The following is a 230,686-nucleotide window of genomic DNA, read 5'->3' on the forward strand; positions in this document are numbered from 1 at the left end:
CCACCATGCCCAATAGAAAATCGTCCAGCCGTTAATCCATTCACGTTTTTCAGGATCGTACGGTGTCAGTCTGAAGCTCATTTGCACGATGTTTTGAATATACTGTCCGATAGAATCTGTAAATGAGTTCATAATCAGTACGGTAGGCCCGACAAACAGCACAAATAGCATTAATAGTCCAGCTAATACCATATTGGTGTTGCTCAAATACTTAATGCCTTTTCCGAGTCCGCTCCACGCAGAAATCAAGAAAAGCACAGTAACAATGGCAATCAAGATAAATTGAACGAGAAAGTTATTTGGGATGCCAAATAAGTAACTCAATCCGCCGTTAATTTGAGTCGCTCCGATACCAAGGCTTGTCGCTACCCCGGCGACTGTGGCAAAAACAGCAATACAGTCAATCAATTTGCCGATCGGTCCGTTAACTTTATCGCCGAGAATCGGTGACAGCGTGCTGCTGATTAATCCTGGAGCGCCTTTTCGGAATTGGAAATAGGCAATGCATAATGCCACGACGGCATAAATGGCCCAAGCGTGCAGACCCCAGTGGAAAAACGTATAGCGGAGTGCATCTCTAAAGGCTTGGGGGGTTTCTGTTTCACCTGATGGAGAGCTAATTGCGTAATGGCTGATCGGTTCAGCCGCACCGTAGAATACCAAGCCGATTCCCATGCCTGCGCTGAACAGCATGGCGAACCATGATAATAACCCGAATTCCGGTTTTTCATCGGGCTTACCGAGTTTAATTTTGCCGATCGGGCTGAAAATCAAAAAGAGACAGAACCCGACAAACAATGAGACAACTAAAAGATAATACCAACCAAACGAATTGGTGATAAATGCTTGTGCAGATTGGGATACGTTTTGCAGGCTGTCAGGAGAAACAACGCCCCACAATACAGCGGCAGCTGTGATCACAATCACAATCCAAAATACACTAGATATATTTTTCAAATATTCTCACCCTCTAAATTTTTTGTGTACGCCTATATCTGCTCGTAGGCTTAGTATGGTCGTACGCTGGCAGATCATTCCTCTCTTAAAATTACCCCGCAATCAGGTGAAACAAAACAAGTCCCACCCTAACATGAATGCGGAGAATTTTCAAATGTTCAGCGTTTTGTAAAAATTTGAAAAGGCTGGTCAAGAGCGGGCAAAGCGACCGGCATTGAGCCCCGCAAGCCTTCCTGTTACAAGTGCGGAGGTAATATTGTATCCTCCTGTGTAGCCGTGGATATCCAGAATTTCACCGCAAAAATAAAGACCCTCCATTTTTTTAGAAGCCATCTTTTTCGGATCAATTTCTTTTACGGATACTCCTCCTCCTGTGACAAATGCCTTATCAAGAGACAGTGTGCCGTTTGCGAGAACGGTAAACTGCTTGCAGTCCTTTACAAATTGTCTGAAAGGGTCCTTCGGCAGCTCAGAAAATGATACGTTCGGAGAGATGCTGTTTTTTTCGAGCAAGAATAGGAGATAGCGCTCCTGCATCCAAGGTTTCAGCACGTTTTTAATGGCTTTTTTCGGTGCTTCCTTCAGTTCTTTATACATCTTTTGGAATAGTGTTTCTTCATTGATATCCGGATACAAATCAATTCTGATTGGCACTTGCGGCTGTTTTTTCAGCTCTTTCACGACAAATTGGCTGCATCTGAGAATGGCAGGTCCCGAGAGGCCGAAATGGGTAAACAGCATGTCCATTTTATGTGTGATGATCGGTTTGCCTTTTTTATTTAACACACTGACAGCAACATCTCTTAGTGATAAGCCCTGAAGTGTTTTTTGCTTAATGAACGGTTCGGCAGATGTGACGGGCACCTCTGTCGGAAACAGCTCTGTTATGGTATGCCCCGCAGCTTCAGCCCATTCATAGCCGTCTCCCGTGCTTCCGGTATGAGGCACACTTTTACCGCCGACAGCGATAATGACTGCCTGACTATGGATCATTTCGCCGTTATTCGTCACAATCCCTGCTGCTTGTCCATCTTCATAGATGACAGATTTAATTTTCTCGTTCGTTCTGATCGTTACGCGGAGCTGTTTCAGCCTGTTTAACAGCGCGTCAACGACACTTTGGGCTTTGTCTGTTACAGGAAACATCCGGCCGTGATCTTCTTCCTTCAATTGAATGCCTAGATTTTCAAAAAACTTGATAATGTCTTCATTGCTAAATTCTGAAAACGCACTGTATAAAAAACGCCCGTTGCCGGGGATGTGCTTAATAATTTCCTCTACAGGAAGGCGGTTCGTCACATTGCAGCGGCCGCCCCCGGAAATCGCGAGTTTCCGGCCTAATTTATTTCCTTTATCTATCAGCAAAACATCTGCGCCCTGTTCACCTGCTGCAATCGCAGCCATCAAGCCTGATGGGCCTCCACCGATTACGATTACGTCATATTGCTTCATCTTTATCATCAACTTTCTTTTTCCGTTTCGTGTGCGAACACCCTGTCCGCAGTACTATTATAGCGAAAGAAAGCCTCTCCTTAAACGTCTTTTGCCGCGAACCTGAATGTTCACAAGATTGCTTTTGTATTTATTACCGTCTAAATGCCTAGTTGTGGTAAAATAGAAAAGTTGAATCTTCGTAGAAAATGGTGATGAAGAAACATGTCAAGCAAACTGTTAAGAGGCACGTTTGTATTAACGCTCGGTACATATATATCGCGGATTCTGGGAATGGTCTATTTAATTCCCTTCAGCATTATGGTCGGGGCGACAGGCGGTGCATTATTTCAATACGGATACAACCAATACACTTTATTTTTGAATATTGCTACGATGGGCTTTCCGGCCGCTGTTTCTAAATTTGTTTCCAAATATAATTCCAAAGGGGATTATGAAACAAGCAGAAAAATGCTCAAGGCGGGCATGTCAGTTATGCTCGTCACTGGAATGATTGCCTTTTTCATTCTGTATTTATCCGCTCCGATTTTTGCGGAAATATCACTGGGAGGAAAGGATAATAACGGCGTGACAATCGATCATGTCGTTTATGTCATTCGCATGGTCAGCTTAGCGCTTTTGGTCGTGCCGATTATGAGCCTTGTCCGCGGATTCTTTCAAGGGCACCAAATGATGGGGCCGACAGCTGTTTCCCAAGTCGTTGAACAGATTGTCCGCATCATCTTTTTACTGAGTGCGACATTCTTGATTTTGAAGGTTTTCAACGGCGGCCTTGTAATAGCTGTCGGTTATGCAACCTTCGCAGCGCTGATCGGCGCCTTCGGAGGATTGATCGTGCTGTATATTTATTGGAACAAACGGAAGGGCAGCCTGTTGGCGATGATGCCGAATACGGGACCGACAGCAAACTTAAGCTACAAGAAAATGTTCCTCGAGCTGTTCAGCTATGCCGCTCCGTACGTTTTTGTCGGACTAGCCATCCCTTTGTATAACTATATTGATACAAATACGTTTAACAAAGCGATGATTGAAGCCGGCCATCAAGCCATCAGTCAGGACATGCTGGCGATTCTTACCCTGTATGTACAAAAGCTCGTGATGATCCCGGTTTCCCTTGCAACGGCTTTCGGACTGACATTAATTCCAACGATTACTGAATCGTTTACAAGCGGAAACTATAAGCTGCTGAATCAGCAGATCAATCAAACGATGCAGACGATCCTGTTTTTAATTATTCCGGCTGTTGTCGGGATATCTCTATTGGCAGGACCGACGTATACGTTCTTTTACGGATCAGAGAGTCTTCATCCTGAGCTGGGGGCAAACATTCTGCTTTGGTACTCGCCAGTTGCGATTCTGTTCTCTTTATTTACGGTCAACGCAGCTATTCTGCAGGGGATCAATAAACAAAAATTTGCGGTTGTCAGCCTTGTGATCGGCGTCGTGATCAAGCTTGTGCTGAATGTTCCGCTGATCAAGCTGATGCAGGCTGACGGCGCGATTTTAGCGACAGCGCTTGGATATATCGCTTCACTTTTATACGGATTTATCATGATTAAGCGCCATGCAGGCTATTCGTATAAGATATTAGTTAAACGGACTGTTTTGATGCTGGTCTTATCAGCCATTATGGGTATTGCCGTGAAAATCGTACAGTGGGTATTAAGCTTCTTTATTTCCTACCAGGATGGCCAGGTGCAAGCTGCGATCGTTGTGGTGATTGCGGCAGCTGTAGGCGGAGTTGTCTATCTGTATTGCGGCTACCGGTTAGGATTTTTGCAGAAAATATTAGGCCGCCGTTTGCCGGGGTTCTTAAAGAGAGGCAGACATGCTGGCTGATGAACAAGATATATTGAAACTGAGAGCTCGCATGCTGCGGGCTTTCTTTTATAAAGGAGAGATCGGGTATGAGACTTGATAAGCTGCTTGCCAACAGCGGGTATGGTTCCAGAAAAGAAGTAAAAGCTGTTGTGAAGGCGGGTGCCGTCATGGTCGACGGTAAACCGGCCAAAGATGTAAAAGCGCACGTTGATCCTGATACGCAGGAGGTTACTGTATACGGGGAACCGGTTGATTACCGAGAGTTCATTTATCTTATGATGAATAAGCCCCAGGGAGTGCTGTCGGCGACTGAGGACAGCCGGCAGCAAACAGTGATCGATCTGCTGACGCCAGAGGAGATGAGATTTGAGCCGTTTCCCGCCGGCAGGCTTGATAAAGATACAGAGGGCTTTTTGCTGCTTACAAATGACGGCCAGCTCGCACATCGGCTCCTTTCGCCTAAAAAGCATGTTCCCAAAACGTATGAAGTCCATTTAAAATCAGAGATTTCGCCGGAAGGCATCTCCGATTTGGAAACGGGTGTCTACATTGAAGGCGGCTATAAAACAAAGCCGGCAAAAGCGGAAATCAAAGCAAACGACAACGGCAATACCGTCATATACCTGACGATTACAGAAGGAAAATACCATCAGGTCAAGCAGATGGCAAAGGCTGTCGGCAATGAAGTCATTTATCTGAAGCGGCTTTCGATGGGGCCAGTTTCCTTGGATCCCGCTCTGGCGCCGGGAGAATATCGTGAGCTTACAGAAGAAGAGCTTCAGTGGCTGAATGAGCCGCAAGCATGAAAAAAATCCCGCATTTCGATGCGGGATTTTTTATTGATAAGCACACAAAAACAAGGCTCAGAAGTTTCTTCGCCCTATATCTATCAGGCCGCTCACAGGCGGCCCTATGTAATTTTTCAATTTATGAGGTAATCTTTACTTTCTTTCTCGTTGTCTCCCACTTGCCACGGCTTGGACTATGAACAAGGTCATTATATGCCAACACATTTAAGTCTCTTTGAATCGTTCTAGGTGTAATGCCGAATTCGTCAACCAGTTCCTGTGTTGTCACAAGACCTTTTTCTTGGATAAACATGTAAACTGATTTGATTCGAGTTAGCATACGGTTTGTTGAAGGTTTCAAAAAACCACTCCCTATCATAAGATCGGATGGACTTGACTAACCACAACTCACGACTATCAACTGAGTACGAAATAGCAACAAAGGCAGACATCTGTAATTTTTAAAATAATTCGCCCTCATTATACACGATATCGTAGTGATGAATCTAGGGATAACTCCTATTAATTTTTTCCAATTTGAGTTGGGCAGCCATCCTTGTTGGATTACTATGTATTTCGACACAATATTATTATGGTTAAAGAAACTTTTTTTATTCTGTTTCGTAGTAAATTTTGGAGGTGGGTGAGATTTGACAAAATTGCTTGAAGCTTCAATAGAACAGGCAGGGTATACAAGCCGAAAAAAAGTGCTCACCGATGTTTTTTTGGAAGTCGGAAAAGGGGAGCTAGTCGGGCTAATCGGAGCTAACGGCGCCGGAAAAAGCACCGCAATCAAGGCGATACTCGGCCTCTCAGAAGACTTTAAAGGGCATATTGCCTGGAACGACTGTTCATTTGCATATATTCCGGAGCATCCGTCCTTTTACGAAGAACTAACGCTGTGGGAGCATTTGGATCTGATCAACACGCTCCGCGGGATTGAGGAGAGTGATTTTGCGCATCGGGCCCAAAGCCTGCTGCAGACGTTTTCGCTTGACCATGTCATGCACGAGCTGCCTGTCACCTTTTCAAAAGGCATGCAGCAAAAACTGATGCTTATCCAGGCTTTTCTCTCTAAGCCGGATATGTATGTGATTGATGAACCATTTATCGGCCTTGATCCGATATCGACAAAACGTTTTGTGGACATGCTTATGGCAGAAAAAGATCGGGGAGCCGGTATTCTCATGTGTACCCACGTACTTGATACCGCAGAAAAAATTTGCGACCGGTTTTACATGATGGAGAAAGGTTCTTTATTTCTCCAAGGCACGTTAAAAGATATTCAGGGCCAGACTAGATTAGAGGGGCAGTCATTGCTTGACTGTTTTTATAAGGCGGTCCAAGGTGATCAGCCATGAACGGGCGTACGCTCTTTTTTCGAAGGCTGTTTGACTATTACAGGTATCAGTTTAAAGTATTCCATGCGGTCATTGACTGGACAGTCGCTCTCTACATTGTTTTGCCGGCGCTTGCTTTTGTCATCTATCAGTATATCGATTTGATGAACGGAAGAGGCCTTTTTTATGAGTGGTCTGAAATGATGGAATGGAGATGGCTGTACGCTGTGTGTGTGCTGATCGTGTGCACAGGCTCAATCCATACGTTTTTAATGGAAGCAGACAAAGTGTTTTTGCTGCAAAAGAAAGAGATAATCTATCAGCTCAAACAGTACGCGCTGATGTATTCTTTTTTTGTCACGCTTGCCAAATGGCTGCTGTTCTTTTTCATTGTTCTTCCCTTTATCAGTCATATCACATTGGCAGAAAGTACGGCTCTATTGTGCTACCTGTTTGGCCTTCATACAACCTTTTTAGCCTTAAAGCAAGACAGGATCAGAAAGCCGCGTTCCATTTCAAGACGGATTGCAGAAATTCTTTTCAGAGCCGTTCTTTTCTCTGGTTCTGCTGTCCTGATCGTATTCACTGAGTGGCGTTTGCTTGCGCTCATTGGCATTTTGTTTTTGATTTTTGCATTCGTCCGCGGTTGGAAAAAGACAGCTTTGTTCTCGGCTTTTGAAGCAGAGGTGACTGAAGAGAAAAAAAGCAGGCTTGCGCTTGCCGGGCTTGTGATGATGATGAGCCAGGAGGCGGGAATCCCGAAAGTAAAAGACAGGCTGAGAAGAAAGCCATTATTATACCGGAATTCAAAAAGGATATTTAAAAGACGAACGATCTTGACTGGCTATAAGGAATTGTTTTTTAAAGTCACGCTGAGGAATGGCGAGTATGCGAGGCAGATGTACATGCTATTGTCAGCTTTCACCGTTCTAATATTTGTCTCCCCTATCTGGCTGAAGCTGATTGCGCTGCTGGTGTATACAGGCGTTTGCCGTTATATCCTTACACTTATCTTTGACAAGGTCATGGATGCCCCTTTTTTAATTGGCGCCGATAAGGAAAGTGATGAGTATTACCGGGCCAAAAAAAGCTGTATCAACACCCTGCACTATGCGTTTGCCGCCTTTTGTTTTGTAGCGGCCGCTGTCTCTTTATTGTTTACATAAAAAAACCCAAACGGCTGACGTCTGGGTTTTTTGTCTATGTTATAAAATAAACAGCTGGATGAAAAACAGAATGGCGAAAACGATGACGAGCGGATGAATCTCTCTCCATTTTCCACGCGCTGCTTTTACGATCGGATACGAAATAAAGCCAAGCGCAATTCCTGTAGAAATGCTTGATGTCAGAGGCATGGCCAGAATGACGAGAAACGCAGGAAATGCCTCGTCCATCTCTTTCCAATTCATATTGGAAACTGAGCTCATCATCAGGCTGCCGACAATAATCAAAGCAGGAGAGGTGATGGCGGCTATGCCGGATAAGGCGCTGACTAGCGGACTGAAAAACATTGAGATCCCAAACATCACCGCAACAGTCAAAGCTGTAAGCCCCGTTCTTCCCCCGGCTGCGACACCGGCGGAAGATTCGATAAATGCAGTTGTCGGACTCGTGCCGAAAACAGCTCCTACTGTCGTCGCCGTTGAATCTGCAAGCAGTGCTTTTCGCACGTTCGGCAGCTTGTTATTCTTCATCAGCCCGGCTTGCTCGGCAACACCGATCATCGTGCCGGTCGTATCAAAAATCGTGACCAATAGAAAAGAAAAGACGACAGCGTACAGGCCGTGATGAACGACATCTCCAAAAGCGGAAAACGGATTAGAGATGATCAATCCGTCCGGCAAATGAGGAAGCGACATAAAGCCCTTTGAAAAATGCAGCTGCCCGGTAAAAAAGGCAATCAAAGCGGTAGCTGCCATTCCGATGAATAAGGCGCCGCTGACATTCAGCACCATTAAGACTACACTGATCAGAAGGCCGACCAGCGTTAAAATAACCCCAGGTGAATGCAGATTGCCGAGAGTAACCAGGTTTGACTCATCAGCAGCCACAATTCCCGCCTGCCGCAAACCGATAAAAGCAATAAACAGCCCGATCCCTGTTGTGATCCCGTATTTTAAATTGTTTGGAATCGCTTCTATAAGTTGTTTTCTTAAAGGCGTTAACGATAGAATAATGAAGAGAACCCCTGCTGTAAATACGGCGCTGAAAGCTGTTGCGTACGTAATGCCCCCATCGCTTGCACTTACGACATGAAAGGCTAAATAAGCGTTCAAACCCATGCCGGGCGCAATAGCAATCGGGTAATTTGCTGCCAGGGCCATCCACAGCGTTCCGACAATGGAGGCAATAATCGTTGCGGTGAAAACCTGGTCGAAAGGAACTCCGGCATTAGCCAGAATGACCGGATTAACCACGACGATATAGACCATTGTGAAAAAGGTGGTCAGTCCTGCTATGATTTCTTGCTTTATGGATGTTTGCTGCTCTTTTAGATGAAACATAGTATCCTCCAATTACGAACGTTTTAACAAAACACCATTAATATTATTCGTTTTATTTTGTTTTTGCAAGTCATTTCTTGCGGAAAGGGGATCGTTATGAACTGGGAAGTCGAAGTGATTAGAAAAAAAGAGGATTTAATTCGTGATACGCAGGAATTTTTGAGAATCAACAGTGTAATGGACGAAACAACCGCCGGACCTGGCAAGCCGTTTGGAGAAGGAGTAAATGCCAGCTTGACTTCATTGTTGAAGCTCGGAGAAAAAGAAGGCTTTACAACAAAAAATCTTGACGGCTTTGCGGGCCATATTGAATGGGGCGAGGGCGATGACATTGTCGGCGTACTTTGCCATGTTGACGTCGTGCCGCCAGGAGATGGGTGGACGAGTGATCCGTTTTCAGCTGATATCCGTAACGGACGGATTTATGCAAGAGGCGCCATTGATGATAAAGGTCCGACGATGGCTGCGTTCTACGCGCTGAAAATCGTGAAAGATATGAATCTGCCGCTGTCCAAGCGTGTCAGAATCATTATCGGAACAGATGAAGAAAGCGATTGGAGATGTGTGGAGCATTATTTCAAGCATGAAGAAATGCCTACGCTGGGATTTGCGCCTGACGCCGATTTTCCAATTATTAACGCGGAAAAAGGGATCATTGATGCTTCACTACTGATCCCGCACCGCTCAAACGATTCAGAAACAGTGCTTGTCTCATTTCAGTCAGGCCTTCGCTTGAACATGGTGCCTGATGCTGCGGAAGCTGTCATTGAAGGGCCGAAAAAAGAAGAGATTCTTGCTTCATTTAAAGACATGCTTCGCACGACAGATCAAAAAGGGGAAGCTGAAATAGAAAACGGACAGCTCATTTTGCGTATGTACGGGCTTTCCTGCCATGCGATGGAACCGAACAATGGGATCAATGCCGGCCTTTTATTGTGCAAATTTCTGCAGCAGGCTAAGCTTGATGAAGCAGGACAGCGGTTTGTGCAAGTCGTGACAGACAAGTTTTCAGACGATACGAGAGGGAAGAAACTGAATATCGACTGTGAGGATGACATTAGCGGGGAGCTGACATTAAATGTCGGGACACTGCGCTATACGGAAGGGCAAGGAGGCGAGCTCGGTATCAATATCCGCTATCCTGTTACCGCAGAAAGCAAAGCGATCCGCGATGCATTCGAAAGCGCATCTGAATTTGAGCTGGGAGAATTCAAAGACAGCAAGCCGCATCACGTGTCAGCAGACCATCCGTTAGTCAAAACCCTTCAAAAGGTTTATGAAGGCCAGTTGGGCAAAAAAGCTGATTTAATCTCAATCGGCGGGGGGACTTATGCTAGATCTTTAAAAGCCGGTGTCGCGTTCGGCCCGCTGTTCCCCGGACGTCCTGACAGCGCACATCAAAAGGATGAATATATCGAAATCGATGATTTGCTTAGATCGACAGCTTTATATGCGCAGGCGATCTATGAACTTGCAAAATAAAAGGACCGGCTTCTTCTGAAGCCTGTCCTTTTTTAAACAAATGACCATAAATCAGTTGATAAATACCGTTCTCCCGTATCGGCTGTCATGCAGACCACAACTTGGTCAGGAGAGAGGCGTTTCGCTGTTTCGATTGCCGCGAAGCATGCAGCGCCTGACGAAGGGCCGACAAGAATTCCTTCTTCAGCAGCGAGGCGTCTTGTCGTCGCATAGGCGTCTTCATCAGAGATTTTGATAATTTCATCATATACCTCTTGATTTAAGATTGGAGGAATAAAGCCTGGACTCGTCCCTACAAGCTTATGTGCGCCGGGTTTTCCTCCGGATAATACAGGCGAACCCGCAGGCTCGACAACATGAACCGTGATATCCGGAAAAAACTCTTTGAGCGCTTCACCTGTTCCGGTAATGGTTCCGCCCGTTCCGGAAGAGGCTACAAAAGCGCCGAGCGGTTTTCCGATTTCCTCTATTGCCCGGGCAATTTCAGGCGCCGTTGTTTTCCGATGCGCATCAGGATTGGCAGTGTTATCGAATTGCATTGGAATATAGCTGTTCGGAATTTGTTCGGCAAGCTCCTTCGCTTTTTTGATGCTGCCCGGCATTCTTTCCGCTCCAGGCGTTAATACAACCTCTGCGCCGTAAGCTTTTAGTAGGTTGATCCGTTCCTTCGTCATCGTATCAGGCATGACGAGAATCGCTTTGTAGCCGCGTGCTGCCGCATTCATGGCGAGCCCGATTCCGGTATTTCCGCTTGTCGGCTCTATAATAACGGAGCCCGGCTTGAGCAAACCGTTTTGTTCTGCTTCTATGATCATCTGATAAGCGGCTCTGTCTTTCACACTGCCGCTCGGATTGAAGAATTCAAGCTTTAAATAGACTTGTGCCGCGTTTTCTGGCTGAAGCCGATTTAATCTCACAAGCGGTGTATCTCCTATCAAATCGGCTGTATTTTCAACGATTTTCAACATTGTCATTCCTTTCTGAATAAAACAAGTGTCATATAATATCCTAACATAATAAACGTTTGTGCGAGAGTGTTTTCATACACTGTTCCTCTATTCGCACAGCCTCTTTATTGATAAAATAATAGCTGTCAAAGAAGGGAGTGTCAGACGGATGCCAGATATACGGCCTCATTATTTCATCGGTGTTCCCATTCCTGAGGGAATCGCGAATCCGATTTACCAAGCTGCGAAAAACGAGCCGGTTTTGACGTTTCAAAAATGGGTGCACCCGCTTGACTACCATATCACGTTGATTTTTCTCGGAGCGGCGGATGAGACACAAATCCAACAGCTTGAAGGCTCACTAGCTGCGATTGCTTCAGAAACCGATCCGTTTCCGATTGAGTTTGGCAAAATAGATGTATTCGGCGACCGCAGAAGGCCGCGTGTTTTACATCTGGAGCCAAAGAAAAACAGAACGCTTGAACTATTGCGGGAACATACGAAACAGGCTGTTCTTCAAGCCGGCTTTCAAGTGGAAAAAAGACCGTATCACCCTCATATGACGCTGGCTAGAAAATGGACAGGCGAAGAAGGATTTCCGGCACATGTTCCGTTTGAAAGCGGCGAGGTTTCGATGATGGCTGAACGGTTTTCGCTCTTTCAAATACACTTGAACCAATCACCAAAATACGAGGAAATATTCAAATTTCATTTATCTTAATTCATTGCGGAGTGGAGAAACGAACATGGCACAAATCATCAAAATTCATGATTATATATCGAGATATGAGCTTGATCCTTACCATTATATAAATCAGTTTGTACGGCTGAAAAAAGAGCGCTGGCTTTCACTAATAGAAGCAGCGGAGCGCCAGCATGAAGAAAGACAAGCCAGTGCCGAAGAGCCGGAACCGGTGCAGAAACGAAAAAAATTTTCATTGAAAAGAAGAAAAGAAGAGATAAAAGCCGATATACAAGAAGAGAGACACCAATGGTTTGAGGAAGAAGACGATTTACATGTAAGGCTGCCGAAGAGCAGGATGGCGCTTGCTTCTTTTTATAAAAGACATTTATATGACTTTCAGCTTAAATGGGCAAGCTCTACTCTTTCAGAAATATCACATCTCTCAAACCAGGTGAAGCAGGACCGCATTTTGCGTTATCTGACCCAGCAGCTGCCTGATTCTTATTTCATTATGTATAAGCCTGTGCTGCAAATTCAGCAGGCGGCGGTTGAATTAAGCATTGTGATTATTTCCCCGCTTGACATTTATTGCGTTTCTTTTTTAGAGGCGGAGGAAGACAGTGTGTACATCGGGTCTAAAAATCGTTTTTGGGAGAAGAAAACAGCCTCTCAGACTGCATCAGTGTTAAATCCGGGGCTGAGCCTGTTTCGCACGGACTCCGTTGTGTCAAAGATCATAAAGGAAAAACAGGCTGAAATTCCAGTTCGAAAATTGCTTCTGAGCAGAACGTCGTACATCGATTACCCGGAACCGCCATACGGCTTAGAAATAGCAGATAAGCGGGGCGCGGAGGAATGGATTGAGCGGCAGAAGAAAAACACTGCTCCGATTAAACATCATCAGGTAAAGGCAGCAAAGGCTCTATTGTCTTACTGCATGTCTGACTCCTATCGCAGACAAGAGTGGCTGGAGTAAAAGAGAACGATTTGAGCGGTTTTCTCATAACATAAGCAGGTGAGAAAGATGAGCCATTGGTTCTTTATTATTAATCCCACAGCAGGGCATCGAAACGGCCTGCGTGTTTGGAAGTCCATTCAAAAGGAATTGATCAAACGAAAGGTCGAGCACCGTTCATTTTTAACTGAACACCCGGGACACGCTGAGGTGCTCGCCAGGCAGATTTCAACGATACAGGAATATAAGCTGAAGCGCCTGATCGTCATTGGCGGAGACGGAACCATGCATGAAGTTGTCAACGGGCTGAAAGATGTTGACGATATTGAACTGAGCTTTGTGCCGGCGGGCGCGTATAATGATTTTTCGAGAGGATTCTCTGTTAAAAAAAACGATCTGATACAGGAAATCAAGAAGGTAAAGCGTCCGTTAACCCGAACCTTTCATTTAGGGAGCGTTAATTTCCTTCAGGATAAATCTCAGATTCTTTATTTTATGAATCATATCGGGATCGGGTTTGACGCATATGTCAATAAAAAGGCGATGGAATTTCCGTTGAGACGGTTTTTTCTTTTTCTTCGCCTTCGATTTCTTGTGTATCCGCTTTCCCATTTGCACGCCTCGGCGACCTTTAAGCCGTTTTCATTAGCTTGTACAATAGAAGGAGAAACACAAGAATTTCATGATGTCTGGTTTGCGGTTGTATCCAACCATCCGTTTTACGGGGGCGGCATGAAGGCGGCGCCGCTTGCAAATCCGCGCGAGAAGGCATTTGATATCGTGATCGTTGAAAATCAGCCGTTTTTGAAAAAATATTGGCTTTTATGTCTGATGGCATTTGGAAAACATACAAAGATGGATGGCGTTACGATGTTTAAAGCAAAGGACATTACGTTTTATACGAAGGACAAAATTCCGTTCCATGCTGACGGAGAAATCATGGGCACCACCCCGTTTCGTCTGGCATCGAGTCCTTCACCCCTAAGGATTAAAACATAAACGTGTTTGGAGGAGAGAGCTTCCAATGGTCAGCATCCGCCGCAGCTTCGAAGCGTATGTCGATGATATGAATATCATTACCGTTCTGATTCCTGCTGAACAAAAAGAAATCATCAAACCGCCGTTTCGGCTTGAGACAGAAACAACCGATTTTCCTCTGGCTGTCAGGGAGGAATGCCGCCTTGAAGCAACATACAAGTACGTCTGCGTATCTGACCGTCCAGTGACATTCGGAAAAATACATGCCGTCAGAGCGTCCAGCGGCGACAAAACGGATCTCCAAATTGGCGCGGTCATCCGGACGGATACGTTTGATGATTCATTTTATTACGACGGAGAGCTGGGGGTTGTTTATACTGCGGATTATACTGAATTTAAAGTATGGGCGCCTGCCGCAACCTCAGCTGCTGTCAAGCTCTCACATCCGAATAAATGCGGGCGCATATTCCAAATGATTCGGATAGACAAAGGCGTCTATACCGTTACTGTCAACGGTGATCTCCACGGGTATGAGTATGTGTTCTGCATCTGCAACAATTCAGTATGGGCGGAAACGGTTGACCCGTATGCAAAGGCAGTGACAGTAAATGGAGAGAAGGGTGTCGTCCTGCGCCCGGATCAAATGAAATGGGCTGACAAGCTTAAACCATTCTCAAACCCTGTGGATGCTGTCATCTATGAGATGCACATCCGCGACTTCTCCATTCATGAAAACAGCGGCATGAAAAACAAGGGAAAATACTTAGCGCTGACGGAAACAGATACGCAAACCACAAATGGCTGTTCTTCCGGACTGGCGTATATAAAAGAGCTAGGCGTTACACATGTAGAGCTTCTGCCGGTGAATGATTTTGCCGGAGTTAATGAAGAGAAGCCGCTTGATGCTTACAATTGGGGATATAACCCGCTTCATTTTTTTGCCCCGGAGGGAAGCTATGCCTCAAACCCTCATGATCCTCAAACAAGAAAAACAGAGTTAAAACAAATGATCAAAACCCTTCATCAGCATGGACTGCGAGTCATTCTGGATGTCGTCTTTAATCACGTGTACGAGAGGGAGAATTCACCTTTTGAAAAGACAGTGCCAGGTTATTTTTTCCGGCATGACGAATTTGGGATGCCGTCAAACGGCACCGGCGTTGGCAATGACATTGCGTCAGAAAGACGGATGGCGAGAAAATTCATTGCGGATTGCGTCATCTACTGGATTGAGGAATACGATGCTGACGGCTTCCGCTTTGATCTGCTCGGCATTTTAGATATCGATACCGTTCTTTATATAAAAGAAAAAGCAACTGCAGTAAAGCCTGGAATCCTGCTTTTTGGAGAAGGATGGGATTTGGCAACACCTCTGCCGCATGAACAAAAAGCGATCTTGGCGAACGCTACAAAAATACCGGGCATCGGTTTTTTTAATGATATGTTTCGTGACGCTGTGAAAGGGAACACCTTTCACCTCACGGCAGCGGGATTTGCGCTCGGAAGCGGCGAAGCAGCGGGAAACGTTATGCACGGGATAGCCGGCTCTTCCGGATGGAAGGCATTAGCACCAATTGTTCCTGAACCCAGCCAGTCCATCAATTATGTTGAGTCACACGACAATCACACCTTTTGGGATAAAATGGGCTTTGTGCTTTCTCAAGAAACTGACAGGAGAAAAAGAAGCAGGCAAAGGCTTGCAGCCGCGATTATCTTGCTGGCCCAAGGGGTGCCATTCATTCATAGCGGACAGGAATTTTTCCGGACGAAGCAGGGAGTGGAAAACAGCTATCAATCCAGTGACAGCATCAATCAGCTGGATTGGGATCGGCGTGAAACGTTCAAAGAAGATGTTGACTATATCCGCAGGCTGATTTCGTTGAGAAGAACGCATCCGGCATTTCGTCTCAATTCCGCTGCAGACATCCAGAGCCATCTTGAATGTGTAACGCTAAAAGAACACCTTATCGCATACAGGCTCTATGACCTTAACGGGATTGATGAATGGGAAGACATCATCGTCATTCATCACGCGAGTCCGGACTTCGTTGAATGGAAGCTGCCAAACGACAAAACGTACCGGCTTTTATGTGACACATCAGGTCTTCATCATGATCCGAAAGAAATCAAGAAAGCGGTTGCGGTAAACGGCATCGGAACGGTTATCTTATATTTAGCATCAGATCTTAAGAGTTTTGCTTGACGAAGTTTGTGCTATAGCGCTAAAATTTAAAGGACGGCTATTGATTAGCATATGAGACTCTCAATAGCTGTCTTTTTTATTTTCATACGATTCGTACGAAAAAGGCACTCGCTGGATAGACTGGAGACGATTAGCCTTTATTCTAAAATATTTTAAGAAATGATGGGTTGAACATTGATATGAACTGGTTGGGACAATTACTAGGTAGCGATTGGGAGATCTTCCCCGCCGGAGGAGCTACAGGAGATGCATATTATGCGAAACATAACGGGCAGCAGCTTTTTTTAAAACGTAATAGCTCACCTTTTTTAGCTGTTTTATCCGCCGAAGGCATTGTTCCGAAGCTGGTTTGGACAAAACGGATGGAAAATGGGGACGTCATTACGGCCCAGCACTGGATGACCGGCAGAGAGCTGAAGCCCAAAGATATGAGCGGACGGCCCGTTGCTGAATTGCTTCGTAAAATACACACATCAAAAGCCTTGCTGGACATGCTGAAGAGACTTGGAAAAGAACCGCTGAACCCGGGGGCTCTTCTGTCTCAGCTGAAGCAGGCTGTATTTGCTGTGCAGCAATCTTCGCCGCTGATTCAAGAAGGAATCAAGTATTTAGAAGAACATCTGCATGAAGTGCATTTCGGTGAGAAAGTCGTTTGCCATTGTGATGTCAATCATAATAACTGGCTATTGTCTGAAGACAACCAGCTGTATTTAATTGACTGGGACGGCGCCATGATCGCTGATCCGGCGATGGATCTCGGGCCTTTGCTGTACCACTATGTCGAAAAGCCAGCTTGGGAGAGCTGGCTGAGCATGTACGGCATTGAGTTAACAGAAAGCCTGCGGTTACGAATGGCTTGGTATGTGTTATCGGAAACAATCACTTTCATTGCCTGGCACAAAGCAAAAGGCAATGATAAGGAATTTCATGATGCAATGGAAGAACTGCATATTCTCATGAAACGTATCGTTGAATAATCAGGAATACGAATCCATTTGCTCTACCCATTGAGAGAGGCTGTTCTGATGCTCTTGTATGTGTGAGTCGATGGATTTGGACGATATTCCTGATTGGCTGTAGCGGTAAACATCTTCCAGCACGTTTTTGAAGTTTGAATCAAGCTCGGTGTTTGCCATCAGCGATTTAATCACACGCTCAAGCTGCTCGTATTCTGCGACGGTTCCGCAGCAATCCAATTGATGGTCAGTCAATATATCCTTCAATAAATGAACTTGATGCTCATAATGTAAACCCATAACGGTACACATCCCTTCAGTATCATACGGGTTAAATTGTTCAAAATAGAGCGTTTTTATGCATGTGAAAGGAGTGTTCCGACAGACGGGAACCTCTTTTTTTATATCATCGGCCCTAAAAGGCACACTGGAAAAACGATCTTGCGGGTCTTTTTAATTCATGGTATGTTGTTAGTCGAAATAATAGATAGAGGTGTCAATCATATGAGAATGCGCCACAAGCCTTGGGCTGATGACTTTTTGGCTGAGAACGCAGATATTGCCATCAGCAATCCTGCTGATTATAAAGGAAAATGGAACACAGTGTTTGGCAACGACAATCCGATCCATATCGAGGTCGGTACAGGAAAAGGGCAATTCATTTCTGGAATGGCCAAACAAAACCCGGACATCAATTATATTGGTATTGAGTTATTTAAAAGCGTCATCGTGACAGCCGTCCAAAAAGTAAAAGACAGCGAAGCGCCGAATGTAAAGCTTCTGAATATAGACGCGGACACGCTGACGGATGTGTTTGAGCCTGGTGAAGTTAAACGGGTCTACTTGAACTTTTCTGATCCTTGGCCGAAGAAACGCCACGAAAAACGCCGTCTGACGTATTCCCACTTCCTCAAAAAATATGAAGAAGTAATGGGAAAAGGCGGAGCGATTCATTTTAAAACGGACAACCGCGGCTTGTTTGAATACTCTTTGAAGAGCTTCTCTGAGTATGGCCTGCTGCTGACATATGTCAGTCTCGATTTGCATAACAGCAATCTGGAAGGCAATATTATGACAGAATATGAAGAAAAATTCTCAGCGCTCGGCCAGCCGATCTATCGGGCTGAAGTTGAATGGAGAACGTAAACAGACTCTGAAGGAGTCTGTTTTTTTTATGGGCCGTTTGCTACCATGATGACAGGGGGGATGAAAATGGAAACAATGAAAATTGGAAACATGACGTTAACCTGGCTTGACGGAGGCGTGACACATATGGACGGAGGTGCCATGTTCGGCGTCGTTCCAAAGCCGCTATGGTCTAAAAAATATCCAGTCAATGAAAAAAACCAGATTGAACTAAGGACAGACCCTATCCTCATTCAAAAGGACGGACTGAATATTATCGTTGACGCCGGAATTGGGTTCGGCAAGCTGACTGATAAACAAAAACGAAACTATGGCGTGACACAAGAATCGAATGTGAAAACATCATTAGCGGCACTCGGATTAACGGTTGCTGATATAGACGTAGTCGCTATGACACACCTTCATTTCGATCATGCATGCGGTTTAACAGAATATGAGGGAGAACAGCTCGTCTCTGTCTTTCCGAATGCAGTGATTTATGCATCAGCTGTTGAATGGAATGAAATGCGCCATCCAAATATCAGATCGAAAAATACGTATTGGAAAGAAAACTGGGAGGCTGTTGCCGGCCAAGTCAAAACCTTTGAAGACACCTTAACGATTACAGAGGGGATTACGATGCATCACACCGGAGGCCATAGCGACGGACATAGTGTACTTATATGCGAGGATGCGGGTGAAACCGCCGTACATATGGCAGATCTGATGCCGACACACGCCCACCGCAATCCGCTATGGGTGCTGGCTTACGATGATTATCCGATGACGTCTATACCGCAAAAGCAGAAATGGCAGGCATTCGCAGCCGAAAAAGACGCTTGGTTTATTTTTTATCATGACGCTGGATATCGCGCGCTTAAATGGAATGAGGATGGAAGTATCAAAGATTCAGTCAAGCGAATGAAGCGATAGCATATTTTTATGTTTACCCTGCATGTTTTCCGGCTAATAATGCAAACCTAGTACTAATTATGCTCAGAAAGGAAGAGGCAGGGTGAAACAATTCAAAGTAACAAACGAAGGAGACATTCAAACAACATTAAGAGGCCTTGAAGTACTCTCTGTTCCTTTTTTGAACAAAGGTGTTGCTTTTACTGAGGAAGAAAGAAAAGAACTTGGTTTAAAAGGCTTTCTGCCGCCAAAGGTATTAACAATTGACGATCAGGCGAAAAGAGCATACGAACAATATTCCGCACAGCCTGACGATTTGAGCAAAAATGTCTATTTGACAGCACTGCACGATCGGAATGAAACGCTGTTTTACCGCCTGTTAAATGACCATTTAGGGGAAATGCTCCCGATTGTCTATACACCGACAGTCGGAACGGCGATCCAGAGATACAGCCATGAATACAGAAAACCAAGAGGGCTCTATCTGTCAATCGATGACCCGGACGGTATGAGAGAAGCATTTAAACAGTATAAAGATCAAAGCGATACGATCGATTTAATTGTTGCAACTGATGCGGAAGGAATTTTAGGAATCGGAGATTGGGGCGTCGGCGGAATCGCGATTTCTATCGGCAAGCTAGCGGTTTATACGGCGGCTGCCGGCATTGATCCGAGCAGAGTGCTGGCTGTCGTTTTAGATGCGGGGACAAATCAGGAGAGCCTCTTAAACGACCCGCTTTATGTCGGCAACCAGCATTCCAGAGTACGCGGGGAACGCTATGACCAATTCATTGACGATTATGTTGCGCTGGCGAGAGAAACATTCCCAAATGCATTGCTGCACTGGGAGGATTTCGGAGCGAAAAACGCGCGCAGCATTTTGAAACGCTATAAAGATAAAGTGTGTACGTTTAATGATGATATCCAAGGTACAGGCGCTGTCTCACTGGCGGCAGTCTTATCCTGTGCAAAAGCGTCTAAAGTGCCGCTGAGGGATCACAGAGTCGTCATATTCGGAGCAGGAACGGCAGGAATCGGGATTGCTGAACAGCTGCGGGAAGCATTGGTGCGCGAAGGGCTGAGTGAGGAAGAATCATACCAGCGCTTCTGGTGCATAGACCGAAACGGGCTGTTAACAGATGATATGGATCAGCTTCTTGATTTCCAAAAGCCTTATGCCCGTTCGGCTGATGAAGTGAAGGATTATCAGCGTAACGGAGAAGGCGGGGGTATTGATCTCCTTGAAGTGGTTCGGCAGGCAAAACCGACGATCCTGATCGGGACATCTACGGTTTCCGGTGCTTTTACTGAAGAAATTGTAAAAGAAATGGCGTCACACGTAAAACGTCCGGCGATTTTGCCGATGTCGAATCCGACAACTCTTTCTGAAGCAAAACCCGAGGATTTAATCGAATGGACAGAAGGCCGTGCGCTGATCACGACAGGAAGCCCGTTCCCGCCAGTGGAATATAACGGTGTAACGTACCATATCGGACAAGCAAACAACGCGCTTGTATTCCCTGGTCTCGGGCTTGGAACGATTGTCACTAAATCAAAATTAATAACCGATGGCATGTTTGAAGCATGTGCCCGCGCGATCGCAAGTATGGTTAATGTCGGGGTGCTTGGCGCGCCGATGCTTCCGAAAGTAGAGGATTTGCGGACTGTATCGGCAACCGTTGCAGTTGAAGTCGCTAAAACTGCAATTAAGGAAGGCGTTGCGACAGAAGAGCCTGAGGACATCATACAGGCTGTGCAGGACGCGATGTGGTATCCGGTATATAAACCGATTCGCGCGATATAATAAAAAAAGAGCCGCTGCATAGGCAGCGGCTTCTATTTTATGCTTGTCCGGTGTTTGTTAAGAGGCAATTGTATCAATGACATCTACAATTATCCCCGTTTTCGCATCCACCATGACTTCATACTGCTCTAATTCTCCGAAAGCTGATCGTGTAATGCCGGTTTTGTATACCTGTACTGTTTCTCCGTTCACATTGTAAGGCTCCGGCTGGGTGTAAATCCATGATCCATCAATCGGCCCCCGCTGCTTAAAAGCGGATTTTACGATTCGAAGCGCTTTTTCTGAAGAAATATAAGGCTTCATCACATATTGTTTCACAACGACAGCCGTACAAATGCCAAGTCCTGCTCCTAAAAGAAGATGACGCAATTTCAAAATAAAGCACCTCCTGGTTGATCGTACTTTTCATTATACAGAAACCGCCAAATCCTGTTAAGCAATACGCGGCTGATCGAGCAGATTCGGTCAGGGTGCTTGGAAAACTTGATTTTTTCTAATAAAATAAAAGGACTACATAGAAATGAGGGGAAAACATGAATCAAGAAACGAAAGCGCTTTTCCAAACACTGACGCAGCTTCCCGGCGCGCCGGGCAATGAGCATCAGGTTCGTGCTTTTATGAAGCAGGAGCTTGCCAAATATGCCGATGACATCGTTCAGGACAGACTGGGAAGTGTTTTCGGGGTGAGAAAAGGCGCAGAGGGCGCACCGAGAATCATGGTAGCCGGGCATATGGACGAAGTCGGCTTCATGGTTACATCCATCACAGACAACGGGCTGCTCAGGTTCCAGACGCTCGGGGGCTGGTGGAGCCAGGTGCTGCTTGCACAGCGAGTTGAAATTCAAACAGATAACGGGCCTGTTCCGGGTGTGATTTCAAGCATACCTCCGCATCTGCTGACAGATGCTCAGCGAAACCGCCCGATGGATATCAAAAACATGATGATCGATATCGGAGCGGATGATAAGGAAGACGCTATCAAAATCGGCATAAAACCGGGACAGCAGATTGTTCCTGTCTGTCCGTTTACGACGATGGCGAATGAAAAGAAAATATTATCAAAAGCGTGGGATAACCGGTATGGATGCGGCTTGAGCATAGAACTTCTGAAGGAATTGCACGGAAAAGAACTTCCGAACACGCTTTATTCGGGTGCAACGGTTCAGGAAGAAGTGGGGCTGAGAGGCGCGCAGACGGCTTCTCATATGATTAAACCGGACTTGTTTTTCGCGCTTGACGCCAGTCCGGCAAACGATATGAGCGGTGACAAAAATGAATTTGGCCAGCTTGGAAAAGGCTTTTTGCTCCGTATTCTTGACAGAACGACAGTCATGCACCGCGGAATGAGAGAATTTGTTCTTGATATGGCGGAAACACATGATATTCCATATCAATATTTTGTATCAGGCGGGGGAACAGATGCAGGCAGAGTTCATATTTCGAACAGCGGCGTTCCTTCAGCGGTTATCGGAATTTGTTCCCGCTACATTCATACGAACGCTTCTATCATTCATATTGATGATTATGCTGCTGCTAAAGAAATGCTCATCAAACTTGTAACAGCCTGCGATAAGCAGACAGTGGATGCGATTAAAGAAAATATGTAGGATTTCATGAAAGCTTGTTGAACGGGGCAGTAAGCCCGGATCGACAAGCTTTTTTCTTATTCTGTTTCAAATACATAGGAAAGGGCCTTAATGGCTTGGTTCACGGTTTCAACCGTTATATTCGCTTTGTTGGAAAGCTCTTTTAACGGATGGTGGAGCGATTCCGGCCGGATAATAATCAGGGGTTTTCCTTTTGCGATTGCATATGATGCATCCATTGCCGTGTTCCACTGTTTGTATTTTTCGCCAAACAGGGCGATCACAAAGTCTGCTTTATTCATCAGGACGGCGGTTCTGAAGTTGTTCATGTCTGAGGCTTTATCATCCTTCAAAACGGCATTTGGCTGAACGCCCATAATTTCTTCTCCGATATTGTCTGATCGGTCATGATTCTCCATCGGGCCGACAAACGTAATCGGCAGCTTCAGTGATTTTGTTTTCTCTTTGATTTCCTCACGCCAATTGCTGTGGATTTCTCCTGCTAAATAGACGATAAACTCCATACTGAATCCCTCCTTATATATGTCCATCTGTAAGTTTTACCCTCATGTACACGATGTTAAACGAAACGAGCTTGATAATGCAAATGAAATATGATAATGATAATGGGAAAGCCAATCTTACATATCCGTTCGTTGCATATAAGTGGTTTTGCCGCAAGCAGTTTGGTATGATCCAAATGGACGAGTATCGATAAACAAACATGTAAGAACATAAACAACTGGAGGGATATGAAATGAAAAAAATTGAATCAACTCAAGAGCTGGAAAAAGCGGTAAAGGATGATTGGGCGGTATTTATGTTTTCAGCTGACTGGTGCCCGGATTGCCGTTTTGTAGAGCCTTTTCTGCCTGAACTGGAAGCGAACTTCCCTGAATTCACTTACTACTACGTAGACCGCGACAAATTCATTGATACGTGTGCAGAGTGGGAAATTTACGGGATCCCAAGCTTTGTTGTGTTTAATGAAGGAAAAGAAGTCAATCGTTTTGTGAGCAAAGACCGCAAAACAAAAGAAGAAATTGAACAGTTTTTAACTGACTCTCTCGCAAAAGCGTAAAGGAGGATACCCGGTTTGAAAATGACCTCAAGGAAGCTGTCAGATATACTGAAACAGCGCCTTCAGCACGAGAATCGCTCCTTTCTGTTTGACAGAGAAAAAGACACCCTCCGTGTTGAGGATCAAACGACCAAAAAAGGAATTACGCTCGACCTGCCGCCGATTATTGCAAAATGGGAACTGAAAAAAGACGAAGCCATTGATGAGATTGTGTACTATGTCTCCGAAGCAATGACGGCAATGGAAGGGAAGGCTCAGGAAATGACCGGAAAAGAAAGCCGCATTTATCCGGTTATCCGCTCGACTTCTTTCCCGGACAAGTCCAGCGAAGATATTCCGCTCATTTATGACGATCATACCGCAGAGACAAGAATTTATTATGCGCTTGATCTTGGGAAAACCTATCGCTTAATTGACCAGCGCATGCTTGAGAAAGAAAACTGGACAAAAGAGCGGATCAGAGAAACGGCTGCATTTAATCTCCGTTCCCTGCCGACGGTTGTCAAAGAGGATACGGTTGCCGGTAATTACTTTTATTTCTTCAGGGCAAACGACGGTTACGACGCCAGCCGGATTCTGAACGAAGCGGTATTAAATGAGTACAAGCAACGTGCAGAAGGTGAGCTGGCAATCTCTGTTCCGCATCAGGACGTTCTGATTCTTGCTGACATCCGGAATGAATCGGGGTATGATATTCTAGGACAAATGTCGATGAGCTTCTTTGCAGGCGGCACCGTTCCGATTACCGCCCTTTCATTTTTGTACAATGAAGGAAAGCTGGAACCGGTGTTTATCCTGGCGAAAAGCCGTCCGAAAAAGGATTAGAAAGGATTTTTACTTATGAACGCTTTTTATAATAAAGAAGGTGTGGGAGACACGCTCCTGATCTCTCTTAAAGATGTGACACGTGAACAAATAGGCTATGAAAAACGCGGTGACGTCGTCAAAATGTTCAATAACGAAACAAAGGAAACAACGGGCTTCAACATTTTCAATGCGTCTACTTACTTGACCATTGATGAAAACGGTCCTGTTGCGCTCTCAGAAACATTCGTGCAAGATGTGAATGAGATTCTAAGCAGAAACGGCGTTGAAGAAACATTAGTCGTTGATTTATCACCGAAGTTTGTTGTGGGGTATGTGGAATCAAAAGAAAAACATCCGAATGCGGATAAACTAAGCGTATGCAAAGTCAATGTAGGAGAAGAAACGCTTCAGATCGTCTGCGGCGCACCTAACGTTGACCAAGGCCAAAAAGTTGTCGTTGCCAAAGTGGGCGCCGTGATGCCGAGCGGACTTGTCATTAAGGATGCAGAGCTTCGCGGCGTTCCGTCAAGCGGAATGATCTGCTCAGCAAAAGAGCTCGCTTTGCCGGATGCTCCTGCTGAAAAAGGAATTCTGGTGCTAGAAGGAGACCATAAGGCGGGAGACGCATTTCAGTTTTAGACTCCCATAAATCCGACCCAAAAAACGAATCATGTGAAAAAAGCCGCTAAGCCCTAGTTTAGCGGCTTTATTTTGCTGAAAGCTTAATCTTTTCTGGGCCGACCAGCAATGGTATACTAAAAACCGTCCCAGAAAACTATAAGGGAGTTAGAGATAAATTATGAGTTGGCTTCATAAATTTTTTGATTTGTTTTTAGGCGAGAGCGAAGAGAATGCTGAACGGGAGAAAAAAACTGCTCAAATTCCGCAGCAACAAGAAGTACATCATCCTGAAGGACAATTAAAAAGATTGGAAGATCCTAAAATATATTATGAATATCCAAAAGGCAAGTTCCGTTTTCCAATCGTGCCTGACGGATACAAAAATCAAGACTTGAGAAGGCGCCGTGCACCATCGGACGAACCGAAATCCGCACCTCGTCCAAGCGCCGCATCATACAGAGAACGTCCCAAAGATGAAACAGAGCAGCATACATATCAAACATCAGAGCCGGCGAAGAAACCGTTTAAACCGACAAATATCCCTTCGCCTGTATATGGTTTCAATCAAAAACCATCCGTCAAAAAGGATGTGCCGAAACAGCCTTCTGAGACATTGAAGGCACCGGACAAATCTGTAAAAGAGAAAGTAACACTGCTGTCCGAAGAGATTGAACGTGAACGCAGCTATCCTGCTCCAGACAGACCGGTACAGCACGTGAAAGAACGACCCTTTCCGGATAGCCAATTCGAAGAACAGCCTTCTGGCGTATTAAACAGAACGACTGCAGGGCGTGAAGAAGCGCTGGCGCAGCGCCCAGCCGAAGGGCGGTCAGACAAGAGAGTGCCTTCTGCTGCAGACATTCAGCAGCCAGAAAAAGACGCTCCTTTCTTCCCTGCGGGACAACATGAAGAGCAAACAGCACCTAAGATACTGACAGATACGGTGGCTGAGCCACAAGAAGGCCTTACAGGCAGCGAAGTAAGCCGTGAAGACATCAAGTCTGCAACAGCTGAGATTCAAGAAGAACAAAGGGAACAACAGCCAGAGAAATTGGAAGAGCCTGTGTTCCGCGGTGAACAACATGAAGAGCAAACAGCACCTAAGACACTGGCAGATACGTTGGCTGAGCCACAAGAAGACCTTACAGGCAGTGAAGTAAGCCGTGAAGACATCAAGTCTGCAACGGCTGAGATTCAAGAAGAACAAAGGGAACAACAGCCAGAGGAATTAGAAGAACCTGTGTTCCGCGCTGAACAAGATGAAGAGCAAACAGTACCTAAGTCTCTGGCAGAGGCAGTATCTGAGGCTGAAGTATCAGAAGAGCCGTCAGACAGCTCAGTAAACAATCATCACGAAATCGCGGCAGAAGCTGCTGAGACCCCATCTGTTCAAGAAGAGCAAATGGAAATTCAACAGGACGAGCCTTCCTTATTTACTGATCATGAGCATTCAGCATCTGAGGCTCTGACTCAAGCAGAAACTGATGCCAAAGAATTAGAAGCGCCATCAGACAGCATAATAAATAATCAGTACGATATCCTGGGAGAAGCTGAGGACACGAAGATAGATGTTCAGCCAGACAGCCAGACAGAATCGGTGCAGAATGACAGCCTGGAGCAGGGTTCCAGACCGTTTGCTGCAGCCTATCAAAACCGGCAGGAAATCCATGCGAACGAAACACATGCAGCTATAGAGGAGCCGCAAAAAAGGCCTGTCATGCAGGAGAAACGGACTGAACGAAGCGCATCTCCTCAAAAAGGGCCGTCCGTTCCTTTTAATGTCATGATGCTGAAAAGAGATACGCATAAACAGCAAAAAGCAGAGGAGCGCCGCGGCAGTTATGTGTTTCCGAATGTTGCACTGCTTGATGTCCCGCCAGCACAAGTTCAGGACGATACTGCGTGGATCGAAGAACAGCGTCAGCTTCTTGATTTGACCCTGAAAAATTTCAATGTCCGCGCCAATGTGGTCCATGTGACCCAGGGGCCGTCTGTCACAAGATTTGAAGTGCATCCTGAACCAGGCGTAAAGGTAAATAAAATCACCAACTTATCTGATGATATTAAACTCAGCCTGTCCGCAAGAGATATTCGGATTGAAGCGCCGATTCCGGGGAAAAACACGATCGGAATTGAAGTGCCAAACCGCTCGAGCAAGGTGGTTGATTTGCGCCAGATGATTCGCAGCGCAGCCTTCAGGACAAGCAAGTCACCGCTCACGGCTGCGCTGGGATTGGATATCTCAGGGAACCCTGTCGTCATCGACTTAAAGAAAATGCCGCATGGTTTGATTGCGGGCGCCACGGGCTCGGGAAAAAGCGTTTGCATCAATACAATATTAGTCAGCCTGCTGTATAAAGCCGATCCGAGTGAGGTAAAGGTGCTGCTGATTGATCCGAAAATGGTAGAGCTGGCCCCTTACAACAAAATTCCTCATCTCGTCAGCCCGGTCATTACTGACGCCAAAGCGGCTACGGCTGCGTTAAAGTGGGTCGTTGAGGAAATGGAGCGGCGCTATGAGCTGTTTGCCCATTCAGGTGTTCGCGACATTGACCGCTTTAATCAATTAACCGCTGATCATCACACGGGCGAAAAGCTGCCGTATTTAGTTGTGGTTATTGATGAGCTTGCTGATTTGATGATGGTGGCTCCAAATGATGTGGAAGAGAGCATTGCGCGGATCGCCCAAAAAGCCAGAGCGTGCGGAATTCATCTGCTTGTCGCAACCCAGCGGCCGTCAGTCGATGTCATTACCGGCCTGATTAAGGCGAATATCCCGACGAGAATCGCATTTTCTGTCTCAAGCCAGGTTGATTCCCGAACGATCATTGACATCGCCGGTGCAGAAAAGCTTCTCGGAAAAGGGGATATGCTCTTTTTGGAAAACGGCTCGGGAAAACCTGTCCGCCTTCAAGGGAACTTTGTATCGGACCGCGAAATCGACCGCGTTGTTTCTCACGTCAGAAAACAAATGCCACCAACCTATTTATTTGAACAAGAAGAGCTTGTAAGACAAGGATCAGCCCTGAAAGAAGAGGATGAACTGTTTAACGAAGCGTGTGAGTTTGTTGTTGAGCAAAACAGCGCGAGCACTTCAAGTCTGCAAAGAAGGTTCAGAATCGGATACAATCGCGCGGCAAGGCTGATCGATATGATGGAAGCAGAAGGCATGATCTCTGAGGCAAAAGGAAGCAAGCCTCGAGAGGTGCTGATCACAGCAAGTGATTTAATAAACGAATAATAAAGGTTCATTTTCACACCAAACATGGTATGATAGTGTTTAGAGCATTTAACAGCTATGCCGCTTTACAGCAGATGCGCATAGACAATTCCTGATATCTAGGTTTAATCGGAAAGAAATAACCGGATACTAAATATAACAAAACATATAAAATACGCCGCAAAAGGGGGCTTTTCAGCCGCCGCGGTCGCAAATTGAAATGAGCGTCATATACTGGGGAACAGATAGACGTTTGTTGGAGGTACAATTATGACTGTTTATCATTTTGTTGGAATAAAAGGGACCGGTATGAGTCCGCTTGCCCAAATACTTCATGATAATGGATATACTGTCCAAGGATCGGATATCGAAAAATTTATTTTTACGCAAACAGCGCTTGAAAAAAGAAATATTACGATTCTTCCTTTTAGCGCGGATAATATCAAACCCGGCATGACAGTCATCGCCGGAAACGCATTCCCAGACACGCATCCTGAAATTGAAAAAGCCATGTCTGACGGAATTCCGGTGATACGTTATCATAAGTTTTTAGGCGACTACATGAAAAAATTCACTAGTGTTGCCGTTACGGGCGCACACGGCAAAACGTCGACTACGGGTCTGCTGGCTCATGTGATCCAAAACGCGAAACCGACCTCTTTCTTAATTGGGGACGGAACAGGCCAGGGAAATGAAAACAGCGAATACTTTGTGTTTGAAGCGTGCGAATATCGCCGCCATTTCTTAAGCTATCAGCCAGACTACGCGATCATGACAAATATTGATTTTGATCATCCTGATTACTTCTCAAGCATTGACGATGTGTTTGACGCTTTCCAAGAGATGGCTCTGCAAGTCAACAAAGGAATTATTGCCTGCGGAGACGATGAGCATCTGCCGAAAATCCATGCGAACGTACCTGTTGTATATTACGGCACGGGGGAAGAAAATGATTTTCAAGCCAGAAACATCGTTAAAAGCACGGAAGGGACAACTTTCGATGTATTTGTACGCAATACATTCTATGATACGTTTTATATTCCTGCGTACGGCAACCACAATGTATTAAACTCATTGGCGGTCATTGCGTTATGCCATTATGAAGAAATTGATTCCAGCATCATTAAGCATGCCCTCAAATCATTCGGCGGCGTCAAACGCAGATTCAATGAGAAGCAGCTCGGGGATCAAGTGCTGATAGATGACTACGCTCATCATCCGACAGAAATAAAAGTGACGATTGAGGCGGCAAGACAGAAATACCCTGATCGTGAAATCGTCGCGGTATTTCAGCCTCATACATTTACGCGGACGCAGCAATTCCTTGACGATTTCGCAGAAAGCCTGAGCGGGGCTGACTGTGTGTATCTATGTGATATTTTCGGCTCAGCCCGGGAGAATGCAGGAAAGCTGACAATCGGCGACCTGCAGGGAAAAATTCATAATGCTAAGCTGATTGAAGAAGATGACACATCTGTTTTAAAAGCTCATGAAAAAGCCGTTCTCATCTTTATGGGAGCAGGAGATATCCAAAAATATATGAGAGCCTACGAAAACGTCATGGCATAATAAAAAGCAGTGATCTCACTGCTTTTTATTTATCTGATGGAAAAGCTTGTTAAAGGATTTTCTTACATAATGGAGAATAATATGTATACAGCCCAGTACACATGTTTATGATTTAAGAAAACGGGTAAACAGCAGTATATCCTGCAGCAAGGAGGTTTGAGATGATTATTATTCTTTATTTAAGCGTTGCACTCATCGCAGTCGCATTTCTGGTGTTAGTGATCTACTTGTCTAAAACATTGAAGTCACTGCAGCTGACACTAAAACACGTCGCATCCACTCTCGAAGGGCTGGAGGGACAAATGAAAGGCATCACAACTGAAACAGCCGAGCTGTTACATAAGACCAACCGCCTGGCTGAAGATATTCAGGAAAAATCAGAAAAGCTGAACACGGTCGTTCATGCTGTTCAAGGGGTTGGAACTTCTGTACAGCAGTTCAATACATCCATGAAACAGGCGGCAGGGTCTGTATCGGCATCAGTAAGAGAAAATCAAGACAAGATCAATCAAGTTGTCACATGGAGCCAAGCAGCAATGGAAATTTGGGAGAAATGGAAACTAAGAAAAAAATCAACTCTCTAAGAGAAAAAAAACTATGAGGAGGAATAATGATGAGCAAAGATGGAATTAATAGTAAAGATTTTTTAATCGGAACTTTAATCGGGGGAATCATCGGTGCCACTACCGCTCTTTTTCTAGCGCCTAAATCAGGCAAAGAACTTCGCGACGATCTCGGCAGCCAAGCTGTTGCTTTACGAGATAAAACTGACAAAATGACGGCAGATGCAAAGGAAAAAGGCACGCAATATGTCAGTATCGCAAAAGACAAAACATCCAACATCACACAGCTTGTGGCAGATCAGTCAGGACAGATCATGAACAAGGTGAAGGATTTAAGAGATCGTTCCAAATCTGCAAAAACTGATTCATCAACTGATATGCAAGAGATGAGAGAAGAAGCGATGCAGGCGGCCGATGAAACAAAAGATCAAGTCCTCCAAACGAAAGAGGATGTAAAAGACGAACTGAAAGATGCACAAAAACAGGCTGAGCATATCAATCGCTAAGCAGGGAAGGAAGAGCTTGAGTCATGGCAAAACAGCTTATTCAATCTGAGGAAGAATTTAAACGGATTGCAGAACAAGAAGGCACTTTCGTCTTCTTTAAACACAGCATCACATGCCCGATCAGCCAGGCAGCATTTCATGAGTTTGATGCCTTTGCAAATCAGCATGAGGATGTGCCGGCTTATTATCTGCAAGTACAAGAAGCCCGGCCGCTGTCAAATTTCATCGCAGAAACATACAGCGTAAAGCACGAAAGCCCTCAGGTTTTCGTCATCCAAAACGGTGAAGTGAAATGGCATACCTCACATTCACAAATTACAGAAGCGGCCATTGAGCAGCATTTATCATAGAAAAAAGCGTCCAGATACATTCTGGCGCTTTTTTTTTTGAAAAAACCCTTGAACATTGCCCTCACATCATGTAGGATAACTTCATAGATTACTTTATCACTTAAAAGCGTTTGGGTAATAAAGTAGAGTTTTTATAAAATTTTTTGTATTTCAGTATTTCCATTTGGAATTACTTATAGTAAGATGCATGATAACTACAAAATAAAAAATGAATGTGCAGGGAAAGGATGAAAAAAATGAGCAACACAGAGTTAGAGCTTTTAAGGCAGAAAGCAGACGAATTAAACCTACAAATTTTAAAATTAATCAACGAACGCGGAAATGTTGTAAAAGAGATCGGTAAAGCGAAGGAAGCACAGGGTGTTAACCGATTTGATCCTGTCAGAGAACGCACAATGTTAAACAATATCATTGAAAACAATGATGGGCCGTTCGAAAATTCTACCATCCAGCACATTTTTAAAGAGATATTCAAAGCGGGTTTAGAGCTTCAGGAAGAAGATCACAGCAAAGCGCTGCTTGTCTCCCGTAAGAAAAAACCTGAAGATACAATTGTAGATATCAAAGGTGAAAAAATCGGGGACGGCCAGCAAAGATTCATTGTCGGCCCATGTGCGGTAGAGAGCTACGAGCAGGTGGCTGAAGTGGCTGCAGCTGCGAAAAAACAAGGAATTAAAATTTTGCGCGGGGGAGCCTTTAAGCCTCGTACGAGCCCATACGATTTCCAAGGGCTTGGTGTTGAAGGCCTTCAAATCTTAAAACGTGTAGCGGACGAATTTGACCTGGCAGTGATCAGTGAAATCGTAACTCCGGCTCATATCGAAGAAGCGCTGGACTACATTGATGTCATTCAAATCGGAGCGCGCAATATGCAAAACTTCGAGTTGCTGAAAGCGGCCGGCGCAGTGAAAAAGCCAGTGCTTCTAAAACGCGGACTTGCTGCAACGATCTCTGAATTCATCAATGCTGCTGAATACATCATGTCACAAGGAAATGACCAAATTATCCTTTGTGAGCGCGGTATCAGAACATACGAAACAGCAACAAGAAACACACTGGATATTTCTGCCGTGCCGATTTTGAAACAAGAAACGCATTTGCCTGTCTTTGTTGATGTTACGCATTCAACTGGCCGCCGCGACCTCTTGCTTCCAACAGCTAAAGCCGCTTTAGCGATCGGTGCAGACGGCGTAATGGCTGAGGTTCACCCTGATCCGTCAGTCGCACTATCTGACTCTGCTCAGCAAATGGCGATTCCTGAATTCGAAAAATGGCTGAATGAACTGAAACCTATGGTAAAAGTCAACGCTTAATTGAACAATCCAAAAGGCCGCGTCTGCGGCCTTTTTTATGCTTTCTCGTTTAATTAGTTATAAAATCCAAGTATACGTTTTCATCATCTATAAAAACGTGTATAATTTCATGAGAAGTATTTAAATTTGATGAATAATGAAAAATAATGTACACTACTGACTTACGCTTACAAATCATAAACGACATAATTTCGGACATTATGACATTTCTCTACATAAAGTGTTTATGCTATAGATAAGGATAAGTGTATCCAGTAAAAGGAGTGGTTTTAGGATGAGCAATATTACGATCTACGACGTAGCGAGAGAAGCTAATGTAAGCATGGCAACCGTTTCCCGTGTCGTGAACGGCAACCCGAATGTAAAACCGACAACGCGGAAAAAAGTCTTGGAAGCCATTGACCGTCTCGGCTACCGTCCAAACGCGGTGGCAAGAGGGCTGGCAAGCAAAAAAACAACAACTGTAGGTGTCATCATTCCCGATATCTCAAGCATTTTCTATTCAGAGCTTGCGCGCGGGATTGAAGATATCGCGACAATGTATAAATACAACATTATTTTGAGCAACTCTGACCAAAACATGGAGAAAGAGCTGCACCTGTTAAACACAATGCTCGGCAAACAAGTGGACGGCATCGTGTTTATGGGCGGAAACATTACGGACGAGCATGTTGCGGAATTTAAGCGTTCCCCAGTGCCGATTGTACTTGCCGCTTCTGTAGAAGAGCAGGAGGAAACACCGTCAGTCGCCATCGATTACGAACAGGCGATTTATGATGCAGTGAAGCTATTGGTTGATAAAGGGCATACAGATATCGCATTCGTATCCGGTCCTATGACAGAACCGATCAACCGTTCAAAAAAACTGCAAGGCTACAAACGTGCGCTTGAAGACGCGAACCTGCCGTTTAATGAACAATTTGTCGCTGAAGGGGATTACACATATGATTCCGGACTTGAAGCGCTGCAGCATCTGATGAGCCTTGACAAAAAACCGACAGCCATTCTTTCTGCAACTGATGAAATGGCACTCGGCATTATCCATGCGGCTCAGGATCAAGGCCTATCCATTCCTGAGGACCTAGAGATTATCGGCTTTGACAATACGAGATTAAGCCTCATGGTTCGTCCGCAGCTTTCAACGGTTGTTCAGCCGACATACGATATTGGTGCCGTTGCGATGAGACTGCTGACGAAGCTCATGAATAAAGAGCCGGTTGAAGAGCATATCGTCGAACTGCCGCACCGTATAGAGCTAAGAAAGTCAACCAAGTCATAAGAAAAACAAGAGAGCAAGCTTCACCTCTAAGGTGAATTCTTGCTTTTTTCATGGGGAGAAATGATGAAACGTTTTGATTATCTTACACCTGTTGGTTTTGTGTTAGGGACGATTATTATTGTTATCGGGATTATCTCGGGATCGGGAGTAAGCGGTTTCCGCTCTTTTCTTGATCTGACCTCTTTCTTCATCGTAACAGGGGGACTATGCGCCGCTGTTTTTATCAGTTTTCCGCCGAGAGAGCTGAAAAAAGCGCCCTCTGTGTTAAAGCAGGCATTTATCCGCCAGGAAGACAATGTGAAAGATCTTGTGAAAACCTTTGTCTCTCTTTCCGATCACGCGCGTAAACACGGGCTTTTATCATTGGATGATCAGGCTCGGGAAATCAAAGATCCGTTCTTGAAAAAAGGGCTGCTTTTAGCGATTGACGGCTGGGATGAAGAAACGATTCGGCTCGTCATGGATTCAGAAATCGCAGCAATGGAGGAACGGCACCGCAAAGGACGGCGTGTTTTTGAAAAAGCGGGGGAATTCGCTCCGGCATGGGGAATGATCGGAACACTCGTCGGGCTCGTGTTGATGCTCAAAAACTTAAATGATCCACATATGCTTGGACCGAATATGGCCGTTGCGCTTCTGACGACCTTATACGGTTCATTACTGGCAAACATGGTCTTCAACCCGATTGCTGCTAAGCTCGAAGAAAAAACAGAAAGTGAAATCTTCATCAAGCAGGTAATGGTGGAAGGTATTATCGGAATCCAATCCGGAAAAAACCCGCGCAATCTCGAAAGCCAGCTTGTCGTTTTCAGCTCCCGGGAAGAATGGCAGAAGCAGCCAAATCTAGTAAAAACAAAAAAGGGATCTGTACATGAAGCTTAGAAGAGAACGTTTTGAAAGAAGGAATGGAAGCGGGAAAAACAGCCATTCTTCATCAAACTGGATGGTCACCTTTTCAGATTTGATCACTTTGATCCTTGTGTTCTTTATTTTACTTTTTTCCATGTCCCAAATCGATCTGCAAAAATTTAAAGCTGCAGTTGATTCGATCCAAAAGGAAGGCGGCGGGCTCCAGCCTGGCCAAACGTCCATAGAAAAAAAGGGTACCTCGCCAGCCGATGCGAAGAAGCAAGAGGATCAGCAGGATCAGCTTCTCAAGAAAGTAAATACATATATAAAAGACAATCATTTGAAGACCCAAATGACAGCCAAACGGGATGAACGCGGTGTCGTGCTCGTTCTGCAGGAGGCTGTGCTGTTTGATTCAGGTGAGGCAAAGGTGCTGAAAAATGCTGAAACACTTCTTCACCAAATTGCTGTTCTTCTTCAAACCATTCCAAATGACATTCAGGTGGAGGGCCATACAGACAGCCGAAACATTTCGACATACCGATACCCGTCTAACTGGGAGCTGTCGGCAGCGCGGGCGAGCGGAGTTATTCAATATTTCACATCAAAAGAAAAACTTCCCTCCAAGCGCTTTATCGCTGTCGGTTATGCAGATACAAAGCCTGTAAAGGATAACAAGACAAACGAACACATGAAGGAAAACCGGCGTGTGGAAATCGTCATCAAAAAATAAAAAACGACCTCTTTGTAAAGGTCGTTTTTTATTTTGTTCTTTGCTGCTGCTCAGATCGTATCGCATATAATGCTTTGCTGACGGTTTGTGCATTTTTTTCTGTAATTTCTGGCTTGCGGGGAATCGGAGGATATAAATCGGCTGGATCTCTCCAGGTGGACGGAAGGGTGACGGGGCATTGTTTTTGCCATTTAGCGATCCATTCTGGCGGGATATCGTCTCCCGGATCAATTCCCTTCATCTCAAGCCATATCCTGGCCCAGGCACGGGGCACAACACGCCAAATATCATAGCCGCCGCCTCCCACTGCAATCCATCTTCCTTCGCAATACTGGTGCGCTAAAGTGTGTGCAAGCCGGGGAATTTCTTCGTATATGTTGATTGTTGCAGATAAATGCGTCAGCGGGTCATAGTAATGGGCATCGGCGCCGTTTTGGCTGATAATGACATCCGGATGGAAATAAGCGGCTACTTCGGAAGCCGCTGTCTGGTAAGCCTCAAGAAAAGAATCATCCTCTGTAAAAGCGTCAAGCGGGATATTAAAGGAATAGCCATATCCTTTTCCGCTGCCTTTTTCCTGAATCTGGCCGGTTCCGGGGAATAAATACCTTCCTGTCTCATGAATGGACAGCGTGCATACGTCAGGGTTATCGTAAAACGTAAATTGCACACCGTCTCCATGGTGGGCGTCCGTATCAATATAAAGCACCCTGGCTCTGTATTTTTTCTGGATATATTGAATCGCCACAGCGCTGTCGTTGTATATGCAAAACCCTGAAGCTCTTCCCCGAAAGCCGTGATGTAGGCCTCCTCCAAGGTTGGCGGCATGCAGGGCTTGTCCTGACATCACCCAGTCTGCGGCCGTTAAGGTGCCGCCGACTAAGAGTGATGCCGCTTCGTGCATGCCGGCAAAGACAGGTGTATCTTCTGTGCCGAGCCCGTAGCTTTCTCCTTCTTCAGCGGGAAGCTTTCCCGCGCCCGCAAGCTTGACCGCCTGAATGTAATCGTCCGTATGGACAAGAGCGAGCTCCTCTTCTTCCGCGAGTCTGGGACTGACAATGTCTCCATCATCAAAGGCATTGATCATTTTGAGCAAATCGTATGTTAACAGAACCCGCTGCTGATTAAATGGATGTTCTTGATGAAACATATAGGTTTGATACGATGGAGAATAGATAAATACACTGTCTCTCATAGCAGATCCCTTTGCTCTGACGGCCATATGACGTGGTGCCCATTTCTTTGTAATGCCTGCAAAAACGGCAGCGGATTCATCGTTTTTACACGGAAGACAAGCACTTTTACACCGGGATCATCATGCGGATAAACAAGCACGCTTAATATTTTCACTTGAAGGTCTTGGCAAAGACTGCTGATCTCCGCGAGGCTTTTGGTGATGTCGTTTACTTTTATTTCGATTTGCGATCCCGGCTGGTCAGCGCCTGTCAATTTGACAAACGTCCGCAGCAAATCGGTTTTTGTCAAAATGCCTACTAATTTTTGATGCTGCACCACTGGGAGACAGCCGATTCCATGCTCGTAGAACACAGCAGATATTTCTTCGACAAAATCTAACGGGTGGGCGCAGACGATATCTTTTTTCATAATTGAATCTACGCTTCGTGTGAGAAATCGGCTCCGTTTGCTTTCTTCAAAAATACTCGGGCTGGCCTGTTTCATGTCTCTGTCTGTAATCATGCCGATCACATGGCGGTCTTCGTCTACAACAGGCAGATGCCTGATATGGAACTCCTTCAGTTTGCATATTGCTGTTTCAAGCGTATCCATCTTCGTTAATGTAATGACATCCCTTTTCATGATTTGCTCAACAATCATTATTTTTTCCCCTTTGTCAGTGTCAGTTAATACATATAACGATGATAAAAACGGAGCCTGTCAAATTGTTCAATTGATTCTTGGCTGACGTTTTTTCCGATGCGGGCCATCAGACAGTTTGCAGGGTGGGAGCTGATCTCCGGCTCATCCGTTGCAAACCAGACCAATCCGCCTGCATTCATCATCTTTTCCATAATCTTTCTGTATTCCCACACATCTTTTTTCATCCCTTTTAAATCCCAATGCCAGTAATATTCCGTCGTCATCACGATGTAGTTTTCCATTTGTTCATCCATCATGCTGACGGTCAGAAGCGTCTTTCCGACAGAACATCCCCGATAGGCCGGCGCAACCTCGATGGCACCGAGCTCAAGCAAATCCTCCATATTTCCTTCAGACCATCTTTCGAGCGGGTCAGGATATAAATACGTCACATAGCCGACAATGGTTCGGCCATCTCTGGCAATAATAATGCGTCCCTCGGGAAGGCCTGCAATATCGACTAGTGCTTCATGCTGCTCACGGGGCGGGCGAAATGCGGTTAAATCGTTATGAAACTCGTAACCTGCTAAATCCACTGGAGAGACAGGCCCTTCTATCAGTAAGGAGCCGGTTGCTGTTTTGATGTTTGCTGAATGGTATGTTTTATGATGTTCCACTGATCCACCGTCCCATCAATTCTTATAAAAATACATGCCTTCTTTAAGAATAACAAATTATAAAGCGTTTTCAATATGGTTTATATTTTAAAAATTGAGAAGAATATGAATATATACTATAATAAATGTGACAACTTCAGCAAAGGGGGATGTTTGGGCATGAATTTGAAAGCGTTACCAGCAGTGGAAGGGGATCATCATTTAAAAAATTATGAAGAAACGTACCGGCATTTTGATTGGGCCGAGGCAGAGAAACATTTCTCCTGGCATGAGACAGGGAAACTAAATGCGGCGTATGAAGCGATTGACCGTCATGCCGAATCGTTTCGAAAAAACAAAGTAGCGCTTTATTATAAAGACGCAAACCGGGATGAAAAATACACATTTAAAGAAATGAAGGAAGAATCAAACAGAGCCGGGAATGTGCTGAAACGGTATGGAGATGTGGAAAAAGGGGACCGCGTTTTTATCTTTATGCCGAGATCACCCGAGCTTTATTTTATTATGCTTGGCGCTATCAAAATTGGTGCCATCGCCGGGCCGCTGTTCGAAGCATTTATGGAGGGAGCGGTGAAGGACCGGCTTGAAAACAGCGAGGCGAAGGTTGTTGTCACAACGCCTGAGCTGCTGGAAAGAATACCGGCTGACAAACTGCCTCACTTACAGCATATATTCGTAGTCGGCGGAGAGGCTGAGAGCGGCACAAACATCATTAGTTATGATGAAGCGGCAAAACAGGAGAGCACAAGATTGGATATCGAATGGATGGACAAAAAAGACGGCTATCTGCTTCACTATACATCTGGGTCCACTGGAACGCCAAAGGGTGTGCTTCATGTCCATGAAGCGATGATTCAGCAATACCAGACAGGAAAGTGGGTCCTTGATTTAAAGGAAGAAGACATTTACTGGTGCACAGCTGATCCGGGCTGGGTGACAGGTACGGTATACGGCATTTTTGCACCGTGGCTGAATGGAGCGACAAATGTCATCGTTGGCGGCCGTTTCAGCCCGGAAAGCTGGTATGGAACGATTGAGCAGCTTGGCGTCAACGTCTGGTACAGCGCGCCGACCGCGTTTCGAATGCTGATGGGAGCAGGAGATGAGATGGCTGCAAAATATGATTTAACATCACTCCGGCATGTGCTCAGTGTCGGTGAACCGTTAAATCCAGAAGTCATCAGATGGGGACACAAAGTCTTTAACAAGCGAATCCATGATACATGGTGGATGACAGAAACGGGCAGTCAGCTCATCTGCAACTATCCTTGCATGGATATCAAACCAGGCTCAATGGGTAAGCCGATTCCCGGTGTGGAGGCAGCAATCGTTGACAATCAGGGCAACGAGCTTCCTCCGTACCGAATGGGCAATCTCGCCATTAAAAAGGGCTGGCCTTCCATGATGCATACCATTTGGAATAACCCTGAAAAGTACGAATCGTATTTCATGCCGGGCGGCTGGTATGTGTCTGGTGATTCTGCTTATATGGATGATGAAGGGTATTTCTGGTTCCAAGGCAGAGTTGATGACGTCATAATGACCTCCGGTGAGCGCGTCGGCCCATTTGAAGTGGAAAGCAAGCTTGTCGAACATCCGGCCATTGCAGAAGCAGGCGTGATCGGAAAGCCTGATCCGGTGCGGGGAGAAATCATTAAAGCTTTTATCGCACTCAGAGAAGGGTTTGAGCCGTCCGATAAACTGAAAGAAGAGATCCGCCTATTTGTGAAACAGGGTCTTGCAGCCCATGCGGCTCCGCGTGAAATTGAATTTAAAGATAAGCTTCCGAAAACCCGGAGCGGAAAGATCATGAGACGCGTGCTGAAGGCGTGGGAGCTCAATCTGCCGGCTGGAGATCTATCAACGATGGAGGATTAAAAGGCGACGTTGACACGGGATTTTATTTATGTTAAAAATGATATAGCTTCATATGAAAAGGTAAAGATTGAGACAAGTAGAATATCCTTACGTTCCAGAGAGCTGATGGCCGGTGAAAATCAGCACAGACGGATATCTCGAATACACTCATGAACCGCTTTTGCAAACAAAGCCGGCCAGGCTTTCAGTAGTGAAAGAACGGACCTGATCCGTTATCAGGCAAAGTGATAAGGCGAATGTTTTGCATTCTCTTATTAGTAGGGTGGTACCGCGATAATTAATCGTCCCTTCGTGTAAACGAAGGGGCGTTTTTATTTTAACAAAAAAGGAGCTTTATCTCATGACAAACTTACTTGAAGACTTATCCTTCCGCGGATTGATTCAGCAAATGACGGATGAAGAGGGATTAAATAAACAGCTGAATGAGGAAAAAATCCGCCTGTACTCAGGCTTTGATCCAACAGCAGACAGCTTGCATATCGGACACCTGCTGCCTATTTTAACACTTCGCCGTTTCCAGCTTGCGGGGCATCATCCGATTGCGCTTGTGGGCGGGGCGACGGGCCTTATTGGCGATCCGAGCGGAAAAAAAGCGGAGCGTACATTAAATACTGCTGACATCGTGTCCGAATGGTCCCAAAAAATCAAAAACCAGCTGTCCAGATTTCTGGATTTTGATGCTGCAGAAAATCCTGCTGTCATCGCGAACAACTTTGACTGGATCGGCAAAATGAATGTGATCGACTTCCTCCGTGATGTCGGTAAAAACTTCGGCATCAATTACATGCTGGCAAAAGACACGGTCAGCTCAAGAATTGAATCAGGCATTTCATACACGGAATTCAGCTACATGATTCTTCAATCTTATGATTTCTTAAATCTGTACAGAGACAAAAACTGTAAGCTGCAAATCGGCGGAAGCGATCAGTGGGGCAACATCACAGCTGGTCTTGAACTGATCAGAAAATCAGAAGAAGAAGGAGCCAAAGCGTTCGGCCTTACCATTCCGCTTGTCACAAAAGCAGACGGCACGAAGTTCGGCAAAACGGAAGGCGGCGCTATCTGGCTTGATAAGGAAAAAACATCGCCGTATGAATTCTATCAATTCTGGATCAACACAGATGACCGTGACGTTGTGAAATACTTAAAATACTTTACGTTCCTATCAAAAGAGGAAATTGAAGCATACGCTGAGAAAACAGAAACGGCGCCTGAAAAGCGTGAAGCGCAAAAACGCCTGGCAGAAGAAGTGACAGCGCTCGTTCATGGACGTGAGGCGCTTGAGCAAGCTATCAACATTTCCCAAGCGCTGTTCAGCGGCAATATTAAAGAGCTTTCTGCCCAAGACGTAAAAGTCGGCTTTAAAGATGTTCCATCTATGGAAGCTGACAGCAGCCAAGAGCTATCACTTGTAGATGTATTGGTGCAATCTAAATTATCTCCATCTAAACGCCAAGCCCGTGAAGACATTCAAAACGGAGCTGTTTACATTAACGGCGAACGCCAGACGGAAATAAATTATATCTTATCGGAAGAAGACCGCATCGAAGGCCAATTTACTGTCCTGCGCCGCGGGAAGAAAAAATACTTCCTTGTAACTTATAAATAAGAAAAAAATCCTTTGCCGCTAAGGGCAAAGGATCTTTTTTTGTTTAGCGCATAGGAAAGACAGGAAAAGAGTATATTAGATAGGGCAAACACGATCAATCACCACCTTTTAACAGAAAGGAGCGCTCACCGTGAATCTCATGTTTACGATTGCAAAAGAAAGGCTGCAGCGGGATTATTGGGAGCAGCAGGCGCGAGATAGTGTTGGCCAGCAAGAGGCAAAAGACGAAACAGACGATAAAAAAACCCCGACCGCATAGCGGCAGGGGTTTTTAAAACGATTAACGAGAGTAGAACTCAACGATAAGCGCTTCGTTAATTTCCGGAGCAAGTTCAGAACGCTCAGGAAGACGAGTGAAAGTACCTTCAAGCTTTTCAGCATCGAAAGTAAGGTATTCAGGAACGAAGTTGTTCACTTCAACAGATTCTTTGATGATAGAAAGGTTTCTTGATTTTTCGCGAACACCGATTGTTTGACCAGGTTTTACTTGGTAAGACGGGATGTCAACGCGGCTTCCGTCTACAAGAATGTGACCGTGGTTAACCAATTGGCGAGCTTGACGGCGAGTACGTGCTAAACCTAGCTTGTACACAACGTTATCAAGACGAGAATCTAAAAGAATCATGAAGTTTTCACCGTGTTTACCAGCTAGTTTGCCAGCTTTGTCAAACAAAGTGCGGAATTGGCGTTCGTTTACACCGTACATGTGACGAAGCTTTTGCTTTTCTTGCAATTGCAAACCGTATTCTGATAATTTTTTACGTTGTCCTGGACCGTGTGGACCTGGAGCGTAAGGGCGTTTTTCTAATTCTTTTCCTGTACCGCTAAGAGAGATTCCTAGACGGCGGGACAGTTTCCAAGATGGACCTGTATAGCGAGCCATAATGTGACTCCTCCTTTGGTTTTATTTTTGTGGAAAATAAAAACCGTCTGCTCTATTCGACCATGTACATTTTGTTTTCATGTATCCTCGCTCCAGCAGCAGAGAGTTACACGATACACCTTATGGATAAGGAACAAAATGAAAACATAGAAGCTGAACAAAAAGGCTGCAATATTTCACACAAAGGTCATTATATAATTTATTTGTTTTGAAGTCAACCATATCTCCATTACTGCTTCGCTGTTTATGATATAATAAACAAAAATTAGTGGTAAACTTTTAGGTGATAAAAACATGGTAGAACAAACAAAAGAACAATTATCCGCCTTTCATTATCATATGCTCGATTTTTTATTAACCAAATCTGAAAAAGTCACATTCACCGACTCATTCATATGGCTGACTTCGGCTATTCAAACCTATTTTTCATCCCTTTGTGTTTCGCTTACACCGTCACCATCTGACTCTGCGGCAAAACTGGCAGATGATGAATTACATTTTTCCGCTTCGAAAATAAACGCTTCATTTTATATGATTGAGGACGGCTCCGGCAGGCGCTTTCATCTTACATGCAGGCAGGATGGAGAGATTCCTGAAGGGCTTGCGGACGTGGTTGTTTCATTTTTAAACCAGTCTATGAAACAGGAAAGGCTCTATATCAAAACGATCTATCAAAAAAAGATATACAAAATGACAGAGCTGTTCCATTCACTGCTTGATCAGACAGAGGTGCTGAAGCAGCTTTTAGAAAGCTTGACCCGCACGTTTTCTCCTTTTGAGTTTTCATTGTTTATTTCGCACGACCAAGATCAATGTTTAGGTATTCCTGCAAAAGAACTGTATATGGAAGGGGAAAAATCCGATTCCTTTGCTCTCAAAGTGTATTTGTCCGGGGATATTTTGCGGAAGAATGAATCAGCCGCCTACATTCCGATCAAAGGACAGCAGGGAACGTACGGTGTGTTGATGGTTGAAGGAACGGGCGGCAGTTTGATTACTGACGTCTACCTTGATGAAATGTCGCTGATCGCAAACGCGGCGGGAAAAGCGTTTGAAAATGCCCAGCTCTATGAACAATCCAAAGCAAGCATCGCAAATTTGGAATTGATCAATGAAACGTCACGCCGCCTGAATCAGAGGCTGACATTGACCGATACGATGAATGATCTGGCTGTGAGAATGGCAGAATCATTTCAGGCGGATGAAGTGGGGTTTTTTCATATAGACCATTTTGAAAAGCTAACATTGCTCCCTGGCAGCACAGTGTTTTTTAAAGAAGCGAAGCCATCTGATTTTTATCATGAGTTGAAAGAAAAGCTGTATGAAGGTGAAAAAGGGGTTTTCATCGGAAATGGCCAGTCTGTTTTTGGAAAGGCCGGCTACGGCTCGCTGATGGCCGCTCCGATGATTGAGAATGACCGGCTTTTAGGCTTTGCGGTTTTATTAAAACAGGAACTGTACGCTTTTACATTTGAAATGTACAAGCTGTTTCAAGCGCTGATTCATCACGCAACGCTGGCTGTAACCAATTCGATGCTCCGCGACCGCCTTGAGCATCTCGTGAAAACAGATCAGCTGACTGAACTGTATTCAAGGGTGTATTTAGATGAAAAAATTCAATACAGCATGAAAATCCACCAAAAGGGTGTCTTTATTCTTGTAGATATTGATAATTTCAAGAATGTAAATGATACGTACGGTCATCAGACTGGGGACGAGATTTTAATTCAAGTCGCTTCGGTGATTAAAAGCAACATCCGAAAGCATGATGTAGGCGCCCGCTGGGGAGGCGAAGAGCTGGCGATTTATTTGCCGAATGTGCCGGTTGCGGTGGGTAAACGGATTACTGAGCGATTGGTTTATGCGGTCAGAAAAAACACGAAACCCGAGGTGACCATTTCATGCGGTATCTCCTGCTGGACGGCAGAAAAAAGAAAATCTCTGAAAGAGCTTGTGCATGAGGCTGATGAAGCGCTCTACAGCGCAAAACGAAGCGGAAAAAACCGCTTGATGATTCACGAATCAATAAAATAAAAAAAGCCCAAAACAATATCAGTTTTGGGCTTTTATATTACTGTGCTAACGCTTTTTCAAGCGTTTCGGCAAATTGTGATAAGTATTTTTCATCAATTTCGTCGAAACGGTTTTTCACTGGGCTGTCGATGTCTAGGACGCCGACAACTTTTCCGCCTACATGAATCGGAAGCACAATTTCTGATTGGGACGCTGCATCGCAAGCGATATGTCCCGGAAACGCGTTTACATCCTTAACACGCTCCACTTTTCCGTTTGCATACGCTGTACCGCAAACGCCTCTGCCGAAAGGAATCCGAACACATGCCGGCAGACCTTGGAACGGCCCTAACACAAGCTGTCCGTCCTCTTCTTTGGCAAAATAGAAACCAGCCCAGTTTACTTCAGGCAAAGAATGATACAGAAGCGCTGAGGCATTTGCATAGTTTGCAATTTGATCTGTCTCGTCTTCGGTCATGGCTTCGAGCTGTTTTAGCAGAAGCTGATAGTCTTTTTCTTTATCTCCAGATTGTTTTTCGACATGGAACATGGAAAACCCTCACTTTTTCTATAATATAAAACAAATTTCCGGCTTTTCTGCCGGCATTTGTCGATAAGTTCTTACAGGAACAGCGGCCTTCTGCTTGAATAGTACAAAGAGGAAGGAGTGAGCCGTATGAAAGTAAGCACCAAAGACAAAATTATTGAATCTGCTGTCATGCTCTTTAACCAAAAAGGATTTTCTGGCACGTCTGTCCGTGAAATTGCAAAGTCAGCTGATGTAAATGTTGCGCACATCTCCTACTATTTTAAAGGTAAAGGAGGTTTGATGGAACACTTAGTTTCAGAGTTTTACGAAGGCTACAGCAAAACGCTTGAAACAGCGGCAGGCAATATCTCTTCTCAAAGCACACAAGAACAGCTTCTCCAACTGGTTTTCGATATTTTATCCTATCAGCATAATCACCGTCAATTAACTCGTTTTGTCTACCGGGAAGTCACGATTGACTCCACGTTAATCAGGGAAATTATGTCGACATATCTAATGAAGGAAAAGTATATCTTCCAGCTGATCATTGAGGAAGGAGAAAAACAGCGTGAACATTTAACGCTGCCGCTGCCCCATTTTATTCTTCAATTAAAATCTCTCTTAATGATGCCATATCTTCAGCCTCAATATATTTCAGAAGTGCTCTACATGCAGCCACACGAGCCGTATTTTTATAAAATGTACTTTGAAGAAATCAAAATTTGGATCAGGAGCGTCTTCCGGACAGGAGACGTGGCGCTTATCAATTAGCACCCTTCAAAAACGTCTCATATGCGTATCCGACATCTCCCGCTTGATGGGCATCAGACCCAAACACAAGCGGGATTTTCTTTTGCTTCGCTTCATTCAGCATCCAATCCTCGATATAAACGCTGCCAGCGTACGTTTTTCTTAAGCCGGAAGTATTGAAGTCGAGCTCCATTCCGTTTTCTTCTATGGCATTCAGGCACTGAGAAACGAGTCCGCGAATATGTTCAGACATGCTGTATGGAAACAGCTTGATGAATTTTTGAACGAGTGTGATATGACCGACTCTTTTTGGCTTATTAGAGCCGAGAGATGCTACAATGGAAGAATAGATGCTGCGGTAATACTGTTCATATACAGCTTCAATGCTCCCGCAGGCTGAAATCAGCTCCTTAAAGGTATGCTCATCATAATCAAGGCACAGATAGGAAGAACCTGCGCGCAAAAAATGAACGGATAGGATGCTGTCATCTAAATATGGCCCGTATGTGTCCAGGAATAATGTAATTTCGTCTTCAAATTCAGCAATATAATCGACCTCAAGCCCCGTCCGTATGGCAAGCTGTCCGCGATATTCTTTCTTTAATCGGGAGATTTCGTTGATATAGCGCTCCAGAGAGGCTTGTGCCATCGCGCTGTCTTTCAGCGGTGTCGGATCAGTAAAAGAGGGCGGCAATGGGGCGTGTTCGGTAAAAGTAATCGAATCAAAGCCTTTTTTTAAGGCTTCTTCTGCATATTGTCTGAGTGTGTCATTTGAGCCGTGAGGGCAAAATGGTGTGTGAATATGTCCGTCTCGCTTTTGCATTGGCGTCACTCCATGAAAAAATAGTCAAATCCTGCCGATTTTGCACAAAAAGTTTTTGATTTCTGGTCAAAAAATGTTGGTTACATGGTATCATAATAACAATGAAAACGACAGTTTTTCTCAATACATATCCTGAAATCTTTCTGAATAAATAAAACACCCTGACAGATTAAGGTTAACAGCAAGGGGGCTCATTATGGAGTTTGTCATTGGATTATTAATTGTACTGCTCGCGCTGTTTGCGGCAGGCTACTTTTTCAGGAAAAAAATCTACGCTGAAATTGACCGGCTGGAATCGTGGAAGATTGAAATTCTAAACCGGTCGATTGTGGAAGAAATGTCCAAAATTAAACACTTAAAAATGACGGGTCAGACAGAAGAGTTCTTTGAGAAGTGGCGTGAAGAATGGGATGAGATTGTCACAGCCCACATGCCGAAAGTTGAAGAGCTCCTTTATGATGCCGAGGAAAATGCAGACAAATACCGTTTTAAAAAGGCCAATCAAGTGCTCGTTCATATCGACGACTTGCTGACAGCGGCGGAATCGAACATTGAAAAGATTCTTCGCGAAATCAGCGACCTCGTCACAAGTGAGGAAAAGAGCCGTGAAGAGATTGAACAGGTGAGAGAACGCTATTCAAAATCGAGAAAAAACCTGCTGGCTTACAGCCACCTTTACGGAGAGCTTTATGACAGCCTTGAAAAGGATCTTGACGAAATTTGGAGCGGAATCAAACAATTTGAAGAAGAAACAGAAGGCGGAAACTATATTACTGCACGTAAAGTGCTGCTTGAGCAGGACCGCAATCTTGATCGGCTTCAGTCATACATAGATGACGTGCCGAAGCTGTTGGCTGACTGCAAGCAGACGGTGCCAGGCCAGATTGCAAAGCTCAAAGACGGCTATCGCGAAATGAAAGAGAAAGGGTATAAGCTTGAGCATATCCAGCTTGATAAGGAATTAGAAAATCTGTCAAATCAGCTGAAACGGGCGGAACATGTCTTGATGACTGAGCTGGATATTGATGAAGCGTCCGCAATCCTGCAGCTCATAGACGAAAATATTCAATCTGTTTATCAGCAGCTGGAGGGCGAAGTCGAAGCCGGCCAATCTGTGCTAAGCAAAATGCCTGAATTGATCATTGCTTATGACAAGCTGATAGAAGAGAAAGAGGATACAAAGGCGGAAACTGAGCTGGTGAAGGAAAGCTACAGGCTGACAGCTGGCGAGCTCGGTAAACAGCAGGCTTTTGAAAAGCGCCTTGATGAAATTGGCAAGCTGCTCTCATCCGTTAAAGATAAGCTCGATGCAGAGCACGTCGCCTACTCACTTTTAGTGGAAGAAGTTGCATCAATAGAGAAGCAGATTGAAGAAGTGAAAAAAGAGCATGCCGAATACCGTGAAAATCTGCAAGCGCTGAGAAAAGAAGAGCTTCAGGCAAGAGAGACGCTCAGCAATTTGAAAAAAACAATTTCTGAGACAGCAAGACTGCTGAAGACAAGCAATATACCAGGCATTCCGAGTCATATTCAAGAGATGCTGGAAAACGCATATCATCATATACAAGAAACAGTCAATCAACTAAACGAACTTCCATTAAATATGGAAGAAGCCGGAGCCCATTTAAAGCAAGCAGAAGATATCGTCAACAGGGCAAGCCGGGAATCAGAGGAACTTGTCGAGCAGGTGATCCTCATTGAAAAAATCATTCAGTTCGGAAACCGGTTCAGAAGCCAGAATCATATTTTATCTGAACAGCTGAAAGAAGCGGAAAGACGTTTTTATGAATATGATTACAGTGAAGCGTATGAAATTGCAGCAGCAGCAGTTGAAAAAGCTGCACCAGGTGCTGTCCGAAAAATAGAATCACAAAAGACAAAAGAGCATCAATATCAGTAAAGTGTATATAAAAGGCCGACGCGTGAGTGCTCGGCCTTTTAATGTATTCAGAATATAAAAAAGCCTTATTGGATCTACATCCATTAAGGCTTTTTGTTTTTACTGGTTGATATTAGCTGTTTTTTTATTCGAACCGGTAGCAAGAGAAATCAGATAACCGGCAATGCCTCCAATGATTGCAGGGATGACCCAGCCAAATCCTAAGCTGTAAAGCGGCAGCGATTGACCGAGAACTTTATTTAAAGAACTGAGCGGAATGCTCGCGGCATTCAGGCCATCAATAATACTGAAAATACCAGTTGCAATCAAACAAAGAATATATACTTCACGTCTGCCTTTAAATGATTTTTCAATAAATGAAAGCAAAATGATAACAATTGCTAACGGATAAATAGCTGATAAAATAGGAACTGAGAACAAAATAATATTTGACAGCCCAAAGTTAGAAATAATAAAGCTGAACACAGTGACAATCGTTACAACGGCTTTATAAGATAAAGAAGGAATCAGCTTTGAGAAATAATTTCCGCATGAAGAGACAAGGCCAATGCTTGTTGTCAAGCACGCGAATAGGATAGCGACGCCTAAAATGATATTTCCTAATGATCCGAACAGGTGCTGTGAAGATTCTGATAAAATTTTGCTTCCTGCACCAAGGAGTCCGACAGAATCTGTGCTTGTTGCTCCTAAATAGGCGAGTGATACGTAAACCAGGCCGAGTCCTGCTGCGGCAACAAGTCCCGCTTTAATACATACGGAAGCAACTGATTTACGGCTGGTGATGCCTCTGTCCTTAACGGCATTAACAACGACAATTCCGAACACGATAGAAGCAAGTGCATCCATTGTTTTATAGCCTTCTAAAAATCCTTTAAACAATGATCCGGAAGCATACGTTTCAAGCGGCGACTGAATGTCCCCCATCGGCGTCACGATGCTTTTGATGACTAAGATTGCGATAACAGCAAGTAAAATAGGTGTTAATACCTTGCCAATCCTGTCAACTAGCTTTGTAGGGTTTAAAGCCAGGTAGTACGTAACAGCAAAGAAAAGAAACGTAAAAATAAGAAGTGTGAGCCATGCCGGCATGCCTCCTACAAAAGGTGCAGCCGCAATTTCATAAGAAACAGTGCCTGTTCGCGGAATCGCAAACAGCGGTCCGATTGTTAAATACAGAACGACTGTAAAAATGGTTCCAAAGACCGGATGTGCTTTATCTGCAAGGCCTTTAGCATCTGTACCTGTTAATGCAACAGCTACAACACCTAAAAGCGGCAGGCCGACACCCGTCACGAGAAAGCCTATCATCGCTTTCCAAACATTTTCACCGGCTGCTTGTCCAAGTTCCGGCGGAAATATCATATTTCCTGCGCCAAAGAACAAAGCAAAGAGCATAAGCCCGATGGCGATCGTTTCCTTGGCTGATAGTGATGATTTCATAACGTATAAATCCTCCTAATTTCACTATGGTAGAATATTCTGTCAATTAATTGTCAGATAATATGACGAAAGTAACAAATCTAATTATAGGTGAATGTATGAAGAAGTCAATAGTAATTTCATTTACTTTTTCTGCAGTAATTTGTTATGGTAACATATAAAATCAATTTTGTATCGCTTTCATATTAAAGGAGTAAAAAGATGTTATATTTAGACAATAGTTCAACGACCAAACCTTACGATGAAGTCTTGAACACATATGAACAAACAAGCAGACGATATTTTGGAAATCCCTCATCTTTGCACCGGTATGGAGTTGAAACGGAACAGCTGCTTCAGGCAGCGAAACATCAGATAAAAAGAGCCATAGGCCTAAAGAATTATGATATTGTATTTACGTCAGGCGCTACAGAAGCTAATAATTTGGCTTTAAAAGGAGCCGCTTTGTCAAAAATAAAAGCAGGCAAACATATCATTGCCACTTCTATTGAACATCCATCCGTTACGGAATCGTTAGAACAGCTGACAGAGTTATTCGGGTTTGATGTCACTTATCTTTCAGTGAACGAAGACGGATTTGTTTCAATTGAAGAACTGAAACAAGCCATCCGTCCGGATACCGTGCTTGTCAGCATGATGCATGTGAACAATGAAGTCGGTTCGGTGCAGCCTATTGAAAAGGCAGGAGAAGTGCTGAAAGAGCACCCGAACATTTTGTTTCACGTCGATTATGTGCAGGGCATCTATAAAGTGCCCTTGGCGATTGAAAAGGCAGGCATTAATCTTTGTTCGATTTCCGGGCATAAGTTTCACGGGCTGAAGGGGACAGGCGCGCTTATCGTAAAAGAAGGAACACGTCTTATTCCCCTGATAACGGGCGGCTCTCAGCAAAAAGGCATTCGGGCCGGAACGGAGCATACTGCGGGTGCGGTTTCGCTTGCCAAAGCCATTAATCTTGCCGCTGTTGATTTTGAAACAAGGCTTGACACGATGGCTGCCGCAAAGGAATTGTTTATGAAAAGGCTGAGTGAAACTGAAGGTGTCGTTGTCAACACGCCTCAAATGAATAGTGCGCCGCACATTATTAATTTCTCTATTCCGGGGATTAAAGCAGAGGTGCTTTTACACATGCTTGAGGAACAGGATATATTCGTCTCAACAACTTCGGCCTGCTCGGCAAAAGAGCATAAGCCCAGCAAAGTTCTCTTACAGATGGGCAAGGGAGAGCAGATTGCCGGAAGCAGCATCAGAATCAGCTTAAACTACAGCCAGACAAGCGATGTGACAGAACCGTTTATGAACGCACTTGTGCCTGGCATCAAAAAATTAAAGAAAATGATGAGGTAGAACATGAATTACGATCATATATTAATTCGTTTTGGAGAAATTTCAACCAAAGGCAAAAACAGAAAAAGCTTTATTGAGCGCTTAAAGCAAAACGTCAGACTCGTTTTGAAAGACTATCCGAACTTAAAATACTTTTCCAATCGGGACCGTATGACGATTACATTAAATGGAGAAGATCCTGAGGCTCTTTTTCCACATTTAAAGCAGGTGTTTGGCATTCAAAGCTTCAGCCTGGCGATTAAGTGTGATAGCCGCCTTGATGATATTAAGGCAACTGCTCTGCAGGCTATCGAAGATCAGTATCAGCCTGGTGATACGTTTAAAGTCGCAACGAAGAGAGCGTATAAACAATTTGAATTAGATACAAATCAAATGAACGCTGAAATCGGCGGCCATATTTTGCGAAATACAGAAGGATTGACGGTCGATGTTCGCAATCCCGACATCCCGCTCAGAATCGAAATCAGGGAAGAAGCGACCTTTTTGACGATTCGCGATGAAAAAGGTGCAGGCGGCCTGCCCGTTGGTTCTGCAGGCAAAGCGATGCTAATGCTTTCCGGCGGTTTTGACAGCCCTGTGGCTGGTTTTTATGCGATGAAACGGGGACTATCGGTAGAAGCTGTTCATTTCTTCAGCCCGCCGTACACAAGCGAGCGCGCAAAACAAAAGGTAATGGATCTGGCAAAATGCCTGTCCCGCTTTGGGGGAAGCATGACGCTTCATATCGTTCCGTTTACGAAAACGCAAGAGCTCATCCAAAAACAAATACCTGAGAACTACACAATGACGGCAACCCGCCGCCTCATGCTTCAAATTGCCGACAGAATCAGAGAAAAGAGAAATGGGCTTGCCATCATTACTGGAGAAAGCCTCGGTCAGGTAGCGAGCCAAACGCTTGAAAGCATGTATGCGATTAATGCGGTGACGTCAACACCGATTTTGCGTCCGTTAATCGCCATGGATAAAACAGAAATCATCGAAAAATCACGAGAAATCGGCACATATGAGACAAGCATTCAGCCGTTTGAAGACTGCTGTACGATCTTTACGCCGCCAAGTCCGAAAACACGCCCTAAAAAAGAAAAAATCGAACACTTTGAAAGCTTTGTTGATTTTGAGCCGTATATTCAAGAAGCGGTTGACAACATTGAAACAATGACGCTTTATAGCGAACAAGAAGCAAACGATAAATTCGCAGAACTCTTTTAAATCGCTCCGGCTCCTGTATACAATTACCAAAGTTTTTTTGAATGAAGCCATGTGTTTTAACACATTCTATACTCACAAGGAGGTGAGACACATGGCTAACAATAACTCAGGTAACAGCAACAACCTTTTAGTACCAGGAGCTGCTCAAGCGATCGACCAAATGAAATTAGAAATCGCTTCTGAATTCGGTGTAAACCTTGGAGCAGAAACAACTTCTCGCGCTAACGGTTCTGTTGGAGGAGAGATCACAAAACGTCTTGTATCTTTTGCTCAACAAAACATGGGCGGAGGACAATTCTAATTTACAATTTCACATAATGGCTTTAGGAGTGGGGGTATCCCCACTCTTTTTCGTGTTATATGTATAAAAAAGGACCAGCGGCCTATAAAAACCTATGTTTACAGAGCTTGTTTTTAGGCATATCCTTACGGAAAGAGCCTGTATTTATGTATAATGGGTGAAGAAAGTGAGGAGTTGTTCGTGTTAAAACGAGAAGATTTAATTGCCCCTATGCAATATAATTTAGTGAATGAAATGGAAAAGTTCAGTGCGGCTGGACAAAAAACCGCTCTTCTATGGGAGGATGAGTCAGGCAAGCAAAAATCTTGGTCATATGAAAAGCTGATGGAAGAAACAAATAAAATTGGAGCGGCTTTGGCTGACCTTGGATTTAAAAAGGGAGACAAGCTGATTGTAATGGTTCCGCGGGTGCTTGAAGCCTATGCTGTTTATTTGGCTATTCTGAAATCAGGAATGGTTGTCATTCCGTGCTCGGAAATGCTTCGTGCGAAAGATCTTGAATACCGGATTGAACATGCAGAAGTGAAAGGCGCCATCGTCTACTCTGAATTTATCGGCGCTTTCCGTGATGTCAGTACGGCTGACAAACTGATTAAACTGTCTATTGGCGAAAACGATGCCGGCTGGAAAAATCTCTTATCGATTAAAGCGGACGGAAGCCGATTCCAAACAGCTGACACAACAAGAGAAGATATGGCTTTCTTATCTTATACATCCGGAACAACAGGTCAGCCTAAAGGTGTTGTACATACACACGGATGGGCATTTGCTCATTTAAAAACATCTGCCGGCGCTTGGCTTGATATTTCTGAAAAGGATATCGTCTGGGCGACTGCTGCCCCTGGCTGGCAAAAGTGGGTGTGGAGCCCGTTTTTAGCGGTACTCGGCAGTGGAGCAACGGGTTTTGTGTACCACGGCAGATTCAAAGCAGAAAAATATTTAGAACTTTTAAACCGCTACAAAATCAATGTCTTTTGCTGTACGCCAACGGAATACCGCTTAATGGCGAAGGTCGAAGGCTTGGACCGGTATGATCTTTCTGCCCTGCACAGCGCTGTGTCCGCAGGCGAGCCGCTTAACCGTGAAGTCATTGATGTGTTCAAAAAGCACTTCGGCATTAAGGTGCGGGACGGGTATGGCCAAACAGAAAGCACGCTTTTAGTCGGTGTCTTGAAAGATATGGATATTAAACCGGGAAGCATGGGAAAACCGACACCGGGAAATCAGGTGGAGATCATTAATGAAGACGGTGAAATCTGCAAATCTGGTGAGGTTGGCGATATCGCAGTTCACCTTAGCACGCCGGCACTCTTTAAAGAATATTACAAAGACCCTGAAAGAATGAAAACACAAATTCGCGGCGATTATTTCCTAACAGGAGACAGAGCAAAAAAAGATGAGGAAGGTTACTTCTGGTTTGAAAGCCGAAATGACGATATCATTATCAGCTCTGGCTACACGATCGGGCCATTCGAAGTGGAAGACGCGCTTGTTAAGCACCCTGAAGTAAAAGAATGTGCTGTGGTCGCAAGCCCTGATGAAATCAGAGGCTCCATCGTTAAGGCGTACGTTGTCCTGCAAGATCACGCAAAACGCAGTGATGAGCTTGTCAAAATGCTGCAAAATCACGTGAAGACCATTACCGCTCCATACAAATATCCGAGAGAAATTGAATTTGTGGAAAGCCTGCCGAAAACAGCTTCTGCAAAAATCAGACGAGTGGAATTAAGAAAACGTGAAGAACAGCTCAAAGCCAATAAAAAGGCGTAAAGAAAGAGAGTGAACGTGAATGAAGGCGATATGGCACGGCGGTTTCATTTATACGATGCTCGAAGAAGGCGATCTGACAGAGGCAGTCTATGTCGAGGATGGTGTCATAAAGGGCACTGGCAGCTATGAACGTCTAAAGAAAAAGTACGGGTCCCCGGAAACAGAAGAAATCAGCCTAAACGGAGCAGTGATGTTTCCCGGTTTTGTCGACAGCCATTTACATTTGATCGGCCACGGTGAGAAACAGCTTCAGCTCGATCTGTCCGCACTAACGTCAAAAGAAGCTATTTTGCGGGCTGCCAAGGAAAGAGAGCAGCAGCTTCCTGAAGGCGATTGGCTCATTGGAGAGGGCTGGAATGAAAATCAGTTTGAGACACCTGACTATTTGGTTAAGCATGATCTTGATCGCTTATTTCCAGACAGGCCCGTCTTGCTTAAACGAATATGCCGGCATGCGATAGCCGTCAATTCTGCGGCTCTTCAAGTGGCGGGGATTTCCAGAAACACTCCTGATCCTGATGGCGGAGTCATTGTAAAAGATGCAAACGGTGAGCCGACCGGGCTTCTGTTTGATAAGGCGCAGGATTTGATTCTGAAGGCTGTCCCGCCAGTCTCCCAGCACTATGTTGATGAGGCGCTTACGGCTGCAATAGAGGACTGCTGGACAAAAGGCCTGACGGGCGGACATTCGGAAGACTTGTCCTATTATGGTGATGTTTCGGTGCCGATGAAAGCTTATGAGAAAGCTGCCGCTAGCGGAAAGTATCCGTTCCGCTGTCATTTGCTCGTTCATCACGAAGCAGTAGATCGATGGGAGCAACTGGAGAAGCCGTCAGGCCCGTATGTGGAGTTCGGTGCGATGAAAATCTTTGCAGACGGGGCGCTTGGCGGGAGAACGGCTTTATTGAAAGAACCATATCAGGACGATCCATCCACTAATGGTGTTCAAGTTCATGATGACGAAACCCTTGGCCAGCTCATTCGAAAAGCGAGAGAAAAAGGCATGGAAGTTGCGGTTCATGCAATCGGCGACCTAGCTTTTGAAAAAGTGCTGAACGCAATAGAAAAGCATCCGCCCAAAAACGGCCGGCATGATCGGCTGATTCATGCTCAAGTGCTGAATGACGAATTAATCGAAAAAGCAGCGCGCATGCCGATCGCACTTGATCTTCAGCCTCATTTTGTCGCCAGTGATTTTCCTTGGGTGATTGACCGTCTCGGAAAAGACCGGATGAATACAGCCTTTGCGTGGAAAACGCTGATGTCTAAAGGCATTTTATGCGCGGGCGGTTCAGACGCCCCGATTGAGCCTGTTGACCCGCTTCTTGGCATCCAGTCCGCGGTGCTCCGGAAAAGCAGTCATGAACAGAACGGGCCAAGCTATTATGAAAGCGAATGTTTAACTGTATATGAAGCAATTAAGCTCTATACAGAAGGAAGCGCAGGAATCATTTATAAAGAGACATCACGCGGAAAAATTGCCGAAGGCTATGACGCGGATTTTACGGTTCTCAGCGAGGATCCTTTTGCAATTGACCCTGTAAAGCTTCATCTTTTAGACATTGAAAAAACCGTAATTAACGGCCAGATTGTATATGAGAAATAATAAAAGGACAGGCGGGAAGCCTGTCCTTTTCATTTTCTATAAAAAAGTACGTTTCACTTTCTCCCAAAATGAATTGTCCTTTAGTTTGACTGTTTTGATTTTCTTGTCGGACAGTTTGATTTCGATCGTTTTCACATTCCTCGTGCTGAGTGCTTCATTGTCTAAGCCAATGATTGGGTGCTCATTGCCGTCTTGTACCACACGAAGGGTCAGCTTTCGGTCAGAGCTGAGGACAAATGGCGAGCCAAGTGTCCGGTAGGTGTTATTGTTAAGAGAAGCAAGCTCAGATACCTGCATGCATGGGAGCAGCGGATCAACAACCGCTCCTGCAACAGACTTGTTATATGCGGTGCTGCCTGTAGGCGTTGAGATAATCATCCCGTCACCTCTAAACGTTTCAAAGTGCAGATCATCAATCAGCACGTCCATCACAAAGGTTTTAATGATGCTTGAACGGATGGAAACCTCGTTTAGGCAATGAAAAGGACTGGCGTTATCCACTGTCACTTCAATCAGCGGATATTTTCTGACTTCAATTTGTTCAAACGTCATCGCATCGACCATTTTTTCACGCTCATCACTATGAAAGTCGCAATATAAATGAGCTTTCCCCTTTTTGGTAATGCCGACGTACAAGCAGTCGTCACGGAAATTCGTCTTTCTGACTGCCTGCAAAAATGTGCCGTCCCCGCCAATGCTAGCAATGATATTGGCGTCTGAGTGCTGATTCACAACTGTAAATCCATGCTCTTCAGCCAATTGCGTTAAAGAGTTGGCTTGTTCGTTTGTTTCCTGGTCCTGTTTGTGAAAAAAATAAACATTACGGCGTTGATCGGTCATATCCCATTTCCCCTTTGCTGTCATATTTAAGTTTTTCTGCCATCCAGTATTTGTGATAAAATACCTTTGGCCATAAGTGTACCACGTTTGCCGGCAGCCCGTTAAGCCAGAGCTTTCTCATCAAATGAAACATTTTTCTTATTAAATCGTATAATGAGAGAGTTTGGGAAAAAGGAGGAGAAAAAAATGAATGCAAAAAGATGGATTGCATTAGTGATTGCCCTGGGGATTTTCGGCGTGTCCATCATCGTCAGCATCTCAATGAGTTTCTTTGAAAGCGTCAAAGGCGCTCAAACGGATCTCACATCACTGACAGATGAATCTCAGGAAAAGACGCTGGAAAACGGCAGTCTTTCAAGTAAAATTGCCGTATTGGAGGTCAGCGGCACCATTCAGGATAATGGGGATTCAAGCAGTCTGCTCGGTTCAGACGGATATAACCACAGAACGTTCTTAAAAAACCTTGAGCGTGCAAAAGATGACAAGGCGGTTAAAGGCATCGTTCTGAAGGTGAATTCTCCGGGCGGCGGAGTATATGAAAGTGCTGAAATACATAAGAAGCTGGAAGAAATCAAGAAAGAAACAAAAAAACCGATTTACGTGTCGATGGGATCGATGGCAGCATCCGGCGGCTATTACATCTCAACGGCGGCTGATAAGATTTTTGCGACACCGGAAACCCTGACTGGGTCACTCGGCGTCATTATGGAAAGCGTCAATTATTCAAAGCTTGCTGATAAGCTCGGCATTTCTTTTGAAACAATTAAGAGCGGGGCCCATAAGGATATTATGTCTCCTTCCCGTGAGATGACAAAAGAAGAAAAGAACATCATGCAATCCATGGTTGATCATTCGTATGAAGGCTTTGTTGATGTCATTTCAGAAGGCCGCGGCATGTCGAAAGCAGAGGTAAAGAAAATTGCGGACGGACGCGTGTATGACGGACGGCAGGCGAAAAAGCTGAATCTCGTTGATGAGCTTGGTTTTTATGACGATACCATTTCAGCGATGAAAAAGGATCATAAGGATTTGAAAAACGCCTCTGTCATTTCTTACGAGGAAAGCTTCGGATTAGGCTCACTGTTTTCCATGGGCGCGAACAAAATGTTTAAGAGTGAAATTGATTTTCTGAATATGAGAGAAATTCTTTCACAATCCGGTTCGCCGAGAATGATGTATCTCTATGCGAAGTAGGAGGGATCAATAATGGATGTGACATATGAAGAGTTAGAGCGTAATGACATCAAAAGCCCGCAAGATGCGGAGCGGCTGACACACGCCTATGCCGGCTTTTGGGTTCGTTTCTGGGCTTTCCTGCTTGATTGGCTCGTTGTATGGGGATTAAACCATTTACTTGTTTCTCCCCTCTTTACCGTATTGGATCTGCCGAAAACATCCGGCATGTTTACTTTCTCGGCCTACAGTGTGACTACGCTTGTTGTTTATCTTGCCTATTTTGCACTGATGACAAAGTTTTTTAGGCAGACGCTTGGAAAAATGGTGTTCGGCCTCAAAGTGGTTTCTATGAAGCCGGATCGCAAACTGTCATGGAGCACAGTGATTTTTCGTGAAGTAGTCGGACGGTATATTGATAAGATTTGGATTTTATATATCGTCGTTGCTTTTTCACCCACAAAGCAGGGGATTCATGATTATATTGCGGATACAACTGTGGTGCATGAAAAACTATACAGCAAATAACCGATAAACCCGGACCTCGTCCGGGTTTATTTTTTTCTGAATTGGCGATAATGCTCCTAGAGGAAGTGAAGAATATGGTATATGTGCTGACAGCCATTCTTATTCTTATAGGTATCGTGCTGCTTCTCAGAATGAAAATCCATGTCGCGATGGAGTTTCTTCATGCCGATGATAACGACAAACTGACCTTGAATATCACGACGCTGTTCGGCCTCATACGGATCAAAAAAACAATTCCGGCGATTAAGGTGAATAAAGAGGACGGAACAGTTGATATCAAACAAAAATCAACATCGAAAGTAAACAAAAGCAGCAGCAAGAGAAAAATTACGTTTGATGATGTACAGCAAAGCATTAATAAAATTGAAATGCTTGTGCATCGAGTTACTAATTTAAGAAAAACCAGCGCCTCTATTCTGGCGCATTTGCATATCACAAAACTCGAATGGGTCACAGTTGTCGGTATTCACGACGCGGCAGTGACAGGTGTGTTAACAGGTGCTGTATGGGGTGTGAAAGGCGGCATCGCTGCGATGCTGTATGACCATCTGGACTTTGTGAATAAACCCGTCTATGAAGTGATTCCATCGTTTCAAGTCCCTGTCTCCAAGACCCATCTTCAGTGTATATTCTTTTTTCGCTTTGGACATGCTATGCTTGCAGCTTTCAAATTCGTCAAATACGGACGGGAGCTATCCGTATTAAAGAAGAATCCGTCGTCCCGAATGACTTCAAAGAATGATTCATCAGTTTAAGGAGGAAGCGTATATGGCAGACCATCCCATCCAAGGTTTAATGAAAACCGCAATGGAAAACTTGAAGGAAATGATTGATGTTAACACCATTATTGGAGATCCGGTTGAAACGCCGGATGGAAGCGTGATTTTAACCGTTTCTAAAGTTGGATTCGGATTCGCCGCAGGCGGAAGCGAGTTTGGCGGAAAGCCGGCAGAAAAGAAATCGGAAGACGATGAGACAAGAGAACAAAAACTTCCTTTCGGAGGCGGAAGCGGGGGCGGTGTGTCCATTACGCCGATCGCGTTTTTAATTGTCGGATCGACAGGAATCAGAATGCTTCATTTAGATGAAAATACCCATTTGATTGAGAAAATTTTAGACGCAGCCCCTCAAACCCTTGAACGCATCCAGCAAATGTTCAAGAAAAATAACAAGAACCAAGGTCAGGGCCAAGGCCAAAATCAAAACCAAATGAACAATATGAATTATTAAAGAAGGTTAACTGCGGCCGCCGCAGTTAACTTTTTTTTGGCATATACTTTGCAGTTTACAGGAAACTTTACTATGATAGAGTCATACATACAAAAGGGAGGAATTATAATGGCTGAAATTACATTTAAAGGCGGTCCGGTTACACTCGTCGGACAAGAAGTGAAAGTAGGAGATCAAGCTCCTGATTTCACAGTGCTGACTAACAGCCTTGAAGAAAAATCGTTAGCTGATATGAAAGGAAAGGTAACGATTATTTCTGTTATCCCTTCAATTGATACAGGTGTTTGTGATGCGCAAACACGCCGTTTTAACGAAGAAGCTGCAAAGCTTGGAGATGTTAACGTCTATACAATCAGTGCAGACCTTCCATTTGCACAAGCGCGCTGGTGCGGTGCTAACGGAATTGACAAAGTGGAAACACTGTCTGACCACAGAGATATGTCATTTGGCGAAGCATTCGGTGTGTATATTAAAGAACTTCGTCTGCTTGCACGTTCCGTATTCGTCCTTGATGAGAACGGAAAAGTCGTTTACGCTGAATATGTAAGCGAAGCAACAAACCACCCGAACTATGAAAAGCCAATTGAGGCTGCCAAGGCATTAGTGAAGTAAGCACGGAAAAAAGCTCCAGGCTGCCGCCGGAGCTTTTTTCATGGCAAGGAGGAACATATATGCAAAAAGACCATGTAGGTGCGGTTTACGAGCTGTTAAACGAAGCCGCGATAATAATAAAGAATGAATTGCAAATTTCATATATAGAAGCGCTGGCTGAAGCGGGAGAAATGTATTTTCTTGAAAAAACGGATCAGTTGAAACTGCCTGATGAGAAAGTCAAACAGCTTCAGGCTCTGCTTGAAAAAGCGGAATTCGGCACATATGAGCACGAGTGGGTGCGCAAAGCTTTTCAGCTTGCCGTCCTGAAAGGCCTGAAAGATGTCTCCCATCCGAACAGACAAATGACGCCGGACACGATCGGGCTTTTCATCAGTTATTTGGTGAATAAGTTTATGGCGGACCAAAAGGAACTGACGGTTCTTGATCCGGCTGTCGGAACGGGAAACCTTCTGTTCACCGTGCTGAACCAGCTGTCTGAAAAAACGGCAAATAGCTATGGCATTGAAATTGATGATGTGCTGTTGAAGATCGCGTATGCCCAAGCGAACCTTCTGAAAAAAGAGCTTGAGCTTTTCCATCAGGACAGCCTTGAGCCGCTGTTTATCGATCCTGTTGACACTGTCATATGCGATCTGCCCGTCGGCTATTATCCGAATGACGAAGGAGCAGAAGCGTTTGAGCTCAAAGCGGACGAAGGCCATTCCTTCGCGCATCATCTGTTTATTGAACAGAGCGTCAAACATACCAAACCGGGTGGCTACTTATTTTTTATGATCCCGAATCATTTATTTGAGAGCTCCCAAAGCGACAAGCTGAAACAGTTTTTCAAAGATAAGGTTCATATCAACGCGCTTTTGCAGCTGCCAAAATCCATTTTTAAAGATGAGGCTCATGCCAAAAGCATTCTTGTGCTTCAGAAAAAAGGAGAGGAGACGAAAGCGCCGAGTAAAATTCTGCTTGCGAATCTTCCGTCTTTCTCCAATCAGAAGGCAATGCTTGATATGATGGCTCAATTCGATGAGTGGTTTAGAAAAGAAAAATAGGTGTCGAATAGCAGCTTAGGCAGCCGTCATACGATGGATGCTTAAGCTGTTTTTATTTGTGCACTTGAAGACAAGGCCGGCGAATTGAATCCAGCTTTGAAACACAAAATACAGAAAGAAAAACCGCAACATGTAAGCGTTCGTCAACACGAAATCTATAGGTGATATGTCTGAAAATAACGACTTCTTATTGTAAGCGTTATCAATACACAAGTTGACTTGAAATGCCGACATGACAATGTTTAAATGGAAAAGTCAGATATTTTTCGGGGAAGATGATGATATTCACCGGGAAAAAAGTACGAAAAATGAAGTTGTTGATACAGAGTATAAAGGAGCGTCAATCATGTCCAAAATTATTGCAATTAACGCAGGAAGCTCGTCTTTGAAATTTCAGCTTTTCGAAATGCCTTCAGAAACCGTTTTAACGAAGGGTTTAGTTGAACGAATTGGTATCGCCGACAGCGTATTCACGATTTCTGTAAACGGCGAAAAAAATACAGAAGTAACTGATATTCCGGATCACGCGGTAGCTGTTAAAATGCTGCTGAACAAGTTAACGGAATTCGGCATTATTAAAGATTTGAATGAAATTGACGGAATCGGCCACCGCGTCGTGCATGGCGGAGAAAAATTCAGCGATTCTGTTTTATTAACGGATGAAACCATTAAGGAAATTGAGGATATTTCTGAATTGGCACCGCTTCACAACCCGGCAAATATCGTTGGAATTAAAGCGTTCAAAGAAGTGCTTCCAAATGTTCCTGCGGTTGCTGTTTTTGATACGGCATTCCACCAAACAATGCCTGAGCAGTCTTACCTATACAGCCTGCCGTATGAATACTATGAAAAGTTCGGCATCCGTAAATACGGCTTCCACGGCACTTCACATAAATATGTGACTGAGCGCGCGGCAGAGCTTCTCGGCCGCCCGTTAAAAGACTTACGCCTGATTTCCTGCCACCTCGGAAACGGCGCAAGTATTGCGGCTGTTGAAGGCGGCAAATCAATTGATACATCTATGGGCTTTACGCCGCTTGCCGGTGTTGCAATGGGTACACGTTCTGGAAACATCGACCCTGCCCTGATCCCATACATCATGGAGAAAACAGGCCAAACGGCTGACGAAGTACTGAATACATTAAACAAAAAAAGCGGACTGCTCGGCATCTCCGGTTTCTCAAGCGATCTTCGTGACATCGTTGAAGCAACGAAAGAAGGAAATGAGCGCGCGGAAACTGCCCTTGAAGTCTTCGCGAGCAGAATCCACAAATACATCGGTTCTTACGCTGCAAGAATGAGTGGTGTAGATGCGATCATCTTTACTGCCGGTATCGGTGAAAACAGTGTGGAAGTAAGAGAGCGCGTCCTTCGCGGCTTAGAATTCATGGGTGTATACTGGGATCCTGCGCTTAATAATGTGCGCGGCGAGGAAGCTTTCATCAGCTATCCGCATTCTCCAGTAAAAGTCATGATCATTCCGACTGATGAAGAAGTCATGATTGCGCGCGACGTTGTTCGTTTAGCAAAATAAATCAGTTGAAAAGCACATTCTCTTGAATGTGCTTTTTTGTTCATGCATGATAATGACAGACAGAAAATTAAAAGAGGTGGGCCAATGAGTGTTCAAGAGCATAAACAAGAAGCTCCGGATATCGTTCGGTGCAAAGTGATCACAGTCAGTGACACGAGAACAGAGGAAACCGATAAAAGCGGCAAACTGATGATCTCGTTTTTAGAAGAAGCCGGTCATCACATTGCTGCATATGAAATTGTAAAAGACGAAAAGGATGCTTTGCAGCGGGCTGTGCTTGCGGGCTGCATGGATGAACAAACAGACGCGGTTCTCTTAAACGGAGGGACAGGCATAGCAAATCGGGACGTCACAATTGAAGCCATTACGCCGCTGTTTTCGAAAGAGTTGCCCGGCTTTGGAGAAATCTTCAGGATGCTGAGTTATACAGAGGATATCGGCTCTGCCGCAATCATGTCGAGAGCTACTGCTGGTGTCATCCAGCATACAGCTGTTTTCTCAACACCAGGCTCAAGCGGCGCGGTAAAGCTGGCAATGAATAAGCTGATTATTCCCGAACTTGCACATGTGGTCAGAGAAATCAGAAAAGACAAGTAAATGAATAAATACTACGAAACTTCACCTGAAAATTAGGTGAAGTTTTTTTTATAAAAGGCTTGAAAAAACGAAACGTACTTGTTAAAGTGTATACATACAAAATGTATTTTTATTAAATATAATTTATTTTTATACAAAAAGAAACACGGTTGAGAGGGGATTTTTATCATGTCAGAACAGAAAAAAGTCGTATTAGCATACTCAGGAGGTCTTGATACTTCCGTCGCAATAAAATGGCTCCAGGAGCAAGGATATAATGTAATCGCCTGCTGCCTGGACGTCGGTGAAGGCAAAGATTTGGCATTTGTTCAGCAGAAAGCGCTGGAAGTCGGCGCGACAAACTCCTACGTGATCGATGCAAAAGAAGAATTTGCACAGGACTACGCGCTTATCTCTCTGCAGGCCCACACGATGTATGAAGGAAAATATCCGCTCGTTTCGGCATTATCTCGGCCGCTGATTGCAAAAAAACTGGTTGAAATCGCGGAAAAAGAAGATGCACAGGCGATTGCGCACGGATGCACAGGGAAAGGAAATGACCAGGTTCGTTTCGAAGTATCCATTAAATCATTAAACCCTGACCTCGAAGTGATCGCGCCGGTTCGGGAATGGCAGTGGTCACGTGAAGAAGAAATTGAATATGCGGCAAGCCGCGGCATTCCGATTCCGATCAATCTTGACAGCCCTTATTCAATCGACCAAAACCTCTGGGGACGCGCAAATGAGTGCGGCATTTTAGAAGATCCATGGGCGGCGCCGCCAGAAGGTGCATACGATTTAACAGCTCCGCTGGAAAAAACGCCGGACACGCCGGAAGTGATTGAAATTGCATTTGAACAAGGTGTGCCTGTATCCATTGATGGCGTATCCTACTCGCTTTCTGAACTGATTTTGAAGCTGAATGAAATGGCAGGCGCGCACGGTGTCGGACGTATCGACCACGTGGAAAACCGTCTTGTCGGCATTAAATCGCGGGAAGTATACGAATGCCCTGGTGCGATAACACTCATCAAAGCGCATAAAGAATTGGAAGATCTAACCCTGGTTAAAGAGGTAGCCCACTTTAAACCGATCGTCGAGCAAAAAATGTCAGAAATCATTTACAACGGCTTGTGGTTCTCGCCGTTAAAAGACGCGCTGCACGCTTTCTTAAAAGAAACGCAAAAGCATGTCACAGGCATTGTCCGCGTGAAGCTGTTTAAAGGCCATGCGATTGTAGAAGGTCGTAAATCAGAATACTCTCTATATGATGAAAAACTTGCAACATATACAAAAGACGATGCGTTTGATCACCATGCGGCAATCGGGTTTATCGAGCTTTGGGGACTTCCGACAAAAGTGAACAGCATCGTGAAAAAGAAGGAGCAGATTCAAGCATGAAGAAGCTTTGGGGAGGCCGATTTCAAAAAACACCGGAAAAATGGGTCGACGAGTTCGGCGCGTCTATATCATTTGACCAAAATTTAGTCACTGAAGACATTACAGGGTCTCTCGCACATGCTGCCATGCTGAAAAAATGCGGTATCCTGACAGCAGAGGAAGAGCTGAAAATCCGTGAGGGACTGAATACCCTTCTGCAAAAAGCAGAGGAGGGAGCATTGGAATTCTCAGTTGATTATGAAGATATTCATTTGAACATTGAGAAAATGCTTATTGACGAAATTGGCCCTCTCGGCGGCAAGCTTCATACCGGCAGAAGCCGGAATGACCAGGTGGCAACTGACATGCATTTATACTTGAAACATCATGTCGGCCACATCATCGAGCTGATTGAGGCATTCCAAAGCGCGCTGATCGAAAAGGCCGAAGCGAATGTCGAAACGATTCTGCCGGGCTACACTCATCTGCAGCGCGCCCAGCCGATTTCGTTCGCTCACCATTTGCTTGCGTATTTCTGGATGCTGGAGCGCGACAAGGAGCGTTTTCAGGATTCAATGAAGCGGATTAACAAATCTCCGCTAGGCTGCGGGGCACTTGCGGGAACAACCTTCCCAATCGACCGTGATTATTCAGCAGAACTGCTCGGTTTTGATTCCATTTATGAAAACAGCCTGGACGGCGTCAGCGACAGAGATTTCATTTTGGAGTTTTTAAGCAACAGCAGTATGCTGATGATGCACCTATCCCGTTTCTCTGAAGAAATCATTCTATGGTGCTCTCAGGAGTTTAAATTCATCGAGCTTGACGATACGTATGCAACGGGAAGCAGCATGATGCCGCAAAAGAAAAACCCTGATATGGCAGAGCTGATCCGGGGTAAAACAGGACGCGTTTATGGCGATATGATGGGACTGTTTACGATCATGAAAGGTCTTCCGCTCGCTTACAATAAAGATCTTCAGGAAGATAAAGAAGGCATGTTTGACACAGTGAAAACAGTTGAGGGCAGCCTGCAAATCTTCACAGGCATGATTCAAACAATGACTGTAAACAAAGAGGTCATGAAGCAAGCGACAAAACAAGACTTTTCAAATGCGACGGAACTGGCCGATTATTTAGCGAAAAAAGGAATGCCGTTCAGAGAAGCGCATGAAGTAGTCGGGAAACTTGTGTACACATGTATCGAAAAAGGGATCTATCTAAGTGATATGCCATTTGCCGAATTTCAGCAGGCGAGCACGCTCTTCGAAGAAGATATATACACTGTCTTAGACCCTTACCACGCAGTTGAAAAAAGAATGAGCGCCGGAGGCACCGGATTCAAACAGGTGGAGCACGCGCTTGAAAAAGCGAAAGCTTGCGTGGCAGCCGGAGTTTGTTAAAATTTCCTTCATAAAATCCCGTCATTATAGCCAACCTACCTCTATAATGATGGGAGGCAGAAGAATGAAAAAAGAACCGGAACGCTATATATATGATGAACAAGAAAGCCAGGAGACAACAAGGCTCATTTCAGAAGCATATCAAAGCGGTTATGTCGATATGCATGATCAGGAGCCTTCATCTTCTGCTGAATAAGCTGTCTGTACAGGCAGCTTTTTTTGTATGTCCAAGTGTAAAAAGTGATATTGAAGGCCTTTTATAGTAAAGTAGAAGAAGAAACACTTTATTGAAAGCGGCGACGTTGCTTTGGGAGGTATTCATGTGCGACATGCTTTAATTACTGCCGGTTCGAAGGGTTTAGGCCGCAAAGTGACTGAGACGTTGCTTGCAAAGGGGTATTCAGTAACAGTCAATTACAGGCAGGATGAGGAGGCTGTCAGCCGTCTGAAGGAAGCCTGTCCTGATTGTCTTGACCGGCTGCAATTTGTAAAAGGTGATGTCACCAAAAAAGAAGATCTGCTGCGTATTGCAGAGGCTGCCTTAAACCGCTTCGGAAGGATCGACTTTTTGATTAACAACGCGGGACCCTACATATTTGAACGTAAAAAGTTAGCCGATTATACTGATGATGAATGGTACGGCATGCTGGAAGGTAATTTAAGCGCCGTCTTTCATTTATTCAAAGCGGTTATTCCTATTATGAGAAAACAGCAATTCGGACGCATTATCACGTACGGATTCCAAGGTGCGGCGCACGCGCCCGGATGGCTTCACCGGTCGGCATTTGGCGCTGCGAAAGTGGGTTTGGCTTCTTTAACGAAGACAATTGCCTTTGAAGAAGCCGAATTCGGCATAACCGCCAACATGGTTTGCCCGGGTGACATTGTCGGCGACATGAAGGAAGCATCAATAGAGGAAGCCAGAAAGCGAATCGGCAAAGAAAAAACGCCGATAGGAAGATCCGGCACAGGCGAGGATATTGCCCGGATTATCGCTTTCTTGTGTGAGGAGAACTCAGACCTTGTGACAGGGACTGTCATTGAAGCCACTGGAGGCCTCAATGTCATTAATAAGAATCAAACAACATAAGTTTTTCAGCTTTATAAAAAGGGAAAATAAAAAAACAAAATAACGTGACGAGGTGAAAGAAATGAAAGTGACATATCACGGACATTCTGTAATCACAGTGGAAACGAAGGATCATCATATTATATTTGACCCGTTTTTGACAGGGAATTCGTTAACAGATATAAAGCCGGAGGATGTAAAAGCAGACGTCATCTTATTAACGCACGGCCACAATGACCATGTCGGTGACACTGAGCAAATTGCCAAGCAAAACAACGCGCTGGTTGTAGCTCCGAACGAGCTCGCCGTGTACCTAGGCTGGAAAGGCTTGAATGTTCATCCAATGCACATCGGCGGCTCCCGCCAGTTCGATTTTGGAAAAGTGAAGCTCACACAGGCCTTTCACGGATCAGCTATCACAGATGAAGAAAACAAAACGATCACTTACACAGGCATGCCAGCCGGTATTTTGCTGACAGTAGAAGATAAAACGATTTTCCACGCGGGCGATACGGCTCTTTTCTCTGATATGAAACTTATTGGCGAATTGAATCATATTGACATTGCCTTCCTGCCGATTGGCGATAACTTTACGATGGGGCCTGAAGACGCCAAGCTTGCCGCTGAATGGCTGCGCGCAAAACAGGTCGTGCCGGTGCATTACAATACATTCCCGGTCATCGAACAAGACCCTGAGGCCTTCGCTGACAGCCTGCCGGGCGGAGTCGGTAAAGTCATGGCGGTCGGTGAGACGATCGAGCTTTAAACGGGTGAAAACATCTCCTGATTTCTCAGGGGATGTTTTTTATTTTCTCCGCTCATTGCGTATAAATCCTTCGAAACCTTATAATAAAAACAGAAGACTGTCCTTAGAGGTGAAACGCTTGGCAACGAAGCATGAACAAATTTTAACGTATATTGATTCACTGCCTGTCGGTGAAAAAATTTCTGTGCGAAGAATTGCAAAGGAAATGAAAGTAAGCGAAGGGACCGCGTACAGAGCGATCAAGGAAGCAGAGAATAAAGGGTTTGTCAGCACGATTGAACGTGTGGGCACAATCAGGATTGAACAAAAGAAAAAAGAGAATATTGAAAAGCTTACATATGCAGAGGTCGTAAATGTTATAGACGGACAGGTGCTCGGAGGCCGGGCTGGACTCCATAAGACATTGAATAAATTTGTCATCGGCGCGATGGAGCTGGACGCGATGATGCGTTACACCGCAGCGGGCAATCTTTTGATTGTCGGAAACAGAATCAACGCACACAGACAGGCGCTCGAAGCGGGCGCGGCTGTATTGGTGACTGGAGGCTTTAACACGGATGACAGCATTGTGCAGCTGGCAGATGAGCTTGAGCTGCCGATTTTATCCACAAGCTATGACACCTTTACAGTCGCCGCAATGATCAACCGGGCGATTTATGACCAGCTGATCAAAAAAGAAATTGTCCTGGTGGAGGACATCTTAACGCCGGCTGACCGTACGGTATATCTTTCGCCTAAGGATAAACTTGAAAAATGGTATGAGAAAAACTTTGAAACGGGGCACGGCCGGTTCCCGGTTGTCGATGATCAGATGAAAATCCACGGCATCCTGACATCAAAAGATATTGCTGGCCATGACCGAAACGCACCTATCGAAAAGGTCATGACTAAAAATCCCGTTACGGTTATTGGGAAAACATCTGTCGCCTCAGCTGCGCAAATGATGGTATGGGAAGGGATCGAAGTGCTTCCCGTCACTGACGGCCACCAAAAACTGATCGGCATGATCAGCCGCCAAGACGTGTTAAAAGCGCTTCAAATGATTCAAAAGCAGCCGCAGGTTGGGGAGAAGCTTGATGATATCGTTTCAAGGGGATTTAAAGATGAGGGTGATGATAAAGAGGATCAAACGGTTTACGAGTATGAAGTCACGCCGCAGATGACAAACCAGCTCGGAACAATTTCTTATGGTGTGTTTACGACCATTTTGACGCAAGCGGCAAACCGGTTTTTGCGCTCGAAAAAACGCGGCGAGCTCGTAATCGAAAGCATCACCATTTTCTTTTTGAAGCCTGTGCAGATGGAGTCGGTCATCGAAGTCAAACCGCGCATTTTGGAGGCTGGCCGAAAGTTCGGAAAAATGGAAGTTGAAGTGCACAGCCAAGGCCATATCGTGTCAAAAGCGATGCTGATGGTTCAGCTGATGGAAAGAAGCTAAGGGACGTTTCAGGCGCCCCTTACGCGTGATCTCTTTCAGCTTCTTTGGCGTGAAGGGGATAGTAATGCCTGTAGGCTTTATAACCTGCCCAAGCGCTTCCTGCTCCTATGACGATAAAGATACCGCCAATTACTAACGTTAATACAGAATGAAATAATATCATTTGGTTGAGCCCGTAGAACAGGACCAGTGACCCTAAGGCCATGCTTGATTTTGCTGAACAGATTTCTTTCTCCAAAGATTGCTTAGCCCGAACGCCTTTTACTTTATAGTACACATAAAAGCAGGCTGAAAGCCCAATCAAAAAAACAAGAACCAGCATAAATGAAATCCTCCATCGTAAAAGTTTACAAACCCATTCTATACAAAAACGGGCTTGGTTTTGACGTTATTTTTCTTTTCCGTCGGCAGAGAATGTGATTTAATAAATAAAAACAATAAAGGAGTATCAAATGAAAACAGAACTGATCAGAACCATATCATTATATGACACGATTATCTTACATAGACATGTGCGTCCTGATCCGGATGCCTACGGATCACAGTGCGGACTTACAGAAATCCTGCGTGAAACATATCCTGAAAAAAATATTTTTGCGGTCGGCACGCCTGAACCGTCCCTCTCTTTCTTATATTCCCTTGATGAGGTGGACAATGAAACATATGAAGGCGCACTTGTCATTGTCTGCGATACGGCAAATCAGGAAAGAATCGACGATCAGCGTTATCCTTCAGGCGCCAAACTGATGAAAATCGACCACCATCCGAACGAAGATCCATACGGTGACCTTCTCTGGGTCGATACAAGCGCCAGCTCAGTAAGTGAAATGATTTACGAGCTGTATTTAGAAGGAAAAGAGCACGGCTGGAAGCTGAATACGAAAGCGGCAGAGCTCATCTACGCCGGCATTGTCGGAGATACCGGGCGCTTCTTATTTCCGAATACAACGGAAAAAACATTAAAATATGCAGGCGAGCTCATTCAGTATCCATTCTCTTCCTCAGAGTTGTTTAATCAATTGTATGAAACAAAACTGAATGTGGTGAAGCTTAACGGCTATATCTTTCAAAATGTGTCATTGTCCGAAAACGGTGCCGCTTCTGTTTTTATCAAAAAAGATACGCTTGAAAAGTTCGGCACAACGGCTTCAGAAGCGTCGCAGCTTGTCGGGACGCTTGGGAATATCTCAGGTATTCGCGCTTGGGTGTTTTTCGTAGAAGAAGACGATCAAATCAGAGTCAGATTCCGTTCGAAGGGGCCTGTCATTAACGGACTTGCCCGGAAATATAACGGCGGAGGGCATCCGCTTGCTTCGGGCGCCTCTATTTACAGTTGGGATGAAGCTGATCGGATTTTAGCTGATCTGGAAACATTATGTAAAGAACACGAGTAGAGGGGAGACCCTCTCTCTTAGTGTTCATCTGTGACGGGGATGAACCAGCAGCCAAAATCAGTAAGGTCCTCATAGACTTGGAGATTGTGAGATTGAAGTTCTTTTTTGATGAGGGAAGCGAGTGAGTGTGTTTCGGCATATGCAGAAAAACCTTGTCTGAGCCGGGCTGCTTGATCTTTTGCTAACTGACGGTCACTGTAAACCTCCATTTCCCTTCCTCCTTCCTTTTGAAGCCTCACATATAGTTTATAAAAAAGAATGGGAAAAAGCGACAGAAGTTTGGAGAATTTAAAAAAAATCCATAATTATGTGGCGAATGATATCTCAAGTTCTACTGTCAATCTTGTATAAATCGTTAATTCCTTGACGGTTGCCTCGTATTTTTTTTCATTGATCATATACACTTTATTTTCGATTGTCCGTTTTAAAAGATCTTTTGTTTGATAGACGCTCTCTATGTCTTTTGTAATCACCTCTGAAATATCATCCTTTACATGCTCCTCGAATTTCGTTTTATCCGGCTGCGATATTTTATATTTATCCCCATTCAGCAATTTAACGCTGACGCTTTGAATCAGCAGTTTTCTTTTATTATCTTCATTCAGTTTATGGAGGTCTTCCTGATAGATCGAAATTTGATTGTTCAAGTCTTTTACATGCTCTTTTTGTTTTTCGATGAGGCTGACCTGCTCCTCTTGGAATGTTCCGTAAGTAAACAGGAAAAAAAACCAGCTGATTACGGCTCCGCACATCATTCCCGCGAAAAAGCGCTGCCACCCCGGTTTTTTGTAATGCTGGGGGACCCTCATGAAGAAAGATGCTCCTGAGTCAGCCATGAAATAATGAGCCAGCCGCTTTGCGCGCCGCCCATGGCCGAGATAATCAAAAGAAGCTGTTTAAAAATATCTCTCGTATTGCCTTCAAGAATGCCCCGTTCAAAGCTGTAAACCGCATCAAAGGTGCCTCCGATAGCTGCGACAAGCGCCCATATTTTTAACCGGTTTGCAAGCTTTGTAATCGCCGTAAGCGGGGCTTCGCCTGCCAAATATGCTCCGAGCCCTCCAATGAGTGCGCCCCCGATCAGCACCCCTAACGCAATGAAGTAACTATTAATAAAATTCACCATAAATCCTGCTTCCTGATCCATCTTTATCACCTCACCTTTTATATCATATTGAGCTTTCAGGACAAGTATGATGAGTAGTCGAAAAAGAACATTTGTTTCTTTTGGAAACCGGACTTATAATGAAGAAAGAAATGGATCGTAATGAGAAAGAGGTGATAGCATGTCTTTTGTTCACCTGCAAGTGCATAGCGGGTACAGCCTGCTAAACAGCGCCGCGGCTGTGGAAGAGCTCGTCAGTGAAGCTGACAGGCTCGGATATGCGTCTTTGGCGCTGACAGATGATCATGTCATGTACGGAGCTATTCAATTTTATAAAGCATGCAAGGCGAGAGGAATCAACCCGATAATCGGTTTGACGGCTTCAGTTTTTACAGATGATAACGAGCTTGAAGCCTACCCGCTCGTCCTGCTGGCCAAATCAAATACAGGCTATCAAAACCTGCTGAAAATCAGCAGCGTCCTGCAATCGAAATCAAAAGGCGGGCTAAAGCCGAAATGGCTTCACAGTTATCGAGAAGGTATTATCGCAATAACGCCCGGCGAAAAAGGATATATTGAAATGCTTCTTGAAGAAGGGCTGTTTGAACAGGCCGCTCAAGCCGCACTTGAATTTCAGTCTATATTCGGTAAGGGAGCCTTTTATTTCTCCTATCAGCCTTTTAAAGGGCATCAAACCTTGTCTGAGCAGATTCTGCGTCTGTCTGAAGAAACGGGTATCCCTGTAACGGCGACAGGCGATGTGCATTACATAAGGAAAGAAGATAAGGCTGCCTACCGCTGTCTGAAAGCGATTAAAGCAGGTGAAAAACTGACGGATGCACCCGCCGAAGATCTTCCTGATCTCGATTTGAAACCGCTCGAAGAAATGCAAAATATTTATCGAGAGCATCCTGAAGCACTGCAAGCTTCTGTTGAGATCGCGGAACAATGCCGGGTTGATGTCAGCCTCGGGCAGACCCGTCTCCCGTCTTTCCCGACTCCAAACGGAACGTCCGCTGATGATTATTTAACGGACATCTGTATGGCAGGACTCCGCAGCCGTTTTGGCACGCCTGATGAACGATATCTTCGCCGCCTTCAATATGAGCTTGGTGTCATCAAGCGGATGAAATTCAGCGATTACTTTCTGATCGTATGGGATTTTATGAAGCATGCCCATGAAAAAGGGATCGTCACGGGACCGGGAAGGGGTTCTGCGGCAGGCTCTCTAGTTGCTTATGTGCTGTATATCACAGATGTTGACCCGATTAAACATCACCTGCTGTTTGAACGATTTTTAAATCCCGAACGTATCAGTATGCCGGATATAGATATTGACTTCCCGGATACAAGAAGAGATGAAGTCATTCAATACGTTCAGCAGAAATACGGTGCGATACATGTTGCGCAGATTATAACCTTTGGAACACTTGCGGCAAAAGCGGCGCTTCGGGACGTCGGCAGAGTATTCGGCGTAAGCCCGAAGGAAGCAGATCAGCTTGCAAAACTCATTCCAGCAAGGCCGGGCATGACGCTGGATGAGGCGAGAAAGCAGTCGCCGCAGCTGGATAAGCGGCTTCGGGAGTCAAGCCTGCTTCAGCAAGTCTATACGATTGCCCGAAAAATAGAAGGGCTGCCAAGGCATACATCAACACACGCAGCAGGCGTTGTCCTGAGTGAAGAGCCATTAACCGATGTTGTTCCGATTCAGGAAGGGCATGAAGGGATATATTTGACGCAATACGCGATGGATCATCTTGAAGACTTGGGCCTTTTAAAAATGGATTTCTTAGGTTTGCGCAACCTGACTCTGATCGAGTCCATCACTTCAATGATCGAAAAAGAAGAAAACATCAAAATAGATCTTTCAAGTATTTCCTACCGTGATGACAAAACGTTCTCCTTGCTGTCAAAAGGGGATACGACAGGGATTTTCCAGCTTGAATCTGCAGGGATGAGAAGCGTCTTGAAGAGGCTTAAACCTTCAGGCCTGGAGGATATTGTGGCGGTCAATGCGCTGTACCGGCCTGGTCCGATGGAAAATATTCCGCTATTTATTGACCGTAAACACGGTCGGGCGCCTGTTCACTATCCTCATGAAGATTTAAGGAGCATCTTGGACGATACATATGGCGTCATTGTGTATCAGGAACAAATTATGATGATTGCTTCCCGCATGGCAGGGTTTTCTTTAGGCGAAGCGGACATGCTGAGACGGGCGGTCAGCAAAAAGAAAAAAGAAATCCTGGACAGAGAGCGAAGCCATTTTGTTGAAGGGTGCTTAAAAAAGGAGTATTCTGTAGACACTGCAAATGAAGTCTACGATTTAATCGTCAAATTCGCAAACTATGGCTTTAACCGAAGCCATGCGGTGGCATACAGCATGATTGGCTGCCAGCTTGCGTATTTGAAAGCTCATTATCCGTTATATTTTATGTGCGGATTGCTGACAAGCGTCATTGGCAATGAGGATAAAATATCTCAATATCTTTACGAAGCAAAGGGGAGCGGGATTCGTATCCTTCCTCCGTCAGTGAACAAAAGCAGTTTTCCGTTTACAGTTGAAGACGGATCTGTCAGATACAGCCTCCGCGCGATAAAAAGTGTAGGCGTCTCAGCAGTAAAAGATATATATAAAGCAAGAAAAGAGAAACCATTTAAAGATCTTTTCGATTTCTGCTTTCGCGTGCCGTCAAAAAGCGTAAATCGCAAAATGCTTGAAGCACTTATCTTTTCTGGTGCGATGGACGAATTCGGCCAAAACCGGGCCACGCTGCTCGCATCCATTGATGTTGCTTTGGAACATGCTGAGCTATTCGCCGCGGACGATGACCAAATGGGATTGTTTTTAGATGAATCGTTTTCAATTAAGCCGAAGTATGTGGAGACGGAGGAGCTTCCGCTTGTGGATTTACTTGCGTTTGAAAAAGAGACGCTCGGCATTTATTTTTCAAATCATCCGCTCTCTGCCTACCGAAAACAGCTGGCTGCGCACGGGGCAGTGTCCATTCTGCAGGCCCAGCAGGCTGTCAAAAGGCAGCTTTCTCTCGGAGTTCTGCTGTCAAAGATCAAGACGATTCGGACGAAAACAGGTCAAAATATGGCTTTTTTAACGCTCAGTGACGAAACCGGCGAAATGGAAGCCGTAGTCTTCCCTGAACAATTCAGACAGCTTTCTCCCGTTTTAAGAGAAGGCGCTCTTTTGTTCACAGCTGGGAAATGTGAAGTAAGGCAGGATAAGGTCCAGTTTATCATGTCCCGGGCAGAATTATTAGAAAATATGGATGCAGAAAAAGCGCCATCGGTTTATATAAAAATAGAAAGCAGTCAGCACAGTCAGGAGATCCTGGCAAAGATTAAGCGCATTTTGCTGGAGCATAAAGGGGAAACAGGCGTTTATCTCTATTATGAAAGGCAGAAACAGACAATTAAGCTTCCTGAGTCGTTTCATATCAATGCGGATCACCAGGTATTATATCGCTTAAAAGAGCTGTTGGGTCAAAAAAACGTCGTTTTAAAACAGTGGTAACGATTCACTTTTTGTTATACAATTGGAGCAATTATGTGACCCTGTTTAAATATTCAGATAGATCAACTCCGCAGAATGCAGCAATCAACGCAGCAATATACGAATCAAAAAATATCCATAAGGAGTGTTTAGGAGAATGTCATTAAGAGAAGAAGCATTACACCTGCATAAAGTCAATCAAGGGAAACTTGAGTCTAAATCAAAAGTAGAAGTCAGAAACGCGAAAGATTTAAGTCTAGCATATTCCCCGGGTGTTGCAGAACCGTGTAAGGATATTCATGAAGACATTAACAAAGTATATGATTATACAATGAAGGGGAACATGGTAGCAGTTGTAACTGACGGTACAGCTGTGCTTGGCCTTGGAAATATCGGCCCTGAAGCCGCGCTTCCTGTCATGGAAGGGAAAGCTGTTCTATTCAAAAGCTTTGCAGGCGTGGACGCGTTCCCGATTGCTTTAAACACAAACGATGTTGATAAAATCGTTGAAACTGTTAAATTGCTTGAACCGACATTTGGCGGCGTCAACCTTGAAGATATTGCAGCGCCAAACTGCTTTATCATTGAAGAACGCCTCAAAAAAGAAACAAACATCCCGGTTTTCCATGATGATCAGCACGGTACTGCCATTGTAACGGTAGCAGGTCTTGTAAACGCGCTGAAACTGTCTGGAAAATCCATGTCATCCATTAAAGTTGTCGCAAATGGCGCCGGTGCAGCTGGTATTGCGATTATCAAGCTTCTTCACCATTACGGCGTGCGTGACATCGTGATGTGCGATTCAAAAGGAGCGATTTATGAAGGGCGTCCGGAAGGCATGAACGATGTCAAAAATGAAGTGGCGAAATTCACAAACCAAGACCGCAAAGACGGTTCTCTGAAAGATGTCATCGTTGATGCGGACGTATTTATCGGCGTGTCTGTAGCAGGAGCGTTAACAAAAGAAATGGTTCAAAGCATGGCAAAAGATCCTATTATCTTTGCGATGGCAAATCCAAATCCGGAAATTATGCCGGAAGATGCGCGTGAAGCTGGCGCAAGCGTTATTGGAACGGGCCGTTCTGACTTCCCGAACCAAGTAAACAATGTTCTTGCATTCCCTGGTATTTTCCGCGGTGCGCTTGACGTTCGCGCCACTCACATTAACGAAGAAATGAAAATCGCAGCAGTTGAAGCCATTGCTTCACTGGTTTCAGAAGATGAGCTTAGCGCAGACTACGTCATCCCTGCACCGTTTGATAAACGTGTTGCGCCTGCTGTTGCGAAAGCTGTGGCAAAAGCGGCGATGGAAACAGGTGTTGCAAGAATCACAGTTGACCCTGAGGAAGTCGCAGAAAAAACGAGAAAACTTACGATTATTGGTGAATAATTTTAATTCATTCCAAAAATGGCAGCGTGTTGGCGGAGTCCGGCGCGCTGTTCTCAAGTTAAACTGGCGGCTGAAATTTTTTTAGGGGGTTGGCCTTAAAAAAATTTCAGCCGGGTTTAACATTATTTTTGAATGCGCTGCCAATCCTGTTATTTCAATGTCTTATCTGAATTCATCCGAACCTTTCCGAACACGTCATTGAATAAAAAGTTGTCGAATTGAGGATGACAGCGTTTGACAAAAAAAGTACAATAGTTTCGGTAAAGTTATTAGCAAGTCTATCTGATTGATGACATGCGGTGAAGAGAACCCTTCACAAAAGGGAGGTAATCATTTGTTAAAGGATATATTCACGAAAAAGAAAAAGTATGCTTCCGTACCGTCTGATCAAGCGAAGCACGATGTTCCGGAAGGCATTATGACAAAATGTCCTAAGTGTAAAAAAATCATGCTCACTAAAGAGTTGGATAAAAATATGCGGGTATGCATGAACTGCGATTATCATTTCCCAATGAACGCAAAACAACGTATCGAAAGCTTGATGGATGAACAATCCTTTGAGGAATTCAATCAGGGAATGGTGTCGGAAAACCCGCTTGGTTTCCCGGGTTATCTGGAAAAGCTTGAAAAAGATCGCGAGAAAACATCCTTAAACGAGGCTGTTGTGACAGGCAAGGGCACCATCGGCGGACACCCGGCTGTTGTCGCCGTCATGGATTCTTCATTCAGAATGGGCAGCATGGGTTCAGTCGTCGGTGAAAAAATCACGCTTGCGATTGAAAAAGCAAAAGCTGATAAAGTTCCGTTTATTATTTTTACGGCTTCAGGCGGCGCTAGAATGCAGGAAGGCGTATTAAGTTTGATGCAGATGGCTAAGACAAGCTCTGCCTTAAAACTGTTCAGTGAAGAACAAGGCCTCATTATCTCAGTGATGACGCATCCGACTACCGGGGGCGTATCAGCAAGCTTTGCATCCCTTGGCGATTACAATTTCGCTGAGCCTGGCGCGCTAATCGGTTTTGCCGGAAGACGCATTATTGAACAGACAATAGGAGAAAAACTGCCTGAGGACTTCCAAACGGCTGAATTTTTATTAAAACATGGACAGCTTGATGCGGTTATTCACCGCGACGATATGAAAAAAACGTTAGAGAATCTGCTGGATATGCATCAAACAGGAGGTGACATAGAGTGGCTGCAAGATTAGAATTTGAAAAACCGGTGATTGAACTGCAAACCAAAATCGCCGAACTAAAAAAATTCACCCAAGATTCCGATATGGATCTAAGTGCTGAAATCGAACGGCTCGAAGACCGTCTCGCTAAGCTTCAGGATGATATTTACAAAAATCTGAAGCCTTGGGACCGTGTTCAAATCGCGCGTCTGGCGGACCGGCCGACAACGCTTGATTATATCGAACACCTGTTTACCGACTTTTTTGAATGTCACGGAGACAGAGCGTACGGGGACGATGAAGCCATTGTCGGCGGGATTGCGAAGTTCCATGGCCTTCCTGTAACGGTTATCGGGCATCAGCGCGGCAAAGACACGAAAGAAAACCTAGTCCGCAATTTTGGGATGCCTCACCCTGAAGGCTATCGAAAAGCGCTTCGTCTCATGAAACAGGCTGACAAATTCAACCGACCGATTATCTGTTTTATTGATACGAAGGGAGCATACCCTGGACGAGCAGCGGAGGAAAGAGGACAAAGCGAAGCCATTGCCAAAAACCTGTTTGAGATGGCCGGCCTTCGAGTGCCTGTTATCTGCATCGTCATCGGTGAAGGTGGAAGCGGCGGAGCCCTTGGTCTGGGTGTAGGCAATCACTTGCATATGCTGGAAAACTCTACTTATTCTGTTATTTCTCCGGAAGGTGCCGCGGCACTTTTATGGAAGGACTCCAGTCTTGCTAAAAAAGCAGCCGAAACAATGAAAATCACTGCGCCGGATTTAAAAGAATTAGGTATTATAGATCATATGATAAAAGAAGTAAAAGGCGGAGCGCATCACGATGTAAAGCTGCAGGCTAGCTATATGGACGAAACCCTTAAACAATCGTTAAAAACTTTGCTGAAGCTGAGTGAAGAAGAATTAGTTCAGCAGCGCTATGAAAAATATAAAGCAATTGGCAAAGTCTCGGTTGAAGATCAATATATCGGGGTAAACTAAATAAACGTGAAGCCTTTGGCTCACGTTTATTTTTTGTGACATTCTTTAAATTTTATTTAAAAACAATTTATTTAATTGTATAATAGGTAAGGTTTGATAGGGAGGATGGAGATCCCTTTTCATTGTTTTTAGGGCAATGATCATGTTATGTTTAATCATATATGTTGCTGAGGTGAATGGAGAATGAAACGTATAGGGGTATTAACGAGCGGCGGGGATTCCCCGGGAATGAACGCAGCAGTTCGCGCAGTAGTCAGAAAAGCGATTTATCATGACGTTGAAGTGTACGGCATTTACAACGGATACGCAGGATTGATCAGCGGAAAGATTGAAAAGCTTGAGCTCGGATCTGTAGGCGATATTATACATCGCGGAGGAACAAAGCTTTATACGGCAAGATGTCCTGAATTCAAAACGGTTGAAGGCCGTGAAAAAGGGATAGAAAACTTGAAAAAGCTTGGTATTGAAGGTCTTGTTGTCATCGGCGGAGACGGTTCCTATATGGGTGCGAAAAAATTAACAGAACACGGGTTTCCATGTGTAGGTGTACCGGGTACAATTGATAATGACATTCCGGGCACTGATTTTACAATCGGTTTCGATACAGCTTTAAATACAGTAATTGACGCAATTGATAAGATTCGCGATACAGCGACTTCTCATGAACGTACATATGTGATCGAAGTAATGGGCCGCCATGCCGGTGATATCGCATTGTGGGCCGGTCTTGCAGGGGGCGCGGAATCAATCTTAATCCCTGAGGCAGACTATGACATGCACGAAATCATTGCCCGCTTAAAACGCGGCCACGAACGCGGCAAGAAACACAGTATTATTATCGTTGCCGAAGGTGTAGGCAGCGGTGTTGAGTTCGGGAAACGCATTGAAGAAGAAACAAATCTTGAAACTAGGGTATCTGTACTGGGCCATATCCAGCGCGGAGGTTCTCCAAGCGCTGCTGACCGCGTGCTGGCAAGCCGTCTTGGCGCATATGCTGTTGAACTGCTGCTAGAAGGAAAAGGCGGACGCTGTGTAGGTATACAAAACAATAAGCTTGTAGACCATGATATTATAGAAATACTGGATACAAAACACACAGTTGAGCAAAACATGTATCAGCTTTCAAAAGAACTGTCTATTTAATGTCAGCTGAAGGCTGAAGATTTCAGAAGGAAGTGAACCAAATGAGAAAAACTAAAATTGTTTGTACTATCGGTCCGGCAAGTGAAAGTGTTGAAATGCTTACGAAATTAATGGAGTCAGGAATGAACGTGGCTCGATTAAACTTTTCTCACGGAGATTTTGAGGAGCACGGTGCAAGAATTAAAAATATCCGCGAAGCAAGCAAAAAGCTTGGCAAAAACATCGGTATCCTGCTTGATACAAAAGGTCCTGAAATCCGCACACATACAATGGAAAACGGCGGCATTGAGCTCGAAACAGGCAAAGAGCTTATCGTTTCAATGGACGAGGTAGTGGGAACAACAGATAAAATCTCAGTCACATATGAAGGTTTAGTTGACGACGTTGAAAAAGGTTCAACGATTCTGTTAGATGACGGACTTATCGGCCTTGAGGTACTAGATGTAGATGCTGCTAAACGCGAAATCAAAACAAAAGTATTGAACAACGGAACACTCAAAAATAAAAAAGGTGTTAACGTACCGGGCGTCAGTGTCAATCTTCCGGGTATCACTGAAAAAGATGCAAGAGACATCGTTTTCGGTATTGAGCAGGGAGTAGACTTTATCGCGCCATCTTTCATTCGCCGTTCCACGGACGTGCTTGAAATCCGTGAGCTTCTTGAAGAGCACAACGCTCAGGATATTCAAATCATCCCTAAAATCGAAAACCAAGAGGGCGTTGACAATATCGATGCTATTCTCGAAGTATCTGACGGCTTAATGGTTGCACGCGGAGACTTAGGTGTGGAAATTCCAGCTGAAGAAGTGCCGCTCGTGCAAAAAGAGCTGATCAAAAAATGCAACGCGCTAGGAAAACCTGTTATTACAGCGACACAAATGCTTGACAGCATGCAGCGCAACCCGCGTCCGACTCGTGCGGAAGCAAGTGACGTTGCAAACGCGATCTTCGACGGCTCAGATGCGATCATGCTTTCTGGTGAAACAGCTGCCGGAAGCTATCCGGTTGAGGCGGTTCAAACGATGCACAACATCGCGTCCCGTTCTGAAGAAGCTTTAAATTATAAAGAAATTCTTTCAAAACGCAGAGATCAAGTAGGAATGACGATTACAGACGCAATTGGACAATCTGTCGCACATACGGCAATTAACCTGAATGCTGCTGCGATCGTAACACCGACTGAAAGCGGCCATACAGCGCGTATGATCGCGAAATACCGTCCACAGGCGCCGATTGTTGCGGTTACTGTAAATGATGCTGTTTCCAGAAAACTTGCGCTCGTATCAGGCGTATTCGCAGAAAGCGGCCAAAATGCGAACACAACGGATGAGATGCTTGAGGATGCTGTCCAAAAATCATTGAACAGCGGAATTGTAAAACACGGCGATCTAATCGTCATTACAGCAGGCACTGTCGGTGAGTCTGGCACTACGAACTTAATGAAAGTTTACACTGTCGGCGATATCATCGCTAAAGGCCAAGGCATTGGACGTAAATCAGCTTTCGGTCCGGTTGTCATAGCACAAAATGCAAAAGAAGCTGAGCAAAAAATGACTGACGGTGCGGTACTCGTTACAAAAAGCACTGACCGTGATATGATTGCATCTCTTGAAAAAGCGTCTGCCCTTATTACAGAAGAAGGCGGTTTGACAAGCCATGCTGCGGTAGTTGGATTAAGCCTTGGCATTCCGGTAATCGTTGGCCTTGAAAATGCGACATCTATTTTGACAGAAGGCCAGGAGATTACAGTTGACGCTTCCAGAGGCGCAGTCTACCAAGGCCGTGCGAGCGTTCTTTAATCACAGGTGAAAACGGAAGGGGAATCCCTTCCTTTTCTCTTTATCTCGCCTAATGTTGAACAGAGGCGTGTTACACGTGTGGGGGGCTTGGATATGAGATTTTTATTTTTGCTTTTTATTGTATTTCCGGCAATAGAAATCGGCATATTCCTATTTTCAGGCAAGCTGATCGGCATTTTGCCGACGGTCCTTTTAATGATTCTGACGGGCATTATCGGCGCAGCAGCTGCAAAAAAACAAGGAACCGAAGTATATTACAAGGTTCAGCGTGATCTTCAATATGGCAAAATGCCGGGGGAAGCGATTGCTGACGGCCTGTGCATTTTCATTGGCGGTCTATTGCTGATGCTTCCGGGCTTTTTATCAGATTTGGCCGGCGCCTGTTTGCTTATCCCGTTTACCCGCAGCTGGTGTAAGCCGATTCTGTTCAAATGGCTGAGAGGGATGTCGAAGAACAAGCGGATCATCATCAAATAAAAAACGGCAGCCATGCAACATGGGCTGCTGTTTTATTTTTGTTGAACAGTAATGTAGGACCATACTTCCTTTAATGCGCCTGTTGTGATGAAGGCTTGGATGATGACGAGAACAGCCGGCCCGGCAATCAATCCTAAAAACCCGAATAATTTAAAACCGGCAAACAGGGCGATGAGCGTTGCCAGCGGATCGATCCCGATAGATTTACTAAGTATTTTAGGCTCTGTCAGCTGCCGCTGAATCAGAACGACGAGGTACAGTACACCGATTCCGATCGCCTGAGGCAGCTGGCCTGTAATCGATAAATACAAAATCCACGGCACAAATACGGAACCCGCACCCAAATAAGGGAGAAGATCAACAAGCCCGATTAAAAAAGCAATTGTTGCAGCATGTTCTACTTTTAAGAGAGAAAGGCCGATAAATACAATTACCATCGTAATGAAAACGAGAACGGCCTGAGCTTTGATAAAACCGGTCATTGCTTTTTTTAATTCGCTGCTTATGGCCTTGCTGTTAGCTGTAACCCGATCAGGCAGAATCGAAACGAGCATCGCTTTCAGTTTGTGCCAATCCTTTGTCATAAAAAATGTTGCCAGGAGAGAAAAAATCAGAACAGCCGCCGTATTGGGAAGAAGCGCGAAAAACCTCGGGATCATTTCTAGAATGTGGGACAGCAGCAGCCCGGCATTTTTAGCGGCGGAATCACCGAGTGTCTGGATGTGAGTAACGATGGAAGCCTGCTGGTTGGTCTCCAATTCTTGAAACAAAAGGGTCAGTTCGTTATAGAGCGGCTGGATATGAGTCGTAAATAATTTTTCGCAATATGAGATAAACGTGCTGATATGCGGTGGCAGTGTTTTTGCAAGATAGGCTGTTCCCGTTACGATTTCCGCTACAAGAATGGTGAGCACGCCGAAGGCAGCGAGCAGAAAAAGAGCAAGCACGCCCAGCACGTTTACCGTTCGGGGGAATCCTGTCACTTTGTCCAAATAGTCAACAACAGGATGAATCACTGATGAGAGAATAAGGGCGATTAGGAACGGATAAGTTAACGGAAACGAATAATAGGCCGCAGCTATCGATCCTGCGGTAACTGATATGACAAAGAGGGTTCTGAATAAAATAGTTATATAAGATTGATTCACGAAATCGGTCCTCCTCTCGTCAGCATGTCCTATTTTTTATATGTATTCACGCTCCGGCTGAATATGAATACATTCATCTTTAAGGAGGGATGGCATGTGTTTACACAAGCGAATTTATTTTTAATTATACTCTTGGCTATTGCACTTATCGCAAAAAACCAATCATTGCTCTTTGCTGTATCCGTCCTTTTGATCATCAAAATCGTTGGACTTGACCAGAAATTATTTCCAACCATGCAGTCAAAAGGCATTAACTGGGGAGTGACCATTATCACGATCGCTGTTCTTGTTCCGATTGCCACGGGAGAAATCGGATTTAAGCAGCTTGGAGAAGCAGTACGGTCTTCCTATGCTTGGATCGCCTTGGGAGCAGGAATTGCAGTGGCGCTGATTGCCAAAAACGGCCTGACCTTGCTGGAAAATGACCCGCATATTACAACTGCTCTTGTGATCGGGACCATTCTTGCAGTCGCGCTTTTTGGTGGAGTTGCGGTGGGACCGCTGATCGGAGCGGGGATTGCTTATTTAGCCATGCAGATCGTAAAACTGTTCACTTCATAAAAAAAGCGGCTCTCAGGCCGCTTTTTTTTATATGCAAAAACCCGCAAATAAAGGCGTTTTTTCGGGGAAAACACAGAACGAAAAAAAAAATTATAGGTAAACATTTAACAAATGTCTGATTATTGTTTATAATGAGAATAGGCTTAAACTTAAATAAGCTTATAAGAATTTGTTATGTTCTTTCATAAGCAAAGGGTTTCAGTAGAAGCAGGCAGTAAAATGTAAGCATTTTCTTTTAGGGGGAGAGAAATACTTGCATCATGCTTTTTAAGTAAGCCTCATGTTTTTACAACACTCTTAAAGGGGAAATTTATTGAAAAGGAGATGTTATATATGACAGCGACACGCGGTCTAGAAGGGGTTGTAGCAACAACATCATCTGTTAGTTCTATTATTGACGATACCCTTACATATGTGGGGTATGATATCGATGATTTAACAGAGAATGCAAGTTTTGAAGAAATCATCTACTTGCTTTGGCATTTAAGGCTGCCGAACAAAAAGGAGCTTGATGAGTTAAAGCAGCAGCTTGCAAAGGAAGCTGTCGTTCCGCAAGAAATTATTGAGCACTTCAAATCTTATTCCCTCGAAAATGTTCATCCCATGGCTGCTCTTCGGACAGCAATTTCATTACTAGGCCTGCTTGACAGCGAGGCTGATACCATGAACCCGGAAGCCAACTATAGAAAGGCGATCCGCCTTCAGGCAAAGGTGCCTGGCTTGGTTGCAGCGTTTTCCAGAATCCGCAAAGGCCTTGAACCTGTTGAACCGAGAGAAGACTACGGCATTGCCGAGAATTTTCTCTACACATTAAACGGTGAAGAGCCTTCGCCAATTGAGGTTGAAGCTTTCAACAAAGCGCTGATTTTACATGCTGACCATGAGCTGAACGCGTCAACGTTCACAGCAAGGGTCTGCGTCGCAACACTTTCTGATATCTATTCAGGCATTACTGCCGCAATCGGCGCACTGAAGGGTCCTCTTCACGGCGGTGCAAATGAAGGCGTGATGAAGATGCTGACAGAAATCGGTGAAGTAGAAAACGCTGAGCCGTACATCCGCGCCAAACTTGAAAAGAAAGAAAAAATCATGGGATTCGGCCACCGCGTGTATAAGCATGGCGACCCGCGCGCGAAGCATCTGAAAGAAATGAGCAAGCGCCTGACCAACCTGACAGGCGAAAGCAAATGGTATGAGATGTCGATTCGCGTAGAAGAGATCGTCACATCAGAGAAAAAGCTACCGCCTAACGTTGATTTCTATTCGGCTTCTGTTTATCACAGCCTCGGTATTGACCATGATTTGTTCACACCGATTTTTGCTATAAGCAGAATGTCCGGCTGGCTTGCTCATATTCTTGAGCAGTATGACAACAATCGACTGATCCGCCCGCGGGCAGATTACACAGGCCCTGATAAACAAGCATTTGTTCCGATTGAAGAAAGAGCCTAAAGAACCATTGGAGGCTGGCTTGCGTTAATGAGGTTAGCCTCTTGTTCAGAACATCAAAAGTGGTTTACACTTTACATTGAATGTTGAGAAAAATCATTTTGTTTTCTATATAGGAAAAATAAAATGTTTTCTAAATATGAATTACATACTGGGAGGTTTTTATTGTGGCACAAGGTGAAAAAATTACAGTTTCTAACGGAGTATTAAACGTACCAAATAACCCGATTATCCCGTTTATCGAAGGAGACGGAACCGGTCCTGATATTTGGAACTCGGCTTCGAAGGTGTTGGAAGCAGCAGTTGAAAAAGCATACAAAGGTGAAAAGAAAATTACGTGGAAAGAAGTTTATGCCGGAGAAAAGGCTTATAATAAAACAGGTGAGTGGCTGCCTGCTGAAACATTAGATGTGATCCGCGAATATTTCATCGCGATTAAAGGCCCGTTAACGACACCTGTCGGCGGCGGAATCCGATCTTTGAACGTAGCGCTCAGACAAGAGCTTGACCTATTCGTCTGCTTAAGACCTGTAAGATACTTTACTGGAGTGCCGTCACCGGTAAAACGCCCTGAAGATACTGATATGGTCATCTTCCGTGAAAATACAGAAGATATTTACGCAGGCATCGAGTACGCAAAAGGCTCTGAAGAAGTGCAAAAGCTCATCAGCTTCCTGCAAAATGAGTTAAACGTCAACAAAATCCGTTTCCCTGAGACATCAGGTATCGGCATTAAGCCTGTTTCTGAAGAAGGAACAAGCCGTTTGGTCAGAGCAGCCATTGATTATGCGATCGAGCACGGCCGCAAATCAGTAACCCTAGTTCACAAAGGAAACATCATGAAGTTCACAGAAGGCGCCTTCAAAAACTGGGGCTATGAACTTGCTGAAAGAGAATACGGCGAAAAAGTATTCACATGGGCTCAATATGACCGCATTGCTGAAGAACAAGGAAAAGACGCTGCCAACAAAGCGCAAAGCGAAGCGGAAGCAGCAGGCAAAATCATTGTCAAAGACAGCATTGCTGACATCTTCCTTCAGCAGATTTTAACGCGTCCGAACGAATTTGATGTCGTTGCAACAATGAACCTGAACGGAGATTACATCTCTGATGCTCTTGCTGCGCAAGTCGGCGGAATCGGCATTGCTCCTGGAGCGAACATCAACTATGAAACAGGACATGCGATTTTTGAGGCGACGCACGGAACGGCTCCTAAATATGCAGGCCTTGATAAAGTAAACCCATCTTCAGTTATTCTTTCAGGCGTTCTGCTTCTTGAGCATTTAGGATGGAACGAAGCGGCTGATTTGGTTATCAAATCTATGGAAAAAACAATCGCTTCTAAAGTCGTAACTTACGATTTTGCCAGATTAATGGACGGCGCGACTGAAGTGAAATGTTCAGAGTTCGGAGAAGAACTGATTAAAAACATGGACTAAGCAAGGAAACAGCCTAAAACTAGCCATAAAGGAGAAGAGAGACATGGGAAATACTCGTAAAAAAGTTTCTGTTATCGGAGCAGGGTTTACCGGAGCGACAACTGCATTTTTAATCGCTCAAAAAGAGCTGGCAGACGTAGTTCTTGTTGACATTCCGCAATTGGAGAACCCGACAAAGGGAAAAGCGCTTGATATGTTTGAGGCAAGTCCGGTTCAAGGCTTTGACGCAAAAATTACGGGCACATCCAATTACGAGGATACAGCGGGTTCTGACATTGTTGTCATTACAGCCGGTATCGCAAGAAAACCTGGTATGAGCAGAGATGATCTAGTCTCTACAAACGAAAAAATTATGAGAAGCGTTACACGAGAAATCGTGAAATATTCTCCTGACTCTATCATTGTGGTGCTGACAAATCCTGTTGATGCAATGACATACGCGGTGTACAAAGAATCAGGCTTCCCTAAAGAGCGCGTAATCGGCCAGTCCGGTGTGCTTGATACGGCAAGATTCAGAACATTTGTGGCAGAGGAATTAAACCTGTCAGTGAAAGATGTGACTGGTTTCGTTCTTGGCGGCCACGGTGACGATATGGTGCCGCTTGTGCGTTATTCTTATGCTGGCGGTATCCCGCTTGAAACTCTCATTCCGAAGGAACGGATTGACGCAATTGTAGAGCGCACTAGAAAAGGCGGAGGCGAAATCGTAAATCTTCTTGGAAACGGAAGCGCGTATTATGCGCCTGCGGCTTCTCTGACAGAAATGGTTGAAGCGATCTTGAAAGACCAGCGCCGCGTCCTTCCTACAATTGCTTATCTTGAAGGGGAATACGGCTATGAAGGCATCTACCTTGGTGTTCCTACAATCGTAGGCGGCAACGGTCTTGAGCAAATCATTGAACTTGAACTGACAGACTATGAAAGAGCACAGCTGAATAAATCAGTTGAATCTGTCAAAAATGTCATGAAAGTATTATCTTAATAAAAAGAGAGAAAGGCTTGCTTGATAGAGCCTTTCTCTTTTTGCTATAAATGAAAGCGTTGTCATCAACTTCTTTATTTCTTTTAAAAATGATGTAAAAGACGAATTGTCGGAATATCCTGCTTTCGCTAAAATAAAATCATGAAACATGTTAAGATGACATAAAATAGAGAAATAGGATGTCGGGGAATTATAATACTGGAGGCACAGCATGAACAAGAAAATTTTAGTTGTGGATGATGAAGAATCTATTGTTACTCTTTTACAGTACAATTTGGAACGGTCAGGCTATGATGTCATTACCGCCTCGGATGGGGAAGAAGCACTCAAAAAAGCGGAGACAGAGAAGCCTGATTTGATTGTGCTTGATGTGATGCTTCCAAAACTGGACGGAATCGAAGTATGCAAGCAGCTGAGACAGCAAAAACTGATGTTTCCGATTTTAATGCTGACAGCGAAGGATGAGGAATTCGACAAAGTATTAGGGCTTGAGCTCGGTGCTGATGATTATATGACCAAGCCGTTCAGTCCAAGGGAAGTAAATGCAAGAGTCAAAGCGATTTTAAGGCGTTCGGAAATGGCTGCGCCCTCTAGTGAAATGAAAAACGATGAAATTGAAGGTCAGATCGTAATTGGCGATCTGAAAATCCTGCCTGATCATTATGAAGCGTACTTTAAAGAAAATCAGCTTGAGCTGACACCGAAAGAATTCGAACTGCTGCTGTATTTGGGCAGACATAAAGGCAGAGTGCTGACGAGAGATCTTTTGTTGAGCGCTGTCTGGAATTATGATTTTGCCGGAGATACGAGAATTGTTGATGTACATATCAGCCATCTCCGCGACAAAATTGAAAACAATACGAAAAAACCGATCTATATTAAAACGATTAGGGGATTGGGGTATAAACTGGAGGAGCCAAAAATGAATGAATAAATACCGTGTGCGCCTTTTTTCTGTACTCGTTGTCTGTATGATTCTGGTGTTTAGTGTCCTCGGGCTGTTTTTGCAGCAGCTCTTTGAAACATCTGATCAAAGGAAAGCAGAGGAACACATTGAAAAAGAAGCCAAATACATGGCTTCGCTTCTTGATGCCGGCAATCTGAATGATCAAGCAAATGAGAAAATCATTAAAGATGCAGGCGGCGCGCTTGATGTGAGCGCATCCGTTATCGATACAGACGGCAAGGTGCTGTACGGGTCAAATGGGAGAGCAGCAGATTCTCAAAAGGTGCGGGCGCTTGTCTCTGGCCATGAGGGTGTTCTTTCAACAGCGGATAACGAGCTTTATTACGGACTCTCGCTTAGAAGCGAAGGTGAAAAAACAGGATATGTGCTGCTTTCTGCCTCTAAAAAAAGCTACGGCTTGAAAGGCGAAATGTGGGGGATGCTGACGGCCAGTCTTTGTACCGCTTTTATCGTCATTGTTTATTTTTATTCCAGTATGACCTCACGCTATAAAAGGTCGATTGAAGCAGCGACAAACGTAGCGACAGAACTGTCCAAGGGGAACTACGATGCCAGGACATACGGCGGCTATATCAGGCGCTCTGATAAGCTCGGCCGTGCGATGAACAGTCTTGCTGTTGATCTGATGGAAATGACGAGAACGCAGGAAATGCAGCGGGACCGGCTGCTGACAGTCATTGAAAATATCGGCTCTGGGCTGATTATGATTGATGGAAGAGGCTTTATCAATCTCGTGAACAGGGCTTACGCCAAGCAGTTTCATATCAATCCGAATCAGATGCTGCGCCGTCTTTATCATGATGCATTTGAACATGAAGAAGTGATCCAGCTTGTCGAAGACATTTTTATGACGGAGACAAAGAAATGCAAACTGTTAAGGCTTCCGATCAAAATTGAACGGCGTTATTTTGAAGTGGACGGCGTACCGATTATGGGGCCGGACGATGAATGGAAAGGAATTGTGCTCGTTTTCCATGACATGACGGAGACGAAGAAATTAGAGCAGATGAGAAAGGATTTTGTGGCGAATGTTTCTCATGAGCTGAAAACGCCGATTACGTCCATTAAAGGGTTTACGGAGACGTTATTGGACGGGGCGATGGAGGACAAAGAAGCGCTTTCTGAATTTCTCTCTATTATTCTAAAGGAAAGCGAAAGGCTTCAGTCTTTGGTTCAGGATCTTCTCGATCTCTCAAAAATCGAGCAGCAAAATTTTACGCTCAGCATTGAAACGTTTGAACCAGCCAAAATGCTTGGTGAGATTGAAACGCTTCTTAAGCATAAGGCGGATGAGAAAGGCATCTCCTTACAACTGAATGTCCCGAAAGATCCGCTATATGTATCAGGCGACCCGTACAGGCTGAAACAGGTATTTCTTAATCTCGTAAACAATGCGTTAACCTACACGCCTGAAGGGGGCTCTGTAGCTATCAATGTAACGCCCAGAGAAAAAGACATTCAGATTGAAGTTGCCGATTCCGGAATCGGCATTCAGAAAGAAGAAATTCCTCGCATCTTTGAACGTTTTTACCGCGTAGATAAAGACAGAAGCAGGAATTCGGGCGGCACCGGCCTGGGTCTTGCAATCGTAAAGCATTTAATAGAGGCTCATGAAGGGAAAATCGATGTCAAAAGCGAGCCAGGACGGGGAACGGTCTTTACAGTGACGCTGAAACGGGCCGCTGAAAAGTCCGCCTAATGTTTACAAAGGTTTAACAATATCTTCATGCACTGTTAAACCTATGCTGGTAGGATGTAGTAGAACCCCTTCATCCAAGGAGCCAATTTTGACGGCGGGAACCATTTTGTGTTCCCGTCCTTTTTTGTGTCTTCTCCTCAGTTCACGTATTTTCCTTTCAAATTGAACTTTGTTAAAATAAGAGGAGCTAATGACTATGTAAGAGATGAATGGAAGCCTGAGGCTTCTTAGGAGGATATTGAATGACGGAACGAAAAAAATTAGTGCTTGTAGACGGAAACAGTCTGGCTTACCGGGCGTTTTTTGCATTGCCGCTGTTAAGCAATGATAAAGGTATTCATACGAATGCCGTATACGGCTTTGCGATGATTTTAATGAAGATGCTTGAGGATGAAAAACCGACGCACATGCTGGTTGCATTTGATGCCGGGAAAACAACATTTCGTCACGGCACATTTAAAGAATATAAAGGCGGCAGACAGAAAACCCCGCCTGAGCTTTCCGAACAAATGCCATTTATCCGCGAGCTGCTGGATGCCTATCAGATCAGCCGCTACGAACTGGAACAATACGAAGCCGACGATATTATCGGCACACTGGCCAAATCGGCTGAAAAAGACGGATTTGAAGTAAAGATTTTCTCAGGAGATAAGGATTTAACTCAGCTGGCAACAGACAAAACAACAGTTGCCATTACGAGAAAAGGAATTACCGATGTTGAATTTTACACACCGGAGCACGTCAAAGAGAAATACGGGCTTACGCCTGAACAAATCATTGACATGAAGGGTCTGATGGGCGATTCCTCGGATAATATTCCAGGTGTGCCCGGCGTCGGAGAAAAGACAGCGATTAAGCTCTTAAAACAGTTCGATTCCGTGGAAAAGCTGCTGGAGTCCATTGACGAGGTGAGCGGAAAGAAACTGAAGGAAAAGCTTGAGGAATTTAAGGATCAGGCATTGATGAGCAAGGAGCTTGCGACGATCATGACGGATGCGCCGATTGAGGTATCCGTTTCCGGCCTGGAATATCAAGGCTTTAATCGTGAACAGGTGATTGCCATCTTTAAAGATCTTGGATTCAACACGCTTCTTGAACGTCTTGGGGAAGACAGTGAAGAAGCAGAGCAGGATCAGGCATTAGAGGAAATTAAGGTCGAAACCGTCACAGACGTAACAAGCGGCATATTGGTTTCTCCATCCGCATTTGTCGTTGAACAGATTGGCGACAATTATCATGAAGAGCCGCTTCTCGGATTTTCGATCGTAAATGAAACGGGATCTTTTTTTATTCCGAAAGACATTGCCGTGGAGTCTAAGGTGTTTAAAGAATGGGCGGAAAATGACGAGCAGAAGAAATGGCTTTTCGATAGCAAGCGGGCTGTTGTCGCTTTGCGCTGGCAGGGCATTGAGCTGAAGGGGGCGGAGTTTGATACGCTTCTTGCGGCTTATATCATCAATCCTGGCAATTCATATGATGACGTTGCGAGTGTGGCCAAGGATTACGGCCTGCATATTGTATCAAGCGACGAATCAGTTTATGGCAAAGGAGCAAAACGGGCGGTACCTTCAGAAGATGTACTGTCTGAGCATCTTGTCCGAAAAGCGTTAGCCATTCAAAGCCTGCGGGAAAAGCTTGTTCAGGAGCTGGAAAACAACGATCAGCTTGAGCTGTTTGAAGAGCTCGAAATGCCGCTTGCGCTTATTCTCGGCGAAATGGAATCAACTGGCGTCAAGGTCGATGTTGATCGTTTAAAACGAATGGGTGAAGAACTGGGTGCGAAGCTGAAGGAATATGAAGAAAAAATCCATGAGATTGCGGGAGAGCCGTTTAATATCAATTCTCCGAAACAGCTCGGCGTCATCTTGTTTGAAAAGATCGGCCTGCCTGTCGTGAAAAAAACAAAAACAGGCTATTCAACGTCTGCTGATGTGCTTGAAAAGCTGGCTGACAAGCATGAGATTGTCGACTATATTTTGCAGTACAGACAAATTGGCAAGCTTCAATCGACATATGTCGAAGGGCTTTTAAAGGTGACGAGACCGGATTCGCATAAGGTGCACACGCGCTTTAACCAGGCTTTAACGCAAACAGGCCGTCTCAGCTCGACTGATCCGAATCTGCAAAACATTCCGATCAGGCTTGAAGAAGGGCGTAAAATCCGCCAAGCTTTTGTTCCGTCTGAAAAAGACTGGCTTATTTTTGCAGCCGATTACTCACAAATCGAGCTGCGGGTGCTTGCTCATATTTCAAAGGATCAAAATCTTATCGAAGCTTTTACAAATGATATGGATATTCATACGAAAACGGCAATGGATGTGTTCCATGTTGCCGAGGATGAAGTGACTTCTGCGATGAGACGCCAGGCGAAAGCGGTCAACTTTGGCATCGTATACGGCATCAGCGATTACGGGCTGTCACAGAACCTCGGCATTACCCGGAAGGAAGCCGGAGCATTCATCGAACGCTATTTGGAAAGCTTCCAAGGCGTAAAAGCGTACATGGAAGATTCAGTTCAGGACGCGAAGCAAAAAGGATACGTGACAACGCTTATGCATCGCCGCCGTTACATTCCTGAGCTGACGAGCCGAAACTTTAATATCCGCAGTTTTGCGGAGCGTACGGCAATGAATACGCCGATTCAAGGAAGCGCAGCTGATATTATAAAAAAAGCCATGATTGATATGGCTGCCAAGCTGAAAGAAAAACAGCTGAAAGCAAGACTGCTGCTTCAAGTACACGATGAATTGATTTTTGAAGCGCCGCAAGAAGAAATTGAAATTCTTGAAAAGCTTGTTCCTGAAGTGATGGAACATGCGCTTGCATTAGATGTGCCGTTAAAGGTGGACTTTGCATCAGGCCCATCTTGGTACGATGCGAAATAAACAGAGATAGGAAGTGATGGATGTGCCGGAATTACCAGAGGTTGAAACGGTCCGGCGCACTCTGACCGGGCTTGTAAAGGGAAAAACAATCAAATCGGTAGAGATCAGATGGCCGAATATCATCAAACGGCCTGCCGAACCGGAGGAATTTGCGCGAAATCTAGCAGGAGAAACGATACAGTCTATCGGAAGACGGGGAAAGTTTTTGCTGTTTCATTTAGATCATTATGTCATGGTTTCCCACCTTCGAATGGAAGGGAAATACGGGCTTCATCAAGCGGAGGAGCCAGACGATAAACACGTGCATGTCATATTCACGATGACAGACGAAACACAGCTTCGTTACAGGGATGTGCGGAAGTTTGGGACCATGCACTTATTTAAACCGGGAGAGGAAGCGGGCGAGCTCCCTCTTTCTCAATTAGGGCCGGAACCGGATGCAGAAGAATTTACGAGTGCATATTTAAAAGCACGGCTTGCTAAAACAAACCGTGCTGTCAAAACCGCCCTACTGGATCAGAAAACAGTTGTGGGACTCGGGAACATTTATGTGGACGAGGCTCTTTTCAGAGCGGGTGTCCATCCTGAGACGAAAGCAAATCAATTATCAGACAAAACAATCAAAACACTTCATGCTGAAATCAAAAACACCCTGCAGGAGGCGATTGACGCGGGCGGCAGCACAGTCCGCTCGTATATCAACTCCCAAGGGGAAATTGGAATGTTCCAGCTGCAGCATTTTGTGTACGGAAAAAAAGACGAGCCGTGCAAAAATTGCGGAACGATGATTTCAAAAATTGTCGTCGGAGGCAGGGGCACGCATTTTTGCGCGAAGTGCCAGAAAAAAAAGTAGCATAATGCTTCATCGTCCAAGCTGTCGGTGCATATATCAGTAACTCTGTAATAGAGGATGCCATTTTCGAAACACGGATTTTTCACTTTACCATATATATGATTGTGATGAATCCCGGGCATTTCACATCTGATACAAGAGCACCAACAGAAAGGAAGAAACGGATATGCAAATGGTTTCTATACTGCTGCTGGCGTTGGCTGTCAGCTTGGACAGTTTTTCAGTCGGATTTACGTACGGATTGAGAAAAATGAAAATACCGTTTAAAGCGATTTTAATTATCGCCTGCTGTTCCGGTGCTGTCATGTTTATATCCATGCTGATCGGAAGCTTTCTTACAAAGTTTTTTCCTGTATATGTAACGGAGAAGCTTGGCGGTTTGGTATTGGTCGGAATCGGTGCGTGGGTTCTGTATCAATTTTTCAAACCGGCAAAAGACAAAGAATACTTATTGCATGAAAAAACGCTGCTTAATTTAGAGGTTCGGTCATTAGGGATTGTGATTCATATTTTGAGAAAACCTATGAGTGCGGATATCGACAAATCGGGTGTGATCAATGGAATTGAGGCGGTCTTGTTGGGATTTGCCTTATCGATTGATGCCTTCGGAGCAGGTATTGGCGCAGCCATTCTCGGTTTTTCACCGATTGTGATGAGCATTGCCGTGGCAATCATGAGCTCGCTGTTTGTATCAATCGGAATCAATGCCGGCCATTTTCTGTCTAAATGGAAATGGATTGATAAGATGGCGTTTTTGCCGGGGCTTCTGCTGATCACGATTGGGCTCTGGAAATTGTAAAAAGGAGTGGATCTCTTGACCTTAGTCATTGGTTTAACGGGAGGAATAGCTAGCGGCAAAAGTACAGTAGCCAATATGCTGATTGAAAAAGGAATAACAGTTATAGATGCAGATATCATTGCCAAACAAGCGGTAGAAAAAGGGATGCCGGCCTACCGGCAAATCATTGACGAATTCGGTGAAGACATCCTGCTCCCAAACGGTGATATAGATCGAAAAAAGCTTGGGGCACTGGTATTTACAAATGAACAAAAGCGTCTTGCTTTAAATGCAATTGTTCATCCCGCAGTCAGGCAGGAAATGCTCAATCACCGTGATGAAGCCATAGCAAATCGCGAGGCATTTGTTGTATTAGATATCCCGCTATTGTTTGAAAGCAAATTGGAATCTTTAGTTGATAAAATTATTGTTGTCAGTGTGACCAAAGAGCTTCAGCTGGAACGTCTGATGAAGCGCAATCAGCTGACGGAAGAAGAGGCGGTCAGCCGTATCCGTGCTCAAATGCCCTTAGAGGAAAAAACAGCAAGAGCAGATCAAGTCATCGATAACAGCGGCACGCTTGCAGAGACCAAACAGCAGCTTGATGAAATCATCACTAGCTGGGCATAATACAAAAACACCGTTCGTTAGAACGGTGTTTTTGTCATTAAAAATCAAAGTTGTCCGGATCAGGACCGACGCGCAGGTTTTCATTCAGCGCATCGATTCGGTTCATGTCATCCTGTGTTAACTCAAAGTCAAACACATTGGCATTTTCTTTAATGCGGTGTTCCTTCGTTGATTTAGGAATCGTAATGATGCCATGCTGCAGATCCCAGCGCAAAATAATTTGTGCTGCTGATTTGTTATATGTTTGAGCGATGTCTGCCAGTACAGGGTGATCCAGCAGCTGTCCCTGCATTAAAGGTGACCAAGCTTCCATCTGGATGCCTTGTTTTTTGCAGTATGCCATCAGCTCTTTTTGTGTAAGACGCGGGTGAAATTCCACTTGGTTGATCATAGGCTTTATTTCAGCAGCCGTCATCAGGTCTTCAAGATGATGGATTTGGAAGTTGCTCACGCCGATCGCTTTGACACGGCCTTCTTTATACAGAGTTTCAAGCGCTCTCCAGGCTTCTTTATATTTTCCTTCTACAGGCCAGTGGATAAGATATAGATCTAAATAATCCAAACCGAGTTTTGACACGCTTGTTTCAAATGCGGCAAGTGTTTCCTCGTAGCCTAAATCTGCATTCCACACTTTTGATGTAATAAACAGATCCTCTCTTGAGATGCCTGTTTCTTCAATGCCTTGCCGAAGCCCTTCTCCGACTCCAGCTTCATTTCCGTAGATAGCGGCAGTATCAATACTGCGGTATCCGTGAACAATGGCGGCTCTAACTGCGTTTACCAGTTCAGATCCTTCTTCCACTTGGAATACGCCTAGGCCGAACCATGGCATTTTTACTCCGTTATGAAGTGTTGCTGCTGCTTGTAAATGTGTTGTCATATTGATTTCCTCCTTTAAAATTGTCAGGCTTCTTGTTGATCCCGTTTTTCCATCAAGCGGCTCCAGCCTGTTAAGATAACTGCACCGACTACCATTAATCCGCCTATCCAAGCGGTATGAATCAGTCCGATTGAATCGGTGATCACACCTCCAAGATATGAGCCAAGCGCAATCCCTGCATTAAAGGCAGCGATATTCATCGCGGATGCGACATCAACTGCACTCGGGACAAAACGCTCAGCCAGCATGACGACATACACCTGAAGGCCGGGCACATTCATAAAGGCCAGCAATCCCATACAGAGAATGGTGATAAGGCCTGCTGTTTGATATGGAGCCGTAAATGTCAGCGTGAATAGAACGAGTGCCTGTACGATAAACATATAGAATAAAGCGGCAATCGGATTTCGGTTTGACAGCTTTCCGCCAATCATATTGCCGATTGCAATGGCAATTCCGTATACGAGCAGGATCACTGCCACAGTTCCGGCATTGAAGCCTGTTACTTCCTGAAGCAGGGGAGACAGGTACGTGAATACAACGAATGTTCCTCCGTATCCAAGAGCTGTAATGACAAATAGAAGCAATAACCGGCCGTTTGTCACAAGCTTCAATTGATCCCGCATCGTTGTTTTCGTCCCTTTTCGTAATTTGGACGGGACAAGAATACCATTTGTAATGAAAGCAATGATTCCGACGGCGATAATGACCATAAAGGCAAAACGCCATCCGAGCTGCTGGCCGATAAACGTGCCGAAAGGAACTCCGGTTACAGTTGCCACAGTGAGCCCTGTAAACATTATCGAAATCGCGCTAGCCCTTTTATCCTCAGGGACGATATCCGCTGCGATTGTCGAACCGATCGACATAAACACACCGTGCGAAAAAGCTGATATCACACGTGCTGCTAATAAAATCCCGATGCTTGAAGCGGTAGCGGCCATCGTATTCCCGGCAATAAAAATCAACATGATCCAAAGCAATAGCGTCTTACGTGACATGCTTGAGGTCAATGAAGTTAATATAGGTGCACCGAATGTAACGCCAAGCGCATAAAGGGAAACGGTCAATCCCGCTGTTGTGACAGGGATGTGCAGGTCATCAGAAATGAGCGGCAAAAGGCCGACGCTGATAAATTCGGTTGTTCCTATGGCGAATGCACTTACGGCCAAAGCCAGGAGTGCAGGAATGCTGCTTTTATTGGCTGAAGTCATCATGTTCCTCCTTTGTATGATGTGTTGTATGATTGAAATTCTGCCGAGTAAGCTATATAAATAAAAAAGAGCAGATTCAAATCAGCCGGCAAATGTGATTATGAAAGACATCGTCAAAAAAGAAAAGTACGTACTTTTAAGTGCTATAGTCACTTTTTAGTGCCTGTAAGGAGAGTGAACCGCATGGAGCAGAAAAAATATAACATTTCAGTTGAAGCGACTCTTGAAGTGATCGGCGGGAAATGGAAATGCGTCATTTTATGCCACCTGACGCACGGAAAAAAACGCACGAGTGAATTAAAGCGCCTGATGCCTAATATCACGCAAAAAATGCTGACCCAGCAACTGCGCGAGCTGGAAGCGGACGGTGTCATTAACCGGATCGTGTACAATCAGGTTCCTCCCAAAGTGGAATACGAGCTTAGCGAATACGGCCGCAGCTTAGAAGGGATTTTAGACATGCTGTGTGCTTGGGGAGCGAATCATATTAACAAAGTGTACGGAGATACATTTTCAGTGTTAGAAGAAAGTGTGCTCAATGATAAGTTAAAACAGGAATTATAAAAAATGAGAGCAGTCAGTGCGGAACGCTGGCTGCTTTTTGGTTCTTACGCCTAATTTGTGTGCAAGAAAATATATAATGCATCATAAATTAGCGTTGTAATCGTTGATTTTTATCAATATGTACTGGCGAATTCATTTTAATGTGTTATACTAATTACAGATGACAACAAATTAGAATGGCATAATTGATAAGGGGTGTCCAACATGAAGGTAAAAGTAGCGATCAACGGGTTTGGAAGAATCGGGAGAATGGTTTTTAGAAAAGCAATGTTAGACGATCAAATTCAAGTAGTGGCCATTAACGCCAGCTATTCCGCAGAAACGCTGGCTCATTTAATAAAGTATGACACAAATCACGGCAGGTACGACAAAGAGGTTGTGGCTGGTGAAGACAGCCTGATCGTGAATGGAAAGAAAGTGCTTTTGTTAAACAGCCGTGATCCAAAACAGCTGCCTTGGCGGGAATATGATATTGACATTGTCGTCGAAGCGACAGGGAAGTTTAATTCAAAAGATAAAGCGATGGGTCATATAGAAGCGGGGGCCAAAAAAGTCATTCTGACTGCTCCGGGAAAAAATGAAGACGTTACCATTGTGATGGGAGTAAATGAGGACCAATTCGACGCCGACCGCCATGTCATTATTTCAAATGCGTCATGCACGACAAATTGCCTTGCGCCTGTTGTAAAAGTGCTGGATGAAGAATTTGGCATTGAGAGCGGGCTGATGACTACAGTTCACGCATATACGAATGACCAGAAAAATATTGATAATCCGCATAAAGATTTGCGCCGGGCGCGGGCATGCGGTGAATCCATCATTCCGACGACAACAGGAGCGGCAAAGGCGCTTTCGCTCGTGCTGCCGCATCTGAAAGGAAAGCTTCACGGCCTTGCCTTGCGCGTCCCTGTTCCGAACGTCTCACTGGTTGATCTCGTTGTCGATCTGAAAACTGATGTAACGGCTGAAGAGGTAAACGAGGCATTTAAACGGGCTGCCAAAACTTCGATGTACGGCGTTCTTGATTATTCAGATGAACCGCTCGTTTCGACTGACTATAATACAAATCCGCATTCAGCGGTCATTGACGGGCTTACGACAATGGTAATGGAAGACAGAAAAGTAAAGGTGCTCGCATGGTATGACAACGAATGGGGCTACTCATGCAGAGTCGTTGATCTGATCCGCCATGTAGCGGCACGAATGAAACATCCGTCTGCTGTATAAAATAAGGTCATGGACGCATTTTGAAGAAAAAACCCCTAACAGCATATTTCTGAAAAAACGCACCTTGCAAATTAGACTTAAACACAGTATACTATTTTTCGTGAACTTCTTGCTTGAGACTGTTTCGGAATTACTTAAAGGGTTAGGACCTCTCCGGACTAACTTTCCCCCGTGGTAAATGGCCGACCCAGTTGTTGGAATTTCACTTTTTAATTCTTGTTAAGGGGGGTCCATGACTATGGAAACAATGGGGCGTCACGTTATCTCCGAGCTATGGGGATGCGATTTTGATAAGCTGAATGACATGGATTTTATTGAAAAAACGTTTGTAAATGCTGCTCTAAAATCAGGTGCTGAGGTGCGCGAGGTTGCATTTCACAAATTTGCACCGCAAGGCGTAAGCGGAGTTGTGATTATTTCTGAATCACACTTAACAATTCACAGTTTTCCTGAGCACGGATATGCGAGCATTGATGTTTATACTTGTGGAGACTTAGATCCTAATGTCGCTGCTGATTACATCGCAGAGGCATTACATGCTGATACAAGAGAAAACATTGAAATACCAAGAGGAATGGGGCCTGTGCAAATTAAACAGGCGCAAGCGAAAGTACTATAGTAAACACGAACACAAAGGGAGCTGAAGCTAGAAAGCCATTATGCGCTTTTTAGCTTATGCTCCTTTTATTTTTATAAAGAAACAAGGGTGGTCCAGCTTTTTCTTTTTTCATTTTTTTTGTAAAATAAGAAAGAGATTTTCACAAACCACCAGATGCTGTAGACACAGCTTTACACAACGGCTCTCCCGACAGATGCTTTCACATCTATTTTAAAAGGCGGAGGCTGCCGAAAATACATTGCAGGGAACGAAATAGTTGGGAGCTGATTTTATTGAAATGTCCTTCATGCCAGCATAACGGAACGAGAGTCCTCGATTCACGGCCTGTGGATGACGGAAAATCGATTCGCCGAAGACGCGAGTGTGAATCCTGCCACTACCGGTTTACGACCTTTGAGAAAGTGGAGGAAACCCCGCTCATCGTCGTGAAAAAAGAAGGTGTGCGTGAGGAATTCAGCAGAGAAAAAATGCTGCGCGGTCTCATAAAAGCATGTGAAAAAAGACCTGTTTCACTCAAAACGCTTGAAGACATGTGCTTTGATATTGAAAAAGAACTTCGCAATCAAGGCTGCTCTGAGGTGAAAAGCGAGCTCGTCGGAGAAATGGTGATGGACCGGCTGGCTAAGATTGATGAAGTCGCATATGTACGGTTCGCGTCAGTCTATCGGCAGTTTAAAGATATAAATGTCTTTATCGACGAATTAAAAGACTTAATAAAGAAAGAGCGTTAAAAGAGCTAAGAGGATTCTTCTAGCTCTTTTCTCATGTGCAAAATTGGCATTTGATAGATATGAGAAACGGTGTAAAATGAAAGGTAGAAACAAATTCGGAAGGTTTGAGAATGTATGGCTGACTATTGGAAAGATGTACTGCCTGTAGATCCGTATGTGGTCAAAAGCAGATCGATGCTGCAGGATATAGACAGACAAATTATTACACAACTGTATCAGCCCTTAATCGGCCCTGTTGCATTCTCTCTTTATATGACATTGTGGGGAGAGCTTGAACAAAACCGTCTGTGGGGCGGAGAGTCCACACATAGACAGCTGATGGGGATGACACAGTCTAACTTAAAAACGATCCATCAGGAACAGGGGAAGCTCGAAGGCATCGGATTGCTAAAAGTATATATGAAGGAATCCGAGCGGCAGGAGCGCCTCTTTATATATGAACTCCTTCCGCCGCTCAGGCCAAATGATTTTTTTGAAGACGGAATGCTGAATGTTTTTCTGTACAATAGAGTCGGAAAAACAAAATATCAGCAATTAAAACAATTTTTCACGCACCCGGCCATTTCAGAAGATGCGAAGGACATTACGCGGCCGTTTAATCATGCGTTTGAATCGCTACAGCCGAGTGAATGGAAGCTCACATCTGATATGGAGGACACGGTGAGACTTGCGCAGGGCACAGAGTATACTTCTGTCGGACAGGCACCGTCCTACACCATAACGGAGGATGTGTTTGATTTTGATTTGTTTTTAGCGGGACTTTCTGAGACGATGATTCCGAGAAAAGCAATGACTCAGCAGGTGCGGGACACAATCAAAAAGCTTTCTTATCTGTACGGCATAGATCCTTTGCAGATGCAAAATGTCGTGATGAGCGCGATTGATGAGCGTGACGTCATTACGACGGAGGCTTTAAGAAAAGCGGCAAGTGACTGGTATCAAATCGAAAGAAACGGACAGCTGCCTGACTTAGTGGAAAAAACACAGCCGGTGCATCTGCGTGAAGGCGAAAAACCGGCGGAAGGGGATTCGCTGGACGGGAAACTGATCGCATTGCTTGAGGCGATTTCTCCGAAGAAGCTTCTGCAGGACATTGCCGACGGAACTGAGCCGTCAAAAGCTGATCTGAAAATCATAGAAGAAATTATGTTTGAACAGAAGCTCGAGCCAGGCGTTACAAATGTGTTAATTTATTACGTCATGCTGAAAACCGATATGAAGCTGTCGAAAAACTATATCCAAAAAATCGCGTCGCATTGGGCGCGCAAAAAGGTAAAAACGGTCAGAGAAGCGATGAAGCTCGCGATAGAAGAAAACCGCCAATACCTTGAATGGGCTGAAGGGAAAGCAAATCAACCATCAAAACGAAACTCAAAAGTGATTCGCGAAGAAAAACTTCCTGACTGGATGAAAGAAAAGGAAACAGCGTCCGATTCAGAATCCGGACAGCAGAAGCTGCAACCTCAGGATTTGGAAGAACAGAAGAAAAAGATGATGGAAGAGATGCAAAAACTGAAAAAATACTCTGCCTATTAAAGACAGAGATGCGGGGTGAAGTAATAGATGGAACCAATCGGCCGTTCCCTGCAGGGCGTAACCGGCAGACCGGATTTCCAAAAACGTCTTGAACAAATGAAGGAAAAAGTCATGAAGGATCAAGATGTTCAGGCATTTTTGAAGGAAAACGAAGAAATGATTGATCAAAAAATGATTGAAAAGAGCTTAAATAAGCTTTATGAATATAGCGGACAAAGCAAGAATTGCTCCTATTGTTCAGAAGATGAAGATTGCAACAATCTGTTGGAGGGCTACCATCCGAAGCTTGTTGTCAATGGCCGTTCTATTGATATCGAGTATTATGAATGTCCGGTCAAACGGAAGCTCGACCAACAGAAAAAACAAAAGTCTCTTATGAAAAGCATGTATATCCAGCAGGACCTTCTCGGAGCGACATTCCAGCAGGTTGATATCAGTGATCCGAGTAGGCTCGCGATGTTCCAGCATGTTACGGATTTTCTGAAAAGCTATAATGAGACGGGAAAAGGGAAAGGACTATATTTATACGGGAAATTCGGGGTAGGAAAAACGTTTATGCTCGCTGCGATTGCCAATGAACTGGCGGAAAAAGAGTATTCCTCCATGATCGTATATGTACCCGAATTTGTGAGAGAGCTCAAGAATTCGCTTCAAGACCATTCATTGGAAGAGAAGCTCAATATGGTCAAAACAACACCTGTATTGATGCTTGATGACATCGGAGCGGAATCAATGACGAGCTGGGTAAGGGATGAAGTCATCGGAACGGTGCTTCAGCACAGAATGTCCCAGCAGCTTCCGACGTTCTTTTCTTCTAATTTCTCACCTGACGAACTGAAGCATCATTTTACGTATTCGCAAAGGGGAGAAAAGGAAGAAGTAAAAGCGGCAAGATTAATGGAGCGGATATTATATTTGGCTGCTCCAATCCGCCTTGACGGAGAAAACCGCCGCCATCCGTAATCGCTGCGGTTCAAAGGGGAAGGAACTGAGGGTATGAAACGAAAAACCGCTCTTAAATGGCTGGCAGTGCTGGCCGTTGCAGGTTTAATCTTTTGGGGAAATAAAAGGTATTTGAATGTATCGCCGAAAGAGATCAGGGTATGGATATTGTCATTCGGGGTCTTTGCACCGCTGATGTTTATCGGGATATCCATCGTCAGACCTCTTGTTTTATTTCCGGTGTCTGTTATTTCTATAGCGGGCGGGCTTGCGTTTGGCCCGCTTCTCGGCACGCTTTACACGTTATTCGGTTCGATGTGCGCCTCAGCTGTTTCGTTTTTTGCAGCGGGTTTGTTTGCTGCGAAAAAGAACGGCCATTACGAAAAGCTGGAAGCCATTCAGAAGCAGATGGAGGATAACGGATTTTTTTATATCTTTCTTTTAAGAATCCTGCCGATCAATTTTGATTTCGTCAGTTATGCGGCAGGTCTTTCCAATGTCAAAGCGCTGCCATATTTTGCGGCGACGGCCGCGGGAATCATCCCTGGGACCATTGCGCTTAATGTGCTGGGTGCGAGCTTTTTGGCTGGCAATCTGCCCGCTTTCTTTATGGTGCTCGTTTTGTATATCGTGTTTATCTCGCTGCCGTTCATCTTCAGAAAGAAAATGCAAAACTTGTTCCAAGAATCAAATTAAGATTTGCCAATGACCTTTACGTCTATTTTAAAAACATCCCCCATATACTTGTAACAGATGCCGTAAGGGGGGACAAACATGCTTGAAATAATCTTTGAAGATGACCATGATGCAGCCGCTTTTTTACATCTCATTCAGCATTCGGACGATCGGAACAATATCATTGTCCGTGAAGGCATACGGAAAATCGGGATTGAAAAAGCTAAGCCGGCTTTCTCTATTCAGCATTTTATGGAGCCGATTCTGGTCAAGTTTTTTTTAGAATGCAAAGAAGACGAGCATATGCTGTCATTGATTGAGGGAACATACTGCTTCACGGACCAGGATGAACAGCAGCAAATCCTTCAGCTCGCACACAGTATTATTGAAGGAGAAGCGGACGATCTACCGTTTGAGCCGCTAAAGCTTTCGCGGAAACAATCAATTTTGGATGAACTCCAAACGATTTGTTTAGAGGAAGGCTTATTTTCCATTCGTTCCTTTCAGACCTTCCGACTCGGACAATACTACAAGCAGCTTAGAGACATTACGGAAGCGGCGATAGATGAATATAAGATGGAACAGGAATATCAAAACTTTATTCAAACACTCAGAGACTATGTAACAGCAAAACAGCCGCGAATCAAAAAGGTGCATATTGTCCATGATGGTTCATTTACATTATGGGAACTGCGTTATGTGCCGGAACGGGAAAAAATGAAATACATAGACAGGCGATTTGTCCGCGATCATCCTATGTACATTGATTCTCATTTGCTCGCGCCGCTGATTTCCATTGCGCCTGATGAAGTGGTGCTTTACACCGACCAGCCCGAGCACATGATGGCAAGGACCATTCAAAACGTATTTCAAGAGAGAATGGAAATGCTTCCGCTGCACGCTTTTTCAGACGCAGAAATACCTGTGAAGCACTCGGAAGGATAAGGGCCGGCAGCCTGTATATATAAGGCTGTCGGTTTGAAAAAGGAAATACGATCGTGTTGATTTTTTGGATTGAACAATTTATAATACATAGGAGATTAAGAAAGACACACGTATTGATAAGGACACGAAGGAATGATACCGGCTCAAAGAGAGGGAAGCCCCGGCTGCAAGTTTCCCAGCTAAGGACCATTCACTTTACCGCCTTTGAACTTCAGCTGTGAACCCCTTTAAAGGAGCAGTAATGGCTGACGGGAACTCCCGTTACAGAGCTTAGAGCCGCAGTTGCCGGAGTATTGGCTTTGCGGAAAAAAGGGTGGAACCACGATTCCGTTTATTCAACCTCGTCCCTTTCATAGGGGGCGGGGTTTTTATATGCAAAAAAGGAGTGACATAGATGTCAGATATGGTAAAAATCACATTTCCTGATGGAGCAGTCAAGGAGTTTGCGAAAGGAACAACAACAGAAGATATCGCGGCATCCATCAGTCCGGGATTAAAGAAAAAATCATTAGCCGGAAAACTGAACGGAAAAGAAATCGATTTGAGAACACCGATCAATGAAGACGGTACAGTGGAAATCATTACTGAAGGCTCAGAAGAAGGTCTTCAAATTATGCGCCATAGTACGGCTCACTTGCTTGCTCAAGCGATTAAACGCATTTATAAAGATGTCAAATTCGGTGTCGGTCCAGTCATCGAAAACGGTTTTTACTACGATGTAGAAATGGAAGAAGCGATTACACCGGAGGATCTGCCGAAAATCGAGAAAGAAATGAAAAAAATCGTCAATGCGAACCTCCCGATCGTTCGAAAAGAAGTCAGCCGTGAAGAAGCGAAAGCCCGTTTTGCAGAAATCGGCGACGACCTGAAGCTTGAACTATTGGATGCCATTCCTGAAGGAGAAACCGTTTCGATCTATGAGCAAGGCGAATTCTTTGACCTGTGCCGCGGCGTGCACGTTCCTTCAACCGGAAAAATCAAAGAGTTTAAGCTGTTAAGCCTTGCAGGCGCATACTGGCGCGGTGACAGCAACAACCAAATGCTTCAGCGCGTATACGGCACAGCTTTCTTCAAAAAAGCTGATCTTGAAGAGCATCTTCGCATGCTTGAAGAAGCGAAAGAGCGTGACCACAGAAAGCTCGGCAAAGAATTAAAGCTGTTTGCGAACTCTCAAAAAGTCGGACAAGGCCTGCCACTTTGGCTGCCAAAAGGCGCGACAATCCGCCGCGTCATCGAGCGCTACATTGTTGATAAAGAAATCAGCCTCGGCTATGAGCATGTATACACACCTGTGCTTGGGAGCAAAGAGTTGTATGAAACATCAGGACACTGGGATCATTATCAAGAAGGCATGTTCCCTCCGATGGAAATGGACAATGAAACCCTTGTATTGCGTCCAATGAACTGCCCGCACCATATGATGATTTACAAACAAGACATTCACAGCTACCGCGAGCTTCCGATTCGTATTGCGGAGCTGGGAACGATGCACCGCTATGAAATGTCAGGTGCGCTGTCAGGGCTTCAACGCGTACGTGGCATGACATTAAATGATGCACACATCTTTGTGCGCCCGGATCAAATTAAGGATGAGTTTATCCGTACAGTCCGTTTAATCCAGGATGTATATGAAGATTTCGGTTTAAGTGATTACACATTCCGTCTGTCTTACCGTGATCCGGAAGATACAGAGAAATATTTTGATGACGATGAAATGTGGAACAAAGCACAATCCATGCTGAAAGAGGCAATGGACGAAATCGGCCATGACTATTACGAAGCAGAAGGTGAAGCGGCATTCTACGGCCCTAAACTTGATGTTCAGGTGAAAACAGCGATCGGCAAAGAAGAAACATTGTCTACGGTTCAGCTTGACTTCTTATTGCCTGAACGTTTCGATCTAACCTATATCGGTGAAGACGGCAAGCAGCACCGTCCGGTTGTTATTCACAGAGGTGTCGTATCAACAATGGAACGATTTGTTGCCTTCTTAATCGAAGAACACAAAGGCGCGCTGCCAACATGGCTTGCACCGGTTCAGTTCCAAGTCATCCCGGTGTCTCCGGCTGTGCATTTAGACTACGCGAAAAAAGTGCAGGAACGCCTGCAGCGTGAAGGCCTGCGTGTAGAAGTCGACAGCCGCGATGAAAAAATCGGCTACAAAATTCGCGAAGCGCAAATGCAAAAAATTCCGTACATGCTTGTGGTCGGTGACCAAGAAGCAGAAAACGGAGCGGTAAACGTCCGTAAGTACGGAGAGCAGAACTCTGAAACCATTTCACTAGATGATTTTGTGAAAAAGGCAGTATCTGAAGCGAAAAAATAACATAAAAAAGCATGATCTCATTGAAGAGATCATGCTTTTTTTATTTCTCTAATATAGGAAACAAATCATGAAGGCTGCTGATGATGTAATCAGGCGTCACATCGGTTTCGTTTTTCTTATCTGTCCGATTAATCCAAACCGTTTTGATACCGGCTCTTGAAGCGCCTAAAATATCAGTATTCAAATTATCGCCGACCATGATCGCATCGTCTTTTTCAATATTCATCAGCTTAAGGCAGTGTTCAAAAATTGAAACATCTGGTTTCCCTTTTCCGAAAGCGCCCGAGATGACGATTTCATTGAAATAAGGGGCGAGTTCAGGCACGCCGGCGAGCTTCTCCTTTTGCAGACTCGGATCGCCGTTTGTCAAAAGCAGCAATTCATATTTGCCTTTTAATTGATCGAGTACAGCAAATGTTTCATCATATACAAAGGGGCGTTTTCTGCGCTCTGCCGCGAAAAACTCTCCCAAGTATTCGCCATATGCAGGATCATCGATGCCAAGCGCTTTCAGTCCGTTTGTCCATGCGTTTCTTCTGTACTCCGGCACAATCTTGTTCAGCTTCTGAAAGCCTTCACTGATCGGTTCGGAGAAATTGGACCACAGTCCTTCAAACGGGTTAATGCCGATCATCACTGTATATGGATACGTCTCATATGACATGTACAATTCTCTCGCCGCTTCGCGAACAGCTGCTTCGAATGCCTGCGGGTCAAGGCCATATTTTTTCTCCGCCTGTAAACAAGTTTCTGCAAATGTTGTTCTGACGCTTTTTTCGTCCCAAAGTAGTGTATCGTCTAAATCAAAAAATACGGCTTTCATGATCTTCTCCTCTGCTTCAGATTCAAATCTTTCTGCCAAAAGGCTCACATTTTATTTTACAATAGATAAAAGCCTTGTGAAATATGTTTTCAGACGATTTTAAAAAAACAGTCAGCCGTGAAACGAAAACATGCTAGAATCAAAACGGAAAGAACAGGTGACATGCATGATTCATTTAATGATTATGATGCTTGAGAGGGTAGGGATTATCGTTATATTGGGCTTCATTCTCGCCCATACGAAGCTTTTCAGACAAGCTTTGCAAAATCAGGACGGCTATAAAGGAAAAGTGGTTTTAATCTCTATTTTTTCTCTCTTTAGTATCATCAGCAATTATACAGGCATCGAAATTCAAAAAAATATGATTGTAAACAATGACTGGGTGTTTGCGATAGATCCGACGGGCTCTATCGCGAATACCCGTATTTTGGGCGTGGAAATCGGAGGCCTTCTCGGAGGTCCGTTTGTAGGAGCGGGGATCGGTATACTGGCAGGCCTGCACCGTTTTTCGCTCGGCGGCAGCACGGCCTTAAGCTGTGCGGTATCATCCGTTTTAGCGGGTGTTCTTGCAGGCTTGATCGGCAGGTATTTTACGAAGCGGTACCGAATGCCGACACCGCGTATCGCCGCTCTTGTGGGAATCGGCATGGAGTCACTGCAGATGGTGATTATTTTGCTGATGGCGAAGCCATTCAGTGACGCTTGGGAGCTTGTCAGCATGATCGGGATTCCGATGATACTCATCAACGGAACAGGCAGTTTTATTTTCCTGTCGATTATTCAAGCGATCATCCGCAAGGAAGAGCAGGCAAGGGCGCTTGAAACGCACAGAGTGCTGACAATTGCTGACCAGACGCTTCCTTTTTTTCGCCAAGGTCTAAATGAAAACTCCTGTAAAAGTGTGGCGGCTATTATCCATAAGCTGACCGGAACAGATGCGGTGTCTCTCACTGACAATGAGAAGATCCTTGCGCATGTCGGCGCGGGAATGGATCACCACATTCCATCAAAAAGCTTGATCACCGGCCTGTCCAAAAAGGTGATAAAAACAGGGCAAATCATGAAGGCGATTTCCCAGGAAGAGATTGAATGCACGCATTCTGAATGTCCTTTGCATGCGGCGATTGTCCTGCCGCTGACATCAAACGGCAATACAATCGGCACTTTAAAAATGTATTTTAAAAACCCGGCTGGCCTGAGCCAAGTAGAGGAGGAGCTTGCTGAGGGGCTGGCCATGCTGTTTTCGACACAGCTTGAGCTTGGGGAAGCAGAGCTGCAAAGCAAGCTTCTCAAGGATGCTGAAATCAAAGCGCTTCAAGCACAGGTGAATCCGCATTTTTTATTTAATGCGATCAATACGATTTCTGCGTTATGCCGCACGGATGTTGAAAAAACACGTAAGCTCTTATTGCAGCTCAGTGTTTATTTTCGTTCAAACCTTCAAGGAGCGAGACAGCTGCTGATTCCGCTCTCAAAGGAGCTGAACCACCTCCACGCCTATTTATCATTAGAACAGGCGCGTTTTCCCGGGAAATATAAGATTGAGCTGAATATCGACAGCAGGCTGGAACAGATTGAAATCCCTCCGTTTGTTTTACAGGTGCTTGTGGAAAACGCGCTTCGTCATGCGTTTCCGAAAAAACAAGACATGTGCAAAGTTACGGTCTGTGTCTTATCTGATGATACATTCGTCTATATGAAGGTGACGGATAACGGACGGGGAATTCCGCCGGACATCCTGCCGGAGCTGGGAAAGAAACCGTTTCCGTCTAAGGAGGGAACCGGTACAGCGCTTTATAACCTGAATCAGCGGCTGGTCGGTTTATTCGGACAGCAAGCCGCACTGAATATCAGGAGTGAGGTTCAGAAAGGGACAGAGGTTTCCTTTCGAGTGCCAATGCAACAGATGAAAGAGGGAGAAGAACATGCTCAGGGTGTTAATAGTTGATGATGAGATGCTGGCAAGGGATGAACTGGCTTACTTGCTCAAGCGGACCAATGAGGAAATAGAAATCAATGAAGCGGAAAATATCGAATCTGCTTTTGACCAAATGATGGATCAAAAACCTGATTTGCTGTTTTTAGACGTTGATTTATCCGGAGAAAACGGTTTTGATATCGCAAAGCGATTGAAAAAAATGAAGCATCCTCCTGCTGTTGTATTTGCGACAGCGTATGACCAATATGCGCTCAAAGCGTTTGAGGTGGACGCTCTTGATTATTTAACTAAGCCTTTCGATGAGGAAAGAATTCAGCAAACGCTGAAAAAATATAAAAAAGTAAATCGGGATATCGTTGAAATAGAACAGAACAGCCATGCCGGCCAGCATAAACTCGCGCTATCTGTCGGAGAATCAATTGTAATCATAGATACGAAGGACATTATCTATGCTGGGACGGAAGATGGTCATGTCAATGTAAAAACCTTCGATACATCTTATTCGGTCAGCGATACGCTCGTTGTGATTGAGAAAAAGCTGCCTGATGCTGACTTTATCCGCGTCCATCGAAGCTTTGTCGTCAATACCGAATATATTAAAGAAATTCAGCCGTGGTTTAATTCAACGTACAATCTGATCATGAAAGACGGATCAAAAATACCGGTCAGCCGGACATATGCAAAGGAATTGAAAAAGCTGCTCCATATTTGATGGGCGGCTTTTTGCATTTCAGCCATTTGATTCTGCAACTCAGTCCCGCTATTCGGCATGTTATCTTGTAAGCGCTTCATAACAGGGGATTCTTATTTATAATGAGGGTACCAAAGAGAAAGAGGTGAAGAAAATGAGTGCTAAAAAAGTGTACGGGTTTTTAACACAAGCATTTATTTTTGCCGTCATTATGCTGGTTTCGAATATGATTGCAACTATTGTCCCAATACCTATCCCGGCATCGGTTGTAGGGTTGGTCTTATTATTTCTTCTATTATGTTTGAAAGTCATTAAATTGGAACAAGTAGAAACGCTCGGAACGTCTTTAACCTCTCTGATCGGGTTTTTATTTGTCCCGTCAGGTATATCTGTTATGAATTCGCTAGGTGTGATGCAGCAATACGGTCTGCAAATTGTTCTTGTCATTCTGCTCGCAACGATCATTTTGCTAGGGGCTACAGGATTGTTTTCTCAGCTGATTCTTTCGCTGAGCGGAAAACGCAAATCCGCAGCGGACATGAAAACAAAAACAGTGCAAAGCCCGCAGAACAATAAAGAACTCGTTCACCATTAAGGAAACAGGAGGTTCATCAGATGGAAAGCACAATGAGTCCTTATTTCGGAATTGTCGTATCACTTGCTGCATTCGGCATCGGCACCTTTTTATTTAAGAAAACGAAAGGCTTCTTCCTTTTCACTCCTTTGTTTGTTGCCATGGTGCTTGGGATCGCATTTTTAAAAATTGGCGGTTTTTCCTATGCGGACTATCATAACGGGGGAGAAATCATTAAGTTTTTCCTTGAACCGGCGACGATCGCTTTTGCAATTCCTCTTTACAAACAAAGAGATAAGCTGAAAAAATACTGGTGGCAAATCATGTCCTCCATTATTGTCGGCTCTATCTGCTCTGTCACGATTGTTTATTTGCTCGCAAAAGGTATTCACCTTGATGCGGCAGTGATGAAAAGCATGCTTCCGCAGGCGGCTACAACGGCAATTGCGCTTCCTCTATCAAAAGACATTGGAGGCATCAGCGACATCACTGCCTTTGCGGTCATCTTTAACGCTGTAATTGTTTATGCGCTCGGAGCATTGTTCTTGAAGGTGTTTAAAGTAAAGAATCCCATTTCTAAAGGATTGGCTCTCGGAACGTCCGGACATGCACTCGGTGTAGCCGTCGGGATCGAGATGGGAGAAGTCGAAGCTGCGATGGCAAGTATTGCGGTTGTCGTAGTAGGAGTGGTAACGGTTCTTGTCATTCCTGTGTTCGTGCAGCTGATCGGAGGATAAGCCAAGGCTGAAAGCCTTGGCTTTTTCTATTTTATGGTGCGTCTTCGGGGTCGATATATCCTTGTTTAATGCCCCATTCCACTTGATCGTCATGCCACTTTTTTCGTTCTTCATAACCATAACCATCGTCATCAGGAAGCTCTGAAGCTGGCTGTTGAATGGTATCATCTGTCTGTTTCGAGGAAGATGGTGCATGTTGGCTATTAGATGAGGGTGCTTCGGTCTGCTGCCGTTGTGCTTGCGATTGCCGCTTTTTTTCAGCATTCTCTTCCTGCTCTTTTTGGATTGCTGCCTGTCTCTGTCTTTCAAGCTCAGCTTGTCTTTCAGCTTCCGCTAATCGCTGTCTCTCTGCTGCCGCCTGCCGCTCTGCCAATCGCTGTCTCTCAGCTTCTTCCTCCTGCTGTTTCTTTCGTTTCGCCTCTTGCTCTTTTTCACGTTTTTTTGCGGCCTCGATTTGTCTTTGTTTCTCTGCTTCTTCTTTTGCTTTCAGCTTTCCTAATTCAGCAGCGAGCGGACTTTCAAACTTCATTTCCAATGAAACGGGTTTTAGTTTTTTCAGCTCTTTCTCCAGTTCCTTTTGGTTAAATGCTACGGCTGTCTTAACCGTTTCAGCTTTTGGTTCGGAAGATGTGCTGCTGCTATTCGAGCAACCGGTTACTATCAATGTGAAAAATAAAGCAAGCTGTATCAGTTTGTTCATGTGTCAGACTCCCTTCTGCTTCCTATATCGGTTAGGGATTAACTTTACTTTACATTTTTTCCTGTCAGTGGTTTCATGATAAACTGTGAAATAAGGAGAAGGATGGGGGAGACTATTGATTCTTCATATAACAGAATCAGGGTACACTATCCTCGGCGCATGGTCTTTATTCATGGCGGGGGTGTCAGCGGCTGGATGTGGGAAGAGCAAATCAGCTATTTTCAGCCTATCCGGGGATCGGCCACCGCTGGCTGAACCGATGTTATTCAACAGAACACTTGATGCGTGGCTAAGCCGTTCAGAAACTTTACATTCTGGATGAGGATGAAAGATTTTCTTTTTCTCTCTTGCGCTCATAGAAAACCCATGTTACAATGTAAAAGTTGTTCCGGATAAGTCGTCCTTGACTAAAGATCCGGTATTGTGTAGAATAGTTATTGAATTGAATATAAATCACAAGCAGAAGCACCCGCTTCTCACCTGATTGACACATGCATGTAGTTGGCAGGTTGACCGTACATTTTTATTGATACAGATGTTCGTAGTGTGGGTGTTTTATAATGCCCACACTTTTTGTTTGCCTGCAGAATGCAGTCAAAATGAGTTGTGAATCAATTCGAAGAAACTATGGAGGTGGCTCATTATTAGCAAAGATCAATTGGTTAATGAGGGTATCCGTGCACGTGAGGTCCGTTTGATCGGACAAAATGGCGACCAGCTTGGAATCAAGTCCCGTCAGGAAGCACTTGAAATCGCCGGCCGCGCAAATCTTGACCTTGTGTTAGTTGCAGCGAATGCAAAACCGCCTGTCTGCCGAATCATGGACTACGGTAAGTTCCGATTTGAGCAGCAGAAAAAGGAAAAAGAAGCACGCAAGAATCAAAAAATCATTAACTTAAAAGAAGTTCGGTTAAGTCCGACAATCGATGAGCATGACTTTAACACGAAATTGCGCAATGCGATTAAATTCCTTGAAAAAGGCGATAAAGTGAAAGCTTCTATCCGCTTTAAAGGACGCGCAATCACTCATAAAGAAATCGGTCAGCGTGTGTTAGACCGTTTTTCTGAAGCATGTGCTGAGGTTGCGACTGTCGAAACAAAACCAAAAATGGACGGCCGCAGCATGTTCTTAATGCTCGCGCCGAAAAACGAAAAGCAATAAGGAGGAAATCCCATGCCAAAAATGAAAACTCACCGCGGATCTGCTAAACGTTTTAAAAAGACAGGTTCTGGGAAGTTAAAACGTTCTCACGCGTATACAAGTCACTTATTCGCTAACAAATCTCAAAAGCAAAAGCGTAAGCTTCGCAAGAGTGCTGTTGTAAGTGCAGGAGACTTCAAACGTATCAAACAAATGCTTGCTAACATCAAGTAATCGGATAAGGAACAATTAGGAGGGAAATTTAATGCCAAGAGTAAAAGGCGGAACTGTTGCGCGTAAGCGTCGTAAAAAGGTTCTTAAATTAGCAAAAGGTTATTTCGGTTCAAAACATACATTATACAAAGTAGCTAACCAGCAGGTCATGAAATCTGGAAACTATGCTTTCCGTGACCGTCGTCAGAAAAAACGTGATTTCCGTAAACTTTGGATCACTCGTATCAATGCAGCTGCTCGCATGAACGGTCTTTCTTACAGCCGTTTAATGCACGGTCTTAAGCTTTCTGGTATCGAAGTAAACCGTAAAATGCTTGCTGATCTTGCTGTAAACGATCTTACTGCATTCAATCAGCTTGCTGATGCTGCTAAAGCTCAATTAAACAAGTAATCATATAGAGCCGCTCTCCAGCAGAGCGGCTTTTTTATATAAAGGATGAGGCCACATGGTTATTGCTGTCTATTTGGTGCTGATTAATCTATGCGGTTTTTGGGTGATGGGCGTTGACAAACGAAAAGCGCAGCAGCACAAATGGAGAATTTCTGAAGAACGGCTGTGGCTGATAGCGATCGTGTTTGGAGCGCTCGGTGTCTGGCTTGGCATGCAAACCTTCAGACATAAAACGAAACACACGTCTTTTAAGTACGGAGTGCCACTTCTTTTGGTCATTGAAGCGATCTTGATCGGCATTTATTACAGCCCGTTTGATTTATAAAAAGCAGAAAAGCGTTTTAACGCTCTTCTGCTTTTTTTGCGAGTTTAATGGGCTGGTCCCAGTCAATCTTACAATTCGGATAGCGTTCCAGCACTTTTTCTTCAATGTTCTCAAAATCTTTTGCAGAGAAATGTTTCAGCTTCTCAGGAGATTCTGTCCAGACAAAGATGGTGTGGATAAACAGCGGATGGTCCTTGGAAGGAATATGCTTTTCTCCTTCAAAAAGCACGCCTTTATACGTCAGCTGAAAGTTCTTTCGGGTATTGTTCTGTTCATCAATAATATAAAAATGTTCTTTTGATTGGGCCAGCTTGAGCCTTCTCTTTGGATTCGCGACATATTTGACTGCGGCATAAATACAATAAGCAAAAAGTGCAAGCAATATAATCCTTAAAACCATGACAAACATTGTGTGAAGGCACCTCCCTTATTGTGATGATCTGATGTAATACGAAGAGCATAGAAAAAGGTTTCACTTTTTTAAAAAGAAAGTTCTAAAAACATATACCCGATTTTCAAGTGAAATAGTCGTATGGTTAGCGCCAGGTTTTGTATAATAAGAAGGCAGGACTGATGAAGGAGGTTTTGAAACATGGCAAAATTAGATGAAACATTGACCATGCTGAAAGATTTAACAGATGCAAAAGGCATACCGGGCAATGAGAGAGAAGTAAGGCAAGTGATGAAATCATACATAGAACCATTTGCTGATGAGGTGACAACAGATCGGCTGGGCAGTTTAATTGCCAAAAAAACAGGTGTGCAAAACGGCCCGAAAATTATGATCGCCGGGCATTTGGACGAAGTCGGCTTTATGGTGACACAAATCACCGATAAAGGCTTTATCCGTTTTCAAACCGTTGGGGGCTGGTGGTCTCAGGTTATGCTGGCCCAGCGTGTCACCATCGTGACAAAAAAAGGCGAAATTACAGGGGTAATCGGCTCCAAGCCGCCGCATATTTTATCTCCTGAAGCGAGAAAAAAATCAGTGGAAATAAAAGACATGTTTATTGATATTGGAGCTTCAAGCCGAGAAGAAGCCTTGGAATGGGGTGTAATCCCGGGAGATATGATCGTACCTCATTTTGAATTTACGGTCATGCACAATGAAAAATTCTTACTGGCGAAGGCCTGGGACAACCGCATCGGCTGTGCGATTGCAATTGATGTGTTAAGAAACTTACAAAATACAGATCATCCAAACATTGTGTATGGTGTCGGAACCGTGCAGGAGGAAGTTGGCCTGAGGGGAGCGAAAACGGCTGCGCACACCATTCAGCCTGATATTGCGTTTGGTGTTGATGTAGGAATAGCAGGAGACACGCCTGGCATTTCCGAGAAGGAAGCGCAAAGCAAAATGGGTAAAGGCCCGCAGATTATCGTTTACGATGCATCCATGGTCTCTCATAAAGGCTTGCGCGATGTAGTTGTCGCTACCGCAGAGGAAGCAGGCATTCCGTACCAGTTTGATGCCATCGCCGGCGGCGGAACAGATTCGGGAGCCATCCATTTGACGGCAAATGGCGTTCCTGCGCTCTCTATTACCATTGCAACCCGCTACATTCATACGCACGCGGCCATGCTGCACCGTGATGATTATGAAAACGCGGTCAAATTAATTACAGAAGTGATTAAGAAATTAGACCGAAAGACAGTTGACCAAATCACATATGAATAAAAACCATCAGAATCCGCTATAAAAGGCGGATTCTATTTTTTGTCTGTACAAATTCAATAAGCAACTCTACAATAAGGATATATATAGAAAATTTGTGCTAGTCTGGATGATAGACAAGTTTTCTATATTCCAAAAAAGGGGGATTTGATGAATATGAAAAAGAAAGCGTTTTCTGGATTATTGCGTTTTTCTTGTGCAGCTTTAACAGCTGGTGCTGTAATGTTGTCCGCTTTACCGGCATCAGCGGCTTTTTGGGGGGCATCGAACGAGCTTCTGCATGATCCGACAATGGCAAAAGAAGGGAATACTTGGTATGCTTTTGGGACAGGTCTTGCTGAGGAAAACGGATTACGTGTTCTAAAAGCGGACAGTAACGGAGTATGGAGGGTTCAAAAGTCAATTTTCACTAGTCCTTTATCTTGGTGGAAGCAATATGTGCCTAATTACGAACGAAACCAATGGGCACCGGATGTGACATACTACAACGGAAAGTACTGGCTTTACTATTCAGTTTCTTCATTTGGCAGCAATACCTCTTTAATTGGGCTTGCTTCAACTACAAGTCTCAGTTCGGGCAGCTGGAAGGATGAGGGACTTGTTACTCGGTCGACAAGTGCCAATAATTACAATGCCATTGATCCTGAATTAACTATTGATAAAGATGGAAACCCTTGGCTAGCATTTGGTTCATTTTGGAGTGGCATTAAATTAACAAAATTAAATAAAGATACAATGAAACCCACCGGTTCATTATATTCAATAGCAGCCAGACCAAATAACGGCGGCGCTCTGGAAGCCCCTACATTAACATACAATAATGGCTACTATTACTTAATGGTTTCATTCGATAAATGCTGTCAAGGCGTAAATAGTACGTACAAAATTGCTTACGGCAGATCAAAAAATATTACAGGTCCTTATGTAGACAGAAACGGTAGAAGCATGATGGACGGAGGAGGTACAATTCTTGATGCCGGCAATGAACAGTGGAAAGGGCCGGGCGGACAGGATATCGTAAACGGGAACATACTCGTGCGTCATGCTTATGATGCAAAAGACAACGGCACTCCAAAGATGTTAATCAATGATTTGAATTGGAGCTCAGGCTGGCCGTCTTATTAAGAGAAAGCTTAATCATGCACATCTTATCATCTTTGTTTAGCCCTGATACATCAGGGCTTTTTCTAATGGAAAAACGAATCGGAAGATTGATTGACAGAGCAATCGTAGTTCTTAAGAACACGTTTTTTTACCTGAAAACCTAGTAACGAATCATTTCTTTTTGTAAAAGAATACAAAAATGATTGACAGTAAATAAACCTACTAATATAATAAAGTTGTTCGTACAAATTAATTGAAAATAGTTTATTTTTTGTTATTAGTCCGTATCTGTTTGGGTAATTGAAAGCGTTTTACTATAGGGAGAAAGGGGCAGTTTACATGCTTCAGACAAAGGATTATGAATTCTGGTTTGTAACAGGAAGCCAGCACCTATACGGAGAAGAGACTCTGGAACTGGTCGATCAGCATGCGAAAAGCATTTGTGAGGGGCTTAGCGGGGTTTCTTCTAGATATAAAATCACTCACAAGCCTGTCGTCACTTCATCGGAAACCATCAGACAACTGTTAAGAGAAGCGGAGTACAGTGAGACATGCGCGGGCATCATTACCTGGATGCACACATTTTCTCCCGCGAAAATGTGGATAGAAGGCCTTTCTTCTTATCAAAAACCGCTTATGCATCTGCATACTCAATATAATCGCGATATTCCGTGGGGTACGATTGACATGGATTTTATGAACAGCAACCAATCCGCACATGGCGATCGTGAGTATGGTTACATCAACTCGAGAATGGGGCTGAGCCGAAAAGTCGTTGCCGGTTACTGGGATGATGAAGAAGTGAAGAAAGAGATTTCACAGTGGATGGATACGGCGGCTGCATTAAATGAAAGCCGACATATTAAGGTTGCCAGATTCGGAGATAACATGCGTCACGTCGCGGTAACGGACGGAGACAAGGTGGGGGCGCATATTCAATTTGGCTGGCAAGTTGACGGATATGGCATCGGAGACCTTGTTGAAGTGATGAACCGAATTACGGACGACGAGGTTGACACGCTTTATGCGGAGTATGACAGGCTTTATGTCATCAGCGAGGAAACAAAACGCGACGAAGCAAAGGTAGCGTCGATTAAAGAACAGGCGAAAATTGAACTTGGCTTAACCACATTCCTTGAACAAGGCGGATACTCAGCTTTTACGACATCGTTTGAAGTGCTGCACGGAATGAAACAGCTGCCGGGACTTGCTGTTCAGCGCCTGATGGAGAAAGGCTACGGGTTCGCAGGTGAAGGAGATTGGAAGACAGCGGCTCTTGTACGGATGATGAAAATCATGTCTCAAGGAAAAAGAACGTCCTTCATGGAAGATTATACGTATCATTTTGAACCGGGAAATGAAATGATTCTGGGTTCACATATGCTTGAAGTGTGTCCGACTGTCGCTTTGGATCAGCCGAAAATTGAGGTTCATCCGCTTTCTATCGGCGGAAAAGAGGACCCTGCACGTTTTGTATTTAACGGCATCAGCGGTTCAGCCATTCAAGCAAGCCTTGTTGATATTGGTGGGCGTTTCCGTCTTGTTTTGAATGAGGTCAACGGACAGGAAATTGAAAAAGACATGCCGAATCTGCCGGTGGCCCGTGTTCTCTGGAAGCCGGAGCCGTCATTGAAAACAGCGGCGGAGGCATGGATTTTAGCCGGCGGCGCACACCACACCTGCTTGTCTTATGAACTGACAGTAGAGCAAATGCTCGATTGGGCGGAAATGGCGGGGATCGAAAGTGTTCTCATTTCCCGTGATACGACAATTCACAAGCTGAAACACGAATTAAAATGGAACGAGGCGCTTTACCGGCTTCAAAAGTAGAGAGGGGGATGTCACTTGGCTTACACAATAGGGGTTGATTTTGGAACTTTATCAGGAAGAGCGGTGCTCGTTCATGTCGAAACAGGGGAGGAACTGGCGTCTGCTGTGAAAGAATACAGGCATGCGGTCATTGATACCGTGCTTCCAAAAACGGGTCATAAGCTGCCGCGGGACTGGGCGCTGCAGGATCCGGCTGATTACCTTGAAGTCTTGGAAACAACCATTCCGTCTTTACTCGACCAGACGGACGTTGAACCGAAAGACATTATCGGGATCGGTATTGATTTTACGGCTTGTACGATCCTGCCAGTTGACAGTACAGGGCAGCCGTTATGCATGTTGCCGGAATATGAAGAGGAGCCGCACAGCTATGTGAAGCTCTGGAAGCATCATGCGGCCCAAAAGCATGCTGATCGGCTCAATCATATCGCGGAAGAAGAAGGAGAAGCTTTTTTACAGCGGTACGGTGGAAAAATTTCATCAGAATGGATGATTCCGAAGGTCATGCAGATTGCCGAAGAAGCGCCTCACATTTATGAAGCGGCTGACCGGATTATCGAGGCTGCAGACTGGATCGTGTACCAGCTGTGCGGCTCGCTTAAGCGAAGCAACTGTACTGCAGGGTATAAAGCAATTTGGAGTGAAAAAGCGGGGTATCCGTCAGAAGATTTCTTTGGCAAATTAAATCCTTTAATGAAAACGATTACAAATGACAAATTAGCGGGTTCTATTCATTCAGTAGGGGAAAAAGCCGGCGGACTGACTGAAAAAATGGCACAGCTTACAGGCCTTCTTCCAGGTACGGCTGTTGCGGTTGCCAATGTTGATGCTCATGTTTCCGTGCCAGCGGTCGGCATCACAGAGCCAGGAAAAATGCTGATGATTATGGGAACTTCAACGTGCCATGTTCTTCTGGGCGAAGAGGTACATATCGTGCCGGGTATGTGCGGTGTCGTGGACAACGGAATTCTCCCGGGCTACGCGGGATATGAAGCCGGGCAGTCCTGTGTTGGCGATCATTTTGACTGGTTTGTAAAAACATGTGTCCCGCAAGCGTATCGAGAGGAAGCAGAGGAAAAAAACATTGGCGTTCATGAGCTGCTGAGTGAGAAGGCAAACCTTCAAGCGCCAGGTGAAAGCGGCCTGCTTGCTTTAGATTGGTGGAATGGAAACCGTTCAACCCTTGTTGATGCTGATTTAACTGGGATGCTGCTTGGCATGACGCTGCTGACGAAGCCTGAAGAGATGTATAGAGCATTAGTTGAAGCGACGGCTTACGGAACCCGGATGATTATCGAAACGTTCAAAGAAAGCGGGGTTCCGATTGAGGAGCTGTACGCAGCTGGCGGAATTGCTGAGAAAAACCCGTTTGTCATGCAAATTTATGCGGATGTGACAAACATGGACATTAAAATCTCTGGTTCCCCGCAAGCCCCTGCCTTAGGATCTGCCATTTTCGGCGCGCTTGCTGCCGGTAAAGAAAACGGCGGATACGACGACATCAAAGAGGCAGCGGCGCACATGGGAAAACTGAAAGATATTTCTTATACGCCAAACGCCGAAAACGCTGCGGTGTATGAAAAATTGTACGCTGAATATAAAGAGCTTGTTCACTACTTCGGAAAAGAAAACCATGTCATGAAACGTCTGAAAACAATTAAAAATCTTCAATTTTCATCTGCCGCCAAAAAGAATTCATAAAGGGTGATGGAGCATGCTTGAAACATTAAAAAAAGAAGTGCTGACTGCCAACCTGAAGCTTCAAGAGCATCAGCTGGTAACCTTTACGTGGGGAAATGTCAGCGGTATTGACCGTGAAAAAGAAAGAATTGTCATCAAACCAAGCGGAGTCGAATACAGCGACCTGACAGCTGATGACTTGGTTGTTTTGAATCTTGAAGGAGAGGTCGTCGAAGGTTCGCTCAAGCCTTCATCAGATACACCTACTCATGTTTATTTGTACAAAGCCTTTCCGAACATCGGGGGAATTGTCCATACCCATTCTCAATGGGCAACAAGCTGGGCGCAATCGGGCAGAGACATACCGCCTTTAGGTACGACCCATGCTGATTACTTTGACAGTGCGATTCCGTGTACAAGAGAAATGTACGATGAAGAAATCATTCATGACTACGAACTGAATACAGGAAAAGTCATAGCGGAAACCTTTCAGCATCATAACTACGAACAGGTTCCGGGTGTGCTTGTGAATAATCACGGCCCGTTCTGCTGGGGCACGGACGCCTTAAATGCCATTCATAACGCCGTTGTATTAGAAACGGTTGCGGAAATGGCCTATCACTCCATTATGTTGAACAAGGATGTAAATCCAATTAATACAGTCCTTCATGAAAAGCATTTTTATCGAAAACACGGAGCAAATGCGTATTATGGCCAGTCATGATTCCGCTGTGTCACCGGCCGGCATTCTGATTGACTTGGACGGTACTGTATTCAGAGGAAATGAATTGATTGAAGGGGCAAGAGAAGCGATCAATACACTCCGAGAAATGGGGAAGAAAATCGTCTTTTTGAGCAATCGGGGGAATATCTCCCGTGCCATGTGCAGAAAAAAACTTCTCGGCGCGGGGATAGAGGCGGATGTAAGCGATATTGTTCTGTCGTCAAGTGTCACAGCAGCTTTTCTGAAAAACCATTATCGTTTTGCAAAGGTGTGGGTGCTTGGAGAACAAGGCTTGGTTGACGAGCTGAGGCTGGCCGGCGTGCAGCACGCGAACGAACCGAAGGAAGCGGATTGGCTTGTGATCTCCCTTCATGAAACGCTCACGTACAAAGATTTAAATCAAGCCTTTCAAGCGGCCGCAGGCGGAGCTCGTATCATTGCTACGAACAAAGACCGCTCTTTTCCAAATGAAGACGGCAATGCCATCGATGTGGCCGGAATGATTGGGGCGATAGAGGCTTCCGCTCAAGCGAAAACGGAGCTTGTTGTCGGAAAGCCGTCATGGCTGATGGCGGAGGCTGCATGTACAGCAATGGGGCTGTCCGCACATGAATGCATGATTATCGGAGACAGCATTGAATCAGACATTGCGATGGGGAAGCTTTATGGCATGAAAAGCGCCTTAGTGCTTACTGGTTCTGCGAAACCGGGTGAACAGCGTTTGTACACACCGGATTATGTGCTGGAGTCTATTAAGGATGTAACCAAATTAGCTGAGGAGGGGATTCTGTTATGAATCGTATCGCAGCTGACGTTCAGCGTGCTTTTGAACAAGCCGGAGAAAAGACGTTTCCTATCGAAATGGAAGAAATTGCTCTCGAAAAACAAGCAGCCGATTCGCTTTTAGAGTATGTAAAAAGAAAAAAACACAAACAGATCGTCCTAGTCTGCGACTCGAATACACATCGCATTGCCGGAATTGATTTGGAAGACCGCTTGAATCAAGAAGGATTCCACGCCGAGTGCCTGATCATTCCGGAAAATGAAGCCGGAAATGTGACGGCTGATGAACGGTCTCTCATTCATGTACTGATCCATATGAAAAAAACAACGGATGTCATGATCGCAGTCGGTTCGGGCACGATTCATGATATTGTGCGCTTCTCAGCGTTTCAGAGGGATTTGCCGTTTATTTCTTATCCGACTGCCCCATCTGTAGACGGTTTTACATCAGCCGGAGCGCCGCTTATTTTATACGGTACGAAAACAACCATCCAAACGAAGGCGCCGTCCGCGCTGTTCGCTGATCTGGATCTATTAAAAGCAGCACCCCAGTTAATGGTGGCGGCTGGATTTGGCGACATGCTCGGTAAAATCACGTCTTTAGCTGATTGGGAGATATCCCGCCATCTTGCCGGCGAGCCTTATTCGCCAGCAGGGGCTAAGATCGTTCAGGAGGCACTTGATGCCTGTATCGAACACACAGAAGACATTGCGATGAAAACGGAAACAGGCATACAGGTTTTAATGGAATCTTTAATTGTGTCGGGGCTTGTCATGCTGGCTTTAGATCATTCCCGCCCGGCATCAGGGGGAGAGCATCATATTTCCCATTGGATTGAGATGGAATTAATGGAGAAAAACCGGCCTCAGATTCTCCATGGGGCAAAGGTGGGCTGTGCCGCTGTGTTATTAACTGACACATACAGAAAGCTCGCCCAGGACGACGGGCTGAACGAATTTTCTCCACGCCAGCGGCAAGCCATTCAATCGGCTTATGAAACGCTCCCAGAAGGAGAAGTATTGGCCAATTGGCTGAGATCAGCCGGAGGCCCTGCGTTTTTTGACGAAATCGGTGTCGGGCAGGATTCCGTCAAGAATGCCTTCAGACACGCGCACACCTTAAGAGACCGCTGCACCGGATTAAGAATCATCAATGAAAACAAAACGCTGATCAATCATGGTCTATATGAATAGCCCGCACCTCGAATGGAAGGGGTAACGCAAATGAAAAAAATGACTGCCTGTTTTCTTGTGCTCATGCTGCTGCTGACATTATGCATTGCTGGGTGTTCAGCAGAAAGATCATCCGGGAAATCGGGTGAAACCGAACTGACCTTTTGGACATTTAACGGACTTCATGAGCAATTTTATGTGGAAATGGTGAAGGAATGGAACAAAAAATATCCTGACCGCAAAATTAAACTGAATACGGTCGTTTATCCATATGGGCAAATGCACGATAATTTGTCTATCTCCTTAATCGCGGGAGAAGGTGTCCCTGATATTGCCGATGTCGAATTGGCTCGTTTTTCAAACTTTTTGAAGGGCTCTGATATCCCGCTTGCCGACTTGACTCCGCTGATTGAAAAGGACCGCGATAAATTCGTTGAGGCACGGCTTACCCTGTACAGCAAAAACGGCAAGCTTTACGGGCTGGATACGCATGTAGGGACGACAGTGATGTTTTATAACATGGATGTTATGAAAAAAGCCGGCGTCGATCCTGATGATATTAAAACATGGGATGATTACCATAAAGCCGGGCAGAAAGTGCGCAAAGTAACCGGAAAGCCGATGGGAACGGTGGAAACAAATGATTCGGGAACGTTCTTATCCATGATTTCACAGCAAAACTCAGGCTATTTTGATAAAAATGGCAAGCTGATCCTCAATAATGACACCAACGTAAAAACACTTCAATATTTAAAGGACATGATTAATGATAAAACGATGATTGCCGCACCAGGCGGCGGGCATCATAGTGAAGAATATTACGGCTTTATGAACCAAGGCGGAGCAGCGTCAGTTCTGATGCCGATTTGGTATATGGGAAGATTCATAGATTATATGCCTGATCTGAAAGGGAAGATTGCCATCCGGCCGCTTCCGGCATGGAAAGAGGGAGGCGACCGTTCGGCAGGTTTGGGCGGTACGGCAACTGTTGTACCGAAGCAATCCAAGCATGTTGAGTTAGCAAAAGAGTTTTTGGCTTTTGCGAAGGGTTCTAAAGAAGGAAACAAAAAGCTTTGGAGCGTACTCGGGTTTGACCCGCTTCGCTGGGATGTCTGGAGCTCAAAGGAATTGAAAGAGAAAAACAAATACACGGATTACTTCCAAAACGGAACAGGCATTTTTTCTATGCTGCTCGATATCAAGGATGAAATCAATCCGATATATTTACATGAGGATTTTGCCAAGGCTTCAGACCTTGTCAACAGAAGTGTATTGTTCGACGCACTTAAATCTCAGCAAAAAACGCCTAAACAAGCCTTGGACAGAGCGGCAGGTGAACTGAAACAGAAATAGAATCCCATTCAAAAAGTGAAAGCGGGGAGGTTCTCATGAAACCTGTGAAAACGGGAACGGTTCATCCCGTTCCTTCAGCTGAGAAACAATCAGGCTGGCGAGATTTATTTTATTCGAAAAAAGCGGCGCCCTATCTGTTTACTGCGCCATTCGTTTTATCCTTTCTCGTATTTTTTCTATACCCCATCATTAGTGTCTTCATCATGAGCTTTCAAAGAATTTTGCCGGGAGAGGTGTCGTTTGTCGGATTGTCTAATTATACAGCACTAAACAACCCGACGTTCTATACAGCCCTTTGGAATACGCTGGAATACACCTTTTGGACGCTGATTGTGCTGATTCCTGTTCCTTTGCTTCTGGCCATATTCCTGAATTCAAAGCTGGTCAAATTCAGAAATATATTCAAATCAGCGCTATTCATTCCGGCATTGACTTCTACAATTGTGGCGGGGATCATTTTTCGGCTGATCTTCGGAGAAATGGAAACATCGCTGGCCAATTCCATCTTACTTAAACTTGGCTTTTCACCTCAGAACTGGATGAACAATGAGCATACCGGCATGTTTTTAATGGTGCTGCTTGCTTCGTGGAGATGGATGGGAATCAACATCCTTTACTTTTTGGCCGGTTTGCAAAATGTGCCGAAAGAGCTGTACGAAGCCGCCGATATTGACGGCGCGAACACAATGAAAAAATTCCGGCACATTACGCTGCCGTTTCTCAAGCCTGTAACCGTATATGTGCTGACCATCAGCATCATCGGCGGATTCAGGATGTTTGAGGAAAGCTACGTCCTTTGGCAAAATAATTCCCCGGGTAATATCGGTCTGACGCTTGTCGGATATTTGTATCAGCAGGGGCTTGCCTACAACGAAATGGGATACGGAGCGGCCATCGGCATTGTGCTTTTGATTGTGATACTTGTTGTCAGCCTGATTTCATTAAAGCTGTCAGGCTCGTTTAAGGGGGAGGGATAAATGTTGCGGCACAGTCCTCAGTTTAGCGTTTACAGAATCGCACTAACCCTGTTTTTTATTATGCTGAGCCTATTGTATATTTTTCCGATTTTCTGTTTGCTTTTAGGATCATTAAAGCCGTCATCTGAGCTTTTGCGTGTGGGGCTGAATCTTGATATTGATCCAAAAGTGATGAGTTTTGATAACTACACATTTCTGTTTAATGGCGGCAGCATTTATTTCAAATGGTTTTTTAACAGTCTTGTGCTCGGACTTTTTACGACCGTGCTCACTCTGTTTTTTTCTTCGATGATTGGGTACGGGCTTGCGGTTTATGATTTTAAGGGCAGAAATATCATCTTTGTTCTTGTGCTGATTATTATGATGGTTCCGCTGGAAGTGATGATGCTTCCGTTGTTTAAGCTTACCGTCGGACTGCATTTGATTGATTCGTATACGGGTGTCATATTGCCGTTCATCGTTTCGCCTGTTGCTGTTTTCTTTTTCAGGCAGTATGCGCTTGGTTTGCCAAGAGATCTGCTGGACTCTGCAAGAATGGACGGCTGTACGGAATTCGGCATCTTTTTCAGGATTATGGCGCCGCTGATGAAACCGGCTTTCGGCGCGATGATTATCCTCCAGTCCTTAAACAGCTGGAACAACTTCTTATGGCCGCTGATCGTGCTTCGTTCGAAAGAAATGTTTACGCTTCCAATTGGGCTGTCCAGCTTGCTGAGCCCTTATGGAAACAACTATGACATGCTCATATCCGGCTCAGTATTTGCGATTTTGCCGGTGATTATCATTTTCTTGTTTTTCCAAAAGTACTTTATCTCCGGCCTGACAGTAGGCGGAGTCAAAGGTTAAAAAGGGAGGAAACGTGTGATGAAAAAAGCGCGAATGATTGTAGACAAAGAATACAAAATCGGTGAAGTAGACAAACGGATTTATGGATCGTTTATCGAACATATGGGGCGTGCGGTATACGAAGGTATATATGAGCCAGATCACCCTGAAGCGGATGAAGACGGGTTTAGAAAGGATGTCCAGTCGCTGATCAAAGAATTGCAGGTTCCGATCATCCGCTATCCGGGCGGAAACTTTTTATCCGGATACAACTGGGAGGACGGTGTCGGGCCTGTAGAAAACCGCCCAAGACGGCTTGACTTGGCATGGCAAACGACAGAAACCAATGAAGTGGGAACAAATGAATTTTTATCTTGGGCAAAAAAGGTCAACACAGAAGTCAACATGGCCGTCAACCTTGGCACAAGAGGCATAGATGCTGCCCGCAATCTCGTTGAATACTGCAACCACCCGAAAGGCTCGTACTGGAGTGATTTAAGAAGATCACATGGCTATGAACTGCCATACGGCATCAAGACATGGTGCCTAGGTAACGAAATGGATGGCCCGTGGCAGATTGGCCACAAAACAGCTGACGAATACGGGCGGCTTGCCGCGGAGACGGCAAAGGTCATGAAATGGGTTGACCCATCAATTGAACTTGTTGCCTGCGGCAGCTCAAACAGCGGCATGCCGACCTTTATCGATTGGGAAGCAAAGGTACTGGAGCATACGTACGAGCATGTCGACTATATTTCTCTCCATACGTATTACGGAAACCGAGATAACAATCTGCCAAACTACTTGGCCCGTTCCATGGATCTGGATCATTTTATTAAATCTGTCGCTGCAACCTGTGACTATGTAAAAGCAAAAACACGCAGCAAGAAAACAATCAATCTCTCTCTTGATGAATGGAACGTTTGGTATCACTCAAATGAGGCTGATAAAAAAGTAGAACCGTGGATTACTGCGCGGCCTATTTTAGAGGATATTTATAATTTTGAAGATGCCTTATTGGTCGGCTCTCTGCTCATTACGATGCTGCAGCACGCAGACCGTGTGAAAATCGCGTGTCTTGCACAGCTTGTCAATGTCATCGCGCCGATCATGACGGAAAAAGGCGGAGAAGCATGGAGACAGCCGATTTTCTATCCGTACATGCATGCTTCTGTGTACGGAAGAGGTGAGTCGCTGAAACCGCTTATTTCTTCTCCGAAGTACGACTGCTCAGATTTTACTGATGTGCCATATGTTGATGCAGCTGTTGTGTACTCAGAAGAGGAAGAAACACTCACCATTTTTGCGGTAAACAAAGCTGAGGATCAGATGGAGACGGAGATTTCGCTCAGAGGCTTTGAATCCTATCAAATCGCAGAGCACATCGTACTCGAGCATCAGGATATCAAAGCGACAAACCAGCATAACAGAAAAAATGTCGTCCCGCATTCCAACGGAACATCGTCTGTCAGCGAAAACGGCCTAACCGCGCATTTCACGCCGCTTTCCTGGAATGTGATCCGCCTGAAAAAACAATCATAAGAGAAACAAAGCCGGAGATCTCTCTCCGGTTTTTCTTTTTTTGTCAGTAGATATCATTCAGTACCTTGTAATGTTCAGTAGTGGATGTTACCATATGGATAAGTGGTGGGAAAAATAAACAAAATTGACCAGCCGCAGGGAGGATCTTATGATGAATGCTCAATTCAAAAAGGGAGCATTAGAGCTATGTGTGCTTGTATTAATATCCGAAAAAGACCAATACGGATATGAGCTTTCTCAAAACATTTCCAGGCACATGGCGATTGCTGAAGGCACCTTATATCCTCTTCTCAGGAGACTGACGAAAGAAGAGTATTTAGAAACATATATGGCGCCGTCTTCCGAAGGGCCTGCCAGAAAATATTACACGATGTCAAAGCTTGGTTTCATGCGAATGAAACTGCTGCTGGCAGAATGGGATCAGTTCACAGCATCTGTCAATCAAATCATTGATGCGGCAAGGGGAGGAGAACGATGAATCAAGAACAGTTTTTACAGGAGTTAAGTAAAGCGTTACAGCCGCTTTCTAAAGAAGAGCGGAATGAGATCTTATTTGATTTTGAAGAACATATTACAGAAGGGATGAAAGAAGGCAGGTCGGAAGCGGACATCATCAGGGAACTCGGCTCCCCAAAACAAATAGCAAAGGAATTGGTGCCAGATGTCACGGAAACTGCTCCAGCAGTGCAGCGCCCTAAGAAGAACCTCTTTCAGATGGCATGTTCAGCAGCAGCGATAAGCATCTTAAATTTGATTTTTGTGCTGGGACCAGCTATTGGCATTTTTGGAGTGTACGTGGGTTTATGCGGGGCGGCGCTTGCACTTTCTGTATCACCAATTATGTTTGTCGGCATGGTGATGTTTCAAATGAATACGCACATGATGCTGGAGTTCTTTTTATCACTCGTGTTTGGCAGTCTGGGGCTGCTCTTGTGTATAGGGCTGTGGCATTTAGGCAAGCTGCTGTATGGCATGAGTTTGCGATATATCAGATATAATTTAAAGCTGGTGACGGGGGCGCAGACATGAAAAAAATCATAATAGGATTGATCGCAGTATTTTCAGTCGGGGTAATCGGGGCTGTCATCTCTGCAGCTGCCTCGGATTTTACAAAAGAAGAGGTGAAAGCTGCCGAAACATATGATGCTGCAGATATTAAAAAAATTGTGGTAACAACGAGCTCGATGCATGCAGAGGTCAAAAGCGGGCAAACGGATGATATTCAGGTAGCTGCTGAAGGACAAGTCAGTGATAAAAGCAAAAAGCTGTTCGATGTGAGCCAAGATGGCAATTCATTAAAAATCAATCAAATAGCACGCCAGAATATCATCTCTTTTATACCGTGGGGCAGCGAAAAGGATATGAAAATCACAATCACGATTCCGGAAAAGAAGTATGATGAGATAACTGTAACGACAACCTCTGGCGATATTCTGATAGAAAATGCGCAAACGGATCAAGGAGCTGCTGGCTCTACATCAGGAAATATTGAGCTGAAGCATACACGCATCGAAAACGAGCTGACGCTAAAAACAACGAGCGGAGAAATTCAAACTGACCAAAATTCATTCGGCCAAGGTGAGGTAAAGACAACAAGCGGATCAATAAAAAGCAGCCGCACAACAGCTGAAAAGGTGAACTATAAGACAACTTCCGGGGATATTGATCTTCTTCAGGATCATCAGAACGAAGAGATCGACATCGTCACTACGAGCGGAAGTGTGTCAGTAGAGTATCAGAAAGAACCTGCATCTTTGGCAGTGGATTTTCAGGCAGACTCAGGTGATGCCGCGGCCAATCTCGATCACATCTTGTATAAAGAAAAATCAGAGCATCGTATTGTAGGTTATGTAGGTGATAGCGGGACCTCTAACCGTTTAAAAGTTCGTACAACATCTGGAGACATTGAACTAAACTAATTGCCACAAGCCGGCCCATTCCAGCCGGCTTTTTTGTATAGGAAAAAATGACCGCTTTTCACCATAAAATTATGATATATTTATGAAAAACAGCAAAGGGGATGGGAGAAAATGAATGCGGTTACAATTGTGATAGCGTCAATGTGTATTTTGGCTATCGCCTATCGTTTATACGGAACATTTATGATGGTGAAGGTTCTCAAAGTGAATGATGACAAGCCAACGCCTGCTCACGCGCTTGAGGATGGAAAAGATTATGTGCCTACAAATAAATGGGTTTCGTTCGGCCATCATTTTGCGGCAATCGCAGCGGCTGGGCCGTTGGTCGGACCGATTCTGGCGGCGCAGTTCGGCTATTTGCCGGGGTTGTTATGGCTGTTAATCGGGGCGGTAATAGGGGGAGCCGTCCATGATATTGTTGTGCTGTTTGCCTCGATGCGCAAAAATGGAAAATCGCTGTCAGAAGTAGCGAAGGACGAGCTCGGCCCTGTTGCCGGATTTTGTACGGGACTGTCCATGCTGTTTATTATCACGATTACGATGGCGGGTCTGTCGATGGTTGTGCTGCATGCGCTTGAACGCAATCCATGGGGAACATTTGCGGTAGGGATTACGATTCCGATTGCGATGGGCGTGGGCTTATTTTATAAGAAAACGGGAAATTTAAAGCTTGCGTCAACGATCGGCTTTCTCTTTTTAATGGCAGGAGTCTTTATTGGCCCATGGGTGCAGACTACCGCGCTCGGTGACTTTTTAACACTAGATACGAAAACGCTTGCAATAGCGCTTCCTGTTTATGCGTTCTTTGCAGCGGCGCTTCCCGTTTGGCTGCTTCTTGCACCGCGTGACTATTTAAGCAGCTTTATGAAAATCGGTGTTTTTATCGCTTTGATTGCAGGGGTGTTTGTCGTCAATCCGTCCATCCCGTTTCCTGCGTTTACAGAATTCGTAAAAGGCGGCGGTCCGGTGCTGGCAGGCCCTGTTTGGCCGTTCATTTCAATAACCATCGCCTGCGGTGCGATCTCGGGATTCCATGCCTTTGTCGGTTCAGGTACGACGCCGAAAATGCTGAATAAATGGAGTGATATGAAACCGGTTGCGTTTGGTGCAATGCTTGTCGAGTGTCTTGTTGGCATCATGGCGCTGATTGCAGCGACCGCCTTGCAGCCTGCTGATTACTTTGCGATTAACAGCACGCCTGAGGTTTTCCGTACGCTCGGTATGGATGTCGTCCATTTGCCTGAATTGAGCAGGGCAATCGGTTTGGACTTAGAAGGAAGAACAGGGGGAGCCGTCACGCTTGCGGTGGGAATGACTTATATTTTTACGGGAATGCCGTTTTTCAGCCATTTGGCCTCATACTTTTTCCAATTTGTCATTATGTTTGAAGCCGTATTTATTTTAACAGCGATTGATGCGGGGACACGTGTTGCCCGGTATTTGATCCAGGATTTCTTTGGAGAGGTGTATAAACCGCTGAAGAAAACAGACTGGATTCCGGGATCTGTATTTGCCAGCGCACTTGCCTGCTTCATGTGGGGCTATTTGCTGTATTCAGGGGATATCGGTTCTATTTGGGCGCTGTTTGGCGTGTCCAATCAGCTGATGGCTTCAGTTGGGCTGATTATCGGAGCGACTATAGTGCTGAAAATCGCTGATAAACGCCGTTACATTCTGACCTGCCTTGTCCCGCTTGCCTATTTATATGTCACTGTCAATTATGCAGGCTATTGGATGGTGCGCAATGTGTATCTCAATCCTGAAGCAGCAGGCTACAGTGTATTGAATGGCGTATTATCGATCATCATGCTGCTGTTAGGCTTCATCATTATCGTGGCGGCTGTGAAAAAATGGGCGCAGATGTGGAGAGATCCGAGCTTAAGGATGGAAGCTTCTATCCCGGGATAGAAGGGCTAATGAAAATGTTGAGGAGGATTGGGAATGAATCTATCAATGAAATATCTTATTCTATACGTATCAGACAGCAAGCGGGCCATTCATTTTTATCGGGATATTTTAGGACTGCCGATTCGTGCTGAACACGGAACGTATGTCGAATTTGAAACAGGATCTACGATATTGGCGCTTAATACGCGAGAAAGCGCCAGAGAAATCACGCAGCTAGACATTCCAGATACATCTGCTTCAAACACATTTGAAATCGGATTTGTCACTGAAAACGTAGAAGAGGTTATTAAAAGGGTAAGAGAACAAGGTGTCACGATTATTGGGGAGCCGAAAGTGAAGCCATGGGGGCAGACGGTCGCCTATATTGCTGACCCGGATGGACATTATATTGAAATTTGCAGTCCGATGGAATAAGCCCAAAACAATTTCTGTTTTGGGCTTTCTTATGATGTTTTGTGTCCAGCTGCTTCCAGCAGCAAATCAGCCAGATGAACGGCTTTGACTTTACCGCTTAGTCCCTCGCGCTCAATGCCGAGCTTCATCTGCAGCAGGCAACCGGGATTTGCTGTCACAATGACGATCGCTTCGGTTGCTTTGACGGCAGCCATTTTACTGTCCAGTATTTTCATAGACATTTCAGCTTCCACGATGTTATAAATTCCCGCTGATCCGCAGCAGCTGTCTGCTCTCTCCATTTCTCTGAATTCGGCCCCCTTGATGCTTTGAAGAAGCTGGCGGGGCTCGAGCGACGTATGCATCACATTTCTTAGATGGCATGAATCTTGATAGGTAATGACCTGGGGCGTCTTGAGCGCTAAGTCCATTTGATGAAAATCGAGTTCAACCAAAACGGATGAAAAATCTTTCAGCTTCTGAACAAATGCAGTGGCCCGCTCCGACCACTCGGGGTCATCCTTCAGCAAATGATCATATTCAGTGAGAAAGGCTCCGCATCCTCCTGCGTTTGTAATGACAGCATCCACGTCTAACGCTTCAAAAGCAGCGATATTTTGTTTAGCGAGCTCTTTCCCCGCGTTTTTTTCACCGCTGTGACCATGCAGTGCCCCACAGCAAGCCTGTTCAGGCGGAATGACAATGTCGCAGCCTGCCAACTGCAGCAGCTTCAGTGTGGCATTGTTGGTCGGTAAAAACATTGTATCCATTAAGCAGCCGGAAAAAAAGGCGACCCGTTTTTTCATGGGGCCGATTGACGGCAGTAAACGCGGCCGATGCTTCATGTCTTTACTTTTAGGGACATCAGGTAGAACAGCTTCCATCGTCCGCAAATGCTCAGGCAGGACGCGAAGCATACCGGTTTTACGCACAGCGGTTTGCAGTCCTGACCGCTGATACAAACCGATAAGGCTTACTGCTGAGCGCATGCGGTTTTGATGCGGAAACAGCTCGTGAAAAGCCGCCTTTCGCATGACACGTGCGCCGAGCGAATGTTTTTTATTTTGGTGGATAATATCTCTGGCTTCCTCAAGCAGCTGTCCGTATTTCACGCCTGACGGGCATACAGGTTCACAGGCGCGGCAGCCGAGGCAAAGTGATAGCGAACGTTCGACATCTTCATCCGGTTCAATCATACCGTCAGCTACGGCTTTCATTAAGGCGATGCGCCCGCGCGGAGAGTGAGTTTCCTGAAACCCCGATTCGATATAGGTCGGGCAGGAAGGAAGACAGAAGCCGCAGCGCATACAATTCAAAAGCTCGCCTTCATCCATACGCTCTTTGAACTCATCTTGGATCTGTTTCATTTCTTTATTTGTTGTCATCTTTCCGTCACCACACGTTTTCTGGCGTCTTTCGCAAACACTTTGCCCGGATTTAATATGTTACGGGGATCAAATGCCGCTTTCATCGCTTTCATCGCGGCAATGCCTTCTTTTTTCAGCTTCATCTCCAAGTAGGGCGCTTTCATGATCCCGACCCCGTGCTCTCCGGTAATCGTGCCGCCAAGTTCAATCGCTTTCTCAAAAATCTCGGCAAAAGCCTGTTCGACACGCTCCATCTCATCCTCATTTCTTATGTCTGTCGTGCATGTCGGGTGAAGGTTCCCATCTCCCGCATGGCCGAAGGTGCAGATGGAAATATCGTATTTGGCGGCAATATCATTAATGGCTTTTACCATAATGGCGATTTCTGAGCGAGGAACGGTCGCGTCCTCTAAAATGGTCGTCGGCTTGAGGCGGGCTAGGGCAGAAAGCGCAGAACGCCGGGCTTCAGTCAGGGCAAATGCTTCCTCCTCCGTTTGGGCGGTCTGAACGGAAACAGCATCGCCTTTTTTGCAGATCGCCTCAATCTTTTCCATATCCCGTGCAACGGTTTCAAGCGTCCCGTCTTGCTCAATTAACAGAACGGCCTTTGCGTTTATCGGAAGTCCGATTTTGGCATAATCCTCAATGACCAAAAGTGTAGGCTGGTCGAGAAATTCCAGCGTGGCGGGTATGATTTTTGCGGCAATGATGTCTGATACGGTTTGAGCAGCGGCATCGATATTTTCATAAAGAGCAAGCAGCGTCTTCTTTGTTTCCGGCTTTGGAACGAGTTTGACGATGGCTTCTGTCACGATGCCGAGTGTTCCTTCTGAGCCGACAAAAAGGCGTGTGAGATCGTATCCGGCCACATCCTTTGCGAGTTTTCCGCCGGTGCGGATGATGTCTCCATTTGCGAGCACAATCTCCAGTCCAATGACATAGTCGCGGGTGACGCCGTATTTTAATCCGCGGAGCCCACCGGAATTTTCATTGATGTTTCCGCCTATGGTTGATATTTTCATAGAACTCGGATCAGGCGGATAAAACAAACCTTTGCTTTCAACTGCGCGGATCATATCCAGCGTAATGACGCCCGGCTGGACTGTGGCGGTCAAATTTTCTTCATCAATCTCAAGAATCCGGTTCATATGCTTAAAGAGAAGAACTAGTCCGCCTTCGGTCGGGCACGTGCCGCCGCACAGGTTTGTCCCTGATCCTCTTGGAACGATCGGCACTTGATGTTCGCTGCAAACCGCTAAAATTCGTGATACTTCATCTGTATTCCTCGGTGCAATCACGGCATCAGGCATAGACTGAAACTGCGGCGTCGCATCATATGAATAGACGAGACGGCCGGCATTGGAGTCATCAAAGTTTTCCGGTCCGACGATTCGGATCAGCTGTTCTTTTACATCTTTGGTGATCATTTCACCCATCCCCCTGTCAAAAAACGCTTTCAATCTATTGTAAAAGAAAAAAAGCAAAGCCTTCCATGGAGAAACATACAAAAAATGAAACTGAAACTCTCTTTATTTTGTATCTTGATCTAAAAAATAGAGTGCAACATACATCGTGACAATATCCTCTGTGCAGTCAAAACGCAAACCCGTCAGCTGTTCAGCCTTAGACAGGCGATAACGCAATGTATTGATGTGAATATGCATGTCTTTAGCGGTTTGTTTCAAAGACAAATCGTGATGAAAGAAAGTCCGTATGGTATACATAAGCTCCTGATGCTGAAGCGCCTCCCGGAATACTCTTTGCGGAAATTCATTTCGGGTACCCGGGCTGATCTCAGTCAGGCACATATCAAGCTTCAGGTCCTCTTCGAAGATGGGCGTTTTTCGCTTAAGGCTGACAGCCAGCGCTTTTTCCGCTTGCTCGTATGAGTCCGTCAGGCTGGAGCTTGCCACAGGCCTTCCGGCACCAGCTGCCGCAAATCGGCTATTTGCGGTATGAGCAAACGAACAAATATGAAGGAGCTCCCGCAAAAGCCGATCCCTTTGTTCATGCTTTGGCACTTCGTGATTAATCAGAATCCGTTCATTTCCCCACCTGATGAACAAATCCGAAGGGTACGCAGATTTCCAGATATGTGTCATTTGCTTAATATCATGAGGTGACCACTCATATCCTTGAATGAGAATCATTTGGCGCCGGGAGGAAAGGTCAACACCGAGAAGCTGGGCTTTCTCAAGAAAACCGGGAGACCACTCTTTTAATTGCAGCCAATCGATCATAAAGGACTCCAGCATTCTCTCACGCCATTGGGACTGCTCTAAATGCCACGATTCCTTAATGAACAGCTCTGTCATTTTCCGAAGCAGCTCCCCGTAAGGCTGAATCTCAGCAGGCTCACCTGTGAGCCCGAAGACGGCGATCACATCACGGTCAGAAAATACAGGGAGATTCAGGCCTGCCTTCACTCCTTTTAGTCTCTTTTCATCTTCTTTTGTAATAATGACGTTGCGTTTCTCTTTTGCGCAGATGAGCGCTCCTTCATGAAATTGTCCGACCCGCTCATCATTTGTGCTTGCCATAATAAGGCCGTCTGTGTTCACAATAATGACTTCACGTTCGTACATTTTTTTGACTTCAGCAATGATTTTTTTCGCTAATAACGGCTGTAAAAACATGGCGTTCCTCCTCATCATGTTTCTATTATATAAGAAAAAAACCGGGCGCTGTCACCCGGTTTCATGAGTCTTATTGGGTGGGTTTTAATCCGCCTTCAAGCGTTTTTAGCATTTCGTTTTTCTCACTTTCGGATGCGTGCTGCCAGATAACCTCGAATAAAACGCCGAGCCCTGGAAGCATTTTTTCTTCACCGCTTTGAATCGCATCCACGATTGTATGCTCAAGCTGTTCCTGATTATTGCCGGTTACATTGGCTATGACGGCATGACGTAAATTAAGATCCATGTAAAACGCTCCTTTTCCTAAAATGTAATACGTATATTCTAACCCTGCACCTGGTTTATTATGTGCTGATCTTGCGATATAATAACATCATGTTAAAAAAAGGAGAGCCACACAGACAGTGAAACAAATAGAATCGGCAAAAAACCAAAAAGTGAAGGATTGGAAAAAGCTTCACACGAAAAAAGAACGAACAAAAACGAATACATTTCTGATAGAGGGAGAACATCTTGTTGAAGAGGCGTTGAAGAGCCCGGGCATGGTGAAAGAAATCCTTGTAAAGGATGAAACGAAAATGCCGTCAGATCTTGATGTGAGCATCCAGTGCTACGTGCTGAGTGAGGATGCTTTTTCAGCTGTTACTGAAACCGAAACGCCGCAGCAGATCGCCGCTGTGTGCCATATGCCTGAAGAAAAACTGGCGTCGCCTCAGCGGGTGCTGCTGATTGACGCTGTTCAAGACCCGGGAAACCTCGGCACGATGATTCGGACGGCTGATGCGGCCGGTCTAGATGCGGTTGTGCTCGGTGACGGCACGGCGGACGCTTATAACGGAAAAACACTGCGATCTGCGCAAGGATCACACTTTCATATTCCTGTGGTGAGAAGAAACCTGCATACTTATGTGGATGAATTGAAGGCAGAGGGCGTAAAAGTGTACGGCACGGCGCTGCAAAACGGGGCGCCTTACCGGGACATGTCCCAGGCTGAATCCTTTGGGCTTATTGTAGGAAATGAAGGGGCAGGGGTGGATGCCGCCTTGCTGGAAAAAACGGACTTGAACCTGTATGTGCCGCTTTACGGACAGGCGGAATCACTGAACGTTGCCATTGCGGCTGCCATCCTCATGTATCACTTGCGAGGATAGTGTTGCGCCAAGCGGTGGATTTCTCTATAATAGAACATAATATTTCAAAAACCGTGACAGAGGACCTCAATTTCTGATCAACTGCTTTCCAGGGAGAAAATGCCGCTGACTGAGAGCATTTTTAACGCAGCCGGAAATTGGCTTCACCTCTTGAGTTGTCGCCGGGACCGCGTACACTGCGCGTAAAGGTGAACCGGAATCTGATTCCGTTATGTCAATGAAGCTGACGACAGCATTAGTCTGTCTGAAATAAGGGTGGTACCGCGGCCACAACTCGTCCCTTGTATAAGGGACGGGTTTTTTTTATTTTCCAAAGACATATGACGATTTGTTTACATAAAAGGAGGATGCAAAATGGAAGAAAAGCTAAAACAGCTGGAACAAGAAGCTTTAGAACAAGTAGAAGCGGCAAGCTCATTAAAGATTGTCAATGATATTCGGGTGCAATATCTCGGAAAAAAAGGGCCGATTACAGAAGTGCTGCGTGGAATGGGCAAACTTTCTGCTGAGGAACGTCCGAAAATGGGCGCGCTCGCGAATGAAGTAAGAGAGCGTATCGCCAATGCAATTGCTGTCAAAAACGAGAAGCTTGAGGAAGAGGAAATGAAGCAGAAGCTTGCTGGACAGACAATCGACGTCACGCTGCCTGGGAACCCTGTCGCAGTCGGAGGCCGCCATCCGCTCACTGTTGTCATTGAAGAAATTGAAGATTTATTTATCGGTATGGGCTACACAGTCGAGGAAGGACCTGAGGTTGAAACGGATTACTACAACTTCGAATCACTCAACCTGCCGAAAGAACACCCTGCGCGCGATATGCAGGACAGCTTTTACATCACAGAGGAAACTTTGATGAGAACGCAAACTTCTCCTGTGCAAACACGGACGATGGAAAAGCATGAAGGCAAAGGGCCGGTGAAAATCATTTGTCCGGGTAAAGTATACCGCCGCGATAACGATGATGCGACGCACTCTCACCAATTTATGCAAATTGAAGGGCTTGTCGTTGATAAAAACATCAGCATGAGTGATTTAAAAGGAACGCTTGAACTCGTTGCGAAAAAAATGTTCGGGCAAGACCGTGAAATCAGACTCCGCCCAAGCTTCTTCCCGTTTACTGAGCCTTCAGTAGAAGTAGACGTAACATGCTTTAAGTGCGGAGGAAACGGCTGTTCAGTATGTAAAGGAACAGGCTGGATCGAAATCCTCGGTGCTGGCATGGTTCACCCGAACGTGCTGAGAATGGCAGGCTTTGATCCGAAGGAATATCAGGGCTTCGCATTCGGAATGGGTGTTGAGCGCATCGCGATGCTGAAATACGGCATTGATGATATCCGCCACTTCTATACAAATGATGTCAGATTTATTTCGCAGTTTAAACAGGCGTAAGAGGAGGATGCTAGGATGTTTGTTTCTTATAAATGGTTAGAGGATTATGTTGATATAAAAGGCATGGACCCGGCTGTTCTTGCTGAGAAAATTACAAGAGCCGGTATCGAAGTTGAAGGAATTGAATACAAAGGGGAAGGCATCAAAGGCGTTGTTATCGGCCACGTGCTGGAGCGCGAGCAGCATCCGAATGCTGATAAGCTGAATAAGTGCCTTGTGGATATCGGAGCGGATGCACCTGTACAAATCATTTGCGGCGCGCCGAATGTGGATAAAGGGCAAAAAGTCGCAGTTGCAACAGTCGGAGCAGTGCTTCCGGGCAATTTCAAAATCAAAAAAGCAAAGCTTCGCGGTGAAGAATCTAACGGCATGATCTGTTCTTTACAGGAGCTTGGCATTGAAAGCAAGCTTGTGGCGAAAGAGTATGCGGAAGGCATTTTCGTATTCCCGAATGACGCTGAAACAGGAAGGGATGCCTTAGCGGCTTTACAGCTTGACGATGCGATTCTTGAGCTTGGTTTAACGCCAAACCGCGCGGATGCCATGAACATGCTTGGTGTTGCTTACGAGGTTGCAGCGATTTTAGATACAGAGGTAAAACTTCCGAAAACGGATTATCCGGCTGCTTCAGAACAAGCGTCTGATTACATCGCTGTCAAAGTCGAAGATCAAGAAGCGAACCCGCTGTACACTGCAAAAATCATTAAAAACGTCACGATCGCTCCGTCACCGCTTTGGATGCAGACGAAGCTGATGAATGCAGGCATTCGCCCGCACAACAACGTCGTCGACATCACAAACTTTGTCCTGTTGGAATACGGACAGCCGCTTCACGCGTTTGATTATGACAGATTCGGCTCCAAGGAAGTTGTAGTAAGAAAAGCAGCTGAAAATGAAACGATCGTAACCCTTGATGATCAAGAACGAAAGCTTTCTGCCGATCACCTTGTTATTACGAACGGAACGAAAGCGCAAGCCGTTGCCGGTGTCATGGGAGGAGCAGAGTCAGAAGTTCAGGAAGATACGAAAACGATTTTGCTGGAGGCCGCGTATTTCAATGGACAGACAGTTCGCAAGGCTTCCAAAGACCTTGGTTTGAGAAGTGAATCAAGCGTAAGATTTGAAAAAGGCATTGATCCAGCCCGCGTACGTCTTGCAGCAGAACGGGCTGCACAGCTGATCCATCTGTATGCCGGCGGTGAAGTGCTCACTGGAACGGTTGAGGAAGATCACCTGACAATCGAAGCAAATAACATTCATGTATCTGCTGACAAAGTGAGCAGCGTTCTCGGCATGACAATCAGCAAAGAAGAACTCATCAGCATTTACAAGCGTCTCGGTTTTACTGTCGGTGAAGCGAATGACCTTCTCGTTGTGACCGTACCATCACGCCGCGGTGACATTACAATCGAAGAGGATTTAATTGAAGAAGCGGCAAGATTGTACGGCTACGATAACATTCCGTCCACGCTTCCTGAGACAGCAGGAACAACAGGCGGATTAACGCCATATCAGGCAAAGCGCCGTAAGGTCAGACGTTTTCTTGAAGGCGCAGGCTTGTCACAAGCTATCACTTACTCACTGACAAACGAAAAGAAAGCGGCAGCGTTTGCGATTGAAAAATCACTGAACACTGTGCTTGCGCTTCCAATGAGTGAAGAAAGAAGCATTCTCAGACACAGTCTTGTTCCTAATCTGCTTGAGTCCGTTTCTTACAACCTGGCGAGACAGACGGACTCAGTCGCACTGTACGAAGTCGGCTCCGTTTTCTTGACAAAGGAAGAGGACACAAAACCTGTTGAAACAGAACGCGTGGCAGGAGCTGTTACCGGATTATGGCGCAAGCAGCTGTGGCAGGGCGAGAAAAAACCGGTTGATTTCTTTGTCGCCAAAGGAATTGTGGAGGGGCTGTTAGACAAACTGAACGTCCTCGACAGCATTGAATTTGTTCAATCTGAACGCAAACAGCTGCACCCGGGCAGAACAGCGAACATTCTATTGAATGGTTCTCTTATCGGCTTCATCGGCCAAGTCCATCCTTCATTGGAAAAAGAACTGGATATAAAAGAGACATACGTGTTTGAGCTTGATCTTCATGCACTGCTCGCAGCGGATACAGCGCCGCTTGTTTACACGGCGATTCCAAAATATCCGTCTGTGACACGTGATATTGCGCTTGTAACAGATAAATCCGTCACGAGCGGCCAGCTCGAGAGCGTGATTAAAGAGGCTGGCGGCCAGCTTCTGAAAGAAGTATCCGTCTTTGACGTATACGAAGGCGAGCATATGGAGGAAGGCAAAAAGTCAGTCGCTTTCTCACTTCAATATGTCAACCCTGAACAAACACTGACTGAAGAAGAAGTGACAAAGGCGCACAGCAAAGTGCTGAAAGCGTTAGAAGACACATATCAGGCTGTTTTGAGAGGCTAATAAAAAAAGCTTGCAGATTTCTCTGCAAGCTTTTTTCTATGAGCGTTTTTTATCGGCAAGGCGCTGTGCTTTCTGTGTATTGGCAAAATGGAGTTTTGTAAAGGTTCTGAGAGCAGATGCCCCTTTTTTGAGGATCAGCTTGGCTGCCGCTTCATCCACGTGCGGGCCGGCCCCTTTCGGAAGTGTCATTCCTGCCTCACGCGACAGTTTATCCATTTCCATTAAAAACGAATATCTTGCAATGATTGAAGCAGCGGCGACTGACAAGTGAATGCCTTCAGCCTTTGTGCTGAAATAGGTCCGCTCCCTCACAATGTCTCTGCCCCTTAAATGATTGAAGTAGACGCCTGGCTCAGCGAATTGGTCAATCAAAATGGCCTCAGGCTTTACCCCATCCATTTTTCTTAACAAATGGGTTATGGCTTGATTGTGCAGCAAAGCTTTCATTTTCCCTTGGCTCATGCCTTTTTCCTGCATGCTGTTGTACTTTTCATTCTTTAAAACCAACAGGCTGTATGGAATGGTTTTGATCAGGTTTCGGGCAATCTCAATGATTTGCGGATCCTTTAAGTCTTTAGAGTCCTTAACACCGAGTTCCTTCATTAAAGGAAGCATTGTTTTGTCGACGTACGCGCATACAACCGTCATCGGGCCAAAGTAATCTCCGGTTCCGACCTCGTCAGAGCCGATAACAGACATGCCGGCGATATCTGCCGGAGGGGCATAACGGGGGTCAGCCGGCTTTTTGGCCGTTTTCTTCTTTTCCTGCGGCTCTGCTGTTCCCCAGCGCGCGGATTCTGCCGCTGCGTTTTTGCCTTGAAACAAGACCTTGCCGGATTTATATGCTGTAATGGTACAGCCTGGCGGTTTCGCCTGAAAAACGGCTCCCTGCGGAACAGAGGCAGTAAGCGAACCGCTGTACGTCGTTTTCATTTGGTCAATAGCAGACAACGATACTTTTATCACAGAATGGGACACGTAATAATCTCCTTTTTTTACACTTTTCGCTGTATATACCAGTGTATCATAACAGCGGGAGGCTCGTCTTTCCATTCATTTAATAAACGTGTTATGATAAGAACTAGGATTCTCGCGGAATGGAGGAGAAACGTTGTCTGACGGCAAAAAAACAAAAACAACCGTTGACATTTACGGCCAGCACTTCACGATTGTCGGTGAAGAAAGCAAAGCCCATATGAGGTATGTCGCCGGAATTGTTGATGATAAAATGAGAGAAATCAATGAAAAAAATCCATACCTTGATATAAATAAACTTGCAGTGCTGACAGCGGTAAATGTGGTGCACGATTATGTCAAATTACAAGAGAAATATGAGAAACTGGAGCGTCAGCTTAAAGAAAAGGATTGAACAACTATGCTAGATATCATCATCTTAATCTTGCTCCTGATGGGGACTTTACTGGGGTTAAAACGCGGTTTTATCCTGCAGTTTATCCGCTTAACGAGCTTTATTTTATCGATCGCCTTTGCGGCTTTATTCTATAAAAATGTGGCGCCGCATTTAAAGTGGATTCCCGCACCCGACTTTTCAGCGGGACAGCCGGCTCTTTCTTTTTTTACGGGAAATTTGGAAGTAGCCTATTATAATGCGATTGCGTTTATCGTTTTATTTATCATCGCTAAAATCTTACTGAGAATCATCGGCTCATTCCTGAGTATTGTCGCCGGCATTCCGGTGATCAAACAAATCAACCAGGTGCTGGGCGCCGTTCTCGGTTTTCTAGAAGTCTATTTATTTACATTTGTGCTGCTGTATGTCGCATCCGTGCTTCCGGTAGATGCTTTGCAGCAAATGATGGGGCAATCGTCTCTCGCAAATGTGATCATTAACCATACACCGTATTTGTCAGGGCTTTTAGAAGAGCTGTGGACACAGTACGGGGCATAAAAAACTTCTCTTGTCCGGAGAAGTTTTTTTCGAGTATGATGGAAACATATGTGAACGTCTGGGGGTTATTGTATGCATAAAAAAGACATTATCCGGCTGCTTGAAACCATTGCAGTCTACATGGAACTCAAAGGGGACAACCCGTTTAAAGTATCTGCCTTCCGAAAAGCAGCGGCAGCCCTGGAACAGGACGACCGCAGCTTATCAGAAATGGACGATATGATGTCGCTGTCCGGAATTGGAAAAGGAACGTACAGCGTCATTAAAGAGTATATAGATGAAGGAAAGTCAAGCACGCTCGAATCGCTGCAGAAAGAAGTGCCGGAAGGGCTCGTGCCTTTATTGAAGCTGCCAGGGCTTGGCGGCAAAAAAATCGCAAAGCTGTATAAAGAGCTCGGCGTACATGATGCAGAATCCCTGAAGGAAGCCTGTGAACAGCAAAAGGTACAAGGTCTTGCGGGCTTCGGCAAAAAATCAGAAGAAAAAATATTACAGGCGCTCGGAGAAGCCGGAAAACAGCCTGAACGGTTCCCGATCGGCTACGCCCTTCGGATCGCCCGGGACATTGAAGAGCACCTTTCTCAATTTACGGATATCATCAAATTTTCTCGTGCCGGAAGTCTCCGCAGAGCGCGGGAAACGGTGAAGGATCTGGATTATATCATTGCCACAGATCACCCGGCTGAAGTAAGAGAGCAGCTTCTTGCTCTGCCAAATATCAAAAGCGTGATCGCGAGCGGAGATACGAAGGTATCTGTCATCCTTTCCTTTGAATATGAAACGAGCGTCGATTTCCGTCTTGTGACGGAAGAGCAGTTTCCGACAACACTTCATCATTTTACGGGATCAAAGGATCACAATATTAAGATGCGCCAAATCGCGAAAGAACGCGGCGAGCGGATCAGTGAATACGGCGTCGAGACAGTTGAAACCGGAGACATCAAAACATTCCCGAGTGAACGTGAATTTTATGCGCACTTCGGCCTGCCGCTGATTCCGCCGGAGCTCCGTGAAAGCGGGCAAGAAGTGGAAACATACAGCGACAGCATTGAACTGATAGAGCCCGGGCAAATCAAAGGAGATCTCCACATGCACTCAACGTGGAGCGATGGTGCGTTTTCGATCAGAGAGATGGCTGAAGCATGCATGAATAAAGGCTATCAATATATGGCGATCACCGATCACTCGCAATATTTAAAGGTCGCCAACGGGCTGACTGCAGAAAGGCTCAAACAGCAGGCAAAAGAAATTGACGCGCTCAATGGTGAATTTGAGAATTTCCGTATTTTGAAAGGTGTCGAGATGGATATCCTGCCTGATGGCACGCTTGATTATGATGACGACGTGCTGGCGGAAATGGATATCGTCATTGCATCGATTCATTCCAGCTTTAATCAGCCGGAACACGTCATTATGAAACGGCTTGAGACGGCACTGACCAACAAGCATGTTGACATTATCGCACATCCGACCGGACGCCTGATCGGCAGACGGGCCGGTTACGAAATTGATATTGATAAGCTGATTGAGCTTGCGAAGAAAACAAATACGGCGCTGGAACTCAACGCCAACCCTGCGCGTCTCGATCTGCGCACAGAACATTTAATCAAAGCAAACGAACAAGGGGTTACATTGGTGATTAATACCGATGCCCATAATATTGAGATGTTAGACGATATGAAAACCGGCGTTACTGCCGCGCGCAAAGGATGGACGGAAACGAAAAACGTTCTGAATGCCCGGTCACTTGAAGACGTAGAGGCATTCCTGAAGCGCAACGATTAAGTAAGGAGGCTCACACAATCGTGCAGCAAAAAGTATTATCAGCTCTTGAATTTCATAAAGTGAAAGAACAGGTTATTGAGCATGCCGCTTCATCGCTCGGAAAAGAAATGCTTCTCGAGCTTAAGCCTTCTTCTTCTATAGACGAAATCAAAAAACAGCTGGATGAAGTAGACGAAGCTTCTGCCATTATCAGGCTGAGAGGCCAGGCGCCATTTGGCGGCCTTACTGATATCAGAGGAGCGTTAAGACGGGCGGAAATCGGCAGCGTTCTCAGTCCCTCAGAATTCACTGAAATCTCAGGACTGCTATATGCAGTTAAACAAATGAAACATTTTATCAGCCAAATGGCTGAAGATGGCGTCGACATTCCGCTGATCCAACAGCATGCTGAACAGCTTATCACGCTGTCCGATTTAGAGCGGGACATTAATTCCTGCATTGATGATCACGGAGAAGTGCTTGATCACGCGTCGGAAACATTGAGAGGAATCCGCACACAGCTCAGAACACTTGAATCGAGAATCAGAGACCGGTTAGAGTCAATGCTGCGCTCCTCTTCCGCTTCAAAAATGCTGTCTGATACGATCGTTACGATTCGGAATGACCGCTTTGTGATTCCAGTCAAACAAGAGTACAGATCAAGCTACGGAGGAATTGTGCACGACACTTCTTCCTCAGGCGCGACACTGTTCATTGAACCACAGGCAATTGTAGATATGAACAACTCGCTTCAGCAGGCGAAAGTGAAAGAAAAACAAGAAATTGAACGGATTTTGCGCGTGCTGACAGAGCAAACGGCGGAGCACACAGAAGAGCTCTTTCAAGATTTGCACGTACTGCAGACGCTTGACTTTATTTTTGCAAAAGCAAGATACGCAAAAGCGGTTAAAGCGACAAAACCGATCATGAACGACAACGGCTTTGTCCGTTTGAAAAAAGCCCGCCATCCATTGCTTCCGCCTGATCAGGTGGTTGCCAATGACATCGAGCTTGGCGGCGACTTTTCAACCATTGTCATTACAGGGCCAAACACCGGGGGGAAAACAGTCACCCTTAAAACGTTAGGCCTGTTAACCCTGATGGCGCAATCCGGTCTTCATATTCCGGCAGATGAAGGATCAGAAGCCGCGGTATTTGAACATGTATTCGCTGATATCGGCGATGAACAGTCGATTGAGCAAAGCTTAAGTACGTTCTCATCCCATATGGTGAACATTGTCGGCATTTTAGAACAGGTCAATGAAAACAGCCTAGTGCTCTTCGATGAGCTGGGCGCAGGGACAGACCCGCAAGAAGGGGCGGCCCTCGCTATGAGCATCTTGGATGAAGTGCACCGCACTCATGCAAGAGTGTTGGCCACGACGCATTATCCGGAATTGAAGGCGTACGGCTATAACAGAGAAGGCGTCATGAATGCCAGTGTGGAATTTGACATCGAAACGCTGTCGCCGACCTATAAACTTTTAATTGGTGTGCCGGGACGAAGCAACGCCTTCGAAATTTCAAAACGCCTTGGGCTCCCGGACCATATCATCGGGCAGGCGAAGTCAGAAATGACGGCCGAGCATAACGAAGTCGATACGATGATTGCGTCGCTGGAACAAAGCAAAAAACGTGCGGAAGAAGAGCTTTCTGAGACAGAATCAATCAGAAAAGAAGCAGAAAAACTGCATAAAGAGCTGCAGCAGCAAATCATCGAGCTCAACAGCAAAAAAGACAAAATGCTCGAGGAGGCTGAACAGCAAGCGGCTGATAAAGTAAAAGCGGCAATGAAAGAAGCCGAAGACATTATTCATGAATTGCGCTCAATAAAAGAAGAACACAAATCCTTCAAGGATCACGAACTGATCAACGCGAAGAAACGGTTAGAAGGCGCAGTTCCTACTTTTGAAAAGTCCAAAAAACCGGAAAAAACGAAAACGCAAAAACGTGACTTCAAGCCAGGTGATGAGGTGAAAGTCCTCACCTTCGGGCAAAAAGGAACACTGCTTGAAAAAACCGGCGGCAATGAGTGGAATGTTCAAATCGGCATATTAAAAATGAAAGTTAAAGAAAAAGACCTGGAGTTTATCAAATCTGCTCCGGAACCAAAAAAAGAAAAAATCATTACGGCGGTCAAGGGAAAGGATTATCACGTATCGCTTGAACTTGATCTTCGCGGCGAACGCTATGAAAATGCCCTAAGCCGTGTTGAAAAATACTTGGACGATGCAGTGTTAGCCGGATATCCAAGAGTGTCAATCATCCACGGAAAAGGAACCGGCGCTTTAAGAAAAGGCGTGCAGGATCTTCTGAAAAACCACCGCAGCGTCAAAAGCTCCCGTTTCGGTGAAGCAGGTGAGGGAGGATCAGGCGTTACGGTTGTTGAACTAAAATAAAAGGGAGTATGGCCATGAGTGATTTTTGGGAAAACGAGCTTGTGGAAATCGCGGCGTATTACAGTGTCGCGGTTCTCTGCCTCGTCCTCTTTTTGACTGTGTTTGAGCTGGTGACGGCTTATAAAAACTGGGAAGAGATTCAAAAAGGAAATCTTGCGGTGGCAATGGCAACCGGCGGAAAAATTTTAGGAATTGCAAACGTATTTCAGCATTCCATCTCCCAGCACAATTCTCTGCTGCAAATGATCGGCTGGGGCGTTTACGGATTTGTTATGCTTCTTCTAAGCTACTTTATTTTTGAGTTTTTGACTCCGCGGTTTAAAATTGATAAGGAAATCGAAAATGATAACCGGGCTGTCGGCTTTATTTCATTTGTCATTTCTGTCGGGCTTTCATTTGTGGTGGCAGCCGGAATATAAGGGGACGGAGAATAGATGGAAAAGCTTGCAAAAGTACTGCTCGCCGCGGCGGGAATCTTTTTGTTAATTGGTCTTATATATCTGTTCGTATTATGAGAAAAAGAAAGATTTACCTTTCTTTTTCTTTTTTTTGCCGTCCATCTGCTATAATGATAGGGTGGAACTCTAAAACCGAAAGGGGAGGTTTTATGCAGTCTCAAAAGCCGTGGCTTGCCGAGTATCCCGACGATATCCCGCATGAGCTTCCATTGCCGAACAAAACCCTGCAATCCATCCTGACAGACTCCGCCGCACGATTCCCTGACAAAACCGCAATATCTTTTTATGGAAAAAAACTCACCTTTCATGACATTCTGACGGATGCTCTTAAACTCGCAGCTTTTTTGCAGGGCAACGGCCTGCAAAAAGGAGACAGAGTGGCTGTCATGCTGCCCAATTGCCCGCAAGCAGTGATTTCTTATTATGGCGTTTTGTTTGCCGGTGGCATCGTGGTGCAGACGAATCCGCTCTATACCGAGCACGAGCTTGAATACCAGCTGAGAGATGCTGAGGCAAGCGTGATCATCACCTTAGATTTGCTTTTCCCAAAGGCAATAAAAATGAAAACGTTATCAATTGTAGATCAGATTTTGATCACCAGCGTAAAAGATTATTTGCCTTTTCCGAAGAATATTCTTTACCCGCTGACGCAAAAACAAAAAGTGCACATCGACTTTGACAGAAAAGATCACATTCACATGTTCGCTTCCAGCATGAAGGAGGAAAAAACTGAGCTCCTGACAATCCCGAAGATCGATCCTGAACATGATATAGCTGTCCTCCAATACACCGGAGGAACAACGGGGGCTCCAAAAGGAGTCATGCTCACGCACCAAAATATTTTGGCCAATACTGAAATGTGCTCCGCTTGGATGTACGATGTAAAGGAAGGGGCTGAAAAAGTGCTTGGCATCGTCCCGTTTTTTCACGTCTACGGACTGACGGCAGTGATGAATTATTCGATTAAACTAGGCTTCGAAATGATTCTTCTTCCTAAGTTTGATCCGATCGAAACGCTCAAAATCATCGACAAACAAAAACCGACGCTCTTTCCGGGCGCACCGACAATTTACATTGGCCTTTTGCATCACCCCGAATTGCAGCATTATGATCTGTCATCCATTAAAAGCTGTCTTAGCGGATCAGCCGCACTGCCTGTGGAGGTAAAGCAGAAATTTGAAAAGGTGACTGGCGGAAAGCTTGTGGAAGGCTACGGCTTGTCTGAGGCATCCCCAGTGACACATGCCAATTTTATCTGGGGGAAAAACAAGCCAGGCAGTATTGGCTGTCCTTGGCCGAGTACTGACGCCGCGATCTATTCGGAAGAGATGGGTAAGCATGCTGCTCCATATGAGCATGGAGAAATCATTGTAAAAGGTCCGCAAGTCATGAAAGGATATTGGAACAAACCGGAGGAAACTGCCGCTGTACTGAGAGACGGCTGGCTGTTCACCGGAGACATGGGCTATATGGATGAAGAGGGCTTTTTCTATATTGCCGACAGGAAGAAGGACATCATCATTGCCGGCGGCTACAATATTTACCCGCGTGAAGTAGAAGAAGCGCTTTATGAACATGAAGCCATCCAGGAAATTGTCGTTGCCGGTGTGCCTGATTCCTATAGAGGAGAAACAGTAAAAGCATTTGTCGTGTTAAAGAGAGGCGCAAAAGCTGATGCAGAAGAACTGGACACTTTCGCGAGATCCCGCCTCGCTCCCTACAAGGTGCCGAAAGCCTATGAGTTCAGAAAAGAGCTGCCGAAAACGGCAGTCGGAAAAATTTTAAGAAGGCGTTTACTTGAAGAAGCCGAAAATCATCATGTCAAATAACAAATGACAAATGACATAAGAAAAAGAGAATACCTGCGAATAAACTTGACAAAGCCGAAAATCCTTTTTATCATGAAATTATGAATGAATAGTCATTCATTTCTATAGGAAGGAACGATGAACATTGAAGCAAAAACGGCCAAAGTATATGCAGATTATTGATGCAGCAGTAGAAGTCATTGCGGAAAACGGCTACCACCAGTCACAGGTATCCAAAATTGCCAAACAAGCCGGAGTGGCGGACGGCACCATCTACCTCTATTTCAAAAACAAAGAAGACATTTTAATTTCTCTTTTCAAAGAAAAAATGGGCCAATTTATTGAGCGGATGGAAGAGGACATAAAAGAAAAGACAACAGCGAAAGAGAAACTGGCGCTTGTGATTTCAAAGCATTTTTCCCTTTTAGCGGATGATCATAATCTCGCGATTGTCACTCAGCTTGAGCTCCGCCAGTCAAACTTGGAGTTGCGCCAGAAAATCAATGAAATATTAAAAGGCTACTTAAATATTTTGGATAGTATTTTGATGGAAGGCATACAATCAGGCGAATTAAAAGAAGGCCTCGATGTCCGCCTCGCCCGGCAGATGATTTTTGGAACGATTGACGAAACCGTGACAACTTGGGTTATGAATGACCAAAAGTACGATCTCGCTGCCTTGTCAGACAGCGTTTTAGAATTGTTGGTGTCCGGAATTCACAATAAGTAAAGGGGTTCTGTCCTATGAATGCAATTTCACTTGCGGTTGATCAATTTGTGGCAGTCTTGACGATTCACAATCCGCCGGCAAATGCGCTTTCCACCCGGATATTAGAAGAGCTGTCCTCCTGTCTTGATCAATGTGAGACAGATGCAGGCGTACGAAGCATTATCATTCACGGTGAGGGAAGATTTTTCTCAGCCGGGGCTGATATTAAAGAATTTACATCGCTTAAAGGCAATGAAGATTCCTCACTGCTGGCTGAGCGCGGCCAGCAGCTGATGGAAAGAATTGAAGGCTTCCCAAAACCGATTATCGCGGCGATTCACGGTGCTGCTCTTGGAGGCGGGCTGGAGCTTGCGATGGCTTGTCATATCAGAATTGCGGCAGAAGACGCCAAGCTGGGGCTTCCGGAACTTAACCTCGGTATTATACCGGGTTTTGCGGGAACACAGCGTCTTCCGAGATATGTCGGTACAGCCAAAGCACTAGAGCTCATCGGATCAGGAGAACCGATATCCGGAAAAGAAGCGCTTGATCTCGGACTTGTGTCACTTGGAGCAAAAGATGAAGGAGAAGTGCTTGAAAAAGCAAAAGCACTTGCCGCTAAGTTTGCAGAAAAAAGCCCGCAAACGCTGGCATCTCTACTTGAGCTTCTTTATTCCAATAAGGTGTATTCCTATGAAGGCAGCTTAAAGCTTGAAGCAAAACGGTTTGGAGAAGCATTTGAGTCAGAGGACGCCAAAGAAGGCATCCAGGCATTTCTCGAAAAAAGAAAGCCTCAGTTCAAAGGCGAATAAAAGGGGATATGATCATGAATCTATTTGTACTGATGAAACGGACGTTTGACACAGAAGAAAAAATCGTCATTGAAGCAGGAAAGATTCAGGATGACGGAGCGGAATGGATTATTAATCCATACGATGAGTACGCGATAGAAGAATCCATCCAGCTAAAGGAAAAGCACGGCGGCACGATCACCGCCGTCACTGTCGGCGGCGAAGAAGCGGAGAAGGAACTGCGCACTGCGCTTGCCATGGGATGTGACCAAGCCGTTTTAATCAACATAGAAGATGATCTCGAAGAGCCCGACCAATATTCCATTTCTCAAGTTTTATACCACTATATGAAGGATCAGGAGTTTGATTTGATTCTCGGCGGAAATGTTGCCATTGACGGAGGTTCAGGACAAGTAGCGCCTCGGCTTGCCGAGCTACTGGACATTCCGTGCATCACAACGATCACCAAACTCGAAATCAGCGGCACTGATGCAGAAGCAGAAAGGGACGTCGAAGGGGATGTTGAAAAAATCAAAACGACACTCCCATTGCTTGTCACAGCTCAGCAGGGCTTAAACGAACCGCGCTATCCATCGCTTCCGGGAATTATGAAGGCCAAGAAAAAACCGCTTGAAGAACTAGAACTTGATGATCTTGATCTGGACGAAGAGGATGCCGAACCTAAGATGAAAACCATTGAACGTTTTCTGCCGCCGAAAAAAGAAGCCGGGAAGCTTCTCCAAGGTGAGCCTGCCGAACAGGCAAAAGAGCTCGTCTCATTGCTCCGCAGCGAAGCTAAAGTCATTTAAAGCTTGGACATTCAAAGAAACAGGGGGATGTTAGAATGGGAAAAAAAGTGATCGTACTCGGAGAAATACGCGATGGAGAATTGCGGAATGTCACCTTTGAAGCATTAGCTGCAGGAAGAACCATTTCAGGCGATGGAGAAGTCATCGGTGTTCTCATCGGAGAAAATGTACAAAGCCTTGCACAAGAGCTTATCCATTACGGAGCCGATAAAGTTCTCACAGCTGAGGATCCGAAGCTGAAAGCATACACGGCAGACGGATACAGCCAGGTCATGAGGGCCATTATTGACCAAGAAAAACCCGATTCAGTCATATGCGGGCACACGGCCATGGGCAAAGACCTTTCACCGAAGCTCGCGGCCCGGCTGCAAACAGGCTTAATTTCAGATGCTACAGATGTAAGCGTTACCGGAGAGAATGTCGTGTTCACGCGGCCGATTTACTCGGGGAAAGCATTTGAACGCGTCATTTCAACCGATCCGCTGATTTTTGCAACGATTCGCCCTAATAATATTCAAGCTTCAGAAAAAGACGCCAGCAGGTCGGGGAATATCGAAAGCGTTGATGTTTCTCTTACTGACCTCCGCACCGTTATTCAAGAGGTCGTGAAAAAAACAGCGGACGGCGTTGATCTCTCCGAAGCCAAAATTATCGTTGCAGGCGGCCGCGGAGTCAAAAGCAAGGAAGGATTTCAGCCGCTGCAAGAGCTTGCCGAGGTGCTGGGGGCCGCAGTCGGGGCATCTCGCGGGGCGTGTGACGCTGATTATTGCGATTACGCTCTCCAAATCGGGCAGACCGGGAAAGTCGTTACCCCGGATTTGTACATTGCCTGCGGCATTTCCGGCGCCATCCAGCATTTGGCCGGCATGTCAAACAGCAAGGTGATAGTCGCCATCAATAAAGACCCTGAAGCGGATATCTTTAAAATAGCGGATTACGGCATCATAGGCGATTTATTTGAAGTTGTCCCGTTATTAACTGAGGAATTCAAGCAATTAAATATACATTCGTAAAGAAAACCCCGGACTGCTGAAGTTCGGGGTTTTTATATAATTGAATACATACGTACAAATATAAATTTTAGAAAAATGTCGTTGACATGTACGAACATATATAATATGGTTACTTTAAAAGCGCTTACATTCATGCTGACTCCTCAGGCAAAAGACAGATCACATATTTGACTGTGGTGCTTTTCATATTCGTATGAAAGGAATGATCATGCATGTCTGAACATCAAGCAGTGATCCAAACAGATATTGTAAAAGGAACCATTAACAAAAATATATACGGTCATTTTGCGGAACATTTAGGAAGAGGGATTTATGAGGGGATTTGGGTCGGAACGGACTCGAACATTCCCAACATAAACGGAATACGAAAGGATGTTCTGGAAGCGCTCAAGCAGCTGCATATTCCTGTCCTCAGGTGGCCGGGCGGGTGTTTTGCGGACGAATACCATTGGGCAAACGGTGTCGGTGACCGTAAGACGATGCTTAACACGCACTGGGGCGGTACAATTGAATCAAATGAATTCGGAACGCATGAATTTATGATGCTTTGCGAGCTGCTTGAATGCGAGCCTTATATTTGCGGCAATGTCGGAAGCGGAACGGTTCAGGAAATGGCGGAATGGATCGAGTATATGACGTTTGAAGAAGGCACGCCGATGTCAGACTGGAGAAAACAAAACGGAAGAGAGGAGCCTTGGAAGCTGAAATATTTCGGCGTAGGCAATGAAAACTGGGGCTGCGGCGGCAACATGCATCCTGAATACTACGCAGATCTATACCGGCGATTTCAAACCTATGTCCGCAATTACAGCGGGAATGAACTATACAAAATTGCAGGCGGCGCAAATGTGGACGATTTTCATTGGACGGACGTGCTCATGAAAAAAGCCGCTGGCCTGATGGACGGATTGAGTCTTCATTATTACACGATTCCGGGTGATTTCTGGAAAGGCAAAGGATCAGCCACAGAATTCACGGAGGACGAATGGTTCATTACGATGAAAAAAGCCAAATACATCGATGAATTGATTCAAAAACACGGCACGATTATGGACCGGTACGATCCGGAGCAGCGGGTCGGGCTGATTATTGATGAATGGGGCACGTGGTTTGATCCTGAGCCAGGCACGAACCCTGGTTTCCTGTATCAGCAAAACACCATTCGTGATGCACTGGTGGCGGCTTCTCATTTCCACATTTTCCATCAGCATTGCCGCCGAGTGCAAATGACCAACATCGCCCAAACAGTAAACGTTCTTCAAGCGATGATTTTGACTGAGGGAGAGCGGATGCTTTTGACACCGACGTACCATGTATTTGATATGTTTAAGGTACACCAGGACGCTTCTCTTTTAAACACTGAAACAACGTCTGCTGACTATGAATGGAAGGGTGAAACGCTGCCGCAAATCAGTATTTCAGCCTCGAAACATGCAGAAGGCGATATCAATATCACGATCTGCAACATTGATCACCAAAACAAAGCGGAGGCTGAGATCGAGTTGAGAGGCATTCACAAGACAGCGGACCATTCCGGAGTCATTCTGACGGCTGACAAAATGAATGCGCATAACACGTTTGACGATCCTCATCACGTCAAACCGGAATCTTTCAGCCAATACACGCTCAACAAAAACAAACTGAAAGTAAAACTCCCGCCAATGTCAGTCGTCTTACTCACGCTGCGTGCTGATTCTTAATCGCGTGAGAGCGCCGGAGCTTCATGCCGGCGCTTTTTTTCATGTTTTAAAACAGCTCCGCCAGGGCATGGTAAAGGTACATGACAGTGAAGAGGAGATGTTATTCTATGCTTCGTACCATTCTAATGATCATCGGGGCGATTGTAGTCATTGGGGCCATTATCAGATTCGTGTTTTAATGCAAAGTGACATAACCCATTCAATCCAGATAAACATGAGTAAACCGATTGTGATCAGGAAAAAATAATTTGTAAGCATTAAAATAGCGTGAACGAATGGGAGATGCTATACTAAAAATCATCATTTCACAATTGGAGGAATTCAATAATGGCTATCGTAAAAGCAACTGATCAATCTTTCTCAGCTGAAACAAGCGAAGGCGTCGTACTGGCAGACTTCTGGGCTCCTTGGTGCGGACCTTGCAAAATGATTGCACCTGTTCTTGAAGAACTGGATCAAGAAATGGGAGACAAACTGAAGATCGTAAAAATCGATGTGGATGAAAACCAAGAAACAGCCGGAAAATACGGCGTTATGAGCATCCCGACACTTCTTGTGTTAAAAGACGGAGAAGTAGTTGAAACTTCTGTCGGCTTCAAACCAAAAGAAGCGCTTCAAGAGCTTGTCAACAAACATCTTTAATTTTCGGCTGCTTACATGCCAGAGCGATTCCGATTGAGGGATCGCTTTTTTTATTCGCCAATCGTGAATCATAGAGAAAAACAAACGTTCGTGTTAAACTGGAAACAAAGGATTAAACATAAGGAAGGGTAACATATGAACAAACAACTGAAAGAAAAACTCGCCCTCCTTCCCGATCAGCCCGGATGTTATCTCATGAAGGACCGGCAGCAGACTGTGATCTACGTAGGAAAAGCAAAAGTGCTGAAAAACAGAGTGCGCTCCTATTTCACCGGTTCTCACGATGCGAAAACACAAAGGCTTGTGACGGAAATCGAGGATTTTGAATATATCGTGACGTCCTCCAATCTTGAAGCGCTTATTTTAGAAATGAATCTAATCAAAAAGCATGATCCGAAATACAATGTCATGCTCAAAGACGACAAAACCTATCCTTTCATAAAAATCACCCATGAACGCCACCCAAGGTTGATCGTCACCCGCAATGTCAAAAAAGACAAAGGGCGCTATTTCGGGCCGTACCCGAACGTGCAGGCCGCAAGGGAAACTAAAAAACTGCTCGACCGTCTGTATCCTCTCAGAAAATGCTCCAAGCTGCCGGACAGAGTATGTCTATACTATCATCTGGGTCAATGTCTCGCTCCGTGCGTAAAGGACATTTCCGAAGAGACGAACAGAGAGCTGGTTGAGAGCATTACCCGTTTCTTAAAGGGCGGCTATAATGAGGTCAAAAAAGAGCTTGAAGAGAAAATGCATGAAGCTGCCGAGAATCTTGAGTTTGAACGGGCAAAAGAGCTTCGTGACCAAATCGCTCATATCGAATCAACGATGGAAAAACAAAAAATGACGATGAACGATCTAGTCGACCGTGACGTATTCGCGTACGCATATGATAAGGGCTGGATGTGCGTACAGGTCTTTTTCATTCGCCAAGGAAAACTTATTGAACGCGATGTCAGCATGTTCCCGCTCTACCAGGAAGCAGATGATGAGTTTCTTACGTTCATCGGACAGTTCTATTCGAAAAACAACCACTTCCTTCCGAAGGAAATTTTAGTTCCGGACAGCGTAGATCAATCTATGATTGAGCAGCTGCTGGAAACAAACGTCCACCAGCCGAAAAAAGGCTCGAAAAAAGAACTGCTTATGCTGGCCCATAAAAACGCGAAAATCGCGCTGAAAGAAAAATTCTCCTTAATCGAACGGGACGAGGAGCGCTCAATCGGGGCTGTCCATAAACTGGGTGAAGCATTGAATATTTATACCCCGCACAGAATTGAAGCGTTTGATAACTCAAACATACAGGGGACAAACCCGGTTTCCGCGATGATCGTGTTTATCGACGGCAAACCGAACAAAAAGGAATACCGCAAATATAAAATCAAAACCGTTACGGGACCGGATGATTACGGCTCAATGAGAGAGGTTGTTAGGAGGCGCTATACGAGAGTGCTTCGCGAAAATCTGCCGCTGCCTGATCTGATCATCATTGACGGAGGAAAAGGGCAGATCAACGCTGCAAGGGATGTCATTGAAAATGAACTCGGCTTGGATATCCCGATCGCCGGTTTAGCCAAAGACGAAAAACACAGAACTTCAAATTTATTAATCGGAGATCCGCTGGAGACGGTGTATCTGGAACGAAACAGTCAGGAATTTTATCTCCTGCAGCGCATTCAGGACGAGGTGCACCGTTTTGCGATCAGTTTTCACAGGCAAATCCGCGGAAAAAGCGCGTTTCAATCCGTATTGGACGACATCCCGGGTATCGGAGAGAAAAGAAAGAAAATGCTGTTAAAGCATTTCGGTTCGGTTAAAAAAATGAAGGAAGCAAGCCTTGAGGACATCCAAAAAGCGGGTGTTCCCGCAGCGGCTGCTCAGCTGCTTTACGACAAATTGCAAAAATAATGTTGTCCTTTTAAAAAAGATCTGATAAAATGTGAACTAATTTCATAGTTAGATCGTGTTATATGGTGAAGATAGAGGTGCGAACTTCAAGAGTAAGCCTTTGGAGAAAGATGGATTCTGTGAAAAAGGCTGAAAGGGGAGCGTCGCCGAAGCAAATAAAACCCCATCGGTATTATTTGCTGGCCGTGCATTGAATAAATGTAGGGCTGTCAAGAAATCATTTTCTTGGAGGGCTATCTCGTTGTTCATAATCATTTATGATGATTAATTGATAAGCAATGAGAGCATTCCTCTCATTGCTTTTTTTATTGTGGACAAAGCGCTCTTTCTCCTCACCCGCACGAACCAAAATGTAAAGGGTGGTAATACATGGGTCTTATTGTACAAAAATTCGGAGGTACTTCCGTCGGCTCAGTCGAAAAAATTCAAAATGCGGCAAACCGCGCGATTTCAGAAAAGCAGAAGGGCCATCAAGTCGTTGTTGTCGTTTCAGCTATGGGAAAATCCACTGACGAATTGGTCGGCCTTGCAAAAGCAATTTCTGACCAGCCGAGCAAACGCGAAATGGATATGCTGCTGGCGACGGGCGAGCAGGTCACCATTTCCCTGCTTTCAATGGCGCTGCAGGAAAAAGGCTATGACGCTGTGTCCTATACTGGCTGGCAGGCGGGAATCCGCACGGAAGCCGTTCACGGAAACGCCAGAATTACAGATATCGACACTTCGGTTTTAGCAGACCAGCTTGAGCAAGGAAAGATTGTCATTGTGGCAGGATTCCAAGGCATGGCAGAGGATTGCGAAATCACGACATTGGGCCGGGGCGGTTCAGACACAACAGCAGTCGCTTTGGCTGCCGCATTAAAAGCGGATAAATGTGACATATACACGGACGTGCCCGGAGTGTTTACAACCGATCCGCGCTATGTGAAATCAGCGAGAAAACTTGCCGGCATCTCATACGATGAAATGCTTGAGCTTGCCAATTTGGGCGCCGGCGTTCTTCATCCGAGAGCCGTTGAATTCGCGAAAAATTACCAAGTGCCGTTAGAAGTGCGTTCAAGTACAGAAACAGAAGCGGGAACATTAATTGAGGAGGAATCATCCATGGAGCAAAATTTAATTGTCAGAGGCATTGCGTTCGAAGATCAAATCACAAGAGTAACCATTTACGGTCTGACTAGCGGCCTGACAACCCTGTCTACTATTTTTACAACACTTGCCAAAAGAAACATTAACGTCGATATCATTATCCAAACGCAGGCCGGAGACCATCAGACCGGAATTTCCTTCTCAGTTAAAACAGAAGACGCAGACCAAACCGTTGCGGTGCTTGAAGAGTATAAAGACGCGCTTGAATTCGAGAAAATCGAGACAGAAAGCAAATTGGCTAAAGTATCCATTGTTGGATCCGGCATGGTCTCAAACCCTGGTGTAGCAGCTGAAATGTTTGCTGTACTGGCGGAAAAAAACATTTTAATCAAAATGGTCAGCACATCTGAAATCAAAGTATCAACAGTCGTAAGTGAAAATGACATGGTGAAAGCAGTTGAAGCGCTGCACGATGCATTTGAGCTTTCAAAACACCCTTCAGCTGTGTAATGACAATCAAAAAGGCGGGACTATATAGTCACCGCCTTTTTGATTACACTGGGTCTTTCATATCCCATTTCACAGTCAGAACCACCTTATCGGCTCTCTTTTTCACTTGTTCATATGATTCGGCAATCTGGTCATTCATCAATTGAATTTGTTCAGCAATAAAACCAGCCTCCAGCTGAAAGCATGGTTCTTTCTGATGTTTAAGCCGGTTGGAAACGATCGGCCCTTCAAGTTCAAATTCAAGCTCCTGTTTTTTAGCGCTTACGTTGGTGAGGGTTCCCCAGCCCGCTTCTTCAAAGAAGGCCGGAAATTCCTCCCATGATTCAAGAGGAAACTTACGGGCGAGATGTTTCCCAGCCCAATACATCATGGAAGAGTAATCTTGGCCAAGCATATCTGGGAGAACGATCTCTCGTATTAGTTCGTAGGCATAGGCATTCATTTCAATTTCTTTTAGGTTGTCAATAGATGCTTCAAATTTAGACTTCATATCTGTCTCCCCTCTCTCCTTGGTATATTATAGCCCAAACAGGGGGGAGGATTACAGAATGATCCTATAATTCTTATGAAAAATTAAACAGAAACATATATTGATAAAATAAAATTTTTAAATCAACTATTCAATTCGGAAAATTATAATTTATGTACGCGTTTTCTTGACGCCCTTTTGAGGGAGGAGTAAAATGAAATTGTCAATAAATCTTAATAAAGTGCTTACAATTGAAAGAAGTGGGGGAAGAGATTTAGCACATTTCGCACTTATCAAACAGGGGGTAAAGTAATGTCTGGGAACAGAGAGTTTTATTTTCGAAGATTGCATTCCTTGCTTGGCGTCATACCGGTCGGCATCTTTCTCATTCAGCATTTAGTCGTCAACCAGTTTGCCGCAAGGGGCGCTGAAGCATTCAATAGTGCTGCTCATTTTATGGATAGTCTGCCTTTCAGGTATGCCTTGGAAATTTTTATTATCTTCTTACCATTAATTTATCATGCAGTTTATGGTGTGTACATAGCGTTTACTGCAAAAAATAACGCAGGTCAATACAGCTATATGAGAAACTGGCTCTTCGTCCTGCAGCGTGTAACCGGTATCATCACCCTCATTTTCGTGAGCTGGCACGTGTGGGAAACCCGTATTGCCGCACAAATGGGCGCTGAGGTCAATTTCGACATGATGGCGAATATTTTGAGCTCTCCGGCTATGCTTGGCTTTTACATTGTCGGTGTTTTATCAACAATTTTCCACTTCTCAAACGGTTTATGGTCTTTCGCTGTTACATGGGGCATCACGGTAACGCCTCGTTCTCAAAGAATTTCGACTTACGTTACGCTGATTATTTTTGTTGCACTGTCTTACGTAGGCTTAAAAGCGATTTTTGCATTTGTTTAAGAGTACTAGATTACTAGAGGGAGAGGGGCTATCATGAGTCAATCAAGCATTATCGTAGTCGGCGGGGGTCTTGCCGGCCTCATGGCGACAATTAAAGCAGCGGAATCAGGAATGGCGGTTAAGCTGTTTTCCATCGTTCCTGTCAAACGTTCTCATTCGGTTTGTGCGCAAGGCGGCATAAACGGAGCGGTCAATACAAAAGGGGAAGGTGACTCTCCGTGGGAACATTTTGATGACACTGTATACGGAGGGGACTTTCTTGCAAACCAGCCGCCGGTTAAAGCGATGTGTGAAGCGGCGCCTTCTATCATCCACTTATTAGACCGGATGGGCGTCATGTTTAACCGGACGCCTGAAGGGCTGCTTGATTTCCGCCGATTCGGGGGTACACAGCACCACAGAACAGCTTATGCGGGTGCGACGACGGGACAGCAGCTGCTTTACGCACTGGACGAGCAAGTGCGCAGATACGAAGTTGCGGGTCTGGTTACAAAATACGAAGGCTGGGAATTCCTTGGCGCTGTATTAGATGATGACAGAACCTGCCGCGGAATTGTTGCGCAAAACCTGACAAACATGCAAATTGAATCCTTCCGTTCAGACGCTGTCATCATGGCGACGGGCGGACCGGGAATCATTTTTGGAAAATCGACTAACTCCATGATTAATACAGGGTCTGCTGCGTCGATCGTTTATCAGCAGGGAGCGTATTATGCAAACGGAGAATTCATTCAAATCCACCCTACAGCCATACCGGGCGATGATAAACTAAGACTGATGAGTGAATCAGCGCGCGGTGAAGGCGGTCGCGTGTGGACATATAAAGACGGTAAGCCGTGGTATTTCTTAGAGGAAAAATATCCGGCTTATGGAAACCTGGTGCCGCGTGATATTGCGACACGCGAAATATTTGATGTATGCGTCAACCAGAAGCTCGGCATTAACGGCGAAAACATGGTGTATCTCGATCTGTCTCATAAAGATCCGAAAGAGCTTGATATCAAGCTTGGCGGCATCATTGAGATTTATGAGAAATTCATGGGAGACGACCCGCGGAAGCTTCCGATGAAAATCTTCCCGGCGGTCCATTATTCAATGGGCGGTTTATGGGTGGATTACGATCAAATGACAAACATCCCGGGACTGTTTGCAGCCGGGGAATGTGATTACTCTATGCACGGCGGCAACCGCTTGGGGGCAAACTCTCTGCTCTCCGCGATTTACGGAGGAATGGTGGCCGGACCGAATGCGGTGAAATATGTAAACGGCTTAGAATCTTCAGCAGAAGACATGTCCTCATCTTTATTTGACGCTCACGTTAAAAAAGAAGAAGAAAAATGGGCTGAGATTATGAGTATGGACGGAACCGAAAATGCCTATGTTCTTCACAAAGAGCTTGGTGAGTGGATGACGGCGAACGTCACAGTTGTCCGCCATAACGACAAGCTATTGAAAACGGATGACAAAATTCAGGAATTAATGGAGCGATTTAAAAAGATCAACATCAATGACACAACAAAATGGAGCAACCAGGGGGCAATGTTCACACGCCAGTTCTCGAACATGCTTCAGCTTGCAAGGGTGATTACCCTTGGCGCATACAACCGCAATGAAAGCCGGGGCGCCCATTATAAACCGGATTATCCTGAACGTAATGATGATGAATGGCTCAAAACAACAATGGCTAAACATGTAAGCCCGTATGAAGCGCCGGAATTTGAGTATCAGGATGTCGATGTATCACTGATAACGCCTCGGAAACGGGATTACTCGAAGAAGAAGGTGGCGAAATAATCATGAGTGAACAAAAAACCATACGATTTATTATCACACGTCAAGATACAGCTGACAGCACGCCTTACGATGAAGAATTTGAGGTTCCATACCGCCCGAACCTGAACGTCATTTCCGCCCTGATGGAAATTCGCCGGAATCCGGTTAACGTGAAAGGTGAAAAGACAACCCCTGTCACATGGGATATGAACTGTCTTGAAGAAGTATGCGGCGCATGTTCAATGGTCATAAACGGAAAGCCCCGCCAGTCTTGTACGGCACTTATCGATCAGCTTGAACAGCCGATCCGCTTAAAACCAATGAAAACATTCCCAGTCGTGCGTGATTTGCAGGTTGACCGGAGCAGAATGTTTGATTCATTGAAAAAGGTAAAAGCGTGGATACCGATTGACGGCACGTACGATTTAGGACCGGGACCGAGAATGCCGGAAAAACGCCGTCAATGGGCATATGAATTATCAAAATGCATGACGTGCGGCGTCTGCCTCGAGGCCTGCCCGAATGTGAACAGCAAATCGAAGTTCATGGGGCCGGCACCGATGTCTCAGGTCCGCCTGTTTAACGCACATCCGACAGGCGCGATGAATAAATCTGACCGATTAGAAGCACTGATGGATGAAGGCGGCCTTGCAGATTGCGGCAACTCGCAAAACTGCGTTCAATCCTGTCCGAAAGGCATCCCGCTCACTACTTCCATTGCTGCCTTAAACAGAGATACAAACTTACAAGCGTTCCGCAATTTCTTCGGAAGCGACAGAGTATAAGAAGAAACAACCTCTTCCGCATGGGAGAGGTTTTTTTAACAATAAGGAGATGAATAAAGATGAAGCTTCCCGCTTATATTGATGAGCCGTTTCAAGAATGGAAAGAGTCCTTTTCTTTTTTTAATGAAGTATCCGTGCGTTTTTCCGAGACGGACATGTTTGGCCATATGAATAATGTAGTCCCTTTCATATACTTTGAGGAGGCGCGGATTTCTTATTTTAAAAAGCTGAATATGATGAATGAAAACAAACAGACCATGACAGTCGTGGCAAGCCAGCAATGCGATTATTTGCGCCAAGTCATGCCTTATGAAGAGCTGCGCATCTATGTGAAAACAAGTGCCGTCGGCAGCTCATCCCTTACCTTGCATTATCTCGGAGAGAACCGCAATGGCGAGCCCTGCTTTACTGGAGCAGTTGTGATGGTCCAAATCTCAAAGGAAAGCGGCAAGGCTGTCAGCTGGACGGATGAGGAGAAAGAAACGCTTCTCCATACACCATAAACTAATTCTCTTGTAAACGTCACCTCCTGTGCCCTTCTTACATATGATATCTCGACTATATCAAAACCCATTCGTTTCTGATTCGCTCTCACCTTAGCAAGGAGGGTTACAATACTTGAAGGAGAAAGAATTTCAATCGAAGCCGCTGCTAACGAAAAGAGAAAGAGAAGTGTTCGAATTGCTCGTTCAAGATAAGACAACAAAGGAGATTGCAAGCGAGCTATTTATCAGTGAGAAAACCGTTCGAAACCATATTTCAAATGCCATGCAGAAATTGGGTGTGAAAGGGCGTTCGCAAGCCGTTGTTGAGCTTCTTAGAATGGGTGAGCTAGAGCTTTAATCCTTGCCGGTATTCCTTCTTTTTAGGAAGGAGCCGGTTATTGCTGTTTGTTTGGAACGTTCGAAACCGTATTTGGAATGCTATGCAAAACTTGGATGGCAAGGCGTAAAACAAATTTTTCTATTTGATGTTGTTTGCCTAAAGTCCTCTATTTCTCTCCAGCGAGTCTTGCATTTTCTTCAAAAAAGAAGGAAAATAGACACGGAACGCTTTTGAGCGTAAGAGATCCTTGAGTGAGGGATGGACAAATGACATCAAAACCTTTGGAGCATGTTGCGGATATTGAAAAGTCACTCCGCCACATTGCCGCGATCATTAAGCAAAAAGGACGAGAAATCCTTAACCAATATGCGATTACGCCGCCGCAATTTGTCGGCCTGCAATGGCTTTATGAATTAGGAGATATGACAATCGGCGAACTATCGGGCAAAATGTATCTGGCATGCAGCACGACAACGGACTTAATCGACCGTATGCAAAAAAATAAGCTTGTTGAGCGGGTCAAGGACCCGGCGGACAGACGCGTTGTTCGGATACATTTGCTGCCTGAAGGAGAACGGATTATCCAAGAGGTCATTACCAAAAGGCAGGAATATCTGCGTGATATGTTCGAAACGTTTACAGATGAAGAAATAGCCATCTTCGAAAAATCATTGATGAAACTGCAGCATGAAATGAAGAGAAAATGAGGCGATTTTGTTGGAACAACCAATAGGAGTCATTGATTCCGGGGTTGGCGGTTTAACCGTTGCAAAGGAAATCATGAGACAGCTACCAAAAGAAAATATTATCTACGTCGGGGATACGAAACGGTGTCCATACGGGCCGCGCCCTGAAGAAGAAGTGCTTCAATATACGTGGGAGCTGACGAATTATTTACTCGAAAACCACCACATCAAAATGCTCGTGATCGCCTGCAACACAGCAACAGCGATCGCATTGGAAGACATCCAGCGCAGTGTCGGTATACCTGTGGTCGGAGTGATCCAGCCGGGTGCGAGAGCAGCGATAAAAGTAACAGAAAATCAGCATATCGGTGTCATCGGTACAGAGAATACGATTAAGAGCAATGCGTACGAAGAGGCGCTTTTAGCATTGAATCCTGATCTGAAGGTTGAGAACCTTGCCTGCCCGCTGCTTGTGCCTTTTGTGGAAAGCGGGAAGTTTCTTGACAAAACAGCAGACGAAATTGTCAAAACATCGCTGTACCCGTTAAAAGACACATCGATTGATTCGCTGATTTTAGGCTGCACCCACTATCCTATTTTAAAAGAATCCATTCAGAGATATATGGGAGAGCACGTAAACATTATTTCGTCCGGCGATGAAACAGCAAGGGAAGTCAGCACGATTCTCTCATATAAAGGGCTGCTGAACCAGTCTCCGATTGTTCCGGATCATCAGTTCCTGACAACAGGAGCACGTGATCAGTTTGCAAAAATTGCAGATGACTGGTTTGGCCATGAGGTGGGCTATGTGGAATGCATCTCACTGCAAGAACCGATTAGAAGATAGTTTTCCCCGCAACAGCATGTTGCGGGTTTTTTTCTGTTTTGCCGGAATTCTTCGGTCTATTTCCTAATAAGGCTCGTATACATAATAGTACAAACAGCCTTAGGAGGGAAAAGTATGCTGAAAAAAGGACCTGCAGTCATTGGTGCCACTTGTCTCACCTCTGCCTTGCTTTTATCCGGATGCGGTTTGTTTCAATCTGATAAGGCAGCCGAGGAAATTGATCCGCCTCAAGACGTTACATACGTGAACGATGAAGCGGGGGCCAATTCAAATACAACAGCAGCCGAAAAAACAGAAAGTGAAAAAAACGATACCGCCAAAGCGGATCAAGCCTCATCTACAGTCATGAGGGAGCTTTATCTCATTGATAAAAACGGGTATGTCGTTGCCCAAACGCTGCCCCTTCCGAAAAGTGAAGGCACGGCCAAACAGGCGCTTGAATACCTCGTTCAGGGCGGACCTGTGTCAGAAATTCTTCCGAATGGCTTCAGAGCCGTATTGCCGGCTGACACAACCGTTAACGTTGACATCAAAAAAGATGGGACAGCAATAGCTGATTTCTCTAGTGAATTTAAAAATTATAAGAAGGAAGACGAACAGAAAATCGTTCAATCTGTGACATGGACGCTTACGCAATTCAGTTCGATAGATAAAGTGAAGCTGAGAATAAACGGCCATGAACTGAAGGAGATGCCTGTAGGCGGCACGCCGATCTCAGATGATTTAAGCCGAAAAGACGGAATTAATATGGAAACATCTGGCGTAAATGATCTCACTGCAACACATCCGCTCACAGTTTATTATTTGGCGGAAAACGAAGACAGTGAGTACTACGTGCCGGTGACGAAACGGATCGACAATTCGGAAAAAGACGACATCACAGCAGCGATCAATGAATTGGCTAAAGGCCCAAGCAAGGTGAGTGGGCTGTTAACAGACTTCAGTGAAGATGTAAAGCTGGTCAGCAAACCGAAAATCAAAGACGGACGGGTGACGTTAGATTTCAATCAATCTATATTCGGCAGCGCCGATGAAAAGACGAAAATGATTTCTTCAGAAGTGCTGAATAGCATTGTGCTGACGTTAACGGAGCAACCGGAGGTAAAAAGTGTCTCTGTTAAAGTAAACGGGAAATCAGAGCTTGTAAATGAAAAAGGCGAAAAGCTCACAGAACCGGTCTCCAGACCTTCTCAAGTGAATACGGGTAGTTTTTAAATTGGGATTTTTGATATACTAGAAAGAAAGAGGTTAGCGTTCCGGCTGCCTCTTTCTTTATTCAATTCCGGAACAAAAATGGTTTATGTACATACAATCGGAGGTAAAACATGAGACATGACGGAAGACAACATGATGAGCTGCGTCCAATCACATTCGATTTGGATTTTATCAGCCATCCGGAAGGTTCTGTTCTAATAACAGCAGGAAATACAAAAGTAATCTGCAACGCGTCTGTTGAGGACCGCGTGCCGCCATTTTTGCGGGGCGGAGGAAAAGGCTGGATTACAGCTGAATACAGCATGCTGCCGCGGGCAACAAACCAAAGAACAATCAGAGAATCCTCTAAGGGGAAAATTTCCGGCAGAACAATGGAGATTCAACGCCTGATCGGCCGCGCGCTTCGGGCAGTCGTAGATTTAGAAAAGCTCGGTGAACGGACGATTTGGATTGACTGTGATGTCATTCAGGCCGATGGCGGGACAAGAACCGCTTCGATTACAGGTGCATTTCTTGCTATGGCGATTGCGATTGGCAAGCTGATCAAAGCGGGAACGATCAAGACAAATCCGATCACTGATTTTCTTGCTGCGATCTCTGTCGGAATTGATAAGGAACAGGGAATTTTGTTAGATTTAAATTATGAAGAAGATTCCTCCGCTGAAGTTGACATGAATGTCATTATGACAGGCAGCGGCCGCTTTGTAGAGCTGCAGGGAACCGGGGAAGAGGCGACTTTTTCAAGGGAGGATCTGAACGGTCTTCTCGGTCTTGCAGAAAAAGGCATTCAGGAACTGATTGACAAGCAAAAAGAAGTGCTGGGTGATTCTCTGCCAGAACTGAAATAAAGACAGAAAGGCTTGATCATCATGAAAGAAGCAATTATTGCGACACATAATCCGGGAAAAGTGAAGGAATTCAAAGAAATCCTTGAGCCAAAAGGCTATGATGTCAAATCTTTAGCTGAAATTGGATTCACAGAAGAAATTGAGGAAACAGGCCATACGTTTGAAGAAAATGCCATTTTAAAAGCTGAAGCTGTTGCCAAAGCAGTGAACAAAATGGTGATTGCGGACGACTCCGGTCTGTCCATCGATAACCTTGGAGGCAGACCCGGCGTTTATTCCGCACGCTATGCAGGGGAACAGAAAGACGACCAGGCAAATATCGATAAAGTGCTCAGCGAGCTGAAAGGAATTGAAAAAGAACAGCGCACGGCCCGTTTCCGGTGCGCGCTGGCTGTGAGTATCCCCGGTGACGAAACAAAAACTGTCGAAGGCCATGTTGAAGGGTATATTGCTGAAGAACCGAGAGGAGAATACGGCTTTGGCTATGACCCGATCTTTATTGTGAAAGATAAAGATAAGACAATGGCCGAACTGACAAGTGATGAAAAAAATAAAATCAGCCATAGGGCTGACGCGCTTAAAAAGCTGTCTAAGCTTTTGGAGGCATAAGGAGGAAGCTTGTACATGAACGTGCTGATTATCAGTGACAGCCATGGGCTTGAAGAAGAACTCCAAACCATTGCGAAACGGCATGAAGCAGAAGTTGATCTCATGATTCATTGCGGAGACTCTGAGCTTGAAACAGGGCATCCGGCATTAAATCCTTATGCGGTTGTAAAAGGCAATTGCGATTTTGTAGGCGATTTTAAGGACGAGCTTCTTCTGACTGCCGGTTCAAAAAAAATACTGGTCACGCACGGCCACCTTCACGGTATAAAACAGACCTTGTTAAACGTATACTATCGTGCAGAGGAGCTCGGAGCGGATATTATCTGTTTCGGGCATTCACACATCGCGGGAAGTGAAGTGCTGCGCGGAAAACTGATGATTAATCCAGGCAGCATCCGGCTTCCGAGGGTGCGCAGGACTGAAAGCTATGCTATACTAACCTTAGAAAATGATGCCGCGACAGTGCGTTTTTACGACCAATCAGGCCATGAAATTGAGGATCTGCAAAACCAGGTCACACTATAAAAAAGTCATGAGGAAGAAATTTTTCTTCCTCATGAAAAAAATTCTAAAAAAACCGTTGACTTATTGTTGCATCCCATATATAATAAATCTTGTCGCTGATAGTTAAAGCGAAAACAAAAAAACAAAACATGTCCCAGTAGCTCAGCTGGATAGAGCAACGGCCTTCTAAGCCGTCGGTCGGGAGTTCGAATCTCTCCTGGGACGTACCAAAAGAAAAACCTCAAATCCTTTAAGGATTTGAGGTTTTTTGTTGTAGGTTTAAGATCTATTATTTGATTTGTGATGTAACGGATCATCATCCAAGCCGTCAACTTTTCCTTCTTTATTCAGACGAGGTTCTTCTTTTTTCACAGTTTCAGAAACATGCTCATTTTCTTCAACAGTGCGTTTACCGACAACCACTTCATCAGTGACAACTGGTTTTTTAGTCACTTCCAGCTTTTCCTCAACGATTGGAACTCTGACAGTTTCTGCATCGTTTACAGGAGAAGCGTCCGCTGTGTTTTCATCCACTGGGCGGCGTTCGACATAAATTTCATCGTGTCTCACCGGGATGTCCATATCTCTTTGTTCTGTTTTCACTTCTTTTCCTATCTCTACTTCGCCGGTTTGAACGTCTTCCTTGTCGACTTTCAGCTGTTCTTCCCGCAGCGGCATTGTTTTTTCTTCTTTCGTTGTATAATCCGCCGTTTCATTTGTGCTTGAAAAGCCGCCTGAAAGGGCATTGCCGTTATCGATAGGAGCATTTACATCTGCATCTGTCTCAACGGCCACAAGGAGTTTGCCGTCATCCAAATCTTCTTGGTACTTGTCTATTTCGTTAGTGGTGATATCCAGATCGGATAATGCTTTGCTGTGTGCGGCGGTATCATCCATTGTGAAATAATCTTTCAGTTTATCGAAAAAAGATTCAGATTCGCCCTCACGTGCATCGATGGCCTGATTGACTTCTGTTCCTGTGCGTGATTCAAGATAATCTGTATCTCGACGGCTTGTCACAACAGAAATGTCGTCAGAATCATAGCCTTTTGTCAGTAAGCCTTCAATTGCTGCAATGGTTTCCTGTGGAGTTTCGTATACACCAACTATACTTTTCATATTAATCTCCTCCTTTATCAATTTTGCATTTTATCGTTCATGTCGTTTTTAATTCCCGCTGCTCTTTAAAATAAACAAGATTGAAAACACCGGGTGTGTTTCATACACGCGAATTAGGTGTGTGAAAATAAAAAAGGATAGACAAGACAGAATGCTCTCTGCACTTATCTACCCTATAAAAATGCCTCACAGCTTCTTCGTCATAAACACACTGTTTGGATCTTCAACATAGTCTGCAAACGGTTCACAGTACTGAAAACCGAAGCTTTCATACAATTTTCTTGCCGGCTCAAATGAAGCCATTGAACCCGTTTCTAAGCTTAGCCGCTCATAGCCTCGCTTTGCAGCCTCCTCTATGATGTGCTGAAGAACTTGTTTGGCAACGCCTTTTCTTAAATGGGATGCAGACGTGCGCATTGATTTGATTTCTCCGTGCCGGCTGTCCAGTTCTTTAAGCGCTCCGCAGCCGGCTAGTTCATCACCCTCCCAGGCACTCCAAAATGTGATTTCAGGCCCTCGCAGCCTTTCTAAACCTAAGGCATGGATGCTTTCTGGCGGGGACATGAGTGTCATGCTATGTAAATGCTCATTCACAAGTGAGATCACCTGTTGTCCAGTTACATCATCTATTTTTATATACAATTCTATTCCTCCTCAAAAACTTGCAGGTTTGCAGAACATATTTTCATTTCATCTTAATCATATTTCATCCTGTTTCCAAATATAAAGACAGAAAATCTGACAGTATAGATCATTCTTTGGAATGATATGATTTGTGAAAGACGTTTCAAAGCAAAAAAGGGCCGAAATAGATGTTCGGCCCTGGGTCTTCGTTAATATCTAAAGCCTCCATGTGCGCCTGCTCCGCCGAATCCGCCGGCGTGTGTCGCCGGGATACTGAAACCGCCGCCATGGCCGCTATAGCCAGCACCTGCAAATTGCTGCCCGTAAAATCCTGAAGCATATGGATAGGAGGAGTACATAGCAGAGGGAGTGCTTATCGGGCTGTATGCCTGGCTGTACGGCTGACCGTATCCATAGCCTCCGAATGGCTGATGGCTTTGCTGGTAAAAGGCAGGGGCAGTAGGGTAATACGGTTGCGGAAAGCTGGGAAAGCCTGCGGGGAATCCTTGCATATCTGCTAATGATTTATTCATTGTATCACCTTTTCTTTGCAAGATACCATCAATGTATGCCGGAGGAATAATGGAAGTGCCTATCCGAATTAAAAGGGTTTGCAAGGCGATCTGTCAGGTTGCAACATATATCCAAATGATAGAATGTTATAAAATATGACATGTTTATATGATATTGAAAAATTCTGGTGTATCCTTGATAGATTAATGAAAAAATTATAAAAACTTTTAACATTTGCGATTCCTTATGCATCAATAATGAAAGCGTATACAATATAGATTGATTAATCAAAATTGTCTAATAATTTTAAAAAATGCTGTTGACACTGCGTCCAAAGCGGCGTAATATGAGTTCAACAAAAGATAAACGCAAGCTTCACAAGCAAAAATGATCGCAATATGATTCTGAAAAGTGAAAAAACAAACGACCTCCTTGAACAGCTCTAAGCTGTTCCGGAGACTGAATATGAAAAGCGCAGATGAGGATAAGTAGCCTTGATAAAGCTTTCCACAGAGAACCGGGTTAGCTGAGAACCGGCGAAGCTTTACAAGGTGAACTCGCCTCAGAGTGCCAGTCTGAAATGATAGTAGGACTTGGCCGGGTGAACTTGATTCACTCGTTATTAAAGCGGATAGAAATATCCATGAGACGGCCGATTTAACAGGCTGTAAACAAGGGTGGTACCGCGGAAAGAAGAGCCTTTTCGCCCCTTTTAGCTATCGCATTCACTGCGCGGCTGATTGTGGGCGGAAGGGCTTTTTTTATTGAATAATCAGCTATAAAGCTAATAAAAAGATTGATCTTTAGAGGATGAAAATCCAAAAGGAGGAACTAAAATGGGGACTAATGTACAGGTGGATTCAGCATCTGCCAAATGTACACAGACGATGAGCGGAGCATTAATGCTGATTGAATCATTAAAAAAAGAGAAAGTAGAAATGATTTTCGGTTATCCGGGCGGGGCTGTGCTTCCGATTTACGATAAGCTTTACAATTCAGGGATGGTACATATCCTTCCCCGTCACGAACAAGGTGCGATCCATGCGGCGGAAGGATACGCAAGAGTATCTGGAAAACCGGGTGTCGTCATCGCCACGTCAGGCCCGGGAGCGACAAACCTTGTTACAGGCCTTGCGGATGCCATGATTGATTCATTGCCATTAGTCGTTTTTACCGGGCAGGTAGCAACCTCTGTTATCGGGAGCGATGCATTTCAGGAAGCGGACATTTTAGGGATTACGATGCCGGTGACAAAACACAGCTACCAAGTTCGCCAGCCGGAAGATCTGCCGCGCATCATTAAAGAAGCGTTCCATATTGCAACAACCGGAAGGCCCGGACCTGTCTTGATTGATATTCCGAAAGATGTAGCAACAATTGAAGGAGAATTCAGTTACGATCATGAGATGAATCTCCCGGGCTACCAGCCGACAACAGAGCCGAATTATTTGCAGATCCGCAAGCTTGTAGAAGCCGTGAGCAGCGCAAAGAAACCGGTGATCCTGGCGGGTGCGGGCGTACTGCACGGAAAAGCGTCAGAAGAATTAAAAAATTATGTCGAGCAGCAGCAAATCCCTGTGGCACACACCCTTTTGGGGCTGGGAGGCTTTCCGGCTGACCATCCGCTTTTCCTGGGGATGGCGGGAATGCACGGCACTTACACAGCCAATATGGCCCTTCATGATTGCGATCTTTTAATTAGTATCGGCGCACGTTTTGATGACCGCGTCACAGGAAACCTGAAGCACTTTGCAAGAAACGCAAAGGTTGCCCACATCGATATTGATCCGGCTGAAATCGGAAAAATCATGAAAACACAGATTCCTGTAGTCGGAGACAGCAAAATTGTCCTGCAGGAGCTGATCAAACAAGACGGCAGACAAAGCGATTCAAGCGAATGGAAAAAACAGCTCGCCAAATGGAAAGAAGAGTACCCACTCTGGTACGTAGATAATGAAGAAGAAGGCTTTAAACCTCAGAAATTGATTGAATATATTCATCAATTTACAAAAGGCGAGGCGATTATCGCAACGGATGTCGGCCAGCATCAAATGTGGTCAGCGCAATTTTATCCGTTCCAAAAAGCAGATAAATGGGTCACATCAGGCGGACTTGGAACGATGGGATTCGGCCTTCCGGCAGCGATTGGTGCACAGCTTGCAGATAGAGATGCTACTGTAGTCGCGGTTCTCGGAGACGGTGGTTTTCAAATGACGCTCCAAGAACTCGATGTCATTCGCGAATTGAATCTTCCGGTCAAAGTCGTGATTTTAAATAACGCTTGTCTCGGAATGGTCAGACAGTGGCAAGAAATTTTCTATGAAGAACGCTATTCAGAATCTAAATTTGCTTCTCAGCCTGACTTCGTCAAATTGTCAGAAGCATACAGCATTAAAGGCATTAGAATTTCATCAGAAGCAGAAGTGAAAGATAAGCTGGAAGAGGCATTAACATCAAAAGAACCGGTTGTCATTGACGTGCGGGTTGCCAGCGAAGAAAAAGTATTTCCGATGGTGGCTCCGGGGAAAGGGCTGCATGAAATGGTGGGGGTGAAACCTTGAAAAGAATTATCACATTGACTGTGGTGAACCGTTCCGGCGTGTTAAACCGGATCACCGGTCTATTCACTAAAAGACATTACAACATTGAAAGCATTACAGTTGGACACACAGAAACAACCGGCGTTTCCAGAATCACCTTTGTCGTTCACGTTGAAGGAGAAAATGATGTTGAACAGCTGACAAAACAGCTCAACAAACAGATTGATGTGCTGAAGGTCACCGACATCACGAATCAATCGATTGTCCAGAGGGAGCTGGCCTTAATCAAGGTCGTATCCGCACCGTCAACGAGATCAGAGATTAATGGAATCATAGAACCGTTCAGAGCCTCTGTCGTTGATGTCAGCAGAGATAGCATCGTTGTTCAGGTGACAGGCGAATCTAACAAAATTGAAGCGCTTATTGAATTGTTAAAACCTTATGGCATTAAAGAAATCGCGAGAACAGGTACAACGGCTTTTGCGAGGGGAACCCAGCAAAAGGCGTCATCCAATAAAACAATATCTATTGTATAAAACATAACAAGGGAGAGATTTGAAATGGTAAAAGTATATTATAACGGTGATATCAAAGAGAACGTATTGGCTGGAAAAACAGTAGCAGTTATCGGATACGGGTCGCAAGGTCACGCACATGCCCTGAACCTTAAAGAAAGCGGAGTTGACGTAATCGTTGGTGTTAGACAAGGAAAATCTTTCACTCAAGCCCAAGAAGACGGACATAAAGTATTTTCAGTAAAAGAAGCGGCAGCTCAAGCTGAAATCATCATGGTTCTGCTTCCGGATGAACAGCAGCAAAAAGTATACGAAGCTGAAATCAAAGATGAATTGACAGCTGGAAAATCATTGGTGTTCGCTCACGGATTTAACGTTCATTTCCATCAAATTGTTCCTCCTGCGGATGTAGATGTATTCTTGGTAGCGCCTAAAGGTCCGGGACACTTGGTAAGAAGAACATATGAGCAAGGAGCTGGCGTACCGGCATTGTTCGCGATTTATCAAGATGTGACTGGAGAAGCAAGAGACAAAGCCCTTGCATATGCAAAAGGAATCGGCGGCGCAAGAGCGGGCGTTTTGGAAACGACATTTAAAGAAGAAACAGAAACAGATTTGTTCGGTGAGCAAGCAGTTCTTTGCGGCGGATTGAGCTCGCTGGTAAAAGCTGGATTTGAAACATTAACTGAAGCAGGTTATCAGCCTGAACTTGCATACTTTGAGTGTCTTCACGAGCTGAAATTAATCGTAGACCTTATGTACGAAGAAGGCTTGGCGGGAATGAGATATTCAATCTCTGACACAGCGCAGTGGGGAGATTTCGTATCAGGACCTCGCGTTGTTGATGCTAAAGTAAAAGAATCTATGAAAGAAGTATTAAAAGATATTCAAAACGGTACATTCGCAAAAGAGTGGATCGTTGAAAACCAAGTAAACCGTCCTCGTTTCAACGCCATCAATGCGAGCGAAAACGAACATCAAATCGAAGTTGTTGGAAGAAAGCTTCGTGAAATGATGCCATTTGTGAAACAAGGCAAGAAGAAGGAAGCGGTGGTCTCCGTTGCGCAAAATTAATTTTTTCGACACGACGCTTCGTGATGGTGAACAGTCCCCTGGCGTGAACTTAAATACCCAGGAGAAACTTGCCATAGCAAAGCAGCTCGAAAGACTCGGGGCAGATATCATTGAAGCGGGGTTTCCCGCTTCGTCCCGAGGTGACTTTTTAGCTGTTCAGGAAATTGCAAGAACCATTAAAAATTGTTCAGTAACTGGTCTTGCCCGTTGCGTAAAAGGTGATATTGATGCTGCTTGGGAAGCGTTAAAGGACGGTGCTCATCCGAGAATTCACGTATTTATCGCCACGTCGGACATTCATTTGAAACACAAGCTGAAAATGACTCGTGAGCAAGTGATTGCAAGAGCAGTTGAAATGGTGAAATACGCAAAAGAGCGCTTTCCGGTTGTGCAATGGTCAGCTGAAGATGCCTGCCGGACTGAACTGCCGTTTTTAGCGGAAATCGTCGAGAAAGTCATTGACGCAGGCGCCAGTGTTATCAATCTTCCGGACACGGTCGGCTACTTGGCTCCAGCGGAATACGGAAATATCTTTAAATATATGAAGGAAAACGTTCCGAACATTCACCAAGCAAAGCTTTCGGCCCACTGTCATGATGATTTGGGAATGGCAGTCGCAAACTCTCTTGCTGCGATTGAAAATGGCGCTGATCAAATCGAATGCGCTGTGAACGGAATCGGTGAAAGAGCCGGAAACGCGGCATTAGAGGAAATTGCCGTTGCCCTCCATATCAGAAAAGATTTCTATCAAGTTGAAACAGGCATTACATTGAACGAGATTAAGCGAACAAGCGATTTAGTAAGCAAGCTGACAGGTATGGCTGTTCCGCGCAATAAAGCGGTTGTAGGCGATAATGCCTTTGCTCATGAATCAGGCATCCACCAGGACGGCTTCTTAAAAGAAAAATCGACTTATGAAATTATTTCACCGGAACTTGTCGGTGTAACAGCAGATGCGCTTGTCCTAGGGAAACATTCCGGACGCCACGCATTTAAAGACCGGCTGACTGCTTTAGGATTCCAATTTGAAAGTGAAGAGATTAATAAATTTTTTACGATGTTCAAAGAGTTGACTGAGAAGAAAAAAGAAATCACTGATGAGGATCTTGTTTCTCTTATTTTAGAAGAAAAAGTAACAGACCGCAAGATTGGGTATGAATTTCTTTCTTTGCAAGTGCATTACGGAACAAGTCAGGTTCCTACAGCTACACTTTCTTTGAGAAACCAAGAAAACGCAGAGCTTATTCAGGAAGCGGCAACTGGAGCGGGAAGCGTGGAAGCGATCTACAACACGCTTGAGCGCTGCATCGATAAAGACGTGGAGCTTTTGGACTACCGCATTCAGTCTAATAGAAAAGGCGAAGACGCATTTGCCCAGGTGTATGTAAGAGTTTTGGTGAACGGAAAAGAATCAGCAGGGCGGGGCATAGCGCAAGACGTATTAGAAGCATCAGCGAAAGCCTATTTGAACGCAGTCAACCGTCAATTGGTTTTCCAATCGAATATGAGCGGACTTAAAAACCATACAGCTGTCGGATCATAAAAGAAAGGAGAACGGATAACTTGAAGAAACGTATTGCTCTATTGCCCGGAGACGGGATCGGCCCTGAAGTATTAGAATCAGCGACAGACGTACTGAAAAGTGTTGCCGAACGCTTTAATCATGAATTTGAATTTGAATATGGCCTGATTGGAGGGGCGGCGATTGATGAACATAACAACCCCCTCCCGGAGGAAACCGTTGCCGCTTGTAAAAATGCCGACGCTATATTGCTTGGCGCTGTCGGCGGACCGAAATGGGATCAAAATCCTTCGGAGTTGAGACCGGAAAAAGGTCTGCTCAGCATCAGAAAACAGCTTGATTTGTTTGCGAATTTGCGGCCTGTGAAGGTGTTTGAAAGCCTATCTGACGCATCACCTTTGAAAAAAGAATATATAGATAACGTTGATTTCGTTATCGTCCGTGAGCTGACAGGCGGCTTATATTTCGGCCAGCCGAGCAAACGCTATGTAAACACTGAAGGTGAGCAGGAAGCAGTAGACACACTGTTTTATAAGCGGACGGAAATTGAACGCGTGATCAGAGAGGGCTTTAAAATGGCGGCAGCCAGAAAAGGCAAGGTAACCTCCGTTGATAAAGCGAACGTTCTTGAATCAAGCAGACTGTGGCGTGAAGTGGCTGAGGACGTTGCAAAAGACTTTCCTGATGTGAAGCTAGAGCACATGCTTGTGGATAACGCGGCCATGCAGCTGATTTATGCACCGAATCAATTTGATGTCGTGGTGACTGAAAACATGTTCGGTGATATTTTAAGCGATGAAGCGTCCATGCTTACAGGCTCACTTGGAATGCTCCCGTCAGCCAGCCTATCAAGTTCAGGTCTTCATCTGTTTGAGCCTGTTCATGGTTCCGCGCCTGACATAGCCGGTAAAGGGATGGCAAATCCGTTTGCGGCCATATTGTCAGCGGCAATGCTTTTGAGAACATCTTTCGGCCTTGAAGAGGAAGCGAAAGCTGTAGAAGATGCGGTTAACAAAGTCTTAACTTCCGGAAAAAGAACAAGAGACTTGGCGCGAGGCGAAGAGTTTAGCAGCACTCATGCCATCACAGAGGAAGTCAAGGCAGCGATCATGAGTGAAAATACAATTTCTAATATGTGACAGCTTACGTTAAGCGGTCTTAGTTCATAGGTAGAGGGAGGAAATAAAAGATGATGCCTCGAACAATCATCGAAAAGATTTGGGATCAGCATATTGTAAAACATGGTGGGGGAAAACCGGATCTTCTCTATATTGATTTGCATCTTATTCATGAGGTCACGTCTCCTCAGGCATTTGAAGGGTTGAGACAAAAGGGAAGAAAGGTCCGAAGACCCCAGAACACGTTTGCGACAATGGACCACAACATCCCGACCGTCAATCGTTTTGAGATAAAGGATGAAGTTGCGAAACGCCAAGTGACCGCGCTTGAACGAAACTGTGAAGAATTTGGTGTGCGCCTTGCTGATCTTCATAGTGTAGATCAAGGGATTGTCCATGTCGTCGGTCCTGAACTGGGCTTAACGCTTCCAGGGAAAACGATTGTATGCGGCGATAGCCATACATCAACCCATGGCGCATTCGGCGCTCTTGCATTCGGAATCGGGACGAGTGAAGTTGAACATGTCCTTTCCACACAGACACTTTGGCAGCAACGTCCGAAAACACTTGAAGTGCGCGTAGACGGAACACTTCAAAAAGGGGTAACGGCAAAGGATGTCATTCTTGCTGTCATCGGCAAATACGGGGTGAAATTCGGCACTGGCTATGTCATTGAATACACTGGGGAAGTATTCAGAAATATGACGATGGATGAACGAATGACCGTTTGTAACATGTCAATTGAAGCAGGGGCAAGAGCAGGTTTGATTGCACCTGACGAGGTGACATTTGAATATTGCAAAAACCGCAAGTATACGCCAAAAGGCGAAGAATTTGACAAGGCCGTAGAGGAATGGAAGGCGCTGCGCACAGATCGGGGCGCTGTTTACGATAAATCTATCGTCCTTGACGGCAACGAAATTTCTCCGATGGTGACATGGGGCATCAACCCGGGAATGGTTCTTCCTGTCGATTCAGAAGTTCCTGCGCCGGAAAGCTTTTCCGCAGAAGATGACAAAAAAGAAGCGATTCGCGCTTATGAATATATGGGACTGACCCCTCATCAGAAAATTGAAGACATTAAAGTGGAGCACGTGTTTATCGGTTCCTGCACAAATTCTCGCATGACTGACCTTCGCCAGGCTGCTGATATGATCAAAGGGAAGAAGGTAGCTGATAGCGTAAGAGCCATCGTCGTTCCCGGATCCCAAAGCGTGAAGCTTCAGGCTGAAAAAGAAGGACTTGACCAGGTTTTCTTGGAAGCTGGATTTGAATGGAGAGAGTCAGGCTGCAGCATGTGTTTGAGCATGAATAATGATGTTGTTCCTGAGGGAGAGCGCTGTGCGTCAACCTCTAACCGCAACTTCGAGGGCAGACAAGGAAAAGGTGCAAGAACACATCTCGTCAGCCCGGCAATGGCTGCGATGGCTGCCATTCACGGACACTTCATTGATGTCAGAAAGTTTTATCAGGAAAAAACAGTTGTGTAAGGAGTGCGCGAGATGGAACCTTTGAAAACACATACGGGTAAAGCAGCCGTATTAAATCGAATCAATGTTGACACAGACCAGATTATTCCTAAACAATTTTTGAAGAGGATTGAAAGAACAGGCTACGGCCGTTTTGCATTCTTTGACTGGAGATATGATGAGAAAGGTGAACCGAACCCTGAATTTGAATTAAACCAGCCTGCTTATCAAGGCGCTTCCATTTTAATAGCAGGAGAAAATTTCGGCTGCGGGTCATCGCGTGAACACGCTCCGTGGGCGCTTGATGATTATGGGTTTAAAATTATCATTGCACCTTCATTTGCTGATATTTTTCACCAGAACTGCTTTAAAAACGGTATGCTGCCGATCCGCATGCCATATGACAATTGGAAAAAGCTTGTCGGCCAGTATGAAAACCAGTCATTGCAAATGGCTGTTGACCTTGAAAATCAGCTAATTCATGATAGTGAAGGCAATCAAATTTCATTCGAAGTTGATCCGCATTGGAAAGAGATGCTCATCAACGGCTATGATGAAATTTCATTAACGCTTTTGCTTGAAGATGAAATCAAGCAATTTGAATCACAAAGAAGCTCTTGGCTTCAAGCCTAAAAAGCAGCCGGCATTTGTCCGGCGGCTTTTTTTGCCTTGTGAAACCTTTCATTTCTTGTGTTTGTTCACAGGTGTTGATACACTTGAACAAAATAAATGCCTGAAAGGAATATAGGTATGACGCATGACAAGAAAAACGCAAAAATTATTCCTTTTCCTCATCTGAAAGACCGTCTTGTGGAAAAAGGGATGGCATCACTAAAGGAAAAAAAGTATCAAGAAGCACTTGAGCTGTTTTCGGAAGCGATGAAATATGATGATACTGACTCCGATCTTCACTTAGGGATGGCTATCTGCTTTTTAGAGCTGGGAGAATTGGAAGAGGCAAAAAGCGTCTGCGAGAAGATGCTAAAAGAAGGCTATGGCCATTATTTTACGGTTTTGCAGGTGTACATGACCATCTTAATTCAGCTCAAAAAATACGAAGAAGTCAAAAGCACCATTGAAGCCGTTTTGGAAGAAAATCAACTGCCTGCAGAAAGTGCCGAGCAATTTTATAAGCTGCTTGATTTCAGCCGGAAAATGACCGATCCGGAACGTGAGGACGAGGCTTGGGCCGAGGAATATGAGGATACAATTGATACTGAGAAAGTGCTGGCAAGCCCTGAGGAGCAAATGAATTTAATTCATTCCTTAAAAGACCGCAATATAGCGAAGTATACAGGCCTGCTCAAAACAATCCTTCAAGACCCCTCAGCTCACCCGATTATTAAAACGATGATTGTTATGCTATTGGCCGAGCATGAGTACAGCAAACCCGTGCACATTACTAAATTTGGCGAGTCTTTGACAATTGAACCGTCTGAGATTGTCCCGCCTGATGCCGCACCGATTTTACACCGTGTTCTCCGGGTGCTGGATGAGACGCTTGGAAATGAAAATCCAACATTATATGCGGCAGTAGAAGAACTGTGGAGAAGACATTTGTACGTTTTATATCCGTTCCAGCCGAAATTGCTGTCGGCCGATCTTTGGGCGGCTGCCCTGCATAAAGTCGGTTACGAGATGCACGGAATTGAAATTGAAAGGGAAGAACTTCATATGATGTATGAGTTTACAGACAGAGAACTCGATGAAGCGTGCACAATGATAAAAGATATTGAAGAAATTTCTTATTTGTAAATCGCGCCATATAGTTGAAAGCGCTATGTGTTATGTTATAATATAATGGTTGTATTTGTGTATAACGGGTTATAAGAAATACGGTTGGACAGGCTTTGCAGTTCATTATTAACATCTATACATAATGATTCTGATCTTTGGCAGCTTTGTTTTTGTTGGACGAAGCCGAATGATTGCTTTAGAATGGAAGACCGACACAACCTGAATAGATTTTTGGAGGGAAACACATGTCTGTAAAATGGGAAAAACAAGAAGGCAACGAAGGCGTTTTAACGGTTGAAGTTGATGCTGAAACGTTTAAAACAGCACTTGATGATGCATTTAAAAAAGTAGTAAAACAAGTTTCAATTCCTGGATTCCGTAAAGGTAAAATTCCTCGCGGATTATTCGAACAGCGCTTTGGCGTAGAAGCTCTTTACCAAGATGCTTTGGATATTCTTCTTCCTGTAGAATACCCTAAAGCGGTTGAAGAAGCTGGAATCGAGCCTGTAGACCGTCCTGAAATCGATGTTGAAAAAATCGAAAAAGGCGAAAGCTTAATCTTCACTGCGAAAGTAACAGTAAAACCTGAAGTGAAGCTTGGCGACTACAAAGGCCTGGGCGTTGAAAAAGACGATGCAACTGTAACTGACGAAGATGTTCAAAACGAACTCAAAGCGCTTCAAGAGCGTCAAGCGGAGCTTGTTGTGAAAGAAGAAGGCGCTGTTGAAGAAGGAAACACAGTTGTTCTTGATTTCGAAGGATTCGTTGACGGCGAAGCATTTGAAGGCGGAAAAGCTGAAAACTACTCTCTTGAAGTAGGTTCTGGTTCATTCATCCCTGGCTTCGAAGAGCAGTTAGTTGGCCTTGAAGCAGGTGCTGAGAAGGATGTTGAAGTGACATTCCCTGAAGAGTATCACGCTGAAGAGCTTGCAGGCAAACCGGCTGTGTTCAAAGTGAAAATTCACGAAATCAAAGCGAAAGAGCTTCCTGAGCTTGACGATGAGTTCGCAAAAGATATCGATGAAGAAGTGGAAACACTCGCTGAACTAACTGAAAAAACAAAGAAACGTTTAGAAGAAGCAAAAGAAAACGAAGCTGACGCTAAATTGCGTGAAGAGCTTGTACTGAAAGCTTCTGAAAATGCTGAAATGGATGTACCTCAAGCAATGGTTGACACTGAGCTTGACCGCATGCTGAAAGAATTCGAACAGCGTCTGCAAATGCAAGGCATGAACCTTGAGCTTTACACTCAATTCTCAGGCCAAGATGAAGCTGCGTTAAAAGAGCAAATGAAAGAAGATGCTGAAAAACGCGTAAAATCTAACCTGACTCTTGAGGCGATCGCGAAAGCGGAAAACCTTGAAGCAACAGATGAGGAAGTTGATGCTGAGCTTACTAAAATGGCTGAAGCATACAACATGCCTGTTGAAAATATTAAACAAGCCATCGGTTCTACTGACGCGATGAAAGAAGATTTAAAAGTTCGCAAAGCAATTGATTTTCTTGTAGAAAACCGTTAATATGGTGCATAATAATAGTAATAATAAAACAGGGCGCGAATGATTCGTGCCTTGTTTTGTACAATTATGATTTATCTCTTTTTCTTGGGGCAAGATAATTAATGCAGGGCTGTTTTTTGTCATACATATATAATGTGCAAGTCAGAAACACATTGTTACCGTCTTTTTGGAAAGTATGGTAAAATGCAATACATACTCGTTCGTTTCAAGAATCATTTTCTTTTGCTCTGCCGGTAAAAGAAAAAGTGAGACAAGATTAAGGGGTGAAAGAATGTTTAAATTTAACGAGGAAAAAGGACAATTAAAATGCTCGTTCTGTGGAAAAACACAAGATCAGGTTCGTAAGCTTGTAGCTGGACCTGGTGTATATATATGTGACGAATGTATCGAACTCTGCACTGAAATTGTAGAGGAAGAGCTCGGAACAGAAGAAGAAGTAGAATTTAAAGACGTACCGAAGCCTCAGGAAATCCGCGAAATTCTGAATGAATATGTCATCGGCCAGGATCAGGCGAAGAAATCACTCGCTGTTGCTGTGTATAACCACTATAAGCGCATTAATTCCAACAGCAAGGTTGATGATGTTGAGCTTTCGAAAAGTAATATTTCATTAATCGGCCCTACAGGAAGCGGTAAAACCCTTCTGGCTCAAACATTGGCTCGCATTTTAAATGTGCCGTTTGCGATTGCGGACGCTACGTCTTTGACTGAAGCTGGATACGTGGGTGAAGATGTAGAGAATATTCTCTTGAAGCTCATTCAAGCTGCTGATTATGATGTGGAAAAAGCAGAAAAAGGCATTATCTATATCGATGAAATCGATAAAGTAGCAAGAAAATCAGAAAACCCGTCTATTACACGTGACGTGTCAGGTGAAGGTGTACAGCAGGCATTGCTTAAAATTCTTGAGGGTACAGTGGCAAGCGTGCCGCCTCAAGGAGGACGTAAGCATCCTCATCAAGAATTCATTCAAATTGACACAACAAATATTTTGTTCATTTGCGGCGGTGCTTTCGATGGTATCGAACAAATCATCAAACGCCGTTTAGGCCAAAAAGTGATTGGATTCGGTGGGGACAATAAAGCTGCTGATCTTGAGAAAGAAGATCTTCTCTCAAAAGTGCTTCCTGAAGACTTGCTCCGCTTCGGGTTAATTCCTGAATTTATCGGACGTCTTCCTGTTATTGCAAGTCTTGAAAAGCTCGACGAAGAAGCGTTGGTTGCGATCTTAACAAAACCGAAAAACGCTCTTGTTAAGCAATTCAAGAAAATGCTTGAGCTTGACAATGTAGAGCTTGAGTTTGAAGAAGAAGCGCTTTCTGAAATTGCTAAAAAAGCAATTGAACGCAAGACTGGAGCACGTGGACTCCGTTCTATCATTGAAGGTATCATGCTTGATGTGATGTTTGAGCTGCCTTCTCGTGATGACATTGAAAAATGTGTGATTACTGGGGCAACTGTGACACATGGAGAGCCGCCTCGCCTCTTATTAAAAGACGGCACTGAGGTAAGCCAAGATAAAACATCTGCATAAAGATAAGCACGAACCTCCTGAATGGTGACATTCAGGAGGTTTTTTTGTCATGCAATCTCTTCCGGAAAAACGTTTATTCCCGCCTTCTGTGGGAGATACTAGCAATCAGAGGAATGAATTGGATACATAAATTGTTTTTCAGGAGGGACCATCATGAGTTGGACAGGGATCGCGTTATTTATTCAGCTGTTTTTTGGGATCATCATTGGTTTGTATTTTTGGAATTTGCTTAAAAATCAAAGGACACAAAAGGTCACGATAGATAAGGAATCAAAGAAGGAAATGGAGCAGCTTCGGAAAATGCGCGCTATCAGCTTGTCCGAGCCATTATCTGAAAAGGTCCGCCCCAAAAGCTTTCAAGATATCGTCGGACAGGAAGATGGCATTAAAGCTTTAAAGGCGGCTTTATGCGGGCCGAATCCTCAGCATGTCATTGTCTATGGACCTCCGGGTGTCGGAAAAACAGCTGCTGCACGGCTTGTATTAGAAGAAGCGAAAAAACATAAACAATCGCCGTTTAAAGAGCAGGCTGTTTTTGTGGAACTCGATGCGACAACAGCACGTTTTGATGAAAGAGGTATTGCCGATCCGCTCATCGGCTCTGTCCATGACCCCATATACCAAGGGGCCGGAGCAATGGGACAGGCGGGGATTCCGCAGCCGAAGCAGGGAGCTGTTACCCATGCCCACGGCGGTGTGCTGTTTATTGATGAAATAGGGGAGCTGCATCCTATTCAAATGAATAAAATGCTGAAGGTCCTTGAGGACAGAAAAGTCTTTTTAGACAGTGCGTATTACAGCGAGGAAAACACACAAATCCCGAATCATATTCACGATATTTTTCAAAATGGGCTGCCGGCAGATTTTCGCCTGATTGGCGCGACGACAAGAATGCCGAACGAAATTCCGCCAGCTATCCGATCCCGCTGTTTAGAGGTGTTTTTCCGCGAGCTTGAAAAGGATGAGCTGAAAACAGTTGCCAAAACAGCAGCGGATAAAATTGAAAAAAACATTTCTGACGAGAGTCTGGACCTGCTGACCAGCTATACGCGGAACGGGCGCGAAGCCGTTAACATGATTCAAATCGCCGCAGGGATGGCAGTGACGGAGAATCGGAAAGACATTACGATTGAAGATATTGAATGGGTTATCCATTCCAGCCAGCTTACTCCGAAGCACGAGCAGAAAATCGGCGCCGAACCGCAAGTCGGCATTGTAAATGGGCTTGCAGTATATGGACCTAACAGCGGATCGCTTCTGGAAATCGAAGTGAGCGTAACCGCGGCTCAGGATAAAGGATCAATTAATATCACAGGAATAGCTGAAGAAGAAAGCATCGGCAGCCAATCAAAATCAATCCGGCGAAAAAGCATGGCGAAGGGTTCGGTTGAAAACGTGTTAACCGTGCTCCGGACAATGGGAATGAACCCGTCTGATTATGATATTCACATCAATTTCCCAGGAGGGATTCCGATTGACGGACCGTCGGCAGGCATCGCGATGGCAGCGGGAATTTTCTCGGCGATTCACAAAATCCCAATTGACAATACCGTTGCCATGACGGGCGAAATCAGCCTGAATGGTCTTGTGAAGCCTATTGGAGGCGTCATTCCGAAAATAAAAGCTGCCAAGCAGTCCGGTGCGAAAAAAGTGATTATCCCACATGAAAATCAGCAGTCGATCTTAAAGCAAATTGACGGAATCACAATTATTGCAGTGAAGACGTTCCAGGAAGTACTTGATGAAATTTTAGTGAATCCGCCAACAGAACAAAAACCGTTTCATATTGAAATCAATAAAGAATCCGTTTAAACCCTATTTTTATAATAGGGTTTTTTTCATGAAGGACATCTTTTCCTTTTTCATATCAGAAAGAAAGGGTATACTACGAGGAGACTGTTTTATAGAAAATGGAACCATGCCGTTTATTGTACAAGGATGAAAAAGTTGTATTATAATGGTTCATACTAAAGTCACGGAGGTGTCAGTCACATGGCAGAAGAATTAAAACGCAGCATCCCGCTCCTCCCTTTAAGAGGTTTATTGGTGTACCCGACGATGGTTTTGCATTTAGATGTAGGACGTGACAAGTCGGTTCAGGCCCTTGAACAGGCAATGATGCATGACCATATGATATTTTTAGCCACTCAGCAGGATATTTCGATAGACGAACCAGGTGAAGATGAGATTTTTACTGTCGGCACCTATACAAAAATTAAGCAAATGCTGAAGCTTCCGAACGGTACGATTCGTGTGTTGGTTGAGGGCCTCAAGCGTGCCCAAATCGTCAAATACAATGAGCATGAGGATTACACGTCGGTCGACATTCAGCTGATTCATGAAGATGATTCAAAAGATACAGAAGACGAAGCATTGATGCGGACTTTGTTAGACCACTTTGATCAGTACATAAAAATTTCCAAAAAAATCTCGGCTGAAACTTACGCCGCGGTTACTGATATCGAAGAGCCAGGGAGAATGGCAGACATCGTTGCTTCTCACCTGCCCCTTAAGCTAAAGGATAAGCAGGATATTTTAGAAACGGCTGACGTCAAAGACAGACTGAACAAGGTCATTGATTTTATCAATAATGAAAAAGAAGTGCTGGAGATCGAGAAAAAAATCGGCCAGCGCGTCAAACGTTCGATGGAGCGTACGCAGAAGGAATACTACTTACGTGAACAAATGAAGGCGATTCAAAAAGAGCTTGGCGATAAAGAAGGTAAAACAGGCGAAGTTCAGACGCTGACGGAAAAAATTGAAGAAGCAGGCATGCCTGACCATGTGAAGGAAACCGCACTTAAGGAATTGAACAGATACGAAAAAATTCCGTCAAGTTCTGCGGAAAGCTCTGTGATACGCAACTATATTGACTGGCTGATCGCTCTTCCGTGGACGGATGAGACAGATGATAAGCTTGATTTGAAAGAGGCAGGACGTCTCTTAGATGAAGAGCATCACGGACTTGAGAAAGTGAAAGAACGTATCTTAGAATATTTGGCTGTCCAGCAGCTGACAAAATCCCTGAAAGGCCCGATTCTCTGCTTGGCAGGACCTCCAGGTGTCGGAAAAACGTCTTTAGCCAAATCAATTGCAAAAAGTATGGGACGGGAATTCGTCAGAATCTCACTCGGCGGAGTGCGTGACGAATCAGAGATCCGCGGACACAGACGGACCTATGTTGGAGCAATGCCTGGACGCATTATTCAAGGGATGAAAAAAGCCGGCAAGCTAAATCCTGTCTTTTTATTAGATGAAATTGACAAAATGTCATCTGATTTCAGAGGCGACCCGTCATCTGCTATGCTTGAAGTGCTTGATCCAGAGCAAAACAGCACCTTCAGTGATCACTATATTGAAGAAACCTTTGATTTATCAAAAGTGCTGTTTATTGCAACGGCAAACAATTTGGCCACGATCCCGGGTCCGCTAAGAGACAGAATGGAGATTATTAATATTGCGGGCTACACAGAAGTAGAAAAACTCGAAATCGTGAAAGACCACCTGCTTCCAAAGCAGATCAAGGAACACGGGCTGAAGAAAAGCAACCTGCAGCTGCGTGACCAGGCGATTCTTGATATTATCCGCTACTATACGAGAGAAGCGGGTGTGAGAAGCCTTGAACGCCAGCTTGCCACGATTTGCCGTAAGGCTGCAAAAGCCATTGTTGCTGAAGAGCGAAAACGGATTACGGTCACTGAGAAGAATCTTCAGGACTTTATCGGAAAACGCATTTTCAGGTACGGACAAGCTGAAACAGAAGATCAGGTTGGTGTAGTTACAGGGCTTGCCTATACAACCGTCGGCGGAGATACGCTGTCGATTGAAGTATCTCTATCTCCAGGGAAAGGGAAATTGATCCTGACAGGAAAGCTTGGAGATGTCATGAGAGAGTCAGCTCAGGCTGCATTCAGCTATGTGCGTTCAAAAACAGAAGAACTTGGCATTGAACCTGACTTTCATGAGAAGTATGATATTCATATACATGTACCTGAGGGTGCGGTGCCTAAAGATGGTCCGTCAGCCGGTATTACGATGGCGACAGCGCTTGTTTCTGCTTTAACGGGACGTGCCGTTTCGCGTGAAGTCGGCATGACTGGGGAAATTACGCTTCGCGGGCGCGTGCTGCCGATCGGCGGATTGAAGGAAAAAGCGCTTGGCGCACATAGAGCGGGATTAACGACCATTATTGCGCCTAAAGAGAATGAAAAAGATATAGAGGATATTCCTGAAAGCGTCAGAGAGGGGCTCACATTTATATTGGCGTCCCACTTAGACGAAGTTTTGGAACATGCCTTAGTAGGAGAGAAGAAATGAAAGTCACAAAGTCAGAAATCGTGATCAGTGCAGTTAAGCCGGAACAGTACCCTGAGGGCGGGCTTCCGGAAATTGCACTGGCCGGAAGATCGAACGTGGGAAAATCGTCTTTTATCAATTCATTAATCAATCGCAAAAATCTTGCGAGAACATCATCTAAACCGGGAAAAACACAAACGCTCAATTTCTACATTATCAATGATGAGCTGCATTTTGTGGATGTACCGGGTTACGGTTTTGCCAAAGTGTCAAAATCCGAGCGTGAAGCTTGGGGCAGAATGATTGAAACCTACATCACGACACGCGAGGAATTGAAAGCAGTAGTGCAGATCGTTGATTTGCGGCATGCGCCGTCTAATGATGATGTGCAGATGTATGAATTCTTAAAGTATTACGGCATTCCTGTTATTATTATCGCTACAAAGGCAGATAAGATCCCGAAAGGAAAATGGGACAAACACGCGAAGGTTGTCCGACAGACACTAAATATTGATCCGGAAGACGAGCTGATTCTCTTCTCCTCAGAAACGAAAAAGGGGAAAGACGAAGCTTGGGGAGCGATCAAAAAAATGATAAACCGGTAGAGAAAACTCTCTGCCGGTTTTATTTATCGTATAGATTTTTTCCGTTTTATCAATAATAACAATAAACTGATTCCAATAAAGACAAACGGCCAATACTCTTTCAGAAGCGCTGTCGGAATATGAGCAGATTCTAGCCATGCCATAATTTGTTTGAAAAAGTACAAAAACAGGGAAAAACAAATCATTGATACAGCTTCATATACATATTCTTTTTTCTGAACGGTTGACACCAAGAGCGAGAAGCCGATGATAAATACGAGCATTTCAAAATCATCCGGCCACCATGGCCATTTCGGCTTGGCGAAAAAGTGCAAGCCGATCCCGAAAAGAAGCAAACCGATAAAGAAGTGTGGTGTAACGGCTTCTTTTTTTCCTTGATATACAAAGGCTGCGCCTAACAGCATGAGGAGAACAGGCCATTGACCCTGCCCTGAAAACAGTTCGGCTTGGCCGCTTTCAAGCCATGCATATACAGAAGCGGCAAGCAGCAGACAAGGGAATAAAATTGATTTTTGTTTCATGCATATCACCTTCTTGTTTTTTAGAGCTGATGTGTAGTAAATTTCTGCTGTTTTTGGTATTGTCAATAGGAATGCTTCTTTTCCGTGAAGCTTTTTCTAATATAGCATAAGAATTTTAAAATCTGTTCACATTTTGTGAAAGAAACTATGTTATAATTATTATAAATAATGAGTTCTATGTTAGAATGATTATAAATAAAAGATTGGGTGTTGGGGGTGTAATTAAAGCGATGCATATACTTGTTGTGGGAGTAGATTATAAATCCGCCCCTATTGAGATACGTGAAAAAGTAAGCTTTCAGCCGAATGAGCTGGCAGAAGCGATGGTGCAGCTGAAGGAAGAGAAAAGCATTCTTGAAAACATCATCGTTTCCACATGCAATCGCACTGAAATTTATGCGGTAGTCGACCAGCTCCATACCGGCCGTTATTATATAAAAAAATTTTTAGCTGATTGGTTTCAATTAAGCAAAGAAGAACTGTCGCCGTTTTTAACATTTTACGAAAGCGATGCGGCTGTTGAGCATTTATTCCGTGTAGCCTGCGGACTTGATTCTATGGTGATTGGTGAAACGCAGATTCTCGGCCAGGTACGCGACAGCTTTAAAACAGCTCAGCAAGAAAAAACGATCGGGACTATTTTTAATGAGCTGTTTAAGCAGGCCGTTACAGTGGGCAAACGGACTCATGCTGAAACAGACATTGGCTCAAATGCAGTATCAGTAAGCTATGCAGCAGTTGAACTTGCTAAAAAAATCTTCGGAAACCTTTCAAGCAAGCACATATTGATTCTCGGTGCGGGAAAAATGGGCGAGCTTGCTGCGGAAAACCTGCACGGACAGGGAATCGGCAAGGTCACTGTCATTAACCGAACATACTTGAAAGCGAAGGAGCTTGCAGACCGTTTCTCTGGTGAAGCGAGAAGCTTGAATCAGCTTGAAAGCGCGCTTGCGGAGGCCGATATCCTAATCAGTTCAACCGGTGCAAGTGATTTTGTTGTGTCCAAAGAGATGATGGAAAACGCGAATAAGCTTCGCAAGGGACGTCCGCTGTTTATGGTGGACATTGCCGTGCCTAGAGACCTTGATCCTGCGCTGAATGATCTTGAAGGTGTATTCCTTTATGATATCGACGATCTCGAAGGCATTGTAGAAGCGAACATGAAAGAACGGAGAGAAACCGCTGAAAAAGTTGAACTGTTAATTGAAGAAACCATTGTGGAGTTCAAACAATGGCTGAATACACTTGGTGTTGTGCCGGTTATTTCCGCATTGCGTGAAAAGGCACTTGCGATCCAGTCAGAAACAATGGACAGCATCGAGCGGAAGCTGCCTCACTTAAGCACAAGAGAGAAAAAACTGTTGAACAAACACACCAAAAGTATCATTAACCAAATGCTGCGTGATCCGATCTTAAAGGTGAAAGAGCTTGCGGCAGATGCTGATTCTGATGAAAAGCTTGCCTTGTTTATGCAGATTTTTGATATTGAAGAAGCTGCGGGCCGTCAAATGATGAAAACTGTTGAAAGCAGCCAAAAGGTCCATTCTTTTAAGAAGGCTGAATCAAAAGCGGGCTTTGCCCCACTTGTAAGTGAGTGAATGCTGAATGATTGATACTGCAATGGCAAGACTTAATGAGGGAACAATCGTCATTTATGCATTAAGTGTACTCTTTTATTTTATAGATTTTCTTCAACACAACCGGAAGGCTGGAAAAATGGCCTTCTGGTTGCTTTCTATTGTCTGGACTCTGCAAACCGTGTATTTGGCCTATTTTATGTGGGTGACGGGGCGGTTTCCGGTATTAAATGTGACGGAGGCGCTTTATTTTTATGCCTGGGTGCTTGTCACGCTGTCACTTGTGTTGACAAAGCTTTTACGAGTTGACTTTATTGTGTTTTTTACAAATGTAATAGGGTTTTCTATGATCGCCATTCATACATTTTCACCGACAGAGCAGCAGTCTGCCGCTTTTTCCGGGCAGCTTGTATCCGAGCTTTTGGTGATTCATATTACAATGGCGATTCTTTCATACGGCGCTTTTTCCCTTTCTTTCGTTTTTTCTGTCCTGTATATGTTTCAATATCATTTGCTGAAAAAGAAAAAGTGGGGAAAATGGCTGTTGAGAATAGAAGATTTGTCTAAGCTTGATTATATGGCATATGTTCTGAATGTCATCGGAGTCCCGATGCTGTTGCTGAGTTTGATTCTCGGCGTTATTTGGGCGTATGTATCATTAGAAACGCTGTATTGGTTCGACGCCAAAGTGCTTGGTTCGTTTGTCGTCCTGCTGCTGTACAGCTATTATCTTTATATCAGGCTGATTAAAGAGCTGCAAGGAAAGGTCGCAGCATTGTGGAATACGGCTTGTTTTCTCGTGCTGATGATCAATTATTTCCTGCTTGGAAGCCTGTCGCAATTCCATTGGTTCAGTTAAATGATGTCCCAAGCAGATTCGGGAGGAAAGAAAACGATGAGAACAATAAAAGTAGGTTCCAGACGGAGCAAACTCGCTATGACTCAAACAAAATGGGTTATTCAAAAACTGAAGGAAATCAATCCTTCATTTGCCTTTGAAATCAAAGAAATCGTGACAAAGGGTGACCGGATCGTCGATGTTACGCTCTCAAAAGTGGGAGGAAAAGGCCTGTTTGTCAAAGAGATTGAACAAGCGCTTTTGAATGAAGACATTGATATGGCGGTGCACAGCATGAAGGACATGCCTGCTGTTTTGCCTGAAGGCCTTGTGATCGGCTGTATTCCTGAACGGGAAGACCCACGTGATGCCCTTATTTCAAAGAATCGCGTAAAGCTTTCAGAAATGAAGGAAGGCGCTGTCATCGGCACAAGCAGTTTAAGAAGAAGTGCGCAGCTTTTAATTGAGCGCCCTGACATTACAATTAAATGGATTAGAGGTAATATAGACACGAGACTTCAAAAGCTGGAAACTGAGGATTATGACGCGATTATTTTAGCCGCTGCCGGCCTTTCCAGAATGGGCTGGAAGCAAGATATCGTAACCGAATTCCTAGAGCCTGAGCGCTGTTTGCCTGCTGTGGGCCAGGGAGCACTGGCGATTGAGTGCAGAGAATCGGATGAAGAGCTATTGGCGTTGTTTTCTCAGTTTACGGATGAGTATACAAAACGGACTGTGTTGACGGAACGTGCTTATTTAAACGCGATGGAGGGCGGATGCCAGGTTCCGATCGCAGGCTACTCAGTGTTAAACGAGCAGGATGAAATTGAATTGACTGGGCTTGTCGCTTCTCCTGACGGCAAAATCATTTTTAAAGAAACCGTCACCGGAAACGATCCGGAGGAAGTCGGAAAGCGCTGTGCCGCTCTTATGACTGACAAAGGAGCCAAAGAATTAATTGATCGTGTAAAACGGGAGCTTGATGAGGATGGAAAATGATTTTCCGCTGAAAGAAAAAACAGTGCTTGTCACCCGGAATAAGGCGCAGGCAAAATCGTTTCAGCAAAAAGTGGAGGCACTTGGCGGAAAAGCGGTTTTGACCTCTTTGATTACGTTTCGCCGCGCTTTGCCGAATAATCTTGCAAAACAGGTGAAAGAGGATCTTGCCGCCCCCGGCTGGCTTGTTTTTACAAGTGTGAACGGAGCAGACTTCTTTTTTTCTTATCTAAAGGAAAATCAGCTAATTCTTCCAGCGCATAAAAAAATTGCAGCTGTCGGTGAAAAAACGGCTCGCCGTTTGGAAACGCATAACGTATCGGTTGATGTGATGCCTAAGGACTATATCGCTGAACAGTTGGCGGAGGCCCTTAAGCAGCATGCTGAACTGGCGGAACGGATTACAGTGGTGAAAGGCAATTTGTCACGTGATGTGATAAAACAGGAGCTTGTCCCGCTCGGATTTAAAGTGAAAGAATGGGTTGTCTACGAAACGATTCCGGATGAAGATGGCATCGAGGCACTGAAAAAGGTTGCGGGCCAATATTCATTTGACTATGTGACATTTACGAGTTCATCAACCGTACATACGTTTATGCATGTCTTGGGGGAAGAATTGAAAAAGTGGCAGGCGAACAGATCGGTCTGTATCAGCATCGGACCTTTAACAAGGGACGCTCTGCTGACGTATGGCATCACATCGCATACGCCTGATACATTTACAATAGATGGCATGCTTGAGTTAATGTGCAGCATGTCAAGAGAGGAAGAGAGAATATGAGTCAATCATTTAACAGACACCGCCGCCTGCGGTCATCAAAAGCAATGAGAGAGATGGTAAAGGAAACACGTTTGCACCCATCGGATTTTATTTATCCAATTTTTATCGTTGAAGGGCTGGAAGGCAAAAAAGCTGTTCCGTCAATGCCTGATGTTTACCATGTATCATTAGATCTACTGAAGGATGAAGTGGCAGAGCTGGTTAAACTGGGCATTCAATCTGTCATCGTGTTCGGCATCCCGGAAGAAAAAGATGATTGCGGAACGCAAGCGTATCATGATCACGGCATCGTTCAAAAAGCCATCACAGAAATTAAAACACACTTCCCTGAGATGGTTGTTGTCGCTGATACGTGCTTATGCGAATATACAGACCACGGCCATTGCGGACTTGTCAAAGACGGCGTCATCCTCAATGATGAATCGCTGGAGCTTTTGGCGCAGACAGCTGTCAGCCAAGCGAAAGCAGGTGCGGATATCATTGCGCCTTCAAACATGATGGACGGATTTGTTACAGTGATCAGAAAAGCGCTTGATAAAGAAGGGTTCGTCAATATTCCAATCATGTCTTACGCTGTGAAATATTCAAGTGAGTTTTACGGTCCGTTCCGTGATGCAGCAAACAGCACGCCGCAATTCGGAGACCGCAAAACATATCAGATGGACCCTGCCAACCGTATGGAAGCACTCCGCGAAGCACAATCAGATGTCGAGGAAGGCGCGGACTTTTTGATTGTCAAACCTTCACTTTCATATATGGATATCATGCGTGACGTAAAAAATGAGTTTACTTTGCCGCTCGTCGCTTATAATGTAAGCGGAGAGTATTCAATGGTAAAGGCTGCAGCGCAGAACGGCTGGATCAAAGAAAAGGAAATTGTGTTAGAAATTTTGACAAGCATGAAGCGTGCAGGTGCTGACCTGATTATTACGTATCATGCCAAAGACGCAGCGAAATGGCTTGCGGAGTAATTTTATTCAGTTGACAGGAGTTGAGGCAGATGAGAAGCTATGAAAAATCAAAAGCGGCTTTTAAGGAAGCGCAAAAACTCATGCCGGGCGGTGTGAACAGTCCCGTTCGCGCATTTAAATCGGTAGACATGGACCCGATTTTTATGGAGCGCGGAAAAGGCTCAAAAATCTATGATATTGACGGAAATGAATATATTGACTACGTCTTGTCATGGGGGCCTTTAATTTTAGGGCATACAAATGACCGCGTCGTAGAGAGCCTCAAAAAAGTGGCAGAATACGGGACAAGCTTCGGTGCCCCTACTGAAGTGGAAAATGAACTGGCAAAACTCGTCATTGATCGTGTGCCATCTGTAGAAATTGTACGAATGGTCAGCTCCGGAACAGAGGCTACTATGAGTGCCCTCCGTTTGGCAAGAGGCTATACAGGCCGCAACAAGATTTTAAAATTTGAGGGCTGCTACCACGGGCATGGCGATTCCCTCTTGATTAAAGCGGGTTCAGGAGTGGCCACTCTCGGTCTGCCTGACAGCCCTGGTGTGCCTGAAGGCATTGCGAAAAACACCATCACCGTTCCGTACAATGATTTAGAAAGTGTAAAGCTTGCTTTCCAGCAATTCGGTGAAGACATTGCGGGAGTTATTGTAGAGCCGGTTGCCGGAAATATGGGAGTTGTTCCGCCGCAAGAAGGCTTCCTGCAAGGGCTGCGTGATATCACTGAGCAATACGGTTCCCTGCTGATTTTTGATGAAGTAATGACAGGCTTCCGCGTCGATTATAATTGTGCTCAAGGATACTTCGGGGTAACGCCTGATCTGACTTGTTTAGGAAAAGTGATCGGGGGCGGGCTTCCTGTCGGTGCTTATGGCGGCAAGGCTGAAATCATGGAGCAGATCGCTCCGAGCGGTCCGATTTATCAGGCCGGCACATTGTCAGGCAACCCGCTTGCGATGACGGCTGGCTTAGAAACATTGAAGCAGCTGACACCTGAATCCTATAAGAATTTCATCAAAAAAGGCGACAGGCTGGAAGAAGGCATTTCAAAAGCCGCCGAGGCTCACGGCATTCCGCATACCTTTAACCGCGCAGGTTCAATGATCGGCTTCTTCTTTACAAACGAACCTGTCATCAATTATGAAACAGCCAAAGCATCTGATTTGAAGCTGTTTGCTAACTACTATAAAGGCATGGCAAATGAAGGTGTATTCCTTCCGCCATCACAATTCGAAGGCCTTTTTCTTTCAACGGCCCATACTGAGGAAGATATTGAAAAAACAATCCAGGCAGCTGAGAAAGTATTTGCTGAGATCAGCCGCGGATAAGAGCAAAAACCGGTATCAAGGACATCCTTGTACCGGTTTTTTTCTGTGTTCGTCAACTCATATTTTCCCCAGTTCATACATACACCTTTAGTGACATCTAATTTTAAGGATTAGATGAAAGGAGGATATGAACTTGCCGCAAAATCATCGATTGCAATTTTCTGTAGAAGAATCGATCTGTTTCCAAAAAGGACAGGAAGTTTCTGAACTGCTTTCTATTTCATTAGATCCTGACATTAGGGTTCAGGAAGTAAATGATTATGTATCAATCAGAGGATCGCTTGAACTTACAGGTGAGTACAACATAGATCAAAACAAACATACCGAAGAGTTTTATACCGATAAGCGGTTTGTTGAAGAAGTCAGAAAGAGAGAGGATGGAAGCGCAGAACTGACTCACTGTTTTCCTGTGGATATTACCATTCCGAAAAATAAAGTGAGCCATTTACAGGATGTCTTCGTCTTTATTGACGCATTTGACTATCAATTAACGGATTCTCGCATTTTAACGATTCAAGCTGATTTAGCGATCGAAGGGCTTTTGGATGATACGGCAGACAAAGAGCCGGAGATTCCTCTATATGAGGCTCCAGCGGCATTCAGAGAGGAAGAGATTTCAGAGCCGCCGATACAAAGTGCAGTAGAAACGGGTTCACCTTCGGCAACGGAAGCAGTTCTGCAGGATGAAACGCCAGCCGAACCGCCAGAACTTTTTGTCTCGAAAGCGGGGCTCCGTGAAGAACTGGAAACAGAAAAAGCAGAATCTGCGCCGCCGGAATCGGTTGCTTCAGAACCAGAGGCGCGAGAAGGTGCCGAGCCGTTAGAGCTTGTGGAGCCGGAAGCAGAGAGTCGTGAAGCATCGGGAACAGAAGAACCCGATGCTTCAGAAATAGAGATTCAAGAGATCGTAAAAACAGAAAATGAAACGCCTGAGCCAGCAGCTGCAATAGCAGATGTTCGTGAAGAAGCAGCCCCCCCAGCGGAGGCAGATCTTCGTGAAGATTCTGGAGCGGAAAAATCGCCTGCTTTGGAAGCTGAACTACATGCAGAGACTGTGATTGCAGAGGAAAAAGCAGAAACTCCAGTGTCTCCTATTCTTGAATATGCGTTGCGCCAAGAGGCTCAAAATGAAGAAACGGCACAACCGGAGCACGCTGAGCCTGCACTTCGTCAAGAAGAGAAAGAAGTGGCACAACCGGAACACGCTGATCCTGCACTTCGTCAAGAAGAGAAAGAAGTGGCACAACCGGAACACGCTGATCCTGCACTTCGTCAAGAAGAGAAAGAAGCGGCACAACCGGAACACGCTGATCCTGCACTTCGTCAAGAAGAGGAAGAAGTGGCACAACCGGAACACGCTGAGCCTGCATTCCGTCAAGAAGAGAAAGAAGCAGCACAACCGGAACACGCTGAGCCTGCATTCCGTCAAGAAGCGAAAGAAGCAGCACAACCGGAACACGCTGAGCCTGCATTCCGTCAAGAAGCGAAAGAAACAGCACAACCGGAACACGCTGAGCCTGCGCTTCGTCAAGAAGCGAAAGAAACAGCACAACCGGAACACACTGAGCCTACATTCCGTCAAGAAGAGAAAGAAGCAGCACAACCGGAACACGCTGAGCCTACATTCCGTCAAGGAGAGAAAGAAGCAGCACAACCGGAACACGCTGAGCCTGCGCTTCGTCAAGAAGCGAAAGAAGCAGCACAACCGGAACATGCTGAGCCCGCACTTCGTCAAGAAGAGAAAGAAGCGGCACAACCAGAACATGCTGAGCCCGCGCTTGGTCAAGAAGCGGAAGAGGCTCTTGAAAGTGAATCTCAGCCCGTTCTCTCCATAGAAGAAAGCAGAGAGAAGAAATCAGCCTCAGCTCCATATGTGGAGAATGACGAAACCGCTTTACAGCTTCATTTCAAGCAAAAAGCAAGCTCGGAGGAGGCACCTCAAGAAGAGTCTGCACCGGCATACCGCACCTTCCTACCCGAACATGAAGAGGAGGATTCTTTTTATTCAGCGCCTAAGCTGCTGGAAGAGAAAGAACAAGAGGAAGAAAGCTTTGAAATTGAAGTGAGAAAAATACCACCGGCTGAAAAGCCTGAGGAAGAAACAGCTCTTCAATCCTTCCAGCTGACTGATACCTCAGAGACTGAAAGGAAGGAAGCGAATGCTGTTCCTAGGGTTGCTCCTGCTGCTGAAACGAAGGAAAGTGATAATTCTCTTTATTTAACAAAACTCTTTACGAAAGAAGAGGATGAGTTTTCGAGAATGAAAATATGCATTGTTCAGCAGGAAGATACGATCGAACGCTTATGCGAACGGTATGAAATCACATCCCAGCAGCTGATCAGGATGAATTCTTTAGCCTTGGACGATGAATTGAAAGCAGGACAGATCCTCTATATTCCTCAATATAACAACAGCCATGCGTAAGCCGTAAGCGATCGGAAAATGTGGTGAATGGAATGGAAGATACCCAATCGGTTCTTCAGAAATACGGACTGACTGCTCAATTTATTGAGCCTGTCAGTCCTCTTGTGTGGAAAGTGTATACAGACTACGGCGTATTTGCCCTGAAAAAATTGAAATCGGTTCGCAGCAAACAATTTACAGATCATATGGTGGCGATTGAGGAAAAAGGTTTTCGTTCATTTGTTCCTGTTTACAGAACAAATAGCGGTGAGTTTTTATCAGAAGGTATACAATCCGGAGATTCCTATTATTTAATGCCGTGGCTTCAATTTGACCAGGAGGAAGAACGGGATCAGAAACATGCTTATTTATTTAGAGAAACAGCCCGCCTTCACGAGAGAACCGCGCAGGAAATAAAGATCAGACGTGATGATATTGAACGTTATTACGGACAAACGAAAAAAAAGTGGGAACATGATAAAATTTATTATGAACAGTTTGTAGACAGAGCGGAAAAGGAATGGTACCTTTCCCCTTTTGAACTTCAGGCCGTAACCTATTTTTCAGAAACCATTTCGGCGGTGAATTTTGCGCTGGAGCGGTTGGAGGACTGGTATGAGTCGGCAAAAGAGAAGGGTGACTCAAGGGTTGTGATGAACCACGGCAACCTGTCTATACACCATTTTCTGTATAATGATACAGGGACCGGGTATTTCACAAACTTCGAAAGAGCGTCTGTCGGCCCGCCGCAAAACGACTTACTCGGCTTTTATACAAAAATGTTCAGAGGCTTTCCGAAAGCTTGTCCGGAATGCGTCGAATGGTTTTATGCATACACGAAATCATTCCCTTTGCGTGAAGCGGAAGTCAGTCTTTTTCTCAGCTATATGGCATTTCCGGCAGCCATGTACAAGGTGCTGAACCGTTATCAAACCGGGAAAAGACAGCATGAAAAAAATGAATGTACGCAATTATTAAAGGCTTATTGGCAAATGAAAAATATAGAGCCGTTTGTGATGAAAGTTCATCAGATTGAACAAGAGAAAAAATTTCAGGCTGAAAACGAGTCCACGTCTTAATGGCGCGGACTTGTTTGTTTATATCCAGTCTAAATGAAGGGCGCAAGCTAACAAGATCAGGATTGCGAGCAGCAAAACATCAAAGGTTGTCGGAAAGAAAATGGTTCTGATCCCTTGAAAAATTGTAATGGGGATAATCACTTGCGCGGATACAAGCCGAATTTGCCTGACCCACGGCGGCAGGGAATAAGAGCTGAATCGTTTCTTCAAGGTGCATCCTCCTCTACGCATTTACAAGCATTATATGTAAACTTGGGCAATAGGTGCCTGCCCATTTGTATAGAAAGCGGTGTTTTTGGAAAAGATGATTGACGAATCAAAAACACTTTTACTATAATAAAGAACATAAATAATGTATATAATGAGCTGATAAATACACCTGCTTAGAACGGGAAGAGTACAAAAAAGGCGCATGCAGAGAGAGAAGCCGTTTGCTGAAAGGCTTCTTATGTTGTCTGATTGGAAGGTCGCCCGGGAGCATAATTTCTTGAAAGAAGAGTAGAGAAATTCGGGAAACACCCGTTATCCGTTGTAAGTGCATGAACTGATAAAGTTCATGAAAAAAGGTGGTACCGCGAAAGAGCTTTTCGTCCTTTTACAGGGATGAAAAGCTCTTTTTTCGTTCTCAGCCATTTTTAAACATGCTGGAGGGTTATGATGGAAACGAATGAACAAACAATGCCGACGAAATACGATCCGGCAGCGGTTGAAAAAGACCGATATGATTTTTGGCTAAAAGGTAAATTTTTTGAAGCGGGCAGTGACCAGACAAAAGAGCCATATTCTGTAGTCATTCCGCCGCCAAACGTAACAGGAAGACTTCACCTTGGCCACGCGTGGGACACAACGCTGCAAGACATTGTAACAAGAATGAAACGCATGCAGGGTTATGATGTACTGTGGCTTCCGGGTATGGACCACGCCGGCATTGCGACACAGGCTAAAGTGGAAGCGAAACTTCGTGAAGAGGGCAAATCCCGATATGATCTTGGCCGCGAGAAATTCCTCGAAGAAACGTGGAAGTGGAAGGAAGAGTATGCTGACTTTATTCGCAGCCAGTGGGCGAAATTAGGCCTTGGCCTTGATTATTCCCGTGAACGTTTTACGCTGGATGAAGGCTTAAGCAAAGCGGTTCGCGAAGTATTCGTTAAGCTTTATGAAAAGGGCCTGATCTACAGAGGCGAATATATTATTAACTGGGACCCTGCGACAAAAACAGCTCTATCCGACATTGAGGTCATTTACAAGGATGTTCAAGGTGCGTTCTATCATATGAGCTATCCGCTCGCTGACGGTTCAGGTTCAATTGAAATTGCAACGACACGTCCTGAAACGATGCTCGGTGATACAGCTGTTGCCGTTCATCCTGAAGATGAGCGCTATAAACATCTTATCGGAAAAACGGTGATCCTGCCGATTGTAAATCGTGAAATTCCGATTGTCGGTGATGACTACGTTGATATGGAATTTGGTTCAGGTGCGGTGAAAATTACGCCTGCCCATGATCCGAACGACTTCGAGCTTGGCAACCGCCACAATTTAGAACGCATTCTTGTGATGAATGAAGACGGAACAATGAATGAAAATGCCCTGCATTACCAAGGTATGGATCGTTTTGAATGCCGCAAAAAGCTCGTAAAAGATTTACAGGAGGCGGGAGTCCTCTTCAAAATTGAGGATCATATGCATTCTGTCGGCCATAGTGAACGAAGCGGGGCTGTAGTTGAGCCTTATCTTTCTACCCAATGGTTTGTGCGCATGCAGCCGCTTGCTGATGAAGCGATTGAGTTGCAAAAGAAAGAAGAAAAAGTCAACTTTGTGCCTGACCGTTTCGAAAAAACGTATTTACACTGGATGGAAAACATCCGCGACTGGTGTATTTCCCGTCAGTTGTGGTGGGGCCACCGCATTCCTGCTTGGTATCATAAAGAAACAGGTGAGCTATATGTCGGGCTTGAAGCGCCTGAGGACAGCGAAAATTGGGAACAGGATACAGACGTACTGGATACATGGTTCAGCTCTGCGCTCTGGCCTTTCTCCACTATGGGCTGGCCTGATGTAACGGCTGAAGACTTTAAACGCTACTATCCGACAGACGTTCTCGTGACAGGGTACGACATCATTTTCTTCTGGGTGTCACGTATGATTTTCCAAGGCATTGAATTTACAGGCGAGCGCCCGTTCAAAGATGTTTTAATCCATGGCTTAATCCGTGATGAGCAAGGCCGGAAAATGAGTAAATCTCTTGGCAACGGTGTCGATCCGATGGATGTCATTGACAAGTACGGAGCCGATTCTCTGCGTTATTTCCTTGCGACTGGAAGCTCTCCTGGCCAAGATCTGCGCTTCAGCTATGAAAAAGTGGAATCGACTTGGAATTTTGCCAATAAAATTTGGAATGCCTCCCGTTTTGCATTAATGAACATGGACGGCATGACATACGGTGAGCTTGATCTGTCAGGCGAAAAATCAGTAGCTGATAAGTGGATTTTAACGCGATTAAATGAAACGATTGAGCATGTGACTCAGCTTGCTGATCGATATGAATTTGGTGAAGTCGGACGCCATTTATATAACTTTATTTGGGACGATTTCTGTGATTGGTATATTGAAATGGCGAAGCTTCCGCTTTACGGAGAAGACGAAGCGGCTAAGAAAACAACCCGTTCCATCCTTGCTTACGTACTGGATCAAACGATGCGCCTGCTCCATCCGTTTATGCCATTCTTAACGGAGGAAATTTGGCAGCACCTTCCTCATCAAGGGGAGTCGATTACAGTAAGTCAATGGCCTGTTGTCGTACCGGAGCATACTGATACTGAAGCGGCAGCTGACATGAAACTTCTTGTTGAGCTGATCCGTTCTGTGCGTAATATCCGCAGTGAAGTCAATACGCCAATGAGCAAGCAGGTTGAACTGTATATTAAAACAAGCACAGACGAAATAGCAGCCCGTCTCGAAGCGAACCGTTCATATGTTGAACGCTTTACGAATCCGAGCGTGCTAAAAATTGGCACGGATATCGAGGCTGTTGATAAAGCGATGACGGCCGTTGTCTCAGGAGCGGAGGTTATTCTTCCGCTTGAAGGCTTAATTAATATTGATGAAGAAATTGCCCGTCTGCAAAAAGAATTCGATAAGCTGACGAAAGAAGTCGAGCGCGTCCAAAAGAAACTTGGAAATGAAGGATTTATGAAAAAAGCGCCTGCGCACGTAATTGATGAAGAACGTGAAAAAGAAAAAGATTATGTGGCAAAGCGTGACGCTGTTCAAAAACGAATGGCTGAGCTGAAGGGCTAATGAAAAGCCGGGGCGGTTTCTAGAGAAACCGCCTTGTCTTATAAAAGAGGGGATTATCATTGTTTACTGCATATGAAGAAGCGCGCAGCTGGATTCATGGGCGGCTGAAATTCGGAGTGAAGCCCGGACTCGGCCGAATGGAGCAGCTGATGGCGCGGTTAGGGCATCCTGAAAAGAAAATCCGCGCGTTCCACGTCGCAGGAACAAACGGTAAAGGATCAACTGTGGCTTTTATCCGTTCTATGCTGCAAGAAGCCGGATATACGGTAGGAACGTTTACCTCACCTTATATCATTACGTTTAATGAACGGATCAGCGTAAACGGGACACCGATTTCAGATGAGGAATGGACAGCACTCGTCAATCAGATGAAACCGCACGTTGAAGCGCTTGATCAAACGGAATACGGACAGCCGACAGAATTTGAAATTATGACGGCGTGTGCATTTTTATATTTTGCAGAGTTTCATAAGGTCGACTTTGTTATTTTTGAAACAGGTCTGGGCGGGAGATTCGACTCTACGAATGTAGTTGAACCGCTTTTAACTGTAATCACAAGCATCGGACACGACCATATGAACATTTTGGGAAACACCATTGAAGAAATTGCTGGGGAAAAGGCCGGAATTATTAAAGAAGGTATTCCAATTGTTACAGCTGTTACTCAGCCGGAAGCCTTACAGGTTATTCGTCATGAGGCTGAACGACATGCTGCGCCGTTCCAGTCATTACATGATACATGTGTTATTTTCAATGAAGAGGCTCTGCCTGCCGGAGAGCAGTTTTCATTCAAAACGGCTGAGAAGTGTTATGAAGATATTCGGACATCTCTGATCGGCACACATCAAAGAAAAAATGCGGCTTTGTCCATTTTGGCTGCTGAGTGGCTTAATAGAGAGAACATTGCCCGTATCAGTGATGAGGCGTTAAGAAGCGGACTTGTAAAGGCTGTTTGGCCGGGGCGGTTAGAGCTTGTTCAGGAACATCCGCCGGTATACTTAGACGGTGCGCATAACGAAGAAGGTGTTGAAAATTTGGCGGAAACGATGAAACAGCGTTTCCCGGATTCCCGCATTTCTGTGGTGTTTAGCGCATTAAAGGACAAACCGTATCAAAACATGATTAAGAGACTGGAAACCATAGCGCATGCGATTCATTTTGCTTCTTTTGATTTCCCGCGTGCTTCTCTTGCAAAAGATCTCTATGATGCAAGTGAAATCAGCAATAAAAGCTGGAGTGAAGATCCGGGCGATGTGCTCGAATTTATAGAAAGCAAAAAGGGCTCAAATGAAATTGTGCTGATTACCGGATCACTCTATTTTATTTCTGACATTCGCAAAAGGTTGAAGTAAAGGCGTCCAGCCCTGGCAGTATCGAAAATGAGATTCTGCCGGGGTTTTTATGTGTAAAATTGAATATTCCCGATTAGAGTTCAGCCCGCTCACTCTGCTACAATCCATACCAGTATCTTGTAAAGGTGTGTTGTCTATGCTTCCCATTCTTTTTCTCCTCGGGCTAATCCTTGGTTCATTTTATTATACGGCCGGGTGCCGTATCCCCTTGCATATATCCATTATCACGCCCCGTTCGGCATGCTCGTTTTGCCGGCGGACATTAACCGCGGCAGAATTAATTCCCATCCTGTCATTCCTTTTCCAAAAGGGCAAATGTAAAAGCTGCGGACGTAGAATTTCTTTTATGTATCCCGCGGCAGAGCTTGTGACAGCGTGTTTATTTGCCGCCGCAGGAATACGCTTTGGCTCATCTCCGGAACTATTGCCTGCTGTTGTGTTTATCTCTCTTCTCATCATTGTTGTAGTGACAGATATTCATTTTATGCTGATTCCAAATCGAATATTGATTTTCTTTCTTCCCTTTTTGGCGGCAGCAAGATTGATTTCTCCGCTTGATTCCTGGTATGCCAGCCTGTTAGGTGCGGCCGCCGGATTTCTTTTCCTGTCCTTAATTGCCGCAATCACCCATGGAGGAATAGGGGGAGGAGATATTAAATTATTTGCGGTGATTGGCTTTATGCTTGGTGTGAAAATGCTGGCAGCTGCCTTTTTCTTTTCTGTTTTGATAGGTGCATTGTATGGAGCGGCAGCTGTCCTGACTGGAAGACTCGCCAAAAGGCAGCCGCTTCCCTTTGCCCCCGCAATTGCGGCAGGGAGCATTTTAGCCTATTTATACGGTGACTCTATTATTTCTTTTTATATGAAAATGGCATTGGGCTGACCGCTGAAAAATTTGACGAACGTTTTTTGGACAAGACGACAAAAGTCTTGTTCTTTTTTTTTTCGCCTGTGCTAAAGTGTGTAGCATGAAAAGCCGACAAGAACGGTCAAGCAAATGAAGGGAGGAAGCGGAATTGAAAAAAAGGAAGAATAAAAAAAACAGTAAAGCCGCAGAAAAAGCCCTCAAGGTGACGATTAATGGAAAAGAAGAGACGGTTTACGAACAAGAAACGCCTGAGACTGAGACGGATAAAAACATGACATTTTCAAATTGGGAGGAAAAGAGAAAGGCAGAACAGGAGGTCGCAGCTTCCCATGAACATCCCGATGAAGATGAATTTAACTGGGATTCAGAAGAGGACAAGGTGTTTAAAGAGGATCCAAAAGTCGTTCCGCCTTATCAAAAGAAAAAAACAAAGCTGTATGCAAAAGGAAAGGCCGGGGCGGCCAAACCGGTAAAAAGAGTGGCGGCGACGATTGCCTTTGCAGCTGTCATAGGCACCGGATTAGGCTTATTCGCGTTGAACATCTCGGGCAATAAAGAAGCGGCAGCACCAGCCTCTTTAGATGATTCCCTGGGCAGCCAAACGGCAAAAGCCGGAGATACTTCTGCTGATAAACAAAGCTCAGGCGCAGAAAAACAGGCGGCACAAACTGAAGGTACATATAAAACGTACGCTGTACAAGCCGGAAAATTCTCAAATGAAAAGGGTGCCGAAACGTTAACAGAACAACTGACTGAAAAAGGTTATTCCGCCGTGTCGCTGTCAAAGGATGACGGGTACACGTACGTCATCGCAGGCTTAGCCAGTGATAAGGACGTGTCACAGCAGTTAGGGCAGCTTTTAATCGACAGTGATTTTGAAGCTTGGGGAGGCAAGGAGCTTTCCTTATCAATAGAGTCAGATATGAAAGATTCCTTCAAGGAAACAGCGGAGCTTGCAGCAAAGGCGATTCTCGGCGAAGACATTACAAAAGCGAGTGTAGAGAAAATAGAAAAGTCGCTTGGTGAAACATCAGAAGCAGGAGAGAAAAAAGCGATTTTGCAGGCATTAAAGGAATTAGAGGACCTAAATGCTGAAGCCGGGTGGAAGGCTCAGCAGCAGCTATTAGCCGTCATTAAATAAGAGAAAGTGCCTGAGCCTTCGTCCTTTAGTGACAGGCTTTTTTTATTTTGTCATGAAAAAGTTATTTTTCTGAAATTGTGACAAGCTTCGTGATTTGGTAGGATAAACGAGTATCTTTTTTTCTTAAGCAAACCCTGAAAGGATGACGAACATGACTAAGCCGCTAATACTTGCATCACAATCTCCGCGCAGGAAAGAACTCCTCGATCTTCTCCAGCTGCCCTACTCCATTATTGTCAGTGAAGTAGAGGAAAAATTAAATCGAAACTTTTCACCTGAAGAAAACGTCCAATGGTTGGCAAAACAAAAAGCTAAGGCTGTAGCAGATCTCCACCCGCATGCAATCGTTATCGGCGCTGATACAATGGTATGCCTGGACGGCGAATGCCTCGGCAAACCGAAAGATCAAGAGGAAGCTGCTTCTATGCTGCGGAGGCTTTCAGGCCGAAGTCATTCAGTAATTACCGCGGTCAGCATACAAGCCGAAAATCACAGCGAGACTTTTTATGATAAGACAGAAGTTACGTTTTGGCCCCTCAGTGAAGAAGAGATTTGGACTTATATAGAAACAAAAGAGCCGATGGATAAAGCAGGTGCATACGGCATCCAAGGAAGAGGCGCGCTTTTTGTAAAGAAAATAGACGGAGATTATTATTCAGTCATGGGCCTTCCTATATCAAAAACGATGAGAGTTCTTCGCCATTTTGATATAAAGGCATGACGGTTCTATAAACGGGAAGGGAAAGAAAAGGAGTGCTTGATCATACACGATCTGCCATTGAAACTCAAAGATTTCCCAACGAAAGAAAAGCCAAGAGAACGGCTCCTGAAAGTCGGAGCCGAGAACTTAGCGAATCATGAACTATTGGCTATATTATTGCGGACAGGAACTAAACACGAATCTGTTATGGATCTGTCAAACCGGTTGCTTCGCTCTTTTGACGGACTTCGATTGCTGAAAGAAGCATCGGTTGAAGAGCTGTCGAGCATCCGGGGAATCGGTATGGTAAAAGCGGTCCAAATCCTGGCGGCAGTAGAGCTTGGAAGCCGTATTCATAAATTAGCCAACGAAGAACATTTCGTCATTCGCTCCCCGGAAGACGGCGCAAATCTTGTCATGGAGGATATGCGCTTTTTAACCCAGGAGCATTTTGTCTGTTTATACTTAAATACAAAAAACCAAGTCATCCATAAACGCACTGTATTTATCGGAAGTCTGAATTCATCTATTGTCCATCCGCGAGAGGTGTTTAAAGAAGCGTTTAAACGATCTGCCGCTTCCTTTATCTGTGTTCATAATCATCCTTCTGGAGATCCGACGCCGAGCAGGGAAGATATTGAAGTGACAAGACGGCTGTTTGAATGCGGAAATCTGATTGGCATTGAGTTGCTTGACCATTTGGTGATCGGGGACAAAAAATTTGTGAGTTTAAAGGAAAAAGGATATTTGTAACACTTTTTTTTTCGTCGAATTAAGCTATAATAGAGTTTATGAGTTTTTCCCTTTAGGGTATTTTTGCTTTAAGAAAGGAAGATACATACATATGTTTGGAATTGGTGCAAGAGACCTTGGTATAGATCTTGGAACTGCGAATACGCTTGTTTTTGTAAAAGGAAAAGGAATTGTTGTGAGAGAGCCGTCAGTTGTCGCTTTGCAAACGGATACGAAGTCGATTGTTGCTGTCGGAAATGATGCGAAAAATATGATCGGACGGACACCGGGCAACGTGGTGGCACTTCGCCCGATGAAAGACGGCGTTATCGCTGATTATGAAACAACGGCGACGATGATGAAATATTACATCAATCAGGCCATTAAAAATAAAGGCATGTTTGCCAGAAAACCATATGTGATGGTTTGTGTCCCTTCAGGCATTACGGCTGTTGAGGAACGCGCTGTCATTGATGCGACAAGACAGGCAGGAGCGCGTGACGCCTATCCGATTGAAGAGCCGTTTGCCGCAGCAATCGGAGCCAATCTGCCAGTTTGGGAACCGACTGGAAGCATGGTTGTCGATATCGGAGGCGGTACGACAGAGGTTGCGATTATTTCCCTCGGAGGCATTGTAACGTCTCAATCGATCCGCGTAGCCGGTGATGAGATGGATGATGCGATTATCAACTACATCAGAAAAACGTACAATCTGATGATCGGTGACCGTACGGCTGAAGCGATTAAAATGGAGATCGGATCTGCAGAAGCTCCTGAAGATTCCGATAAAATGGAAATCCGCGGACGCGATTTACTGACAGGTCTGCCGAAAACAATCGAAATTACAGGAAAAGAAATTTCTAACGCATTGCGCGACACTGTATCTACAATTGTCGAAGCAGTGAAGAGCACACTTGAAAAAACACCGCCTGAGCTTGCAGCAGATATTATGGACAGAGGTATTGTGTTAACCGGCGGCGGAGCGCTTCTTCGCAATTTGGACAAAGTCATCAGTGAAGAAACGAAAATGCCGGTCCTTATCGCCGAAGACCCGCTTGATTGTGTAGCGATCGGAACAGGGAAAGCACTGGAGCACATCCATCTTTTCAAAGGGAAAACTAGATAATCGGGAGTTCAATAGAAGAGGTGTAACACAATGCCGAATAAACGGTTAATGCTATTACTTCTGTGTATTATCATATTGGTGGCTATGATTGGTTTTTCGCTGAAGGGCGGCCGCAATACCACCTGGCCTGAGAAAGTGATCGGCGATACGACGGGAGTATTTCAAAATATTTTTCATACGCCTGCCGAATTTTTTGCAGGGATATTTGAGAACATTAATGATTTAAAAAACACATACAAAGAAAACGAGCGTCTGAGAGAGAAGCTTGACGGACAGACACAATATGAAGCCAAGCTTCAAGAACTTGAAGAAGAAAACAAATCCTTGCGTGACGAGCTTGGCCATGTCAAATCGATTAAAGATTACAAGCCGATTTTAGCGACAGTCATTGCCAGAAGTCCTGATAATTGGGCGAAACAAGTCACCATTAATAAGGGGACTCAGCAAAACGTAGCGAAAGATATGGCTGTAACAAACGAAAAAGGCGCATTAATCGGCAAGATCAAAAGCTCCGGTCTTAACAATTTTACGTCTACTGTTCAGCTTTTAAGTGATACTGACCGCAATAACAGAGTCGCGACGAAAATTTCCGGAAAAAAAGGCAGCAAAGGCTACGGCCTGATCGAAGGATATGACAAAGAGAAAAAACGTCTTAAGATGACCATTATTGAGCGCAAGGATAAACAAGACGTGAAAAAAGGCGATCTTATTGAAACATCAGGCACAGGCGGTGTTTTCCCAGAAGGGCTGACAATCGGTGAAGTGACTGATATCGAGTCAGATTCCTACGGATTAACGAAAGTTGCTTATGTAAAACCTGCTGCTGACCTTACCGATTTAAATAATGTGATCGTTGTTAACCGTGATGTGCCGACTGTCGATACAGAGGAGGAAGGATCGTGAAACGTTTCCTTCTCCCTTTCGTTATGATGCTTGTTTTTTCTGCGGAAAGCATTTTTACCGATCTGGTGCATTTTCCGTTCGTTACTGATGATCAGGTGCTTGCCCCGCGTTTTCTGATGCTTGTACTGATATTTATGTCGGCTTTCATCAATCAAAAACACGCAATGATTTACGGATTTATTTTTGGCCTTCTATATGATATGAACTATACAAGTCTATTAGGCGTTTATATGTTTGGTTTTGCCGGGTTATGCTATTTGGCTTCAAAAGCGTTTAAAGTGCTTCATACAAACGCATTTGTGGTGATATTGATAGCAGTTCTCGCTGTCAGCGTGCTCGAATTTTATGTATTCGGCATTCAGTCGTTGATTCATAAAGACATCATGACGTTTAACGGGTTTGTGCTTGACCGGTTTATACCGACAATTTTATTAAATATTGTAGCCGCTCTTATTCTGGTTCTGCCATTTAGATTGTTTTTTATGAGTCTAAAGAAAGAATTGAGAGATGAGTAAAAAGGATTTTATCTTTTTTTGACGAAATGAGTATGTTGTTGAGGTGAATATTGTGAAGACCAAAAAGCAGCAATATGTAACAATAAAAGGAACAAAGAATGGATTAACATTGCATCTGGATGATGCGTGTTCTTTTGATGAGCTTCTCGATGGTCTTCAGAATATGCTGTCAATTGAACAATATACGGATGGAAAAGGCCAGAAAATCAGCGTCCATGTTAAGCTGGGAAATCGCTTTTTATATAAGGAGCAAGAGGAACAGCTGACCGAATTGATTGCGTCAAAGAAAGATTTGTTTGTTCATTCTATTGACAGTGAAGTCATTACTAAAAAAGAAGCACAGCGTATGAAAGAGGAAGCTGAAATTATTTCTGTTTCAAAAATTGTCCGTTCAGGCCAGGTGCTGCAGGTGAAAGGCGACTTGCTCCTGATCGGTGACGTGAATCCCGGCGGAACAGTCATGGCCGGAGGGAACATTTTTGTTCTGGGCTCACTGAAAGGAATCGCGCACGCCGGATTCAACGGAAATAATCAAGCGGTCATCGCCGCCTCTGAAATGCTGCCGACACAATTAAGAATCAATCACGTGTTAAATCGCTCCCCAGACCACATTCAAAAAGGGAACGAAATGGAATGTGCTTATTTAGATACAGACGGAAATATGGTCATTGAACGCCTTCAACATTTGGCTCATTTAAGACCTGATCTAACAAGGCTTGAGGGAGGAATGTGAATTGGGTGAGGCTATCGTAATAACTTCGGGAAAAGGCGGAGTAGGTAAAACGACAACATCTGCGAACCTCGGTACCGCCTTAGCCATTTTAGGGAAGCGAGTATGTTTAGTAGATACTGATATAGGACTGCGCAACCTTGATGTTGTAATGGGTCTTGAAAATAGAATTATTTACGATCTTGTAGACGTTGTAGAGGGAAGGTGCAAAATGCATCAGGCGCTCGTAAAAGACAAACGTTTCGATGATCTGCTCTATTTAATGCCCGCTGCTCAAACGAGTGATAAGACAGCCGTTGTTCCTGAACAAATTAAAAATATGGTCCAAGAGCTCAAACAGGAATTTGACTATGTCATCATAGACTGTCCTGCCGGAATTGAGCAAGGATACAAAAATGCCGTTTCCGGAGCTGATAAAGCGATTGTGGTCACAACGCCTGAAATCTCAGCTGTTCGTGATGCTGACCGTATTATAGGGCTGCTGGAGCAAGAGGAAAATATTGAACCGCCGCGGCTCGTTGTAAACAGAATCAGAAATCACCTGATGAAAAACGGTGACACGATGGATATCGACGAAATCGTACAGCATTTGTCGATCGATTTGCTCGGAATCGTGGCTGATGATGATGAAGTCATTAAAGCTTCCAACCATGGCGAACCGATTGCAATGGACCCGAAAAACCGCGCTTCCATTGCATATCGCAATATTGCCCGCCGCATCTTAGGTGAATCGGTTCCTTTACAGTTGCTTGAAGAGCAAAACAAAGGAATGATGGCTAAGATTAAATCATTTTTCGGAGTAAGATCTTAATGTGATAGAATCGAAGAGAAGAATCTGACAAAGCAATTGCTGTGTCAGGTTTTTTTGTTTTTGTCTGCTTTGTGCTTGACTAAATCGAATATTTGCCATGGACAAGACATATGATGTACAAACCCAACGAATGCAAAGGATGATGGCAATGAGTCACAGAGCAGATGAAATCAGAAAACGATTAGAGAAAAGAAGAAAACAGCTTTCCGGCTCAAAACGTTTCTCTACTCAGACAGTTTCTGAAAAGCAGAAACCCCCGTCTTGGGTAATGGTAACGGACCAGGAAAAGCACGGAACTCTACCGGTCTATGAAGATAACATTTCAACATTCAACGGAAAACACCCTTTGGTTAAAACAGATTCAATTATCCTGAAATGTCTTCTGTCGGCCTGTCTTGTTCTTGTTTCCGCCATAGCCTATAAAACAAACATTGGGCCCGTCAGCCAGATTAAACCCGCCGTTGCCAAAACTTTCGAAACTGAATTTCAATTTGCCTCAGCAAGCCATTGGTTTGAAACGAAATTTGGCAATCCGCTCGCTTTTCTGGCTCCTGAACATAAAAATAAAGAACAGCAGGTTGAAGTGGGCCAAGACCTGGTCGCGCCTGCATCCGGGAAAGTGCAGCAGGATTTTCAGGACAACGGGGAAGGGATTAAAGTCGAAACAAGCAGCGATAAAATTGATAGCATAAAAGAAGGCTATGTAATTGAAGTCAGCAAAGACAGCCAGACGGGACTGACAGTTAAGGTGCAGCATGCTGACAATACCTATAGTATTTATGGCGAGCTCAAAGATGTGGATGTTGCTTTATATGATTTTGTAGATAAAGGAAAAAAGCTCGGCTCAATTAAACTTGATGATCATAATAAAGGGGTCTATTATTTTGCCATGAAAGACGGCGATAAATTTATTGATCCGATTCAGGTGATTTCATTTGAATAAATGGCTTGACCTTATCTTGAAGATTCATGTACATCCTTTTCTATGGATTATCGCGGCGCTGGGACTGCTCACAGGCCATATAAAAGCATTATTATGTCTGCTCCTGATTGTACTGGTCCATGAGCTGGGGCATGCTGCTCTGGCCGTGTTTTTTTCCTGGAGAATCAAGCGTGTATTTTTGCTGCCGTTTGGCGGAACGGTGGAAGTGGAAGAACACGGAAATCGGCCGTTAAAGGAAGAGTTTGCAGTGATTATTGCCGGCCCTCTTCAGCACATCTGGCTTCAGCTTGCTGCCTGGATGCTTGCAGAATTCTCAGTGATTCATCAGCATACCTTTGAACTCTTCACCTTTTATAATCTTTCTATTTTATTTGTGAATCTGCTGCCGATCTGGCCGCTTGATGGCGGAAAACTGTTATTTTTGCTGTTTTCCAAGCAGATGCCTTTTCAAAAGGCTCACCGGCTCAATTTAAAAACGTCGCTCTGCTTCTGCCTGCTGCTCGGGTGCTGGGTTTTATTTGTGATTCCTCTGCAAATCAGCGCATGGGTTTTGTTTGTCTTTCTGGCTGTTTCTTTGTTTGAGGAATACAGGCAAAGGCATTATATCCATGTGAGATTTCTCCTTGAAAGGTATTACGGAAAAAACCGCGAGCTTGAAAAACTGCTGCCGCTGACAGTAAAGGCAGAGGATAAAGTCTATCATGTGATGGCCGAGTTCAAACGCGGCTGTAAACACCCGATTATCATAGAGAAATCAGGCCAAAAGCTGAGCCAGCTTGACGAGAATGAAGTGCTCCACGCTTACTTTGCCGATAAGCGGACGAATTCCTCCATGGAGGAACTGCTGTTGCCTTACTAAAATTGATTGACAACCGCCTTGTATTTTGGTATATTTTTTAATGTTATGGATGTAGCACCATTGCTACAACCGCTCAGTACAGGTGTTAAGAGCTTTTACAGCCCCCTGGTATCTGGCGAGTCTTAGTCTAATAGGAGGTGCAGAGAATGTACGCAATCATTAAAACAGGCGGTAAACAAATCAAAGTTGAAGAAGGCCAAACTGTTTACATCGAAAAACTTGCTGCTGAAGCAGGTGAAACAGTTACTTTTGAAGACGTTTTGTTTGTTGGCGGAGACAACGTGAAAGTCGGCAACCCTACAGTTGAAGGCGCAACAGTAACGGCTAAAGTTGAAAAACAAGGCCGCGCGAAAAAAATCACTGTTTTCAGATACAAACCTAAGAAAAACGTTCATAAAAAACAAGGTCATCGTCAGCCTTACACTAAAGTGACGATCGAAAAAATCAACGCGTAAGCATGATTCAGGCAACAATCAGAAGGTCTCATGATAAAGGCGTATTGTCTTTTGAAATGACGGGCCATGCGAATTTTGCTGAACATGGACAAGATCTTGTTTGTGCCGGAGTAACAGCCGTTGTGTTTGGAGCCGTTAACGCGGTTATTGTGCTCGCGGGCTTCGAGCCGCTTCTTGATATAGGGGAGGACGGGGGTTATTTTTACTTTGAATTCCCTGAATCTCTTGATCCGGAGGCGCGTCAAAAAGCTCAGCTGCTGATTGAAGGCATGATTGTTTCGCTGGAGACAATCGAACGGGATTACAAAGATAACTTGCGTGTGACCACAAACATAATATAGGAGGTGAGCTACATGCTTAGATTAGATCTTCAGTTTTTCGCTTCTAAAAAAGGAGTAGGTTCTACAAAGAACGGACGTGACTCTGAGGCTAAACGTTTAGGTGCTAAACGTGCTGACGGTCAATTCGTGACAGGCGGTTCTATCCTTTACCGTCAACGCGGAACAAAAATTTACCCAGGTGAAAACGTGGGCCGCGGCGGAGATGACACTCTATTTGCTAAAATCGACGGAACTGTTAAATTCGAACGTTTCGGTCGTGACCGCAAAAAAGTGAGCGTATATCCTGTAGCTCAATAATGATTCAAAAAACTCCGGTCGATGATGACTGGAGTTTTTTTTGCAATATGCGGAGTAAACACCAAGAATGAAATGCAGAGTATGTGCGAGCAGACCCCGCCAAGAATGAGAATAAACATCTCAAACCCACTGGATATGTTCCCCAAGCAGTAATACATAAAATGTTCTGCCTGGCTGCAAATCAACCTTAGTCAGAAAAAAAGGAACATGATATTTCTGGGAAAAACAATTGTTTTTCTAACAAAGCCTTCTCTGTTATAATTCATAATACACACTTATACAGACTCCTAAATAAGAAATTAAATGATTGGGAGTGCGAAAATGAAGGATGTTTCAAAAAATCAAGAAGAAAATATAAGCGACACGGCATTAACAAACGAACTGATTCATCTGCTCGGCCATTCCCGGCATGATTGGATGAATAAGCTGCAGCTGATTAAAGGAAACTTAAGCTTGCAGAAGTATGACCGCGTCTTTGAAATGATTGAAGAAATGGTTATAGACGCAAAGCACGAATCAAAGCTCTCAAACCTGAAAACACCGCATTTGGCGTTTGATTTTCTTACGTTTAATTGGAAAACCCATTATATGACGCTTGAATATGAAGTTCTTGGAGAAATTAAGGATTTGTCGGCCTATGATCAAAAGCTGGCGAAACTGATGAGAAAGCTGTTTTATCTGTTTGATCAAGCAGTCAGCAGAGAGAGCGAAAATCATTTAACGGTTTCGCTTCAAACGGATCATCCTGACAGACAGCTGATTCTGTACCTTGATTTTCACGGCGCCTTAGCCGATCCATCTGCTTTTGATGATATTCGGCAGAATGGATATGAGGACGTTGATATCTTGCGTTTTGAAATCACAAGTCACGAATGCCTGATTGAAATTGGGTTGGACTAGCGGAGTTTTTAACGGTTTAGAACGGAGGACATTATGTTTGTAGATCAGGTCAAAGTATATGTAAAAGGCGGCGACGGCGGCAACGGAATGGTTGCGTTTCGCCGTGAAAAATATGTGCCGAAAGGCGGCCCTGCCGGCGGTGACGGAGGAAAGGGAGGAGACGTCGTTTTTGAAGTGGATGAAGGTCTCCGCACCCTGATGGATTTTAGATACAAAAAACATTTTAAAGCGATTCGCGGCGAGCATGGCATGTCCAAAAACCAGCACGGGCGAAATGCTGATGATATGGTCATTAAAGTTCCGCCAGGCACCGTTGTGACAGACGATGATACAAAGCAGGTCATCGCTGATTTAACAGAGCACGGACAGCAGGCTGTCATTGCAAGGGGCGGAAGAGGCGGAAGAGGAAATTCCCGCTTTGCTACGCCGGCTAATCCCGCGCCTCAGCTTTCAGAAAACGGCGAGCCGGGAAAAGAACGCTACGTTGTTCTTGAATTAAAAGTGCTTGCGGATGTCGGGCTTGTCGGATTCCCGAGTGTTGGAAAATCCACTTTGCTGTCTGTTGTCTCATCTGCAAAACCGAAAATTGCGGACTATCACTTTACAACGCTTGTCCCGAATCTCGGCATGGTTGAAACGGATGACGGACGCAGCTTTGTTATGGCCGATTTACCGGGACTGATTGAAGGCGCACACCAAGGCGTCGGACTTGGCCACCAGTTTTTGCGCCATATCGAACGGACACGGGTTATCGTTCACGTCATTGACATGTCCGGCTTAGAAGGCCGCGATCCGTATGAGGATTATGTGACGATTAACCAGGAGCTGAGCGAGTACAACTTGCGTCTCACGGAACGTCCGCAAATTATCGTTGCAAATAAAATGGACATGCCGCAGGCTGCGGAAAATCTTGAAGCCTTTAAAGAAAAGCTGACGGATGATTACCCGGTATTCCCGGTCAGTGCGGTGACAAGAGAAGGCCTACGTGAGCTTCTGTTTGAAGTCGCCAATCAGCTGGAGAACACACCGGAATTCCCGCTGTATGACGAGGAAGAGCTTACACAAAACCGTGTCATGTACACGATCGAGAATGAAGAAGTGCCATTTAACATTACTCGCGATCCAGACGGTGTATTTGTACTTTCAGGAGATAGCCTTGAGCGGTTATTCAAGATGACTGATTTCTCACGTGATGAATCGGTTAAACGGTTTGCAAGACAAATGCGCGGAATGGGTGTTGATGAAGCACTCAGAGAACGCGGTGCCAAGGATGGAGATATTATCAGGCTTCTGGAGTTTGAATTTGAATTTATTGATTAATGATGGCAGAAAGGAGAGCCTGGATGTCAGGCTCTCTATTTTAAAGGGGGGATGCAAATGAAAGAGGAGACATTTTATCTTGTCCGTGAAGATGTATTGCCCGATGCGATGAGAAAAACATTGGAAGTCAAAAAGCTGCTTGATCGAAAAAAAGCAGATTCAGTGGCAGATGCCGTTCAAAAGGTCGATTTAAGCAGAAGTGCGTTTTATAAATACAGAGATGCTGTTTTTCCATTCTACACTATGGTTAAAGAACAAATTATCACACTTTTCTTTCATTTGGAGGATAGGTCAGGTGCGTTATCTCAGCTCCTGCAGGCTGTAGCGGATTCTGGAAGCAACGTTCTTTCCATTCACCAGACCATTCCGCTTCAGGGCAGAGCAAATGTGACACTGTCTATCAGTACGTCTGCCATGGAAGAGGACATTCATACGTTAATGAATAAGCTCAGGAAGTTTGATTTTGTAGAAAAGGTTGAAATATTAGGTTCAGGTGCATAAGGGAGAGAATATCGTCATGAAAGTCGGTTACTTAGGTCCAGCAGCTACATTCACACATCTAGCAGTCAGTTCTTGTTTTCAAAACGGCGCCGAACATGTTGCTTACCGAACCATACCGGAGTGTATAGATGCGGCAGTTGCAGGCGAAGTTGATTTCGCTTTTGTTCCTTTAGAGAATGCATTAGAAGGATCAGTAAATTTAACGATAGACTATTTAATACATGAACAGCCCTTGCCAATTGTGGGTGAAATGACATTGCCGATTCATCAGCACTTGCTTGTCCATCCTTCCAGAGAGAATGCATGGAAAGAGCTCGACAAAATTTACTCGCACTCACACGCGATTGCGCAATGCCATAAATTTCTCCATCGACAATTTCCTTCCGTTCCATATGAATACGCCAATTCAACCGGGGCGGCAGCAAAATTTGTCAGTGACCATCCCGAGCTGAATATCGGGGTCATTGCCAATGACATGGCAGCTTCTACATACGAATTAAAAATTGTGAAACGAGATATACAGGACTATAGGGATAATCATACGAGATTTGTTATCCTGTCTCCTGATGAAAACATATCATTTGAAGTCAATTCAAAATTGAGTTCAAGGCCCAAAACGACCCTGATGGTAATGCTTCCGCAGGATGAATCAGGGGCTTTGCACAGAGTGCTGTCTGCTTTTTCTTGGAGAAACTTAAACTTGTCAAAAATTGAGTCACGTCCGACTAAAACCGGATTAGGCCATTATTTCTTTATTATTGATATTGAGAAAGCGTTTGATGAGGTATTGATTCCAGGTGCCATGCAGGAGCTCGAAGCACTCGGCTGCAAAGTGAAGCTTCTTGGTGCATATCAGTCCTACCAATTATAAAAAAAGCCCCTTTAAGGGCTTTTTTTAGTCTTTAATTAAAATACCTGCTTCCTCGAGTGCTAGGCAGGCTTGGTCGATGCGGTGTTCATCGGGTGCTGTCAGTGTATGGAGATGCACGCCGTCAGTCAGCTGTGATAAATAGGCTGCATTCGTAGAATTGATTTTTTTAATGAAATTGCTAACTTCCTTCCGGGTGCCTACTTGGATGGCAGCAGTTAAATCTCCGTATACGGGATGTTCGATTTTTACGTCTTTTACTGTAACACCTTCGTCCACGATGAGCTGCAGTTCCTCTTCTGTCCGTTCAGGACCGTGCAGACAAGCGATGATTCTTTCGGCCTGCTGGTGCTGCTGAGCGGCTGCATCCATGTATACATATCCTTGGCTTGTGGCGATAATCGGTTCATTTTTCGCTTTCAAGAGCGATATATCCTGTACAATAACCTGTCTTGAAACGTTCGCTTTTTTTGCGAGTTCTCCTCCTGTCAGCGGTGATGTGGATTCCTTCAGCCACAGAAGAAGCTGGTCACGCCTGTTGGCGCCCATAAGCTTTAATTCTTCGGTCAATATCGAATTCTCCTTTCTTTTGTTCCCAAAGCGCTGTAAACGTATGTAATAACTTATCCAGCTGTTCAGCCGTTGTATGCCTTCCAAAAGAGATGCGGATAAATTGGAGGGCTTCTTGTTCTGTTTTTCTTAATGCTTTCATCGTTGCAGACGGACCGTGATAACCGGCAGAACAAGCGCTGCCCGTGGAAATGCAAATATTACTCCGATTACATTCTAACATAACATATTGTCCTTCAAATGAGTGAAAAAAACACCCTATAATATGCGGAAGACATTCTGCTTGTGAAGTGTCTGCCGCAAGAGTTACAGGGAGAGACCGGATGCGGATTTGGTCTAGAAAGTATGTTCTTAACGCCTCATTGCGGGATATCTGTTTTTCCATTTCGCTTATTATTAGCTCCGCAGCAGCAGTGAAGGCTCCGATTCCGGGGACATTCACGGTGCCGGCTCTGAATCCATGTTCGTGAGTGATGAGAGGATAAACGGGTTTCCAAGGGACATTTGGCCGAATATAGACCGCACCCACCCCTTTAGGACCGTGGACTTTATGGCTGGACAAAGAGAGTGCATCCACCCCCAATTCTTCTGTATCGATTGGGATTTTTCCAAACGTTTGAACAGCGTCGCTATGAAGAAGAATACCCCTATTGTGGAGGTATGAAGACAGACGTTGAATGGGCTGAATGATCCCGGTTTCAGAATTGGCATGCTGAATAGATACCAGGCCTGTTTCCGGCCGGATATGAGCTGCCAATATTTCCTCGGTAATAAGCCCGTATTCATCCGGTTCAATGATTGTTACATCAAATCCATGCTGTTCTAGAAAAGCAGCACAGCTATGAATGGACTGATGCTCCATGGCAGTCGTAATGAAATGTCTTTTTGCTTTTGGCAGGCCGTTTAGCAATGATTGAATGGCCAGAAAATTGGATTCAGTGCCGCCGCTTGTAAAATAGATGCCGCTTGCTTCTCCGCTAATGATATTGGCGATTTTTTCACGGCAGTACTCCAGTATGTGCTTTGCTTTTCCTCCCGCATCATGCAGGCTGCTGGCATTTCCGTACATATCCATGCTGAGTTTCTGATATACGTTAAGGGCTTCCTCACAAATAGGCGTTGTCGCTGCAAAATCTAAATAAATCATCCGGTCTTCCTCCATCCGTTCTCCATAAAAAACTCTTGAGTTTATTTTATCCTTGTGTAAATATAGGTGTCAAGACAGGTGTAAACAACAGGAGGGTGGCATATGTCTAAAAAGACGATTGCAGTCATCGGTTCAGGGGCGGCGGCACTTTCTTTAGCGTCAGCTTTCCCGCCCTCATATGAAGTGACTGTCATCACTAAAAAAAGCGTCAAACATAGCAACTCTGTCTACGCGCAAGGCGGCATTGCTGCGGCTTATGCAAAAGGTGACTCGATTGAAGCCCATCTGGAGGATACGTTATATGCAGGATGCGGACATAATGATCTAGCTATTACAGCAGACGTTTTACATGATGGAAAAATCATGATTCAAAGCCTATTGGAGAGTGAATTTCCATTCGACCGCAATGAGCAAGGCGATGTTTGTCTTGGCAGAGAAGGAGCCCACTCATACAACCGTATTTTTCATGCAGGCGGAGACGCAACAGGCAGACTGCTTGTTGATTATTTGCTGAAACAGATCGACAGCAACATCGAGTTAATCGAGCATGAAACAGCAGCAGATTTGCTTGTTGAGAATGGACGCTGTATCGGCGTCATGACAAAAGACAGCCAGGGGCAGATCAAGGTAAGACATGCGGATGAAGTTGTGCTGGCGGCTGGCGGATGCGGGAGTCTGTTTCTTCACCATACGAACGATTCATCTGTCACAGGTGACGGCCTTTCTTTAGCTTACCGGGCCGGAGCGGAATTAACTGATTTAGAGTTTACCCAGTTTCACCCGACACTGCTTGTAAAAAATGGTGTTTCCTACGGGCTTGTTTCAGAGGCTGTCAGAGGGGAAGGCGGATGTTTAGTTGACGAAAATGGCCGCCGGGTTATGGCTGAACGACATCCTTTAGGTGACTTGGCTCCAAGGGACATCGTCTCACGGGTTATTCATGAAGAAATGGCAAAAGGAAACCGCGTTTACATTGACTGCAGTGCGATTTCTGATTTCGAAGCACGTTTCCCTACCATCACCGCTATTTGTGAAAAAGCAGGGGTTGATATCCAAAGCGGAAAAATCCCTGTGGCACCGGGAATGCATTTCTTAATGGGAGGTGTTTCAGTTAGTTGCTGGGGGGAAACGACAGTACCGGGGCTTTATGCGATTGGAGAGACTGCATGTACCGGTTTACATGGAGCCAATCGGCTTGCGAGCAATTCCTTGTTGGAGGCACTGGTGTTTGGAAAAAGAGCAGCAGAGCATATTATGCAAAAACCGGTTTATAACAGGCAATATCAATCATCATCAGAAACCAGCGTAATCTACAAGGTGCCGAATACAGAGGTGTATGAATTGCAAAGCAGAATGACAAACCACATGTCTATCTTGCGGGAACAAGGCAGTCTGATTGAGCTGAGTAACTGGCTTCATATGCTGCCTTTTCAGGAAATGAATGTGAAGGACATCACAATACCTCAGCTGGAGCTTTCTCATTTATGGCAGGCTGCAAAGCTGATGACATCTTCTGCGCTTTTGCGGGAGGAAAGCAGAGGGGCTCACTTCCGCACCGATTTTCCTCAAGCTGATGTGCGCTGGCAAGGAAGACAAATTGTCCATACAAAAAAGGGAACGAAGATTAGAAAAAACGAGGGGATTTGGAAAAATGAATCATTTACAGCTGAAAAAATTGCTGAATCACTTTTTTCTTGAGGATATAGGAATGGGGGATCTTACATCGCAGTCTATCTTTGGAGAACAGAGCTGTGAAGCTGAGATTGTTGCAAAGTCAGACGGTATCTTTGCAGGAGCTGCGGTGATAAAAGAAGGCTTTGCTTTATTAGATGAAAATGTTCAAACCATTTTACCCAAAACAGATGGAGACATTTTGCGAAAAGGTGAAGTGATTGCCGTGTTACGCGGTCCGGCGGCTGCGCTTCTGTCAGGAGAGCGGGTCGTATTAAATCTTATTCAGAGGCTGTCAGGAATTGCGACGATGACAAGGGAGGCAGTCCGTAGGCTGGATGATGAACAGATTAAAATTTGTGACACGAGAAAAACAACACCGGGGCTGAGAATGCTGGAAAAATACGCTGTCAGAGCGGGCGGCGGGTATAATCATCGATTCGGCTTGTATGACGGCGTCATGATTAAAGACAATCATATTGCAGCATGTGGCTCTATTTTAGAGGCATGCCAAAAAGCGCGTCAGACCGTGGGACATATGGTAAATATCGAGGTGGAAATTGAAACGGAGGAACAACTGCGAGAAGCAATTGAAGCAGGCGCAGATGTTATTATGTTTGACAACTGCCCGCCTGAGACGGTCCGTCATTTTGCAACTCTCACACCGGACCATATAAAAACTGAAGCTTCGGGCGGGATTACGTTAGAATCTTTGGCTGCTTTTAAAGGGACGGGCGTGAATTATATTTCATTAGGGTTTCTGACTCATTCCGTCAAAAGTTTAGATATCAGCATGGATGTTACATTATCAAATGAATCTGCGGAGGAATGCCGTTATGTCAATTCTTGATGTGATAAAACGATCGAATGATATGATGCCTGAAGGTTACAAAGGAATGTCGAGAAAGGATATGGAAACGCGTGTTGCCGCCATTAAGAAAAAGTACGGCAGCAGGCTCTTTATACCAGGACATCATTATCAAAAAGATGAAGTGATACAATTTGCTGACCAAACAGGCGATTCCCTGCAGCTGGCCCAAATTGCGGAAAAAAACAAAGAAGCGGATTATATTGTTTTTTGTGGCGTACACTTTATGGCAGAAACCGCTGATATGCTGACAGGCGAGGAACAAACGGTCATCCTGCCTGATATGAGAGCAGGGTGTTCTATGGCCGACATGGCTGATATGCAGCAGACCAATAGGGCATGGGAGAAACTTCAGCATATATTTGGAGATACGATCATACCTTTAACTTATGTGAACTCCACTGCGGAGATCAAGGCTTTCGTCGGTAAGCATGGCGGAGCGACTGTGACTTCTTCGAATGCGAAAAAAGTGCTTAAATGGGCGTTTACACAGAAAAAACGAATTTTATTTTTGCCTGATCAGCATTTAGGGAGAAATACGGCTTATGATTTGGGCATCGCGCTTGAGGATATGGCTGTGTGGGATCCGATAAAAGATGAATTAGTAGCTGAACCTGAGCATAAGAATGTGAAAGTGATTTTGTGGAAAGGGCACTGCTCTGTTCACGAAAAATTCACCGCGAAAAATATCCAAGATGTGAGGGACCGTGATCCTGACATTCGGATCATTGTGCATCCGGAGTGTTCACATGAAGTCGTGACACTAAGTGACGACAGCGGATCAACAAAATATATTATCGATACAATCAACCAGGCTCCGGCGGGAAGCAAGTGGGCAATCGGAACAGAAATGAATCTTGTTCAGCGGATTATTCACGATCACCCTGATAAACAAATCGAATCACTTAATCCTGACATGTGCCCATGTCTGACAATGAACCGAATCGATTTGCCGCATTTGCTGTGGTCTTTGGAACAAATAGAAAAAGGAGAACCTTCGGGCGTGATCAAGGTGCCAAAAGCCATTCAGCAAGATGCCCTCCTTGCCCTGAATCGAATGCTTTCGATCACGTAAATCAGAAATATTTCCCCTCCTGTACTCATAACTTCTTTTGTTCAGGCATATGTTGTGAAGAAACATATTGTAATCACAGCTGAACTGTTCACGTTTTGCATAGGAGGGGAAAACGTTGAAAATCCATATCGTTCAAAAAGGCGATTCGCTCTTGAAAATAGCTGAAAAGTACGGAGTCGATATTGAGGAAGTGAAGAAGCTTAATACACAGCTCAGCAATCCAGACTTAGTCATGCCTGGAATGAAAATAAAAGTGCCGTCTGAAGGTGTCCCGGTCAGAAAAGAGCCAAAAGCGGGCAAAAGTCCGGCACCCGGGAGTGTGAAGCAAGATCATCCATATGCGAAAGAGAAGCCTAAATCCGTTGTCGACGTAGAAGACACAAAGCCGAAAGAAAAGAAGTCTGTGCCGTATGTCCCGCCGATGCCTAATTTGCAGGAAAATGTGTATCCTGAAGCTGATGTGAACGATTATTATGATATGAAACAGCTTTTCCAGCCTTGGTCGCCTCCTAAACCGGAGGAGCCGAAAAAACATCATGACGGAAATATGGATCAGATGTATCACATGCAAGACCAAGATCAATTTCCACAACAGGAGGCTATGAGTAATATGGAAAATGCAAATTATCCGAATATGCCTAATATGCCAAAGGCGCCAGAGGTAGGCGGTATGGAAGAAGAAAACGTTCATCACACAGTTCCGAATATGCCGGCTGTTCAGCCTTATCATCATTATCCGGCTCATTTCGTGCCATGTCCGGTTCCTGTTTCACCAATTCTTCCAGGGTCAGGATTATGCTACCCGTACTATCCGGCACAAGCTTATCCAATGTATCAGCCACATGGATACCAGCCAAGTTTTGTATCGCCTCAGTATGATCCGGGTCAATATGAAAACCAGTATCATGAAAACAGCCATCACGGACATTTCGGTTCATACGGAGCGCCTCAATACGCATCTCCGGCTTATGGATCTCCGTATGGACATATGCCGTATGGCCCTCATTATGGCACTCCTCAAGTGATGGGTGCATACCAGCCGCCAGCGGCCCCAGGATACATGCCGTACAAAGATCATGACGACTGCGGATGTGATGATGATCATCAGCCATATTACTCCGCACCTGGCTATTCTGGAGGCGGAGCTTATGGTACCCCTAATATGCCTTACGGCGGAGCGAATCCAAATCCATATGCGGCCGGGGTTTCTATGCCAATGGCGAATCAGCCTTCTGTAAACCAAATGTTTGGCCGGCCGGAAGAAGAAAATGAGTGATTGTGCGGAACGATGTAAATCGTTCCTTTTTTTGTTTCGGCGCAGGTCACTGTCAAATGGACAGAACTTACACGCTTAACATCCCCCTCGGACGCACATGATAAAAACGAGCAAACATGCTCAATTCGTCCACGGGGGGTTTTTCCATTGGGTAAAAAAATGACGATCGCAAGCTTGATTCTAATGACAGCGGGCTTAACAGCATGCGGAGCAAACGATAATGCTATGAATGATACACGCAATAACGGCAACACCCGTCCAATCGGATATTATACAAATGAAAATGACGCTGACAGACAGGGAGAAGGAATCGACAATGATGGTCCTGTTACTGAATTAATGGAGGACCAGAACGGCGGTAACCGAAACACAACGAATGTGAATAACCGTGACCGTGTTACTGCTGACGATCGCGTTCCTTTGGCAACTGACGGAACATATAACAACACGAATAACAGAAACATGAATCGGAACGTGACGAACAACGGATATAACAACCAAGAAAACAGAAGACTGGCTGCAAAAATTGCCAACCGTGTGAAACAAGTGAAAAACGTCAATGACACACAAGTGATGGTAACAGATGACCGAGTAGTCGTCGCGGTCAGAAGCCATACAGATTTCACAAAGTCCGACAGGGAAAACGTTGCAAAAGCGGCACGCAACTATGCGAATGACCGTGACGTCCAAGTGTCCACAGATAAAGGACTGTTCAGAAGACTTCATAAAATGAACGCCCGCTAAGGATGAAGGCTGCCGGAAGTAATGTTCGGCAGCCTTTTTCATTGCATCAGCGAACAATACCCATTAAAGTGTACATAGAAAATGTAAAAGAAGGTGAAAACATGGCAGGCCATTCCAAGTGGAAAAACATACAAAAAAGAAAAAATGCGCAGGATGCAAAGCGCGGGAAAATATTTATGAAGCTTGCGAAAGAAATCTATGTGGCAGCGAAAGAAGGCGGAGCTGATCCTGAAGCAAATTCAGCATTGCGTCTTGTCATCGACAAAGCAAAAGGCGCCAATATGCCGAATGAAAATATAGACCGTGCCATTAAAAAAGCTGAGGGGAGCTTAGATGGAAGCAGCTATGAGGAAATTACCTATGAAGGCTATGGCCCATCAGGGATTGCCGTGATGGTTGAATGTGTAACAGATAACAAAAACCGAACGGCCTCAAATGTGCGGACAGCATTTAATAAAAATGGCGGAAGTCTGGGAGAAAGCGGATGTGTAGCCTTTTTATTTGAACGGAAGGGATTCATTGCAATCGACCGTACAGATCGGCAAATAGAAGAAGAGGAGCTCATGCTTGATGTGCTGGAAGCAGGGGGAGAAGAACTGCAGACTGAAGAAGACCAATATGAGGTATTAACAGAGCCTGAGCGTTTTGAAAAGGTAAAAACAGCTCTCGAATCGAAATATCCAATTTCTTCGGCAGAGGTGACCATGCTTCCGAAAACCTATGCTGATGCCGATGATCAGGCTGTTGAGAAGCTGGAAAAATTGATCGACATCCTTGAGGATGACGATGATGTTCAAGAAGTATATACCAATTATCGCTCATAAAAAACCGGCACGATGTCATATCGGGCCGGTTTTTGTATATTCAAGAGACACGCTCATTTTCCTGTGTGTATTCTTTCTCCCAGAAATCAGCGTTTTTGATCCCCAGCGCTTTCGGATCAAAGACGGGGTCTAAGCCCTGCTTCTTTTGGCGCTCGTAATCCTTTAAAGCGAGAAGCGCCGGTTTGGCTAACAGCACAATTGCAATGACGTTCAGCCATACCATAATGCCAAGCCCTGCATCGCCTAATGCCCAAGCAAGAGAAGCGGTTTTCACTGTTCCATAGAACGTCGCGGCTAAAATAATCAGTTTTAAGCCAAGCATTGCCCATTTGCTTTCTCTGCCTCGGGCTAAATAGACGATATTTGTTTCTGCGATGTAGTAATACGCCATAATTGTTGTAAATGCGAAGAAGAATAAAGCGATGGCAACAAAGCCTGCACCGAATCCGGGAAGAACATTGTCAATGGCCGCTTGTGTGAAACCGGGCCCCGCCTCTACGCCTTTAAGTTGATGAACGATAAAGGAACCATCTGCAGCCTGAGTATTGTACATGCCGGTAAACAAGATCATGAAAGCTGTAGCGGAACATACAAATAACGTGTCGATATAAACAGAAAATGCCTGAACCAGCCCCTGCTTGACCGGGTGGGAAACTTCTGCAGCGGCCGCCGGATGCGGGCCGGTTCCCTGGCCAGCTTCGTTTGAGTAAATGCCTCGTTTGACACCCCAGGAAATCGCCATGCCGATCAGGCCGCCAAAAGCGGAATCTAAAGCAAAAGCGCTTTTGAAAATCAATGAGATCACAGCAGGCAATTCAGAAACATTCATGACAATAATGATCAAAGACAGCAGGATATAGCCAATGGCCATAAACGGAACAATCATTTGCGCGGCACTGGCAATTCGTTTGACACCGCCAAAAATGATAAACCCTAATAATAAAACGAGAACACAGCCTGTAATGGCAGGGGAGATGCCGAATGCATTTTTGACGCCAGCCGCAATGGAGTTGGACTGTACGCCCGGCATCAGAAGGGCCATTGCAATAAGGGCAGCAGCGGCAAAAAAGACGGCAAACCACTTAATGCCTAAGCCTTTTTCAATATAATAAGCCGGACCCCCTCGATATTGGCCGCCTTGTTTCACTTTGTAAATTTGAGCAAGAGTTGACTCAACAAAGGCGCTCGCCGCACCGATAAAGGCAATCGCCCACATCCAGAACACCGCACCGGGTCCGCCGAATGCAATTGCTGTCGCCACACCCGCGATGTTTCCTGTCCCCACTCGTCCGGACAGCGCAATCGATAATGCTTGAAAAGAAGAAACGCCGGCTTTAGAGCTCTTTCCTTTGAACATCAGAACAATCATTTCTTTCAAATGTCTGACTTGTAAAAAACGGGTCATAATAGAAAAGATTAATCCAATCCCCAATAAAATATAAATGACAGGGGTACTCCATAAGACCTCGTTTAAACTAGTTACAAAATCTGCCATCAAGCTTCCTCCTCACTTCATTTCGAATACATGTATAAAAAGGATTTTGGGCTAATTGAACTATTTCTACAATCGATTTGTCACATTATATGACCGGTAATTATCAATAAGAAGAGGAAGGAAAAAAGAAAAACGCAGCGTATTGATTAAGCTGCGTTTTTCTAAATTTCACCACATATCAGGTTCATACTATCTTTACATTTCCTTAAAATTCCCTCAATAAAGCGGTGGTATGATGAAATAAAACAAATAAAGGGTGAGGGGAGACAGAAATGGAGAAAACGACTTGTCATTCCAGCGAGAAAGGCTCAGAAGCGGTCTACTTAACTGTGAGAGGCTATCGAATTAAGCTGTCGCCTGAACAAATGAAACTGATTTCTGCCTTTAGAAAGTAAAAATATATGGACGAAGGCAGCCGCTTGTGCGGCTGCCTTTTTGATTTAAGAATATTTTCTTTTCCGTTGTGCGAAATGCTTTTGCAACCAATTTTTCTTATATAAAAATGCGATGATCTCCAGCCAAAAACCCGGAATCTTTTTGGGGAATATCGGTTTTTTATAGAGTGCATGATAAGCTGATTTTAAATCGTCCCACTGGGTGCACTTTTTTGTCTGTTCGAATCTTGCAACATCAATCACCCGCACTGTCCCGGTTTCTGTCAGAATCAGATTCCGCAAATGAATGTCTGACGGGTTCAGGCCAGCTGCCCGGGCGTCAGAAAGTGCTTCTTCAACCTGCTGAATCATGTCATCACTGATTGCAATGCCTTTCTTCAGACAGTTATAAAAGGTTTCGCCTTTAATATATTCCATGAGAATGAATGAATCACCAGTTTCGTAAATGTCAGGGTAGAATGCGGACCCGGCTAATTTTTCATAGATCGCGGCTTCTTTGACGGCTGTCGCTTGATACTCCGGAAAAAATACTTTCAGCGCCATTTTTCGATCGCCTTCTGTTAAGGCAAACACATAGGCGCTTCTTCCCTTGCCGATTAGTGTTAATTCCTCGGGTTTTTCTTTGACTTTATCAAATCTGCTGTTCTTGCGGTATATGACTGAATGGGCCAGTGCCTCTGCTTTTGTCAGCATTTCATTCACCTTCTTTGCTCTATTTTATGCAGTTGTTTATAGGAAAATCATAAACTGTTCAGGAAAAAGAGCCTAATTCTAGTGTATCTGGTCTTGAAGAAGAAGGCTACCTATAAGCATTAATTGTGATAAAAGAGACATAGAGCGCTCATTTCTATTCTTGAAAAGCGCTTACAAATGGGATAGTATTAATTTTAAATAAAGCGCTTTCGTAAATGTTCAAGGGGGAACAAGCCATGACAAAACAGATTGTGACAGGGATTATCGGTGCAGGGCGCATCGGCAAACTTCATGTTCAAAATATACGCCGGATTCCTCATATGAAAATAAAAGCAGTCTCTGATATTCAGGTAAGCCGTATAAAAAGCTGGGCCGACAGTCATCAGATTGAATACATAACCTCTGATTATCGTGAGTTATTACATGACCCGGATATTGACGCTGTTTTTATTTGCTCGCCGACAGCCGTACATGCACAGATGATAAGAGAAGCAGCCGAGGCGAAAAAGCATATTTTTTGTGAGAAGCCCGTCAGTTTCTCTCTGGACGAAACAAAAGAAGCGCTTGCGGCCGTCCGGAAACACGGGGTTGCACTCCAAGTCGGATTCAACCGCCGTTTTGATCCTCATTTTAAGAAAATCAAAACAATTGTTGAAAATGGTGAAATCGGTACGCCCCATTTATTAAAAATCACGTCGCGGGACCCAGAGCCCCCGAATATAGATTATGTCCGTACTTCAGGCGGCTTGTTTATGGATATGTCGATCCATGATTTTGATATGGCCAGGTATATTGTGGGAAGCGAAGTGACGGAAGTGTATGCAAAAGGGGCGGCTCTGGTGAATCCCTCTTTTGCAGAGCTGGGCGATATTGATACAGCTGTCATTACACTGACTTTTGAAAACGGTGCCATGGCTGTGATTGACAACAGCCGCCAAGCTGTGTACGGATATGACCAGCGGGTCGAGGTTTTCGGGACGAAAGGCTCTGCAGCGGCGGACAACAGCAGGCCGACGACGGTTGAAGTGTCAACTGCTGATTTTGTGATGAAGGATAAACCGCATTTCTTTTTCCTTGAACGTTATAAAGATGCGTATGAGGAGGAGATTCTTCGGTTTGCAGAAGCGATCAAAACAAACCGGGAAACTGCCTGCACCGGCAATGACGGTTTTCAGGCGGAACGGATCGCCAGAGCGGCACAGCAATCGCTTGCTTTTGGCATGCCTGTCAGTATTGAGCATACTGAAAAAGTCGCTTTTTGACCAAACGGGATTACATTTCAGCAAGCTTGGGTATAGAACCTCCATTGATACTTTAGAAAAAAAGTAGGCGGTGGAGAAAATGAATACAGCACATGCTAAAGGAAATGTTTTGGATAAAATCGGAATTCCTTCTCACATGGTTTGGGGTTATATTGGCGTTGTCATCTTTATGGTTGGAGACGGGCTCGAACAAGGCTGGCTGTCTCCTTTTCTCGTTGATCATGGTCTCAGCATGCAGCAATCCGCAACGTTATTTACCATGTACGGCATTGCTGTCACCATCTCGGCTTGGCTATCAGGCACGTTTGTCCAAACTTGGGGGCCAAGAAAAACGATGACTGTCGGCTTGCTTGCA

General features: G+C 44.8%; 224 protein-coding genes, 1 tRNA gene, 2 pseudogenes, 1 riboswitch and 5 other annotated features (2 of these 233 only partly in view). Of the genes and pseudogenes, 184 read left to right on the forward strand and 43 right to left on the reverse strand.

Features of this window, described 5'->3' with window-relative positions; all coding sequences use genetic code 11:
- Both opuD and AC0DBE_RS00285 read right to left on the reverse strand, forming a co-directional pair.
- Positions 1-957, reverse strand: the 5' portion of a protein-coding gene (opuD, locus tag AC0DBE_RS00280) for a glycine betaine transporter OpuD (protein WP_041521043.1). Its footprint begins 579 nt before the window's first position; 957 of the gene's 1,536 nt are visible here — the first part of the coding sequence; it begins with the start codon at positions 955-957; its stop codon lies beyond the left edge, outside the window.
- Between the two features lie 189 nt (positions 958-1,146).
- Positions 1,147-2,409, reverse strand: coding sequence for a BaiN/RdsA family NAD(P)/FAD-dependent oxidoreductase (locus AC0DBE_RS00285; RefSeq protein WP_014114821.1), 1,263 nt, complete (start codon positions 2,407-2,409; stop codon positions 1,147-1,149).
- Between the two features lie 204 nt (positions 2,410-2,613).
- Here AC0DBE_RS00285 and murJ point away from each other — a divergent pair, with 204 nt between their 5' ends.
- Positions 2,614-4,248, forward strand: a complete 1,635-nt coding sequence (murJ, locus tag AC0DBE_RS00290) for a lipid II flippase MurJ (RefSeq protein WP_061186792.1) — start codon at positions 2,614-2,616, stop codon at positions 4,246-4,248.
- 68 nt (positions 4,249-4,316) lie between these two features.
- On the forward strand, positions 4,317-5,036 hold the full coding sequence (locus tag AC0DBE_RS00295) for a pseudouridine synthase (protein WP_014114819.1): 720 nt from the start codon (positions 4,317-4,319) through the stop codon (positions 5,034-5,036).
- A gap of 121 nt (positions 5,037-5,157) precedes the next feature.
- Here AC0DBE_RS00295 and AC0DBE_RS00300 read toward each other — a convergent pair whose 3' ends face one another.
- Entirely contained in the window at positions 5,158-5,379 is a 222-nt protein-coding gene (locus tag AC0DBE_RS00300) for a DeoR family transcriptional regulator (protein WP_003152337.1), read from the reverse strand.
- A 289-nt stretch (positions 5,380-5,668) separates the two neighbouring features.
- Between AC0DBE_RS00300 and AC0DBE_RS00305 the strand changes: the two genes are divergently transcribed.
- Positions 5,669-6,379 carry an ABC transporter ATP-binding protein gene (locus AC0DBE_RS00305; protein WP_472960737.1) on the forward strand — a complete coding sequence of 237 codons (711 nt, stop codon included), beginning with the start codon at positions 5,669-5,671 and terminating at the stop codon, positions 6,377-6,379.
- Positions 6,376-7,524 (forward strand): ABC transporter permease, encoded by a 1,149-nt coding sequence (locus tag AC0DBE_RS00310; protein ID WP_472960738.1) that lies wholly within the window; start codon positions 6,376-6,378, stop codon positions 7,522-7,524. Before AC0DBE_RS00305 ends, AC0DBE_RS00310 begins: the two co-directional genes overlap by 4 nt.
- Positions 7,525-7,563: 39 nt before the next feature.
- Here the strand turns inward: AC0DBE_RS00310 and pbuO are convergent, their stop codons facing one another.
- Positions 7,564-8,862 carry a hypoxanthine/guanine permease PbuO gene (gene pbuO, locus AC0DBE_RS00315; RefSeq protein ID WP_041521042.1) on the reverse strand — a complete coding sequence of 433 codons (1,299 nt, stop codon included), beginning with the start codon at positions 8,860-8,862 and terminating at the stop codon, positions 7,564-7,566.
- A gap of 96 nt (positions 8,863-8,958) precedes the next feature.
- Between pbuO and pepV the strand changes: the two genes are divergently transcribed.
- Positions 8,959-10,344, forward strand: coding sequence for a dipeptidase PepV (pepV, locus tag AC0DBE_RS00320; RefSeq protein WP_072566697.1), 1,386 nt, complete (start codon positions 8,959-8,961; stop codon positions 10,342-10,344).
- A gap of 32 nt (positions 10,345-10,376) precedes the next feature.
- On the opposite strand, the gene cysK is transcribed toward pepV, so the two are convergent.
- Entirely contained in the window at positions 10,377-11,312 is a 936-nt protein-coding gene (gene cysK / locus AC0DBE_RS00325) for a cysteine synthase A (RefSeq protein WP_014114813.1), read from the reverse strand.
- Between the two features lie 148 nt (positions 11,313-11,460).
- Between cysK and thpR the strand changes: the two genes are divergently transcribed.
- The 5 genes from thpR to AC0DBE_RS00350 all read left to right on the forward strand — a co-directional run bounded on the left by thpR (position 11,461) and on the right by AC0DBE_RS00350 (position 17,089).
- Positions 11,461-12,012, forward strand: coding sequence for an RNA 2',3'-cyclic phosphodiesterase (gene thpR / locus AC0DBE_RS00330; RefSeq protein WP_242734884.1), 552 nt, complete (start codon positions 11,461-11,463; stop codon positions 12,010-12,012).
- Positions 12,013-12,037: 25 nt separating this feature from the next.
- The gene (locus AC0DBE_RS00335) at positions 12,038-12,952 is read left to right on the forward strand and encodes a hypothetical protein (RefSeq protein ID WP_409509108.1); all 915 of its coding nucleotides are present in this window, start codon (positions 12,038-12,040) and stop codon (positions 12,950-12,952) included.
- A gap of 48 nt (positions 12,953-13,000) precedes the next feature.
- A complete protein-coding gene (locus AC0DBE_RS00340; RefSeq protein WP_014114810.1) occupies positions 13,001-13,930 on the forward strand; it encodes a YegS/Rv2252/BmrU family lipid kinase in 930 nt (309 codons plus the stop codon).
- Between the two features lie 25 nt (positions 13,931-13,955).
- The gene (gene pulA / locus AC0DBE_RS00345) at positions 13,956-16,112 is read left to right on the forward strand and encodes a type I pullulanase (protein ID WP_472960739.1); all 2,157 of its coding nucleotides are present in this window, start codon (positions 13,956-13,958) and stop codon (positions 16,110-16,112) included.
- Positions 16,113-16,291: 179 nt separating this feature from the next.
- Complete coding sequence (locus tag AC0DBE_RS00350; RefSeq protein WP_003223423.1) at positions 16,292-17,089, forward strand: phosphotransferase family protein; 798 nt, start codon at positions 16,292-16,294, stop codon at positions 17,087-17,089.
- On the opposite strand, the gene AC0DBE_RS00355 is transcribed toward AC0DBE_RS00350, so the two are convergent.
- Positions 17,090-17,368: a YtzH-like family protein gene (locus tag AC0DBE_RS00355; protein ID WP_003237926.1), complete on the reverse strand. Its 279-nt coding sequence runs from the start codon at positions 17,366-17,368 to the stop codon at positions 17,090-17,092.
- Positions 17,369-17,572: 204 nt separating this feature from the next.
- Between AC0DBE_RS00355 and trmB the strand changes: the two genes are divergently transcribed.
- From trmB to AC0DBE_RS00370, 3 genes are all read left to right on the forward strand, one after another.
- A complete protein-coding gene (gene trmB / locus AC0DBE_RS00360) occupies positions 17,573-18,214 on the forward strand; it encodes a tRNA (guanosine(46)-N7)-methyltransferase TrmB (protein WP_014114808.1) in 642 nt (213 codons plus the stop codon).
- A 66-nt stretch (positions 18,215-18,280) separates the two neighbouring features.
- The gene (locus tag AC0DBE_RS00365; RefSeq protein ID WP_176364381.1) at positions 18,281-19,126 is read left to right on the forward strand and encodes a YtnP family quorum-quenching lactonase; all 846 of its coding nucleotides are present in this window, start codon (positions 18,281-18,283) and stop codon (positions 19,124-19,126) included.
- Positions 19,127-19,208: 82 nt separating this feature from the next.
- On the forward strand, positions 19,209-20,909 hold the full coding sequence (locus tag AC0DBE_RS00370) for an NAD-dependent malic enzyme (RefSeq protein ID WP_472960740.1): 1,701 nt from the start codon (positions 19,209-19,211) through the stop codon (positions 20,907-20,909).
- A 57-nt stretch (positions 20,910-20,966) separates the two neighbouring features.
- Here AC0DBE_RS00370 and AC0DBE_RS00375 read toward each other — a convergent pair whose 3' ends face one another.
- Complete coding sequence (locus AC0DBE_RS00375; protein WP_014114805.1) at positions 20,967-21,284, reverse strand: PepSY domain-containing protein; 318 nt, start codon at positions 21,282-21,284, stop codon at positions 20,967-20,969.
- A 158-nt stretch (positions 21,285-21,442) separates the two neighbouring features.
- Here AC0DBE_RS00375 and AC0DBE_RS00380 point away from each other — a divergent pair, with 158 nt between their 5' ends.
- Positions 21,443-22,516 (forward strand): M42 family metallopeptidase, encoded by a 1,074-nt coding sequence (locus AC0DBE_RS00380; protein WP_061186783.1) that lies wholly within the window; start codon positions 21,443-21,445, stop codon positions 22,514-22,516.
- 56 nt (positions 22,517-22,572) lie between these two features.
- On the opposite strand, the gene AC0DBE_RS00385 is transcribed toward AC0DBE_RS00380, so the two are convergent.
- On the reverse strand, positions 22,573-23,019 hold the full coding sequence (locus AC0DBE_RS00385) for a YtoQ family protein (RefSeq protein WP_003237917.1): 447 nt from the start codon (positions 23,017-23,019) through the stop codon (positions 22,573-22,575).
- Between the two features lie 77 nt (positions 23,020-23,096).
- On the opposite strand from AC0DBE_RS00385, the gene AC0DBE_RS00390 reads away from it, so the two are divergent.
- From AC0DBE_RS00390 to motS, 13 genes are all read left to right on the forward strand, one after another.
- Complete coding sequence (locus AC0DBE_RS00390) at positions 23,097-23,213, forward strand: hypothetical protein (RefSeq protein ID WP_014114803.1); 117 nt, start codon at positions 23,097-23,099, stop codon at positions 23,211-23,213.
- Positions 23,214-23,252: 39 nt separating this feature from the next.
- On the forward strand, positions 23,253-23,576 hold the full coding sequence (locus tag AC0DBE_RS00395) for a thioredoxin family protein (protein WP_003237915.1): 324 nt from the start codon (positions 23,253-23,255) through the stop codon (positions 23,574-23,576).
- 15 nt (positions 23,577-23,591) lie between these two features.
- Positions 23,592-24,401: a DUF1444 domain-containing protein gene (locus AC0DBE_RS00400; protein ID WP_003223439.1), complete on the forward strand. Its 810-nt coding sequence runs from the start codon at positions 23,592-23,594 to the stop codon at positions 24,399-24,401.
- A 15-nt stretch (positions 24,402-24,416) separates the two neighbouring features.
- A complete protein-coding gene (ytpR, locus tag AC0DBE_RS00405; RefSeq protein WP_061186781.1) occupies positions 24,417-25,022 on the forward strand; it encodes a YtpR family tRNA-binding protein in 606 nt (201 codons plus the stop codon).
- A 160-nt stretch (positions 25,023-25,182) separates the two neighbouring features.
- Positions 25,183-28,245: a DNA translocase FtsK gene (locus AC0DBE_RS00410; RefSeq protein WP_472960741.1), complete on the forward strand. Its 3,063-nt coding sequence runs from the start codon at positions 25,183-25,185 to the stop codon at positions 28,243-28,245.
- 249 nt (positions 28,246-28,494) lie between these two features.
- Positions 28,495-29,793, forward strand: a complete 1,299-nt coding sequence (gene murC / locus AC0DBE_RS00415) for a UDP-N-acetylmuramate--L-alanine ligase (protein WP_014114799.1) — start codon at positions 28,495-28,497, stop codon at positions 29,791-29,793.
- Positions 29,794-29,954: 161 nt separating this feature from the next.
- Positions 29,955-30,377, forward strand: a complete 423-nt coding sequence (locus tag AC0DBE_RS00420; RefSeq protein WP_014114798.1) for a DUF948 domain-containing protein — start codon at positions 29,955-29,957, stop codon at positions 30,375-30,377.
- 29 nt (positions 30,378-30,406) lie between these two features.
- Positions 30,407-30,862, forward strand: coding sequence for a YtxH domain-containing protein (locus AC0DBE_RS00425; protein WP_014114797.1), 456 nt, complete (start codon positions 30,407-30,409; stop codon positions 30,860-30,862).
- Positions 30,863-30,885: 23 nt separating this feature from the next.
- Complete coding sequence (ytxJ, locus tag AC0DBE_RS00430; protein WP_014114796.1) at positions 30,886-31,212, forward strand: bacillithiol system redox-active protein YtxJ; 327 nt, start codon at positions 30,886-30,888, stop codon at positions 31,210-31,212.
- Positions 31,213-31,448: 236 nt separating this feature from the next.
- Complete coding sequence (locus AC0DBE_RS00435; protein WP_003223454.1) at positions 31,449-32,525, forward strand: bifunctional 3-deoxy-7-phosphoheptulonate synthase/chorismate mutase; 1,077 nt, start codon at positions 31,449-31,451, stop codon at positions 32,523-32,525.
- 274 nt (positions 32,526-32,799) lie between these two features.
- Positions 32,800-33,804, forward strand: a complete 1,005-nt coding sequence (ccpA, locus tag AC0DBE_RS00440; protein ID WP_041521041.1) for a catabolite control protein A — start codon at positions 32,800-32,802, stop codon at positions 33,802-33,804.
- Positions 33,805-33,867: 63 nt separating this feature from the next.
- Entirely contained in the window at positions 33,868-34,686 is an 819-nt protein-coding gene (gene motP, locus AC0DBE_RS00445) for a flagellar motor protein MotP (RefSeq protein WP_472960742.1), read from the forward strand.
- Positions 34,676-35,386, forward strand: a complete 711-nt coding sequence (motS, locus tag AC0DBE_RS00450; protein ID WP_014114793.1) for a flagellar motor protein MotS — start codon at positions 34,676-34,678, stop codon at positions 35,384-35,386. The genes motP and motS overlap by 11 nt, the downstream gene beginning before the upstream one ends.
- Positions 35,387-35,414: 28 nt before the next feature.
- On the opposite strand, the gene AC0DBE_RS00455 is transcribed toward motS, so the two are convergent.
- From AC0DBE_RS00455 to acuA, 3 genes are read right to left on the reverse strand one after another with little or no spacing between them, the layout of a single operon-like run.
- On the reverse strand, positions 35,415-36,581 hold the full coding sequence (locus AC0DBE_RS00455) for an acetoin utilization protein AcuC (protein ID WP_079288100.1): 1,167 nt from the start codon (positions 36,579-36,581) through the stop codon (positions 35,415-35,417).
- Complete coding sequence (locus AC0DBE_RS00460; protein WP_014114791.1) at positions 36,578-37,222, reverse strand: acetoin utilization AcuB family protein; 645 nt, start codon at positions 37,220-37,222, stop codon at positions 36,578-36,580. Before AC0DBE_RS00460 ends, AC0DBE_RS00455 begins: the two co-directional genes overlap by 4 nt.
- Positions 37,223-37,248: 26 nt before the next feature.
- On the reverse strand, positions 37,249-37,881 hold the full coding sequence (gene acuA / locus AC0DBE_RS00465) for an acetoin utilization protein acetyltransferase AcuA (protein WP_090558233.1): 633 nt from the start codon (positions 37,879-37,881) through the stop codon (positions 37,249-37,251).
- 159 nt (positions 37,882-38,040) lie between these two features.
- Here acuA and acsA point away from each other — a divergent pair, with 159 nt between their 5' ends.
- From acsA to sr7p, 3 genes are all read left to right on the forward strand, one after another.
- Entirely contained in the window at positions 38,041-39,759 is a 1,719-nt protein-coding gene (acsA, locus tag AC0DBE_RS00470) for an acetate--CoA ligase (RefSeq protein WP_072566687.1), read from the forward strand.
- Between the two features lie 54 nt (positions 39,760-39,813).
- Positions 39,814-40,051: a binding site (T-box leader), on the forward strand.
- A gap of 48 nt (positions 40,052-40,099) precedes the next feature.
- A complete protein-coding gene (gene tyrS / locus AC0DBE_RS00475) occupies positions 40,100-41,368 on the forward strand; it encodes a tyrosine--tRNA ligase (protein WP_014114788.1) in 1,269 nt (422 codons plus the stop codon).
- Positions 41,369-41,498: 130 nt separating this feature from the next.
- Positions 41,499-41,627 carry a small protein SR7P gene (gene sr7p, locus AC0DBE_RS00480; RefSeq protein WP_014114787.1) on the forward strand — a complete coding sequence of 43 codons (129 nt, stop codon included), beginning with the start codon at positions 41,499-41,501 and terminating at the stop codon, positions 41,625-41,627.
- A gap of 21 nt (positions 41,628-41,648) precedes the next feature.
- Here the strand turns inward: sr7p and rpsD are convergent, their stop codons facing one another.
- Positions 41,649-42,251 carry a 30S ribosomal protein S4 gene (gene rpsD, locus AC0DBE_RS00485; RefSeq protein WP_003223474.1) on the reverse strand — a complete coding sequence of 201 codons (603 nt, stop codon included), beginning with the start codon at positions 42,249-42,251 and terminating at the stop codon, positions 41,649-41,651.
- A 294-nt stretch (positions 42,252-42,545) separates the two neighbouring features.
- Between rpsD and AC0DBE_RS00490 the strand changes: the two genes are divergently transcribed.
- A complete protein-coding gene (locus tag AC0DBE_RS00490; RefSeq protein ID WP_461845652.1) occupies positions 42,546-44,285 on the forward strand; it encodes a diguanylate cyclase domain-containing protein in 1,740 nt (579 codons plus the stop codon).
- 37 nt (positions 44,286-44,322) lie between these two features.
- Here AC0DBE_RS00490 and AC0DBE_RS00495 read toward each other — a convergent pair whose 3' ends face one another.
- Positions 44,323-44,814, reverse strand: a complete 492-nt coding sequence (locus AC0DBE_RS00495) for a GAF domain-containing protein (protein ID WP_472960744.1) — start codon at positions 44,812-44,814, stop codon at positions 44,323-44,325.
- A gap of 126 nt (positions 44,815-44,940) precedes the next feature.
- On the opposite strand from AC0DBE_RS00495, the gene refZ reads away from it, so the two are divergent.
- Positions 44,941-45,564 carry a transcriptional regulator RefZ gene (refZ, locus tag AC0DBE_RS00500; RefSeq protein WP_003223478.1) on the forward strand — a complete coding sequence of 208 codons (624 nt, stop codon included), beginning with the start codon at positions 44,941-44,943 and terminating at the stop codon, positions 45,562-45,564.
- Here the strand turns inward: refZ and hisJ are convergent.
- The gene (hisJ, locus tag AC0DBE_RS00505) at positions 45,557-46,366 is read right to left on the reverse strand and encodes a histidinol-phosphatase HisJ (protein WP_242734891.1); all 810 of its coding nucleotides are present in this window, start codon (positions 46,364-46,366) and stop codon (positions 45,557-45,559) included. The two genes, refZ and hisJ, sit on opposite strands and share 8 nt — an antisense overlap.
- A gap of 196 nt (positions 46,367-46,562) precedes the next feature.
- On the opposite strand from hisJ, the gene ezrA reads away from it, so the two are divergent.
- Positions 46,563-48,266 carry a septation ring formation regulator EzrA gene (ezrA, locus tag AC0DBE_RS00510; protein ID WP_014114782.1) on the forward strand — a complete coding sequence of 568 codons (1,704 nt, stop codon included), beginning with the start codon at positions 46,563-46,565 and terminating at the stop codon, positions 48,264-48,266.
- Between the two features lie 99 nt (positions 48,267-48,365).
- On the opposite strand, the gene brnQ is transcribed toward ezrA, so the two are convergent.
- Entirely contained in the window at positions 48,366-49,706 is a 1,341-nt protein-coding gene (brnQ, locus tag AC0DBE_RS00515) for a branched-chain amino acid transport system II carrier protein (RefSeq protein ID WP_061186769.1), read from the reverse strand.
- 201 nt (positions 49,707-49,907) lie between these two features.
- Between brnQ and AC0DBE_RS00520 the strand changes: the two genes are divergently transcribed.
- From AC0DBE_RS00520 to AC0DBE_RS00540, 5 genes are all read left to right on the forward strand, one after another.
- A complete protein-coding gene (locus AC0DBE_RS00520; RefSeq protein WP_472960745.1) occupies positions 49,908-51,053 on the forward strand; it encodes a cysteine desulfurase family protein in 1,146 nt (381 codons plus the stop codon).
- A gap of 3 nt (positions 51,054-51,056) precedes the next feature.
- On the forward strand, positions 51,057-52,262 hold the full coding sequence (thiI, locus tag AC0DBE_RS00525) for a tRNA uracil 4-sulfurtransferase ThiI (protein WP_061186767.1): 1,206 nt from the start codon (positions 51,057-51,059) through the stop codon (positions 52,260-52,262).
- A gap of 91 nt (positions 52,263-52,353) precedes the next feature.
- On the forward strand, positions 52,354-52,563 hold the full coding sequence (gene sspA, locus AC0DBE_RS00530; protein ID WP_014114778.1) for an alpha type acid-soluble spore protein SspA: 210 nt from the start codon (positions 52,354-52,356) through the stop codon (positions 52,561-52,563).
- A gap of 180 nt (positions 52,564-52,743) precedes the next feature.
- Positions 52,744-54,333: an acyl-CoA synthetase MbcS gene (mbcS, locus tag AC0DBE_RS00535; RefSeq protein WP_472960746.1), complete on the forward strand. Its 1,590-nt coding sequence runs from the start codon at positions 52,744-52,746 to the stop codon at positions 54,331-54,333.
- A 19-nt stretch (positions 54,334-54,352) separates the two neighbouring features.
- On the forward strand, positions 54,353-55,939 hold the full coding sequence (locus tag AC0DBE_RS00540) for an amidohydrolase (RefSeq protein ID WP_472960747.1): 1,587 nt from the start codon (positions 54,353-54,355) through the stop codon (positions 55,937-55,939).
- Between the two features lie 36 nt (positions 55,940-55,975).
- On the opposite strand, the gene AC0DBE_RS00545 is transcribed toward AC0DBE_RS00540, so the two are convergent.
- On the reverse strand, positions 55,976-56,779 hold the full coding sequence (locus AC0DBE_RS00545) for an NAD kinase (RefSeq protein WP_014114775.1): 804 nt from the start codon (positions 56,777-56,779) through the stop codon (positions 55,976-55,978).
- A 186-nt stretch (positions 56,780-56,965) separates the two neighbouring features.
- Between AC0DBE_RS00545 and sppA the strand changes: the two genes are divergently transcribed.
- From sppA to AC0DBE_RS00615, 14 genes are all read left to right on the forward strand, one after another.
- Positions 56,966-57,973: a signal peptide peptidase SppA gene (sppA, locus tag AC0DBE_RS00550; protein WP_014114773.1), complete on the forward strand. Its 1,008-nt coding sequence runs from the start codon at positions 56,966-56,968 to the stop codon at positions 57,971-57,973.
- Between the two features lie 12 nt (positions 57,974-57,985).
- Positions 57,986-58,480: an RDD family protein gene (locus tag AC0DBE_RS00555; RefSeq protein ID WP_472960748.1), complete on the forward strand. Its 495-nt coding sequence runs from the start codon at positions 57,986-57,988 to the stop codon at positions 58,478-58,480.
- Between the two features lie 74 nt (positions 58,481-58,554).
- Positions 58,555-59,235, forward strand: coding sequence for a DUF2953 domain-containing protein (locus AC0DBE_RS00560; RefSeq protein WP_472960749.1), 681 nt, complete (start codon positions 58,555-58,557; stop codon positions 59,233-59,235).
- Positions 59,236-59,248: 13 nt separating this feature from the next.
- A complete protein-coding gene (ytfJ, locus tag AC0DBE_RS00565) occupies positions 59,249-59,710 on the forward strand; it encodes a GerW family sporulation protein (RefSeq protein ID WP_014114770.1) in 462 nt (153 codons plus the stop codon).
- Between the two features lie 108 nt (positions 59,711-59,818).
- Positions 59,819-60,322 carry a thiol peroxidase gene (gene tpx, locus AC0DBE_RS00570; protein WP_003223506.1) on the forward strand — a complete coding sequence of 168 codons (504 nt, stop codon included), beginning with the start codon at positions 59,819-59,821 and terminating at the stop codon, positions 60,320-60,322.
- A 59-nt stretch (positions 60,323-60,381) separates the two neighbouring features.
- Positions 60,382-61,368 (forward strand): class I SAM-dependent methyltransferase, encoded by a 987-nt coding sequence (locus AC0DBE_RS00575; protein ID WP_014114769.1) that lies wholly within the window; start codon positions 60,382-60,384, stop codon positions 61,366-61,368.
- A gap of 346 nt (positions 61,369-61,714) precedes the next feature.
- The gene (locus tag AC0DBE_RS00580; protein ID WP_003223511.1) at positions 61,715-62,902 is read left to right on the forward strand and encodes an acetate kinase; all 1,188 of its coding nucleotides are present in this window, start codon (positions 61,715-61,717) and stop codon (positions 62,900-62,902) included.
- Between the two features lie 84 nt (positions 62,903-62,986).
- Positions 62,987-63,499: a MogA/MoaB family molybdenum cofactor biosynthesis protein gene (locus tag AC0DBE_RS00585; protein WP_014114767.1), complete on the forward strand. Its 513-nt coding sequence runs from the start codon at positions 62,987-62,989 to the stop codon at positions 63,497-63,499.
- A gap of 168 nt (positions 63,500-63,667) precedes the next feature.
- On the forward strand, positions 63,668-64,879 hold the full coding sequence (locus tag AC0DBE_RS00590; protein WP_014114766.1) for an argininosuccinate synthase: 1,212 nt from the start codon (positions 63,668-63,670) through the stop codon (positions 64,877-64,879).
- Positions 64,876-66,261, forward strand: coding sequence for an argininosuccinate lyase (argH, locus tag AC0DBE_RS00595; RefSeq protein ID WP_014114765.1), 1,386 nt, complete (start codon positions 64,876-64,878; stop codon positions 66,259-66,261). Before AC0DBE_RS00590 ends, argH begins: the two co-directional genes overlap by 4 nt.
- Positions 66,262-66,325: 64 nt before the next feature.
- Entirely contained in the window at positions 66,326-66,457 is a 132-nt protein-coding gene (locus AC0DBE_RS00600; protein ID WP_003223517.1) for a hypothetical protein, read from the forward strand.
- A 126-nt stretch (positions 66,458-66,583) separates the two neighbouring features.
- Positions 66,584-67,351 carry an SDR family oxidoreductase gene (locus tag AC0DBE_RS00605; protein ID WP_014114763.1) on the forward strand — a complete coding sequence of 256 codons (768 nt, stop codon included), beginning with the start codon at positions 66,584-66,586 and terminating at the stop codon, positions 67,349-67,351.
- Positions 67,352-67,412: 61 nt separating this feature from the next.
- Positions 67,413-68,096, forward strand: coding sequence for a metal-dependent hydrolase (locus AC0DBE_RS00610; RefSeq protein WP_014114762.1), 684 nt, complete (start codon positions 67,413-67,415; stop codon positions 68,094-68,096).
- 118 nt (positions 68,097-68,214) lie between these two features.
- Positions 68,215-69,534 carry a CBS domain-containing protein gene (locus AC0DBE_RS00615; RefSeq protein WP_014114761.1) on the forward strand — a complete coding sequence of 440 codons (1,320 nt, stop codon included), beginning with the start codon at positions 68,215-68,217 and terminating at the stop codon, positions 69,532-69,534.
- 19 nt (positions 69,535-69,553) lie between these two features.
- Here the strand turns inward: AC0DBE_RS00615 and AC0DBE_RS00620 are convergent, their stop codons facing one another.
- Positions 69,554-69,856, reverse strand: a complete 303-nt coding sequence (locus AC0DBE_RS00620; protein WP_003223529.1) for a YtpI family protein — start codon at positions 69,854-69,856, stop codon at positions 69,554-69,556.
- Positions 69,857-69,986: 130 nt separating this feature from the next.
- Between AC0DBE_RS00620 and nrnA the strand changes: the two genes are divergently transcribed.
- The gene (nrnA, locus tag AC0DBE_RS00625; protein WP_061186757.1) at positions 69,987-70,928 is read left to right on the forward strand and encodes a bifunctional oligoribonuclease/PAP phosphatase NrnA; all 942 of its coding nucleotides are present in this window, start codon (positions 69,987-69,989) and stop codon (positions 70,926-70,928) included.
- A gap of 17 nt (positions 70,929-70,945) precedes the next feature.
- Here nrnA and AC0DBE_RS00630 read toward each other — a convergent pair whose 3' ends face one another.
- The 3 genes from AC0DBE_RS00630 to ytrH form a co-directional block, all read right to left on the reverse strand.
- The gene (locus AC0DBE_RS00630; RefSeq protein WP_003223533.1) at positions 70,946-71,137 is read right to left on the reverse strand and encodes a YtzJ family protein; all 192 of its coding nucleotides are present in this window, start codon (positions 71,135-71,137) and stop codon (positions 70,946-70,948) included.
- A gap of 96 nt (positions 71,138-71,233) precedes the next feature.
- Complete coding sequence (gene ytrI, locus AC0DBE_RS00635) at positions 71,234-71,737, reverse strand: sporulation membrane protein YtrI (protein ID WP_003223535.1); 504 nt, start codon at positions 71,735-71,737, stop codon at positions 71,234-71,236.
- Positions 71,734-72,075 carry a sporulation membrane protein YtrH gene (gene ytrH / locus AC0DBE_RS00640; RefSeq protein WP_003223537.1) on the reverse strand — a complete coding sequence of 114 codons (342 nt, stop codon included), beginning with the start codon at positions 72,073-72,075 and terminating at the stop codon, positions 71,734-71,736. Before ytrH ends, ytrI begins: the two co-directional genes overlap by 4 nt.
- Before the next feature lie 139 nt (positions 72,076-72,214).
- Here ytrH and dnaE point away from each other — a divergent pair, with 139 nt between their 5' ends.
- From dnaE to AC0DBE_RS00675, 7 genes are all read left to right on the forward strand, one after another.
- Positions 72,215-75,562, forward strand: a complete 3,348-nt coding sequence (gene dnaE, locus AC0DBE_RS00645) for a DNA polymerase III subunit alpha (RefSeq protein WP_472960751.1) — start codon at positions 72,215-72,217, stop codon at positions 75,560-75,562.
- A gap of 136 nt (positions 75,563-75,698) precedes the next feature.
- Entirely contained in the window at positions 75,699-76,931 is a 1,233-nt protein-coding gene (gene ystJ / locus AC0DBE_RS00650; protein ID WP_003223541.1) for an NADP-dependent malic enzyme, read from the forward strand.
- 334 nt (positions 76,932-77,265) lie between these two features.
- On the forward strand, positions 77,266-78,138 hold the full coding sequence (accD, locus tag AC0DBE_RS00655; protein ID WP_014114757.1) for an acetyl-CoA carboxylase, carboxyltransferase subunit beta: 873 nt from the start codon (positions 77,266-77,268) through the stop codon (positions 78,136-78,138).
- On the forward strand, positions 78,123-79,100 hold the full coding sequence (gene accA / locus AC0DBE_RS00660) for an acetyl-CoA carboxylase carboxyl transferase subunit alpha (RefSeq protein WP_014114756.1): 978 nt from the start codon (positions 78,123-78,125) through the stop codon (positions 79,098-79,100). Before accD ends, accA begins: the two co-directional genes overlap by 16 nt.
- A gap of 183 nt (positions 79,101-79,283) precedes the next feature.
- Positions 79,284-80,243 (forward strand): 6-phosphofructokinase, encoded by a 960-nt coding sequence (pfkA, locus tag AC0DBE_RS00665; protein WP_003223547.1) that lies wholly within the window; start codon positions 79,284-79,286, stop codon positions 80,241-80,243.
- A 41-nt stretch (positions 80,244-80,284) separates the two neighbouring features.
- Positions 80,285-82,042: a pyruvate kinase gene (gene pyk / locus AC0DBE_RS00670; protein ID WP_041521039.1), complete on the forward strand. Its 1,758-nt coding sequence runs from the start codon at positions 80,285-80,287 to the stop codon at positions 82,040-82,042.
- Positions 82,043-82,135: 93 nt separating this feature from the next.
- Positions 82,136-82,519 (forward strand): FxsA family protein, encoded by a 384-nt coding sequence (locus AC0DBE_RS00675; RefSeq protein WP_003237784.1) that lies wholly within the window; start codon positions 82,136-82,138, stop codon positions 82,517-82,519.
- 32 nt (positions 82,520-82,551) lie between these two features.
- On the opposite strand, the gene ytvI is transcribed toward AC0DBE_RS00675, so the two are convergent.
- The gene (ytvI, locus tag AC0DBE_RS00680) at positions 82,552-83,667 is read right to left on the reverse strand and encodes a sporulation integral membrane protein YtvI (protein WP_014114753.1); all 1,116 of its coding nucleotides are present in this window, start codon (positions 83,665-83,667) and stop codon (positions 82,552-82,554) included.
- Positions 83,668-83,763: 96 nt separating this feature from the next.
- Between ytvI and AC0DBE_RS00685 the strand changes: the two genes are divergently transcribed.
- The 10 genes and pseudogenes from AC0DBE_RS00685 (at position 83,764) to coaE (ending at position 95,910) form a co-directional block, all read left to right on the forward strand.
- On the forward strand, positions 83,764-84,228 hold the full coding sequence (locus AC0DBE_RS00685) for a DUF441 domain-containing protein (protein WP_472960752.1): 465 nt from the start codon (positions 83,764-83,766) through the stop codon (positions 84,226-84,228).
- Between the two features lie 333 nt (positions 84,229-84,561).
- Positions 84,562-85,680: a citrate synthase gene (gene citZ, locus AC0DBE_RS00690; protein ID WP_014114751.1), complete on the forward strand. Its 1,119-nt coding sequence runs from the start codon at positions 84,562-84,564 to the stop codon at positions 85,678-85,680.
- Between the two features lie 164 nt (positions 85,681-85,844).
- Entirely contained in the window at positions 85,845-87,116 is a 1,272-nt protein-coding gene (gene icd / locus AC0DBE_RS00695; protein ID WP_003223557.1) for an NADP-dependent isocitrate dehydrogenase, read from the forward strand.
- Between the two features lie 43 nt (positions 87,117-87,159).
- Positions 87,160-88,098: a malate dehydrogenase gene (gene mdh, locus AC0DBE_RS00700; protein WP_003223559.1), complete on the forward strand. Its 939-nt coding sequence runs from the start codon at positions 87,160-87,162 to the stop codon at positions 88,096-88,098.
- Positions 88,099-88,309: 211 nt separating this feature from the next.
- Positions 88,310-89,032: a two-component system response regulator PhoP gene (gene phoP / locus AC0DBE_RS00705; RefSeq protein ID WP_003223561.1), complete on the forward strand. Its 723-nt coding sequence runs from the start codon at positions 88,310-88,312 to the stop codon at positions 89,030-89,032.
- Positions 89,025-90,764: a sensory box histidine kinase PhoR gene (phoR, locus tag AC0DBE_RS00710; RefSeq protein ID WP_472960753.1), complete on the forward strand. Its 1,740-nt coding sequence runs from the start codon at positions 89,025-89,027 to the stop codon at positions 90,762-90,764. The genes phoP and phoR overlap by 8 nt, the downstream gene beginning before the upstream one ends.
- Before the next feature lie 242 nt (positions 90,765-91,006).
- The gene (gene polA, locus AC0DBE_RS00715) at positions 91,007-93,649 is read left to right on the forward strand and encodes a DNA polymerase I (RefSeq protein ID WP_472960754.1); all 2,643 of its coding nucleotides are present in this window, start codon (positions 91,007-91,009) and stop codon (positions 93,647-93,649) included.
- A gap of 22 nt (positions 93,650-93,671) precedes the next feature.
- Positions 93,672-94,502, forward strand: a complete 831-nt coding sequence (gene mutM, locus AC0DBE_RS00720; protein ID WP_079288082.1) for a DNA-formamidopyrimidine glycosylase — start codon at positions 93,672-93,674, stop codon at positions 94,500-94,502.
- A 148-nt stretch (positions 94,503-94,650) separates the two neighbouring features.
- Positions 94,651-95,301: pseudogene (ytaF, locus tag AC0DBE_RS00725) on the forward strand (sporulation membrane protein YtaF); the annotation flags it as partial.
- 15 nt (positions 95,302-95,316) lie between these two features.
- Entirely contained in the window at positions 95,317-95,910 is a 594-nt protein-coding gene (gene coaE / locus AC0DBE_RS00730; RefSeq protein WP_268454222.1) for a dephospho-CoA kinase, read from the forward strand.
- Positions 95,911-95,947: 37 nt separating this feature from the next.
- Here the strand turns inward: coaE and ytbE are convergent, their stop codons facing one another.
- A complete protein-coding gene (gene ytbE / locus AC0DBE_RS00735) occupies positions 95,948-96,790 on the reverse strand; it encodes an aldo/keto reductase YtbE (RefSeq protein WP_472960755.1) in 843 nt (280 codons plus the stop codon).
- A gap of 23 nt (positions 96,791-96,813) precedes the next feature.
- Entirely contained in the window at positions 96,814-98,004 is a 1,191-nt protein-coding gene (locus AC0DBE_RS00740) for an MFS transporter (protein ID WP_014114742.1), read from the reverse strand.
- A 183-nt stretch (positions 98,005-98,187) separates the two neighbouring features.
- Between AC0DBE_RS00740 and AC0DBE_RS00745 the strand changes: the two genes are divergently transcribed.
- The 9 genes from AC0DBE_RS00745 (at position 98,188) to thrS (ending at position 107,569) form a co-directional block, all read left to right on the forward strand.
- Positions 98,188-98,568, forward strand: a complete 381-nt coding sequence (locus AC0DBE_RS00745; protein WP_472960756.1) for a winged helix-turn-helix transcriptional regulator — start codon at positions 98,188-98,190, stop codon at positions 98,566-98,568.
- A gap of 204 nt (positions 98,569-98,772) precedes the next feature.
- Entirely contained in the window at positions 98,773-99,795 is a 1,023-nt protein-coding gene (locus tag AC0DBE_RS00750) for a glyceraldehyde-3-phosphate dehydrogenase (RefSeq protein WP_072566670.1), read from the forward strand.
- A 238-nt stretch (positions 99,796-100,033) separates the two neighbouring features.
- Entirely contained in the window at positions 100,034-100,414 is a 381-nt protein-coding gene (speD, locus tag AC0DBE_RS00755; RefSeq protein ID WP_003223584.1) for an adenosylmethionine decarboxylase, read from the forward strand.
- A gap of 272 nt (positions 100,415-100,686) precedes the next feature.
- Entirely contained in the window at positions 100,687-101,145 is a 459-nt protein-coding gene (nrdR, locus tag AC0DBE_RS00760; protein ID WP_003223586.1) for a transcriptional regulator NrdR, read from the forward strand.
- A gap of 114 nt (positions 101,146-101,259) precedes the next feature.
- Positions 101,260-102,681 (forward strand): replicative helicase loading/DNA remodeling protein DnaB, encoded by a 1,422-nt coding sequence (gene dnaB / locus AC0DBE_RS00765; protein ID WP_072566669.1) that lies wholly within the window; start codon positions 101,260-101,262, stop codon positions 102,679-102,681.
- 27 nt (positions 102,682-102,708) lie between these two features.
- Complete coding sequence (dnaI, locus tag AC0DBE_RS00770; RefSeq protein ID WP_014114738.1) at positions 102,709-103,644, forward strand: primosomal protein DnaI; 936 nt, start codon at positions 102,709-102,711, stop codon at positions 103,642-103,644.
- Positions 103,645-103,677: 33 nt separating this feature from the next.
- Positions 103,678-104,319 (forward strand): TVP38/TMEM64 family protein, encoded by a 642-nt coding sequence (locus AC0DBE_RS00775; RefSeq protein ID WP_242734917.1) that lies wholly within the window; start codon positions 103,678-103,680, stop codon positions 104,317-104,319.
- 78 nt (positions 104,320-104,397) lie between these two features.
- Entirely contained in the window at positions 104,398-105,243 is an 846-nt protein-coding gene (gene ytxC, locus AC0DBE_RS00780) for a putative sporulation protein YtxC (protein ID WP_041521036.1), read from the forward strand.
- A 394-nt stretch (positions 105,244-105,637) separates the two neighbouring features.
- Entirely contained in the window at positions 105,638-107,569 is a 1,932-nt protein-coding gene (gene thrS, locus AC0DBE_RS00785; RefSeq protein WP_041521035.1) for a threonine--tRNA ligase, read from the forward strand.
- Positions 107,570-107,609: 40 nt separating this feature from the next.
- Here thrS and AC0DBE_RS00790 read toward each other — a convergent pair whose 3' ends face one another.
- A complete protein-coding gene (locus tag AC0DBE_RS00790; protein WP_061186744.1) occupies positions 107,610-108,392 on the reverse strand; it encodes an HAD family hydrolase in 783 nt (260 codons plus the stop codon).
- A 166-nt stretch (positions 108,393-108,558) separates the two neighbouring features.
- Between AC0DBE_RS00790 and lytS the strand changes: the two genes are divergently transcribed.
- From lytS to lrgB, 4 genes are all read left to right on the forward strand, one after another.
- A complete protein-coding gene (gene lytS / locus AC0DBE_RS00795) occupies positions 108,559-110,340 on the forward strand; it encodes a two-component system sensor histidine kinase LytS (RefSeq protein ID WP_461845645.1) in 1,782 nt (593 codons plus the stop codon).
- Positions 110,318-111,043 carry a two-component system response regulator LytT gene (gene lytT / locus AC0DBE_RS00800; RefSeq protein WP_014114733.1) on the forward strand — a complete coding sequence of 242 codons (726 nt, stop codon included), beginning with the start codon at positions 110,318-110,320 and terminating at the stop codon, positions 111,041-111,043. Before lytS ends, lytT begins: the two co-directional genes overlap by 23 nt.
- Positions 111,044-111,176: 133 nt before the next feature.
- On the forward strand, positions 111,177-111,617 hold the full coding sequence (lrgA, locus tag AC0DBE_RS00805) for an antiholin-like murein hydrolase modulator LrgA (RefSeq protein ID WP_472960757.1): 441 nt from the start codon (positions 111,177-111,179) through the stop codon (positions 111,615-111,617).
- 20 nt (positions 111,618-111,637) lie between these two features.
- Entirely contained in the window at positions 111,638-112,333 is a 696-nt protein-coding gene (lrgB, locus tag AC0DBE_RS00810) for an antiholin-like protein LrgB (RefSeq protein ID WP_014114731.1), read from the forward strand.
- Positions 112,334-112,364: 31 nt separating this feature from the next.
- Here the strand turns inward: lrgB and AC0DBE_RS00815 are convergent, their stop codons facing one another.
- Positions 112,365-113,033: a hypothetical protein gene (locus AC0DBE_RS00815; protein ID WP_472960758.1), complete on the reverse strand. Its 669-nt coding sequence runs from the start codon at positions 113,031-113,033 to the stop codon at positions 112,365-112,367.
- 102 nt (positions 113,034-113,135) lie between these two features.
- Between AC0DBE_RS00815 and AC0DBE_RS00820 the strand changes: the two genes are divergently transcribed.
- The 5 genes from AC0DBE_RS00820 (at position 113,136) to AC0DBE_RS00840 (ending at position 115,124) form a co-directional block, all read left to right on the forward strand.
- Positions 113,136-113,288: a hypothetical protein gene (locus AC0DBE_RS00820; protein WP_014114729.1), complete on the forward strand. Its 153-nt coding sequence runs from the start codon at positions 113,136-113,138 to the stop codon at positions 113,286-113,288.
- A gap of 196 nt (positions 113,289-113,484) precedes the next feature.
- Positions 113,485-113,615, forward strand: a sequence feature (ribosomal protein L20 leader region).
- A 58-nt stretch (positions 113,616-113,673) separates the two neighbouring features.
- Positions 113,674-114,195: a translation initiation factor IF-3 gene (gene infC / locus AC0DBE_RS00825; protein WP_010886591.1), complete on the forward strand. Its 522-nt coding sequence runs from the start codon at positions 113,674-113,676 to the stop codon at positions 114,193-114,195.
- Between the two features lie 12 nt (positions 114,196-114,207).
- Entirely contained in the window at positions 114,208-114,408 is a 201-nt protein-coding gene (gene rpmI / locus AC0DBE_RS00830; RefSeq protein ID WP_003222418.1) for a 50S ribosomal protein L35, read from the forward strand.
- 31 nt (positions 114,409-114,439) lie between these two features.
- The gene (gene rplT, locus AC0DBE_RS00835; RefSeq protein ID WP_014114727.1) at positions 114,440-114,799 is read left to right on the forward strand and encodes a 50S ribosomal protein L20; all 360 of its coding nucleotides are present in this window, start codon (positions 114,440-114,442) and stop codon (positions 114,797-114,799) included.
- A gap of 55 nt (positions 114,800-114,854) precedes the next feature.
- Positions 114,855-115,124 carry a DUF1294 domain-containing protein gene (locus tag AC0DBE_RS00840; protein WP_003222422.1) on the forward strand — a complete coding sequence of 90 codons (270 nt, stop codon included), beginning with the start codon at positions 114,855-114,857 and terminating at the stop codon, positions 115,122-115,124.
- Between the two features lie 16 nt (positions 115,125-115,140).
- On the opposite strand, the gene ysdB is transcribed toward AC0DBE_RS00840, so the two are convergent.
- Entirely contained in the window at positions 115,141-115,533 is a 393-nt protein-coding gene (gene ysdB, locus AC0DBE_RS00845; protein WP_003222423.1) for a sigma W pathway protein YsdB, read from the reverse strand.
- Positions 115,534-115,716: 183 nt separating this feature from the next.
- On the opposite strand from ysdB, the gene AC0DBE_RS00850 reads away from it, so the two are divergent.
- The 17 genes from AC0DBE_RS00850 to AC0DBE_RS00930 all read left to right on the forward strand — a co-directional run bounded on the left by AC0DBE_RS00850 (position 115,717) and on the right by AC0DBE_RS00930 (position 133,031).
- Positions 115,717-116,802 carry a M42 family metallopeptidase gene (locus AC0DBE_RS00850; protein WP_472960759.1) on the forward strand — a complete coding sequence of 362 codons (1,086 nt, stop codon included), beginning with the start codon at positions 115,717-115,719 and terminating at the stop codon, positions 116,800-116,802.
- Positions 116,803-116,955: 153 nt separating this feature from the next.
- Positions 116,956-117,924 carry a glycoside hydrolase family 43 protein gene (locus AC0DBE_RS00855; RefSeq protein WP_061186797.1) on the forward strand — a complete coding sequence of 323 codons (969 nt, stop codon included), beginning with the start codon at positions 116,956-116,958 and terminating at the stop codon, positions 117,922-117,924.
- A gap of 318 nt (positions 117,925-118,242) precedes the next feature.
- Positions 118,243-119,733, forward strand: coding sequence for an L-arabinose isomerase (gene araA / locus AC0DBE_RS00860; RefSeq protein ID WP_014114723.1), 1,491 nt, complete (start codon positions 118,243-118,245; stop codon positions 119,731-119,733).
- Between the two features lie 15 nt (positions 119,734-119,748).
- Positions 119,749-121,434 (forward strand): ribulokinase, encoded by a 1,686-nt coding sequence (gene araB / locus AC0DBE_RS00865; protein ID WP_472960760.1) that lies wholly within the window; start codon positions 119,749-119,751, stop codon positions 121,432-121,434.
- Between the two features lie 13 nt (positions 121,435-121,447).
- Positions 121,448-122,137, forward strand: a complete 690-nt coding sequence (gene araD / locus AC0DBE_RS00870) for an L-ribulose-5-phosphate 4-epimerase (protein ID WP_472960761.1) — start codon at positions 121,448-121,450, stop codon at positions 122,135-122,137.
- The gene (araL, locus tag AC0DBE_RS00875; RefSeq protein ID WP_072182852.1) at positions 122,115-122,933 is read left to right on the forward strand and encodes a sugar-phosphatase AraL; all 819 of its coding nucleotides are present in this window, start codon (positions 122,115-122,117) and stop codon (positions 122,931-122,933) included. Before araD ends, araL begins: the two co-directional genes overlap by 23 nt.
- On the forward strand, positions 122,930-124,114 hold the full coding sequence (gene egsA, locus AC0DBE_RS00880; protein WP_472960762.1) for a sn-glycerol-1-phosphate dehydrogenase: 1,185 nt from the start codon (positions 122,930-122,932) through the stop codon (positions 124,112-124,114). Before araL ends, egsA begins: the two co-directional genes overlap by 4 nt.
- A gap of 30 nt (positions 124,115-124,144) precedes the next feature.
- The gene (locus AC0DBE_RS00885; protein WP_072182834.1) at positions 124,145-125,446 is read left to right on the forward strand and encodes an ABC transporter substrate-binding protein; all 1,302 of its coding nucleotides are present in this window, start codon (positions 124,145-124,147) and stop codon (positions 125,444-125,446) included.
- 35 nt (positions 125,447-125,481) lie between these two features.
- Complete coding sequence (locus AC0DBE_RS00890; RefSeq protein WP_003222442.1) at positions 125,482-126,423, forward strand: carbohydrate ABC transporter permease; 942 nt, start codon at positions 125,482-125,484, stop codon at positions 126,421-126,423.
- Complete coding sequence (gene araQ, locus AC0DBE_RS00895) at positions 126,424-127,269, forward strand: arabinose ABC transporter permease AraQ (RefSeq protein ID WP_003222443.1); 846 nt, start codon at positions 126,424-126,426, stop codon at positions 127,267-127,269.
- An 18-nt stretch (positions 127,270-127,287) separates the two neighbouring features.
- A complete protein-coding gene (abfA, locus tag AC0DBE_RS00900; RefSeq protein WP_472960763.1) occupies positions 127,288-128,790 on the forward strand; it encodes an alpha-L-arabinofuranosidase AbfA in 1,503 nt (500 codons plus the stop codon).
- A 151-nt stretch (positions 128,791-128,941) separates the two neighbouring features.
- On the forward strand, positions 128,942-129,268 hold the full coding sequence (locus tag AC0DBE_RS00905) for a PadR family transcriptional regulator (protein ID WP_003222447.1): 327 nt from the start codon (positions 128,942-128,944) through the stop codon (positions 129,266-129,268).
- Positions 129,265-129,819 carry an HAAS signaling domain-containing protein gene (locus tag AC0DBE_RS00910; RefSeq protein WP_472960764.1) on the forward strand — a complete coding sequence of 185 codons (555 nt, stop codon included), beginning with the start codon at positions 129,265-129,267 and terminating at the stop codon, positions 129,817-129,819. Before AC0DBE_RS00905 ends, AC0DBE_RS00910 begins: the two co-directional genes overlap by 4 nt.
- A complete protein-coding gene (locus AC0DBE_RS00915) occupies positions 129,816-130,709 on the forward strand; it encodes a DUF4097 family beta strand repeat-containing protein (protein WP_472960765.1) in 894 nt (297 codons plus the stop codon). Before AC0DBE_RS00910 ends, AC0DBE_RS00915 begins: the two co-directional genes overlap by 4 nt.
- Positions 130,710-130,820: 111 nt before the next feature.
- On the forward strand, positions 130,821-132,617 hold the full coding sequence (gene cstA, locus AC0DBE_RS00920; protein WP_472960766.1) for a carbon starvation protein CstA: 1,797 nt from the start codon (positions 130,821-130,823) through the stop codon (positions 132,615-132,617).
- Positions 132,560-132,748, forward strand: a complete 189-nt coding sequence (locus AC0DBE_RS00925; RefSeq protein WP_072566659.1) for a hypothetical protein — start codon at positions 132,560-132,562, stop codon at positions 132,746-132,748. The genes cstA and AC0DBE_RS00925 overlap by 58 nt, the downstream gene beginning before the upstream one ends.
- A complete protein-coding gene (locus AC0DBE_RS00930; RefSeq protein WP_236827595.1) occupies positions 132,663-133,031 on the forward strand; it encodes a VOC family protein in 369 nt (122 codons plus the stop codon). Before AC0DBE_RS00925 ends, AC0DBE_RS00930 begins: the two co-directional genes overlap by 86 nt.
- 29 nt (positions 133,032-133,060) lie before the next feature.
- Here AC0DBE_RS00930 and AC0DBE_RS00935 read toward each other — a convergent pair whose 3' ends face one another.
- From AC0DBE_RS00935 to sspI, 4 genes are all read right to left on the reverse strand, one after another.
- Entirely contained in the window at positions 133,061-134,395 is a 1,335-nt protein-coding gene (locus tag AC0DBE_RS00935; protein WP_326201475.1) for a (Fe-S)-binding protein, read from the reverse strand.
- Positions 134,392-135,804, reverse strand: coding sequence for a glycolate oxidase subunit GlcD (glcD, locus tag AC0DBE_RS00940; protein WP_472960767.1), 1,413 nt, complete (start codon positions 135,802-135,804; stop codon positions 134,392-134,394). The genes AC0DBE_RS00935 and glcD overlap by 4 nt, the downstream gene beginning before the upstream one ends.
- A 102-nt stretch (positions 135,805-135,906) precedes the next feature.
- Positions 135,907-137,013, reverse strand: a complete 1,107-nt coding sequence (locus tag AC0DBE_RS00945; RefSeq protein ID WP_072182842.1) for a CdaR family transcriptional regulator — start codon at positions 137,011-137,013, stop codon at positions 135,907-135,909.
- A gap of 70 nt (positions 137,014-137,083) precedes the next feature.
- Positions 137,084-137,299: a small acid-soluble spore protein SspI gene (gene sspI, locus AC0DBE_RS00950; RefSeq protein WP_472960768.1), complete on the reverse strand. Its 216-nt coding sequence runs from the start codon at positions 137,297-137,299 to the stop codon at positions 137,084-137,086.
- A gap of 118 nt (positions 137,300-137,417) precedes the next feature.
- Here sspI and AC0DBE_RS00955 point away from each other — a divergent pair, with 118 nt between their 5' ends.
- A complete protein-coding gene (locus tag AC0DBE_RS00955; RefSeq protein WP_014114710.1) occupies positions 137,418-138,164 on the forward strand; it encodes a TrmH family RNA methyltransferase in 747 nt (248 codons plus the stop codon).
- Between the two features lie 66 nt (positions 138,165-138,230).
- Here AC0DBE_RS00955 and AC0DBE_RS00960 read toward each other — a convergent pair whose 3' ends face one another.
- On the reverse strand, positions 138,231-138,437 hold the full coding sequence (locus AC0DBE_RS00960) for a hypothetical protein (RefSeq protein ID WP_072182844.1): 207 nt from the start codon (positions 138,435-138,437) through the stop codon (positions 138,231-138,233).
- Positions 138,438-138,518: 81 nt separating this feature from the next.
- Between AC0DBE_RS00960 and pheS the strand changes: the two genes are divergently transcribed.
- A complete protein-coding gene (gene pheS, locus AC0DBE_RS00965) occupies positions 138,519-139,553 on the forward strand; it encodes a phenylalanine--tRNA ligase subunit alpha (protein ID WP_014114709.1) in 1,035 nt (344 codons plus the stop codon).
- 15 nt (positions 139,554-139,568) lie between these two features.
- Positions 139,569-141,983 (forward strand): phenylalanine--tRNA ligase subunit beta, encoded by a 2,415-nt coding sequence (gene pheT, locus AC0DBE_RS00970; RefSeq protein WP_472960769.1) that lies wholly within the window; start codon positions 139,569-139,571, stop codon positions 141,981-141,983.
- Positions 141,984-142,019: 36 nt separating this feature from the next.
- On the opposite strand, the gene rnhC is transcribed toward pheT, so the two are convergent.
- Entirely contained in the window at positions 142,020-142,961 is a 942-nt protein-coding gene (gene rnhC, locus AC0DBE_RS00975; RefSeq protein ID WP_061186725.1) for a ribonuclease HIII, read from the reverse strand.
- 133 nt (positions 142,962-143,094) lie between these two features.
- On the opposite strand from rnhC, the gene zapA reads away from it, so the two are divergent.
- The 14 genes from zapA (at position 143,095) to AC0DBE_RS01045 (ending at position 159,492) form a co-directional block, all read left to right on the forward strand.
- Positions 143,095-143,352, forward strand: a complete 258-nt coding sequence (gene zapA / locus AC0DBE_RS00980; RefSeq protein WP_003237682.1) for a cell division protein ZapA — start codon at positions 143,095-143,097, stop codon at positions 143,350-143,352.
- 6 nt (positions 143,353-143,358) lie between these two features.
- On the forward strand, positions 143,359-143,892 hold the full coding sequence (locus AC0DBE_RS00985; RefSeq protein WP_472960770.1) for a CvpA family protein: 534 nt from the start codon (positions 143,359-143,361) through the stop codon (positions 143,890-143,892).
- Between the two features lie 72 nt (positions 143,893-143,964).
- A complete protein-coding gene (gene polX, locus AC0DBE_RS00990) occupies positions 143,965-145,677 on the forward strand; it encodes a DNA polymerase/3'-5' exonuclease PolX (protein WP_014114705.1) in 1,713 nt (570 codons plus the stop codon).
- 20 nt (positions 145,678-145,697) lie between these two features.
- On the forward strand, positions 145,698-148,055 hold the full coding sequence (locus tag AC0DBE_RS00995) for an endonuclease MutS2 (protein WP_072182847.1): 2,358 nt from the start codon (positions 145,698-145,700) through the stop codon (positions 148,053-148,055).
- Between the two features lie 14 nt (positions 148,056-148,069).
- Positions 148,070-148,474: a DUF350 domain-containing protein gene (locus tag AC0DBE_RS01000; RefSeq protein ID WP_003222485.1), complete on the forward strand. Its 405-nt coding sequence runs from the start codon at positions 148,070-148,072 to the stop codon at positions 148,472-148,474.
- Positions 148,475-148,662: 188 nt separating this feature from the next.
- Positions 148,663-150,342, forward strand: a complete 1,680-nt coding sequence (gene lcfA / locus AC0DBE_RS01005; protein WP_472960771.1) for a long-chain-fatty-acid--CoA ligase LcfA — start codon at positions 148,663-148,665, stop codon at positions 150,340-150,342.
- Between the two features lie 124 nt (positions 150,343-150,466).
- Entirely contained in the window at positions 150,467-151,051 is a 585-nt protein-coding gene (gene fadR / locus AC0DBE_RS01010; protein WP_003222489.1) for a fatty acid metabolism transcriptional regulator FadR, read from the forward strand.
- A gap of 14 nt (positions 151,052-151,065) precedes the next feature.
- Entirely contained in the window at positions 151,066-151,842 is a 777-nt protein-coding gene (locus AC0DBE_RS01015; protein WP_072182850.1) for an enoyl-CoA hydratase, read from the forward strand.
- A 14-nt stretch (positions 151,843-151,856) separates the two neighbouring features.
- Complete coding sequence (gene etfB, locus AC0DBE_RS01020) at positions 151,857-152,630, forward strand: electron transfer flavoprotein subunit beta (RefSeq protein WP_090558195.1); 774 nt, start codon at positions 151,857-151,859, stop codon at positions 152,628-152,630.
- Positions 152,631-152,665: 35 nt separating this feature from the next.
- Positions 152,666-153,643: an electron transfer flavoprotein subunit alpha gene (gene etfA, locus AC0DBE_RS01025; RefSeq protein ID WP_061186721.1), complete on the forward strand. Its 978-nt coding sequence runs from the start codon at positions 152,666-152,668 to the stop codon at positions 153,641-153,643.
- 212 nt (positions 153,644-153,855) lie between these two features.
- A complete protein-coding gene (gene abfB / locus AC0DBE_RS01030; RefSeq protein ID WP_457895294.1) occupies positions 153,856-155,343 on the forward strand; it encodes an alpha-L-arabinofuranosidase AbfB in 1,488 nt (495 codons plus the stop codon).
- Between the two features lie 327 nt (positions 155,344-155,670).
- On the forward strand, positions 155,671-155,985 hold the full coding sequence (trxA, locus tag AC0DBE_RS01035) for a thioredoxin (protein WP_003222500.1): 315 nt from the start codon (positions 155,671-155,673) through the stop codon (positions 155,983-155,985).
- Between the two features lie 135 nt (positions 155,986-156,120).
- A complete protein-coding gene (uvrC, locus tag AC0DBE_RS01040; RefSeq protein WP_472960772.1) occupies positions 156,121-157,893 on the forward strand; it encodes an excinuclease ABC subunit UvrC in 1,773 nt (590 codons plus the stop codon).
- 64 nt (positions 157,894-157,957) lie between these two features.
- Positions 157,958-158,137: riboswitch (Lysine riboswitch) on the forward strand.
- A 125-nt stretch (positions 158,138-158,262) separates the two neighbouring features.
- Complete coding sequence (locus AC0DBE_RS01045; protein WP_061186718.1) at positions 158,263-159,492, forward strand: aspartate kinase; 1,230 nt, start codon at positions 158,263-158,265, stop codon at positions 159,490-159,492.
- Positions 159,493-159,535: 43 nt separating this feature from the next.
- Here AC0DBE_RS01045 and AC0DBE_RS01050 read toward each other — a convergent pair whose 3' ends face one another.
- A complete protein-coding gene (locus tag AC0DBE_RS01050) occupies positions 159,536-159,982 on the reverse strand; it encodes a YslB family protein (protein ID WP_014114695.1) in 447 nt (148 codons plus the stop codon).
- Between the two features lie 291 nt (positions 159,983-160,273).
- Here AC0DBE_RS01050 and sdhC point away from each other — a divergent pair, with 291 nt between their 5' ends.
- From sdhC to AC0DBE_RS01110, 12 genes are all read left to right on the forward strand, one after another.
- Positions 160,274-160,882, forward strand: coding sequence for a succinate dehydrogenase cytochrome B558 (gene sdhC, locus AC0DBE_RS01055; protein ID WP_003222512.1), 609 nt, complete (start codon positions 160,274-160,276; stop codon positions 160,880-160,882).
- Between the two features lie 33 nt (positions 160,883-160,915).
- Entirely contained in the window at positions 160,916-162,676 is a 1,761-nt protein-coding gene (gene sdhA / locus AC0DBE_RS01060) for a succinate dehydrogenase flavoprotein subunit (RefSeq protein ID WP_041338046.1), read from the forward strand.
- A 2-nt stretch (positions 162,677-162,678) separates the two neighbouring features.
- On the forward strand, positions 162,679-163,440 hold the full coding sequence (sdhB, locus tag AC0DBE_RS01065; protein ID WP_003222517.1) for a succinate dehydrogenase iron-sulfur subunit: 762 nt from the start codon (positions 162,679-162,681) through the stop codon (positions 163,438-163,440).
- 59 nt (positions 163,441-163,499) lie between these two features.
- A complete protein-coding gene (locus AC0DBE_RS01070; RefSeq protein ID WP_472960773.1) occupies positions 163,500-163,943 on the forward strand; it encodes an acyl-CoA thioesterase in 444 nt (147 codons plus the stop codon).
- 115 nt (positions 163,944-164,058) lie between these two features.
- Positions 164,059-164,283: a spore germination transcription factor GerE gene (gerE, locus tag AC0DBE_RS01075; protein WP_003184172.1), complete on the forward strand. Its 225-nt coding sequence runs from the start codon at positions 164,059-164,061 to the stop codon at positions 164,281-164,283.
- 248 nt (positions 164,284-164,531) lie between these two features.
- Positions 164,532-164,972 (forward strand): MarR family winged helix-turn-helix transcriptional regulator, encoded by a 441-nt coding sequence (locus tag AC0DBE_RS01080; RefSeq protein WP_014114692.1) that lies wholly within the window; start codon positions 164,532-164,534, stop codon positions 164,970-164,972.
- 7 nt (positions 164,973-164,979) lie between these two features.
- Complete coding sequence (gene racE / locus AC0DBE_RS01085; protein WP_072182703.1) at positions 164,980-165,798, forward strand: glutamate racemase; 819 nt, start codon at positions 164,980-164,982, stop codon at positions 165,796-165,798.
- Between the two features lie 114 nt (positions 165,799-165,912).
- The gene (gene gerM / locus AC0DBE_RS01090) at positions 165,913-167,013 is read left to right on the forward strand and encodes a spore germination protein GerM (protein WP_061186715.1); all 1,101 of its coding nucleotides are present in this window, start codon (positions 165,913-165,915) and stop codon (positions 167,011-167,013) included.
- 110 nt (positions 167,014-167,123) lie between these two features.
- A complete protein-coding gene (gene rph / locus AC0DBE_RS01095; RefSeq protein ID WP_003246039.1) occupies positions 167,124-167,861 on the forward strand; it encodes a ribonuclease PH in 738 nt (245 codons plus the stop codon).
- 12 nt (positions 167,862-167,873) lie between these two features.
- On the forward strand, positions 167,874-168,470 hold the full coding sequence (locus AC0DBE_RS01100; RefSeq protein WP_079288064.1) for an XTP/dITP diphosphatase: 597 nt from the start codon (positions 167,874-167,876) through the stop codon (positions 168,468-168,470).
- 15 nt (positions 168,471-168,485) lie between these two features.
- Positions 168,486-168,995 (forward strand): metallophosphoesterase, encoded by a 510-nt coding sequence (locus AC0DBE_RS01105; protein ID WP_072566647.1) that lies wholly within the window; start codon positions 168,486-168,488, stop codon positions 168,993-168,995.
- Between the two features lie 130 nt (positions 168,996-169,125).
- A tRNA-Arg gene (locus tag AC0DBE_RS01110) sits at positions 169,126-169,199 on the forward strand.
- Positions 169,200-169,253: 54 nt separating this feature from the next.
- Here the strand turns inward: AC0DBE_RS01110 and AC0DBE_RS01115 are convergent.
- From AC0DBE_RS01115 to AC0DBE_RS01125, 3 genes are all read right to left on the reverse strand, one after another.
- Positions 169,254-170,093, reverse strand: coding sequence for a YsnF/AvaK domain-containing protein (locus AC0DBE_RS01115; RefSeq protein ID WP_472960774.1), 840 nt, complete (start codon positions 170,091-170,093; stop codon positions 169,254-169,256).
- A 186-nt stretch (positions 170,094-170,279) separates the two neighbouring features.
- On the reverse strand, positions 170,280-170,735 hold the full coding sequence (locus tag AC0DBE_RS01120) for a GNAT family N-acetyltransferase (RefSeq protein WP_072182699.1): 456 nt from the start codon (positions 170,733-170,735) through the stop codon (positions 170,280-170,282).
- Positions 170,736-170,926: 191 nt separating this feature from the next.
- Positions 170,927-171,250, reverse strand: a complete 324-nt coding sequence (locus tag AC0DBE_RS01125) for a hypothetical protein (protein WP_014114685.1) — start codon at positions 171,248-171,250, stop codon at positions 170,927-170,929.
- Positions 171,251-171,696: 446 nt separating this feature from the next.
- Positions 171,697-171,944 (forward strand) — a binding site (T-box leader).
- Between the two features lie 122 nt (positions 171,945-172,066).
- Between AC0DBE_RS01125 and ilvB the strand changes: the two genes are divergently transcribed.
- The 13 genes from ilvB (at position 172,067) to yihA (ending at position 189,160) form a co-directional block, all read left to right on the forward strand.
- The gene (gene ilvB, locus AC0DBE_RS01130; protein WP_472960775.1) at positions 172,067-173,791 is read left to right on the forward strand and encodes an acetolactate synthase large subunit; all 1,725 of its coding nucleotides are present in this window, start codon (positions 172,067-172,069) and stop codon (positions 173,789-173,791) included.
- A complete protein-coding gene (gene ilvN, locus AC0DBE_RS01135; RefSeq protein WP_003222543.1) occupies positions 173,788-174,306 on the forward strand; it encodes an acetolactate synthase small subunit in 519 nt (172 codons plus the stop codon). Before ilvB ends, ilvN begins: the two co-directional genes overlap by 4 nt.
- A gap of 24 nt (positions 174,307-174,330) precedes the next feature.
- Positions 174,331-175,359, forward strand: a complete 1,029-nt coding sequence (gene ilvC / locus AC0DBE_RS01140) for a ketol-acid reductoisomerase (protein ID WP_072182697.1) — start codon at positions 174,331-174,333, stop codon at positions 175,357-175,359.
- Positions 175,346-176,902, forward strand: a complete 1,557-nt coding sequence (locus tag AC0DBE_RS01145) for a 2-isopropylmalate synthase (protein WP_079288060.1) — start codon at positions 175,346-175,348, stop codon at positions 176,900-176,902. Before ilvC ends, AC0DBE_RS01145 begins: the two co-directional genes overlap by 14 nt.
- A gap of 20 nt (positions 176,903-176,922) precedes the next feature.
- Complete coding sequence (gene leuB / locus AC0DBE_RS01150; protein WP_014114681.1) at positions 176,923-178,020, forward strand: 3-isopropylmalate dehydrogenase; 1,098 nt, start codon at positions 176,923-176,925, stop codon at positions 178,018-178,020.
- A 50-nt stretch (positions 178,021-178,070) separates the two neighbouring features.
- A complete protein-coding gene (gene leuC / locus AC0DBE_RS01155; protein WP_072566640.1) occupies positions 178,071-179,489 on the forward strand; it encodes a 3-isopropylmalate dehydratase large subunit in 1,419 nt (472 codons plus the stop codon).
- Between the two features lie 12 nt (positions 179,490-179,501).
- Complete coding sequence (gene leuD / locus AC0DBE_RS01160; protein WP_472960776.1) at positions 179,502-180,101, forward strand: 3-isopropylmalate dehydratase small subunit; 600 nt, start codon at positions 179,502-179,504, stop codon at positions 180,099-180,101.
- A 117-nt stretch (positions 180,102-180,218) separates the two neighbouring features.
- Complete coding sequence (gene ddcA / locus AC0DBE_RS01165; RefSeq protein ID WP_088679384.1) at positions 180,219-181,223, forward strand: DNA damage checkpoint antagonist DdcA; 1,005 nt, start codon at positions 180,219-180,221, stop codon at positions 181,221-181,223.
- 227 nt (positions 181,224-181,450) lie between these two features.
- Positions 181,451-182,725 (forward strand): trigger factor, encoded by a 1,275-nt coding sequence (tig, locus tag AC0DBE_RS01170; RefSeq protein ID WP_088679383.1) that lies wholly within the window; start codon positions 181,451-181,453, stop codon positions 182,723-182,725.
- A gap of 271 nt (positions 182,726-182,996) precedes the next feature.
- A complete protein-coding gene (clpX, locus tag AC0DBE_RS01175; RefSeq protein WP_003222561.1) occupies positions 182,997-184,259 on the forward strand; it encodes an ATP-dependent protease ATP-binding subunit ClpX in 1,263 nt (420 codons plus the stop codon).
- Between the two features lie 153 nt (positions 184,260-184,412).
- The gene (gene lonB / locus AC0DBE_RS01180) at positions 184,413-186,071 is read left to right on the forward strand and encodes an ATP-dependent protease LonB (protein WP_087986755.1); all 1,659 of its coding nucleotides are present in this window, start codon (positions 184,413-184,415) and stop codon (positions 186,069-186,071) included.
- Positions 186,072-186,251: 180 nt separating this feature from the next.
- Entirely contained in the window at positions 186,252-188,576 is a 2,325-nt protein-coding gene (lon, locus tag AC0DBE_RS01185) for an endopeptidase La (RefSeq protein WP_014114674.1), read from the forward strand.
- On the forward strand, positions 188,573-189,160 hold the full coding sequence (gene yihA, locus AC0DBE_RS01190) for a ribosome biogenesis GTP-binding protein YihA/YsxC (RefSeq protein ID WP_014114673.1): 588 nt from the start codon (positions 188,573-188,575) through the stop codon (positions 189,158-189,160). The genes lon and yihA overlap by 4 nt, the downstream gene beginning before the upstream one ends.
- A 23-nt stretch (positions 189,161-189,183) precedes the next feature.
- On the opposite strand, the gene AC0DBE_RS01195 is transcribed toward yihA, so the two are convergent.
- Positions 189,184-189,681 carry a hypothetical protein gene (locus AC0DBE_RS01195; protein WP_014114672.1) on the reverse strand — a complete coding sequence of 166 codons (498 nt, stop codon included), beginning with the start codon at positions 189,679-189,681 and terminating at the stop codon, positions 189,184-189,186.
- A 230-nt stretch (positions 189,682-189,911) separates the two neighbouring features.
- On the opposite strand from AC0DBE_RS01195, the gene hemA reads away from it, so the two are divergent.
- The 8 genes from hemA (at position 189,912) to cotN (ending at position 199,649) form a co-directional block, all read left to right on the forward strand.
- On the forward strand, positions 189,912-191,279 hold the full coding sequence (gene hemA / locus AC0DBE_RS01200; RefSeq protein ID WP_472960778.1) for a glutamyl-tRNA reductase: 1,368 nt from the start codon (positions 189,912-189,914) through the stop codon (positions 191,277-191,279).
- Positions 191,280-191,286: 7 nt separating this feature from the next.
- The gene (locus AC0DBE_RS01205; RefSeq protein ID WP_003222575.1) at positions 191,287-192,117 is read left to right on the forward strand and encodes a cytochrome c biogenesis protein; all 831 of its coding nucleotides are present in this window, start codon (positions 191,287-191,289) and stop codon (positions 192,115-192,117) included.
- 36 nt (positions 192,118-192,153) lie between these two features.
- Entirely contained in the window at positions 192,154-193,095 is a 942-nt protein-coding gene (gene hemC, locus AC0DBE_RS01210; RefSeq protein WP_326198679.1) for a hydroxymethylbilane synthase, read from the forward strand.
- Positions 193,085-193,873, forward strand: a complete 789-nt coding sequence (gene hemD, locus AC0DBE_RS01215) for a uroporphyrinogen-III synthase (RefSeq protein ID WP_326198680.1) — start codon at positions 193,085-193,087, stop codon at positions 193,871-193,873. Before hemC ends, hemD begins: the two co-directional genes overlap by 11 nt.
- The gene (gene hemB, locus AC0DBE_RS01220) at positions 193,870-194,844 is read left to right on the forward strand and encodes a porphobilinogen synthase (RefSeq protein WP_472960782.1); all 975 of its coding nucleotides are present in this window, start codon (positions 193,870-193,872) and stop codon (positions 194,842-194,844) included. The genes hemD and hemB overlap by 4 nt, the downstream gene beginning before the upstream one ends.
- Positions 194,845-194,873: 29 nt before the next feature.
- Positions 194,874-196,166 carry a glutamate-1-semialdehyde 2,1-aminomutase gene (hemL, locus tag AC0DBE_RS01225; RefSeq protein WP_014114667.1) on the forward strand — a complete coding sequence of 431 codons (1,293 nt, stop codon included), beginning with the start codon at positions 194,874-194,876 and terminating at the stop codon, positions 196,164-196,166.
- A 133-nt stretch (positions 196,167-196,299) separates the two neighbouring features.
- Complete coding sequence (locus AC0DBE_RS01230; protein WP_472960784.1) at positions 196,300-198,591, forward strand: LysM peptidoglycan-binding domain-containing protein; 2,292 nt, start codon at positions 196,300-196,302, stop codon at positions 198,589-198,591.
- A 32-nt stretch (positions 198,592-198,623) separates the two neighbouring features.
- On the forward strand, positions 198,624-199,649 hold the full coding sequence (cotN, locus tag AC0DBE_RS01235; protein ID WP_061186695.1) for a spore coat protein CotN: 1,026 nt from the start codon (positions 198,624-198,626) through the stop codon (positions 199,647-199,649).
- Positions 199,650-199,667: 18 nt separating this feature from the next.
- On the opposite strand, the gene AC0DBE_RS01240 is transcribed toward cotN, so the two are convergent.
- Positions 199,668-199,859: a hypothetical protein gene (locus tag AC0DBE_RS01240; protein ID WP_010330262.1), complete on the reverse strand. Its 192-nt coding sequence runs from the start codon at positions 199,857-199,859 to the stop codon at positions 199,668-199,670.
- A gap of 165 nt (positions 199,860-200,024) precedes the next feature.
- Positions 200,025-200,247, forward strand: a binding site (T-box leader).
- A gap of 59 nt (positions 200,248-200,306) precedes the next feature.
- On the opposite strand from AC0DBE_RS01240, the gene valS reads away from it, so the two are divergent.
- From valS to rpmA, 16 genes are all read left to right on the forward strand, one after another.
- The gene (gene valS, locus AC0DBE_RS01245) at positions 200,307-202,949 is read left to right on the forward strand and encodes a valine--tRNA ligase (protein ID WP_326201715.1); all 2,643 of its coding nucleotides are present in this window, start codon (positions 200,307-200,309) and stop codon (positions 202,947-202,949) included.
- 59 nt (positions 202,950-203,008) lie between these two features.
- Positions 203,009-204,301 (forward strand): bifunctional folylpolyglutamate synthase/dihydrofolate synthase, encoded by a 1,293-nt coding sequence (locus AC0DBE_RS01250; protein ID WP_472960787.1) that lies wholly within the window; start codon positions 203,009-203,011, stop codon positions 204,299-204,301.
- 136 nt (positions 204,302-204,437) lie between these two features.
- Positions 204,438-205,184, forward strand: coding sequence for a prepilin peptidase (locus AC0DBE_RS01255; protein WP_061186692.1), 747 nt, complete (start codon positions 204,438-204,440; stop codon positions 205,182-205,184).
- 133 nt (positions 205,185-205,317) lie between these two features.
- Entirely contained in the window at positions 205,318-206,310 is a 993-nt protein-coding gene (locus AC0DBE_RS01260) for an SPOR domain-containing protein (protein WP_090558176.1), read from the forward strand.
- A 151-nt stretch (positions 206,311-206,461) separates the two neighbouring features.
- Complete coding sequence (locus tag AC0DBE_RS01265) at positions 206,462-207,031, forward strand: Maf family nucleotide pyrophosphatase (protein WP_014114658.1); 570 nt, start codon at positions 206,462-206,464, stop codon at positions 207,029-207,031.
- A 36-nt stretch (positions 207,032-207,067) separates the two neighbouring features.
- Positions 207,068-207,763 carry a RadC family protein gene (gene radC, locus AC0DBE_RS01270; RefSeq protein WP_041521028.1) on the forward strand — a complete coding sequence of 232 codons (696 nt, stop codon included), beginning with the start codon at positions 207,068-207,070 and terminating at the stop codon, positions 207,761-207,763.
- Between the two features lie 91 nt (positions 207,764-207,854).
- Positions 207,855-208,868 carry a cell shape-determining protein MreB gene (mreB, locus tag AC0DBE_RS01275; protein WP_014114656.1) on the forward strand — a complete coding sequence of 338 codons (1,014 nt, stop codon included), beginning with the start codon at positions 207,855-207,857 and terminating at the stop codon, positions 208,866-208,868.
- A 30-nt stretch (positions 208,869-208,898) separates the two neighbouring features.
- Complete coding sequence (gene mreC / locus AC0DBE_RS01280; protein ID WP_003222609.1) at positions 208,899-209,771, forward strand: rod shape-determining protein MreC; 873 nt, start codon at positions 208,899-208,901, stop codon at positions 209,769-209,771.
- Complete coding sequence (gene mreD, locus AC0DBE_RS01285) at positions 209,768-210,286, forward strand: rod shape-determining protein MreD (RefSeq protein ID WP_014114655.1); 519 nt, start codon at positions 209,768-209,770, stop codon at positions 210,284-210,286. The genes mreC and mreD overlap by 4 nt, the downstream gene beginning before the upstream one ends.
- Before the next feature lie 52 nt (positions 210,287-210,338).
- Positions 210,339-211,019, forward strand: coding sequence for a septum site-determining protein MinC (gene minC, locus AC0DBE_RS01290; protein ID WP_003222613.1), 681 nt, complete (start codon positions 210,339-210,341; stop codon positions 211,017-211,019).
- A 1-nt stretch (position 211,020) separates the two neighbouring features.
- Positions 211,021-211,827 carry a septum site-determining protein MinD gene (gene minD / locus AC0DBE_RS01295; RefSeq protein ID WP_014114654.1) on the forward strand — a complete coding sequence of 269 codons (807 nt, stop codon included), beginning with the start codon at positions 211,021-211,023 and terminating at the stop codon, positions 211,825-211,827.
- Positions 211,828-211,975: 148 nt separating this feature from the next.
- Positions 211,976-212,770 (forward strand): stage IV sporulation protein SpoIVFA, encoded by a 795-nt coding sequence (spoIVFA, locus tag AC0DBE_RS01300; protein ID WP_014114652.1) that lies wholly within the window; start codon positions 211,976-211,978, stop codon positions 212,768-212,770.
- Complete coding sequence (spoIVFB, locus tag AC0DBE_RS01305; RefSeq protein ID WP_087986770.1) at positions 212,763-213,629, forward strand: stage IV sporulation intramembrane metalloprotease SpoIVFB; 867 nt, start codon at positions 212,763-212,765, stop codon at positions 213,627-213,629. Before spoIVFA ends, spoIVFB begins: the two co-directional genes overlap by 8 nt.
- A gap of 57 nt (positions 213,630-213,686) precedes the next feature.
- Positions 213,687-213,762 (forward strand) — a sequence feature (ribosomal protein L21 leader region).
- 13 nt (positions 213,763-213,775) lie between these two features.
- Positions 213,776-214,084, forward strand: a complete 309-nt coding sequence (gene rplU, locus AC0DBE_RS01310) for a 50S ribosomal protein L21 (RefSeq protein ID WP_003229668.1) — start codon at positions 213,776-213,778, stop codon at positions 214,082-214,084.
- 2 nt (positions 214,085-214,086) lie between these two features.
- Complete coding sequence (locus tag AC0DBE_RS01315; RefSeq protein ID WP_061186689.1) at positions 214,087-214,425, forward strand: ribosomal-processing cysteine protease Prp; 339 nt, start codon at positions 214,087-214,089, stop codon at positions 214,423-214,425.
- Between the two features lie 12 nt (positions 214,426-214,437).
- The gene (rpmA, locus tag AC0DBE_RS01320; protein WP_003222623.1) at positions 214,438-214,722 is read left to right on the forward strand and encodes a 50S ribosomal protein L27; all 285 of its coding nucleotides are present in this window, start codon (positions 214,438-214,440) and stop codon (positions 214,720-214,722) included.
- A gap of 120 nt (positions 214,723-214,842) precedes the next feature.
- On the opposite strand, the pseudogene AC0DBE_RS01325 reads toward rpmA, so the two are convergent.
- A pseudogene (locus tag AC0DBE_RS01325) lies at positions 214,843-214,966 on the reverse strand (hypothetical protein).
- Positions 214,967-215,043: 77 nt separating this feature from the next.
- Here AC0DBE_RS01325 and spo0B point away from each other — a divergent pair.
- The 4 genes from spo0B to pheA are packed head-to-tail and all read left to right on the forward strand — an operon-like array spanning position 215,044 to position 218,314.
- Positions 215,044-215,622 (forward strand): sporulation initiation phosphotransferase Sop0B, encoded by a 579-nt coding sequence (gene spo0B / locus AC0DBE_RS01330; RefSeq protein ID WP_072183417.1) that lies wholly within the window; start codon positions 215,044-215,046, stop codon positions 215,620-215,622.
- A 33-nt stretch (positions 215,623-215,655) separates the two neighbouring features.
- Positions 215,656-216,942 carry a GTPase ObgE gene (gene obgE, locus AC0DBE_RS01335; RefSeq protein WP_014114646.1) on the forward strand — a complete coding sequence of 429 codons (1,287 nt, stop codon included), beginning with the start codon at positions 215,656-215,658 and terminating at the stop codon, positions 216,940-216,942.
- 57 nt (positions 216,943-216,999) lie between these two features.
- Complete coding sequence (thrR, locus tag AC0DBE_RS01340) at positions 217,000-217,443, forward strand: transcriptional regulator ThrR (RefSeq protein ID WP_003222630.1); 444 nt, start codon at positions 217,000-217,002, stop codon at positions 217,441-217,443.
- Between the two features lie 16 nt (positions 217,444-217,459).
- Positions 217,460-218,314 (forward strand): prephenate dehydratase, encoded by an 855-nt coding sequence (gene pheA / locus AC0DBE_RS01345; RefSeq protein ID WP_061186687.1) that lies wholly within the window; start codon positions 217,460-217,462, stop codon positions 218,312-218,314.
- Positions 218,315-218,338: 24 nt separating this feature from the next.
- Here pheA and AC0DBE_RS01350 read toward each other — a convergent pair whose 3' ends face one another.
- On the reverse strand, positions 218,339-218,881 hold the full coding sequence (locus tag AC0DBE_RS01350) for a transcription repressor NadR (RefSeq protein ID WP_014114644.1): 543 nt from the start codon (positions 218,879-218,881) through the stop codon (positions 218,339-218,341).
- Positions 218,841-220,028: an IscS subfamily cysteine desulfurase gene (locus AC0DBE_RS01355; protein WP_326198691.1), complete on the reverse strand. Its 1,188-nt coding sequence runs from the start codon at positions 220,026-220,028 to the stop codon at positions 218,841-218,843. The genes AC0DBE_RS01350 and AC0DBE_RS01355 overlap by 41 nt, the downstream gene beginning before the upstream one ends.
- A gap of 102 nt (positions 220,029-220,130) precedes the next feature.
- Here AC0DBE_RS01355 and nadB point away from each other — a divergent pair, with 102 nt between their 5' ends.
- From nadB to AC0DBE_RS01385, 6 genes are all read left to right on the forward strand, one after another.
- Entirely contained in the window at positions 220,131-221,726 is a 1,596-nt protein-coding gene (gene nadB / locus AC0DBE_RS01360) for an L-aspartate oxidase (RefSeq protein WP_472960798.1), read from the forward strand.
- Positions 221,680-222,549, forward strand: coding sequence for a carboxylating nicotinate-nucleotide diphosphorylase (nadC, locus tag AC0DBE_RS01365; RefSeq protein WP_472960800.1), 870 nt, complete (start codon positions 221,680-221,682; stop codon positions 222,547-222,549). Before nadB ends, nadC begins: the two co-directional genes overlap by 47 nt.
- Complete coding sequence (gene nadA, locus AC0DBE_RS01370; protein ID WP_061186684.1) at positions 222,536-223,642, forward strand: quinolinate synthase NadA; 1,107 nt, start codon at positions 222,536-222,538, stop codon at positions 223,640-223,642. Before nadC ends, nadA begins: the two co-directional genes overlap by 14 nt.
- A 115-nt stretch (positions 223,643-223,757) precedes the next feature.
- The gene (safA, locus tag AC0DBE_RS01375; RefSeq protein WP_087986778.1) at positions 223,758-224,918 is read left to right on the forward strand and encodes a spore coat assembly protein SafA; all 1,161 of its coding nucleotides are present in this window, start codon (positions 223,758-223,760) and stop codon (positions 224,916-224,918) included.
- Between the two features lie 147 nt (positions 224,919-225,065).
- Positions 225,066-225,662 carry a YhcN/YlaJ family sporulation lipoprotein gene (locus tag AC0DBE_RS01380; protein ID WP_041521024.1) on the forward strand — a complete coding sequence of 199 codons (597 nt, stop codon included), beginning with the start codon at positions 225,066-225,068 and terminating at the stop codon, positions 225,660-225,662.
- A 101-nt stretch (positions 225,663-225,763) separates the two neighbouring features.
- Positions 225,764-226,486, forward strand: coding sequence for a YebC/PmpR family DNA-binding transcriptional regulator (locus AC0DBE_RS01385; RefSeq protein ID WP_472961325.1), 723 nt, complete (start codon positions 225,764-225,766; stop codon positions 226,484-226,486).
- A gap of 40 nt (positions 226,487-226,526) precedes the next feature.
- On the opposite strand, the gene AC0DBE_RS01390 is transcribed toward AC0DBE_RS01385, so the two are convergent.
- A complete protein-coding gene (locus AC0DBE_RS01390; RefSeq protein WP_061186681.1) occupies positions 226,527-227,981 on the reverse strand; it encodes an alanine/glycine:cation symporter family protein in 1,455 nt (484 codons plus the stop codon).
- Between the two features lie 272 nt (positions 227,982-228,253).
- Between AC0DBE_RS01390 and AC0DBE_RS01395 the strand changes: the two genes are divergently transcribed.
- Positions 228,254-228,376, forward strand: coding sequence for a hypothetical protein (locus tag AC0DBE_RS01395; protein ID WP_014114635.1), 123 nt, complete (start codon positions 228,254-228,256; stop codon positions 228,374-228,376).
- Positions 228,377-228,421: 45 nt separating this feature from the next.
- Here the strand turns inward: AC0DBE_RS01395 and AC0DBE_RS01400 are convergent, their stop codons facing one another.
- A complete protein-coding gene (locus tag AC0DBE_RS01400; RefSeq protein WP_114151381.1) occupies positions 228,422-229,069 on the reverse strand; it encodes a phosphotransferase in 648 nt (215 codons plus the stop codon).
- A 236-nt stretch (positions 229,070-229,305) separates the two neighbouring features.
- Here AC0DBE_RS01400 and iolG point away from each other — a divergent pair, with 236 nt between their 5' ends.
- Both iolG and AC0DBE_RS01410 read left to right on the forward strand, forming a co-directional pair.
- The gene (gene iolG, locus AC0DBE_RS01405) at positions 229,306-230,331 is read left to right on the forward strand and encodes an inositol 2-dehydrogenase (protein ID WP_014114633.1); all 1,026 of its coding nucleotides are present in this window, start codon (positions 229,306-229,308) and stop codon (positions 230,329-230,331) included.
- Between the two features lie 79 nt (positions 230,332-230,410).
- On the forward strand, positions 230,411-230,686 hold the 5' end (the start) of the coding sequence (locus AC0DBE_RS01410) for an RbtT/DalT/CsbX family MFS transporter (RefSeq protein WP_472960804.1). Its footprint extends 1,032 nt past the window's final position; 276 of the gene's 1,308 nt are visible here — the first part of the coding sequence; it begins with the start codon at positions 230,411-230,413; its stop codon lies off the right edge, out of view.

It is taken from the genome of Bacillus sp. VA15 (assembly GCF_055721145.1).

Excerpts from the sequence above, each read along its gene's own strand:
- AC0DBE_RS00285 (WP_014114821.1), bottom strand. The coding sequence starts at position 2,409 with ATGAAGCAATATGACGTAATCGTAATCGGTGGAGGCCCATCAGGCTTG.
- murJ (WP_061186792.1), top strand. The coding sequence starts at position 2,614 with ATGTCAAGCAAACTGTTAAGAGGCACGTTTGTATTAACGCTCGGTACA.
- AC0DBE_RS00295 (WP_014114819.1), top strand. The coding sequence starts at position 4,317 with ATGAGACTTGATAAGCTGCTTGCCAACAGCGGGTATGGTTCCAGAAAA.
- AC0DBE_RS00310 (WP_472960738.1), top strand. The coding sequence starts at position 6,376 with ATGAACGGGCGTACGCTCTTTTTTCGAAGGCTGTTTGACTATTACAGG.
- pbuO (WP_041521042.1), bottom strand. The coding sequence starts at position 8,862 with ATGTTTCATCTAAAAGAGCAGCAAACATCCATAAAGCAAGAAATCATA.
- pepV (WP_072566697.1), top strand. The coding sequence starts at position 8,959 with ATGAACTGGGAAGTCGAAGTGATTAGAAAAAAAGAGGATTTAATTCGT.
- cysK (WP_014114813.1), bottom strand. The coding sequence starts at position 11,312 with ATGTTGAAAATCGTTGAAAATACAGCCGATTTGATAGGAGATACACCG.
- thpR (WP_242734884.1), top strand. The coding sequence starts at position 11,461 with ATGCCAGATATACGGCCTCATTATTTCATCGGTGTTCCCATTCCTGAG.
- AC0DBE_RS00335 (WP_409509108.1), top strand. The coding sequence starts at position 12,038 with ATGGCACAAATCATCAAAATTCATGATTATATATCGAGATATGAGCTT.
- AC0DBE_RS00340 (WP_014114810.1), top strand. The coding sequence starts at position 13,001 with ATGAGCCATTGGTTCTTTATTATTAATCCCACAGCAGGGCATCGAAAC.
- pulA (WP_472960739.1), top strand. The coding sequence starts at position 13,956 with ATGGTCAGCATCCGCCGCAGCTTCGAAGCGTATGTCGATGATATGAAT.
- AC0DBE_RS00350 (WP_003223423.1), top strand. The coding sequence starts at position 16,292 with ATGAACTGGTTGGGACAATTACTAGGTAGCGATTGGGAGATCTTCCCC.
- AC0DBE_RS00355 (WP_003237926.1), bottom strand. The coding sequence starts at position 17,368 with ATGGGTTTACATTATGAGCATCAAGTTCATTTATTGAAGGATATATTG.
- trmB (WP_014114808.1), top strand. The coding sequence starts at position 17,573 with ATGAGAATGCGCCACAAGCCTTGGGCTGATGACTTTTTGGCTGAGAAC.
- AC0DBE_RS00365 (WP_176364381.1), top strand. The coding sequence starts at position 18,281 with ATGGAAACAATGAAAATTGGAAACATGACGTTAACCTGGCTTGACGGA.
- AC0DBE_RS00380 (WP_061186783.1), top strand. The coding sequence starts at position 21,443 with ATGAATCAAGAAACGAAAGCGCTTTTCCAAACACTGACGCAGCTTCCC.
- AC0DBE_RS00385 (WP_003237917.1), bottom strand. The coding sequence starts at position 23,019 with ATGGAGTTTATCGTCTATTTAGCAGGAGAAATCCACAGCAATTGGCGT.
- AC0DBE_RS00390 (WP_014114803.1), top strand. The coding sequence starts at position 23,097 with ATGCAAATGAAATATGATAATGATAATGGGAAAGCCAATCTTACATAT.
- AC0DBE_RS00395 (WP_003237915.1), top strand. The coding sequence starts at position 23,253 with ATGAAAAAAATTGAATCAACTCAAGAGCTGGAAAAAGCGGTAAAGGAT.
- ytpR (WP_061186781.1), top strand. The coding sequence starts at position 24,417 with ATGAACGCTTTTTATAATAAAGAAGGTGTGGGAGACACGCTCCTGATC.
- AC0DBE_RS00410 (WP_472960741.1), top strand. The coding sequence starts at position 25,183 with ATGAGTTGGCTTCATAAATTTTTTGATTTGTTTTTAGGCGAGAGCGAA.
- murC (WP_014114799.1), top strand. The coding sequence starts at position 28,495 with ATGACTGTTTATCATTTTGTTGGAATAAAAGGGACCGGTATGAGTCCG.
- AC0DBE_RS00420 (WP_014114798.1), top strand. The coding sequence starts at position 29,955 with ATGATTATTATTCTTTATTTAAGCGTTGCACTCATCGCAGTCGCATTT.
- AC0DBE_RS00425 (WP_014114797.1), top strand. The coding sequence starts at position 30,407 with ATGAGCAAAGATGGAATTAATAGTAAAGATTTTTTAATCGGAACTTTA.
- ytxJ (WP_014114796.1), top strand. The coding sequence starts at position 30,886 with ATGGCAAAACAGCTTATTCAATCTGAGGAAGAATTTAAACGGATTGCA.
- AC0DBE_RS00435 (WP_003223454.1), top strand. The coding sequence starts at position 31,449 with ATGAGCAACACAGAGTTAGAGCTTTTAAGGCAGAAAGCAGACGAATTA.
- ccpA (WP_041521041.1), top strand. The coding sequence starts at position 32,800 with ATGAGCAATATTACGATCTACGACGTAGCGAGAGAAGCTAATGTAAGC.
- motP (WP_472960742.1), top strand. The coding sequence starts at position 33,868 with ATGAAACGTTTTGATTATCTTACACCTGTTGGTTTTGTGTTAGGGACG.
- motS (WP_014114793.1), top strand. The coding sequence starts at position 34,676 with ATGAAGCTTAGAAGAGAACGTTTTGAAAGAAGGAATGGAAGCGGGAAA.
- AC0DBE_RS00455 (WP_079288100.1), bottom strand. The coding sequence starts at position 36,581 with ATGAGAGACAGTGTATTTATCTATTCTCCATCGTATCAAACCTATATG.
- AC0DBE_RS00460 (WP_014114791.1), bottom strand. The coding sequence starts at position 37,222 with ATGATTGTTGAGCAAATCATGAAAAGGGATGTCATTACATTAACGAAG.
- acsA (WP_072566687.1), top strand. The coding sequence starts at position 38,041 with ATGAATTTGAAAGCGTTACCAGCAGTGGAAGGGGATCATCATTTAAAA.
- tyrS (WP_014114788.1), top strand. The coding sequence starts at position 40,100 with ATGACAAACTTACTTGAAGACTTATCCTTCCGCGGATTGATTCAGCAA.
- rpsD (WP_003223474.1), bottom strand. The coding sequence starts at position 42,251 with ATGGCTCGCTATACAGGTCCATCTTGGAAACTGTCCCGCCGTCTAGGA.
- AC0DBE_RS00490 (WP_461845652.1), top strand. The coding sequence starts at position 42,546 with ATGGTAGAACAAACAAAAGAACAATTATCCGCCTTTCATTATCATATG.
- AC0DBE_RS00495 (WP_472960744.1), bottom strand. The coding sequence starts at position 44,814 with ATGTTCCATGTCGAAAAACAATCTGGAGATAAAGAAAAAGACTATCAG.
- refZ (WP_003223478.1), top strand. The coding sequence starts at position 44,941 with ATGAAAGTAAGCACCAAAGACAAAATTATTGAATCTGCTGTCATGCTC.
- hisJ (WP_242734891.1), bottom strand. The coding sequence starts at position 46,366 with ATGCAAAAGCGAGACGGACATATTCACACACCATTTTGCCCTCACGGC.
- ezrA (WP_014114782.1), top strand. The coding sequence starts at position 46,563 with ATGGAGTTTGTCATTGGATTATTAATTGTACTGCTCGCGCTGTTTGCG.
- brnQ (WP_061186769.1), bottom strand. The coding sequence starts at position 49,706 with ATGAAATCATCACTATCAGCCAAGGAAACGATCGCCATCGGGCTTATG.
- AC0DBE_RS00520 (WP_472960745.1), top strand. The coding sequence starts at position 49,908 with ATGTTATATTTAGACAATAGTTCAACGACCAAACCTTACGATGAAGTC.
- thiI (WP_061186767.1), top strand. The coding sequence starts at position 51,057 with ATGAATTACGATCATATATTAATTCGTTTTGGAGAAATTTCAACCAAA.
- sspA (WP_014114778.1), top strand. The coding sequence starts at position 52,354 with ATGGCTAACAATAACTCAGGTAACAGCAACAACCTTTTAGTACCAGGA.
- AC0DBE_RS00540 (WP_472960747.1), top strand. The coding sequence starts at position 54,353 with ATGAAGGCGATATGGCACGGCGGTTTCATTTATACGATGCTCGAAGAA.
- AC0DBE_RS00545 (WP_014114775.1), bottom strand. The coding sequence starts at position 56,779 with ATGACCGATCAACGCCGTAATGTTTATTTTTTTCACAAACAGGACCAG.
- sppA (WP_014114773.1), top strand. The coding sequence starts at position 56,966 with ATGAATGCAAAAAGATGGATTGCATTAGTGATTGCCCTGGGGATTTTC.
- AC0DBE_RS00555 (WP_472960748.1), top strand. The coding sequence starts at position 57,986 with ATGGATGTGACATATGAAGAGTTAGAGCGTAATGACATCAAAAGCCCG.
- AC0DBE_RS00560 (WP_472960749.1), top strand. The coding sequence starts at position 58,555 with ATGGTATATGTGCTGACAGCCATTCTTATTCTTATAGGTATCGTGCTG.
- ytfJ (WP_014114770.1), top strand. The coding sequence starts at position 59,249 with ATGGCAGACCATCCCATCCAAGGTTTAATGAAAACCGCAATGGAAAAC.
- tpx (WP_003223506.1), top strand. The coding sequence starts at position 59,819 with ATGGCTGAAATTACATTTAAAGGCGGTCCGGTTACACTCGTCGGACAA.
- AC0DBE_RS00575 (WP_014114769.1), top strand. The coding sequence starts at position 60,382 with ATGCAAAAAGACCATGTAGGTGCGGTTTACGAGCTGTTAAACGAAGCC.
- AC0DBE_RS00580 (WP_003223511.1), top strand. The coding sequence starts at position 61,715 with ATGTCCAAAATTATTGCAATTAACGCAGGAAGCTCGTCTTTGAAATTT.
- AC0DBE_RS00585 (WP_014114767.1), top strand. The coding sequence starts at position 62,987 with ATGAGTGTTCAAGAGCATAAACAAGAAGCTCCGGATATCGTTCGGTGC.
- AC0DBE_RS00590 (WP_014114766.1), top strand. The coding sequence starts at position 63,668 with ATGTCAGAACAGAAAAAAGTCGTATTAGCATACTCAGGAGGTCTTGAT.
- argH (WP_014114765.1), top strand. The coding sequence starts at position 64,876 with ATGAAGAAGCTTTGGGGAGGCCGATTTCAAAAAACACCGGAAAAATGG.
- AC0DBE_RS00600 (WP_003223517.1), top strand. The coding sequence starts at position 66,326 with ATGAAAAAAGAACCGGAACGCTATATATATGATGAACAAGAAAGCCAG.
- AC0DBE_RS00610 (WP_014114762.1), top strand. The coding sequence starts at position 67,413 with ATGAAAGTGACATATCACGGACATTCTGTAATCACAGTGGAAACGAAG.
- AC0DBE_RS00620 (WP_003223529.1), bottom strand. The coding sequence starts at position 69,856 with ATGCTGGTTCTTGTTTTTTTGATTGGGCTTTCAGCCTGCTTTTATGTG.
- nrnA (WP_061186757.1), top strand. The coding sequence starts at position 69,987 with ATGAAAACAGAACTGATCAGAACCATATCATTATATGACACGATTATC.
- AC0DBE_RS00630 (WP_003223533.1), bottom strand. The coding sequence starts at position 71,137 with ATGGAGGTTTACAGTGACCGTCAGTTAGCAAAAGATCAAGCAGCCCGG.
- ytrI (WP_003223535.1), bottom strand. The coding sequence starts at position 71,737 with ATGAGGGTCCCCCAGCATTACAAAAAACCGGGGTGGCAGCGCTTTTTC.
- ytrH (WP_003223537.1), bottom strand. The coding sequence starts at position 72,075 with ATGGATCAGGAAGCAGGATTTATGGTGAATTTTATTAATAGTTACTTC.
- dnaE (WP_472960751.1), top strand. The coding sequence starts at position 72,215 with ATGTCTTTTGTTCACCTGCAAGTGCATAGCGGGTACAGCCTGCTAAAC.
- ystJ (WP_003223541.1), top strand. The coding sequence starts at position 75,699 with ATGTCATTAAGAGAAGAAGCATTACACCTGCATAAAGTCAATCAAGGG.
- pfkA (WP_003223547.1), top strand. The coding sequence starts at position 79,284 with ATGAAACGTATAGGGGTATTAACGAGCGGCGGGGATTCCCCGGGAATG.
- pyk (WP_041521039.1), top strand. The coding sequence starts at position 80,285 with ATGAGAAAAACTAAAATTGTTTGTACTATCGGTCCGGCAAGTGAAAGT.
- AC0DBE_RS00675 (WP_003237784.1), top strand. The coding sequence starts at position 82,136 with ATGAGATTTTTATTTTTGCTTTTTATTGTATTTCCGGCAATAGAAATC.
- citZ (WP_014114751.1), top strand. The coding sequence starts at position 84,562 with ATGACAGCGACACGCGGTCTAGAAGGGGTTGTAGCAACAACATCATCT.
- mdh (WP_003223559.1), top strand. The coding sequence starts at position 87,160 with ATGGGAAATACTCGTAAAAAAGTTTCTGTTATCGGAGCAGGGTTTACC.
- phoP (WP_003223561.1), top strand. The coding sequence starts at position 88,310 with ATGAACAAGAAAATTTTAGTTGTGGATGATGAAGAATCTATTGTTACT.
- phoR (WP_472960753.1), top strand. The coding sequence starts at position 89,025 with ATGAATAAATACCGTGTGCGCCTTTTTTCTGTACTCGTTGTCTGTATG.
- polA (WP_472960754.1), top strand. The coding sequence starts at position 91,007 with ATGACGGAACGAAAAAAATTAGTGCTTGTAGACGGAAACAGTCTGGCT.
- ytbE (WP_472960755.1), bottom strand. The coding sequence starts at position 96,790 with ATGACAACACATTTACAAGCAGCAGCAACACTTCATAACGGAGTAAAA.
- AC0DBE_RS00740 (WP_014114742.1), bottom strand. The coding sequence starts at position 98,004 with ATGACTTCAGCCAATAAAAGCAGCATTCCTGCACTCCTGGCTTTGGCC.
- AC0DBE_RS00745 (WP_472960756.1), top strand. The coding sequence starts at position 98,188 with ATGGAGCAGAAAAAATATAACATTTCAGTTGAAGCGACTCTTGAAGTG.
- AC0DBE_RS00750 (WP_072566670.1), top strand. The coding sequence starts at position 98,773 with ATGAAGGTAAAAGTAGCGATCAACGGGTTTGGAAGAATCGGGAGAATG.
- speD (WP_003223584.1), top strand. The coding sequence starts at position 100,034 with ATGGAAACAATGGGGCGTCACGTTATCTCCGAGCTATGGGGATGCGAT.
- dnaB (WP_072566669.1), top strand. The coding sequence starts at position 101,260 with ATGGCTGACTATTGGAAAGATGTACTGCCTGTAGATCCGTATGTGGTC.
- dnaI (WP_014114738.1), top strand. The coding sequence starts at position 102,709 with ATGGAACCAATCGGCCGTTCCCTGCAGGGCGTAACCGGCAGACCGGAT.
- AC0DBE_RS00775 (WP_242734917.1), top strand. The coding sequence starts at position 103,678 with ATGAAACGAAAAACCGCTCTTAAATGGCTGGCAGTGCTGGCCGTTGCA.
- ytxC (WP_041521036.1), top strand. The coding sequence starts at position 104,398 with ATGCTTGAAATAATCTTTGAAGATGACCATGATGCAGCCGCTTTTTTA.
- thrS (WP_041521035.1), top strand. The coding sequence starts at position 105,638 with ATGTCAGATATGGTAAAAATCACATTTCCTGATGGAGCAGTCAAGGAG.
- AC0DBE_RS00790 (WP_061186744.1), bottom strand. The coding sequence starts at position 108,392 with ATGAAAGCCGTATTTTTTGATTTAGACGATACACTACTTTGGGACGAA.
- lytS (WP_461845645.1), top strand. The coding sequence starts at position 108,559 with ATGATTCATTTAATGATTATGATGCTTGAGAGGGTAGGGATTATCGTT.
- lytT (WP_014114733.1), top strand. The coding sequence starts at position 110,318 with ATGCTCAGGGTGTTAATAGTTGATGATGAGATGCTGGCAAGGGATGAA.
- lrgA (WP_472960757.1), top strand. The coding sequence starts at position 111,177 with ATGAGTGCTAAAAAAGTGTACGGGTTTTTAACACAAGCATTTATTTTT.
- lrgB (WP_014114731.1), top strand. The coding sequence starts at position 111,638 with ATGGAAAGCACAATGAGTCCTTATTTCGGAATTGTCGTATCACTTGCT.
- AC0DBE_RS00815 (WP_472960758.1), bottom strand. The coding sequence starts at position 113,033 with ATGAACAAACTGATACAGCTTGCTTTATTTTTCACATTGATAGTAACC.
- AC0DBE_RS00820 (WP_014114729.1), top strand. The coding sequence starts at position 113,136 with ATGGGGGAGACTATTGATTCTTCATATAACAGAATCAGGGTACACTAT.
- rpmI (WP_003222418.1), top strand. The coding sequence starts at position 114,208 with ATGCCAAAAATGAAAACTCACCGCGGATCTGCTAAACGTTTTAAAAAG.
- rplT (WP_014114727.1), top strand. The coding sequence starts at position 114,440 with ATGCCAAGAGTAAAAGGCGGAACTGTTGCGCGTAAGCGTCGTAAAAAG.
- AC0DBE_RS00840 (WP_003222422.1), top strand. The coding sequence starts at position 114,855 with ATGGTTATTGCTGTCTATTTGGTGCTGATTAATCTATGCGGTTTTTGG.
- ysdB (WP_003222423.1), bottom strand. The coding sequence starts at position 115,533 with ATGTTTGTCATGGTTTTAAGGATTATATTGCTTGCACTTTTTGCTTAT.
- AC0DBE_RS00850 (WP_472960759.1), top strand. The coding sequence starts at position 115,717 with ATGGCAAAATTAGATGAAACATTGACCATGCTGAAAGATTTAACAGAT.
- AC0DBE_RS00855 (WP_061186797.1), top strand. The coding sequence starts at position 116,956 with ATGAAAAAGAAAGCGTTTTCTGGATTATTGCGTTTTTCTTGTGCAGCT.
- araA (WP_014114723.1), top strand. The coding sequence starts at position 118,243 with ATGCTTCAGACAAAGGATTATGAATTCTGGTTTGTAACAGGAAGCCAG.
- araD (WP_472960761.1), top strand. The coding sequence starts at position 121,448 with ATGCTTGAAACATTAAAAAAAGAAGTGCTGACTGCCAACCTGAAGCTT.
- araL (WP_072182852.1), top strand. The coding sequence starts at position 122,115 with ATGCGTATTATGGCCAGTCATGATTCCGCTGTGTCACCGGCCGGCATT.
- egsA (WP_472960762.1), top strand. The coding sequence starts at position 122,930 with ATGAATCGTATCGCAGCTGACGTTCAGCGTGCTTTTGAACAAGCCGGA.
- AC0DBE_RS00885 (WP_072182834.1), top strand. The coding sequence starts at position 124,145 with ATGAAAAAAATGACTGCCTGTTTTCTTGTGCTCATGCTGCTGCTGACA.
- AC0DBE_RS00890 (WP_003222442.1), top strand. The coding sequence starts at position 125,482 with ATGAAACCTGTGAAAACGGGAACGGTTCATCCCGTTCCTTCAGCTGAG.
- araQ (WP_003222443.1), top strand. The coding sequence starts at position 126,424 with ATGTTGCGGCACAGTCCTCAGTTTAGCGTTTACAGAATCGCACTAACC.
- abfA (WP_472960763.1), top strand. The coding sequence starts at position 127,288 with ATGAAAAAAGCGCGAATGATTGTAGACAAAGAATACAAAATCGGTGAA.
- AC0DBE_RS00905 (WP_003222447.1), top strand. The coding sequence starts at position 128,942 with ATGAATGCTCAATTCAAAAAGGGAGCATTAGAGCTATGTGTGCTTGTA.
- AC0DBE_RS00910 (WP_472960764.1), top strand. The coding sequence starts at position 129,265 with ATGAATCAAGAACAGTTTTTACAGGAGTTAAGTAAAGCGTTACAGCCG.
- AC0DBE_RS00915 (WP_472960765.1), top strand. The coding sequence starts at position 129,816 with ATGAAAAAAATCATAATAGGATTGATCGCAGTATTTTCAGTCGGGGTA.
- cstA (WP_472960766.1), top strand. The coding sequence starts at position 130,821 with ATGAATGCGGTTACAATTGTGATAGCGTCAATGTGTATTTTGGCTATC.
- AC0DBE_RS00925 (WP_072566659.1), top strand. The coding sequence starts at position 132,560 with ATGGGCGCAGATGTGGAGAGATCCGAGCTTAAGGATGGAAGCTTCTAT.
- AC0DBE_RS00930 (WP_236827595.1), top strand. The coding sequence starts at position 132,663 with ATGAAATATCTTATTCTATACGTATCAGACAGCAAGCGGGCCATTCAT.
- AC0DBE_RS00935 (WP_326201475.1), bottom strand. The coding sequence starts at position 134,395 with ATGACAACAAATAAAGAAATGAAACAGATCCAAGATGAGTTCAAAGAG.
- glcD (WP_472960767.1), bottom strand. The coding sequence starts at position 135,804 with ATGATCACCAAAGATGTAAAAGAACAGCTGATCCGAATCGTCGGACCG.
- AC0DBE_RS00945 (WP_072182842.1), bottom strand. The coding sequence starts at position 137,013 with ATGTTTTTACAGCCGTTATTAGCGAAAAAAATCATTGCTGAAGTCAAA.
- sspI (WP_472960768.1), bottom strand. The coding sequence starts at position 137,299 with ATGGATCTTAATTTACGTCATGCCGTCATAGCCAATGTAACCGGCAAT.
- pheS (WP_014114709.1), top strand. The coding sequence starts at position 138,519 with ATGGAAGAAAAGCTAAAACAGCTGGAACAAGAAGCTTTAGAACAAGTA.
- pheT (WP_472960769.1), top strand. The coding sequence starts at position 139,569 with ATGTTTGTTTCTTATAAATGGTTAGAGGATTATGTTGATATAAAAGGC.
- AC0DBE_RS00985 (WP_472960770.1), top strand. The coding sequence starts at position 143,359 with ATGCTAGATATCATCATCTTAATCTTGCTCCTGATGGGGACTTTACTG.
- polX (WP_014114705.1), top strand. The coding sequence starts at position 143,965 with ATGCATAAAAAAGACATTATCCGGCTGCTTGAAACCATTGCAGTCTAC.
- AC0DBE_RS01000 (WP_003222485.1), top strand. The coding sequence starts at position 148,070 with ATGAGTGATTTTTGGGAAAACGAGCTTGTGGAAATCGCGGCGTATTAC.
- lcfA (WP_472960771.1), top strand. The coding sequence starts at position 148,663 with ATGCAGTCTCAAAAGCCGTGGCTTGCCGAGTATCCCGACGATATCCCG.
- AC0DBE_RS01015 (WP_072182850.1), top strand. The coding sequence starts at position 151,066 with ATGAATGCAATTTCACTTGCGGTTGATCAATTTGTGGCAGTCTTGACG.
- etfB (WP_090558195.1), top strand. The coding sequence starts at position 151,857 with ATGAATCTATTTGTACTGATGAAACGGACGTTTGACACAGAAGAAAAA.
- etfA (WP_061186721.1), top strand. The coding sequence starts at position 152,666 with ATGGGAAAAAAAGTGATCGTACTCGGAGAAATACGCGATGGAGAATTG.
- abfB (WP_457895294.1), top strand. The coding sequence starts at position 153,856 with ATGTCTGAACATCAAGCAGTGATCCAAACAGATATTGTAAAAGGAACC.
- trxA (WP_003222500.1), top strand. The coding sequence starts at position 155,671 with ATGGCTATCGTAAAAGCAACTGATCAATCTTTCTCAGCTGAAACAAGC.
- uvrC (WP_472960772.1), top strand. The coding sequence starts at position 156,121 with ATGAACAAACAACTGAAAGAAAAACTCGCCCTCCTTCCCGATCAGCCC.
- AC0DBE_RS01045 (WP_061186718.1), top strand. The coding sequence starts at position 158,263 with ATGGGTCTTATTGTACAAAAATTCGGAGGTACTTCCGTCGGCTCAGTC.
- AC0DBE_RS01050 (WP_014114695.1), bottom strand. The coding sequence starts at position 159,982 with ATGAAGTCTAAATTTGAAGCATCTATTGACAACCTAAAAGAAATTGAA.
- sdhC (WP_003222512.1), top strand. The coding sequence starts at position 160,274 with ATGTCTGGGAACAGAGAGTTTTATTTTCGAAGATTGCATTCCTTGCTT.
- sdhA (WP_041338046.1), top strand. The coding sequence starts at position 160,916 with ATGAGTCAATCAAGCATTATCGTAGTCGGCGGGGGTCTTGCCGGCCTC.
- sdhB (WP_003222517.1), top strand. The coding sequence starts at position 162,679 with ATGAGTGAACAAAAAACCATACGATTTATTATCACACGTCAAGATACA.
- AC0DBE_RS01070 (WP_472960773.1), top strand. The coding sequence starts at position 163,500 with ATGAAGCTTCCCGCTTATATTGATGAGCCGTTTCAAGAATGGAAAGAG.
- AC0DBE_RS01080 (WP_014114692.1), top strand. The coding sequence starts at position 164,532 with ATGACATCAAAACCTTTGGAGCATGTTGCGGATATTGAAAAGTCACTC.
- gerM (WP_061186715.1), top strand. The coding sequence starts at position 165,913 with ATGCTGAAAAAAGGACCTGCAGTCATTGGTGCCACTTGTCTCACCTCT.
- rph (WP_003246039.1), top strand. The coding sequence starts at position 167,124 with ATGAGACATGACGGAAGACAACATGATGAGCTGCGTCCAATCACATTC.
- AC0DBE_RS01105 (WP_072566647.1), top strand. The coding sequence starts at position 168,486 with ATGAACGTGCTGATTATCAGTGACAGCCATGGGCTTGAAGAAGAACTC.
- AC0DBE_RS01115 (WP_472960774.1), bottom strand. The coding sequence starts at position 170,093 with ATGAAAAGTATAGTTGGTGTATACGAAACTCCACAGGAAACCATTGCA.
- AC0DBE_RS01125 (WP_014114685.1), bottom strand. The coding sequence starts at position 171,250 with ATGAATAAATCATTAGCAGATATGCAAGGATTCCCCGCAGGCTTTCCC.
- ilvB (WP_472960775.1), top strand. The coding sequence starts at position 172,067 with ATGGGGACTAATGTACAGGTGGATTCAGCATCTGCCAAATGTACACAG.
- ilvC (WP_072182697.1), top strand. The coding sequence starts at position 174,331 with ATGGTAAAAGTATATTATAACGGTGATATCAAAGAGAACGTATTGGCT.
- leuC (WP_072566640.1), top strand. The coding sequence starts at position 178,071 with ATGATGCCTCGAACAATCATCGAAAAGATTTGGGATCAGCATATTGTA.
- leuD (WP_472960776.1), top strand. The coding sequence starts at position 179,502 with ATGGAACCTTTGAAAACACATACGGGTAAAGCAGCCGTATTAAATCGA.
- ddcA (WP_088679384.1), top strand. The coding sequence starts at position 180,219 with ATGACGCATGACAAGAAAAACGCAAAAATTATTCCTTTTCCTCATCTG.
- tig (WP_088679383.1), top strand. The coding sequence starts at position 181,451 with ATGTCTGTAAAATGGGAAAAACAAGAAGGCAACGAAGGCGTTTTAACG.
- clpX (WP_003222561.1), top strand. The coding sequence starts at position 182,997 with ATGTTTAAATTTAACGAGGAAAAAGGACAATTAAAATGCTCGTTCTGT.
- lonB (WP_087986755.1), top strand. The coding sequence starts at position 184,413 with ATGAGTTGGACAGGGATCGCGTTATTTATTCAGCTGTTTTTTGGGATC.
- lon (WP_014114674.1), top strand. The coding sequence starts at position 186,252 with ATGGCAGAAGAATTAAAACGCAGCATCCCGCTCCTCCCTTTAAGAGGT.
- yihA (WP_014114673.1), top strand. The coding sequence starts at position 188,573 with ATGAAAGTCACAAAGTCAGAAATCGTGATCAGTGCAGTTAAGCCGGAA.
- AC0DBE_RS01195 (WP_014114672.1), bottom strand. The coding sequence starts at position 189,681 with ATGAAACAAAAATCAATTTTATTCCCTTGTCTGCTGCTTGCCGCTTCT.
- hemA (WP_472960778.1), top strand. The coding sequence starts at position 189,912 with ATGCATATACTTGTTGTGGGAGTAGATTATAAATCCGCCCCTATTGAG.
- AC0DBE_RS01205 (WP_003222575.1), top strand. The coding sequence starts at position 191,287 with ATGATTGATACTGCAATGGCAAGACTTAATGAGGGAACAATCGTCATT.
- hemC (WP_326198679.1), top strand. The coding sequence starts at position 192,154 with ATGAGAACAATAAAAGTAGGTTCCAGACGGAGCAAACTCGCTATGACT.
- hemD (WP_326198680.1), top strand. The coding sequence starts at position 193,085 with ATGGAAAATGATTTTCCGCTGAAAGAAAAAACAGTGCTTGTCACCCGG.
- hemB (WP_472960782.1), top strand. The coding sequence starts at position 193,870 with ATGAGTCAATCATTTAACAGACACCGCCGCCTGCGGTCATCAAAAGCA.
- hemL (WP_014114667.1), top strand. The coding sequence starts at position 194,874 with ATGAGAAGCTATGAAAAATCAAAAGCGGCTTTTAAGGAAGCGCAAAAA.
- cotN (WP_061186695.1), top strand. The coding sequence starts at position 198,624 with ATGGAAGATACCCAATCGGTTCTTCAGAAATACGGACTGACTGCTCAA.
- valS (WP_326201715.1), top strand. The coding sequence starts at position 200,307 with ATGGAAACGAATGAACAAACAATGCCGACGAAATACGATCCGGCAGCG.
- AC0DBE_RS01255 (WP_061186692.1), top strand. The coding sequence starts at position 204,438 with ATGCTTCCCATTCTTTTTCTCCTCGGGCTAATCCTTGGTTCATTTTAT.
- AC0DBE_RS01265 (WP_014114658.1), top strand. The coding sequence starts at position 206,462 with ATGACTAAGCCGCTAATACTTGCATCACAATCTCCGCGCAGGAAAGAA.
- mreB (WP_014114656.1), top strand. The coding sequence starts at position 207,855 with ATGTTTGGAATTGGTGCAAGAGACCTTGGTATAGATCTTGGAACTGCG.
- mreC (WP_003222609.1), top strand. The coding sequence starts at position 208,899 with ATGCCGAATAAACGGTTAATGCTATTACTTCTGTGTATTATCATATTG.
- spoIVFA (WP_014114652.1), top strand. The coding sequence starts at position 211,976 with ATGAGTCACAGAGCAGATGAAATCAGAAAACGATTAGAGAAAAGAAGA.
- rplU (WP_003229668.1), top strand. The coding sequence starts at position 213,776 with ATGTACGCAATCATTAAAACAGGCGGTAAACAAATCAAAGTTGAAGAA.
- AC0DBE_RS01315 (WP_061186689.1), top strand. The coding sequence starts at position 214,087 with ATGATTCAGGCAACAATCAGAAGGTCTCATGATAAAGGCGTATTGTCT.
- rpmA (WP_003222623.1), top strand. The coding sequence starts at position 214,438 with ATGCTTAGATTAGATCTTCAGTTTTTCGCTTCTAAAAAAGGAGTAGGT.
- spo0B (WP_072183417.1), top strand. The coding sequence starts at position 215,044 with ATGAAGGATGTTTCAAAAAATCAAGAAGAAAATATAAGCGACACGGCA.
- obgE (WP_014114646.1), top strand. The coding sequence starts at position 215,656 with ATGTTTGTAGATCAGGTCAAAGTATATGTAAAAGGCGGCGACGGCGGC.
- thrR (WP_003222630.1), top strand. The coding sequence starts at position 217,000 with ATGAAAGAGGAGACATTTTATCTTGTCCGTGAAGATGTATTGCCCGAT.
- pheA (WP_061186687.1), top strand. The coding sequence starts at position 217,460 with ATGAAAGTCGGTTACTTAGGTCCAGCAGCTACATTCACACATCTAGCA.
- AC0DBE_RS01355 (WP_326198691.1), bottom strand. The coding sequence starts at position 220,028 with ATGATTTATTTAGATTTTGCAGCGACAACGCCTATTTGTGAGGAAGCC.
- nadB (WP_472960798.1), top strand. The coding sequence starts at position 220,131 with ATGTCTAAAAAGACGATTGCAGTCATCGGTTCAGGGGCGGCGGCACTT.
- nadC (WP_472960800.1), top strand. The coding sequence starts at position 221,680 with ATGAATCATTTACAGCTGAAAAAATTGCTGAATCACTTTTTTCTTGAG.
- nadA (WP_061186684.1), top strand. The coding sequence starts at position 222,536 with ATGTCAATTCTTGATGTGATAAAACGATCGAATGATATGATGCCTGAA.
- AC0DBE_RS01385 (WP_472961325.1), top strand. The coding sequence starts at position 225,764 with ATGGCAGGCCATTCCAAGTGGAAAAACATACAAAAAAGAAAAAATGCG.
- AC0DBE_RS01390 (WP_061186681.1), bottom strand. The coding sequence starts at position 227,981 with ATGGCAGATTTTGTAACTAGTTTAAACGAGGTCTTATGGAGTACCCCT.
- AC0DBE_RS01395 (WP_014114635.1), top strand. The coding sequence starts at position 228,254 with ATGGAGAAAACGACTTGTCATTCCAGCGAGAAAGGCTCAGAAGCGGTC.
- AC0DBE_RS01400 (WP_114151381.1), bottom strand. The coding sequence starts at position 229,069 with ATGCTGACAAAAGCAGAGGCACTGGCCCATTCAGTCATATACCGCAAG.
- iolG (WP_014114633.1), top strand. The coding sequence starts at position 229,306 with ATGACAAAACAGATTGTGACAGGGATTATCGGTGCAGGGCGCATCGGC.